Raw genomic sequence first — 230,686 nt, 5'->3', positions numbered from 1 at the left:
ACGAACGGCCGCCCGTCGCCGACGACCATGCACTCCGCGACCAGCGCGTGGGCGCGGATGCGGTCCTCGATGACCGCCGGGGCGACGTTCTTGCCGCCCGCGGTCACCAGGATCTCCTTCTTGCGGCCCGTGATCGAGAGGTAGCCGTCCTCGTCGAGGGTGCCGATGTCACCGGTGTGGAACCAGCCGTCGGCCAGGGCCTCCGCCGTCGCCGCCTCGTTGTTCCAGTAGCCCGTGAAGATCTGCTCGCCGTGCAGCAGCACCTCGCCGTCGTCGGCGATCCGCACCACCGAACCCGGCAGCGGCTGCCCGACCGTACCGATCTTCTGGCGGTCCCAGGGGTTGAACGCCGTCGCCGCACAGGACTCGGTGAGGCCGTAGCCCTCCAGCACCGTGAAGCCGATGCCGCGGTAGAAGTGGCCGAGCCGCTCGCCCAGCGGGGCGCCGCCGGAGACCGCGAACTCGCCTCGCCCGCCGAGCACCGCGCGCAGCTTGCCGTAGACGAGCCTGTCGAACACCTTGTGCCGGAGCCGCAGCCCGAACGGCGCGCCCTTCCCGGTGCCGATCGCCCGGCTGTACTCGATCGCCGTCGCCGCGGCCTTGTCGAAGATCCTGCCTTTGCCGTCCGCCTGCGCCTTGGCGCGCGCCGCGTTGTAGACCTTCTCGAAGACCCGCGGCACACCGAGGATCAGGGTCGGGCGGAACGAGGCGAGCTCGTCGGTGAGGTTGCTGACGTCCGGTACGCAGCCGAGCCTGATGGGCGCCATGACCGCCGCCACCTCGACCATGCGCCCGAAGACGTGCGCGGCGGGCAGGAAGAGCAGGACCGAGCTGTCACCGGTGCGGAACAGCGGCTTCAGGCGCTCGACCAGGTTCCCGCACTCCGCGAAGAACGCGCGGTGGGTGAGCACACAGCCCTTGGGGCGGCCCGTGGTGCCCGAGGTGTAGACGATGGTGGCCGGGTCGTCCGCCTTGGCGGACGCGCTGTGCTCGTCCACCGTGGCGTCGGGGATCTCCGCCCCGGCCGCGGTGAGCTGCGCGATCCCGTCGCCCTCGATCCGCCACACGTGCCGCAGCCCGGGCAGGGCGGCGCGCACGGACTCGACGGCGGCGGCGTGCGCCTCGCTCTCGACGATCACCGCGACGGCGCCGGAGTCACCGAGGATCCACTGCACCTGCTCCGGCGAGCTGGTCTCGTACACCGGAACGGTCACACCGCCGGCGCTCCAGATCGCGAAGTCGAGCTGCACCCACTCGTAGCGGGTGCGGGACATCAGGGCGACCCGGTCCCCGGGCCGCACGCCCGCGGCGATCAGGCCCTTCGCGGCGGCCCGCACCTCGGCGAGGAACCGGGCGGCGGTGACGTCGACCCAGCTCCCGGCGACCTTTCTGGCCATGACCGCGACCTCGGGGTGCTGCGTCGCATTGCGGCGGATCAGATCCGTCAGATTGCCGTCCGTCGGGACCTCGTACAGGGCCGGAAGGCTGAACTCACGCAAGACTGCTGCTCCTCATCGGGCGCCGGCGCCACGGCTCTGTGTGAACGCACCGGGGACTGCCCGGACGTTACCCATCAGTACTCAGTTCCGGATAGGGGGTCCCGGCCAGATGTTCCCTGCGTCACACCAGTGCGCCGCAGCATCGCGAACACTATTCCACCCGCCGGACGACTCGGAAGTAACCGCAGGTCCGGTGCCCTCTACTGGGAATCGGACGACCACTCTAGGGTGATCGGCATGCGAGTTCATGTGGTCAGCGACGTGCACGGCAACGCGACGGATCTGGCCAGGGCCGGACAGGGGGCCGACGCTCTGATCTGCCTCGGTGACCTGGTCCTCTTCCTCGACTACGCCGACCACTCGCGCGGGATCTTCCCCGACCTGTTCGGGGTGGAGAACGCGGACCGGATCGTCGAGCTGCGCACCGCCCGGCGCTTCGAGGAGGCGCGCGAGTTCGGGCGGAGCCTCTGGGCGGGCCTCGACCGGGACGCCGTGATCCTCGGGGCGGTGCGCAAGCAGTACCGCGAGATGTTCGCCGCGTTCCCCACCCCGACGTACGCCACCTACGGCAACGTCGACGTCCCCGCCCTCTGGCCGGAGTACGCGCGCCCGGGCACCACCGTCCTCGACGGTGAGCGGATCGAGCTGGGCGGGCTGGTGTTCGGCTTCGTCGGCGGCGGGCTGCGGTCCCCGATGCGCACCCCGTTCGAGATCTCCGACGAGGAGTACGCGGCCAAGGTGGAGGCGCTCGGCGAGGTCGACGTGCTGTGCTCGCACATCCCGCCGGACGTGCCCGAGCTGACGTACGACACGGTCGCCCGCCGCTTCGAGCGCGGCAGCCGGGCCCTGCTCGACGCCATCCACCGGACCCGGCCCCGGTACTCGATCTTCGGGCATGTGCACCAGCCGCTGGTGCGGCGCATGCGGATCGGCGCGACCGAGTGCGTGAACGTCGGGCACTTCGCGGCGACGGGGCGGCCGTGGGCCCTGGAATGGTGACCGCCGGGGTCGCGGTAGATTGCACACCGCAACCCCGTCCGGCGTTCAGTTAAGGAGCCACGGCGATGGCGGAACACACCAGCTCGAGCATCACCATCGACGCGGCACCGGCCGATGTGATGGGAGTGATCTCCGACTTCGCGCGCTACCCGGAGTGGACCGGCGAGGTGAAGGAGACCGAGGTCCTGGAGAAGGACGGCCGGGGCCGCGCGCTCCAGGTCCGGCTGGTGCTCGACGCCGGCGCGATCAAGGACGACCACGTCCTGGCCTACACCTGGACCGGGGACGACACGGTCTCCTGGACGCTGGTCAAGTCCCAGATGCTGCGCGCGCTGGACGGCTCGTACTCGCTGAAGCCGGTCGCCGGAGGCGAGCGGACCGAGGTCACCTACCAGCTGACCGTCGACGTCAAGATCCCCATGCTCGGGATGATCAAGCGCAAGGCCGAGAAGGTCATCATCGACCGCGCCCTGGCCGGCCTGAAGAAGCGCGTCGAGTCCGGTCCGAAGGGCTGAAGCCCCCCTTCATGCGCACCGTTTTCGTCACCGGCACCGGCGGGGCCGGCCGGAGCACCGTCGCTGCCGCCCTCGCCCTCGCCGGAGCACGGCGGGGCGAAAGGGTCCTGCTGCTGTCCGACGAGCCGCCCGAGGCACTGACCGGCACCGGGCCCGGAGCCCCCGGACCGGGCCCGGCCGATCCGCGCGGGCCGGGTGGCTCGAGCGGCTGGGGCGGCTCGGATGGTTCACGCGGCTCGGACGGCTCGAGCGGCTCGGACAGCTGGAGCGGCTCGGACGGTTCAGGCGGCTCGGATGCCGGGCCGCCGGGCCTCACCGTCGCCCGCGTCGACCCGGCCGCCGGCTTCCGCCGCGAGTTCCTGGGCCTGCAGGAGCGGGCCGGGGCCGCACTCGACCTCCTCGGGGCCGTGCCCTTCGAGGACGGCGAGCTGACGGAGCTCCCGGGCAGCGAGCAGTTCGCGCTGCTGCGGGCCCTGAAGCAGGCCGCCGGGGACCGCCACGACCTGCTGGTCGTCGACCTTCCCCCTGTGCGCCAGGCCGTCGCCCTGCTCGCCCTCCCCGAGCAGCTGCGCCGCTACCTGCGCCGGCTGCTCCCCGCCGAGCGCCAGGCCGCCCGCTCACTGCGCCCCGTGCTCGCGCAGCTCGCGGGCGTGCCGATGCCCGCGCAGTGGCTCTACGAGACGGCCGCCCGCTGGGACGAGGAGCTCGCCGCCGTCCAGGCCCTGATCGAGAGCCCCGGCGCCTCGGTGCGCCTGGTCGCCGAACCCGGCCCCGAGGCCGCCGACCACGCCCTGCGCACCGCCCGGCTCGGCCTCGCCCTGCACGGGCCCGCCCCGGACATGGTGATCGCCAACCGGGTCGTCCCGGCCGGCTCCGGCGACCCGTTCCTCGCGGCCCTCTCGGGACGGCAGCAGAGCGCGCTCAAGGGCTGGCGCGAGGAGTTCGGCGACGTACCGGTACGGGAGGTGGCGCACACCGGCCGCGACCCCCGGCAGCCCGGCGAACTCGCCGGGCTGCTCGACGGGCCGGCCGGCGGCATGTCCGGGCCCCTCCCGGGGAACCGCTGGACGGTGGAGGACCGCAGGTCCGAGGACGGAGTGCTGGTCTGGCGGCTGCCCCTGCCGGGCGCCGCCAAGGACCGGCTGCAGCTGGTGCGCAGGGACGACGAACTCTTCCTGACCGCGGGCCCGTTCCGCCGCGTCCTCACCCTGCCGTCCGTGCTGCGCCGCTGCGCGGTCAGCGGTGCCGCCCTGCGGGACGGCGAGCTGCGCATCCGCTTCGAACCCGACCCCGCGCTCTGGCCGCGGAGTCGCTGAACGGCTCCCTCCCCTTCGGGTACCGTCGACGTACGAGGAACTTTCCGAGGAGTACGCCATGAGCGATGCGACCGAACGTCCCGCCGTCGACGCCGACGCCTGGGCGACGGCGTGCGCCGAGGACCTTCAGGAGGAGCGGGCCCGCCGCAGCGAGCGGTACGGGCCGCACACCACCGGCACCGCGGGCGACGAGCTGCGCAAGCTGCTGGACGCGGTCGCCGAGAAGGTGTCGTCGCTGCAGAACCCGCTGCTCGGCCTCGCCGGGCAGGGGACCGTGCAGCAGCTGGTCAACCAGGCGAAGTCGGCCGTCGAGCCGGTCATCGAGCGCAACCCGCAGGTCTTCGACCACCTCGCGGCCGCGGGCAACGAGCTGCTGGCCGCGTACCGCTCCGCCGTGGAAGGCCATGAGCGGCGCTGGACCCGGAACGAGCCGTCCGCGGGCACCGACGGCACCGGCGGCACCGACGGCACGGGCCGCCAGGACCGGCGGGACGAGGGCCCCGGCCCGAGCGAGAAGATCGATCTGGACTGAGGCCCGGACTCCCTCCGGTACGGTTGGGCCTAGCGGGGCTCGACCGAAAACTGAGGGACACATGGGACTCACCATCGGCGTCGACATCGGCGGCACGAAGATCGCGGCCGGCGTGGTCGACGAAGAGGGCACCATCCTTGAGACGCATACGGTGCCCACTCCGCCGACCGCCGAGGGAATCGTGGACGCGATCTGCTCGGCCGTCTCCGGAGCCGGTAAGGGGCACGACATCGAGGCGGTCGGCATCGGTGCCGCCGGCTACGTCGACGACAAGCGGGCCACCGTCCTCTTCGCGCCGAACATCCAGTGGCGGCACGAGCCGCTGAAGGACAAGGTGGAGCAGCGCGTCGGCCTGCCGGTCGTCGTGGAGAACGACGCCAACGCCGCGGCCTGGGGCGAGTACCGCTTCGGCGCGGGTCAGGGCCACAGCGACGTCATCTGCATCACGCTCGGCACGGGCCTCGGCGGCGGCATCATCATCGGCAACAAGCTGCGCCGCGGCCGTTTCGGCGTGGCGGCGGAGTTCGGGCACATCAGGGTCGTCCCCGACGGCCTGCTGTGCGGCTGCGGCAGCCAGGGCTGCTGGGAGCAGTACGCGTCCGGGCGGGCGCTGGTGCGCTACGCCCGCCAGCGCTCGGCGGCGGTCCCGGAGAACGCGGCGATCCTGCTCGGCCTCGGCGACGGCACCCCCGAGGGGATCGAGGGCAGGCACGTCAGCGAGGCGGCGAGGCAGGGCGACAAGGTCGCCGTCGACTCCTTCCGCGAGCTGGCCCGCTGGGCCGGTGCGGGACTGGCCGACCTGGCCTCGCTGTTCGACCCCTCGGCGTTCATCGTCGGCGGCGGCGTGTCGGACGAGGGCGAGCTGGTCCTCGACCCGATCCGCAAGTCCTTCCGGCGGTGGCTGATCGGCGGGCAGTGGCGTCCGCACGCCCAGGTGCTCGCGGCCCGGCTCGGCAACAAGGCGGGGCTCGTCGGCGCGGCGGACCTGGCCCGCCAGGGCTGACCCGTCCGTCCTTCCGGCGCCTGCCGTCCCTCCGGGGGCGGCAGGCGCCCGCGTCTGCGGCCCCCCTTCCGGCCCCCGTGCTCGCGGGCCGGAAGGGCGCCGACGCGGCCGCGTCACGCAGCGCGGGGGTCGTCGCGGTGACGCGGGCGGCGTGCGGATGCCCCGGTCCCGCGCGTCCCGGCGGCGTGACCCCTGGGGTCCTGCCCGCTGTCCGCGCGGTCCCGTCCGCGCGGCGGCGCCCGTCCGGTCCGCGCGTTCCCCCGGGTCGGTCCTGCCCGCCGTCCGCGCGGAGCGTCCGGCCCCGGTCTGCCCCTCTCACCCGACCTCTCACCCGCCCTCTCGCCCGCGCGGCGCGCCCGGCGCCCGGGGCGGGGCACGGCGGGCCGGCGGCCGTTATCGTGAGGCGCATGGTGACGTCCGCGACGCGACCGCTGCCCAACTCCCGTACTGATCCCGACGGTTCGGTCGTGATCCGGGTCCTCGGCTACAACATCCGCTCCCTGCGCGACGACGAGGACGCCCTCGCCCGCGTCATCCGTGCCTGCCGCCCCGATCTCGTCTTCGTGCAGGAGGCGCCCCGCTTCTTCCGGTGGCGCAAGCACCTCGCCCGTCTCGCGGCCAAGAGCGAGCTGGTCGTGCTGGGCGGCGGGGCGACCGCCGCGGGACCGGCGCTGCTGTGCTCGCTGCGGGCGAGGGTCGAGCGCACCGAGGACGTTCTGCTGCCGCTCACCCCGGGGCTGCACCGGCGCGGCTTCGCCACTGCCGTGGTCCGTGTCGGAGCGGCCCGGATCGGGCTGCTCAGCTGCCATCTGAGCCTGCGGGCCGACGAGCGCCACGCCCAGGCCGGCATGCTGCTCGACCGTCTGGCCTCGATGGACGTGCCGCACGCGATCGCCGCCGGCGACGTCAACGAGCGCCCCGGCGGGCGCAGCTTCCGGCTCCTCGCCGCCGGGCTCCGGGACGCCTGGGCGGTCAGCCCCTGGGGCGGCGAGTACACCTCGACGCCCGCGTACCCGCACCAGCGGATCGACGCGGTCTTCGTGACCCCCGGCATCGAGGTGCTCGGCTGCGGCGTGCCCGTGGGACTCCCCGGGGTCGACGAGGCCGATCTGAAGGCGGCCACGGACCATCTCCCGGTCCTCGCCGCCCTGCGGGTGCCCGCCGGCGCACCCCCGGCGTCCGCGACCGGCCCCGCCTCGGGCGAGGGCCCGCGCGACGCGTCCTAGACGACCGCCCCCCGGCCGGGGTCGTCGTCGTCCTCGTCGTCCCCGTGCGACATCCGCGCCACCAGGGTGACGAAGCCGCCCAGGAAGCCGCCGACGCCGAGCGTGGTCAGCCACCACGTCATGTCCCAGCGCAGGATCACGGCGAGCAGCAGCAGTACGGGTCCGCCGATCACCGCCAGCCAGGCGAACTTCGCGGTGGTGTCGGCCTCCGGCAGCGGCGGGGGCTCCGGCGGCACGAAATGGCCCTCGTCGCTGTCGTCCAGGTCGCCGTCGCCGGGCTCGGCGACCTTGTAGTCGCGCGGCCCTCCGCCGACGCCGGGCGCGAACACGACGGAGCTGCCCAGCGGCTTCGCCGGCCGCGGGCCCTCGTCCTCGTCCTCCTCAGCCCCGCCCTCGCCTCCGCTCTGGCCCCTGCCGTCGCTCCCGTCGGCGCGGTCGCCGCCCTCGGGTTCCGGTCCGTCGTTCCGGACGGCCTTCTGCAGGCCCGCGAGGTCCTCCACCGACTTGAACGGCTTCGCCCCCGGCGGGTCCGCGGGCTCCTGCCCGTACCCGGCGACGATCGCGGCCCAGGCGGCCTCCTCGTCGACGGGCTGCGGCTCCCGGTCACGGTCCGCGTCGTGCTGCTCAGCCACCGGTCGTGCTCCCCTTCTCGCCGACACTCGGAGCGAGGCGGCCGATGAACGCGTGGCTCTCCTCGAAAATGCGCTCCGCGTCATGGTCCAACGTCGCCACGTGGTAGCTCTGTTCCAGGAGGACCTCCCGGACGTCCGTCGACGACACCCGGCTGAGGATCCGGGCCGAGTCCGCGGGCGGCACCACGTGGTCCTGAGGGCTGTGCAGCAGCAGCATCGGCTGCGTGACCTGCGGAAGCTCGCCGTCGACCAGCCGGAGGAAGTTCCGCAGCGAGTGCGCGGCGTGCAGCGGGACGCGGTCGTAGGCGACCTCGTCCATGCCCTCCTTCGCGATGTCGTTGGCCAGGCCCTTCGTGGTGCGGACGAGATGGCGGGCCACCGGCAGCGCGTGCGCCGCCGGACCGTGCACCTTGTTGGCCGGGTTCACCACCACGATGCCGCTGATCGCGTCGCCGTGCCGGGCGGCCAGCCGCAGGGTCAGCGCGCCGCCCATGGACAGCCCGAACACGAAGACCTGGCCGCACTGCTCGCTCAGCGCCCGGAACTCCCGGTCCACCTCGGCGTACCAGTCCTGCCAGCCCGTGACCGCCATGTCCTGCCACCGGGTGCCGTGGCCGGGCAGCAAGGGCAGCGAGACGGTCAGTCCCCGCTTCGCGAGGAACTCCGCCCACGGGCGCAGCGACTGGGGGGAACCGGTGAAGCCGTGGCAGAGAAGTACACCGACCTCGCCACCCTCGTGGCGGTACGGCTCGGCTCCAGGAAGGACCGGCACCGGGATCTCCTTTCGGGGCGGCCCGGGGGGCGTCCCCCCGGTGGGCAGATTCACCGTACGCGACGGGACCGACACCGACCAGGGCTGAGCCCGCCCGGCACGGGACCGCCGTGGGGAGCCCGGTCCCGCCAGGGGTTAAGGTCTTTGCGACGGACACCAGGAAGGCACTCGAGTTGATCTACGGCGCAATGAAGTTCTCCATCGGCGGGGCGCTGAAGCTCGCCTTCAGGCCGTGGGTGGAGGGCCTCGAGAACATTCCCGCCGAGGGGCCGGCGATCCTCGCGAGCAACCACCTGTCCTTCTCGGACTCCTTCTTCCTGCCCGCGGTCCTGGACCGCAAGGTCACCTTCATCGCCAAGGCCGAGTACTTCACCTCGCCGGGCGTGAAGGGCAAGCTCACCGCGGCCTTCTTCAAGGGCGTCGGCCAGCTCCCGGTGGACCGCTCGGGGGCGCGCGGCGCCGGCGAGGCGGCCGTCCGCAGCGGCATCGAGGTCATCGAGCGCGGTGAGCTCTTCGGCATCTACCCGGAGGGCACCCGCTCCCCGGACGGCCGGCTCTACCGCGGCAAGCCGGGCGGCCTGGCGCGCGTGGCGCTCGCCACCGGAGCGCCCGTCATCCCCGTCGCGATGATCGACACCGAGAGGATCCAGCCCCCCGGCAAGGTCGTCCCCAAGCTGATGAGCCCGGGTATCAGGATCGGCAAGCCGCTCGACTTCAGCCGCTACCACGGCATGGACCACGACCGCTTCATCCTGCGCTCGGTGACCGACGAGGTCATGTACGAGATCATGAAGCTCTCCGGCCAGGAGTACGTGGACATCTACGCCACGGCGGCCAAGCGGCAGATCGCGGACGCCGAGAAGGCCGCCAAGGAGGCCGCCAAGGAGGCGGAGCGGGCCGCGAAGGCGGCCGGCGGGGCGGAGCGGGGCGGCGACCGCTAGCGTCGTCCGTCCGGACGGACTGGGGGGATCGGGCAATGGCCAGGCGCGAGCGGGTCGTACGCATGTCGGTCGAGCTGCCGCTGTGGCGCGCGCTGGCCGCCTACCGCGTGCTGACGACGGGGTACGCGGTCCTGCTGCTGGTCTTCACCGGCGACAGGTACGAACGCCCCTGGGTGGCCGTCGGCTTCCTCGCCGTGATGGCCGTCTGGACGTTCGCGACGCTCCCCAGGGTGGCGAACGCGGCCGCCTGCACCAAGCGCTTCCTCGGCGCCGACCTCACCGTCGCCCTCACCGGCATCCTGCTCACCCCGCTCGCCGACGTGCACGCGCAGCAGATCGACAGCCCCACCCTCCCCTCGATCTGGACCGCGGGGTCGGTGCTCGCCTTCGCGATCAAGGGCGGCTGGCGCTGGGCGGGCTTCGCGTCGTCCCTGGTCGCCGTGGCCAACATCATCGAGCGGGGCGAGCCCAGCCGGGACACGATCCACAACGTGCTGCTGGTGTGGGTCGCGTCCATCGCCATCGGGTACGTCGTCGAGGTCGCCCGGGCGTCCGAGCGCACCCTGGCCCGCGCCCTGGAGATCGAGGCCGCGACCCGGGAGAGGGAGCGGCTGGCCCGCGACATCCACGACGGGGTGCTGCAGGTGCTGGCCATGGTGCAGCGGCGCGGCACGGAGATCGGGGGCGAGGCGGCGGAACTCGGCCGGATGGCGGGTGAGCAGGAGGTCGCCCTGCGGACCCTGGTGGCCGGCGGGCTGGTCCCCGCGTCCAGGGTGTCGGAGGACGCGGCCCAGGGCGCGGTCGTCAGACTCCTTGACGAGCCGGACGAGCCGGACGAGCCGAACGAGCCGGACGAGCCCGGCGGGCCGGGCGAACCCGATGAGCCGGGCGGCGGGAGCGCCGGGGCCGGCGGGCCGGTGGACCTGCGCTCGCTGCTGGCGCCGCGGGTCGGCAGCCGGGTCACCCTGTCCGAGCCGGGCGCCCCGGTGCTGCTCCCGGCGCACCCGGCGAGGGAGCTGGCGGCCGCTGTCGGTGCCGCCCTGGACAATGTCCGCAGGCACGCGGGCGAGGGCGCGCGGGCGTGGATCCTTGTCGAGGACGGTCCGGACGAGGTGATCGTGACGGTCCGGGACGACGGACCGGGTATCCCGGACGGGCGGCTCGCCCAAGCCGAGGGCGAGGGGCGGCTGGGTGTCGCGCTCTCGATCCGCGGCCGGCTGCGGGACATCGGCGGCACCGCCGAGCTGGTCTCGGTGCCGGGACAGGGTACGGAAGTGGAGTTGACGGTCCCGCGGGGGACCCGGGGGAGGGCGGAGAGATGACGGAGACGAGCGGGGCGGCCCGGCAGCCCGTGCGGGTCATGGTCGTGGACGACCATCCGATGTGGCGGGACGCGGTCGCCCGCGACCTGGCCGCGGCCGGCTTCGAGGTGGTCGCGACCGCGGGCGACGGTCCGCAGGCGGTGCGTCGTGCCAGGGCCGCGGCGCCGGACGTCCTCGTGCTGGACCTCAATCTGCCGGGCATGCCGGGCGTCCGGGTGTGCAGGGAGCTCGTCGGCGCGGACTCCGCCCTGCGGGTCCTGGTGCTCTCCGCCAGCGGGGAGCACGCCGACGTGCTGGAGGCGGTGAAGTCGGGTGCGACCGGCTATCTGCTGAAGTCGGCCGGAGCGGAGGAGCTGGTCGACGCCGTGCGGCGCACCGCGGCCGGCGACCCGGTGTTCACCCCGGGCCTCGCGGGGCTGGTGCTGGGGGAGTACCGGCGGCTGGCGAGCGAGCCCGCGCCCGCCGCGGGACCGGCCGATCCGGCGGCACCGCGGCTCACCGAGCGGGAGACCGAGGTGCTGCGCCTGGTGGCCAAGGGCCTGTCGTACAAGCAGATCGCGGAGCGGCTCGTGATCTCGCACCGCACGGTGCAGAACCACGTGCAGAACACCCTGGGCAAGCTCCAGCTGCACAACCGGGTGGAGCTGGTGCGCTACGCGATCGAGCGCGGCCTCGACGAGGCCTGAACCATCAGCCGGGCAGCTGTCCCGGCTTCGGTATCCGATCCACTCGATGGAGTGAACCGCCGGACGCCAACCACCGTTCCGCCGACCGAAATTCACCCTTTGTGCCGTGCCGGAGTGACCTGGGTCACCACTAGCGTTGCCGACGAATGCGGCCACCGACGGCGAAGGGACCTTCCATGCGGGTCGGAGTACTGACCGGGGGCGGCGACTGCCCCGGCCTCAACGCGGTCATCCGCGGCATCGTCCGCAAGGGCGTGCAGGAGTACGGATACGAGTTCACCGGCTACCGGGACGGCTGGCGCGGACCGCTGGAGGGCGACACCGTACGCCTCGACATCCCCGCGGTACGCGGCATCCTCCCGCGCGGCGGCACCGTCCTCGGCTCCTCGCGGACCAACCCCCTCAAGGCGGAGGACGGGGTCCGCCGGATCAAGGAGAACCTCGCCAAACACGAGGTGGAGGCGCTCATCGCGATCGGCGGCGAGGACACCCTCGGGGTCGCCGCGCGCCTCTCCGGCGAGTACGGCATCAGGTGCGTGGGCGTGCCGAAGACCATCGACAACGACCTGTCCGCCACGGACTACACCTTCGGCTTCGACACGGCCGTCGGCATCGCCACCGAGGCCATCGACCGGCTGCACACCACCGCCGAGTCCCATATGCGGGTCCTCGTGGTCGAGGTGATGGGCCGTCACGCGGGCTGGATCGCCCTGCACTCGGGCCTCGCGGGCGGCGCGAACGTCATCCTCATCCCGGAGCAGCGGTTCGACCTGGAGCAGGTCTGCGCCTGGGTCACCTCCCGCTTCCGGGCCTCGTACGCGCCGATCGTCGTGGTCGCCGAGGGCGCGATGCCGAGGGACGGCGACATGGTCCTCAAGGACGGCACGCTGGACTCCTTCGGGCACGTCCGGCTCTCGGGCGTCGGCGAGTGGCTGGCCAAGGAGATCGAGAAGCGAACCGGGAAGGAGGCCAGGACGACCGTGCTGGGCCACGTCCAGCGGGGAGGCACGCCCAGCGCGTTCGACCGCTGGCTGGCGACCCGCTTCGGGCTGCACGCGATCGAGGCGGTGCGCGACGGCGACTACGGGAAGATGGTCGCCCTGCGCGGCACGGACATCGTCCGCGTGCCGATCGCCGACGCGACGGCGAAGCTGAAGACGGTCGACCCGGCCCTCTACGAGGAGGTCGGCGTCTTCTTCGGCTGACGGCTGACGGCTGACGGCTGACGGCTGACGGTTGACGGCTGACGGTTGACGGCGAGGCGGCTGACGGCGTCCCCGGCGGGACCGTGGCCGGAAGGGGCCGAGGCCTCACGGCGCTCGCGCGGCCCGCCCACCGGGGACTCCCGCACCGGGGACTCCCGCACCGGCCTCCGGGGCCGGGGACGCGGGAGTCCCGGTGCCCGCCGCGCCGCCGGGCCCGAACGCGGCCGGCGGTTCCGGACGGCACGCCCTCCCCCTCGGCCACCGTCCTGCCGGTCACCGCACCGACGCGATGCCCGGCCCTGGCCCTCAGCCCTGGCCCTCAGCCCTGGTCTTCGGCGCCGGTCCTCGGCGCCGGTCCTCCGTCTCGCCCGAAGCCCGAGCACGAAGATCACGCTAGGGTGTGCACCGGTATTCCATGGTCATCGGGGGGAATCGTGTCACCGGTCAGCCGTCGCGCCGCGCTCGCCGCAGCCCTCGCGGGCGCCGCCTCGGGAGCGCTCGCGCCCCCGGCCCTCGCCCGCGCCTCCTCGCCGGCGTCCCTCGCGGCCGCGCCCGCCGCCGCAGCCGGCACCCCGCCGCCCGCCACCGTGTGGGTGCACCGTCACGACGTCAACGAGGGGCGCTTCTTCCGCGCCGGTCTCGGCGGGCCGCTCACCGCGAGGAAGACCGGAGCGGCCGGTCCCGTGACCCACGAGGTGTCGGACGCGTTCGGCCCCCTCGCCACCCTCACCGAGGGGGCGAGGACGGTCACCGTGCACGGGCTGCGGCGCACCTTCACCGAGCAGAAGAAGGCCTTCAGCGACCGTTTCGACCGGACGGTCTCGGGCTGGGGCTCGTCGCCCGGCGGCGGCAGATGGGCGACCCCCGGCACCGGCCGGGCGGAGTTCCGCGTCGAGGCGGGGAACAGCACGATCGTCCTCCGGGAGGACGGGTTCAGCCAGTTCGCGACGCTCCCCGACGGGCTCGGGGACGCCGACCTGACGGCCGTGTTCACCCTCGACAGGGTCCCGGCCGGCGACGCCGTCTCGGCCGGCGTCTGCTGCGCGTACACCGACGAGCGCAACCACTACCGCGCCCGGCTGTCCTTCCTCACCACCGGTGAGGTCAGGCTCACCCTGGAGAAGGAGGTCGGGAACACCACCACGGTGCTCGGCGGCCCGGTGCCGCTCGGCTCCGGCTTCCGGCCGGGGGACCGCTGGCGCCTCCGGCTGGAGCGCGCGGGGTCCGCGCTGCGCTGCCGCGCCTGGCGGGACGGCCAGGAGGAGCCCGCCGGCTGGCAGGCCGCCGCGACGGACTCCGCACTCGGCGCGGGCAGGGTCGGCATCCGGGTCCTCGCGAACAAGGGCGGCACCGCCCTTCCGGTGAGCGTGCTGGTAGGCGAGTTCACCGCGGCCGGTCACTGGCCCGACCCGCCCGAGGTCACCCACGACCTGTGGGTGCGGCTGCTGGACGCTCCCTTCGACGGCGTTCTGACCCCTGCCCTGGAGGAGCGGCTCCGCGCCTGGGCCGGCGACACCTCCCCCGACGCCCTCGGCTACGCGGCCATGTTCCTGCCGCACGCGGCCGGGGCGGTCGACCCGGTGCCGGGCACCCGCGTGCTCGGCGAGGCGGGATACGGGCCCCTCGGCCCCGGGACCGGCGACGGCACCCGCGAGGTCGGCGCCGACTTCTGGGAGTACATGGGCCTGGACACCTGGACCTTCCCCAACGGCGAGGCACCGGCCCAGCCGGAGAACACGGGCCCGCAGAAGCGGTGGGCGGGCTTCCTCGACTGCTCCGGCTACGTCCGCATGGTGTACGGACACCACATGGGCATGCCCATGGTGAACTTCCGGGACTTCGACGGCACCAACCTGCCGCGGACGTCCGCCGACCAGGCGGCGCGGGGCCCGGGCGTCGTGGTCGCCGGGGTCACCGCCGGCGGTGACCCCGGTCAGGAGCCGCCGCCGCTGGACGGACTGCTCGCGGGCGACCTGGTGTACTTCGACACCCCCGGGGCGGCCGGGGACGACGGCGTGGGGGACGACAGCGGGACCATCAACCACGTCGGCATCTACCTCGGCCGGGACCGCCACGGCAGGCACCGGTTCGCCTCCAGCCGCAAGACGCCCGACGGGCCGACGATGGGGGACCTCGGCGCGCTGTCCGTGCTGGACGCCGGGACCGAGCTGTACAGCAGGAGCCTGCGGGTGATCCGGCGCTTCTGACGCCGCGCCGACCTCCCGGCACTTCCCCCGGCACCTCCCCGCCGACTCCCGGCACCTCCCCGCCGACTCCCGGCATCTCCCCGCCGACGCCCGCCGTCCGGCGCCGGGCCGCCCCGGAGGCCACCGCCCGGGCTCCCGTACCAGCCCGCCGCGACCCTCCGGGGCGCCCGCCCGCCTCCGCAGGCACCCGGGCACGGCACCAGCCGGCGCGGCCCGGGCCGGTACCGTTCGCCGCCCCCTCCGCGTCGGTCGCCGCCCTGGCGTCACCGGCCGGCGCGGAGGTCCGTCACCGTTCGCCGCCCGGGCCCGTCACCCGCCGCTCAGGGCGCCCGCTCCGGGACGACCGCGTCGAGGAGCGTGCGTACGATCTCCGGCCCGCGCAGCGTCAGCACCGACTCCGGGTGGAACTGGATGCCCGCGAAACCCGGCCCGCGCAGCGCATGGACCTCACCCGAGGGCGCACGGCTCAGCTCGACGCCGTGCAGCGCCAGCTCCCCCGCCGCCTCGTCGTCGCAGACCGCGGTGAAGCTGTTGTAGAAGCCGACCGTCTCCACGGTTCCGAACAGCCCGATGCGCAGCTGCGCCCCCTGGAACGGTCTCTCCTTGCGGGCGATGTCCAGCCCCAGCTCGGCCGCGATCAGCTCGTGCCCGAGGCAGACCCCCAGCAGCCCGCCCCGGTGGCCGCGCAGCAGTTCCGCGGTGAGCGAGCGCAGGAAGCGCATCTTCGGATCGGCGGCGTCCGACGGGTCGCCCGGCCCGGGGCCGAGGACGACCGGCCCGTCGTGGGCCAGCGCCGCCTCCCGCACACCCGGATCGTCGTAGCGGCGCACGGTCACGCCGAGCCCCGCTCCGCGCAGCAGATGGGCCAGCATCGCGGTGAACGTGTCCTCGCCGTCCACCACCAGCGCGTGCCCCCGGACCCGCTCCGGCAGGGCCTGCATCCGCAGCCAGAACGGCGCCAGGTCCGCCCGCCGTGCGTCCAGCGCCGCCCGCACCCGCGGGTCGTCCGCCAGCCGCGGCCGCGCCGCCTCCTCCCGCGCGCGCTCCGGGCGGACCCCCAGCGCGGCGAGCACCCCCGCCGCCTTGGCATGCGTCTCCGCCACCTCGGACGCCGGGTCCGAGTGGCGGACCAGCGTCGCGCCGACCGGCACCCGCACCTCGCCCGACGCGGAGATGTCGGCGGTACGGATCAGGATGGGCGAGTCGAGGGTCTGCGCGCCGCTCGCGTCGGTGCCCAGGAGCGCGAGCGCTCCCGCGTAGTACCCGCGCCCGCCGCCGTCCGGGCCGACGGGCTCGTGGCGCTCGATCACCCGGCAGGCGTTCTGCACCGGCGAACCGGTGACCGTGGCCGCGAACATCGTCTCCCGCAGCACCTCGCGGACGTCCAGCGAGGAGCGCCCCCGCAGCTCGTACTCGGTGTGCGCGAGGTGCGACATCTCCCTGAGGCGGGGCCCGACGACCACACCGCCCATGTCGCCGACCGTGCACATCATCTTGAGCTCCTCGTCGACGACCATGGAGAGCTCGTCGGTCTCCTTGCGGTCGGCGAGGAAGTCCAGCAGCCCGTCGGCCGTCGGACCGCCCGCCGGGTAGCGGTACGTCCCGCTGATCGGGTTCATCACGACGGTGCCCCCGGACATCCTGACGTGCACCTCCGGGCTCGCCCCGACGAGCGTGCGCCCGCCCGGCTCCCCGCCGTGCCCGCCGGACTCCCCGCCGCGGGGCCTGCCGTCCCCGGTGTGGACGACGTACGTCCAGTACGCGCCGCGCTCGCCCGCCAGCAGCCGCCGGAAGAGCGCCAGGGCGTCCGCCCTGCCGAAGCCCGGCACGACCCCGGTGAACGTGCGGCGGATGACGAAGTCGGCCCCCTCGCCGCGTCCGATCTCGTCCGCGACCACCCGCCGGACGATCTCCGCGTACTCCTCGTCGCCGACGTCGAAGCCGCCCTGCTCGAGGTTCACCGGGTGCGCCGGCAGCCGGTCCAGCACCTCGCCGAGCGGGAGCTCGTGGCACTCCTCGGCGACCAGCACGGACAGCGGGGTGCCGTCGTCGCGCACGTCGAAGCCCCGCTCGCGGATCTGCCGGAACGGCACCAGCGCCAGCGACGGGCGCTCGCCCACCGGGAGGTCGGCGAGCCGCTCGACCTCCCGGACCGGGCCGGTCAGCACCTCGACGGTGTCGTGGTCGCGGCCCGGGGTGAGCCGGCGCAGCAGCGCGAACGGCGGCGCGCCGGGGTCGAGCAGCCGGTCGAGGATGTGCATGGTGGGGTTCCTTCCGTGCTGGGGAGGAACGGCCCGTGGACACGGGAAAGGCCGCCCCTCGGGCGGCCTTCGCGGAATTCTGCTCGCGCGATCGGATCAGCGGGCCGCCGGATGAGCGGTCCACCACCAGTTCTGGGTCGTCTGCGCGAACATGCCGTGAACCATACCCCACCCGCTTCCCGCCCGCCGGTGGCCGTCGTCTCATTTTCTGGGCGGCGGCGTGGACGGGCCGGTTCACCACGTAATGTTGTCGGGGTGACCGTGAACGCTAAGTCCACCGCGACCGGTGGCAACACCTGGCGAGACCTGCCCGCGGCGCAGCAGCCCGAGTACCCCGATGCCGAGGCTCTGCGCGATGTGATCGCGGACCTCGAGTCGTATCCGCCGCTCGTCTTCGCGGGCGAGTGCGACCAGCTGCGCGCCCGGATGGGAGCCGTCGCCAGGGGCGAGGCGTTCCTGCTCCAGGGGGGCGACTGCGCCGAGGCCTTCGACGCGGTGTCCGCCGACCACATCCGCAACAAGCTCAAGACCCTGCTCCAGATGGGCGCGGTGCTCACGTACGCCGCGTCCGTGCCGGTCGTGAAGGTCGGCCGGATCGCGGGCCAGTACTCCAAGCCGCGCTCGAAGTCGACGGAGACCCGTGACGGCGTGACGCTGCCGACGTACCGGGGCGACTCGGTCAACGGCTTCGAGTTCACCGAGGCGGCCCGGGTTCCGGACCCCGAGCGGCTGAAGCGGATGTACCACGCCTCGGCCTCCACGCTGAACCTGGTGCGCGCCTTCACCACCGGCGGCTACGCCGACCTGCGCCAGGTGCACGCCTGGAACCAGGACTTCGTGAAGTCGTCCCCGTCCGGACAGCGCTACGAGCAGCTGGCCCGGGAGATCGACAACGCGCTGAACTTCATGAAGGCCTGCGGCACGGACCCGGCGGAGTTCCGCACCGTCGAGTTCTACGCCTCCCACGAGGCCCTGCTCATGGACTACGAGTCGGCCCTCACCCGGGTCGACTCGCGCACCGGCGATCTGTACGACGTCTCGGGCCACATGGTCTGGATCGGCGAGCGCACCCGGCAGCTGGACGGTGCGCACATCGAGTTCGCGTCGAGGATCCGCAACCCCATCGGGGTGAAGCTCGGCCCGACGACGACCGTCGACGAGGCGCTGCAGTACGTCGAGAGGCTGGACCCGGACCGCGAGCCCGGCCGGCTGACCTTCATCGTCCGGATGGGCGCCGACAAGGTCAGGGACCGGCTCCCCGAACTGGTCGAGAAGGTGACCGCCTCCGGTGCCACCGTCGCCTGGGTGACCGACCCGATGCACGGCAACACCTTCGAGGCGGCGTCCGGCCACAAGACCCGCCGCTTCGACGACGTGCTCGACGAGGTCAAGGGCTTCTTCGAGGTCCACAAGGCGCTGGGCACCCACCCGGGCGGCATCCACGTCGAGCTCACCGGCGACGACGTCACCGAGTGCGTGGGCGGCGGCGACGAGATCTTCGTCGACGATCTGCACCAGCGCTACGAGACCGCCTGCGACCCCCGGCTGAACCGGAGCCAGTCGCTGGACCTGGCGTTCCTGGTCGCGGAGATGTACCGCGACCAGTGACGCGGCCGGTGGCGTGACCGGTGGCGCGATCTGTGGCGTGACCGGTGGCGCGGCCGGTGGCGCGATCTGTGGCGTGACCGGTGGTGGACCGCTCCGGCCGTGGGGCGTGGATCCGTGTGATCCACGCCCCACGGCCGTACCCGGGCTTTTGCGACCGGCGGGCGGCGGGTAAGGTTAGGTTAGCCTCACCGATCATTCGGGGTGGGCGCCACAGTCGATCTCGATATCCACCGGAGGTGAACCGCGTGTACGTCTGCTCGTGCTTCGGCATCACCGAGAAGCAGGTCAAGGAGCACGCGGAGGCGGGCGCCTGCACCCCCCGCCAGATCGCCTCGGTGTCCAAGGCCGGCACCGACTGCGGTTCCTGCGTACGCCGCATCCAGGGCATTCTCGGCCGCGGCGCCTGCCCGCGCCGCGAGCTGCTGGAGCAGGGCGGCGGCGCCCTGTCCGAGGAGACGGCCCCGGTGGGCGCCCGTGCGGTCTCCCCCGTACGGCTGCGCGAAGCGGCCTAGCCTCCCGGGTCCCGCGGCCTTTACGCGGCCCGTACGGTTCTTCCCGGTTCCTAGGACTCCGGCTGCTCGATCAGCTGGGCGATGTAGAGCGGCTCCCCGAGCTTCTCGATCAGCTCCAGCTGGGTGTCCAGGTAGTCGATGTGGTGCTCCTCGTCCGCCAGGATCGACTCGAAGATGTTCGCGGACGTGATGTCGCCCTTGGCGCGCATGACCTCGATACCGCGCCGCAGCCGGTCGATCGCCTCGACCTCGACCTGCCGGTCCGCCTGGAACATCTCGGTGACCGTCTGCCCGATCCGCACATGGAACAGCCGCTGGTAGTTCGGCAGCCCCTCCAGGAACAGGATCCGGTCGGTGAGCACCTCCGCGTGCTTCATCTCGTCGAACGACTCGGCCCGGGTGTACTTGGCGAGCTTCGTCCAGCCGAAGTTCTCCTGCATCTTGGCGTGCAGGAAGTACTGGTTGATCGCGGTGAGCTCGGCGGTCAACTGCTCGTTGAGGAACTCGATGACCTCGGGATCGCCCTGCATCGCAGCGGCTCCTTCCGCACATGTGGCTCGGGCAGGATGCGCGCATCCTCGCACCGTGATCGAACGCCGTCCAGTAAGTGCCTCCTTAGTAGGAGTTGCCCGAATCGGCCCAGACCCGGTCATGACCACCCCTCCCGGTCTGTCACCATTGAAGGCATGGGTCAGCCGGAGAGCCGGGAACACCGGGCGTCAGAGCAGTCCGAGCTACCTCCGGGACAGCGTCTTCAGCGCGGCTGGCCGGTCACCCACTACGGGCCCGTCCCCAGGTTCAAGCCGGACCGCTGGGAGTTCCGGGTCTTCGGCGCCACCGCCGACGGCGACAAGCGCTGCTGGAACCACGAGGAGTTCTCGGCACTGCCGTTCTCGACGGTCGTCGCCGACCTCCACTGCGTGACGAAATACAGCATGCTCGGGGCCGAATGGGGCGGAGTTCCCGCCTCGACGGTCGTCGAGCTGGCGCCGCCGGCCCCGGCGGTCACCCATGTCATGGTCTGGGCCGAGTACGGCTTCAGCGCCAATATGCGCCTGTCCGACTTCCTCTCCGAGCGCACGATCTTCGCCACCCACAAGGACGGGGAGCTGCTCACCGCCGAGCACGGCTTCCCGCTGCGCCTGATCGTCCCGCACCTCTACGCCTGGAAGGGCCCGAAGTGGGTGCGGGGCGTGGAGTACATGACGGCCGACCGCAGGGGCTTCTGGGAGGAGCGCGGCTACCACAACATCGGCGACCCGTGGAGCGAGCAGCGCTACTCGTACCAGGAGGAGCCGGGCGACGGGCCCGAGTTCTGAAGCGTGTTGCGCGAGCAGCTCCGTCCGCCCGCGGGGCGGTAGGGACTCTCGCGGCACGCCCCGGCACCGCGCGGGCCGAAGGCGGACCGCGCCCGACGCGGCGCCGAACGCACCGCCCCTCCCCGCGGGCTTCGCCCCTCAGCCCGGCCGCCCGGCCGCCCCGCCCGGCACCCGGCCACCGCGCCCGGTTCAGCCGTCGCGGAGCTTCTTCAGCAGCGCCACATCGGCCGCGTACGTCTCCTTGCCGTGCCGGCCGCCCGGCGTCTCGATGATCAGCGGCACACCCCGCGCCGCCGGATGCCGCATCAGCTCGCGGAACGCCTCCTCGCCGATGTGGCCGGCACCGATGTTCTCGTGGCGGTCCCTGCGCGCCCCCACGACGTCCTTGGAGTCGTTGGCGTGGATCAGTCGCAGCCGGCCAGGGCCGATCGCGGCCTCGAGGAGGTCGAGCATCCGCCCGGCTCCGCCCTCCGCGGCGAGGTCGTGACCGGCCGCGAACGCGTGGCAGGTGTCCAGGCAGACGCCCAGCCGCGGGTGGGCGTCCAGGGCCTCGACGTACGGACCGAGCTCCCCGGCCAGTGAGCAGAGCGAGAAGCCCTGCCCGGCCGTCGGCTCCAGCAGCAGGAACGGGTCGTCGTCGTGCGTCAGCTCGTCCAGCAGGGGCAGCACCAGCTCCCGCACCTGGGCGAGGGCCGTCTCGCGCGTCCGGCCCCCGGTCGCCGAGCCGGTGTGCACCACCACCCCCGCCGCGCCGATCTCCCGGCCGCGGCGCAGCGAGTGGCGGAGCGACTCCACGGACCGCTCGGCGGTGACCGCGTTGTGGGAGCCGAAGTTGATCAGATACGGGGCGTGCACGTACACCGGGACGGCGGCGGCCGCGGTCCCGGCGCGGAACAGCTCGTCCTGCGCGGGGTCACCCGCCGGGGTCGCCCAGCCCCGCGGATTGGCGACGAAGACCTGTACCGCCTCGGCCTCGATCTCCCGGGCGTACGCCAGACCGGTCCTGGCCAGACCGCCTGCCACGGGCACATGGGCGCCGACCGGGTTGCTCATCTCGCCAGTGCCCCATCCGGCCTCACGCGGCACTACAGCCCCTTGGTCGTGATCGTGATCGTGCTGCCCTCGGCGGCCCGCTCGCCGCCCTCGACGGACTGGCTCTCGACGGTGTCGCCGAGGAACGGGAAGGACCGCTCGACCTTGACCTCGAAGCCCGCCTGCTGAAGCTCGCGCCTGGCGTCGTCCAGGGAGTCGCCGGTGACGTCCGGTACCTCGACCATCCGCGGCCCCTTGGAGACCGTGAGCGTCACCGTGTCGCCGCCCGCGGCCCGTCCGCCCTCCGCGGGGGACTGCCGGGCGACGGCCCCGGCCTGCTCGGGGGAGTGGACCTGCTCCGGTGCCACCCGCACCTTCAGCCCGGCGTCCTCGAGGGCGCTGGTGGCGTCCTCGACGGATTCGCCGGTGACGTCCGGGATGTCGATGGGGGCACCCTTGCTGACGACGAGCGCGACCGCGGAGTCCGGGCGGCGCTCGGTGCCGGCGGCCGGATCGGAGCCGATGACCGTGCCCTGCGCGGCCTCGTCGCTGAACTCCCTGGTGATCACGCCCGGGGCCAGGCCGGCCTCGCGGAGGGCGCTCCGGGCGTCGGCGAGCTTCAGGCCCTCGAGCTCCGGCACCTTCACGATCTCCGGGCCGCGCGAGACGACGAGCGTGACCGAGCCGTTGTGGCGGATGCGTTGCCCGGGGTCGGGGTCCACGGCCATGACGGTGCCCCGGTCGTAGGCGTCGCTGAAGCCCTTCCGCACGGTCTCGACGTCCAGCCCGGCCGCGGCGAGCCGCTCCTTGGCCGCGGCCTCGGTCTGGCCCAGGACGGTGGGCACCCGGGTGAACTGCCCGGAGTTGATGTACCAGACGCCCGCCCCCGCGCCCAGGAGCAGCAGCACGGCGACGACGGCGGCGAGGACCCCGCGGCGCGGCGCCGGCAGCCGGCGGCCCCCCGGACGGGACGGCGGGGGGCCGCCGGGCGGCATCTCCAGCAGGCTCGTCCGTTCCACGGTGCCGCCCGCGGTGGGCAGCGGTCGCGCGATCACGCTCGTACGGTCCTCGGAACCGGCGGGAGTCTCCGCGACCGGCGTCCGGGCCTGCGGCGGCACGGCGTCGAGCTGGTCGTCGCCGAGCGCGGCACGGGCCTCGCGGGTCCGGCCGAGCAGGGCGACGGCGTCGCCGGGGCGCGACTCGGGGTCACGGGCGGTGGCGGCCGCCACCAGGCCGTCCAGCTCCGGGGCGAGCCCGGGAACGGCGGCCGAAGGCGGCGGCACGTCCTCGCCCAGGTGCCGGTAGAGCACCTGGGCCGGGGTGTCGCCGGAGTGCGGCTTGGCGCCGGTGAGCATCTCGTAGAGCACGACTCCGCAGGCGTAGACGTCGGCGCGGGTGTCGGCGGTGCCGGACTGGATCTGCTCGGGGGCGAGGTACGAGACCGTGCCGAGCAGCGATCCGGTGCTGCTGGTCACCGAGCCCACGGCCCGGACCAGGCCGAAGTCGGCGACCTTGACCCGTCCGTCGTCCCCGATCAGGACGTTCTCGGGCTTCATGTCCCGGTGGACGAACCCGGCCCGGTGCGCGGCGCCGAGCGCGGCCAGCACCGGCTCCAGGATGTCCAGCGCCGCCCGCGGCCGGAGCGCCCCCCGTTCGCGCAGCACGTCGCGGAGCGTGCATCCGGCCACGTACTCCATCGCCAGATAGACGTACGCGCCCTGGGCTCCCTGGTCGTACACGCCCACCACGTTCGGGTGCGAGAGCCGCGCCACGGACTTCGCCTCGCGGATGAAGCGCTCGACGAACGAGGCGTCGGCCGCGAGCGCCGGGTGCATCACCTTGAGCGCGACCAGCCGGTCGAGCCGGGTGTCCACGGCCCGGTAGACCGTGGCCATCCCGCCGACGGCGATACGCGCGTCGACGCGGTAGCGGCCGTCGAGCACCTGCCCGACGAGAGGGTCCTGAAGGGTCGTGTCCACGCAGGCGAGTCTACGAGCCCGGACCCCCGGCGCCGCGCCCCGGCCGGAGGCTGCAGCGGACGTGTGACATGCCTCATCGGAAGATCGGGCGTCGCGCGGGCCGGGCGTCGGCCGGAAGGCCGGGCGCCGGCCGGAAGACCGGGCGTCGGCCGTGGGGCCGTGTGTCGGCGCGCAGGCCGGGCGCCGGCCGAAAGACCGGGCGCCGGCCGGGTGGCGCCGGGAGGCCGGGCGCCGTCACCCGAAGGCGGGGCGCTCCGGGTCCAGCGCCGCCCGCCCCTCGGCGGGGGACGAGGCCTCGGCGAAGTGGCGGCGCGGGATGCGGCCCGCCCGGTGGGCCAGCCGGCCCGCCTCGACCGCGTGCCGCATGGCCCCGGCCATCAGGACCGGTTCCTGCGCGCGGGTGACCGCGGAGGCCAGCATCACCGCCGAGCACCCCAGCTCCATCGCCAGCGCCGCGTCCGACGCCGTGCCGGCGCCCGCGTCGAGGATCACCGGGACCCGGGCCTGCTCGGTGATCAACCGGAAGTTGTGCGGGTTGCGGATGCCGAGCCCGGAGCCGATCGGGGAACCGAGCGGCATGATCGCGGCGCACCCCGCGTCCTCCAGCCTCCGGGCCAGCACCGGATCGTCGTTGGTGTACGGCAGCACGACGAAGCCGTCGTCCACCAGCACCTCCGCCGCGTCCAGCAGCTCGACCGGGTCCGGCAGCAGCGTCCGCTCGTCCGCCGCCACCTCCAGCTTGATCCAGGGCGTCCCGAGCGCCTCCCGGGCCAGCCGCGCGGTCAGCACGGCCTCGCCCGCGGTGAAGCAGCCCGCGGTGTTCGGCAGGACCTGGATGCCGAGGCGGTCCAGCACGGAGAGCACCGACCCCTGCACCGTCGGGTCGAGGCGGCGCATCGCGACCGTGGTCAGCTCCGTGCCGCTGGCGACCAGCGCGCGTTCCAGCACGTCGAGGCTGGGCGCCCCGCCCGTACCCATGATCAGCCGGGACGAGAACTCCACCCCGCCCAGGACGAATCGGTCGTCGGCCATCCCGGTCAGCCTCCCTGCACCGCGGTGAGCACCTCGACGCGGTCGCCCTCGCCGAGCAGCGTCCCCGGCCAGTCGGCGCGGGGGACGACGGTCTCGTTGACGGCGGCCGCGACCCCGGAGGGCGCGGCGGTGAGCGTGGTCACCAGGGCGTCGAGGGTGGTGCCCGCCGCGACGGCGCGCGGCTGCCCGTTGACGGACACGGTGTGCGTGGACTGTGTGGACTCGGTCATGCGGACACCTTCTGCTGGGCGGGGGAGAAGCGGCGGGGGGTGAAGGGGCGGGCCTCGTCCGGCAGCTCTCCGGTGACCAGGGCGTGCGCCATGACGTCGCCGGTGACCGGGGTGAGCAGGACGCCGTTGCGGTAGTGGCCGGTGGCGAGCAGCAGGCCGGGCAGTTCCGCGGGGCCCAGCAGCGGGGCGTTGTCCGGCGAGCCCGGGCGCAGTCCGGCCCGGGTCTCGGTCAGCGGCAGCTCGGTGATGCCGGGCATCAGCTCGTGCGCGTCGCGCAGCAGCCGGTACACCCCGCCCGCCGTGACCGTGGTGTCCCAGCCGAGCTCCTCGCTGGTCGCCCCCACGACGAGCTCGCCGTTCTCCCGCGGCACCAGGTAGACGTGGCTGCCGCGTACCACGGCCCGGACCGTACGGGACAGGAACGGGGCGTACGAGGGCGGCACGTTCAGCCGCAGCACCTGCCCCTTGACCGGGCGCACCGGGGGCACCGCCTGCGCGGGCAGGCCCTCCAGCCGGCCGCTGAGACTGCCCGCGGCCAGCACGACCTGACCGGCCGCGACCGAGAGGCCGCCGGCCAGTACGGCCCCGGCCGCCCGGTCCCGTACGACCGACAGCCGCTCCGCCCACCGCCGGTGGAAGACCACTCCGGCCCGTTCGCACGCCACCACCAGCGCCCTGGCCAGCCGGCGGGGGTCGATCTGGTGGTCGCCGTCCACCCGCAGCCCGCCGCGCACCCCCGGCGCCAGCAGGGGCTCCAGCCGTCGGCACTCCCGCCCGGTGAGCCACTCGGACTCCAGGCCGAAGCGCCGCTGCAGCGCGTGGAGTTCGCGCAGGTGCGCCCGGTCGTCCGTATCGAGTGCCACGGCGAGCGTCCCGCAGGAGCGGTAGCCGGTGTCCTCTCCGCTCGCCTCCTCGAGCTCGGCGGCGAACCGCGGATAGCGGTTCGCGGAGGCGAGGTTCAGCCCGAGCAGGGTCTCCTCGCCGTAGTGGAGCTCGGTGACGGCGGCCAGCATGCCCGCCGCGACCTGTGCCGCCCCGCCGCCCGGCTCGGGGTCGGCGAGCGCGGTCCGCAGTCCGCGCTGCGCCGCCCGCCAGGCGGTGACGAGGCCGATGACGCCGCCCCCGATGACGAGGACGTCCACGGACCGCGCTGATGAATGTCCTGGATGCATGCGCGTCCGGACCCTCCCTTCGCCGGCATGACCCGGATCAGGTTCGTACGGTCGGAGGCCGCGTCAGCCTCCCTCTCAGCCCGGTGCTCCGGGCTCCCGCGAGTAGCAGTACGGTGGCCAGCCTAACCGCCGTCGCCGATCCCCCGTAAGGGAGCCGCCGCCGTGGCCCGCTCGCTCGAAGGACTCGTCCTCGCCCCCGTGGCCGACCAGGCACCCGGCCAGGTCGGCGCCCGGACGCGGTTCACCTACCACGAGGACCGGGGCCGGATCTGGGCCGACTACGCCGGCGGGGACGTGGTCCGCGGCCATCTCGTCGGCACCCGGGAGGGGGACCGGCTGGACTTCCGCTACGTCCAGCTGGGACGGGACGGGGCGACGGCCTCCGGGCACTGCGTGTCCACCGTCGTCGAACTCCCCGACGGGCGGGTGCGGCTGGAGGAGACCTGGGAGTGGGAGTCCCGGCGGGGGCGCGGCACGAGCGTCGTGGAGCAGCTGCCGTCCTGACGTGTCGTCAGCTGGTTAGGGTGGCCGGGTGAGTGAGAACGAGCAGACGGCGCCGAGCCGCCGTGTCGTCGTCGTCGGGGCGGGCATGGCCGGGGTGCAGACCGCCGTGGCCCTGCGCGAACAGGGGTTCACCGGCACCATCAGTCTTATCGGTGCCGAACCGCACCAGCCCTACGACCGGCCTCCGCTGTCCAAGGCCGTCCTGCTCGGGAACGCGGAGCACTCGGCCTTTGACGTCGACTTCGACGCGCTGTCCGTCGACCTCCAGCTCGGGCGCGAGGTCAGCGGCCTGCGCGCCGGGGACCACGAACTCGACACACCGGCCGGGCCCGTCCCGTACGACGTCCTCGTCATCGCCACCGGAGCCGAACCGGTCACCCTCCCCGGCGCCGAGGGCGTCCCCGGGGTCCATCTGCTGCGCACCCTCGACGACGCCGAGCGGCTGCGCCCGGTGCTGGCGAAGCGCCACCGCATCGTGGTCGTCGGCGCGGGCTGGATCGGTGCCGAGTTCGCCACCGCCGCCCGTGAGGCGGGCTGCGAGGTCGTCGTCGTCGAGGCCGCCGACCGCCCGCTGCCCGGAGCCCTGCCCGCCGAGGTGGCGGCCCCGATGGCGCGGTGGTACGCCGAGGCCGGCGCCGAGCTGCTCACCGGCGCACGTGTCGCCGCCGTCGAGCAGGGCGCGGTGGTGCTCGACGGCGGCCGGCGGCTGCCCGCGGACGCCGTCGTCGTCGGCATCGGCGCCCGGCCGGCCACCCGCTGGCTCGCCGGTTCCGGCATCGACCTGGGCCCCGACGGCTCGGTCACCGCGGACGAGCGGCTGCGCACCTCGCTGCCCGACGTGTACGCGGTCGGGGACTGCGCGTCCTTCCCTTCGGGCCGCTACGGGCGGCGGCTGCTCGTCCACCACTGGGACAACGCGCTGCAGGGCCCGCGTACCGTCGCGGCCGGCATCGTCGGCGCGGACACGGGGGAGGGCAGCGAGCCGGGGGAGATCTACGACCCGGTGCCGTACTTCTGGTCGGAGCAGTTCGGCCGGTTCGTGCAGTACGCCGGACACCACGGCGCGGCCGACACGCTGGTGCGGCGGGGCGACCCGGAGGACCCCGCCTGGTCGGTGCTGTGGCTTCGGGAGGGGGTGCTCGTCGCCGTGCTGACGGTCGGCCGTCCCAGGGACCTGGCCCAGGGACGCCGGCTCATCGAGGTCGGCGCCCGGATCGACACGGAGCGCGCCGCCGACCCGGCGGTCCCCCTGAAGACCGCGGTGCTCTGAGGGCCGTCGCACGCGCCGAGAGCGCTCAGGGCACAGCAGGAACCGCCCCGCGCGGGCCCAATACCACTGGTTGGATCGGATGGGTCTCGCACGTGACGTTGATCCGGCGCAGCGCTCCGCGGTATCCGACTGCCCATCGAATGCGGCAATAAGGCATCGAGGAGTACTCCGTACGCCGCAGGTCAGGGGCTGTCGCAGTAGGTGACAGTGGAGCGGCGTGCGGCGTCAGACGTGGTACGGCGCAGGCTCAGGATTCATCCTTATGCCGGGTGTCCGCGGAGTTTCGACGCAGTCTGTGCCGCAGCTGTCGTCGGTGCCCGCTGGCAATTACGGGACCACCTTTGAAGATATTCCACAATCCGGGTTCACAGTATTCCTGAATTGCGCGGACAGCTGAATGAAGCGACCCTGTGAAGTATGAAAATTCTTGTCGTGAATCCGAATACCACCCGGTCGATGACGGGCAAGATCGCAGCCGCCGCGCGCGCTGTCGCGTGGCCGGGTACCGAGATCATTGCGGTCAATCCCGACATGGGGCCTGTCAGCATCGAGGGGTACTACGATGAGGCGTTCTGCGTACCCGGCCTGATCGAGGAGGTGCGCAAGGGTGCGGACGGCGGGGCGGAGGGATTCATTATCGCCTGTTTCGATGATCCGGGGTTGGACGCGGCCCGCAGCATCACCACCGCACCTGTGATCGGTATCGCCGAGGCGGCCATGCATACAGCCGCCCTGGTCGGACGCAGCTTCAGCGTGGTCGGCACGCCGGCGCGCGCAGTCGCGACCATCGAGCACCTGGCGTTGCGGTACGGGTTCGAGCGTCACTGTCGCGGAGTGTGCGCCGCCGAGTTCTCCGTACTAGCGCTCGAAGATCCGAAATCCGATGCGATTCGGTTGCTGAAATCGGATATTCGACGCGTCGTCTCCGAGGGGCGGCCCGACTCGATCATCCTCGGCTGCGCCGGCATCGCCGGCCTGTCGAAGGCGTTGTCGCATGAGTTCGACCTGCCGGTGATCGACGGAGTGATTGAGGCAGTCAAGCTGACTGAGTCGCTCGCTGGACTCGGCCTCGGCACCAGCAAGGCAAACAGCTATGCTCCCCCGCTGCCCAAACCCTATACCGGGATCTTCGCCCGGCATGCGCTGCTCGGCTCCGGGGAGGCCTGAACGCCTGTCACGGCCGCACGGCTCCTTGGGGCGGGAATGGCCGGGTGTGAGCGCGGCGACCACTGGCGATGCCCGCCCGGCCCACCCGCTGACGAGTTCCTCGAGTGAGGTCGCGCGGCGCGTTCGTGACGGCGTGGGGTGATGGCGGCGGACCCGGCTGCCGCCCTCGGAGATCGGTCGCACAAGGTCCAAGGCCGTGAAGACAAGCCACGGGCACCCTTGTCGGCGGCCTCCTTCAGTCCGAGAGGTGGCGGCCGGAGGCGGAGTGGCAGCCATCGCGAGCGCTGCCCCTTGGTCAGTGGTTTCGGGAGTTCTGCGTGCGGGTGCCGAGAAGGAAGGAAGCAGACACCAGGGTCAGTATGCTCGCGGCCACTCCGAGGGCGAGTTGGCTGCCCTGGACGAAGTCCTTCTCCGCTGCGGCGACGGCGGCATCGCGGACCTCGGGCGGAAGAGGATGTGCAGGTCCGGGACCCAGCGCGACCCCGGTCGCGATCGCATGGGGGTTCGCCGCCCCGATGATCCTATCGACGGCCGCGTCTCTCAGGGACGAGTCGGGGATCACGCCCCGCAGGGTGCCGTCGAGGGTTGCCCCCAGCCAGACGGCCAGGGTGCTCCCGACCACGGCGTAGCCGAGGGTTGAGCCCACCGCTCGCTGGGTGTTCATGATCCCGGCCGCCATGCCGGCACGGTCCGGGGGCACGGCGCTCATGGCGAACGACGCGATGGAGGTGAGCAGGCAGGCGGATCCCACTCCGGCGAGGAGGAGACCGGTCAGTACCACCACCGGCGCCGTGGACATGCCGACGGCGACGGTGAGGAGACCGGCGAACAGCGATACCTGCCCGGCCAGCACGAGCGGCCGGTTCCCGAAGCGGCTCACAAGACGGCCCACCAGCGGCGAGCACAGCACGATGCCGCCGACGAACGGCAGAGTGAACAGACCTGCCTGGATGGGGGAGTAGGCGCGGATGTTGCGAAAGTACTGGGTGATGATGAGTAGCAGACCATAGGTGCAGAAAAACTGAACGAGAATTGTTGCCATGGACAGCGTATAGACACGATCTCGGAAGAGCCCCACATCGAGCATCGGGTCGTCCCTGGCACTTTCGTGCCTCACGAAGAGAACGAAGGCGACCGCGCTGAAGACGAAAAGCGTGATGATCGTGGGTGAGCTCCATCCTGTGTTCTGGCCCTGGATGAGGCCGTAGGTCAGCGAGCCGATGGCGAGGACGAAGAAGGTCTGTCCCCACCAGTCGAGGCTACGGATTCCGCGTCCTCGGGACTCCGTCAGATACCGAGGGGACAGGGAAAGGAGAACTGCGACGACCGGGACACTCAGCAGGAAGACGCTGCGCCATCCGAGAACCTCGACGAGAAGACCACCGAGGGGTGGTCCCAGGGCTGTCCCCAGACTGGCAATCCCCGTCCAGAGTCCGATCGCCCTGGCCCGATCGCCCGGACTCTCGAAGGCGTTGCTGACCAGGGCGAGCGACGTGACGATGACCCCCGCCGCGGCGACGCCCTGCAGACCGCGGGCCGCCATCATCGCCGCGAGTGTCGGGGCCAGTCCCGCACCCAGGAAGCCGACCCCCAGGAGCAGCAGGCACGTCATGAAGATCCGTTTGCGCCCGAAGCGGTCGGCGAGGGCGGCGGCAAACATCGTGAAAGCCGCCAGCCCGAGGCTGTAGGTGCTGGCCAGCCACTGCAGACCGGATTCACCGGCGTCGAACTCCCTCTGGATGTCGGGCAGTGCGGTGTTGAGCATCAGTACGTCCAGGTAGACCGTCAGCATGCCGAGGGCGCTGACAGCCAGGGTCGCGCGTTCTGTTTTCGTCCAGTGGGAATCGCGTGGAATTCTCCTGACCCGGATCATGCCCGAGAAATTACAGCACGCGGGACTCGTCATGACGTCGACTCTTGATTCGATCTGTGCAATCGACGCGCATGCGATAGGGGGAACCGGTCATCACGTGTCCGTATAGACGGGCAGCGAGGACGGAGTTCGGCTGGGCTGTGGGCGTCCCCCGCGTCTCCGGTACTCCGGACGGCGACATTCCGGAGTCCCGGAGGTCCCGGCAGTCGGCAGAGGCGGCGGTCAGGTGCCCCGTGTCCCTCTGAAGGGCGCAGCTCGGGTGCCCTCCGCTACCGACTGTCGGTCCGGGATGGCACGCTTGGTCCCGTGACCGAGATTGACGCAAAGATCGATGCTCTCGTCCCCGCCTGGCTCCACCTGCCCGATGTCGCGGAAAAGCTCGACGTCGAGGTGACGCGCGTACGGCAGCTGGTCAAGGAGGGGCAGCTGATCGCCGTGCGCCGCGGTGAGAACCGGACGCTCCAGGTACCCGCCGCCTTCATCAAGGGCGGCAAGGTGGTCAAGGGCCTCTCCGGCACCCTGACGCTCCTGAAGGACGACGGCTTCACCGACGAGGAGATGCTGGAGTGGCTCTTCACTCCGGACCCCAGCCTGCCGGGGACCCCGGCGGAGGCGCTCGGAGAGAATCGCGGCACGGAGGTGAAGCGCCGGGCCCAGGCGCTCGCCGTCTGAGGGCGTCCTGCACCGCCGCCGGGTCCTGACACACCGCTAGACACCGATACGCGCTGATACACACCGATACGCACTGATACGCACTGACGCACTGATACGCACCGATGCCGACGCGGTGCGTGCACCGGGGCCGGACCGTCCGGTACCCGCCGCGCGCACCGCCGGCCCACCCCGGGGGGTACCACCCATGTCCGCATCCCGAGCCGCGCTGCACGACGCCCGGCTCTACCTCTGCACGGACGCCCGCAGGCGCCAGGGCGACCTGCCGGAGTTCCTGGACGCCGTCCTCTCCTCGGGGGTGGACATCGTGCAGCTGCGCGACAAGGGCATGGAGGCGGGGGAGGAGCTGGAGCACCTCGCCGTGTTCGCCGACGCCTGCCGCCGCCACGGGAAGCTGCTCGCGGTCAACGACCGCGCCGACGTCGCCCACGCCGCCGGCTCCGATGTGCTGCACCTCGGCCAGGGCGATCTGCCCGTGCCGGCCGCACGGGCGATCCTCGGCGGCGAGGTGCTGATCGGGCGCTCCACCCACACCCGGGAGGAGGCCGCCGCGGCCGCCTCCGAGCCCGGTGTCGACTACTTCTGCACCGGCCCCTGCTGGCCCACGCCGACCAAGCCGGGCCGGCCCGCCCCGGGCCTCGGCCTGGTCGAGTACACCGCTTCGCTCGGCGGGGACCGCCCCTGGTTCGCGATCGGCGGGATCGACGCGGACAACCTCGACGAGGTCCTCCGGGCGGGCGCCCGCCGGGTCGTCGTCGTCCGGGCCGTCACCGAGGCCGACGACCCCGCCGAGGCCACCGCCCGTCTCGCCAGTCGGATACGGGCCTACCCGCAGTAGGCCGTTTCGTGAGCGATCCATGTCCGATAGGTGGAATCGGGTTGGGGGACCGCCGCCCCGTGGATAACCTGCGAACATGGCCCTCGGCACAGCTTCCACCAGGACGGATCGCGCACGCACCGTGCGCGAGCTGCTCGCCACCGACAAGACCTCGTACTCCTTCGAGTTCTGGGCGCCCAAGACCGAGAAGGGCGAGCGGAACCTCTGGAACGCGCTGCGGCGCGTCGAGGCGGTGCAGCCGAGCTTCGTCTCGGTGACCTACGGCGCCGGAGGGTCCACCCGGGCGGGCACGGTCAAGGCCACCCAGCAGATCGCCGCCGACACCACGCTCACCCCGGTCGCCCACCTCACCGCGGTCAACCACTCCGTCGCGGAACTGCGCAACATGATCGGCCAGTACGCCGACGCCGGGATCAGGAACATCCTCGCCGTCCGCGGCGACCCGCCCGGCGACCCGATGGGCGAGTGGGTCGAGCATCCCGACGGCGTGCGGTACGCGGCGGAGCTCGTCCGGCTGATCAAGGAGTCGGGCGACTTCTGCGTCGGCGTCGCGGCCTTCCCCGAGATGCACCCCCGCTCCCGCGACCGGGAAGCGGACATCGGGCACTTCGTGGACAAGTGCCGTGCCGGTGCCGACTATGCGATCACCCAGATGTTCTTCCACGTCGAGGACTACCTGCGGCTCCGCGACAGCGTCGCCGACGCGGGCTGCGAGACCCCGATCATCCCCGAGATCATGCCCGTCACCAGCGTGAAGCAGATCGAGCGGTTCGCCCGGCTCAGCAACGCGTCGTTCCCCGCCGCACTCGAAGAGAGGATCCGCGCCGTCGCGGACGACCCCGCCGCTGTACGCTCCATCGGTATCGAGTTCGCGACGGAGTTCTGCGCGCGGCTGCTCTCCGAGGGCGTCCCCGGGTTGCACTTCATCACGCTCAACAACTCCACCGCCACGCTCGAAATCTACGAGAATCTCGGACTGCACCAGCAGTCGTGAACGGCCGCACCCGCCGCAACCCCGGGCGGGAGGCCGCAGGAGAGGGGCGGGCATGGGCTGGACGGTGCTCTACATCGCGTTCGGCATCGTCGCGCTGTGGCTGCTCGGCGAGGTGCTGCTGCAGTACAAGGCGCGGCTGCGCTGGCGGCTGGTCGCCTTCGTCGGCTTCCTGGGGGTGGTCGTCGGGGTGCTGATGCCGAACATCGTCGTCATCGGCATCGGCGCCGCGGCCTTCGCCGTGGGACAGACCTATGTCACGCTCTCCTTCCGGCGCGGCTTCTCCACCGGCTGGGCGCTGGGCGGCAGCCCGGGCTCCAGCCGCCGCCGCCGGTCCGCCGGGCCCCCCGCCGACCGCGACCCCGTGCTCGAGGTGACGGGCGTCGACTACGAGCCCTCCTACGGCGACCAGGTCCGCCCCGGCCCGTCCGGCCCCGCCGCGGACGATTCCCCCGCGGACGCGGCCACCGCCGTCTACGAGCCGCAGCCGCTCCCGGACGACACCAGCCAGTACGGCGTCTACTCGGACGCGTCCTACGCCGCGGACCGCGGCCAGGGCGGCGCGGACGCGTCCTACGCCGCGGACCACGGGCAGGGCGGCGGGGACGCCTCCTACGGCGGCTACTCCTCCGGCTACGCCGACGCCTACCCCGAGGGCCACGGCTACCAGCAGCCGGCCGGGACCCACGACGCGTACGCCGAGTCGTACGGCTACGGCACCGGTCAGCAGTACGCCGCCTACTCCGACCCCTACGCCGCCGGCGCCGCGCAGGGCTACGACGCGTACGGGAACTACGGCGGCGGGCAGCAGTACACCGACCCGTACGCCTCCCAGGGCTACCACGAGACGCCGCCGGGCGGGGTGTGGGTGCCGCTGCAGCGCGACGGCGACCAGGTCCCGCCGCCGGACCAGCCGCCGCAGTACGGCTACGACCCGGGCTACCAGAGCGACCCCGACGGGCAGACCTACCGCTACTGAGATCTCCGCGGGCCGGCGACGCGGGAGCGTCCCCCGCGCGCCCACGGCGGCTCCCCGCCGAAAGCCGCTGGGCCGATCATGTGGCCGGCCCGGCGGATCACGTCGAGTGCCGACCGGGCCTGAGGGGAAGGATGTACCCGCACAGCGGTCGGGTCGAGCGGCGGCCCGACCGGTTCCGTACCGACAGCTCACACACGGGGGACTCGCATGCTGGAACTCGGCATTCTGTTCGGCCTGCTGGTGGTGACATCGCTGGCCTTGATCTGCGTACTCGTGCGACGGCACCGCGGCAGCACGGAGAACGCCGAAGGACTCCGCATCGAGCAGGCGCGGCTGATGCAGACGCAGTACGACAAAGCGATCTACCGGGCCGGCACGGTGGACGGCCGTGCGTCACCCACGCGTGACCACCACCGCCCCTAGTCCTCCACAGGCCGGGAGCGCGGGACGCTCACTGCTCGCGTGAGTCCACTCGCCGAGGGGCCCGCGCCGGATCCCTTCCTGCGGCCCGCGGCGGGGCGGAGCGGCATGGATGCCCTCTGCTCGGCCGGGCCCGGCGCGGTTCACCGGGAGCCGCGGAAGGCCGCCCCCTCCACGATGAGGCCGGCCACCAGCGCGCCCGACATTCCGCTGTGCGCGAGCCCGCCGCCCGGATGCGACCAGCCGCCCGCGAAGTACACCCCGGGCACCGGTGAGACGTTGGCGGCGGGCAGCAGCGACCCGCCCGCTCCGGCCAGTGCCGGTCCGGGCACCTCGCGGGCGCCGGTCTCCCGGAAGGTGTCCTCGGGCGTGCGCACCTCGCGCCACAGCAGCCGCTCCCGCAATCCCGGAACGGCCGCTTCGGCGGCGGCCGCCATCCGGTCAACGAACGCCTCCACCCGTGCGGCGCCGCCGCCCCACCGGCTCTCCGGCGACCGGCCGCCGGCCCCGGCGGGCACGGGCGCCCCGGCGGGCAGGGCCGCGGACACGGTCGCGGTCACGGTGACCGCCTCGTGGCCGCCGGGCCGCAGCCGCTCGTCGTCCGGCCGGAGCACCACGACGGTCGGCCGGTCGCACAGCCGCCCGGCGGCCAGCGCCGCCGACTCCCCGGCCCGGTCGGGAGAGTGCACCACCGTCCGGTGCGCCGCGTCCGCCTCCCGGGCGCCGCGCAGCGCCAGGCAGACGGTGACCCGCCCGGTCCGCACCGCCGACTGGTGGTGCGGCCACTCGTCCGGGGACCGCCACGGCAGGACCCGGTCCCGGTACAGCGCGGGCACGGGAGCGCCCGCGACGACATGGTCGGCGTCGGCCGTGCCGCCGTCCGCCAGCTCCACGCCGACCGCCCGGCCGTCCTCGATCCGCACCCCCGTCACCTCGGTGCCGAGGGCGAACTCCACCTTCCGCGCGAGGCACCGCTCGTGCACGGCGTCCGCGAGGGCGCGCATCCCGCCCCGCACGTACCAGCTGCCGAAGGTCTGCTCCATGTACGGCAGGACGGCGGCGGAAGCGGGCGCGGTGGCGGGATCGAAGCCGTACGCCAGGGCGTGGCTCTCCAGCAGCGCGGCCAGCCGCGGATCGCGCAGCTCGCGCCGGCCCACCTCGGCGAGGGTGCGAGCCGGGCGGCGCAACAGCCCGCGGCTGAGCGCCGGATAGGGGTCCCGGGCGAGGCGGGACGCGTCCGCGGGCAGCGGTTCCTCCAGCAGCGGCCGCCGCGAGCGGTCCCAGGCGTCCCGCGCCCGCACCAGGAAGTCGCCCCAGCGCTCGCCCGCTCCGGCACCGAGCGCCCCGTCGAGTGCCGACACGACACCGGCGCGCGAGGCGTTCGGCAGTGTCACGGCGGTGCCGTCGGCGAAGACATGACGGCCCGCCGGGTCCACCTGGACCAGGTCGACGCACTTCTCCAGCGGCTCCTTGCCGGTCTTCACGAAGAAGTCCCGCCAGACGGCGGGCAGATGGAGCAGACCGGGCCCGGTGTCGAAGGAGAAGCCGTCGCGCTCGAACCGGCGCACCGCGCCGCCGTACGTGTCCGCCCGCTCGTACACCTTCACCCGGTGTCCCGCCACGGCGAGCCGAGCAGCGGCCGCCATGGCGCCCATCCCTGCGCCGATCACCACAATCCGTGCCATGCCAGGGACTGTATCGGCCGCCTCCGGCCGCCATCGGGCCGGTGGTCCCGCAGGCCACGCGGCACGGGGCCCCGGAGCCCGCCGACCGCGTCGGGGGCGGCGGCGACCGCCTGGACCCGGGCGCAGGCGGCCCCGGCCACTCACCCGGACATGGGCATCCGCGCGGACACGAGCATGCGCGCGGACCCGGGCGCGACGGTGACCGGCCCGCACCCGGAGCGGCCGGGGTTGAGCACGGGCCTCTGAGTATCCGTACCTAGTGCCGGAGATGAGTAGGCGCGCGGATGGGCGCCGACCTGCGCGGAAGGAAGAGTGGAGGGCACGGAAAGGGCGCGGCACCGGAACCGCCGGCACGGGGCGGCGGAACGGCGCCGCGCCCCTTGCGGAACGGGGGTTGCCCGGACCCGGGGGACATCGGCGGCGGGCAGCGGGGGGAACGGAGGGGAATGCGGGGGGACGGCGGGGAGGCGCCGGTGCGGTCACGCTCGGGGGATCGAGCGTGACCGCACCGGCGCCTCCCCGCCGGCTGTGCCTCCGGTATCCGTGGCGGCCGCTTTCCGCAGCGGCCGCCACGGATATCGGGGGCCGTCAGCAGCCGCCGACCCGCCCGTGCAGCAGCCGGGACAGAGCCGCGTGCACATCGTCGAGCGACCGCTCCCGCTGGAACGCCTGCCAGTCGAGCGCCGCCACGAGCACCATCCCGAACAGCGCGGCCGCGGTCAGCGGAACGTCGATCTCCTTGCTCAGCTCGCCCCGGTCGACACCCTCCCGGAGCACGGTCTCGACGACGGCGACCGCCTCCCGGCGGACCACCATCAACGTCGACTGCCAGGCCCGGTTGGTGCGCCACAGCTCGGCGACGTACAGCTGGGTGAAGGCGGGGTAGCGGTCGATGAAGACCAGCCCGGCCCGGATCATCCCGTCCAGGGCCTCGATCTTGCCTCCGCCCCGCTGCTCCGCCTCGTCAGCGGCCTCCTGCAGCGAGGCGGTCAGCAGGCCGACCCCGTACCGCAGCAGCTCCTCGAAGAGTTCGGTCTTGCTCTTGAAGTTGTAGTAGACGGTGCCCTTGGCGACGCCTGCCCGCTCGGCGATCTCGTCGACCGTGGTGGCGGAGAAGCCCTGTTCGGCGATGAGGGTCACCGCTGCCTCGTAGAGCTTGGCGCGCGTGGCCTGTCTCCGGGTGCTGCCGCTGTTCATGGTGCCGATTCTCACAGGTCCGCCCGCCTCACAGACTCAGCTCGGGGTGCAGCCGGTCGAACGTCCACACCTGCCTGCGCCGCGCGGACACCGCGGTCAGCGCGAGAGCGCCGACGGTGAACGCCGCGAGCACGGCCACGGCCTGCCACACCGGTCCGGCGCCGCCGCCCGTGATGAGCCGGCGGAGCGCCTCGACCACGTACGTCATCGGCAGGAAGGGGTGGACGACGTTGAAGAACGGCGGGCTGGTCTGGACGGGGTACGTGCCGCCCGCCGAGGTCAGCTGCAGCATCAGCAGCGCCAGCACGAGGATCCGGCCGGCCGCACCGAAGCGGGCGTTGAGCCACTGGATGATCGCGGCGAAGCAGCCCACGACCAGGGCCAGGAAGCCGACCGTCCCGGCGGCACGGGCCATCTGCAGACCGAGCCCCCAGTGGAGCACCGCCATCAGCGCGCCGACCTGGAGCAGTCCGATCGCGGCCACCGGCAGCCAGCCGGCGAGGGCGATCCGCCAGGCCGGTGCGCCGGCGGCGAGCGCGCGCCGGTTGAGCGGCTGGATCAGCATGTACGCCACCATGGCGCCCACCCAGAGGGAGAGCGGGATGAAGTACGGGGCGAAGCCGGTGCCGTAGTTGTCCGCCTTGTGCAGCGACTGGGAAGCGAGCTGCACCGGGTCGGCCATCGCGTCCGTGCGGCGGTCGCGTTCCTGCTTGTCGTAGTCGGGGATCCTGCCGACACCGTCGTTGAGCCCGCCGGCCAGTTCGCCCGAGCCGTCGACGAGCTTGTACATGCCGCCGTCGAGGTCGTGGGCGCCGTTCTGGAGCCTGCCCACCCCGGTGTCGAGGTCGGTCGATCCGGTGCGTGCGCCGCCCAGCCCCTGGTGGATGTCGCCGGCGCCCTCGGCGATTTTGCGGGCCCCGGAGTTGAGCCGGTTGACGTCCGCGACGGCCTTCTCGACGTCGTCGCCGAGGGTGGGGGAGCGGTCGGCGAGGTCCTCGGCCAGCTTCTGGAGCTTGGCGAGGCGGGCGTCGAGCTGCTTCAGCTCGCCGCTGTTGTCCTTCACCAGCTTGTCGACATCGTCGGCGACCGCGGCGGAGTCGGCCGTCGCGGTCTTGGCCTTCTCCAGCACCGGGCAGACGGCGGGGTCGGGCAGCACGGCGTCCTCGCAGCGCGACCTGTGCAGGGCGGCGGCCTCGTCGGCCGCGTCGTGCGCCTTGGCCGCCGCGGCGGGGACCGTCGTCACGAGGAGGTCCAGATGGCTGCGCGCGGCACGGGCGCCGTTCTCCACGAAGCGCGCGTGCTCGCCGATCGCCGCACCGTCGCCCTCGAGGTACGGCCGGACGCCGGCCGCGACGGCGTTGACCTTGCCGGCCAGCCGGCCGGTGCCCTCGGCCAGCTCGCGAGCGGCCTGCTCCAGCTTGCCCGCGCCGTCCTCGAGGCGGGTGATGCCGCCCGCGAGCCTGCCGCTGCCGTCCTTGGCGTCCTTCAGGCCGTCGGCGAGCTCCTTGGAGCCCTCCTTCGCCTTGCCGATGCCCCCCTTGAGCTCGTCGGCGCCCTTCGCCGCCTTCTCGGTCGCGTCGTGGATGTCCGAGAACGAGATGAAGATCTTGTCGAGGAAGGAGCGGGAGGCGTCCTTGGACGCGGACTTGCGGACCTCGGCGAAGACCGTGCGGGAGATCTGCCCGACGATGTAGTTGTTGGCGTCGTTGGTCCGCACCTCCATCGCCCCGGTCTCCGGGGCGTCGCCGGAGGCGGAGGCGATGCGCTCGCTGAAGTCGGCGGGCATGGTCAGGGACAGGTAGTACGTACCGTCCTCGACGCCCTTGCGGGCTTCCCGGGCGCTCACCTCGTGCCAGTCGAAGACGTCGCTCTCCCGCAGGCCCTCGGTGATCTCGTCGCCGGCGGCGATCTTCTTGCCGGCGGCGGTCGCGCCCCTGTCGTCGTTGACGAGCGCCACGGGCAGCTTGTCGAGACGGCTGTAGGGGTCCCAGAACGACCACAGGTACAGGGCGCCGTAGAGCAGCGGGAGCAGCAGGATCGCCACCAGCGCGGCCCGCGGCAGCTTGCCCCTGCCGAAGCGCGTCAGCTCAAGCGCGGCCAGTTTCGGCGAGCGCATCGGCCGCCCCCTCCTCGTTCTCGTTCGTGGTCCCGGTCCGGTCCTCGCGGGCACGGGTGCCGCTGCCGCTGCCGATGCCCGTGTCCGGGGTGGTGCCGGTGCTGCGGTGCGTGCGGGTGCCGGTGCCGGCGCCGCTCGCGCCGTCGCCGGACGCGGTCGGCCCCGCCTCGTCGGCGCCGCGTGCGGCGTCCCCGGCGTCCCCGGCGTCTGCGGTGTCTGCGGCGCCGGTCACCGCCGCCTCCCCGGCTGCCGCGGGTGCCGCCGCCTCCCCGGCTGCCGCGGGTGCCGCCGCGGCCCCGGCCGCTGCGGGTTCCGTCGCGGCCCCGGCCGCTGCGGGTTCCGTCGCGAAGGCCGCGGTCCGTGCCTCCGACCCGTGGGCTCCGGCGGCCACGGCGTCGTCAGGGGCTCCGGCGGCCTCAGGGCTCTCGGGGACCTCGGCGCTATCGGGACCCTCGGTGCCGGGGGCCGTCCCCTCCGCGGCCCCGGACACGGCCGGGTGGGACGCCTCGGCGCCCGTGCGGACCACCACCGCGCCCTCGGGCGCCTCACTGCAGACGGTGAGCACGGTCGTACCCCCGGCCGCGACATCACGCAGGAGCCGCCATGCCTCCGCCCGGTCGGTCCCGGAGAGCTTGAGGTCGGCGTCGTCGACCGCCAGCAGCCGCGGACGGCCGATCAGGGCGAGGGCCACGGAGAGCCGGAGCACCTCCAGCCGTCCGAGATCCCGCACGGCCGTGCGCCCCGCCTTCGGCAGGGCGTCCACGTCGAGCCCCGCGACGCTCAGCGCCTCGGCCAGCCGCGTCCGGTCCGCCGCGGCCCGTTCCCCCGGCGGCCGCAGCAGGGCCCGGAGCGAGCCGTCGAACCGCCGCTGCAGCAGGACCCGCTCCCGCAGATGCTCGGCGACGGTCAGCGCCGGGTCGAGGTCGCTCACCCCGGGAACCGGCCCCAGCGCGCTGATCCGGCGGACCGCCGCCATCCTGCGCGGCAGCCGCAGCCCGCCCACCTCCGCGTGCCCCTCCGCCGGCTTCATCCGCCCGCTGAGCGCGAGCAGCAGACAGGTGCGTCCCGAGCCGGACGGGCCCTCGATCGCGATGAGCGAGCCCGGGCCGGCCTCGACGTCCACCTTCCGGAACGCCCAGCCGCGCGGCCCTCTGAGGCCGAAGCCCCGGGCTCGTACGGCTGCCCCGTGCGGACTGTCCACGCGGCCTCCCCCAATTGAACTGACTGGTCAGTGCAAAAGCTACTCCGAGACCGGGGAGGGAGGCAAAACGGGAAGGTCAGCGGTCCCGCGGTTCGATTCCCGAGACGATCTCCGCGAGCCGGGCGCAGACGCGCCTGATCTCCTCGTAGGTCCGGTTCCGCTCGGCGATCATGGCCGCCATCAGCAGTGCCGTCAGAGCCGTGGCGCCGTTGAAGGCCTGCAGGGTGACCATGTTCGCGAACAGGTCGCGCCCGGAGAACGGCCCGAGCTCCTCGGCCGCGGCCGTCACCGCGAGTGTCGACACCGCGAGCGCGCACGGCGCGGCCCCCGCCAGCTGGAACCGGAAGGCGGCCCAGATCAGGCACGGGAAGACCAGGAACAGCAGCGGCGAGTTGCGCACCGAGACCGCGAGCAGCGTCACGCCGAGCGTGCAGACCCCCAGCGCCGCCGCCTCCGCCCAGCGGGCCGGATCGGCCGGGACGGGCCACCGGGCACGGCGCAGCACGAGCAGGAACGGCGTGACCACCAGCACGCCCATCGCGTCGCCCGTCCACCAGACCGACCACGCGGGCCAGAAACCGCGCTCCAGCGCCCCGGACAGGACCAGGGTCGTGGTCCCGACGGTGGAGCTGACGAGCATGCCGCCGAGCGCCCCGAGGAAGACGAGCGCCAGTCCGTCGCGGAGCCGGTCCAGTTCCTGCCGGAACCCCACCCGGCGCAGCATCAGGTACGCGCAGACCGGGGCGGCGGTGTTGCCCGCGGCGATCGCGAGCACCGCGGTGGCGGTCGGGCCGATGGAGAGGTTGACCAGGAACGCGCCGAGCGCGATGCCGGGCCAGATCCGCAGCCCGAAGAACAGCAGGGCGGCCAGTGCCAGGCCCGTCGGCGGCCACAGCGGGGTGATCTGGCCGCGCACCAGATGCTGGAGCAGCCCGAGCCTGGCGGAGCCGTAGTAGACCGCGGCCACCGCGAGGATCCGCAACGCCAACGAGCCGTAGCGCCGGATCTCCTCATCGCGCACGACAGCAGTCTCCTTCGCCGGTGGGGGCGCGGCGACTCGGCCGCCTCAGATCCGGTCGCCGGAGGGGCCCGCCGGCCCGTCGTAGCGGGCGACGAGCACTGCGGCGTCGTCCCGGTGACCGGTCCGGTCGGCCACTTCGATCACCGCGGAGGCGAGCGCGTCGGGGTCGGCGTCGAAGCCGGTCCGCACCAGCTCGGCCACTTCGGCCAGACCGGCCTCCATCGGGTACGAGGGCCCCTCCACCACCCCGTCGGTGAGCAGGACGAGCACGCCGGCCTCCGCCAGTCTCCGGTGCGTCACCGGGTACCGCTCGCCGGCGAGGATCCCGAGGGGCGGGCCGCCGCGGTCCAGCGTGACGCCGTAGCCGCCGGCGGTGGCCCAGACCATCGGCACATGGCCCGCCCTGGACACGTGGAGATCGCGGGTGACCGGGTCGAACCGGAGGAAGCAGCAGGTGGCGAACAGGCCGCAGCCCATGGAGATGAGCAGGTCGTTGGCCCGGCCCAGCACCTCCCGGGGGTCGCTCGTGGCCCCGGCGAGCGCCCGGAGACTGGTGCGGACCTGCCCCATGAACGCGACCGCCTCCATGTCGTGGCCCTGCACGTCGCCGATCGCCAGACCCAGCGACCCGTCCGGCATCACGAAGGCGTCGTACCAGTCGCCGCCCACGTCCAGCCCGTCCCTGGCGGGCGTGTAGCGGGCGGCGACGCGCAGTCCCGGAAGCCGCGGGAGGTCCGGCGGGAGCATGTGCCGCTGCATGGCCATGGCGAGCTCGACACGGGCCTGCTGGAGCCTGATCCGCTCCAGGGCCTGGTCCACGAGACGCCCGAGGGTGACGAGGAGGTCCTGCGCATCGTCGGGCGGGTCACCGCGTCGTTCCCGCATGACCGCTCCGGGGTGCCCCACACGCTCCGCCGTGCTTCTCGAATCACCTTAGCCCGGCGGGGCGGCCGGGCGACGCGGGTGCGCGGCCCTCCGCGGTGCCCCGTCCGCGCCGAGGGCGACGCATAGGGCCGCGCACCCCCTTCGCCCCGGACAACCCCAGGTCGGGGCGAATTGTCAGTGGCGGCCTCCACCATGGTTCACGGACGGCCGGAGTGCCGTCACCCGACGACAGGAGGCTCGTCATGGCCAGCTCGTACGCCGCTGCCGCACGCCGGCTCCGCGCAGGCGGCCCTCGCCCTGCCCCCTCACCGACCGGTTCCGCGAGCGACGTCCACCCCGTGCCGCGGCGCTCGTCCGCGCCCCCCGCCGCACTCGACCTGCTCGCCCAGGCGCGGGCGGGCCTGGAAGAGGCCGCGGACCTGGAGACCCCCAACGAGCGGTACGCCATCGCCCACCTCGCCGCGCTCCGCACCGCGGCGGCCGTACTCGCCGCCCGCGGGCGGCCCGAGACCGGCCCGCGCCGCCGGACGCGCATACGCTCCGCCTGGGAGGTCCTCCCGGAGATCGCCCCCGAGCTCACCGAGTGGAGTGCGCTCTTCGCCTCCGGTGCCGAGCGCCGGGCCCGTGCCGAGGCGGGCATCCGGGGTGCCGCCGGCAGCCGCGACGCGGACGACCTGATCCGCGACGTTGCCCTGTTCCTGAGGCTGGTGGAGCGGATGCTGGTGCTCCAGCCGGTGCTGCCGCAGCCCGCGGCGGAGCGCCCGGGGCCGGGAGCCGCGGGCGGACGGCCGGAGGGCGCCACGGGCTGAGTGGTACCGGGGGCGCCCGGTCCGCGGGATGACCGCGGGCCGGGCGCGGACGGCGGGGCGGAGCGGAATCGGGGACGGTCCGAGGGCGCCCTGGGATGCCCGGCGGGCCCGGCCGAGGCAATAGGGTGGAGCCAGCCTGCACCGTCCACGCCCCTCAGCAGGGGCGGCACCCGCGCCGAGGAGTCACCAGCAGTGTCGGACCAGATGCCCCCCGTTCGGCCTCGCCGCGGGGAGACCCCGTCCCGCGCCTCCCTTCGCACGGCCGTGGTCTGGGAGGTGCTCAGGGACGCCCTGGACCGCCGGGTCAAGGCGACCGGACGGGATGCCCTGGACGTCCTCGACACCGGCGGCGGCTCCGGCAACTTCGCCGTGCCCGCGGCTCGCCTCGGCCACCGCGTCACCGTGGTCGACCCCAGTCCCAACGCGCTGTTCGCGCTGGAGCGGCGGGCCGCCGAGGCCGGTGTCGCCGACCGGGTGCGCGGGGTCCAGGGCGATGTCCACGGGCTGTTCGACGTGGTGGAGCGGGGCGGTTTCGACGCCGTGCTGTTCCACGGCGTGCTCGAGTACGTCGAGGACCCGGCCGAAGGTGTGCGGAACGCGGTGGAGGCGCTGCGCCCCGGAGGCGCCCTCAGCCTGCTCGCCGCCGGGCTCGGCGGCGCCGTTCTCGCCAGGGCGCTGGCCGGTCACTTCACCGAGGCCCGGCGGGCGCTCGGCGACCCGGCGGGGCGCTGGGGCGAGGGCGACCCGACGCCGCGCCGGTTCACGGCCGAGCAGCTCACCCGGCTCGTCGGCGACTCGGGGCTGGAGATCGCCTCCGTGCACGGTGTCCGGGTCTTCGCGGACCTGGTCCCCGGGGTTCTCGTGGACACCGAGCCCGGGGCGCTGGAGGCCCTGCTGAAGCTGGAGGAGGCCGCCGCCGAGTCCCAGGCGTTCCACGCGGTCGCCACGCAGCTCCACGTCCTGGGCGAGAAGCGCGGCTGATCACGGGCCGGGGCCCGGTGTCCGCCGCTGATCAGCCACGCAGCTGCAGATGGAGTACGCCACAGGCCCCCCGATCGAGGCGATCGCCCCGTATGATCGGGGGACGCGATCCGGCATGACGGGAGGGCGGTTGGGGAATCAACGCCTCAGCAGTCGATCCGGCATGGCAGGCCCCGAAGGGCAATCGGGCACTCGGCGGGTTTCACGGGGGCGATTCCCTGCCTATCCTGAAAGGGCCGCATACCGGTCGCCCCCCGCGACCGACGACTAGGAGGACTCCGTGCCGCTCTCGGAGCACGAGCAGCGAATGCTCGAGCAGATGGAGCGAGCGCTGTACGCCGAAGATCCCAAGTTCGCGACAGCGCTTGAGGGAAGCGGGCTGCGTACGTACACCCGACGACGGGTCTACCAAGCGGTCGCCGGCTTCCTGGTGGGTATCGCGCTCCTCATGGCCGGAATGGTCGCCCAGCAGATCTGGATCAGCGTGGTGGGATTCCTCGTCATGCTCGGCTGTGCGGTCCTGGCGGTCACCGGCTGGCGCAAGGCGCCGAAGCCGGGTGAGCAGAGCGGCCCCGGGGCTGAGGCCACCCGCCGCCAGCCCAGGCAGCGCCGGTCGCTGATGGACCGGATCGAGCAGCGGTGGCAGCGCCGCCGCGACGAGCAGGGCCACTGAGCCCATGTGACGTGCACGTCCACGTACTCCGACACGGCTGAGGGGTGACCGCATCGCGGTCACCCCTCAGCCGTGTCCGGTCCGTGTCCGGTCCGGGCGCGGGCACCCTCCAGCCCCCGGCGCACCGGGGCCGGCGCGGCCCGTACGCGTCCGGGCCGGCCGGTCCCTCCGCACCAGCCCCGCCAGTCCCCGCGGGCCGGGCCCGGCCGGCGCGGAGACGGCCGTGACGCCCAAGGCCCCGCCGGCCCCGCCGGAGGCCCGGCCCCGGCGTACCTCCGTCAGCCGCGGTGCCGCAGAAGCCTGGGCAGCCGTGCCGTCGCGTGGTCCAGAAGCCGGCGGTAGGCGGCCGTGACGCGGTCCGCGACCGTACTCCAGCGCTCCGAGCACGCCCAGACGACCCGCACGGCAGACCGCGGGAGCAGCAGCGCCCGCAGGCCCTCGACGCGTCCGGCCCGCTCTCCCAGGCCCGCACGCACCCGCCCGGCGTCCTCGGCCAGCCCCGTGTCCGGGGCGGGCCTCGGCGCGTAGAGCACCTGCTCCACCGCTCGGGCCACCCGGTGGACCGAGTCCGCGGGCGCGCCCTCCAGCCGGCCGAGCCGTACGATGCGCGCGGCCGCCTTCCTCGGCGACAGGGACTCGTCCGGCTCGATGCCGTGGTCCCACGCGGTGTCGGCGATCTCCTCCCAGACCAGGAGCGTCCGCGCGGCGGCATCCTCCGCCGTGCGCCCGCCGGAACCGAGCCGCGTCCTGCGCAGTCTCGTCCGCCACAGCATCGGCAGCAGCGGTACCACCGCCAGTGCGGCGATACCCCCGGTCCACATCAGGACGGAACCGAGCGTCGGGCCCTCGTCCCCGGCCGCCGAAACGTCCTGCGGCGGCGTGGCACCGCACTCGCCGAGCCGGCGCTCCTGCGGGGAGCAGCCGGGCGACCGGGACGGGGCGACGGGCACCTCCTGCGACGCGGCGGCCTCCGGTTCCGCCGGGCTGCTCGGCCCGCCCGACGGGGTCGCCGCCCGGGTGTAGTCGGGGGCGTTGCCGCGTGTCGGGGTGGGTTCGAACCGGGTCCACCCCACGCCCTCGAAGTACAGCTCGGGCCAGGCGTGGGCGTCCTGGTTGCCGACCGACATCGCGCCGTCGGCGGCGGGCGAGCCGGGCGTGAAGCCCACCGCGACGCGGGCCGGTATCCCCAGCGTCCGCGCCATCGCGGCCATGGAGAAGGAGAAGTGGATGCAGAACCCTTCCTTGTTCTTCAGGAAGCGCGAGATCGCCTGGACGCCGCCGCCCGAATCCACCTGGGTGTCGTAGGAGAAGCCGCCGTCCGAGGCGAACCACTCCTGGAGCGCGACCGCCCGCTCGTAGTCGTTCGCGGCGCCCCGCGTCACCTGCAGCGCCGTGGACCGCACATCGGCGGGGAGAGTGCCCGGCACCTTGGTGTACTCCTCCAGCAGCGAGGCCGGGGCCTTCGGCGCCTCCGCGAGCTGCTGCGCGGTGGGCCGCACCTGCAGGCTGGTGACCGAGTACTGCAGACCGCCGGTCGTCTGCCCGCGGTCCCCGACGATCGTGCGCCGCGCCGGGTCGAAGCGCCAGCGGCCGTCCACGGCCACCTTGGAGGCCGGGTACGGCATGGGCAGCCAGCCCTGCTTGTAGGCACCCGCCGCGGAGATGTTCGTCCTGATCTCCGTCGTGGCGACCGCACTGCCGAGGCCCTCGGGGCGGGGGAGCTCGTCCGGGATGTCGGTGATCTTGCGGACCGAGAACTTCCAGGCCCCGCCGTCGAACCGGTCCAGTGCCATGATCCGCAGATACATGTCACCGGTGGCCTTCGCGTTCGTCTTGTACTTGAGCCACTCGCGGTTCTTGGGCTGGTTCAGGCTGTCCTGCAGCGTCACCACGGGGTTGACGGCGTTGATGGTGCCGCCTCCCGGGCCCGTACCCGCGCCGCCGCCTTGGCCGATCAGTCCGCCGTCCAGGGCCGGGAGGGACCAGTGGACGACCAGCGCCACGCCGAGCGCCGCCGCACCGATCCGCCGGCCGGTACGGGTCGGCGCGTGTGTGGTCCCCTCCTCGGGGTCGAACCCGGCCCCGCCGCGCGGCCGGGCGCCGCCGAAGACCCGGCCCCACTGGGACAGCCGGTCACGGCTCTCCGCCAGCAGCAACACCAGATAGCCGGAGGCCGCCAGCAGGAACCACCACCAGCCCGCCCCGCCCCCGGACAGACCGGCGGCCACCGAGAACAGCGCGAGCAGCGGCAGACCCGCGGGCGCGGCGCTGCGGTAGGTCACCGCCAGCGCGTCCACGGCCAGGCCGATCAGCACCACTCCGCCGACCAGCATCAGCTTGATCCCGTCGGTGGCCGGCGCCGGGATCGCGTACCGGCCGACGTCCTGGCCGCCCGCGGCCAGCAACTCGCCGAACCTGGCGACGGCGTCCGGCCCGGGGATCAGACCGAGCACGGCGTCCTCACGCACGAAGACCAGGGTCAGCATCAGCACGGCCAGCACGGCCTGGGCCGCCACGGTCAGCGACCGCGCCAGCGGCACCCGCCGTGCCGCGGCGCCGGCCCCGCTGACCACCGCCGACAGGAACGCCGCCTGCAGCAGCCACGTCCATGGATCGACCAGCGGCGTCATCGCGGCCGCCGCCATCAGCGTGGCGGCGTAGGCGCACAGGGCCAGCCTTCCTCGACCGCTCATGACCACTCCCCGGAAAGACCCGTCGTACCGGCCGGGGCGAAGTCCGCGTGCTCGCGCGCCGCCTTCCGCCACAGCCCGGGCAGTGCCGCGCCCGGTCCGGCGGGGACCACCGTCCACCCGGCCTCGCGCAGTCCGCGCAGCCGCTCCCGCGCGGCGTCGTCCACCGCTCCGCCCGCCGTCCACAGGCCGCCGTCCAGCACGAACGCGACCGCGCTCGCGCTGCGCCGCCGCATCCGGGCCGCCACGGCCGTCTGCTCCTCGTCCAGGTCGCCGAGGAAGGCGACCAGCAGGCCCTCTCCGCCGCCGCGCAGCGCGTCGCAGGCACCCGACAGCCCCGTGCCGTCCGAGTGGTCCACGACCGCGAGCGCGTCGAGCATCAGCCCGGCCGACTCCGCGGACTCCTGCGGCGAGCCGGCCGGACCGTCCCCGCCGTCGCCGGGCAGCGAGGTGCCCGTGTCCGTCAGCAGCCGGACCGAGAAGCCGCGCTCCAGCATGTGCACCAGGGCGGACGCCGCCCCCGACACCGCCCACTCGAAGGCCGAGCCGGGCCCGGACCCGCGGTAGGCCGCGCGCCGGGTGTCCAGCAGCACCGTGCACCTGGGCCGCTGCGGCTGCTCCTCGCGGCGCACCATCAGCTCGCCGTAGCGCGCCGTGGAACGCCAGTGCACCCGGCGCAGATCGTCCCCGTGCCGGTAGGTCCGGGGGATCACGTCGTCGTCCCCGGCCAGGGCCAGCGTGCGCTGCCGTCCGTCGCCGTACCCCGCGGCATCGCCCGGCAGCGGCACCGGCGGCAGCGGCTCGGTCCGGGGGATCACGGTGAGGGTGTCGGCCGCACTGAAGGAACGGGCCAGCTCGCACATGCCGAACGGGTCGTTCAGCCGCAGCTGCAGCGGGCCCAGGGGATACCGTCCGCGCAGGTCCGACCGGACCCGGTAGGACACCTCGCGCCGGCCGCCCGGCTCCACCCGGTCCAGGACGAACCGGGGCCGGGGGCCCAGCACATAGGGCACGTGGTCCTGGACCATCAGCAGACCGGTGGGCAACCGGGAGACGTTGTCCAGGCGCAGATCCACCCGGGCCTCGGAACCGGCGGGCACCCGGGACGGGGACAGCCGCCGGCTGCCCGCCACCCGGTGCCGGGTCCGGTACAGCACGGCCACGCAGATCAGGGGCAGCGCGGCGAGCAGCAGCCCGACCCGGAGCAGATCGCTCTGCCCGAGCACCACGGCGCACAGCGCCGCGGCCACCCCGGCTGCCAGGAACGATCGTCCGCGTGTCGTCAGCCCGCCGAGAGCCGCCCGCATGCCGCCCCGCTCGTCGCCGCCGGCGGCGGGGCTCCCGGCGCTCATCAGATCCGCCGGACGCCGGGCCGCTGCCGGCCGTAGACCGGGCCGCCGGGCACCTGGCGGGCGCCGGTTCCGTAGGCCGGGTCGTTGCCCGAGGTCGGCACGGGCGTGCGCTGCAGGATCTCCTGCACGACCTGCTCGGCGGTACGGCGGTTCAGCTGGGCCTGGGCCGTCGGCAGCAGACGGTGGGCGAGGACCGGCACCGCGAGCGACTGCACATCGTCCGGCAGCGCGTAGTCCCGGCCGCTCAGCGCGGCCGACGCCTTGGCGGCCCGCAGGAGGTGCAGGGTGGCCCGGGGCGAGGCGCCCAGGCGGAGATCGGCGTGGCTGCGGGTCGCCGAGACCAGCTCCACCGCGTACCTCCGCACGGAGTCGGCGACATGGACCGTCCGCACCGCGTCGATCAGCTTCACGACGTCGTGGGCGTGCGCCGCCGGCTGGAGGTCGTCGAGGGGGGACACCGCGCCGTGCACGTCGAGCATCTGCAGCTCGGCCTCCGGCGTCGGATAGCCCATCGACACCCGCGCCATGAAGCGGTCCCGCTGGGCCTCGGGCAGCGGGTACGTGCCCTCCATCTCCACCGGGTTCTGCGTGGCCACCACCATGAAGGGCGTGGGCAGTTCGTACGTCTGGCCGTCGATGGTGACCTGACGCTCCTCCATGGACTCCAGCAGCGCGGACTGGGTCTTCGGCGATGCCCGGTTGATCTCGTCGCCGATCACTATCTGGGCGAAGATCGCGCCGGGCTTGAACTCGAAGTCACGTCTCTGCTGGTCGTAGATCGACACACCGGTGATGTCCGACGGCAGCAGGTCCGGCGTGAACTGGATGCGCCGCACCGAGCAGTCGATCGACCGCGCCAGAGCCTTCGCCAGCATCGTCTTGCCCACGCCCGGCACGTCCTCGATGAGGAGATGCCCCTCCGCGAGCAGCACGGTCAGCGAGAGCCGTACGACCTCAGGCTTGCCCTCGATCACACCCTCCACCGACCTGCGGACGCGCTCCGCTGTGGTGGTCAGATCCGTGAGGCTCGCTCGATCGTCATAGGTCGTCACCCGGCCCTCCTCGGCCCGTTCCATGGACCGGTGCACTGCTTGCGGCACGGCCCACCCCGAAACACGGACACCCCCTCCGGTCGGATCCGCGGAGGTGTCACCACCCGCATTCTTGTTGCCGTTGCCGCGTCATGTCACTCGCCTGTGGACAAGTGGGCGCCATATGTCTGCGGTTGCCGCGTTTGGCAGCTCACACGGCGCTGTGATCCGTCCACGCCGGGGGAGGGGACGCCCTCCGCACCCAGCGCCCTGCGGAGCAGGCCCGCGCTCCCAGGCGCGCACGCCGCCGCCACCCCCGCCGCGCCGCGCCGACCGCCGCACACGCGCGCCACCCACCGCTCGCGCCGCGGCGGCGCCGCCGGGGCCCGCCGGACGCGCGGCCGGGGGCGGGCTCACCGGGGGTTCGATCTCCCGCAGCAGACGGACTTGACGTCGAAGACGAACCCGCGCACATCGTCGGTGTGCGAGAACGGCGAGGTGCGCCCGGCTGCATCGACTGCGACTCCTGGTCGACGTCGCGAGCGCTCACGGCCAGGACGGCGCTGGCCCACCTCGACTCCAGCCGTGCGGAAGTCCTCGGTCAGGGATCTCCGGCCGCAGCCGGTGTGTGGATGAGCACGACGCTGCGGGTGCCCAGGCGGCTGCTGATGGTCAGCGAGGGATCACGTCGTCGTGACCGTCCGCCCGCGTTGCGGATCGTGTGGCGTCGCCGAGTTCCAGGCCAGCGCGCGGGTCGAGACGGGGCGTCCTGGCCACCACGCGACCGGAGGGCGGCGTCATGCGGGGTCGGTGACGGCCGAGGCGTAGTGCTGGTTCGCTTCGACAGCCGGTCCTGACCGGCGTCCGGACGGCGGACTCTGCGGGGGGCTGCGGGGAAGTCGACATGTCTCGACGGTATGGCCACGGCCGGCCGCCGCTCGAGAGGACAGACGTCAACGGACTTGTTGTGAGCTAACCAAGGCGGGGGCGGGGTCGTTCGGTGGCCGCCCGTCCCGGGGCCCTCGGCGCGCGCGGCGACCGCGCCGTTGATTGACCGGAACGGCAGGTGGCTAAAGTGACGCGCAGTTACGACACATCCAGCACATTTCCGCGTTTTCGGCGCGGGTGGGCAACGTACGGCCCGGCCACCGCCAGCGCGACCTGAGAGGGGCATTAGCAGCGACACGTCCCGGTTGATGCTCCAGCGGTGCTGGACTGCTGGCGCCGCCCTGGAGCGCCCGGGTGCGACCGCGCCGCGAGGGCCCGGGGCGTCGTCGTCGCTGCCCCTCGGTCTCGCGACACAGCGAGGCGCTCTGACCCGGTTCCCCGTCGCGGCTCGTGGCCGACGGGACGAGAAGGCTCGGCTGTCTGCAGCGGTCGCCGGGCGACCGCGACACCTCGGACGCCGCCCGACGCTGCCATCCTGCCAGGGCCCCAGCGTCCAGGCGCCGCTGCCTCGGGTCTCCCGACCACAGGGCCCGGGCTTGCACGCCAAGTGCCGCTCACATGCCGTGGCAGACGCCGCGTCAGCCACGGGCCTCAGCACCTAGCCCGACGTCCAGCGCGCGCCATGGAGCGCTGCGAATCGGCGACGCGATGGGCAGGCGGAAAATTCCCGGCACGGCCTGCGGGGACCGGCCGTTCCCGCAGGCGGTAGCACGGGCGGAAACGCATCGGACCGCGATCGGAGGTCAACCATGACCGTCCGGAGCGGGCCGTGGGCCGCCGTGAAGGCCCTCGCCGTGGGCGGCGACGCGTTCTCGCACCGCGAACTCCAGGTCTTGGACCAGGGCGACGACGGACCCGCGCCCTTGGCCGCTGGCGGCTCTTCACCGTGGCCGCCGCCCCTACCTGCCGGCGGGGCGGCCCAGACGGCACGGCGCCAGCGCACCGGGACGTGGGCGACGGCGCCAGGGGGGCGTCGGTCGCCGCTGAACGCTGAGCCCCCGACAGCGCAGCGCTGCCGCTCGCCCGGCGATGCCCTCCGGCCCAGACCTGGGATCCTTCGGCTGGCCTCGTCTGCCTCCGCGGTCAGCTGGCTGAACACCACCCTCCGAGGGCTGCAAAGGGAACTCGGGAACGAACACCGGAGGAGGCGACGGTACGGGTGGAACTACGCGCGGCTGCTCGGCCACGTGCCACCACAGCCCCGCCCTGGTCCCACGGACCCGGTGAAGCGGGCGATGTCGCGCGGCGGAACCGACCGCCCGGTCGGAGCTCAAACGGCGCGCATAACCGCCGGCCGACGGTCGCGCGTCCGCACACGGTCCGCGAGCAACTGTCTCGACCCCGGCGCTCCCTCCCACCGAAGCTGGGGCAGGAGGTTCCCGGGCGGTCCGCGGGCCATCACGCCCCGCGTTCCGTCGTGCCGCGGACCCCCCACGCCCTGGCGCTGACGGGCCACCAAGGAACCTCGGCCCGTTCGGTCCGGCACCGCGAGACCGCCGGGCGGCAGGCCCGCACAAACGCCCCCGCCGTACGCGCCTCGGGCGTCCCGCGGGCGCGCTCGAACCCCCGCCGCTTCACCACCACGCGTCGCGGACTGGCGGCTCTGCGTGCCCGTGCCTCGCTACGCGCCATGCGGAAGTCGCTACGAGCAGACGTGGCGGGGCCGCGGATCGCGGACGCCGGGCCCCGCTCGCGTCGCGCGCCCTCACGCTGGAGCACGAGCGAAGTGCGGACGCCCGGAGAGCGCCGGCTGCTCGAGGACGGGCGCCGACCGGCGGACGGCTCAAGGCCCCAAGTCCACTACCAGCCTGCCCCCGCGACCCCGCGGCGGAATCAGCGTCACGCGCTGGCCGAGAGGGCGCGGCGACAGCCAGGGCTCCCAACGTCCTCGCGGGGGGCAGATCTGCAGCAGCGGGAAACGGCGACTCGCGCCAAACTCCAACGCCAGGCGGCGGCTCCGGCGTCTAGTCCGTCGGACACTACGCGCGCATCACCTGCCTCCGGCCGCGCACCGCCGGGACGGGGACCGTCGCGTGTCGGGCGCGCCCGCACACGCGCAGCTACTGAGCGCTCACGGCACCGGATCACACGGCGCGCTGCATGCGCTGTACCAAGACATCGGGGCGCTCGCGCGGCAGCCGGGGTCCGGCCGGACCAGCGAAGGTCTGTATCCGGGCCGCGGGCGGCCCCCCACCCGGCAGATGTACGCGACCGGCCGCGGGGGACCGGCTCTTCAGACGAGCAAGCCACCTGATGACGTCACGGGCCCGAAGTCCAGCAACCACTCGCGACCGAGCGGGGACGCCCAGGAAGGCACCGGCTTCCCACCTACGCTCGCGCCCGCCGCTGGCTAGCGAGAGTCGCCGCGACTCCTGCGACCACAGAGTGCGACTTCGGAGCGCGGCGAGGTGTCTACCCTGGCCAGCGGGGTGGGGAACCGGGCGGCGCGTCCCCTGCCGGAGCGCGCCCGGGGGCCTAGGACCCCGTGGGGAGGTGCGCGAAGACCTGGCCACCAGCTGTGGTTGGGAACAGAGGGGCACGGCAGGCCCGGGCCGGCAACGGGGCGGGAAAAGAGACGGCGGGCATGCCGTCGGCGCTAGGGCCGCCTCGAGGCTTGGCGACGCGCACCCGGAGTTACTCGATCCAGACCCCAGGGGGCACTCGGCGCTGCGGACCCTCTGGGGTCATGAGGCAACGCGCGGCCCTCGACGGGCGCTCCCGCCGCTCCGCCGACCGCGCACGGGAGTCCGTACCCGTCGCCGCCCCCGGGAACCGTCGGCTGCCCCGCCGGGCGGCACCCTCGCGCCGGCACCCCCTCGCGCTCCTCCCCCCGAAAAGCCGAAGCGCCGTCCGGTATGCCGGGAGCTCACCGCGCACAGGATAGCACCGCACCGCTTCCCCGTCCGGCAGGGCGCCGGTCGCAGACGGCCGGCTGGGGGCGGTCCCCGGGCTACCGGCGGGTCACCGGCAACACGTGGGGGGCCAACGCCGTGTGCCGGGCTGCGGAGCAAAGTCGCTCCCGGGCTGGCGGGCTTACCGACCCGTCGGACGCCGTGCGGGCCGGGGAGGGTGGCTGAAGGGGCGCGCGCACCTGGGCGAAGCTCGGAGACACGGGCGCACGGACGGCCTGCTCCAGATCGATCAACCGTTCCAAGCGCCAGCGTACTCCCGGTGCGCGGCGGCCGCCCACCGGGCTACGGCTCGGAGGCGACCGAGGGGCCATCAAGCGGACGCCCCACCCGAAGCCACGCCAGGGTGTTCCCGGGCCGCCCGTCGAGCTCGTGCCTGGAGGGTCCACCACGCGCTGGGCTCCCGGGTCACGCCCGTCACGTGGCCGCCGCCTCGCAGCACGAGTCCTCCTGGGAATTGCGCCGAGGCCCGTGTACCGAGCGCCCGGGAGCGTCGCTGGGGGGGCGCGGTGGATCCTCGATGTGACGCTGCAGCGCACCCCGACGCACGGCGCGCAAGGGTCGAGTAGGCCGCTGGCCCACCACCCCCTGAGGAGCGCACACTTTGCGCGCCGCGCTGCTGGGTTCAACGTCGCCAACACACCGCCGCGTGGTCCGCGAGTCGCGGGCGGGGCAGACCGCGGGACGGCGGTCGCCGCGGTACAGGCGCGGCCGGCTGGCGGTCGACGCGCCGCGACGGCCGGCGCAAGGCCGCGGAGCGCGACGCCTGCGCCCCTGCGCAGTCACACCCCTGACTCTGCCCGAGGCGGCGACGCGACCGGACCAGCGCGGCCGAGGGCGGCGAGACCGCTACGGCCGCGTCACACCTCCACAACGCCCTCAGGACCCTTTGCGATTCGCCGCCACTCGCCGGCGCGGCGTGGTGCGCGCACCGCGGGACTGCTCGTGGAGGAGAAGGCCCGCCGCCATCCCGGCCGTGCGGGCGCGGGACACAGCGCTGACGGGCGGGCCAGAGGTGCGGATTCGTCGGCGTGGGCCGCCCCTTCGCACGCCTGGGCCGGGGGGGGCCAGCGGAAGAAAGGGGGGAATCCGTGCAGCCTCCCCTCGCGACCGCCCCGTGGCGGACGCAGACATACCGGTTCGACGGCCGGGCCCGGGGTCCGCGACTTCGCGGTTCGTGCCCCACTGTCGTCCCTGGGCCCCCGCAGGGACTCGCACGGACGCGCGGGGTGCGTCGGGTGTGCCTCGGGCCCGTAGGTGTGCGCGTGTTGGGCACGTACCCGGGGTCTGGGCGCCAGGCCGGCCGGGAGCGCCCCGGGCACGGGCGCCACCGGCCGCGGGCCAGCCCAAGGACCCCGGCAGTGCTCGCGGACGGCCGAACCGGCCGGCTCGCGAACAACGAGATGGCGCCCCGACCGTCCGCCACCCCGAATCGTCTCGCTGCGCGTTGTCTTTTAGTAATCTCACGAGGTCATCTAACCAGATCGGAACCATCAGAGGGCCACTCGGCCGAGGCGGGAAGCGAGGCTGAGACCAGTGCTGACCGTGGGCAGCGCCCAAAGGGGGCCCGCGGCGCGAGCAACGCCTGCGTCCGTCGGCGGCAGTCGTATAAGCGCAGTGGACAAGCTTCCTGTCCTCGCCCGGCCGAATGGATAGCAGTTACCGGGCCCCCACCCGCGTCGCCGTGTGATCCCATACTCCGCGGGGCGCATCGCGGAGACGAAGCACTCGGGACTCCGGGACTCTCCCTCTCCCGGCGTAGAGAAACGGCGATGCCCGCCGTGAGCCGGGCGTGGCTGTCGGCCGTGTCTCCGGAGGTGGAGGCCGCTGGCGGCAACGAATCCACTACCGTGGACACTGGAAAGCCAGAGGACGGTTGCCGATGAACCGTCCCCCGGCACCTAGTGCCCCCCCGGGTGCCCAAAGCGGGTAAGAGCATCCCTGGTTCCACACCACATCGGACGTGCTCAACTCTGGAATCCACCCAGAGGAGGTACGTTATATGGTTGTTGCCTTCACTCTTCGCCGGCCCCAGAGACTAGGGTACCAAGCGACCCATACGGCCCTCAGGTCTGTGCGCGTGCTCGGCCTACGGATCACCCCAATGACCCGTCTGTGGGCCCGGGAGGGGATTCGCTGGGCACGGCGCGCGAGAACGACCGCCACCCGGGCAAGCTTCATACTGGACGACGAAAGTTCCCGGCCGCCCTAGCGGGCGCTTGAGCTAAGGTTGCAGAGCGGCTGTAGGGTCAGATCCGCGGTGGACGTCGTAAGAGCCGAGGGGCGGTTTACATCGCGGGGAAAGCGGTCCTGGTCCATACGTGCCGGCTTCGGCAGTCGGAGGACGGCGGCCTGCACCATAGCCACGAAAGCCAGCGAGTGGGCAGGCGCCGTCCCCGCAGCGGACCCTGGGCGTCCGCTTGGCCACACCCGAAGACCAACGTGCCCCAGCGGCACCAGCGGGCGAGGGGCCCCTTCCAGGACCACTCGCCCGCCATCCAGCGGTACCCAGCTCCCTGCCTCGCCGATCTCTGCGCGCCTCGAACTCGGCGGTGGCTCCCCAAAGTCGCAGAAAGCGATGGGACGATGCCGCGGCGATCCGGAAGGAACGCTGGGGGCGCTGACCCCAGGGCAGGCGACCGCGTTCACGAGCCGGGGTAAGAGGTCGGCGCCTCGGCAGCGCCGGACCTTGGTGCTGGTCTTCCCGGGCGGTGGAGGGCGACGCCGCACCTCGGCAAGGGCGACTAGGGACGTCGTCACGAGAGGCGGCAACCACGGGCCGGGGCTGCGGCCGCAGCGGACCATGCGGCGCGTGGCCGTTGACCTCGAGGCAGTCGACACGGAGGCTGCGTGCAAACCTCGCGCGAGTAGAGGCCCGCGGTCCCGGGGACGCTTTTACCGGCCGGTACGTGCGGAGCCCGCCCAGTGTCGGTGATCTCGCGAAGACCGCGGAAGACCTCCCCATGTTCTTCGGTGGTCGATGCCTCGGAACGAGGCGGTCGGACGGCAACCACGGGCGATGTCTCCACTGACTGCCCTTGCGCGGGAGCACGGCACCGCGCCCGCGTCGACCGCCGGTGGCGCGGCCCGGTCCTAGCTCCAAGACGCGCCGCCTTGTGCGCGGGCTTCGCCGCGCGCGAGCATGCGGCGAGTCCAGAGTCCTACTGCGGATAGGACGGCGGGGGCTACTCGGCGGCCGATCGGGCCCGTGTCATCGCGGTCGCCGCCATAGGAGTAGTCGGCCTCGCGGCAGGGCGCAGAACAGCCCGTGGCGGTGCGACACGCCAAGGGCCGGCGTCGACGGCTCCGGCCCTCGCGGCACCGTCGGCCGGGTCGCGGGTATGCCCGGCCTGACATCGCGGCGAGCTGACCACGTGGAGCGGCCCGGCAGGTGCGCGCACGGGGACCTGAGGAGGGCGTTAACGTGCACCGGTCGGGACCCCCCGGGACCGTCGGGTCGGGGGGCCCCAGCGAGAACAGCAGCACGACCTCGACACCCATACGCGCGAGGTTGGGACGCCCGGGGCGCTCCTGAACGAGCGCCAAAGTAGTGCTCCGCTCAAGGACACTCGAAGGGTGGCGGGAGTCGCACGACCTGAGGCGAGACCAGCGCGTGGCTGCCTCAGGGCCACCACTCGACGGGCTCGCGCAGGGAACAGGGGCAGATGGGGCAGGCGGGTGCGCCCGCTATGCTCGTCGAGCGAGCTGCGGCCACAGCTCGGGCGGCGGCGGTGCCGCCGCCGGCCCCGACGAGGTGTGGTGGTCTTAGGGTGCCGGTAGCGCTAGCAGCGCGTCCGGGGCGCCCGCGCGGCGGCGAGTCCGCCCACCGCGGGCCCGGTCGGACGCGCCCGCCCCCCGAGCAGGGGCCCACGGGTGGGAGTTCGCGGCGGCGCCGATACCGGCCTGGGCGACATGGCGCCGAGGCCGGGGCCGAACGGCGGCCTGGGGCGACCGGCGCGGTCGGCGTGCGGAGAGGCAGCGGTGACTCGCCCCACAGAGGCCCCGCCCGGGGGCCGGTCGGCGGACCTCGGCCGGACGGGGAAGGGGTTCGGTACTGATCCGCTTTGTCAGGCGGGGAGCCGGCACCGGACCGCGTAAATGAGGGGCTCCCGGGGCCCGGCCGGGAGGGTGCCGGCTCTGAGGGCTGGCGGGACTCCGCGGACCGAGCTTCGGGGCCCACGGACGCGTCCTTCCCGGACCGGGAAAGCGCGGAAGCGGCGGGAGCGCGGCGGCGACCTGCTGGTCTTGAGCGCGACTCCATGACCTTCTTGTAGAGGGTCCGCAGATTGGCCGCCGAATAGCTTCCCGGTCGGGTCTGGATGCCGCAGTAACGGTGATCCGGGCTGTCGCGGGCGCGAAGCCGGCGAAGGAGGCGGTGTGCCCGGTAGCGGCCGAGTTCGGGATCGACGCGGTCGCGTGAGGGTTTTCCGCGACGCGTAGCCGGGATCCGGGCCCTGGTGCCGGTGCCTCCTGTTCCGCGACCGATCGAGCATGGTGCGAGGCTTCGCGGTTTCTCGTCACCCCCGGGCCGCTCGGCTCTGGGCGGGACGAAGGCCGTCGGGACCGCGGTGCGCGACCAGGGTGGGTTCGACGCGCACCGCCGTGGCGATGTGAGTAGACGGAGGCGGCCTGCATGGCGTTGATCGACAGCCTGGCCGAAGGGGATCGTGTACTGCTGTGAGGTCGACCAGTCCTGCGGGCTCGGCGGGATGCGGGCTTCGCCGGGTGCCAGCGGTCGGGCTGCGATGCGAATTCCCAGGTAGGGTAAGACGCGTTGCCTGGCCTGGGTCTTACCCAGTTCCGGTCGCCAGGATCTCCATGTTGCTGGACTTGGCGGCAGCCGTGAGCGTCAGGTACCAGTGGGTGGTCGCGTCGTCCTTGAAGGCCGGTCGCCGCGGTGGGCCGGTTGGCAGGTGACATGGGTGGACGGGGTGGCGGCCCGCTCTCCGCACCGCGGCATGGACATGACTTGCTGTGGGCCGGCTCGTAGCGTCCTGGAGGGCGCGTGCCATGGCGGCGACGTCGGCCCTCGAGACGTCGTTGGTGAAGCCCGGCGCGTTGGCCATCCCAGGACCTCGCCGTCCTGGTGTCCTGCACCACATAGCCCCGGTCCGCCTTGGATTCCCACCTGGTCGCGATCGCGCGCTGCGCGCCCACTGGATGTCGCGGTCAATCTCAGCTCGATGTCGGGCGGGGACGGCGGCTTCTCCTGGGTCCCGGCGGTGGGCCACCCGCGCCCGCCGATGCGCGTAGGTGATCTGCCGTCCTCCCGCGAGTTCCGTCAGCATGGACTCCAGACGCAGGCCCGCGGCCTCGGCGTTGACCAGCCAGTATCCCGCGGAGAACGCCGATGGGGTGACCCGCTGCTGCTGGACCTGGAAGACCCCGCGAGGACGTTGGCGCCGGGCCGCCCTTGTCCTGTCGCGGCGCCTCTCGGGAAGGCGCCCTTGAGTCCTTGACTGCTTCCAGACCTGGGGGTCTGGCGGCGGGCGAGGCGTGTAGCGGGACTTGGGGCTTCAGCTGTTCGCGAGCTGCCGGGTCGGCTCCCAGGTCGGTGCGAGCAGCGGGCGGCCTGCTCCGGCGCGTCGGTGCCCTGCTCTCCTCGGGTGTGAATCTTCGGGTCGGCGTGTGTGTGCGCGCGACGCTGTGGCCAGCGCGATCCCGGCACGGTCCGTGATCCGGCGCGCGCGCCGCCAGCGTGTGGCTCGTGTAGGGTTCTTCCCGCCATGGCGCGTACGTACCGGCGTGACGGCCTGCACCTGCAGCAGCCTGCCACGAAGGCCGCATGACAGGGTGAGGGCAAGGCTGACCAGCCCAGCCGGGGCTGGGGGCGGAGCGGATCCGGCGGTGCCGCGGGCCGGCGCGGCGGCGGTACGGCGGGGGCGGGGAGCGGGCCGGCCGCCCGGCCGGTCCGCCGCGGCGCGCGGGGACGGCGACGGCGCGGCGGAGGTTCTTGGTGGCAGTCGTCACCTGCCGGGGTCGTGGGGGGCGCGCGGCACGCCGGACGCGGGGGCTGCGCGGCGCGAGGGACCGCGGTACCGCGGGCGCGCCGCGGCAGACGCTTCGTGGGACGGGCGCGGGGTCCCGCCGGACGGCTGTGCGGGCCGGACGGCGGGGTACAGCCACGGTTGCGGGCGGGGCGGTTGTGGGGCGCGGGCGGTTGTGCGGAGAGGGCGGCCCGACCGGGCGGGGCGGCGGTTCCGGGCTCCGGGACGGCCGACGGATCGGCCTTGGCCCGCTTCGGAACGCCGCGGACCGTGCCGTCGGGGCCGAGGAAGGCGGGGTTGCCGCCCGGCACCATGCCGAGTTCGCGCGCCCGCCGCTCCAGCGCGTCCGGCGCGGAGCGCTCGTCCACGTCCCGCTGCAGCGCCTGTTCCTGGTCGGTGAGCTCGGTGGTCTTCTTCCTGAGCTCGCTCAGTCTGAACGAGCCCTCGTTGAGGGAGGTGTTGAGCAGCAGCAGGGTGATCAGCCCGCCGCCGAGCAGCACGACGACCAGCAGGACGAAGGGGGTACGGGCCGCGGTGCTCGGCCCGGACGGCATGAGCCGCGCGAGCCGGGCGGCACGCCCCTTCAGCTGTCCGGCGGCCATCCTCACCCCTCGCCCTCGCTCACCGCGGCCCTCGTCACCGGTCCCGCTCCCCCGGCGCGGCCGCCGTCACCGCACGTCCTCGCGGATGCGCTCGGCGCCGCGCAGCCGCGCGGGCGCCGCCCGGCGGTTCCGGGCGACCTCTTCCTCGGAAGGGAGTTCGGCGCCGCGGGTGAGGAGCTTGAGCCGCGGCTGGTACCGCTCGGGCACGACGGGCAGTCCGGGCGGTGCCGTGATGGCCGCCCCCTCCGCGAAGACCTGCTTGACCAGCCGGTCCTCCAGCGAGTGGTACGAGAGGACCGCGATCCGGCCGCCCACGGCGAGGGCCTTCACCGCCGCCGGGACGGCCCGCTCCAGGACCGTCAGCTCGCCGTTGACCTCGATGCGCAGGGCCTGGAACGTGCGCTTGGCCGGGTTGCCGCCGGTGCGCTTGGCCGCCTGCGGGAGCGCGTCGCGGATCACCTCGACGAGCCGGGCGCTGTTGGTGAAGGGTTCCTTCTCGCGCTCCCGCACGATCGCCGCCACGATCCGCTTGGCCTGCTTCTCCTCGCCGTACGCGCGCAGGATCCGGACCAGTTCGCCGGGCGGGTAGGTGTTGAGGACCTCCGCCGCGCCGGCACCGGTCGTCTGGTCCATCCGCATGTCGAGGGGGGCGTCCTGGGCGTAGGCGAAGCCCCGGTCGGCCTCGTCGAGCTGCATCGAGGAGACGCCGAGGTCGAAGAGGACGCCCTGGACGGCGGGGATGCCGAGCCGGCCCAGGACGTCGGGCAGCTCGTCGTAGACGGCGTGCACCAGGGTGGCGCGGTCGCCGAACGGGGCGAGCCGCTCGCCGGACAGCCGCAGCGCCTCCCGGTCCCGGTCGAGCGCGACGAGCCGGGCCGCGGGGAAGCGGGTCAGCAGCGCCTCGCTGTGTCCGCCGAGGCCGAGGGTGCAGTCGACGACGACGGGGTGGGGGCCCTCGCCGGCGCCGGTCGCACCCGGGCGCTCCAGGGCGGGCGCCAGCAGGTCCAGGCACCGCTGGAGCATCACCGGGACGTGTCGCTGGCTCAATGCGCCCTCTCAGGTCCGGCGCTGGCGGTGGCCGGGCCGTACGTTTGCCGCACCCGCGCCGAAAGCGCGGAAATGTGCTGGATGTGTCCGTGAACTGCGCGTCACTTTAGTCCACCGGTCGTGCCGGTCAATCAACCGGCTGGCGCGTCGCCGCGACGGCGCCGAGGGGCCTCGGGACGGGGCGGGCCACCCGAACGGACCAGCCCCGGTCCCGTCTGTGGGTTAGCTCACAACACGTCGCGTTGACGTTCTTTGTCCGCTCTCACAGCGAGCTGAGCAGGCGCGTGGCCATTACCTTCGAGACATGTCGACTTCCCCGCACCTCCCCGCAGAGTCCGCCGTCGCGAGCGGCACGGTCACCGACCGGCTCGTCGAAGCCAACCAGCGCTACGCCTCGGCCTTCACCGACCCCGGCATGGACGCCCGGCCCGTGCTCCGGGTCGCCGTGGTGGCCTGCATGGACGCCCGTCTCGACCTGCACGCGGCGCTGGGCCTGGAACTCGGCGACTGCCACACGATCCGCAACGCGGGCGGAGCGGTCACCGACGACGTGATCCGCTCCCTGACCATCAGCCAGCGCGCGCTGGGCACCCGCAGCGTCGTGCTCATCCACCACACCGGCTGCGGCCTGGAGAGCCTGACCGAGGACTTCCGGCACGAGCTGGAGGTCGAGGTGGGCCAGCGGCCGTCCTGGGCCGTGGAGGCGTTCCGCGACGTCGACCAGGACGTGCGCCAGTCGATGCAGCGGGTGCGCACCTCGCCGTTCCTGCTGCACACCGACGATGTGCGCGGTTTCGTCTTCGACGTCAAGACCGGTCTGCTGAGGGAGATCGAGCCCACCGGGTGAGCCCCGCCCCGGGCCGGCGCCGCACGGGCCCTCGGTGCGGCGCCGGCCGCGGTGCGGCGGGTGCGGTGGGGTGCGGCGGGTGCGGCGGGTGCGCTGGCGGTGGCCGGGCCGTACGTTTGCCGCACCCGCGCCGAAAGCGCGGGAATGTGCTGGATGTGTCCGTGTCGACGCGTAGGCCCCGACGATCTTGGTGCCGGGGATCCAGTGGAGCTTGCCGGCGGGGACGTTGCCGGCGGTCCACAGATCCTCGTCCTCGCCGGGCAGATGGCCCTTGCCGAGGGTGACGGGGATCGCGGGCGCGGAGGCGGGGTAGCCGGGGATGTACTCCGAGGGGTGGCGGGTGAAGTCCTTCGTCAGCGCCAGTACGTCGGGGTCGGGGTAGGTGCGTGCGGAGAACTCCAGGTGGTAGGGGTTGATCCCGGTGTCGGCGATGCCGATGGCCCCCGCCGGCCCGCGCCGACGCGGCGGCCCGCCGCGCCCGGCCGGATCCGGCTCGGCAACCCCCGCCCGCGGCTGCGGCTGGTCAGCCTCGCCCTCACCCTCGTCATGCTGGCGTTCGTGGTCCGGCTGCTGCAGGTGCAGGCCGTCGACGCCGGTACGTACGCCGCCATGGCGGAGAAGAACCGCTACACCAGCCACACGCTGGCGGCCGAGCGCGGCCGGATCACGGACCGGGCCGGGATCGCGCTGGCCACCACCGTCGACGCGCACGACATCACCGCCGACCCCAAGATGTTCACACCCGAGGAGAGCAAGGCCCCGGACGCGCCGGAGCAGGCCGCGGCGCTGCTCGCACCGATCCTGGCCGCCGACCCGGCCGAGCTCGCGAACAAGCTGAAGGCCCCGAAGTCCCGCTACACCGTCCTCGCCCGCCGCCAGACCCCGCAGGTCTGGAAGCAGATCAAGGACCTCAAGGGCGTCTTCGCCGCGAAGGCCGCCGCCGACAGGGCCAAGGGCGGCCCCGGCGCCAACGTCCTCGCGGGCGTCTTCCAGGAGTCCAGCAGCCGGCGGGTGTACCCCAACGGCGATCTCGCGGCCGGGATACTGGGCTGGGTCAACGCCGAGGGCCGCGGCGCCGGCGGCCTGGAGTCCATGCTCGACGAGGAACTCGCGGGCAGGGACGGCAGCATCACCTACGCGCAGTCGGGCGGCCGCCGGGTGCCCACCGCCGGGACCAGGGAGAAGCCCGCCGTCCCCGGCTCCGACATCGAGCTGACGATCGACCGCGACATCCAGTGGGCCGCGCAGCGCGCGATCGGCGACCAGGTGGCGAAGTCCAAGGCGGACCGCGGCTATGTGGTGGTCCAGGACACCAGGACCGGCGAGGTCCTGGCGATGGCCAACGCACCGGGCTTCAACCCCAACGACGTCTCGCGGGCCGACCCCGCCGCCATGGGCAACGCGGCCCTCCAGGACGTCTACGAGCCCGGCTCCACCAGCAAGGTCATGTCCATGGCCGCCGTGCTGGAGGAGCGGGCCGCCACCCCGGCCACCCATGTCACCGTGCCCAACCGGCTCCACCGCGGCGACCGGCTCTTCAAGGACGACGTCGACCACCCCACCTGGTACCTGACGCTCAACGGCGTGCTCGCCAAGTCCAGCAACATCGGGACGATCCTGGCGACCGGACAGCTGGGGAAGACCCAGGGCCAGGCCAACCGCGTCCTCCACTCCTACCTCAGGAAGTTCGGCATCGGCAGCCCGACCGGCCTCGGGTACCCGGGCGAGAGCCCCGGCATCCTCGCCAAGCCGCAGGACTGGTCGACCTCCCAGCAGTACACGATCCCCTTCGGCCAGGGGCTGTCGATCAACGCCATGCAGGCCGCCTCCGTCTACTCGACCATCGCCAACGGCGGCGTGCGCGTCGAACCCACCCTGGTCCGCGGCACCCGCGGTCCCGGCGGGCGCTTCATCCCGGCCCCGGAGCCGGAGAAGACCCGGGTGGTGAGCGAGAAGACCGCGAAGACCCTGGCCACCATGCTCGAGTCGGTCGTGGGGAACGAGGAGGGCACCGGCACCAAGGCCCACATCCCCGGCTACCGCGTCGCCGGGAAGACCGGCACCGCGAACCGCGTCGATCCCGAACTCGGCCGCTACCGGGGCTACACCGCCTCGTTCGCCGGCTTCGCGCCCGCCGACAAGCCCCGGATCACCGTCTACTGCGCGATCCAGAACCCGACCCGGGGAAGCTACTTCGGAGGCCAGATCTGCGGCCCCGTCTACAAGAAGGTCATGGAGTTCGCGCTCAAGACCCAGCAGGTCGCGCCGACCGGCGCGGCTCCCGCGCGCCTGCCGGTCAGCTTCGACCCCGGCGCGTGACCCGGGAGGAACAGCCAGTGAGAACCGTCACGCCGGACCCCGGGAACCGCTCCCCGGGGTCCGCCCCGCCCCCGCCCGCCGAAGCCCCCTCCCCGGGCGCCCGCGGCTCCCGGCAGGGCCCCTCATTTCGCGCCGGTCCCGGTACTGCCGGTACGCTCACCGCCGTGCCACAAGCTGATCAGTACCGAACCGCCCCTCCCCGTCCGGCCGAGGTCCGCCCGACCGACCTCGCAGAGCTGGCCGCCCGGCTGGGGGTCGAGCCCCCGGGCTCCGGCGCGGTCACCGGCATCACGCACGACTCCCGCGCGGTGCGCCCCGGAGACGTGTACGCCGCTCTGCCCGGCGCCCGGCTGCACGGCGCCGACTACGTCGCCCAGGCCAGGGATCTCGGCGCCGCCGCGATCCTCACCGACCCGACGGGCGCCGAACGCGCCGCCGGGACCGGCCTGCCCGTCCTGGTCACCGAGGACCCGCGCGGCAGGATGGGCGAACTCGCCGCCGAGATCTACGGACGCCCCGGAGAGGCGCTGCTGCAGATCGGCATCACCGGCACCTCCGGCAAGACCACCACGGCGTACCTCGTCGAGGGCGGTCTGCGCGGCGCGGGCCACCGCACCGGCCTGATCGGCACGGTCGAGATGCGCATCGGCGAGGAGCGCATCAAGTCGGAGCGCACCACCCCCGAAGCCACCGATCTGCAGGCCCTGTTCGCCGTGATGCGCGAGCGCGGCACCGAGTCGGTGGCCATGGAGGTGTCCAGCCACGCCCTGGTGCTCGGCCGGGTCGACGGCTGCGTGTTCGACGTCGCCGTCTTCAGCAACCTCTCGCCGGAGCACATGGAGTTCCACTCCGGCATGGAGGACTACTTCCAGGCGAAGGCCCAGCTGTTCACCCCGGCCCGCGCCAGGCGGGGCGTCGTCAACCTCGACGACGAGTACGGGCAGCGGCTGGTCACGGAGTCCGCGATCCCCGTCGTCACGTTCTCCGCCGAGGGCCACCCCGACGCCGACTGGCGCGCCGACGACGTCGAAGTCGGCCCGCTGGGCTCCACGTTCACCGTCCTCGGCCCCCAGGGCGAGCGGCTGCGCGCCAAGGCCCCGCTGCCGGGCCCCTTCAACGTCGCCAACACGCTCGCCGCGATCGTCGCCCTCGCCGTCGCGGGCATCGACCCGCAGACCGCGGCCGACGGCGTCGCCGCGGTACCGGGCGTCCCCGGCCGGCTCGAGCGCGTCGACGCCGGCCAGCCGTACCTCGCGGTGGTCGACTACGCGCACAAGACGGACGCGGTCGAATCGGTGCTGCGCTCCCTGCGCAAGGTCACCGAGGGCCGGCTGCACATCGTGCTCGGCTGCGGCGGCGACCGCGACCGGACCAAGCGCGGCCCGATGGGCGCGGCCGCCGCCCGCTACGCCGACACCGCCGTCCTCACCTCGGACAACCCCCGCTCCGAGGACCCGCTCGCGATCCTCGCCGCGATGCTCGCGGGCGCGGCCGAGGTGCCCTCCCACAAGCGCGGCGACGTGCTGGTGGAGGCGGACCGGGCCGCCGCCATCGCCGCGGCCGTCGCCCGCGCCGCGCCCGGCGACACCGTGCTGGTCGCCGGCAAGGGGCACGAGCAGGGGCAGGACATCGCCGGGGTGGTGCGCCCCTTCGACGACCGCCGGGTGCTCCGCGAAGCGATCGAGCACAGCCGAAAGAACAGTGGGGGATGAACCAGTGATCAGCCTCTCCCTCGCCGAGATCGCCGAAGCCGTCGGCGGGCAGCTCCACGACATACCGGATCCGTCCGTACGCGTCACCGGGCCCGTCGTCCGCGACTCCCGCGAGGTCGTGCCCGGCAGCCTCTTCGTCGCCTTCGCCGGCGCCCGCGTCGACGGCCACGACTACGCCGCGGACGTGGTCGCCGCGGGTGCGGCCGCCGTACTGGCCTCGCGGCCCGTCGGTGTTCCCGCCGTCGTCGTGGACGACGTCCAGAGGGCCCTCGGCGCGCTGGCCCGCGCCGTGGTGCGGCGCCTCGGCGCCACCCTGGTGGCCCTCACCGGCTCCGCGGGGAAGACGAGCACCAAGGACCTCATCGCCCAGGTGCTGCGCCGCAAGGCGCCGACCGTGTGGACCCCCGGCTCGCTCAACAACGAGATCGGTCTGCCGCTGACCGCGCTCAGCGCCACCGACGAGACCCGGTTCCTGGTCCTCGAGATGGGCGCCCGCGGCATCGGCCACATCCGCTACCTCACCCAGCTCACCCCGCCCCGCGTCGGCGTGGTGCTGAACGTCGGCAGCGCCCACATCGGCGAGTTCGGCGGCCGCGAGCAGATCGCCGAGGCCAAGGGCGAGCTCGTGGAGACGCTGCCCTCCGCCGAAGCGGGCGGGGTGGCCGTCCTCAACGCCGACGATCCCCTCGTCCGCGCCATGTCGGCCCGTACCCGGGCACGTGTCGTGCTGTTCGGTGAGTCGGACGAAGCGGACGTACGCGCCGAGAACGTCCGACTCCTGCCCGGTGGACAGCCCGCATTCCTGCTTCGCACACCCTCCGGGTGCAGCGACGTGACCTTGCGGCTGTACGGTGAGCACCACGTGTCGAACGCGCTCGCCGCGGCCGCCGTCGCCCATGAGCTGGGCATGTCCGTCGACGAGATCGCCACCGCGCTCTCGGAGGCCGGCACCCTCTCCCGCTGGCGTATGGAGGTCACCGAGCGTCCGGACGGCGTCACGATCGTCAACGACGCCTACAACGCGAACCCCGAGTCCATGCGCGCCGCACTCCGTGCGCTCGCCGCCATGGGCACGGCCGCCGAGGCCGCCGGGGGGCGCACGTGGGCGGTGCTCGGTCCGATGGCCGAGCTCGGCGGTGAGGCGCTGGCCGAGCACGACGCGGTCGGACGGCTCGCCGTCCGGCTCAACGTCAGCAAGCTCGTCGCGGTCGGGGGCAGGGAAGCGTCCTGGCTGCAACTGGGCGCATATAACGAGGGTTCGTGGGGTGAGGAGTCGGTGCACGTGTCCGACGCGCAGGCGGCGGTCGACCTGTTGCGCAGAGAGCTGCGCCCGGGAGACGTCGTGCTGGTGAAGGCTTCCAGGTCGGCCGGGCTCGAGCGGATCGCCGAGGCGCTGCTCGCCGACACCCCTCCGGCCGAGGGGCAGGTCGCCGGCCGATGAGGCAGATCCTCTTCGCGGGAGCCATCGGGCTCTTCCTGACGCTCATCGGTACGCCGCTGCTGATCAAGCTGCTGGCCCGCAAGGGCTACGGGCAGTTCATCCGCGACGACGGCCCGCGCAGCCACGGCAGCAAGAAGGGCACGCCCACCATGGGCGGCATCGCCTTCATCCTGGCCACGCTGATCGCGTACGCCCTGACCAAGGTGATCACCGGCGAGGACCCGACCATCCCGGGTCTGCTGGTGCTGTTCCTGATGGCCGGCATGGGCCTGGTCGGCTTCCTCGACGACTACATCAAGATCGTCAAGCAGCGGTCGCTGGGCCTGCGGGCCAAGGCGAAAATGGCCGGCCAGCTGATCGTCGGCATCGCCTTCGCGGTGCTGGCGCTGCAGTTCCCGGACAACCGGGGCAACACGCCCGCCTCCACCAAGCTGTCGTTCGTCACCGACTTCGGCTGGTCGATCGGGCCGGTGCTGTTCGTGGTCTGGGCGCTGTTCATGATCCTGGCGATGTCGAACGGCGTGAACCTCACCGACGGCCTGGACGGCCTGGCCACCGGCGCCTCCGTGATGGTCTTCGGCGCGTACACCTTCATCGGCCTGTGGCAGTTCCAGGAGTCCTGCGCCAACGCGATGACGCTGACCAACCCCGCCGCCTGCTTCGAGGTGCGGGACCCCCTCGATCTCGCGGTGGTGGCCGCCGCGCTGATGGGCGCCTGCTTCGGCTTCCTGTGGTGGAACACCTCCCCGGCGAAGATCTTCATGGGCGACACCGGCTCCCTGGCGCTCGGCGGCGCGCTCGCCGGCCTGGCGATCTGCTCCCGCACGGAGCTGCTCCTGGCGCTCCTCGGCGGCCTGTTCGTCCTGATCACCCTGTCCGTGATCATCCAGGTCGGCTCGTTCCGGCTCACCGGGAAGCGCGTCTTCCGGATGGCCCCGCTGCAGCACCACTTCGAGCTCAAGGGCTGGTCCGAAGTCCTGGTCGTGGTCCGGTTCTGGATCATCCAGGGCATGTGCGTCATCGTGGGACTGGGCATCTTCTACGCGGGCTGGGCGGCCGACAAGTGAGTACGCGGGACTGGCGGGGCAAGCACGTCACCGTCGCCGGGCTGGGCGTGAGCGGCATCCCGGCCGCCCGCGTCCTGCACGGCCTCGGCGCGGTCGTCACCGTCGTCGACGACGGTGACGACGAGCGCGCGCGGGCCCAGGCGGCGGAGCTGGAGTCCTGGGCGGCGGCGCACCGCGACCCGAACGAGGAAGACGGCGGGCGGGCGGGCATCACCGTCCGCCTCGGCGACGGCGACACCCTGCCCGAGGGCACCGAGCTGGTCGTCACCGCGCCCGGCTGGAAGCCCGGCAAGCCCCTCTTCGCGGCGGCCGCCGAGGCGGGCGTCGAGGTCTGGGGCGACGTCGAACTCGCCTGGCGGCTGCGCGGGACGGACGGCGGCCGGGCGGCACCCTGGCTCGCCGTCACCGGCACCAACGGCAAGACCACCACCGTGCGGATGCTCGCCGCGATCCTGACGGCTGCGGGCCTGAAGACCACCGCCGTCGGCAACATCGGGGTCTCGCTGCTGGACGCGGTACTCGGCGGCGAGGAGTACGACGTGCTCGCCGTCGAGCTCTCCAGCTACCAGCTGCACTGGGCCCCCTCGCTGCGCGCCCACTCCGCCGCCGTCCTCAACCTCGCCCCGGACCACCTCGACTGGCACGGCTCCATGGAGGCGTACGCCGCCGACAAGGGCCGCGTCTACGAGGGCAACACGGTCGCCTGCGTCTACAACGCCGCCGACCCCGCCACCGAGGCCCTGGTGCGGGAGGCGGACGTCGTGGAGGGCTGCCGCGCCGTCGGCTTCACCCTCGGCACACCCGGCCCCTCGCAGCTCGGCGTCGTGGACGGCATCCTCGTCGACCGCGCCTTCGTCGAGAACCGGCAGAAGCAGGCGCAGGAACTCGCCGAGGTCTCCGACATCGCGGCGTCCTCCTCCCGGGGGACCAGCGCCGGGCCCCCGGCCCCGCACAACATCGCCAACGCCCTCGCCGCGGCCGCCCTGGCGCGCGCCTTCGGGGTCCCGGCGGCCGCGGTACGGGACGGCCTGCGGGCGTTCCGGCCCGACCCGCACCGCATCGAGTACGTGGACGAGGTCGACGGCGTCGCGTACGTGGACGACTCCAAGGCCACCAACACCCATGCCGCGGAAGCGTCCTTGGCGGCCTACGAGCCGATCGTCTGGATCGCGGGCGGTCTCGCCAAGGGCGCGACATTCGACGAGATCGTCGGGAAGTCCGCGAAACGGCTGCGCGGTGCGGTGCTGATGGGCGCGGACCGGGCGCTGATCGCCGAAGCCCTGGCGCGACACGCCCCCGAGGTCCCGGTGGTCGACCTCGACCGGACCGACACTGGGGCGATGCCGGCGGCGGTCCGCGAGGCGGCACGGCTCGCACGGCCGGGGGACACGGTCCTGCTGGCTCCCGCCTGTGCCTCGATGGACATGTTCGCCAACTACAACAAGCGAGGCGAGGCGTTCGCGGACGCGGTCCGCGCCCTCGCCGCCGAGCGCGCCTGACCGGACCTGGCCCCGCCGTCACGACCCGGCGGCGCGGGCCACGACCTGGAGGGGACAGCGACATGCCACCCGACGCGACCACGACGCCCGATCCCCGCCGCCCCGGCGGCGCGGCGACCGGGCGGCCCCGGGCCGCCCGGCGCGAGCCGCTCACCGCCGGGGCGCGCGCTCGGCCGGGCCCGGCGCCCGCCCGCCCTCGCCGGGCTGCCGGAGTCGCGCTGCGCGGCGGCCGCGCGCCGCGCGCGGACGCGGCGGCGTACGGCCGGGCCGTCGGCGGCGGCCCGGTCCCGCCCGCCCCGCGGCGGCGGACTGCGCAGGCTGTACGAGCAGGCCCGCCGGGCCTGGGACCGGCCGCTCACCGCCTACTACGTGATCCTCGGCGCCGGCCTGCTGATCACCGTGCTCGGCCTGGTGATGGTCTACTCCGCCTCGATGATCACGGCATTGAAGTACTCGCTGCCGTCCTCGTACTTCTTCCGCAAGCAGTTCCTGGCCGCCGTCATCGGCACCGGACTGCTGCTGATCGCCTCCCGGATGCCCCTGCGGCTCCACCGCGCCCTGGCGTACCCGATCCTCGTCGTCAGCGCCTGCCTGATGGTCCTGGTGCAGATCCCCGGGATAGGGCAGTCGGTCAACGGCAACCAGAACTGGATCTCCCTCGGCGGGCCGTTCCAGCTCCAGCCCAGCGAGTTCGGCAAGCTGGCGCTGATCCTCTGGGGCGCCGACCTGCTGGCCCGCAAGCAGGACAAGCGGCTGCTCACGCAGTGGAAGCACCTGCTGGTCCCGCTGGTCCCGGTGGCCTTCACCCTGCTCGGGCTGATCATGCTCGGCGGTGACATGGGCACCGCGATCATCCTGACCGCGATCCTCTTCGGGCTGCTCTGGCTGGCCGGCGCCCCGACGAGGCTGTTCGTGGGCGTGCTGTCCGTCGCCGCGGTAATCGGAGCCGTCCTGATCGGGACCAACCCCAACCGGATGGCCCGCTTCCAGTGCGTCGGCGCCACCGACCCCGGCCCGGACGACAGCTGCTGGCAGGCCGTGCACGGGATCTACGCCCTCGCCTCCGGCGGATGGTTCGGTTCGGGAATCGGGGCGAGTGTGGAGAAGTGGGGCCAACTCCCCGAAGCGCACACCGACTTCATCTTCGCCATCACCGGGGAGGAACTGGGTCTCGCGGGGACACTGTCGGTGCTCGCGCTGTTCGCGGCTCTAGGCTATGCGGGTATCCGCGTGGCCGGACGCACGGAGGACCCCTTCGTGAGGTACGCCGCGGGAGGTGTGACCACCTGGATCACGGCCCAGGCCGTGGTCAACATCGGTGCGGTGCTCGGGCTCCTGCCGATCGCCGGTGTCCCCCTCCCGCTGTTCTCCTACGGGGGCTCCGCCCTGCTGCCGACCATGTTCGCGGTCGGACTGCTGATCGCCTTCGCGCGGGAGGATCCCGCGGCGAAGGCGGCCCTGGCCGTGCGGCCCGGGATGAGATGGAAGACGATGAGACGGCGCGTCAAGGAACGTCCGTCCGGAGAGCGGTGAATTTCGGTGCATGTCGTACTCGCCGGCGGGGGGACCGCCGGCCACATCGAGCCCGCGCTCGCCCTCGCGGACGCCCTGCGGAGGCAGGATCCGACGATGGGCATCACGGCCCTCGGTACCGAGCGCGGCCTGGAGACCCGGCTCGTCCCCGAGCGGGGCTACGAGCTGGCGCTGATCCCCGCCGTGCCGCTGCCGCGCAAGCCGACGCCCGAGCTGATCACCGTCCCGGGCCGGCTGCGCGGCACGATCAAGGCCGCCGAGCAGGTCCTGGAGCGGACCAAGGCCGACGCCGTCGTCGGCTTCGGCGGGTATGTGGCCCTGCCCGGGTACCTCGCGGCCAAGCGGCGCGGCGTCCCGATCGTCGTCCACGAGGCCAACGCCCGCCCCGGGCTGGCCAACAAGATCGGTTCGCGGTACGCGGCCGCGGTCGCCGTGTCCACGCCCGACAGCAAGCTGCGGGACGCCCGCTACGTCGGGATCCCGCTGCGCCGCTCCATCGCCACCCTCGACCGTGCCCGGATGCGGCCCGAGGCGCGTGCCGCCTTCGGGCTGGACCCCAACCTGCCGACCCTGCTGGTCTCCGGCGGGTCGCAGGGCGCGCGACGGCTCAACGAGGTGGTCCAGCGGGTCGCTCCGCTGCTTCAGCGCTCCGGCATCCAGATCCTGCACGCGGTCGGGCCGAAGAACGAACTGCCGCACGTGGACAACATGCCCGGAATGCCGCCGTACCTCCCGGTACCGTACGTGGACCGGATGGATCTCGCGTACGCCGCCGCCGACATGATGCTGTGCCGCGCGGGCGCCATGACCGTCGCCGAGCTCTCCGCCGTGGGCCTGCCCGCCGCGTACGTACCGCTGCCGATCGGCAACGGCGAACAGCGGCTCAACGCGCAGCCCGTGGTGAAGGCCGGCGGCGGGCTGCTGGTCGACGACGCCGAGCTCACCCCCGAGTGGGTCCAGGGCCATGTGCTCCCGGTGCTCGCCGATCCGCACCGGCTGTACGAGATGTCCCGCGCGGCCTCCGAGTTCGGGCGCCGGGACGCAGACGATCTGCTTGTCGGAATGGTGTACGAGGCGATCGCGTCACGCCGATAGGCACGGCGAAGGGCAGGGAGCATGGCCGGACCGACGACCGCCGAACGCGGCACGCGCAAGCCCGGCGGGCGGCCGCCGGCCGGCCGGGACCGCAAGGGCCCGCCGCCGCGCCGCCGCCGGCTCCCCGCCCCCCGGCTCCTGGTCTCCCTGCTCGCCGCCGCCGTACTGACCGGCGGCGGCCTGTGGGTGCTGTACGGCTCCTCGTGGGTCCGGGCGGAGCGCGTCGAGGTCTCTGGCACCCGGGTCCTGACACCCCGTGAGGTCGAGCTGGCCGCCGGTGTCCCGCTCGGCAGCCCCATGGTCTCCGTGGACCTGGACCGGATCGAGAGCAGGCTGCGCGACCGGCTCGCGCGGATCGACTCGGTCGAGGCGGAGCGTTCCTGGCCGCACGGTGTCGAACTGCGCGTGACGGAGCGGAAGCCCGTGCTTCTGATGCGCAAGGGCGCCCGGTATGTCGAAGTGGACGCCAAGGGCGTCCGGTTCGCCACCGTGGACAAAGCGCCCAAGGCGGTACCACTGGTGGAATTGACGGCGGATCAGTCCCCCGGCGTCCGGCGCTTCGGTGGGCAGCGCCTGCTGAAGGAGGCGGCCCTGGTCGTCTCCCGGCTGCCCGCCCCGATCGTCAAGGACCTGCTGAGCGTACAAGTCATTTCGTACGATTCACTCACGCTGAAGTTGACGCGGGACCGTGAGGTGATGTGGGGCAGCAGCGAGAAGAGCGAAGTCAAGGCGCGTGCGCTCACCGCCCTGATGAAAGCCGCCCCCCGCGCCGGGCGCTTCGATGTGAGCGCCCCAACCGCCCCTGCGGCGTCGGCGAGTTGACGTACAAACGTGCAGGCCAGCACCCTGGTTGGTCAGCGCGACGGCTGATCACATAGGGTGAAAAGAAAAACGGGAGGTTCGGCGTGTTCGTTGAACGCACGCCACGTGTCGACTTAGTGTCTCGTTCGAGAGAGTCCAGGAAGCAGGGACACTGGTAACCCTAAACTTCAACGTTAGGGTTCGGGTCGGCATTTCGGACCGTCCCAATCGGCATCCGTCGTCGCGGCGCGGCCACCACCGCGAAGTGGCGACTCGTAACTCGAGGCGAGAGGCCTTCGACGTGGCAGCACCGCAGAACTACCTCGCAGTCATCAAGGTCATCGGTGTCGGCGGCGGTGGTGTCAATGCCATCAACCGAATGATCGAGGTCGGTCTCAAGGGCGTCGAGTTCATCGCGATCAACACGGACGCGCAAGCCCTGTTGATGAGCGACGCCGACGTCAAGCTCGACGTCGGCCGCGAACTCACCCGCGGCCTCGGGGCCGGAGCCAACCCGGGCGTCGGTCGCAAGGCGGCAGAGGACCACCGGGAGGAGATCGAGGAGGTCCTCAAGGGGGCCGACATGGTCTTCGTCACCGCCGGCGAGGGCGGCGGCACCGGCACCGGCGGCGCCCCCGTCGTGGCCAACATCGCGCGCTCGCTCGGCGCCCTCACCATCGGCGTGGTCACCCGGCCCTTCACCTTCGAGGGCCGCCGCCGCGCCAACCAGGCCGAGGACGGCATCGCCGAGCTCCGCGAGGAGGTCGACACCCTCATCGTCATCCCGAACGACCGGCTGCTGTCCATCTCGGACCGCCAGGTGAGCGTGCTCGACGCGTTCAAGTCCGCGGACCAGGTGCTGCTGTCCGGCGTCCAGGGGATCACCGACCTGATCACCACGCCCGGTCTCATCAACCTCGACTTCGCCGACGTCAAGTCCGTCATGTCCGAGGCCGGCTCCGCCCTCATGGGCATCGGCTCGGCCCGCGGCGACGACCGCGCGGTGGCCGCGGCCGAGATGGCGATCTCCTCGCCGCTGCTGGAGGCCTCCATCGACGGGGCCCGCGGCGTGCTGCTCTCCATCTCCGGCGGCTCCGACCTCGGCCTGTTCGAGATCAACGAGGCCGCCCAGCTGGTGAGCGAGGCCGCCCACCCCGAGGCCAACATCATCTTCGGTGCCGTCATCGACGACGCGCTGGGCGACGAGGTGCGGGTCACCGTCATCGCGGCCGGGTTCGACGGCGGCCAGCCCCCCGCCCGGCGTGACAACGTGATCGGTTCCGCCTCCGCCAAGCGCGAGGAGCCCGCCCCGGCGTCCCGGCCGGAGCCGCCGCGCTCCCTCGGCGGACTCGGCACCGTGACCCCGCGCGAGGAGACCGCCCCCGCCGAGCCGGCCCCCGCGGCGAACGAGATCTCCGTGACGCAGAGCTCCTCGCCGCAGGTGCCGCCGGCCCGGCCGTACGACAGCTCGGCGGAGGAGCTGGACGTCCCGGACTTCCTGAAGTGATCTTGAAGTGATAGCGGAGCACAACCGAGTGGGCGGCGCCCACTTCGCCTTCACCGACCGGTGGGGCGGGGTGAGCGCCGCTCCGTACGACGAGCTCAATCTCGGCGGCGCGGTCGGCGACGACCCCGTCGCCGTACGTGCGAACCGGGAACTCGCGGCCCGGCGGCTGGGTGTCGACCCGGCGCTCGTGGTCTGGATGAACCAGGTGCACGGCCGGGAGGTCGCCGTCGTCGAAGGTCCCTGGACCGGCGAGGACGTCCCCGCCGCCGACGCGGTGGTCACCGCCCGGCGCGGTCTCCCGCTCGCGGTGCTCACCGCCGACTGCACACCGGTGCTGCTGGCCGACCCGGTCGCCGGCGTGGTGGGCGCCGCGCACGCCGGACGCCCCGGGATGGTCGCCGGGGTGGTGCCGGCGGCGGTCGAGGCGATGGTCGCACTCGGCGCCGAACCCTCCCGGATCACCGCCCGGACCGGACCCGGGGTCTGCGGGCGGTGCTACGAGGTGCCCGCGGCCATGCGCGCGGAGGTCGCCGCGGCCGAGCCGGCGGCGTGGGCCGAGACCGGCTGGGGCACCCCGGCCGTGGACGTCGCCGCCGGGGTGCACGCGCAGCTCGCGGCGCTCGGTGTGCGTGACCGGATCGCGTCGCCGGTCTGCACACTGGAGTCGGGAGACCACTTCTCCTACCGGCGCGACCGCACCACCGGGCGGCTCGCCGGATATGTGTGGCTGGACCGCGAGAGAGACGACGCATGACCGAGCGCAGGACCGAACTCGCCGAGAACCTGGCGCGGGTGGAGGAACGTATCGCCTCCGCCTGCGCCGCGGCCGGGCGCAAGCGGGAGGAGGTGACGCTGATCGTGGTCACCAAGACCTATCCCGCGAGCGACGTCCGCCTGCTGCACGAACTCGGGGTGCGCCACGTGGCCGAGAACAAGGACCAGGAGGCGGCCCCGAAGGCGGCAGCCTGCTCGGATCTGACGCTCACCTGGCACTTCGTCGGTCAGCTTCAGACCAACAAGGTCCGTTCCGTCGCCGGTTATGCCGATGTCGTGCAGTCGGTCGACCGGCCGAAGCTGGTACGCGCCCTGTCCGCGGCGGCGGTACGGGCCGGACGCGAACTGGGCTGCCTCATCCAGGTGGCCCTCGACGCGGAATCCGGGCGGCAGGGCGACCGGGGCGGCGTGGCTCCCGACGGCATCGAGGAGTTGGCCGCCGCCGTGGACGCGGCCCCGGGCCTCCGGCTCGACGGGCTGATGACGGTCGCCCCCCTCTCGGGGCCGTACGCGGGGCGTCAACAGGCCGCTTTCGAGCGGCTGGTGGAATTCGCATCCCGCCTGCGCGCGGACCGTCCGGCTGCGAACATGGTGTCGGCGGGGATGAGTGGGGACCTCGAGCAGGCAGTGGCGGCCGGAGCGACACATGTGCGCGTCGGTACGGCGGTGCTCGGAGTCCGACCCCGGCTCGGGTAACGTCGCGAAGCAAGTCGGACCACAGCAGAAAATATGGTCATTTCCGTCGAAAGGCGGACAGGCCGAGTGGATCGCGGGCACTTGGTGACGTAGCCGAACGAAGCCGATCCACCACAGAGCGGAGGACTCAGAGAATGGCCGGCGCTATGCGCAAGATGGCGGTCTACCTCGGCCTCGTGGAGGACGATGGGTACGACGGCCGGGGATTCGACCCCGACGACGACTTCGAACCCGAGATGGAGCCGGAGCCCGAGCGGGACCGTCGCCGTCACCAGCCCCCGCACCAGGTGGAACGGGAGGAGCCGGTGCGCGTGGTCCAGCCGCCGGCCCCGCGGGAGTCCGCGCCGCGACCCGCCGCCGCGTCCCCGTCGCCGGCGGCTCAGCTCGCCGCGGAATCAGGACGTCCGGCGCGAATCGCACCCGTGGCATCCATCACACCTGAACGTCCGAGTCTGGAGAAGAACGCACCGGTGATCATGCCCAAGGTTGTGTCCGAGCGGGAGCCCTACCGCATCACGACTCTGCACCCGCGGACCTACAACGAGGCCCGTACCATCGGGGAACACTTCCGCGAGGGCACCCCGGTGATCATGAATCTGACCGAGATGGACGACACCGATGCGAAGCGACTTGTCGACTTTGCGGCGGGGCTCGTCTTCGGTCTCCATGGCAGCATTGAGCGGGTGACTCAGAAAGTCTTCCTCCTCTCGCCTGCTAACGTCGATGTCACGGCGGAGGACAAGGCCCGCATCGCAGAGGGCGGGTTCTTCAACCAGAGCTAGAACGAGCAAGAACACGACCGAGGGAACGACCCGGCCGCGAGGCCGGACAACGAGAGCCAGGGGAGAGGGAAGCGCGGGATGAGCGTCGCACTGCAGGTGATCTACATCGCTCTGATGTGCTTCCTCATCGTGCTGATTTTCCGGCTGGTCATGGACTACGTCTTCCAGTTCGCCCGCTCGTGGCAACCCGGGAGGGCGATGGTGGTCGTCCTGGAGGCCACCTACACTGTCACCGATCCACCGCTCAAGCTTCTGCGGCGGTTCATCCCGCCGCTGCGTCTCGGGGGCGTGGCACTCGATCTGTCCTTCTTCGTTCTGATGATCATCGTCTACATCCTGATCTCCGTCGTGAGCAGCGTGGGGAGAGGGATGTGAACGGTACGGTCTTGCCGACTGCCGACGACTACGTAGAGGTGAAGTAGAGATGCCGCTGACCCCCGAGGACGTGCGGAACAAGCAGTTCACGACCGTCCGCCTCCGAGAAGGCTATGACGAGGACGAGGTCGATGCCTTTCTCGACGAGGTCGAAGCCGAGCTGACGCGCCTCCTCCGGGAGAACGAGGACCTGCGCGCGAAGCTGGCGGCGGCGACCCGGGCGGCCGCTCAGAACCAGCAGCAGGGCATGCGCAAGCCGCCGGAGCCGCAGGACGGCCGCGGTCCCGGCGCCCCCGTGCCCGCCGCCATATCCGGACCCCCGGTCCAGCAGCAGCCCCCGCAGATGGGTCCCCCCCAGCTGCCCGGTGGAGCCCCTCAGCTGCCGGCCGGTCCCGGTGGTCACGGTCCTCAGGGTCATCCGCAGGGTCACCCGCAGGGTGGTCCGATGGGCCCCGGCCCGATGCAGGGCGGTCCCATGGGCGGCCCGATGGGCGGCCCCATGGGCGGTCACGGCGGCCCGCAGCTCCCGGGCCAGGGCCCGGGCGGCGACAGCGCGGCACGTGTGCTGTCGCTGGCCCAGCAGACCGCCGACCAGGCGATCGCGGAGGCCCGTTCCGAGGCCAACAAGATCGTCGGCGAGGCCCGCTCGCGCGCCGAGGGCCTGGAGCGGGACGCCCGCGCCAAGGCCGACGCGCTGGAGCGGGACGCGCAGGAGAAGCACCGCGTCGCGATGGGCTCGCTGGAGTCCGCCCGCGCCACGCTGGAGCGCAAGGTCGAGGACCTGCGCGGCTTCGAGCGCGAGTACCGCACCCGTCTGAAGTCGTACCTGGAGAGCCAGCTGCGCCAGCTGGAGACCCAGGCCGACGACTCGCTGGCCCCGCCGCGGACTCCGGCGGCCGCCTCGCTGCCCCCGTCCCCGTCGATGGCTCCGGCCGGCGCCGGAGCCCCCTCCTTCGGCGGCAACCAGACGATGGGCGGCAACCAGGGCATGGGCGGCGCCCCGTCGTACGGCGGCCAGCAGCAGATGTCCCCGGCGATGACCCAGCCGATGGCACCGGTCCGGCCGCAGGGCGGCCCGCAGCCGATGCAGCAGGCGCCGTCGCCGATGCGCGGTTTCCTCATCGACGAGGACGACAACTGACGGCGGGTTAGGGCGCGAAGCGCGCTCGGCCGTCGGCAGGCCAACGGGCCGGGCCCGGGACTCAGGTCCCGGGCCCGGCCCGTTTCGCGTGTGCGATGGCGCGCCCGGCGGTGGGCGTCGCGGTCCGGGGGTGTCCGGAGGTAGGGGGTGTTCGGGGGTCGCGGCCGGTACGGTGGGCGGCCGCCCCTCCGCGGGACCGCGCGACGCCGCGTCAACCGCCCGCGGATGCACCGATGACGGCTCCGGCCGACTGCCGCCGACGGACGCCCACGGACGCCCACGGACGCCCACGGACGCCGAAGGGCGCCGATGGCCGCCGGCGGTCGCCGACGCGAAGGGTCCGGCACCCGAAGGGGCCGGACCCTCGCTGCGGGACGCGGGACGCGGGACGCGTCAGGCCTTGCGGAGGCGGAACGTCAGGGACAGACCCTCGTCCGTGAACGGCGCCCCGTACGCGTCGTCGCCCTCGCCCGTCGCGAAGTCCGTCGCCAGGACCTCGTCGGCGATCAGCCCGGAGTGGTCCGTGAGCGCCGAGGCGACCTCGGCGTCCGAGGACGCCCACCGGAGTGCGATGCGGTCCGCGACGTCCAGGCCGCTGTTCTTGCGTGCCTCCTGGATCAGCCGGATCGCGTCCCGGGCGAGCCCCGCCCGCCGCAGCTCCGGGGTGATCTCCAGATCCAGCGCGACCGTGGCGCCCTGGTCGGAGGCGACCGACCAGCCCTCGCGGGGCGTCTCCGTGATGATGACCTCCTCCGGAGAGAGGGTCACCTGCTCGCCGGCGACCTCGATCACGGCCGAACCGGAGCGCAGCGCCAGCGACAGCCCCGCCGCGTCAGCCGCGGCCACGGCCTTGGCGACGTCCTGCACGCCCTTGCCGAACCGCTTGCCCAGCGCCCGGAAGTTCGCCTTCGCCGTCGTGTCGACGAGGGATCCGCCGCCCGCTGGACCAGCGGAGGCATCAGTCAGCGACGCCAGGGCGGAGACGTTGAGCTCCTCGGTGATCTGCGCGTGCAGCTCGGGCGGCAGGGACTCGAAGCCGGGGGCCGCGACCAGCGCCCGCGACAGCGGCTGCCGGGTCTTCACCCCCGACTCCGCGCGGGTCGCACGGCCCAGCTCCACCAGCCGGCGGACCAGCGCCATCTGCCGGGACAGCTCCGGGTCCACGGCGGCGAGGTCGGCCTCCGGCCAGGTCGCGAGGTGCACGGACTCCGGGGCCTCCGGCGTCACCGGGACCACGAGGTCCTGCCACACGCGCTCGGTGATGAACGGGGTGAGCGGGGCCATCAGCCGCGTCACGGTCTCGACCACGTCGTGGAGGGTGCGCAGCGCCGCCGCGTCGCCCTGCCAGAACCGCCGGCGGGAGCGGCGCACGTACCAGTTCGACAGATCGTCCACGAAGGACGAGATCAGCTTGCCGGCGCGCTGGGTGTCGTACGCCTCCAGCGCCTGCGTCACCTGGCCGACCAGCGCGTGGAGCTCCGAGAGCAGCCAGCGGTCGAGCACCGTGCGCTCCGCCGGTGCCGGGTCGGCGGCCGAGGGCGCCCAGCCCGAGGTGCGGGCGTACAGCGCCTGGAAGGCCACCGTGTTCCAGTATGTGAGCAGCGTCTTGCGCACGACCTCCTGGATGGTGCCGTGCCCCACCCGGCGGGCCGCCCACGGCGAGCCGCCGGCGGCCATGAACCAGCGCACGGCGTCGGCGCCGTGCTGGTCCATCAGCGGGATCGGCTGCAGGATGTTGCCCAGGTGCTTGGACATCTTGCGGCCGTCCTCGGCGAGGATGTGGCCGAGACAGACGACGTTCTCGTACGACGACTTGTCGAACACCAGCGTGCCGACGGCCATCAGCGTGTAGAACCAGCCGCGGGTCTGGTCGATCGCCTCGGAGATGAACTGCGCCGGGTAGCGCTTCTCGAAGATCTCCTTGTTCCGGTACGGATAGCCCCACTGCGCGAACGGCATGGACCCCGAGTCGTACCAGGCGTCGATGACCTCGGGTACCCGCGTCGCCGTCGCGGAGCACTGCGGGCAGTCGAAGGTGACCGCGTCGATGAACGGGCGGTGCGGGTCCAGGCCCGACTGGTCCTCCCCGGTGAGCTCGCTCAGCTCGGCGAGCGAGCCCACGACGGTGAGGTGGTCCTCCTCGCAGCGCCAGATCGGCAGCGGGGTGCCCCAGTAGCGGTTCCGCGACAGCGCCCAGTCGATGTTGTTGTGGAGCCAGTCGCCGTACCGGCCGGTCTTCACCGACTCCGGGAACCAGTTGGTGCCCTCGTTCTCCGCGAGCAGCCGGTCCTTGATCGCGGTGGTGCGGATGTACCACGACGGCTGCGCGTAGTAGAGCAGTGCCGTGTGGCAGCGCCAGCAGTGCGGGTAGCTGTGCTCGTACGGGACGTGCCGGAAGAGCAGGCCGCGGGCGGCCAGGTCCTGGGTGAGGGCCTCGTCGGCCTTCTTGAAGAACACGCCGCCGACGAGCGGCACGTCCTCCTCGAAGGTGCCGTCGGGGCGGACCGGGTTCACCACGGGGAGCCCGTAGGCGCGGCAGACCTTGAGGTCGTCCTCACCGAAGGCGGGGGACTGGTGGACCAGACCGGTGCCGTCGTCCGTGGTGACGTACTCGGCGTTGACCACGTAGTGCGCGGGCGCCGGGAAGTCGACGAGCTCGAAGGGGCGGCGGTAGCCCCAGCGCTCCATCTCGGAGCCGGTGAACGTCTCGCCGGTGGTCTCCCAGCCTCCCTCCGGGCCCTGCGGCCCGGGAGGTGCCCCCACACCGAGGACCTTCTCCAGCAGCGGCTCGGCGACGACGAGCTTCTCCTCGCCGTTCGTCGCCACGACGTAGGTGACGTCGGGGTGGGCGGCCACCGCGGTGTTGGACACCAGGGTCCACGGGGTCGTCGTCCAGACCAGCAGCGACGCCTCGCCGGCGAGCGGGCCGGAGGTCAGCGGGAAGCGGACGAAGACGGACGGGTCGACGACGGTCTCGTAGCCCTGGGCCAGCTCGTGGTCGGACAGGCCGGTGCCGCAGCGCGGGCACCAGGGGGCGACGCGGTGGTCCTGGACCAGCAGGCCCTTGCCGAAGATCTCCTTCAGGGACCACCACACGGACTCGATGTACTCGGGGTCCATGGTCCGGTACGCCTCGTCCAGGTCGACCCAGTAGCCCATGCGGGTGGTCAGCTCGGCGAAGGCGTCGGTGTGGCGGGTCACGGACTCCCGGCACTTCGCGTTGAACTCGGCGATGCCGTACGCCTCGATGTCCTTCTTGCCGTTGAAGCCGAGTTCCTTCTCGACGGCGAGCTCGACGGGCAGGCCGTGGCAGTCCCAGCCGGCCTTGCGGGCCACGTGGTAGCCCCGCATCGTCCGGAAGCGCGGGAAGACGTCCTTGAAGACGCGGGCCTCGATGTGGTGGGCGCCGGGCATGCCGTTGGCCGTGGGCGGGCCCTCGTAGAAGACCCACTCGGGGCGGCCCTCGGACTGCTCGAGGCTCTTCGCGAAGACCTTGTTCTCCCGCCAGAAGTCGAGCACGGCGTGCTCGAGCGCGGGCAGGTCGACCTGGGCGGGTACCTGGCGGTACTGCGGCGGCGTCATGTACGGGCTCCTCCAACGGAGTGTCTCTGTTCCGTCGGAGGGACGAGAGCCGATGCGCTGCGCTCCCGCGGTACCACCCTCCTTGGCCCTCCGGCGCGCGGCCGGGGAGCCCCCTCATTGGGGCAGCGATGCCGGCTCTACTGGCCCCGGTGTGCCCGCGGGCGTTCTTCCGGCGGCTCCGGGGTGATCCTTCGCGCCGCGCTCGCCCCCGGGCTCTCACCGTCCCCGGGTCGCTCATGGCCGCGTACGACGCTACTCGTCCCCATCCACGCCTTTCGCTTCGCCCAGTGTACGGGCCCGGCAGCCACGCGGCCGACCGGATTTCCCGGACGACCGCCGGGCCGGGCCCGGGCGGACGCGTGACCCGAATGGCCACAAGGGTCCCGGCCGGTTCCGGCGGCCCGCGCCCGGCGGATTAGGGGGCGGGGAGCTGGGCACAACGGATGCAGGCTCGCGTTGGGGAAGGCGCGGGGCGGGCCGGAAAGGCGGCGTGCCCCGTTGCCGCGGCGCTGGGGTCGATTTATCGTCCCAGCACGATGCGCGAGCAAGATCACAATATGTGAAGGGGCCGCGGCCATGGTGGCGAAGAAGACCGCCGTGAAGAAGACGGCGTCAGCAAGGTCCACCGCCGCTGCGGGGGCGGCGGCCAAGGAGACGAACGGCAAGAAGCGCGTCGTCGCGAAGAAGTCCGCCGGGAGGGTGGCCAAGGCGGTCGCCTCCGGTGCGCACGCGCACGCCGGGGCCGGGTCCGGGTCCGGGACCTCCGCGGACACCAGGGGGAAGGCCGCCGGACCCGCGAGGAGCACCGCGCGCAAGGGCACGGCTGCGGCCAAGCGGTCCGCCACGGCCCGGTCCGCGGGCACCGGGCGGTCGGCGGCGGCGAGCAGCTCGAAGGGCCCCGCCCGGGAGCACCTCGCCGAGGAAGCGGCAGAGTCCGCCGGTACGGCCGCGGAGCCCGCGAAGGAGCCGGCCCGCAAGGCGGCGAGGAAGGCGACGGCCCGTGCCGCGGCGAAGACGGACGCGGGCTCGAAGACCGGCGGTGCGGAACGGAGCCCGGACGCGGGTACGAGGACCACCGGCGCGGGCACGACCGCCGCGGCCGCGAAGCGGAGCGCCGCGGCGAAGAAGACGGCGGCCGGGAAGAAGACGGCGGCCGGGAAGAAGACGGCGGCCGGGAAGAAGACGGCGGCCGGGAAGAAGACGGCGGCCGGGAAGAAGGCGGCGGCCGGGAAGAAGGCGGCGGCCGGTGGGAAGGCCGCGGCCGCGCGGAAGACCGAGGCGCCCGGCGAGGCGGCGGGCGGGAAGGCGCCGGCTGGGAAGAAGACGGCGGCCGAGCGGAAGGCCGCTGCGTCGAAGAGGGCGGCGGCCGGGAAGAAGACGGTGGCCGGGAAGAAGGCGGTGGCCGGTGGGAAGGCCGCGGCCGCGCGGAAGACCGTGGCGGGCGAGGCGGCGGCCGGGAAGGCGCCGGGCAGGAAGGCGGCTGCGAGGGCAGCCGCCGGAAAGGCCGCCAGGGCGGCCGAGGAAGCGGTCGAGGCCGCGGAGCAGACAGGAGCCAGGACGGTGGCAGCCAAGAAGAGCGCGGGCGGGTCCGTTACGGCCGCGAAGGACACCGCGCCGCCGGTGCCGCAGGCCCGTGTCGCCGCGGCACCGGGGGACCTCGCGGTACGGCCGGGGGAGGACCCGTGGACGCCCGAGGAGGTGGCCGCGGCGCGCGCCGAGCTGGAGAGCGAGCTGGCCCGGCTGCAGGCCGAGATCAGCCACTCCGAGGAGGCGCTGACCGGGCTGATGCGGGACTCCGGGGACGGGGCGGGGGACGACCAGGCCGACACCGGCACCAAGAACATCACGCGGGAGCACGAGATGGCGCTGGCCGCCAACTCCCGCGAGATGGTCGAGCAGACCGAGCGGGCCCTGCACCGTCTGGACGCGGGCACGTACGGCCTGTGCGAGGTGTGCGGGAACCCGATCGGCAAGGCCAGGATGCAGGCTTTCCCCCGGGCGACCCTGTGCGTGGAGGACAAGCAGAAGCAGGAGCGGCGGGGCTGACCCCGCCCCCGGCTCCGGGCAGCGGGCACTGTGTCCGGAGCCGGGCCCGCAAGGTGCGTGCCGTACCCTCGTGACCAGTCGGCACCTAGGTTGAGGGACTCACGTGGCAGAGGCGGAGCGCATCATCGGTACGCCGGACGTAGACGACGAGGCCGCGGCTCCCGCCGAGCGGCCCAGGGGCAGGCGCCGGGTCTTCACCCTGTTCGCCGTGGCCGCCGTGGCGTACGCGCTGGACCTGGCCAGCAAGATGCTGGTCGTCGCGAAGCTGGAGCACCACCGGCCGATCCGGGTCATCGGCGACTGGCTCACCTTCGAGGCGGTCCGCAACCCCGGTGCCGCGTTCGGTTTCGGCGAGGCGTTCACGATCATCTTCACGATCATCGCGGCCGTGGTGATCGTGGTGATCGTGCGGCTGGCGCGCAAGCTCTACAGCCTTCCGTGGGCGATCGCGCTCGGCATGCTGCTCGGTGGGGCGCTGGGCAATCTCACGGACCGGATCTTCCGCTCGCCCGGGGTCTTCGAGGGCGCGGTCGTCGACTTCATCGCGCCGAAGCACTTCGCCGTGTTCAACCTGGCGGACTCGGCGATCGTGTGCGGCGGCATTCTCATCGTGATCCTTTCGTTCAGGGGCCTGGACCCGGACGGCACGGTCCACAAGGACTGAGGCTCCGCGAGGACTGAGGCTCCGCAAGGACTGAACCCGGAGGGCGCGGTCCGCGGTCCGCGAGCCACGGCACCGCGGCGGCGCCGGGCCGGGAGGGACCGCGGTCCCGAGACGGGCGGCCGGGGGCGGGTTGTCCACAGGCGGACCCGGTCACAGGGACCGACAAGGCATACTCGACGGGTGAGCACGATTCCCGAAACCCGCACCCTGCCCGTTCCCGACGGCCTCGAGGGCGAGCGCGTCGACGCCGCCATATCGCGCATGTTCGGCTTCTCCAGGACGAAGGCGGCCGAGCTCGCGGCCGCGGGCAAGGTCCAGGTCGACGGCTCGGTCGTGGGCAAGTCCGAGCGGGTGCGCGGCGGGGCCTGGCTCGAGGTCGAGATGCCGCAGGCTCCCGCCCCGGTGCAGGTCGTCGCCGAGCCGGTCGAGGGCATGGACATCGTGCACGACGACGAGGACATCGTCGTGGTCGTGAAGCCGGTCGGGGTGGCGGCCCACCCGAGCCCGGGATGGACCGGGCCGACGGTGATCGGCGGACTGGCCGCGGCCGGGTACCGGATCTCGACGTCGGGCGCGGCGGAGCGGCAGGGCATCGTGCACCGCCTGGACGTCGGCACGTCCGGGCTGATGGCGGTCGCCAAGTCGGAGCGCGCGTACACCCTGCTCAAGCAGCAGTTCCGGGAGCGCACGGTCGACAAGCGGTACCACGCGCTGGTGCAGGGCCACCCGGACCCGCTGAGCGGCACGATCGACGCACCCATCGGCCGCCACCCCCAGCACGACTACAAGTGGGCCGTGACCGCCGAGGGCAAGCCCTCCGTCACGCACTACGACCTGATCGAGGCGTTCCGCGCCGCGTCGCTGCTGGACATCAAGCTGGAGACCGGCCGTACGCACCAGATCCGCGTGCACATGGCCGCACACCGCCACCCCTGCGTCGGAGACCTCACCTACGGTGCCGACCCGACGATGGCCCGGCGGCTGGGGCTGACCCGGCAGTGGCTGCACGCGGTGCGCCTGGGCTTCGAGCACCCGGCGGACGGCCGCTGGGTCGAGTTCGCCAGCGACTACCCCGCGGATCTGCAGGCGGCGCTGGACCGGATCGCCGCGGAGAGCGCATGAGCGGGCAGCCGGAAGCGGGGCTGCCCGCGGACGCCGTCGCCCCGGACGCCGTCATCCCGGACGCCGTCACCCCGGGCGGCTACGCCGTGCGTGAGGCGACGGACCCCGCGGACCGCGAGGCGTGCTTCTCGGTGCGCAAGGAGGTCTTCGTCGTCGAGCAGCGAGTGCCGCAGGAGATCGAGTACGACGCGTACGACGCCGAGGGCGCGGACACGATCCACGTTCTGGCCGTCGGCCCGGAGGGCCCGCTGGGCACGGGCCGGCTGCTGTACGGCCCGGCGGCGGCCGGCAAGACCGGGGGCGACCCGTCGGTCGGCTCCCTGGGGCGTCTCGCGGTGACCGGGGCCGCCCGCGGCCGTGGCGTCGGCGCGGCGCTCGTCCGCGCGATCGAGTCCGCGGCCCGTGCGCGCGGACTCACCGCCGTCGATCTGCATGCGCAGACCCACGCGCTGCCGTTCTACGAGCGCCTCGGCTACGCGGCCTACGGCCCCGAGTTCCCGGACGCGGGCATCCCGCACCGCGCCATGCGCCGAGCGCTCTGACCGGACGTCCCAGCGGCGCGTGGCCGCGCCGCTGGGCGACCGCCGTACCCGCACCTCCGCCGCCGCGTCTGCGGCGGGGCCCCGGTGCTGCCCGTGCCGTGTCCGGCCGGGTCCGCCGTGTCGGGCGGGACCGTGCCCAGGCGGGGTCCCTCGCGCCCCGCGCCGGTACGCCCAGTGCGCCCAGTGCGTCGAGTCCGCCGGGTCCGCCGCGCCTGGTCCGGTAGGCCGTCGCCGTCGCCGTCGCCGTTGTCCCCCGTGTTGCCGTCGTCCCGCCGCTTCCGCCATCCCGGCCGTTGCCGTCCCCGCCCACACGCGACGGGTCCGCCGTGGCCCGTGGCGGGCGCTCGGTGGATACCCGGCGGGCGATCAGGCCGGGCTTATGCGGATGAATCCGGTCAAACACATGGCACGCTGGACGCGGTGATCGTCGCAGGACATACCGTCGAGGGGCGCTCGTGGACCAACTGGCTCTGCTGTTCGTGCTGTTGCTGGGAGCCGTGGTCACCGTGCCGCTCGGGGAGCGGCTCGGGCTGCCCGCGCCGGTGCTGATGACGCTCCTCGGAGCCGTCCTCGCCCTCCTGCCCTTCGTCCCCAACGTCTCCATCCCGCCCGAGCTCATCCTCCCGCTGCTGCTTCCCCCGCTGCTGTACGCCGCCGTCCAGCGCACGTCCTGGCGGCAGTTCACCGCGAACATCCGGCCGATCCTCCTGCTCGCCGTGGCCCTGGTCTTCGTCACCACCACCGCCGTCGCGGCCGTCGCGCAGGCGGTCTTCCCCGCGCTGCCGATCGCCGCGGCGGTCGTCCTGGGCGCGCTCGTGGCTCCGCCGGACCCGGTCGCCGCCACCGCCGTGGCGGGCTCCCTCGGGCTGCCCCGCAGGCTCGTGTCGATCCTGGAGGGGGAGGGGCTGTTCAACGACGTCACCGCGATCGTGCTCTACCACGCGGCGGTCGGCGCGGTCGTCAGCGGTACGTTCTCGTGGCCCGGGGCCGTCGGCGAGCTCGTGCTCTCCGCCGTCGTCGCCGTGGCCGTCGGACTCGCGCTCGGCCGGCTCTCCGAGTGGCTGATGGGGCGGCTCGGCGACCCGACCCTGCAGATCGGGCTGACCCTGCTCGTGCCGTTCGTCAGCTATGTGATCGCCGAGGACCTGCTCGGCTCCGGTGTGCTCGCCGTGCTGGTCACCGCCCTCTACCTCGCCGAGCACGCCGTGGACGCCGACGACGTGCTGTGGCGGCTCGCGGGCAACACCTTCTGGCAGGTCGTGGACACCCTCGTGACCGGTGTCGCCTTCGGCCTCATCGGTCTGGAGCTCTACCACGTCTTCGGTACCGCCGACAGCCCGGGCGGACGGCTGGTCGCGGGGTCCGTGCTCGTCGTCGCCACCGTCATCGGAGTGCGGCTGCTGTATCTGCTGCCCGCCGCCCGGCTCGCCAAGCGGCTCCACAAGCGGCGCGACCTCGACGAGGAGATCCCCGTCGGCTGGCGCGAGACCGTGGTCATGTGGTGGTCCGGGATGCGGGGCGTCGCCTCGGTCGCGCTGGCCCTGGCGATTCCGCTGCGCACCGAGGACGGATCACCGTTCCCGGGCCGGGACGTGATCGTCTTCATCGCCTTCGCAGTGATCATGACGACGCTGGTCCTCCAGGGACTGACCCTGCCCTGGCTCGTCAAGCGGCTCGGCGTACGGGCCGACACCGACGCCGAACGTGCGCTGGAGCGGGACCTCGCGCTGCGCGCGGCCAGGGCCGCCAAGCACCGGCTGAAGGAGATCGAGGAGGTCGAGGAACTGCCGGAGGACCTCGCGGACCGGCTTCAGCGCGCGGCCTACGACATCGGCACCCGGATCAGTCCGGACATCGTCGGCGAGGAGCGCCGCGAGTGGTTCGCCAGGCGGGCGGGCCGGCAGCGGGCGTTCCTGCGGGTGCAGCGCGAGATGCTGTCGGCCGCCCGGCACGAGGTGCTCGCCGCGCGCAGCGAGCCCGGCGTGGACCCCGAGGTCGTCGACCGCGTCCTGCAGCACCTGGACGTGCGCAGCCTGCGCTGAGCGGCTCCGTGTGGACGCGGTGCCCGGAGACCGGCCGCACGGGGCGGTGACCGGCCGTACGGGGCGGTTTCGGACCGGCTCCCGGAGGCGGCGCGGCCGTAGGATCGGCGCATGGCGCGCACCGTGGTGATCAGTGGCGGGGGTACCGGAATCGGGCTGGCGGCGGCGGAGGCGTTCGCCGCGGACGGTGAGCGGGTGCTGCTGCTGGGGCGGCGCGAGGAGGTGCTCGCACGGGCAGCCGGGCGGATTCCCGGCGCACGCTACTGCGCCGTGGATCTCTCCGAGCCCCGGGACGCCGACCGCGCCGCCCGGTTCGTCGCGCGGGAGTACGGCACGGTGGACGTGCTCGTGCACAGCGCGGGCGGCAGCGGCAGGCTGGAGGCCCGGGCCGGGTCCGAGGACCCGCTGGAGGCGGTCGCCCACGACTGGACGCTCGCCTTCCGGCTCAACACCCTTACCGCGGCGCTCCTCACCGAGGCCCTCGAGGGCCATCTGGCCACACCCGGAGGTCGCGTCCTCTTCCTCAGCTCCATCGCGGCCTACCGGGGGTCCGGCTCGGCCGCGTACGCGGCCTCCAAGGCCGCGCTGCACCCCTACGCGCACGACCTGGCCCGCCGCCTCGGGCCGCGCGGCATCACGGTGAACCTGGTCGCCCCCGGCTATGTCGAGGAGACCGGGTTCTTCGGCGACGGGCTCGGGGAGGACCGCCGCAGGCAGCTCATCGCCGAGACGTCCACCGGCCGGGCCGGCCACCCCGGAGACGTCGCCCAGACCCTCCGCTGGCTGGCCTCCCATGCCGCGGCCCACATCACGTCCCAGGTCATCCAGGTCAACGGCGGTGCGGAACGCGGCCATTAGCCGGAACGGCGCCCGGTGGCGCGTGGTGCCGCCCGGTACCGCTCGGCGCCGCCGCGCATCGCCCGGAGCGTCCCTGTGCCGCCCGGTGCCGCCTGGCGTTGCCCGGCGTCGCCCTGTGCCGCCTGGCGTCGCCCGGTATCGCCCGGCGCGGCTAGCCCCGGCCGGTCCGCTGGGCGGGCGTCTCCGGCTGGGTGTGCTCCGCGGGCGGGGACACCGCCTGGGAGGTGGCGATACGGGGGAGGGCGTACGGGTGGTGGTCGCAGAGCCAGGCGATCAGCTGCTCACGCACCGCGCACCGTACCGTCCAGATGTCGTCCGCGTCCTTCGCGGTGACGACGGCCCGGACCACCATCGTGTTCGGCGTGGTGTCCGTGACGGCGAGCGACCAGTCCCGGCCGTCCCAGGCCGGGCACTCGCGCAGCACGTCGTGCAGCTTCTCGCGCATCTCGTGCACCGGCGCCGTGTGGTCGAGGTGGAAGAAGACCGTCCCGGTCATCTGCACGCCGCCGCGCGACCAGTTCTCGAACGGCTTGCTGGTGAAGTACGACACCGGCATCGTGATCCGCCGCTCGTCCCAGGTCCGCACCGCGAGGAAGGTGAGCGTCACCTCCTCCACCGTGCCCCACTCGCCGTCCACGACGACGGTGTCCCCGATGCGCACCATGTCGCCGAAGGCGATCTGGAAGCCGGCGAAGAGGTTGCCCAGGGTGGACTGGGCCGCCACACCGGCGACGATGCCGAGGACACCGGCGGAGGCTAGCAGCGACGCCCCCAGCTTGTTCATGCCGGGGAAGGTGAGCAGCATCGACGCGACGGCCACCACGGCGACCACGGCGGTGACGATCCGCTGCACCAGTGCGACCTGGGTGCGCACCCGGCGCACCCGTGCCAGGTCCCGGGAGGTGGCCGCGAAGCGGGAGTACGAGGCCTCCACCACGGCGGCGGCGATCCGCACCACCAGCCACGCCGACGCGGCGATGAGGACGAGGGTCAGGACATGGCCGATCAGGCCCTCGTTCTCCTCGACGACCGCGATGGCGGTCTCCGTGTAGGTCCCTCGCAGCAGCGCGGTCAGCACCACCACCTGCAGCGGAACCCGGCATCGGCGCAGCAGGCCCCACAGCGGCGTCTCGCTGTGCCGAACGTCCGCACGGCGCAGCAGCAGATCGGTGACCCACCCGAGCAGCAGCGTGAGCAGGACGGAGCCGACGAGGACGATCAACGGACGAAGCACGTTCTCCATGCCCTCGAACGTAACCTGACCGCATGGACATCATGCTTTTCCATTCGGCGTACGGCCTTCGCCCCGCCGTACTCGCCGCCGCCGAGCGGCTGCGAGCGGCAGGCCACCGGGTCTGGACCCCGGACCTGTTCGACGGCCGGGTGATCTCGTCCGTGGAGGAGGGCAGGGCGTACAAGGACGAGGTCGGAGTGGACGAGCTGCTGAAGCGGGCGATCGCCGCCGCCGCGCCGCACTCCGACCGCGGGCTGGTGTACGCCGGGTTCTCGCTGGGCGCGGCCGTCGCCCAGAACCTCGCCCTCGGTGACGAGAAGGCCCGAGGGCTCCTGCTGCTGCACGGCACCTCCGACATCGCGGAGCACGCGCACGCGGAGGATCTCCCCGTACAGCTGCACGTCGCCGATCCGGACCCGTTCGAGCCTCACGACTGGCTCACCGCCTGGTATCTGCGGATGGGCAGGGCCGGGGCGGACGTCGAGGTCCACCGCTACCCCGGTGCGGGCCATCTGTACACCGATCCGGACCTCCCCGACCACGACGAGGAGGCGGCGGACCGGACGTGGCGCGCGGCACTCGGCTTTCTGCAGACGCTCGAGGAGGCGGCGGACCCCGCGTAGCGGAGGGGCGCGCACACCGGGCCGCGGGTGGTCCGCCCCCCGCCAGGACCCGTGGCACGCCCGGCAGAAGCGGCCGCGCCGGAACCGACGGGCTCGGAGCGACCGCCGTCAGGGGCACCTGGCGGTGGAGCACGGTGCCGCGGGCCCGCCACACCGTGCCCGTGCCGCCGCTGCCGAGCCGCCCGATCGGCTCGAACCGCCCGTCGACCGGTACCCCCGGCGCGTTCGTGGCGCCAGGTGGGAGGAACCGCCGCGGGGGTGAGCGTCAGCGCACCGGCTGCTTGACCCGCTCGACCTTCTGCGTCCCGCTCAGCGTCCGGTACGAGCGCGCCCAGGACGCGGTCGCGTCCTGCCGCGTCCGGTCGGAGAGGGTGTAGTAGTCCATCTGCGACCGCTCGGCGGTCACGTCCAGGACGCCGTAGCCGTGGCGGTCCATGTCGAGCCACTTCACATGGCGGTTCGCGGCCTTGACGGCGGTGGCCGCGACCAGGGACACCGTGCCGGGGGCGACACGCAGGATGTCGTCCAGGTTGTCGGAGGTCACCGACGTCACCACGAACTCGGTCGCGGCCGACCGCGACACCGGGTACGTCGCCGCCGTGACCGGTACGTCGTTGGCCCAGGCCATGTGGATGTCACCGGTGAGGAAGACGGTGTTCTCGATCCCCCGGTCCGTCAGGTGCCTCAGCAGCTCCTTCCGGTCGTCCGTGTAGCCGTCCCACTGGTCCACGTTGACGGCGAGCCCCTCCTTGGGCAGCCCGAGCAGCCCGGCTATCGGCCCCAGCAGATGGGCGGGTACGGAACCGAAGGCCACCGGCGAGATCATCACCGAGGTGCCGACGAGCTTCCAGGTGGCGTCCGAGGACGCCAGGCCCGCCTTCAGCCAGTCCAGCTGGGCCCGGCCGGTGATCGTACGCTCCGGGTCGTCGACCTTGCCGCTGCCCACGGACGCCTGCTCGGAGCGGAACGACCGCAGGTCCAGCAGATGCAGATCGGCCAGCTTGCCGAAGCGCAGCCGGCGGTAGACCGTGCCCTCGGTGGAGGTGCGCACCGGCATCCACTCGAAGTAGGCCCGCTTCGCCGCGGCGGCACGGGCCGCGTAGTCGCCCTCGGTGCCGGGCGTGTGGTTCTCCGCGCCCCCCGCCCAGGCGTCGTTGGCGATCTCGTGGTCGTCCCAGATCGCGACGAGCGGATGGGCGGCGTGCATGGCCTGGAGGTCGGGGTCGGTCTTGTACATGCCGTGCCGGGCGCGGTAGTCCGAGAGCGTCGTGATCTCGTGGGCGGGCTCGTGCCGGCGCACGACGTACTTGTCCGCGGGGTAGCTGCCGGTGCCGTACTCGTAGATGTAGTCGCCGAGGTGCAGGACCGCGTCCAGGTCGGCGCGGGCCGCGAGATGGCGGTACGCGGCGAAGTACCCGGACTCCCAGTTGGCGCAGGACACCACGCCGAAGCGCACCCCCGGCGCGGCGGCGTCCGCGGCGGGCGCGGTCCGGGTGCGGCCGGTGGCGGACACGTTGCCGCCGGAGGTGAAGCGGAAGTAGTAGGCGGTCGCCGGGCGCAGCCCCCTGACGTCGACCTTGACGGTGTGGTCGGTGGCCGCGGTGGTGGTGGTCAGGCCGCCGGCGACGACCCTGGCGAAGCCCTTGTCCTCGGCGACCTCCCAACTCACCTCGGTGGCGGGGCCCTTGCCGGAGCCGGGGAGCGCGTCGGGGGCCGGGGTGACGCGGGTCCACAGCAGTACGCCGTCGGGGAGCGGGTCGCCCGAGGCGACCCCGTGGCGGAAGGCCGTGCCCTGCTCTGCGGCGAGGGCGGGGGAGGAGGCCGCGAACGCGGGGACGGCGGCGGTGGCGACAGCGGTGGCGGCAGCGGCTTTGACGACCGAGCGGCGGCTGGGGGATGAGGTGAGTCTACTGGTCACGGCCGGTCAGACTACTGACCGGTAGGGCGAACTGGCAGGCGAATTCAGGAAGTTCGCCTACCGGATTCCGCCTGTCCGCCTGCCGTTGCCTGCCGTTGCCTGTGGTTGCCCTGTGGTTGCCTGCCGTTGCAGGCCGGGGCCTGCCCGTGCCCGCCGTCGCCCGGCGGTGGGCACGGGCGGGGCGGTCCGGGGCGGGCGGGCTCCGCCCGGGAAGCGGTGGTCCCGGGCACGGTCCGGGAAACGGCGGCCCCGGGCACGGCCCGCAGTGGTGCGGCGCGCTCCGGCCGCCGGCACCGGGGCCGCTACGGCGAGTGGGCCGTGCGCCGGGGACTCCCGGTGCACGGCCCACCTCGATGGCCGGTTCGGTGCGGTGTCAGCCCTTGAGCGCCTTGTCGACCGCGGCGTTGAACTGCTCGACCGTCATCGGCGCGTTCTCGCTGCCCTCCGCGACCACCTTCTTGCCGTCCATCCTCAGGGTCGGCGTGCCGGTCACCCCGCTGTCGTCGAAGGTCTCGGACATCTTCAGCGCCCAGGAGTCGAACGTGCCGTCCTCGACGTTCTTCTTGAACGCCGCGTTGTTCTTGAGCGCGTCCACCGAGTCGGCGATCTCCAGCAGATACGCGTCCTTGGCGAACTTGTCGTCGCTCTCCTCCGGGTGGAAGTTCGCGGAGTAGAGCGCCGCCTTGAAGTCCATGAACGCCTCGGGGCTCACGTCCAGCGCGGCTCCGAGGGCGGAGAGGGCGTTCTTGGAGCCCTCGCCGTTGTCGGTCTTGTCGATGAACGTCGCGCCGACGTACTTCAGCTTGTACTTGCCCGCGTCCACGTCCTTCTTCATGGTCTCGCCGACCGCCTGCTCGAAGGTCGCGCAGACCGGGCAGCGCGAGTCCTCGTAGACCTCCAGGGTCTTCTTCGCGGCCGGCTTGCCGATGACGACCGTGGTGCCGTTCTCGCCCTCGGTGTTCTTGGGCTGGACGACCTTCGCGTCCTTCGCCGCCTCCCAGGCCGAGGGCTTGTTGGCCTGCATGACGGCGTAGCCGATGCCGCCGGCGGCCGCCAGGACCGCGACGGTCGAGACGGCGACGACGATCTGCCGCCTGATCTTGTCCTTCTTCGCCTGGCGTTCGCGCTCCAGACGCAGACGCTCGCGGGCGGCGGCCTTGTTGGCGCGGCTGTTGCGTGCACTCATGATCGTTTTCTCCGGGTGGAAATCCGTGGGAAGGGTGGGAAGAGGCCGGCGGGGACGTGCCGGGGCTCAGACGAGAGCCGGAGCCGGCAGCGGCGGTCCCCTGCGTCGCACGGAGTGCACGAAGTGACGGGTGCGGGCGGTGAACGGGCGGGCCGCCACCCGCTCCGGGGGGTGGGCGGCGGGGCGCCGGTGGACGACCGCGACCGCGACCAGCAGGGGCCGGAACGCGGCCAGTGCCGCCGTTCGCAGCAGACCCGCGAGCGCGGACTCGCCGTGCCGCAGCCAGGCCGCGGCGAGCAGCCCGACGGAGACATGGGCCGCGAGCAGCAGCCAGGGCACGTGCGGGTCGGGGGAGTCGACCAGCGCGGCGAGCCGGCCGTCGGCCGCCGCCACGCCGGGCAGCTGCGCCCCGGCGGCGCCGCCGCAGAGCACATCCACCCCGACGGCCCGGAGCGAACCGGCGACGGGTCCGCCCGCGGCGCCGTAGCAGACGTGCTGGCCGGACGTGAAGACCGTGTCCGCCGCCAGCTCCAGCGGGACCAGCACGGCCGCGATCGGCCCGTACCCCCGCTCCCGGCCCGCCAGGGCGTACGTGACCAGGAACACGCCGCCGGCGACCGTCGCGACGGTCGGCAGCGGCAGCGGCACCCCGGAGAGCAGCACATGCGAGGCCACGGACAGCGTCACGACGAGTGCCGTGAAAACCGCCGCCCGCAGCCCTCTGAGCCGGGTCTCGCCTATGTGCACGGGGCTCCTGACTGGGTGAACGTCCGCAAAAGCCGGCTCCCCGGCAGCGGTGCCCGCGGGGAATCCGGCATCGTCTGGAGTGTGCCATGCCGCTCGGTAAGAGGTCCCTAAGGATCCGGCCGCCCTGCCGCCGGCCCCTCGGTACGCACGAACCAGCCCCGGAAGTGCTGGAGCAGCGTGGTCCGGGCGGGCCCCGGACGCCTCGGCCTCGCCGCGGTCGATCAGTGCGCTGAAGAACCTGTCGCCGACCCCTCCCACCAGCCCGCTCGGGTCGCTCTCGTGCCGGGGCAGCCTGAACCACCAGGCGTCCATCGGGCAGTCGAAGCTCTCCAGGCCCAGTTCGGGCAGCGGCCTCGCGATGGAGCCGCGGCCGTCGCACGCGACGGTGAGCGTGGCCCGCAGTTCGCCGGTGCGCCCGTCGGAGGTGCGGTAGCGGACGCCGTTGACCCGTCCGCGCTCCACGAGGAAGGAGGTCGCCTCGGGGTGCCGCCCCGGGCCGGTCCCGCGGGTGGCCCGGGGGCCGGGCCGCCGGCGCCCCGACCCCGCCCGGCTCCCGGGTGACCGGCCGGCTACAGCCCGGGGATCCGGCCGTTGCGGAACAGGTCCACGAAGATCTGGTGGTCGGCGCGGGCCCGGGCGCCGTAGCCGTGCGCGAAGTCCACCAGCAGTTCCCCGAAGCCGTCCTCGTCCGCCGCGATCGCCGCGTCGATGGCCCGCTCGGTGGAGAACGGGACCAGGGAGTGACCGCTCTCGTCGTCCGCCGCCGCGTGCATGGCCGCCGTCGCCCGGCCGAGGTCGGCGACGACGGCGGCGATCTCCTCCGGGTCGTCGATGTCCGACCAGTCGAGGTCCACCGCGTACGGGGAGACCTCGGCGACCAGCTGGCCCGAGCCGTCCAGCTCCGTCCAGCCCAGCCAGGGGTCCGCGTGCGCCTGCAGGGCGCGCTGCGAGATCACCGTGCGGTGCCCCTCGTGGTGGAAGTAGCTCCGCACCCGCTCGTCCGTGATGTGCCGGGACACCGCCGGGGTCTGCGCCTGCTTCAGGTAGATCACGACGTCGTTCTCGAGAGCGTCGCTGTTGCCCTCCAGCAGGATGTTGTACGACGGCAGGCCGGCCGAGCCGATGCCGATGCCGCGCCGCCCGACCACGTCCTTCACCCGGTACGAGTCGGGCCGGGCGAGGCTCGACTCGGGCAGCGTCTCCAGATAGCCGTCGAACGCCGCCAGCACCTTGTAGCGGGTCGCGGCGTCCAGCTCGATCGCGCCGCCGCCCCCGGCGAAGCGCCGCTCGAAGTCGCGGATCTCGGTCATCGAGTCCAGCAGCCCGAAGCGGGTCAGCGAGCGGGCGCTGCGCAGCGCCTCCAGCAGCGGGCCCTCCGCGGTGTCCAGGGTGAAGGGCGGCACCTCGTCGTCCTTCGCGCCGGTGGCCAGGGCGTGGACGCGCTCGCGGTAGGCGGCGGCGAAGACCCGCACCAGCCCGGTGATCTGCTCGTCACTGAGCGCCTTGGTGTAGCCGATCAGCGCCAGCGAGGCGGACAGCCGCTTGAGGTCCCAGGTGAAGGGGCCCACGTACGCCTCGTCGAAGTCGTTGACGTTGAAGATCAGCCGGCCGTTGGAGTCCATGTACGTGCCGAAGTTCTCGGCGTGCAGGTCGCCGTGGATCCACACCCGGCCGGTGCGGTCGTCCAGATACGGGCCGGCGTGCTGCTCGCGCTCCAGATCGGCGTAGAACAGGCTCGCCGAGCCCCGGTAGAAGGCGAAGGCCGAGGCCGCCATCTTGCGGAACTTCACCCGGAACGCGGCCGGGTCGGCGGCCAGGAGCTCGCCGAAGGCGGTACCGAACACGGCGAGGATCTCCTCGCCGCGTTCGCCGGCCGTGGGCTGGTGGACCGACATCGCTGGGGTGCCTCCTGGATCGTGCTGGTGCGTGACGTGGCGGACGGGTGTCCGTCCGGCTCAACGCACGACCGTAGTGCGGAGTGCCCGGCGCGCCCGGGCACCGCGCACAACCGGGTGCACGGCGCGCCCGCCCGCCACTGCCCGCCGGTGGTGGTGCCCGGCCGTCTTCTGTCGGTGCGGAGGCATAGACTTCCAGGCTGTCGAACCGGACCGTCCTGGAGGCCTCCCGCCGTGACCAAGCCGCCCTTCACGCACCTTCACGTCCACACCCAGTACTCGCTGCTGGACGGTGCCGCGCGGCTCAAGGACATGTTCAGCGCCTGCAACGAGATGGGCATGACGCACATCGCCATGAGCGATCACGGCAACCTGCACGGCGCCTACGACTTCTTCCACTCCGCGCAGAAGGCCGGGGTCACCCCGATCATCGGCATCGAGGCCTACGTCGCCCCCGAGTCGCGGCGGAACAAGCGGAAGATCCTCTGGGGCCAGCCGCACCAGAAGCGGGACGACGTCTCCGGTTCCGGCGGCTACACCCACAAGACGATCTGGGCGGCGAACGCGACGGGTCTGCACAACCTCTTCCGCCTCTCCTCGGACGCGTACGCCGAGGGCTGGCTGCAGAAGTGGCCGCGGATGGACAAGGAGACGATCTCCAAGTGGTCCGAGGGCCTGATCGCCTCCACCGGCTGCCCCTCGGGCGAGCTCCAGACCCGGCTGCGCCTCGGTCACTTCGACGAGGCCCTGAAGTCGGCGGCCGAGTACCAGGACATCTTCGGCAAGGACCGGTACTTCCTGGAGCTGATGGACCACGGCATCGAGATCGAGCGCCGGGTCCGGGACGGGCTGCTGGAGATCGGCCGCAAGCTCGGCATCCCGCCGCTGGTCACCAACGACTCGCACTACACCTACGCCCACGAGGCCGGCGCCCATGACGCGCTGCTGTGCATCCAGACCGGCAAGAACCTCTCGGACCCGGACCGCTTCAAGTTCGACGGCACCGGCTACTACCTGAAGTCGACCGACGAGATGTACGCGATCGACTCCTCCGACGCCTGGCAGGAGGGCTGCCGCAACACCCTGCTGGTCGCCGAGCAGGTCGACACGACCGGGATGTTCGAGAAGCGCGACCTGATGCCGAAGTTCGACATCCCCGAGGGTCACACGGAGGTCTCCTGGTTCCGCGAGGAGACCATGCGCGGGATGCACCGGCGTTTCCCCGACGGGATCCCGGACGACCGCATGAAGCAGGTCGAGTACGAGATGGACACGATCATCTCGATGGGCTTCCCGGGCTACTTCCTGGTCGTCGCCGACTTCATCATGTGGGCGAAGAAGCAGGGCATCGCGGTCGGTCCCGGCCGGGGCTCCGCGGCCGGCTCCATCGTCGCGTACGCCATGGGCATCACCGACCTCGACCCCATCCCGCACGGGCTGATCTTCGAGCGCTTCCTCAACCCCGAGCGCGTCTCGATGCCCGACGTCGACATCGACTTCGACGAGCGCAGGCGCGTCGAGGTGATCAGGTACGTGACCGAGAAGTACGGCGCCGACAAGGTCGCCATGATCGGCACATACGGCACCATCAAGGCCAAGAACGCCATCAAGGACTCCGCCCGGGTGCTCGGCTACCCGTATGCGATGGGCGACCGGCTCACCAAGGCCATGCCCGCCGACGTCCTCGGCAAGGGCATCCCGCTCTCCGGCATCCTCGACCCCCAGCACCCGCGCTACAGCGAGGCCGGCGAGATCCGCGGGATGTACGAGAACGAGCCGGACGTCAAGAAGGTCATCGACACCGCCCGCGGTGTGGAGGGCCTGGTCCGGCAGATGGGCGTGCACGCCGCCGGCGTGATCATGTCCAGCGAGACCATCACCGACCATGTCCCGGTGTGGGTGAGGCACACCGACGGCGTCACCATCACCCAGTGGGACTACCCGAGCTGTGAGTCGCTCGGCCTGCTGAAGATGGACTTCCTGGGCCTGCGCAACCTCACGATCATGGACGACGCCGTCAAGATGGTGAAGGCCAACAAGGGGATCGACATCGACCTCCTGAGCCTGCCGCTGGACGACCCCACGACGTTCGATCTGCTGCAGCGCGGCGACACCCTCGGTGTGTTCCAGTTCGACGGCGGTCCCATGCGCTCGCTGCTGCGGCTGATGAAGCCCGACAACTTCGAGGACATCTCCGCCGTGTCGGCCCTCTACCGGCCGGGCCCGATGGGCATGAACTCGCACACCAACTACGCCCTCCGCAAGAACGGCCAGCAGGAGATCACCCCGATCCACCCGGAGCTGGAGGAGCCGCTCAAGGAGGTCCTGGACGTCACCTACGGCCTGATCGTCTACCAGGAGCAGGTGCAGAAGGCCGCCCAGATCATCGCCGGGTACTCGCTCGGCGAGGCCGACATCCTCCGCCGCGTGATGGGCAAGAAGAAGCCGGAGGAGCTGGCGAAGAACTTCGTCCTCTTCCAGGAAGGCGCCCGTAAGAAGGACTACAGCGACGAGGCCATCCAGGCGCTGTGGGACGTGCTGGTCCCCTTCGCCGGATACGCCTTCAACAAGGCGCACTCCGCCGCCTACGGCCTCGTCTCGTACTGGACCGCGTACCTCAAGGCCAACCACCCGGCCGAGTACATGGCGGCGCTGCTCACCTCGGTCAAGGACGACAAGGACAAGTCGGCCGTCTATCTGAACGAGTGCCGCCGCATGGGTATCAAGGTCCTGCCGCCCAACGTCAACGAGTCGGAGCCGAACTTCGCGGCCCAGGGCGACGACGTGATCCTGTTCGGCCTCACCGCCGTCCGGAACGTCGGGCAGAACGTCGTGGACTCGATCATCAAGTGCCGCAAGGCCAAGGGGAAGTACGCCTCGTTCCCGGACTTCCTGGACAAGGTCGAGGCCGTCGTCTGCAACAAGCGGACCGTCGAGTCGCTGATCAAGGCCGGCGCCTTCGACGAGATGGGTCACACCCGCAAGGGCCTGGTCGCCCAGCACGAACCGATGATCGACAACGTGGTGGCGGTCAAGCGCAAGGAGGCCGAGGGCCAGTTCGACCTCTTCGGCGGCATGGGCGACGAGGCCAGCGGTGAGCCCGGCTTCGGACTCGACGTCGAGTTCTCCGACGTGGAGTGGGAGAAGTCCTACCTGCTCGCCCAGGAGCGGGAGATGCTCGGCCTGTACGTCTCCGACCACCCGCTCTTCGGTATCGAGCACGTGCTCAGCGACAAGACCGACGCGGCCATCGCCCAGCTCACCGGCGGCGAGCACGCCGACGGCGCGGTCGTCACCATCGGCGGGATCATCTCGGGCCTGCAGCGGAAGATGACCAAGCAGGGCAACGCCTGGGCGATCGCCACCGTCGAGGATCTGGCGGGCTCGATCGAGTGCATGTTCTTCCCGGCGACGTACCAGCTGGTGTCCACCCAGCTCGTCGAGGACACGGTCGTCTTCGTGAAGGGCAGGCTCGACAAGCGCGAGGACGTCCCGCGGCTGGTCGCGATGGAGCTGATGGTCCCCGACCTGTCCTCGGCGGGCACCAACGCACCCGTGGTGATCACCATTCCGACGGTGAAGGTCACTCCGCCCATGATCAGTCGGCTCGGTGAGATCCTGGGCCACCACAAGGGCAACACGGAGGTGCGGATCAAGCTCCAGGGCGCCCGCAAGACCACCGTGCTCCGTCTCGACCGGCACCGGGTCCAGCCCGACCCCGCGCTGTTCGGCGATCTGAAGGTGCTGCTCGGCCCGTCCTGCCTGGCGGGCTGAGGCACGGGGCCCTCGCGGTGCCGGACCGCCGCCGCCCGCGCCCCCCGGCAGGCGCGGGGGCCGCCGACGCGGTGCGGGGCCGTCGGCCCGTGGAGTCCGGCGCCCGCAGGGGAGGGGCCCGCCGGTGTTCGTGAAGGGCGCGCCCGGAGATCACGGGTGCGCCCCTCACATATGCGTCACAGCGGGGTCCGCCGGCCGGTCGCGGCGTGTCAGTTGTGGCCGAAGCGCTTCTGCCGCCCCTTGTGGGACACGCCCGTCGCGATCGGCGACTCCGCCTGGGCCTCCGGGGTCCGGGCCTCCTGGGCGGCGCGCTCGCCGGGGGAGTCGCTCCGGGCCTTGCGTTCTCGGTTCTTGTTCTTGGCCATGGTGATGCCTCCCGTGGGATGTAGGGGCCAGGGCCGCCCTCAGCCTCACACAGCCGAATACTCTGCGCATGTCGGATCATTGCAGTGAGTAACCGGCTGCTGTTACGGTGCGGCTTCACTCCCCGCCACGCCGATGATCGAGTTCCGGCGGTCAACCCTCCGGCGTTCGGGCAGACTCGAAGCAACCCCCGAAGCAACCCCGAGCAACTCAGAGGCAAACCCCGAGCAACTCCGATCCCGAAGTTCCGGAAAGAGGGTGGAACGCGTGGACCGCTGCGTCGTCCTGGTGGACGCCGGCTATCTGCTGGGAGCCGCCGCGAGCCTCCTCGCCGGGGAACCGGCCCGTTCCCGCATCACCGTCGACCACGCCGCCCTCATCCAGGCCCTGCGCGACCGAGCCGAGGCCGACACCGAACGCCCGCTGCTGCGCATCTACTGGTTCGACGGCGCCCCCGACCGGGTGCCCCAGCCGGAGCACCGGCGCCTGCGGGTCATGCCCCGGGTCACCGTGCGACTGGGAGCGCTCACCCGCAGCGACGGCCGCTGGGCCCAGAAGGGCGTCGACGCCGCCATGCACGCCGAGCTCACCGAACTCGCCAGGAACCGGGCCTGCTCGGACGTGGTGCTGGTGACCGGGGACGGCGATCTGCTTCCCGGGCTGATGTCCGCGAAGGAGCACGGCGTCGCCGTCCATCTCTGGGCCGTCCAGGCCGCCGACGGCGACTACAACCAGTCAGAGGACCTGGTCGCCGAGGCCGACGAGCGCCGCGTACTCGACCGTGCCTGGATCACCCAGGCCGTGCGCGCCAAGGAGCTCAGCGGCGTCTGCGCCCCGCCGCCCGCGCCCCGGCCGGAGATCGCGGCCATTCTGTCCGCCCCGCTGCCCGAGTCGGCGCCCTCCGCCGGGGACCGTGCGGACGGGACGGGCACTCCGGTGCCGGGCGACAACGGTGCGGCGCGACCCGCCGCTGCCGCCGCGAGCGGCACCGGCAACGGCACCCCCGCCGCCCACCACCACGCCAAGGGCGTCCCCACCCCCAAGGACCTGGCGGGGCTGCGCGGCCCCGCCGGCCAGGCGGAGCGCCATCCGGCCGCCGGGGCGACGCTGCGCTGGTCCTCCGACAGGGGCTGGATCGAGCGCCCGGGCAGCGTGCCCGCCGAGTCCCCGGAGGTGGCGGCCCTGCCGACGCTCGCCCAGCTCACCAGCGCCGAGCAGCGCTGGGCGGACCGCGAGGAGGACATCACGACCGTCGGCGGCGACCCGTTCGAGGTCGGGCAGGTCTTCGCCCGGCGCTGGATGGAGCGGCTGCCGGACCCGGCGCACGTGGAGAAGCTGTCGGGCATGTATCCGCGGGTCCCGCACCGCATCGACGGCGAACTGCTCCGGTACGCGGCCCGCTTCGGGCTGCTCGCGCACAAGGACGACCAGATCGACGAGCACGACCGCTATGCCATCAGGGCCGGATTCTGGCGGGAGATCGATGTCCGAGCGGCCACGGAACGCGCCCCGGCCGGGGACTAGGCCGGGCGACCCCTTAGGCTCGTCCCTCGTGAGTACGGTGTGCGCGGTGCGGGATCTGGTCAAGACGTACCCCGCCGCGCGCGCCCGGCGGGGGTTCCCCGGCAGCCCCGAGGTGCGGGCCAACGACGGAATCGGCCTCGAGGTGCGGCGCGGGGAGATCTTCGGCCTGCTCGGCCCCAACGGCGCCGGCAAGTCGACCCTCGTCCGACAGCTCACCGGTCTGATGCGTCCGGACTCCGGCACCGTCCGGGTGCTCGGCCACGATCTCGTACGCCATCCCGAGCGGGCGTCGCGGCTCATCGGCTACCTGGGCCAGGAGTCGACCGCCCTCGACGAGCTGACCGTCGCGCTCGCCGCCGAGACCACGGGCCGGCTGCGCGGGCTCGGGGTGCGGCAGGCGCGCGCCGAACGCGACACGGTCCTGGAGGAGCTCGGCCTGACCGGTCTCGCGGGGCGTCCGCTGAAGAAGCTCTCCGGCGGCCAGCGCCGGCTCGCCTGCTTCGCGGCCACGCTGGTGGGGGAGCGCCCGGTACTCGTGCTGGACGAGCCCACCACCGGCATGGACCCGGTCGCCCGGCGTGCGGTCTGGGCGGCGGTCGACCGCCGGCGTGCCGAGCACGAGGTGACCGTCCTCCTCGTCACCCACAACGTCATCGAGGCGGAGACGGTCCTCGACCGGGTCGCCGTGCTGGAGCGGGGCAAGGTCATCGCCTGCGACACGCCCTCCGGGCTCAAGGAGCGCGTCGCGGGCGAGGTCCGGGTGGAACTGGTGTGGCGCGAGCGGGCCCCGCTCGACGTGCCGGAGGTCGCCGCGCTCCGGGCGTCCGCGCAGGAGTCCGGGCGCCGCTGGGTCCTCCGGCTGGCCCCGGACGAGGCCCGGGCGGCGGTCGCCGCCGTGACCGGCGGCGAGGCGTTCTCGGCCCTCGACGACTTCACCCTGACCACGCCGAGCCTGGAGGACGTGTACCTCTCGCTCGGCGGCCATGCGACGAAGGGACTGGTGAAGGCGTGAGCCGTGAGCCGTCGCCCGTGCGGCCGTCTTCTGTGCTGATGCCGTCCGTGGCGATGTCGTCCTTGCGGCCGTGGTCCGTGGCGATACCGCTCGTGCCGATGCCGTCGGTACCGTCGTCGTCCGTATCGTCGTCCGTAACCTCGCCACTCTCGTCACCCTCGACACCCTCGCGACCCTCGTCACCCTCGTCGTCCGTACCGAACAGGAGCAGCGCCAGGTGAGCATCGTGCCTGCGGAGGCCGCGTCCGCGCGTGTGCGGAGCGCGCACGACGCCCGGAGTGGGGGAGACGACGGGGGCGTCGCCCCGCTCGCCCCGCGAGCCCGGCTGCTGCCGGCGCTCGCGGCGGTGTACCGCGCCCAGTTGTCCCGGGCCCGCGTCGCCCGGATACCGCTGCTCTTCGTCGCCACGTTCCAGTCCGTCGGGATCATGGTGCTGATGCGCGGGGTCGTGGACGGCGGAGCCGAGGCGCGGGCCGTGGTCGCCGGTTCGTCCGTCCTGGTCGTCGCCTTCGTCGCGCTCAATCTGCTCGCCCAGTACTTCGGCCAGCTCCGCGCCTCCGGTGGCCTGGACCACTATGCGACGCTGCCGGTGCCACCGGCCGCGGTGGTGCTCGGGGCCGCGGGGGCGTACGCCTCCTTCACCGTGCCGGGCACGGTCGTGACGGCGGTCGCCGGCTCGGTGCTGTTCGGGCTGCCGCTCACCCACCTGTGGGTGCTGGCCGCGGTGATCCCGCTGGCCGGAGCCGCGCTTGCCGGGCTCGGTGCGGCACTCGGGCTGCTCGCGCCGCGCCAGGAACTGGCCACGCTGCTGGGCCAGTTGGGCATGTCGGCGGCCCTGCTGCTGGGGGTGCTCCCGGCGGGTCGGCTGCCCGAGCCGATCGCCTTCGCGCGGGATCTGCTGCCTTCCACATACGGAGTGGAGGCGTTCGCCCGCACGTTCGACGCGCATCCGCACTGGCCCGCGGTCGCGCTGGACCTGACCGTCTGCGCGGCCGTGGGCCTCGTCTCGCTGGCCGTCGCGACCCTGGCGTACCGGCGGGCCGCGGTCCGCTGACAGCGCTGCCGGTGAGGCGGGCCACGGGGTCGTTTGGCACGATGTCAGGGTGACAGCACCCTTGACGCCGCCCCACCGGCCTGCCCCGCACGACACCCCCCGGAACCACCCGCATCCCGCGCCGTACCCGGACGGAGAAGGGCTGGAGATGAGGAGCGAACTGCGCCGGGCGGCCGTCGTGCTGGTGGGCGTGACCCTCGCCGGGATCGCGCTCGGCCTGCTGTGGCTGTGGCTGGCTCCGAGGGTGCCGCTGATCTCGAACGGCAAGGCGGTCTTCTCCGCCGACAGCGAGGGCGAGGAGACGGCGGCCGTGGACGGTACGTTCGTCCTGCTGGCGCTCGGTTTCGGCGTGCTCAGCGCCGCGGTCGTCTTCTGGTTCAACCGCCGCGGGGGCATCGCGGTCGTCGTCGCACTCGCCCTGGGCGGGATCCTCGGGTCGGTGCTGGCCTGGGGTACCGGCTATCTGCTCGGCCCCGAGCAGGACGTCGTCGCCCACGCCCGTGCGGTCGGCCGCGGCGTCGTCTTCGACGCGCCGCTCGGCCTTCGAGCGAAGGGCGCCCTGCTGGCCTGGCCCCTCGCGGCGATGATCGTGCACCTCGCCCTGACGGCGCTCTTCGCACCGCGCGACCCCGAGCCGGAGTGGCTGCCGCCGGGCCCGGACCACCGGGTCTGAGGCTCCGGGCCCGGACCACCGGGCCTGAGGCGCACGGCCCGGACCACCGGGCCTGAGGCTCCGGGGCGGAGCCTCGCCCCCGGAAGGAACGGGCCCGGCGCCCGGCGGCGCTCCCGTCAGGCCGGCCGGCGGCCGTGGTTCGCCCGGCGCTTCCTCAGCCGCCACTTCCGTTTGCGGGTGCGCTTGGACACGGTTACCCCCTCGGGTCGGGACGTCCTTCGGTCGTAGCCGAGGACGGGCGCGCCGTCGAGGGGGTGTGCGGGCCGCGGGCGTACCGGAGCGAATGGACCTGCGGGCGGAGGCGGACGGCACGGGCCCGCGCGGGAACGCGGGCGTACCCGGACTCCGGGGTCGCCGGATCGGGCGACCGCGGGCCGCGAGATACGGCTAGGCGCGCCCGATCGGCGCCAGGACCGCGTTCGTCAGCGCGGCCAGGTCCGCTGGGGCGAGCTCGACCTCGAGCCCGCGCCGGCCCGCCGAGACGCAGATCGTCGGGTACGCGGAGGCCGAGGAGTCCAGAACGGTGCGCAGACGCCTGCGCTGCCCCAGCGGGGAGATGCCGCCGCGGACGTAGCCCGTGGTGCGTTCCGCCGCCGCCGGGTCGGCCATCGACGCGCGCTTGCCGCCGGCGGCGGCGGCCAGCGCCTTCAGGTCCAGCTGCCCCGCTACGGGCACGACGGCGACCGTCAGCTCGCCGTCCACGTCGGCGACGAGCGTCTTGAAGACCCGCTCCGGTTCCACGCCCAGCGCCCGCGCCGCCTCCTCCCCGTAGGACGCGGAGGCCGGGTCGTGCTCGTACGCGTGCACGGTGAAGGCCGTGCCCGCGGCCGTCAGCGCCACCGTCGCGGGCGTCCCGCCCTGCTGCCTGCCGCCCTGCTGCTTCCCGGCCTTCTTCGCCACGGTCCTTCTCCCTCGCCCCGTTCGGTCCGGCTCAGTTCGGGCTCGTCGGCGATCGGGTCAGATCGATCGCCGGCAACGACGGCAGATGCCGTATCACCGCGGTCTCGGAGCGCAGCAGCTTCAGCTCCTCGCGCAGCCGGGTCGCCGTGTCCGGAGCCTGCAGCAGCCGCTGCTTCGACGGTGTGTCGAGCACGGCGGCGGCGGCCACCAGGTACGAGACCACGGACGGCTCGTCGGGCAGCTCCGAGCCCGTCGACAGCGACCGCTCCCGCGCTCCGGCCAGCCGCTTCTGGTAGTTGCGGAACGCCCGCAGTACGCCCTCGGCCAGCGTGCCCGCGCCCTCGCCGGGCACCTCCGGGATCTCCTCGAGTTCGGCCGTCAGGAACGGGCCGCTCGCGTCGACCGAGCGCACGGCGACCCGGGTCGTGCCGGTGGCCAGCACCTCGAAGCTGCCGTCGGCGCGCTCCCGGATGGTCGCCGCGTCCGCGATGCAGCCGACGCGGTGGAACGCCTGGATCGGGTCCGGGCCGAAGCCCGCGCCCGGGCCCTTCTCGGGCTGGGCGGTCTGGTCGGGCATCCCGGGCGCGGTCGGCGCGACCTCGCGGCCGTCGCGGATGGCGACCACGGCGAATCGGCGGGGCTCGGACTCGTCGGTCTTCAGCAGCTCGCGCATCATGGCGCGATAGCGCTCCTCGAAGACGTTCAGCGGCAGGACGAGGCCGGGGAAAAGCACCGCGTTGAGCGGGAACAGCGGCAGGCGAGCGGTGGTCACAGCGGTCAAGCGTAGTGGTCGCCGGGTACGGCCCGTCCGGCCACCCGCCCCTGGCCGGCGCCCGCCGTGCCCGCGGCGCCGATCCGGCGGGCGCGGCGGAGCGGCATCGAGGACGCCACCTCGATGCGGACCCCGTCACGCGCCTCCAGGAACTGGCCCAGCGGATCGTCCGTCACCCGGTTCCACGGGAACGACGTGGCGTGCTGCCCGATCACGCGGAACTGCTCCAGTGCCTCGTGCCAGCGGCCCCGGGCGATCAGCACGTACACCAGGAGGTTGCGGACCTCGGCGGGCCACGGGTCGCCGGGCCGGTACCGGGCGGACAGCTCCGCCGCCCGGTCGGCGGCCGCGTCGATCCGGTCCGCCGTCATGGCCGTGACGGGCCCCTCGAGCAGCGGCGTCAGAGCCGCGCGCGCCGGGAGGGCCTGCACCAGCGAGCCCGGCAGGGAGTCCTCGGCCGCGCGCTCGGCGAAGTCCAGGCACTCCCGGTGCGAGCCGCGCCAGACCGCCGACAGGTACCGGAGCGCGGCCACATGGCAGCCGTAGTGGTGCGAGGAACGGCGGACCGCCTGCTCCCACAGCGCCTCGAAGGCCGTGTGTCCGGCGTGCACACCGCGCGCATGGTCCAGGGCCAGCCGCCAGGGCACCGGATCGCGCGGATCGGCCTCGGCCGCGGCACGGACCAGCGGGCCGGTCTCGCGCAGCCGCTCGGCCCTGGCGGGTGACTCCCAGGCCCTACGGACCTCGAGTTCGGCCTTCACGAGCAGGGCGTCGGGATCGTGCGGCGAGTCGGCGAGCCAGCCGGCGAGCCAGCCGGGCCGGCTGTACGCGAACGCCGCCAGCCGCATGACGTAGCGGTCCCGGTTCTCCCACTCGGCCGAGCCCCGTGTGGTGGCGAGCAGTGCGGCGGCCGGTTCGTGGTCGCCGAGCGCGGCGGCCACGAGTGCCGGACCGAGCTCCCCGTCCGGGGCGTCGAGCAGGACCGCATCGTCCGGGGGCAGTCCGTCGGCGAGCCGCGGGGTGTGCCGGACCATGCGGGCGGTGCTGATCAGGGCGCGCAGCAGAGACATGGTGCGGACCATTGAAAGCCGCAGGTCGGGGGCGCGCCAGAGGGCATCTGTGAAGTTTTGGTAGTAGGTGGAATGGTTGTCCTGACTCGGGTCAAGAAAGCGCAAAGGAGGGCGCGTTGGCGGCGCATGAGGGGCGCTCGGCGACTTCTGGTGAACGCCCCTCGCGCCCTCGCGCCCTCGCGCCCTCGCACGCCCGGCCGATCCACACGGCAGGCCCTCAGGGCTCCCCTAGCTGCGCCTCAGTGTCCGGGACGCGCCCGCCGCCACCGTCGTGGCGAGTATCCAGCCCAGCAGCACCAGCGCCGCGGCGAGCCACTGCCAGTGGCCCTCCAGCCGCCAGTGGCCGTCCTGGCCGAGGTTGATCACCGGCAGGAGCAGATCGAGGGCGTAGAGCGAGGGGTTCCACTCGGGCTGCTCGCCCGGCTTCAGCGCGCCGGGGGCGTAGCGGGAGAAGGCCACCGCACCGGCCGCCCAGAGCACCGCCATCCACAGCGCCGCGCGGCCCGGGCGGTAGCCGTACGCCACCGTCCAGTCCTGGACGTAGCCCCAGAGCTTCGCGGCGAGCGGCAGCGTCTCCCGGCGCCGGCGCTGCTTGGCGAGGAGGACCTCGCGGGCGTCCGCGTCCTCCCCGCTGCCGCGCAGCACGGTCGCCAGCCGTTCGTACGGCTCGGGCTGGTACTCGGGGGTGGCCGCCGCGACCCACTCCAGCCGCCGCGACAGCGGGAAGCGGCTGTAGGGCACGAGGTTCTCGTAGACGAAGCCGCCCATCGCCAGCCCGCCGGGGCCGGGCCAGCTCGTGGACAGGTCGATGAGCGTGACGACCCTCGCTCCGTTCAGCACCACCCGTCCCTGCTCCGGCCGCTCCGCCGTGAAGCGGAGCTCGGGGGTGACGATCCGGCGCAGCGACAACTCCTCCCGGCGCGCCCCCGACAGCACGAACCGGGCGTGGTGGAGGTCGACGGCGTCGCCGAAGCGGCCGTCGTCCAGCCGCACTCCGCCGTGGCACTCGAAGCGCCGCTCCCGCGCGCCGGCCCCGTGCCCCGGGGCGTCGAAGGAAAGGCCGAACGGGGGAGTGGCGCCCTGGTCGCCGGCGGAGTCCACCCACGCCCGGGTCAGGTACAGCGAGCGCTCCACCGTCAGCTGGGGGGCGTTGAGCGCGCGCCGGCCCTCGACCGCCCGCAGCCGGCTGCCGCGCAGGCTCAGCGACACGCCGACCTTCGCGCCGCGCAGACTGACCTCCCCGTACGTCTCGATCAGCTCGGCCTGCAGGTCCTGCGCCACGGACAGGCCGTCCGCGGTGATGGCCCGGCCGCGCCGGTCCGGCCGCACCCGGATCTGGTTGATCAGCAGATCCGTGCCTATGTGGGCGTCCGTGAGCCGTATCCCGTGCTCGATGCGGCAGCGCGGCAGGTGCAGATCGCCCTCGGTGTGCAGCCGGGCGGCCTCCAGCCGCGGTATCGCGCACCCCACCAGCCGCAGTGTGGAGAACCGCGACTCCGGCAGCGTCAGCTCACGCTCGAAGCGGCACCCGGTCAGCTCGACGTACGGGCTGATGGTGCCGCCCGCGAGGGTGAGCTTCCCCGTCACGTAGGCGCCCAGCAGCTTCAGTGCGCAGACCCGCCCCGGGCGCGGCGGCGGGCCGCTGAGCAGCAGCAGCGCGATCACGTCGGCGCGCACGCTGCGCCCGGGGCCCCACTCCAGTTCCGAGAAGGGATCGTTCAGCTCCGGATTGCCGTCGCGAAGGTCGCACGTCATCCCGTACTCGAACGAGGTCCACATCGTGCGTTCCGCCGTGGTGAGATCGTTGGGCATGTCGACGCCCTGCGGCTCGGTCAATGCCGCTCCCTCGCTTTCCCCCGGTCCGCCTACCCGGTCTCGTACTGCCGTTCTTCCCACTGGGTAACGGGCTGAACACGAGTGGTCATGACCGTCGTCCGTGCCGTGCGGGGCGGGCCTGCCGGCCGGGACCCCCGGGACGCACGGGGAGGACGTGTGCGGGCGGGGACGGACGGTGGACGGACGGGCGATGGGCGGGGGAGGACGGGGACGGATGGGCGATGGGCGGGGGCTGACCGGGGGCGGACGTGGTCACCGCCGGTGACCGCCCGACGGGTGGGCGTGTATCAGCCAGTGATACGGAGAGCAGGAACGCGGATCCCGTCTGAGAGAATTGACCCGTGATCTCTCGTATCGACCTCCGTGGCGACGCCCTCCCCGAGGGCGCCGCGCTGCGCGACCTGCTGCCCCGTGCCGAGTTCGACGTGGAAGCCGCCCTGGAGAAGGTGCGGCCCATCTGCGAGGACGTGCATCATCGCGGGACGGCGGCGCTGATCGAGTACGCGGAGAGGTTCGACGGGGTCACGCTGGACCGGGTCCGGGTCCCCGAGAAGGCCCTCGTGGAGGCGCTGGAGCAGCTCGACCCGGCCGTCCGGGCCGCCCTGGAGGAGTCCATCCGCCGGGCGAGGACCGTGCACCGCGCCCAGCGCCGCGAGACGCACACCGTCCAGGTCGTGCCGGGCGGCACGGTGACCGAGAAGTGGGTTCCGGTCGGCCGCGTCGGGCTGTACGCGCCGGGCGGCCGGTCGGTCTACCCCTCGTCCGTGATCATGAACGCCGTGCCGGCGCAGGAGGCCGGAGTCGAGTCCATGGCGCTCGCCTCACCGCCGCAGAAGGAGTTCGGCGGACTGCCGCACCCGACCATCCTCGCCGCCTGTGCGCTGCTCGGCGTCGAGGAGGTGTACGCCGTGGGCGGCGCCCAGGCCGTGGCGATGTTCGCGTACGGCACCTCCGGGCCCGACGGGTGTGCGCCCGCGAACATGGTGACCGGTCCCGGCAACGTCTGGGTGGCCGCCGCCAAGCGCTACTTCACCGGCCGTATCGGCATCGACGCCGAGGCCGGCCCGACCGAGATCGCGGTCCTCGCCGACGCCACCGCCGACCCCGCCCATGTCGCCGCCGACCTGATCAGCCAGGCCGAGCACGACCCGCTGGCCGCCGCCGTGCTGGTCACCGACTCCCCCGAGCTCGCGGACGCGGTCGAGCGGGAGCTGGCGCCGCAGATCGCCGCGACCAAGCACGTCGCCGACCGGATCGTCCCGGCGCTGTCCGGGAGGCAGTCCGCGATCGTCCTGGTCGACACCGTCGAGGACGGCCTGCGCGTCGTCGACGCGTACGGCGCCGAGCACCTGGAGATCCAGACCGCCGACGCCGCCGCCGTGGCCGGCCGGGTCCGCAACGCGGGCGCGATCTTCGTCGGCCCCTGGGCGCCGGTCTCCCTCGGCGACTACTGCGCCGGCTCCAACCACGTGCTGCCGACCGGCGGCTGCGCCTGCCACTCCTCCGGCCTGTCCGTCCAGTCCTTCCTGCGCGGCATCCACATCGTCGACTACACGCGCGAGGCACTCGCCGACGTCGCCCACCACGTGGTGACGCTCGCCGAGGCGGAGGACCTCCCGGCGCACGGCGCCGCGCTGAAGGCAAGGTTCGACTGGAAGGTGCCCCCGAGCAAGTGAGCACGACCGACATCGGCATCGACGATCTGCCCGTCCGCGAGGAGCTGCGCGGCAAGTCGCCGTACGGCGCGCCGCAGCTCGACGTGCCCGTGCAGCTGAACACCAACGAGAACCCGTACCCGCTGCCCGAACCGCTCGTCGAGCGGATCGCCGAGCGGGTGCGCGAGGCCGCGCGCGGCCTCAACCGCTACCCGGACCGGGACGCGGTCGAGCTGCGCACCGAGCTGGCCGGGTACCTCACCCGCACCGGGAACCACCCGGTCGCCCTGGAGAACGTCTGGGCGGCCAACGGCTCCAACGAGGTCATCCAGCAGCTGCTGCAGACCTTCGGCGGACCCGGGCGCACCGCCATCGGCTTCGAGCCGTCGTACTCGATGCACGCGCTGATCGCGCGCGGCACCGGCACCGGCTGGATCTCCGGCCCGCGCCGGGACGACTTCACCATCGACGAGAAGGCCGCGGCGGACGCGATCGCCGCGCACCGGCCCGACGTCGTCTTCATCACCTCCCCCAACAACCCCACCGGCACCGCCGTCGCGCCCGAGACGGTCCTCGCGCTGTACGAGGCCGCGCAGCGGGCCAGGGCGGACACGGCGGGGGCCCTGGTGGTCGTCGACGAGGCGTACGTCGAGTTCAGCCACCGCCCGTCCCTGCTGCCGCTGCTCGAAGGCCGGCCGAACCTGGTGGTCTCGCGCACCATGTCCAAGGCCTTCGGCGCCGCGGGACTGCGCCTCGGCTACCTCGCCGCCCACCGCGCCGTCGTCGACGCCCTGCAGCTGGTGAGGCTCCCGTACCACCTCTCGGCCGTCACCCAGGCCACCGCGCTGGCCGCCCTGGAGCACACCGATACGCTGCTGAAGTACGTCGAGCAGCTCAAGGACGAGCGGGACCGGCTGGTCGCCTCGCTGCGCGACATCGGCTACGAGGTGACCGACTCCGACGCCAACTTCGTCCAGTTCGGGCGGTTCGACGGCGAGGGCGGCGCCCACGCCGCCTGGCAGAAGATCCTCGACCGGGGCGTGCTGGTCCGTGACAACGGCGTACCTGGCCGGCTGCGGGTGACCGCCGGCACGCCCGAAGAGAACGACGCGTTCCTCGATGCGGTGCGCGCACTGAAGAGTTCCGTGGGGGACACCCCCACACCCCCGAAGGAGCAGAAGCGATGAGCCGCGTAGGACGCGTCGAGCGGACCACCAAGGAGACGTCCGTCGTCGTCGAGATCGATCTCGACGGCACCGGGAAGGTCGATGTGTCGACCGGGGTCGGCTTCTTCGACCACATGCTGGACCAGCTCGGCCGCCACGGTCTGTTCGACCTCACCGTCAAGACCGACGGCGACCTGCACATCGACAGCCACCACACCATCGAGGACACCGCCCTCGCGCTGGGCGCCGCCTTCAAGCAGGCCCTCGGCGACAAGGTCGGCATCTATCGCTTCGGCAACTGCACCGTGCCGCTGGACGAGTCGCTCGCCCAGGTGACGGTCGACCTGTCCGGCCGCCCGTACCTCGTGCACACCGAGCCGGAGAACATGGCGCCGATGATCGGCGCGTACGACACCACGATGACCCGGCACATCCTGGAGTCCTTCGTGGCCCAGGCGCAGATCGCGCTGCACGTCCACGTGCCGTACGGGCGCAACGCCCACCACATCGTGGAATGCCAGTTCAAGGCGCTGGCGCGGGCGCTGCGCTACGCCTCGGAGCGCGACCCGCGCGCAGCCGGAATCCTGCCGTCCACGAAGGGTGCCCTGTAGCCGTGAACGGTGTCTCCACGGTGCTGATCGTCGTCGGGCTGTTCCTGGTCGGCGGCATCATCTCCTTCGCCCGGCAGCAGATGCCCAAGGGCCTGATCGTGCTGCTGTCCGCCGGCGCCGCGATGTGCCTCGCCGCCGGCGTCCTGCGACTGGACGTGTGGTCATGAGCGGGGGGAAGAGCGTCGTCGTCTTCGACTACGGCTTCGGCAACGTCCGCTCCGCCGAGCGCGCCCTCGCCCGGGTCGGCGCGGACGTCGAGATCACCCGCGACTTCGACGCCGCCATGAACGCCGACGGGCTGCTGGTGCCCGGCGTCGGCGCCTTCTCGGCCTGCATGGCCGGGCTGCGGCAGGCGCGCGGCGACTGGGTCGTCGACCGCAGGCTCTCCGGCGGCCGTCCCGTCATGGGCATCTGCGTCGGCATGCAGATCCTCTTCGCGCGCGGCATCGAGCACGGCGTCGAGACGGAGGGCCTCGACGAGTGGCCCGGCGTCGTCGGCCCGCTGAACGCCCCGGTCGTCCCGCACATGGGCTGGAACACCGTCAAGGCCCCCGGGGACTCGCAGATGTTCGCCGGCCTCGACGCCGGAGACCGCTTCTACTTCGTCCACTCCTACGCCGTGCGCGAGTGGGACTTCGAGGTGACCAGCGCGGCCATGGCCGCCCCGAAGGTCACCTGGGCCACCCACGGGGAGCCCTTCGTCGCGGCCGTCGAGAACGGCGCGCTGTGGGCGACCCAGTTCCACCCCGAGAAGTCCGGCGACGCCGGAGCCCAGCTCCTCACCAACTGGATCGAGACCCTCTGATCATGGCTCAGAAGCTTGAACTCCTCCCCGCCGTCGACGTCCGCAACGGCCTGGCCGTCCGCCTCGTCCACGGCGAGTCCGGCACGGAGACCCCCTACGGATCCCCGCTGGAGGCCGCCCTCACCTGGCAGCGCGCGGGCGCCGAGTGGCTGCATCTGGTCGACCTGGACGCCGCCTTCGGCACCGGCGACAACCGGGAGCTGATCGCCGAGGTGGCCGGGGCCATGGACCTCAAGGTCGAGCTGTCCGGCGGCATCCGCGACGACGCCTCGCTCGCCGCCGCCCTCGCCACCGGCTGCACCCGGGTCAACCTCGGCACCGCCGCCCTGGAGACCCCGGAGTGGGTCGCCAAGGTCATCGCCGAGTACGGCGAGAAGATCGCGGTGGGTCTGGACGTACGGGGCACCACCCTGCGCGGCCGCGGCTGGACCCGCGACGGCGGGGACCTCTACGAGACCCTGGCCCGGCTCGACTCCGAGGGCTGCGCGCGGTACGTCGTGACCGACATCGCCAAGGACGGCACGCTGCAGGGCCCCAACCTGGAGCTGCTGAGGAACGTCTGCGCCGCCACCGACAAGCCGGTCGTCGCCTCCGGCGGCGTGTCCTCCCTCGACGACCTGCGGGCGCTCGCCGGGCTGGTCCCGCTGGGCGTCGAGGGCGCGATCATCGGCAAGGCGCTCTACACCGAGGCCTTCACCCTGGAAGCGGCCCTGGAGGCGGTGTCCCGGTGAGCGGCGAGATCCGGCGCGTCGGCTCCGCCGGCCCCTGGGAGGACGCCTTCGGGTACTCCCGCGCGGTCGAGCTGCCGAACGGCCTGGTGCTGGTGTCCGGCTGCACGTCGATCGTCGACGGCACGGTCGTCGACGGCGGCCCGTACGACCAGGCCGTCAACTCCTTCAACGGGGCGCTGGCCGCGCTGAAGCGGCTCGGCCTGGGCAGCGAGCACGTCGTGCGCACCCGCATGTACATCACGCACGCCCGGGACGTCGACGAGGTCGGCCGGGCCCACAAGGAGCTGTTCGGCGCCGTGCGCCCGGCCGCGTCGATGCTCATCGTCTCGGGCTTCGTCGATCCCCGGCTGGTCGTCGAGGTCGAGGTCGAGGCCTACCGGGGAGGGACCGCATGACGCTCGCCGTCCGAGTCATCCCCTGCCTGGACGTGGACGCCGGCCGGGTGGTCAAGGGCGTCAACTTCCAGAACCTGCGCGACGCCGGCGACCCCGTCGAGATGGCCAAGCTGTACGACGCGGAGGGGGCCGACGAGCTCACCTTCCTGGACATCACGGCCTCGTCCGGTGACCGGGAGACCACCTACGACGTGGTGCGCCGCACCGCCGAGCAGGTGTTCATCCCGCTCACGGTCGGCGGCGGGGTCCGCTCCGCGGACGACGTCGACAAGCTGCTGCGGGCCGGCGCCGACAAGGTCGGCGTCAACACCGCGGCCATCGCCCGGCCCGAGCTGATCCGCGAGATCGCCGAGCGCTTCGGCCGCCAGGTGCTGGTGCTGTCCGTCGACGCCCGCCGCACCTCGGAGGGCACCACCACCCCGTCCGGCTTCGAGGTCACCACCCACGGCGGCCGCCGCGGCACCGGCATCGACGCCGTCGAATGGGCCCATCGCGCGGCCGAGCTGGGCGCGGGCGAGATCCTGCTCAACTCGATGGACGCGGACGGCACCAAGGACGGCTACGACACCAGGATGATCGAGGCCGTCCGCAGGCATGTCACGGTCCCGGTGATCGCCTCCGGCGGTGCGGGCAGGCTGGCCGACTTCGCCCCCGCCATCGCGGCCGGAGCGGACGCGGTGCTCGCCGCGTCCGTGTTCCACTTCGGCGATCTGCGGATCTCCCAGGTCAAGCAGTCGCTGCGGGAGGCCGGGCACCCCGTCCGCTGACCACCTCGGTTCCAGCCCTCGGGCCTTGTGTCCGGAGGGTGGACGGAGGCGCCCGCTCCGCCGGGCGGTGCACCGCGTTCGCGCGCATAGTGCGGGTATGAGGCCGCCCCGTACGGTGATGCTGCTTCTCGCCGGCGCGCTCGTCGCCGCGAGCCCCGCCACGGCGGCCGCCCCCGGACAGGCCGCCGGAACCGGCCCGCCGTGCGCCGCCTCGCCGCCGCCCGGCGGCGGCGAGGCGCGGAAGGCACTGGACGTCGCCCGGCAGGCCAAGGCCGAGCAGCACCTCAACTCGGTGCTGGTACGCGTCACCAGGGACGGCGAGGAGGTCCTCACGGCCGCCCTCGGGCAGTCGATGACCGGGGTCCCCGCCCGGCCCGCTATGCACTTCCGCGCGGGCTCGGTCGCCATCGTCTACCTGGGGATCGTCCTGCTGCAGCTGGTGGACGAGCGGAAGGCCCGGCTCGACGACCCCCTCTCCCGCTGGCTGCCCGACGCCCCGCACGCCCGCGAGATCACCCTGCGCATGCTCGGCGCCTCCACCTCGGGCCTCCGCGACTACGTCACCGACCCGAAGTTCCTCGCCGCGCTGGAGGCGGCCCCGTTCCGGCACTGGACGCCGGAGGAACTGCTCGCCTACCCGGCCGCCCACCCCCTCTGGTACGAGCCGGGCACCGGCTGGAGCTACTCGCACGCCAACTTCGTGCTGCTCGGCGCCGCCCTGGAGAAGATCAGCGGCACACCGCTCGACGAACTGCTGCGGCAGCGCGTCATGGACCCGCTCGGCCTCGCCGCCACCCGCGACCGGTCCACCCCCGAGATCCCGCAGCCGGTGCTGCACGCCTTCACCAAGGAGCGGGGCCCCTACGAGGAGTCCACCTTCTGGAACCCGTCCTGGACCACCGCGCCGGGCGCGGTCCTCACCACCCACATCTGCGACCTGGCGCGCTCGGCGGAGGCGGTCGGAACGGGCGAACTGCTGTCGCCCGCCGCGTTCCGGACCCAGCTCGACCCGGGCACGGTCGGACTCGGCGGCGGGACGAAGACCTGCCCGGCCACGGTGTGCCTGAAGAACACCGAGGCCGAGCACTTCGGGCTCGGCGTGCTGGTCATGAACGGCTGGATCCTGACCAACCCGTCGTTCTCCGGGTACGCGGCCGTCCAGGCCTATCTCCCCGCCGAACGGCTCGCGATCGCCGTCGCGACGACCAAGGGCAAGGACACCCCGGAGGGCAACACCGCCCAGACGATCATGAACGGGATCGCCGAGGCGCTCGCTCCCGGGCACCCGGCGCCCGGGGGCGGCTGACCGCGGGGCGCCGGTGACGGTCCGGCGGCGGTGCCGGAGGCCGCGTCGGCCCCTGGCTCAGCCCATCCCGAGCTGCGCCCTGCCCACCCGGTCGACCGCCTCCTTGTCGCCCTCGACCTCCACCTGCGCCGCGTCCTGCCGGCCGAAGGCGTACATGGTCAGCTCACCGGGCTCACCGGTCACCGTCACCACCGGCGCACCGCGGTGCGCCACCGCCGTCTGCCCGTTGGGACGCCGCAGCACCAGCCCCACCGGCGCCTTGCGGCCCAGCAGCCGGGCAGATCTCTCCAGCCGGGCCCAGAGCGCGTCCGCGAAGACCGGGTCCAGCTCCCGCGGCGTCCAGCCGGACTGCGCCCGCCGCACGTCCTCGGCGTGCACATAGAACTCGACCGTGTTCGACGCCTCGTCCACCTGCTTGATCGCGAACGGCGACATCTTCGGCGGTCCGGTGCGGATCAGCCGGATCAGCTCCTCGTACGGCTTCGCGGCGAACTCGGCCTGCACCCGGTCCAGCCGGCTCTTCAGGGGCCCCAGCACGATCCCCGCGGCCTCCGCGCGCCGCTCGCGCACCACGACGTGCGCCGCGAGATCCCGGGTGCTCCACCCCTCGCACAGCGTCGGGGCGTCCGGGCCCGCCGCCTCCAGCAGGTCGGCGAGCAGAAGTCGTTCACGCTTCGCATGGGTCGACATGGCGGCCAGCCTACGACCGGCGCACCGCGTCCGCCCAGTGGACGCACCCCGGTCACGGCCCCGCCGGCGCGGCACAATGGCGGCATGACCAGCACTCCCAGCGCACTCGACCCCGCCATCGCCGCCCGCCTCAAGCGCAGCGCCGACGGCCTGGTCCCGGCCATCGCCCAGCAGTACGACACCGGTGAGGTGCTGATGCTGGGCTGGATGGACGACGAGGCACTGCACCGCACCCTCACCACCGGGCGCGCCACCTACTGGTCCCGCAGCCGCCGGGAGTACTGGGTCAAGGGCGACACCTCCGGCCACGTCCAGCACGTGAAGGCCGTCGCCCTCGACTGCGACGCCGACACCGTCCTCGTGAAGGTCGACCAGATCGGCGCCGCCTGCCACACCGGCGACCGCACCTGCTTCGACGCCGACGTCCTCCCCCTGGGCCGGTAGGGTCGTACGCCATGGATCTCGAGACCTTCCGCAAGCTGGCGGCCGACCGCCGTGTCGTCCCCGTCAGCCGGCGCCTCCTCGCGGACGGCGACACACCGGTCGGGCTCTACCGCAAGCTCGCCGGCGAGCGTCCCGGCACCTTCCTCCTCGAGTCCGCCGACGGCGGCACCTCGCACACCGTGGGCGGTGGGGGAGGGGGCTCCTGGTCCCGGTACTCCTTCGTCGGCGTACGGTCCGCCGCCGCCCTCACCGTCCGCGACGGGGAGGCGCACTGGCTCGGCACCCCGCCGGTCGGCGTCCCCACGGCGGGCGACCCGCTGGCGGCCCTCCGGGCGACCGTCCAGGCGCTCCACACCCCCCGGCAGGACCTCGACGAGGGCATGCCGCCGTTCACCGGGGGCATGGTCGGCTACCTCGGGTACGACATCGTGCGGCGGCTGGAGCGGATCGGCGAGCACGGCCGGGACGACCTGCGGCTCCCCGAGCTGACCATGCTGCTCACGTCCGACCTCGCCGTCCTCGACCACTGGGACGGCTCCGTGCTGCTGATCGCCAACGCGATCAACCACAACGACCTGGACACCGGCGTCGACGAGGCGTACGCGGACGCCGTCGCCCGCCTCGACGCCATGGAGGCGGATCTGGCCCGGCCGCTCGAGAGCCGGCCGCACGCGCTCCCGCCCTCCGAGCTGCCCCCGTACACCGGCCCGATGTGGAGCGGCGAGGAGTTCCGGGCGGCCGTGGAGGACGTCAAGGAGCGCATCCGCGCCGGCGAGGCCTTCCAGGTCGTGCCGTCGCAGCGGTTCGAGACCCCGTGCGAGGCGAGCGCCCTCGACGTCTACCGGGTGCTCCGGGCCACCAACCCCAGCCCGTACATGTACCTGCTGCGCTTCCCCCACGAGGACGGCGGTTTCGACGTCGTCGGCTCCAGCCCGGAGGCACTGGTCAAGGTCGAGGACGGGCGCGCCATGCTGCACCCCATCGCCGGCACCCGGCCGCGCGGCGCGACCCCGCGCGAGGACCAGGCGCTCGCCGAGGAGCTGCTCGCCGACCCCAAGGAGCGCGCCGAGCACCTCATGCTCGTCGACCTGGGACGCAACGACCTGGGCCGGGTCTGCGAGCCAGGCTCCGTCGAGGTCGTCGACTTCATGTCGATCGAGCGCTACTCGCACGTCATGCACATCGTCTCCACCGTGACCGGCCGGGTCGCCGAGGGGCGCACCGCCTTCGACGTGCTCACCGCCTGCTTCCCCGCGGGCACGCTCTCCGGCGCCCCCAAGCCCCGAGCCATGCAGATCATCGAGGAGCTGGAGCCCTCGCGGCGCGGGCTGTACGGCGGGGCCGTCGGCTACCTCGACTTCGCCGGCGACTCCGACACCGCCATCGCCATCCGCACCGCGCTGCTCCGCGACGGCACCGCCCATGTGCAGGCCGGGGCGGGGATCGTCGCCGACTCGGACCCGGTCGCCGAGGACGCCGAGTGCCGCAACAAGGCGGCGGCGGTGCTGCGTGCCGTGCACACCGCGAACCGGCTCCACGACGGCGGGACGCGTAAGGGATAGTGGGGGCGTGACTGCCGTACCCGTACCCCACTCCGGCGCCGAGACCGAGCGGACGGCCCCTGCGGCCGCGCGCGGCCGGCGCAGCCTCGCGGCGGCCCTGCTCCTCGGTGCCGCCGGCGCCGCCGTGGTGCTGCTGGCCTCCGGGCAGACCTGGGCCGAGGGCACGGCCGCCGTCGGAGCCGGCAGCGTGCCGCTCCAGGCCGACGGCCGTGGCGTCACCGGGCTCCCGGCGGCGCTCGCCGTCGTGGGACTCGCCGCCCTCGTCGCCGTCTTCGCGGTCCGCCGCGCGGGCCGTGTGACCGTCTCGGCGCTGCTCGCGCTGAGCGGGGCCGGAGCCGCGGCCGCCGCCTTCCTCGGCGCCTCCGACAGCGCGGCGCTCGACGAGAGGGCCCGGCGGACCACGGGCGACACGGCCGCGGCCGCCGACGGCCTCACCCACACGGTCTGGCCGTACGTCACCGGTGCGGGCGGACTGCTGATCCTGGCCGCCGGGCTGCTCGCCCTGCGGTACGGCGCCTCATGGCCCGCCATGTCCGGGCGCTACGAGCGCGAGGGCGGTGCCCCTCGCGGAGGCCGCCGCCCGGCCGCCGACCCCGACCGGCCCGAGGAGCTGTGGAAGGCCCTCGACCGTGGTGAGGACCCCACCGGCGACCGGTGAGGGGCGAGGACCCCACCCGTACCGGTGAGGCGGCGAAGACTTCACCGGTGACCGGTGACCGGTGACCGGCGACCGGCGAGGACCTCACCCGGACCGGCGGGATGCCGGGAGTCCCCACCCGTCGCCTGAGACGCCGGGGAACCACCCCGCCGCCCGGCGAGGACCCCACCGGTGACCGGTGAGGCGTTCGCCCCGCGATCAGTGACGACCCCCACGTCCCGGCAGCCCCACCGGTACGGGACAATGGGGCGGGACCATCCGACCCACCCCCCCCAGCGCAACACCAACGAGGAGCACTTCATGGCGGGCAGCAGCCACGGACACACCCCGGCCGCCTGGACCGGCGTCACCATCTCCTTCATCGGCTTCTGCATCTCGGGAGTCTTCATGGTGGCCGCAAACCCGCTCGGGTTCTGGGCCGGCATGGCCGTGGTCGTCGCCGGCGGGGTCGTCGGCGTCGCCATGAAGGCCGCCGGCCTCGGCCAGAAGGAGACGGCCGCGGCCGTCCCGGCCGCCACCCCGGCCGCGCAGCCGGTGGCGGCCGAGGCCACGGCCTCCTGACCGCCGGGTCCCCCGCCACGGCGCGGCCCGGCGAGCCCGGGCTGCGCCGCCGCACCCCACCGGGGACAATCGCGGGGTGGAAGCCATGAACCGCGGGGTGGAGGCGCGAGCCGCCACCCCCGTACCGGGACCGTCCCCCACCGCCGCGGCGGGACCCGAGCCCGCGCCGGCGGACCCGCCCGGGCACCACCACCGGGGGCCGGCCCCGCCACCCCCGCACCGCCCCCCGCCGCCGTACCGCAGGCTCGCCGCGCCGCTGGCCGCGATGGCCGCCGTCGCCGGGGCCTTCGCCTACGTCGGCGCCGTCGACCCGAACGAGCCCGGCCACTACCCCGTCTGCCCGCTGCTGCGGTTCACCGGGATCTACTGCCCCGGCTGCGGCGGGCTGCGCAGCGCCCACGCGTTCGTCCACGGCGAGCTGGGCACCGCCCTCGGCGCCAACGCGCTCGCCGTCGCCGGCTTCCTGCTCTTCGCCGTGTTCTGGGCCGTCTGGCTCGTGCGCGCCGCCGCGGCGAAACCGGTGCGGATCACCCTCGGACCCGGCTGGTGGTGGGGTCTCGGCGCGATCCTGGCCGTCTTCACGATTGTCCGGAACCTGCCGTTCGGCTCGGGGCTCGTGCCCTGATCCGCGCACCGTCCTGAAAGCCGGATCCACGAAGGAACCCCAGGTGGATCCGGGGAAGAAGTCCCAGCCAGTGGGATCGGCGTCAACCGGATGCGGAGCCTTCGCCCGCATCCGGATACCATCGGGATTGCCGACAGTGATCCATCCTCAACCTCCCGGAAGGGGGCCGCTCGCGTGAGTGTGCTCGACGAGATCATCGAAGGCGTGCGCGCCGACCTTGCGGAGCGGCAGGCGCGCGTCAGCCTCGACGAGCTCAAGGAGCGTGCGGCCAAGGGGCCCCAGGCCAAGGACGGTGTCGCCGCGCTGCGCGGCGACGGCGTCAAGGTCATCTGCGAGGTGAAGCGCTCCAGCCCGTCCAAGGGCGCGCTCGCCGCCATCGCCGACCCCGCCGGGCTGGCCGCCGACTACGAGGCGGGCGGCGCGGCCGTCATCTCCGTCCTCACCGAGCAGCGCCGGTTCGGCGGCTCGCTGCAGGACATGGAAGCCGTACGGGCCCGGGTGGACGTGCCGGTGCTCCGCAAGGACTTCATCGTCACGTCGTACCAGCTGTGGGAGGCCCGTGCGTACGGTGCCGACCTGGTCCTGCTGATCGTCGCCGCGCTCGACCAGCAGGCCCTCGTCTCCCTGATCGAGCGCGCCGAGTCCATCGGGCTCACCCCGCTCGTCGAGGTCCACGACGAGGACGAGGTCGAGCGGGCCGTGGACGCCGGAGCCAAGATCATCGGGGTCAACGCGCGCGATCTCCGGACCCTCGAGGTGGACCGGTCCACCTTCGAGCGGGTCGCCCCCGAGATTCCCGCGGGAGTCGTCAAGATCGCCGAGTCCGGCATCCGCGGTCCGCACGACCTGATCGCCTACGCCAACGCCGGCGCCGACGCGGTGCTGGTCGGGGAGTCCCTGGTCACCGGCCGGGACCCGAAGTCCGCCGTGGCCGATCTGGTCGCCGCCGGCGCCCACCCGGCACTGCGGCAGGGCAGGGACTGACCCGCTCCATGACCGCCGTCGCCCGCCCCGCGCCCAGCGCCACCGCCCCCGGCCTCCACCGGCCGGGCCGGGCGGCCGCGGGCGCCTGCGCACCGCACGCCCCGCTGGCGCGCGGCTGCCGTCCCCGCGGCTGCCGCGCCCCGGCCCGGCGGGTGCACGGACGACGGGTCAGGTACGTCATCGGGGACGAGCCCGGCCAGGTCAACGGCATGCGATGGCGCCGCTGAGCGATCCGCTCGGCACCGCACGTCATCACCCCTTTCTCTTCGGCTCATACGCACACGAGGAGCTCTGGCATGCCCAGTCAATACTTCGTTCCCGACCCCGAGGGCCGGGTGCCCGACGCCGCCGGCTACTTCGGCGACTTCGGGGGCACGTTCATTCCCGAGGCGCTCGTCGCCGCGGTCGACGAGGTGGCCGTCGAGTACGACAAGGCCAAGTCCGACCCGGCCTTCGCCGCCGAACTCGACGACCTGCTCGTCCACTACACCGGCCGGCCCAGCGCCCTGACCGAGGTGCCCCGCTTCGCCGGGCACGCGGGCGGCGCGCGGATCTTCCTCAAGCGCGAGGACCTCAACCACACCGGCTCACACAAGATCAACAATGTGCTGGGCCAGGCGCTGCTCACCCGGCGCATGGGCAAGACCCGCGTCATCGCCGAGACCGGCGCCGGCCAGCACGGCGTGGCCACCGCCACCGCCTGCGCCCTCTTCGGCCTCGACTGCACCATCTACATGGGCGAGATCGACACCGAGCGCCAGGCGCTCAACGTCGCCCGGATGCGCATGCTCGGCGCCGAGGTCGTGCCGGTGAAGTCCGGCAGCCGCACCCTGAAGGACGCCATCAACGAGGCGTTCCGCGACTGGGTCGCCAACGTCGACCGCACCCACTACCTCTTCGGCACGGTCGCCGGCCCGCACCCCTTCCCGGCCATGGTCCGCGACTTCCACCGGGTCATCGGCGTCGAGGCCCGGCGCCAGATCCTGGAGCGCACGGGCCGCCTCCCGGACGCCGCCGTCGCCTGCGTCGGCGGCGGCTCGAACGCCATCGGCCTGTTCCACGCCTTCATCCCGGACGAGGGCGTGCGCCTGGTGGGCTGCGAGCCCGCGGGCCACGGCGTCGAGACCGGCGAGCACGCGGCCACCCTGACCGCCGGCGAGCCGGGCATCCTGCACGGCTCGCGCAGCTACGTCCTCCAGGACGACGAGGGCCAGATCACCGAGCCGTACTCGATCTCGGCCGGCCTGGACTACCCGGGCATCGGCCCCGAGCACGCGTACCTCAAGGACACCGGACGCGGCGAGTACCGCGCGGTGACCGACGCCGCCGCCATGCGGGCACTGCGGCTGCTCTCCCGCACGGAGGGCATCATCCCGGCCATCGAGTCCGCGCACGCCCTGGCCGGCGCACTCGAACTCGGCGCGGAACTCGGCGAGGACGGACTGATCCTGGTCAATCTGTCCGGCCGGGGCGACAAGGACATGGACACCGCCGCCCGCTACTTCGGGCTGTACGACGCCGACGGCGGCGCCGCGACCGACGCCTCGGTGGAGGCGGACGCCGCGGGCGACGTCGCGGAGATCGAGGGGGACGCCAAGTGAGCGGCAACATCCGACTGCTGAGCGACACCCTCGCGCGGGCGAAGTCCGAGGACCGGGCCGCGCTGATCGCCTACCTCCCGGCCGGTTTCCCCACCGTGGACGGCGGCATCGAGGCGATCAAGGCCGTCCTCGACGGCGGCGCCGACATCGTGGAGGTCGGCCTGCCGCACAGCGACCCGGTGCTCGACGGGCCGGTCATCCAGACCGCCGACGACATCGCGCTGCGCGGCGGCGTCAGGATCGCGGACGTGCTGCGCACCGTCCGGGAAGCGCACACGGCCACGGGCAAGCCGGTGCTCGTGATGACCTACTGGAACCCGATCGACCGGTACGGCGTCGAGCGCTTCACCGCCGAACTCGCCGAGGCGGGCGGCGCCGGCTGCATCCTGCCGGACCTGCCCGTCCAGGAGTCCGCGGTGTGGCGCGAGCACGCGCGGAAGCACGAACTCGCCACCGTGTTCGTGGTCGCGCCCAGCAGCCGGGACGCGCGGCTCGCCGAGATCACCGCGGCGGGCTCGGGCTTCGTGTACGCCGCCTCGCTGATGGGCGTCACCGGCACCCGTGAGTCCGTCGGGGCCCAGGCCCAGGACCTGGTGCGGCGCACCCGGGCCACCGCCGCCGGCCGCGGGCTCCCGGTGTGCGTCGGGCTGGGTGTCTCCAACGCCGAGCAGGCCGCCGAGGTCGCGGGCTTCGCCGACGGTGTGATCGTCGGCTCGGCCTTCGTCAAGCGGCTGCTCGACGCCGGCGACCAGGCGGCCGGGATCGCGGCGGTGCGGGCGCTGGCCGGCGAACTCGCGGAGGGTGTCCGCAAGCGGTGACCGGCGGGGGCCGCCCGCCGGCGGAACGAGCCATCTGACCGGCCGGCTCACCCGTACGGGTGGACATGGGACCGGGGAGGCGCATGGGCGCCTCCCCGGTTCGTTGCTGTGGTCGTGAGCGAGAACAACCATGACGGAATGCGGGCCGCGCGCGAGCGGCTCAAGCGCGAACGCGAGCTGCAGAAGACCCGTGACAAGCGGCGGCGCCTGCTGATCGTGTCCGCCGCGGTGGTCGGCGTGCTGGGCCTGGCCGCGGTGGTCGGCGTGATCGCGGCGGGCGGCGGCGGGAAGGACCAGGGCTCCACCGCGGGCGGCCCGGTGGTCGCGCCGAGCGGAGCCCAGGGCGAGGACGCCCTCGCGCTCCCGGCGGGCGCCGCCGGCGCGCCGTCCACGCTCACGATCTGGGAGGACTTCCGCTGCCCCGCCTGTGCCCAGTTCGAGAACGTGATGAGGGACACCATCCACGAGCTGACCGACTCGGGCCAGCTCAAGGTCAGGTACCACCTCGCGACGATCATCGACGGCGGCATGGGCGGCAACGGCTCGCGCCGGGCGGCCAACGCCGCCGCGTGTGCGCAGGACGCCGGGAAGTTCGTGGAGTACCACGACGTGCTGTTCCAGAACCAGCCTCCGGAGAGCGAGGACGCCTTCGGCGACGACAAGCGGCTGATCGAGCTGGCGGGCAAGGTGCCGGGCCTGGTCACCCCCGCGTTCACCGAGTGCGTGGAGTCCGGCAGGCACGACGCCTGGGTGGAGAAGTCCGATCAGGCCTTCGAGGAGAAGAACTTCCGGGGCACCCCGACGGTGCTCCTCAACGGCGAGTCCGTGTTCCCGCAGAAGGACGGCGAGCAGATGAGCCCCGAGAACCTGCGGAAGTGGGTCGCCGAGGCCAACCAGGGCAAGAAGCCGCGCACGGGGCAGCCCAGCCCGGCCGCCTCCTGACACGGAAGCAGCCGCGTGGGCCGTCGCGGCTGCCCGGCCGGGTACGCACAGGGGCCGGCCCGCCCCGCGCGTTCCCCGGGGCGGCCGCGCGGGCCCAGGTGCGGGCCCAGGTGCGGGCCCAGGTGCGGGGGTGGCCGCGCGGGCCCGTGGCCGGCGGCCGCGTCGGCACGGACCGGCCCTCGTGCGGGCCCATGGGTGAAGGCCGTGGGCCACGGGGGCTCGTTATGCAGACGTTGCGCGGTCGGTTGCCGTGCCCCTGGCCCGGCAGGGTAGCGTCGGACCTGCCATGGACCTTGCCTACATCCCCAGCCCGTCCACCGGTGTCGTCCACCTCGGACCGCTTCCGCTGCGCGGCTACGCCTTCTGCATCATCATCGGTGTCTTCGTGGCCGTCTGGTACGGCAACAGGCGCTGGATCGCCCGCGGCGGCAAAGCCGGCACGGTGGCGGACATCGCCGTGTGGGCCGTCCCCTTCGGCCTCGTCGGCGGCCGCCTGTACCACGTGATCACCGACTACCAGCTGTACTTCGGCGAGGGCCGGAACTGGGTCGACGCGTTCAAGATCTGGGAGGGCGGCCTCGGCATCTGGGGCGCCATCGCGCTCGGCGCGGTCGGTGCGTGGATCGGCTGCCGCCGCCGGGGCATCCCGCTGCCCGCGTACGCCGACGCCATCGCGCCCGCCATCGCCTTCGCGCAGGCGATCGGCCGCTGGGGCAACTGGTTCAACCAGGAGCTGTACGGCAAGCCGACGGACCTGCCGTGGGCCCTCGAGATCAGCGAGGGCGTGAACCGGGAGGCCGGCCTCTACCACCCGACGTTCCTCTACGAGTCGCTGTGGTGCGTCGGTACGGCGCTGCTGGTGATCTGGGCGGACCGCCGCTTCCGGCTCGGCCATGGCAGGGCGTTCGCGCTGTACGTCGCCGCGTACTGCGCCGGCCGGGCCTGGATCGAGTACATGCGCGTCGACGAGGCGCACCACATCCTCGGCCTGCGGCTGAACGTCTGGACGGCGATGCTGGTCTTCGTCCTGGCCGTGGTCTACATCGTGGTCTCCGCCCGGCTCCGCCCGGGCCGCGAGGAGGTCGTCGAGCCTGCGGCCGTGCGGCAGGGCGGGAACGGCGAGAAGGGCGAGAACGGCGAGAAGGACGGTGACAAGGGCGAGGACGGCATCGCGGGCACGGAGGGCGACGCGGACTCCGCCTCCCTCGCCGCCTCCGCATCCGCCTCCGCCGGGACTCCCGGCTCCGGGGCGCCGTCACCGGGCAAGGACGCCGAGGGCGACCCCGCCGACTCCGGGTCCGCCGGCAGAAGCTGATCGGGAGCCCGGACCGCGCACACCGAGTGATGCCCCGGGGCCGCCCGCCGTCATGGCCGGGCGGCCCCGGGGCGTTGCGGCTTCCGGCGCCGCGCCGCACCGGCTGCCCGCGGCCCGGTCTGCACCGGTCGGCCGGTGCGGAGGCGGGGCGTGTCACTCGCCACGCGCGTGTCACTCGCCCCGCGCGGGTCACCCGCCGTCGCGCCCGGCGAGGGAGAGCGTGCGGTGGGCCGCGGCGACGACGGCCGCGTCCACGAAGCGGCCGTCGGGGAGGGCCAGGGCGCCCGCGTCGGTCGCCGCCGCCTTGACGATCTCCTCGGCCGCCTCCACCTCCTCCGTGCTGGGCAGGTAGGCGCGCTCGATCACCGGGAGCTGCCGGGGGTGGATGGCGGCCCTGCCGAGGAACCCCAGGGAGCGGCCGTGGGCGCAGGACGCCGCCAAGCCGTCCAGATCGCGGATGTCGGGGAACACCGACTGCGTCGGCGGGGGCAGACCCGCCGCGCGGGCGGCGACGACGACCCGGCTGCGCGGCCAGTCCAGTCCGGTGTCGTTGCGTACCCCCAGGTCCGCCCGGAGATCCGCCTCGCCGAGCGCGATGCCGCGCACCGCGGGGTCGGCGGTCGCGATGGCGAAGGCGTGCTCCACCCCGCCCGCCGATTCCAGCAGCGCGTACAGCGCCGTGCCGGGTGCCAGCCTCGCCGGGACCCGGATGTCGGTGGCGCGTGTCACCTTGGGGATGCGCAGAGCCGCCAGGCCCGGCAGGGGGGCCAGCGGGACGATGTCCCGTTCCGCGTGGATGCGGACGTGGACCGGCACGGGCTGGGGGGACGAGAGCAGTTCGGCGGTGGCCGCGAGGGCGTACGCCTTGCGGTGCGGCGCGACCGCGTCCTCGAGGTCGACGATCACGATGTCCGCGCCGGAGGAGAGCGCCTTGTGGACCACCTCGGGGCGGTCGCCGGGCGCGTACAGCCAGGTGAGCGGGGTCACAGCACGCCTTCCGCACGCAGGCCGGCGATCCTGCCGGGGGTGAGCCCGAGTTCGCCGAGCACGGCGTCGGTGTCCGCTCCGTGCGGCCGGCCGGCCCAGCGGATACCGCCGGGGGTCTCGGAGAGGCGGAAGAGGACGTTCTGCATACGGATCGGTCCGAGTTCCGGATCGGGAACCTCGGTGACACTGTCGAGCGCCCGGTACTGAGGGTCGGCCATCACGTCCCGTACGTCGTAGACGGGGGCGACCGCGGCCTCGGCCTTGTCGAAGGCGGCGACCACCTCGTCCTGGGTGTGGCGGGCGATCCAGGCGCCCACGGCCTCGTCGAGCAGGTCGGCGTGCTCCGCCCGGCCGCTGCCCGAGGCGAACCACGGCTCGGAGGTCAGCTCCGGACGGCCGACGAGCCGCATCACGCGTTCGGCCACGGACTGCGCGGAGGTGGAGACGGCGAGCCAGCTGCCGTCGGCCGCGCGGTAGGTGTTGCGCGGGGCGTTGTTGCGGGAGCGGTTGCCGGTGCGCGGCTGGACGTAGCCGAGCTGGTCGTACCAGATGGGCTGCGGTCCGAGCACGGTGAGGATGGGCTCGATGATGGCCATGTCGACGACCTGGCCGCGACCGGTGGCGGCACGGGCGGTGAGCGCGGTCATCACGGCGTAGGAGGTGGCGAGAGCCGCGATGGAGTCGGCGAGGCCGAACGGCGGCAGGGTGGGCGGGCCGTCCGGTTCGCCGGTGAGCGCGGCGAACCCGCTCATGGCCTCGGCGAGGGTGCCGAAGCCGGGCCGGTGGCAGTACGGGCCGAACTGGCCGAAGCCGGTGACCCTGGCCAGCACCAGCCGGGGACTGGCGGCGCTCAGCTCCTCCCAGCCGAGCCGCCACCGCTCCAGCGTGCCGGGGCGGAAGTTCTCGACGACGACGTCCGCGGTGGCGGCGAGCCGCAGAAACGTCTCGCGGCCGCCCGGGGTGGACAGGTCGAGCGTGATGGTCCGCTTGTTGCGGCCGAGCAGTTTCCACCACAGCCCGACGCCGTCCTTGCCGGGTCCGTGGCCGCGCGACGGGTCGGGTTTGCGGGGGTGCTCCACCTTGATCACATCGGCGCCGAAGTCGCCGAGCATCGTCGCGGCGAGCGGCCCGGCGAAGAGGGTGGCCAGGTCGAGGACGCGCAGCCCGGTGAGCGGTCCGCAGGCGGCGGGCGCACCGAGGGGCGCACCAGGGGCCGCACCGGTGGGCGCACCGGGAGGCGCACCGTGAGGCACGGACTGGCGGGCGGAGACGTCGGCGGCGTCGGCGGCGTCGGGGTCGTGCATGGGGGCTCCTTGCGAGTCTCCTGCGGGCCGTGTGCGGTGCGGCGGTGGCGGCTTGGCGGGGGTGGCGGGGGCGTCAGGCGTGCCGTGGCGACCCCGGGACGTGGGCGACGAGGTACGGGACGGCACTGCCGGGCCCGGTGACACCGGTCAAGGGCACGCATCCTCCCGGTGGGTGACGTGGGCGCAGGTGAGGCGGGCGAGCGTGTCGAAGCCGACGCCGTCGAACCCGCCGACGGTGGTGGCGAGACGGTTCCTCAGCGGTGCGGTCCAGCGCTCGGGCAGGCGGTCGGGGCGGCCGGCGAGCAGCCCGGCCAGCGAGCCGGCGGTGGCGCCGTTGGAGTCCGTGTCCCAGCCGCCCGACACGGCACGGCAGATGCTGCCGGTGAAGTCGCCGTCCGCGTGAGTGAGCGCGGCGGCCAGCAGGGCCGCGTTGGGGACGGCGTGCACCCAGTGGTAGGCGCCGTGCGCGGCGTGCAGCCGGTCCACGACGGTGTCGAAGTCGCGGTGCGCGGCGGCGGTGGCGATGCCGTGGCGCACGGCCCCGGCGAGCCGCGAGCGGGGCGGGACGACACGGAGCCCCTCGCGCAGGCACATGTGCACGTCCGCGGCCCCGCCGGCCGCGACGGCGAGTGCCGCCGCGACGAACATGGCCCCGTAGACGCCGTTCGCGGTGTGGGTGAGCACCGCGTCCCGATGGGCCGCTTCGGCCGCCGCGGCCGGGTCCCCCGGGTGGGTCCAGCCGTGCACGTCGGCGCGGATGGCGGCGCCGATCCACTCCCGGAAGGGGTTGTGCCGGGTCGCGGTGGCCGGCGGTTCCACGCCCTGCAGGAGGTTGCGGTACGCGACCCGCTCGGCGGTGAACGTACGGCCGGCGGGGAGTTCGTCCAGCCAGAGCCGGGCGACGTCGGCGGTGCCGAAGCCCTGCCCGTACCGCTGGAGGAGGAGCAGGTTCAGCAGCGGGTAGTCGAGGTCGTCGTCCTCGGGCATGCCGTCGATGTTCTCGGCGAGCGAGGTGGGGGCGGAGCGGCGGTTCCAGGGGTGCGCGGCCAGCAGCCCGGGGGGTACGCCCTTCGCGGTGAACCAGGTGGAGAGCGGCCAGTTGCCGGTCGCGCGGGCGAGTGCGCGGATGGCGTGCAGGGGGAGCTTCTCCACGGGTTTGCCGAGCAGGCAGCCGGCCGCCCGGCCGAGCCAGGCGGCATGCAGCCGCCGCTCCGGCGGGCCGCCGGGCCCGTGCCCGGGCGCTCCTCGCTTCCGTCCGTCGGTGCCGTCAGGCGCGCCCCGCTGTCGGTCGTGGGTGCCGTCAGGCGTGCCCCACCGCCGGTCGTGGGTGCCGTCAGGCGTGACTCGATCCCGGTCGCCCGTACCGGCCTGCGTGCCCCGCCGCCGGTCGTGGGTGCCGTCCCGCGGGTCCAGCCGCGGCCGGTCCTCCGGCGTACGCCCGGGCCCGGCCTGCGGCCGGTCCTCCGTCCCGTGCCCCGCCCGCCCGGGCGCGCCCCGTGGCCGGGACTCGGGCCAGTCGGGGCACGCCGCCCTGATGGCGGGCAGGCTCGTCGGCTCGCGGTCGGCGAGCGGAGCGGGAAGCGCGTCCAGTTCGTCCAGCAGCCGGATCGCCAGCGCCCGCAGCCCGGGCGGGGCGGGCCGGGGCGAGGCCCCCGAGGCCGGGGGCGCCGGGGTGCCGCCCGCCGCCCGCCAGCGGACGGCGACCGCAGAGGCGTCCCGGCCGTCCTCGGCGGCCTGGCGCAGCTCGTGGCCTACCAGGTCCTCGGGCTGGACCCAGGTGAGCCGGAGGTTCACCGGGCGTCCGCCAGTGCGGCGAACGCGGCCTCGTGCGCCCGGCGGCGCCGGGTGTCGCGGGCGAAGATCTCGTACGCGACCTCCGTGAGGGTGCGGGCCGGGGCGTGCAGGTCGAGGCGGCTGGCCTCGGCGACGGTCTTCACCCAGTCGGCGGGGATCGCTTCCTCCCCGTACAGCGCGCCCGCGAGCGCCCCGGACATCGTGGCGATCGAGTCGCAGTCCCGGCCGTAGTTCACCGAACCCAGCACGGTCCTGCGGTAGTCGCCGTCACCGATGAGCAGCATGCCCAGCGCGACGGGCAGTTCCTCGACGGAGTGCAGCCGCGAGGGGCGGCGGGCGGCCAGGGAGGGGGCGCGGTAGTCGGGCCCTACGGTGTCGAACGGTGCGACCGCCTCCCGCAGCGGACGCAGCGCGGGCTCGAAGTCGCTGTGTCGGGAGGCGACTTCGGCCACCGCCTCGATCGCCGAGCGGGTGCCGTCCTTGGCGAGCGACAGGCAGGTCCCGACGACGGACTCCGGGGTCGCCCCGGGCGCGCAGGCCGCGGCGACCGCGGCGGCGAGGACACCCGCGGCCTCACGCCCGTACGAGGACTGGTGGGCGCCCGCCACGTCCAGGGCCTCCGCGTAGGCGGCGGCCGGGTTGGCCGCGTTGACCAGGCCGACGGGGGCCATGTACATGGCCGCACCGCAGTTGACGATGTTCCCGGTACCGGCCTCGCGCGGGTCGGCATGGCCGTAGTGCAGCCGGGCCGCGAGCCACTTCTCGGCGAGGAACAGCCGCTGCAGGGGGAGGGCCTCGGCCTCCAGCTCGGGGATCCAGCGCGGCGTGGAGACCAGGTCCGGTACGAGGTGGTCGGCGACGGCGTAGGCGTCCAGGTGGTCCCGGACGGTGGCGTAGACGCGGACGAGGGCGTGCGTCATCAGGGTGTCGTCGGTGACGTGCCCGTCCCCCTTGTGGTACGGCGCGATGGGGCGGGCGGTGCGCCAGTCGTCGCCGTGCCAGGGGCCGACGACGCCCTGGACGCGGCCGCCGTGGCGCTCCACGATCTGCTCCGGTGTGTATCCCTCGACCGGTCCGCCGAGCGCGTCGCCGACCGCGGCGCCGACGAGGGAGCCGGTGATCCGGTCGTCGAGCGTGGCGACCGCGTGCGCTGAGAGTGTCATGCCGGAATTGTCCACCCGGGGCGGGTGCGGGGGAGGCAGGCGGCGTCGGGGATTCGCGGCCGGGAGAGGCGAGTTACCGGCCCGCGGACCGGCCGGGTCCGCCGCCGGTGGCGGCAGTGGCCGGGGCCGCGGGGGCCGCCGCCGCGGTGGACGGTGGGGCGGTGGACGGCGGGGCGTGCGGTGCTTCCGGGGGTGCGTCCGGTGGGCGGATGACGCGGGCCAGCCGTCCCGCGAGTTCCAGCAGGTCCGTACCGGCGAGGCGGGGCAGGGCGCAGCCGGCCAGGGTGCGGCAGGCGTCCCGCCAGGTCGCGGGAACGGCCCGCGCCCCGCCGAGGACCCCGGTCAGCGCGCCGGCGAGGGCGGGCGCGGAGTCCGCGACGCGTGACAGGCACGCGGCGGCGGGGAGGGCCCCGCCCATCCGGCCGCGCGCCGCCGTCACCAGGGCGAGGGCGACGGGCACGGTCTCGGCGGCGGCGATGCCGTAGCTGTAGACGTGGTCGACGATCTGGTGCTCCAGCAGGGGCACGAGGGAGAACGCGTCCTCCGCGTGGCGGGCGAGCGCCAGGGCGTGCCGGGCGTTTCGGCCGATCTCGGTGGCCTCGGGGAGTTCGGCCAGGGCGGCGTCGACGGCGGCGTCCACCCGAGCGCCGCCGAGTGCGGCGGCGACGGCGGCCGCCATGGCGCGGGCGCCGTGCACGCCGTCGCCGTCCTGGGTGTAGCGCGCGTCGAACTCGGCCAGCTCGGCGGCCATCCGGGGGTCGCCCGGGTGGACGACGGCGAGCACGGCGGCGCGTACGCAGGCGGCGTCGTCGAAGTAGTGCGGGTTGTCGTGGCCCGTGGCGGGCGGGCGCAGTCCGGTGGCGAGATTGCCGAGGCCCGCGCGTACGGAGATCCGGGCACGGAGGGGAGGCACGGCCGCCTCGACCTCGGGAGCCCGGGCCTCGGCCGCGGCGATCTTCGCGGCCAGGGCGTTCCAGGCGAGGTCGACGGCGCTGCGGACCCGGCGGCCGGGGTCGAGGCCGTCGAACCGCTCGGCGGCGGAGGCGAGGACCGTCTCGGCGGTGAAGGCGGCCCACTCCGCGTCGTCGGACGGGCCGAGGCGCAGCGGTTCGGGCGGCTGGTTCAGGGCGATCGGTACCGGCAGTGTGGTCGTGGCGTTCTGCTCGGCGAACGTGTCGAGCTCACGGGTGAGGCGCCGGGTCCACTCGGGCATCCGCGCGGCCCGGTGCCGCGCGGCCGGCCACCCCGCGGCGTCACCGGCGGCGAGCCCGAGCAGCAGCCCCTCGATCCGGGTGCGGTACGCGTCGTGCCCGGGGGGAGCGGCGGTCCCCGCGGCCTCGCCGGGGCGGGCTGCCGCCGGGCGCAGCCAGGACGAGTACCCCCACCCCGCGACGGGGCCGCGGCCCCCGGCCCCGGCAGCGTCGGGGGCGTCCGCCCGCCGGGCCCGTGCGGTGGCCGTGCCGTCGTCCGCCGCCGCACCGCGCGACCGGTGTTCGGGCGACTGGTGTTCGGGCGACCGGTGGTGCCTGGTCCGGTCCGCCCCGTGCTCCGGCCGCCCCACCGGGCGTGCGTGCCGCGGCTTCGGCGAGCGCTCCGGCGCGGTGGGGTTCGCGCCGGCGGGGTCGGCCGGGGGCCCGTGCGTCGTGGCGGAGCCGCCGGGCGCCGGGTGGTTCCGCGCGGTGAGGTCGGTGCTCGTGGGGTCGGCCGGGGGCCCGTGCGTCGCGGGCCCCCCGGACCCGGCGTTCGCCGGGGCGGGCCGTTCCTCCTCGTCCGGGACCGGAGCTATGGCCTGACCTGTGGCCGGATCCGGGACCGGACCTGTCGCCGGACCTGTGGCCGGACCCGGGGTCCGGGCCGCTTCCCCCGGCCCGTCGTCCGGTGTGTCCGGGGTGCCGGCCGCCAGGTCCAGGGGAGTGTCCGGGGCGTCGGGGGCGGGCTGGTCCGGAGTGGTGGAGTCGAGCGGGCGGGGGGTCATGACAGGGCCTCGGCGTCGTCGTACGGCGTGAGCAGGTCGGCGATGTCGAGGACGTGGTAGCCCCGCATGGAGGGGAGGCAGCTGCCCCGGACCGGGCCGATCGCGGCGGCCCAGTCCGGGGGGATGGCGGAGGCGCCCGACATCGCCCCGGCCAGCGCGCCCGCGACCGCCGCGGTGGTGTCGGCGTCGCGGCCCATGTTGACCGCGGTCAGCACCGAGGTGCGGAAGTCGCCCCGGGCCGCGGCGAACGCGCCGAAGGCCAGACCGACCGCCTCGGGCGCCAGGTCGGTCCACGGGTAGCCGCCGACCACGACCGCGGAGCGGACCGTCCGCTCGCGGCCGAGCGGATCCGTCCCCGCCCGTTCCGCGGCGACGACCGCCCGGCGCAGGGAGCGCGACGTCCAGGAGTCCAGGGGGACGGCGGACAGGGCAGCGCCGATCACTCCCGCCGGGCCGGCTCCCGCCATCGCCGCGGCCACCCCCGCCGCCACCGCCTGCCCGCCGTAGATGCCCTCGCCGTCGTGGCTCACGCAGCCGTCGACGGCCACCAGCCGGGCCGCCTCGCCGGGGGATCCCGCGGCGAACACCCCGAACGGCGCCGCCCGTATGGCGAGCCCGTCGCTCCAGGCGTGCCGGTGCTGCGCGGTGATGGGCGCCGCCAGCCCGCGGCGCAGGTTCTCCAGGGTGCCGCGCTCACTGAAGCCGGCACCCCGGAACGGCCCCTCGTCCAGGTCCGCGATCCAGTGGTGCCACGCCTTCTCGACGTGTGCCACGGTGAGCGCCGACCCGTGCCGGGCGAGCAGCAGTCCGGAGAAGATCGCGTACTCGGTGTCGTCCGTGCCCGCGGGGCTGTCGGTCACGAAGCCCTCGATACGGCCCCAGCGGCGGCGGATCTCGGAGGGCCGCATGTTCTCCGCCGGCGCGCCGAGGGCGTCGCCCACGGCCAGCCCCAGGAGCGCGCCGCGGGCCCGATCGCATGCAATCCAGTCCACCGCGCCACTCCTTCGCACCCCTTGGGGCCTGATCCTCGATCTGTCCCCCGCGGGACGCCGGGTGCGGGCGCGGGAAACCCCGGTTCACACGTCCGGCCCAGGTGCGAAGCCCACCGCTCTGACCAGGTAAGTAAAGCCTGCCTTGCTGGCGAGCCCCTTACATCGAGCGTACTTTCGGGAGCGGGAAAGGGGTGGGACGCGGACGCGGACCGCTCCGGAAGCGAGGGGAGAGCTGTGTCCATCATCGAGACCGAGGCGACGCTTCACGAGGCGCACCGCGACAACCACACGCACCGGGACGTCAACGGCGGCTGGCTGCGGCCCGCGGTGTTCGGCGCCATGGACGGGCTCGTGTCCAACCTCGCCCTGATGAGCGGTGTCGCGGGCGGGGCGGTGTCCCCGCAGACCATCGTGATCACGGGTCTCGCCGGACTGGCGGCGGGTGCCTTCTCGATGGCCGCCGGCGAGTACACCTCGGTCGCCTCGCAGCGCGAGCTCGTCCAGGCGGAGCTCGAGGTCGAGCGCCGCGAGCTGCGCAAGCACCCGGTCGACGAGATGGAGGAGCTCGCCGCGCTGTACGTGGCGCGCGGTGTGGAGCCCCGGCTCGCCCGCGAGGTGGCCGTGCAGCTGTCCAGGGATCCTGAGCGGGCACTGGAGATCCACGCCCGCGAGGAGCTGGGCATCGACCCGGACGACCTGCCCTCCCCGACGGTCGCCGCCGTCTCGTCCTTCGCCTCGTTCGCCCTGGGTGCGCTGCTGCCGGTCCTGCCGTACCTCCTGGGTGCCACCTCGCTGTGGCCCGCGGTGCTGCTGGCGCTGCTGGGGCTGTTCGCCTGCGGAGCGCTGGTGTCCAGGGTGACCGTGCGCGGCTGGTGGTCCAGCGGGCTCCGGCAGCTGGCCCTGGGCGGCGCCGCCGCGGCCGTGACGTACGCGATCGGCAGCCTGGTCGGGGCCGCGGTCTGACGGTCCGGTCGGGGCCGCGGTCCAACGGCCCGGTCGGGGCCGGTCCCGAGACCCCGGTGGACCGGCGTGCGGCGCCCGCACGCCACCCCCGTCGCCCTTCGGGTACGGGAGGTGCCCCCGTCGCCGTTCGGGTACGGAGGTGCCCCGCCCCCCGTAGCCCTTCGGGTACGGGAGGTACCCCCACGCCGCGCCGACGCGCAACTCCGGGTGTATCCGGTTACCAGGGCGATCCCGTGCCGGCTGGTGGGCCGGGGCACGGGGCCCACGGGGTGCCGGGCGACACTTTTCCGGGGTCGTCCAGGGCCCGGGGCCCCGCTTGGGTTCGAGGGGTCGTCGGGGCCCGGCGGAATCCCGTGCCTGGGCTTCGATGGCCGAGATCGCTCCATGCCTGGGCCTTCGGGGTCCGGGGAGGCTTGCGCCCTTCGATGCCGGAACTTCCCGGCGAACCCTTCCCGCCAAGGCGTCCCCCGTCCGCTCGCCGCCTCCGGGGGCTCCTTCCGGGGCTGTGACCTATTTCCCGCCGCCGCCCTGCTGCCCTATCGGGCCGTGAGGTGCGACACTTGTCCTTGGCCTCACATCATGGGGCGTTACTCGGCGGTTTCGAATCCTTAACCGCCGGGCATGAGCCACAAGCGCTGCGGGCAACGAAGCCTGCTCTGTATCCCGGGTCCGGGGACGCCGATCCAAGCGATCTGTCCGCACCCGCCCCCACCTGCGCCGCCATCTCGATCCCCTTGCGCGGTGTCCGCATGTTGGAATGGGTTATCCGCTTCCCGAGAACCACTCCATCATGTAACCTGCACGAAATTTCAGCGGAGGGCCAACGTCGTCCCTCGGCACCGCCATATGCCACGACGACGACGGGAGAGCCGATGCGTTCCGACGCCTGGTCGCCCATGGACGGTCGCCCCGCCCCGCAGGGGATGTACGACCCCCGTAACGAACACGACGCCTGCGGTGTCGGGTTCGTGGCCACCCTCACCGGTGTTGCCAGCCATGAGCTGGTCGAGCAGGCGCTGACCGTACTGCGCAACCTCGAGCACCGCGGTGCCACCGGCTCCGAGCCCGACTCGGGCGACGGCGCCGGCATCCTGCTCCAGGTCCCCGACGCCTTCCTGCGCGACGTCGCCGGGTTCGAGCTCCCCGAGGCCGGGTCGTACGCCGTCGGCATCGCCTTCGTCCCCCAGGGCGCCGCGGACCACGCCGTCTCGCGGATCGAGACGATCGCCGCCGAGGAGGGCCTGGAGGTCCTGGGCTGGCGCGACGTCCCCGTCGCCCCCGAGCTGCTGGGCGCCACCGCCCGCTCCACCATGCCCGTCTTCCGCCAGCTCTTCGTGAGCGGCGCAGCCCCCGGGGCCGAAGGCACCGGGGGAGGAGTGATCAGCGGCATCGCCCTCGACCGCAAGGCGTTCGTGCTGCGCAAGCGCGCCGAGCGCGAGGCGGGCGTGTACTTCCCGTCGCTGTCCGCCCGCACCATCGTCTACAAGGGCATGCTGACCACCGGCCAGCTGGAGCCCTTCTTCCCGGACCTCTCGGACCGCCGCTTCGCCACCGCCGTGGCCCTGGTCCACTCCCGGTTCTCCACCAACACCTTCCCGAGCTGGCCGCTCGCCCACCCGTACCGCTTCGTGGCGCACAACGGTGAGATCAACACCGTCAAGGGCAACCGCAACTGGATGCGGGCCCGGGAGTCGCAGCTGGTCAGCGAGCTGTTCGGGGACAGGGACCTGGAGCGGATCTTCCCGGTCTGCACCCCGGACGCCTCCGACTCCGCCTCCTTCGACGAGGTCCTGGAGCTGCTGCACCTCGGCGGCCGCTCGCTGCCCCACAGCGTGCTGATGATGGTCCCCGAGGCGTGGGAGAACCACGAGTCCATGGACCCGGCCCGGCGCGCCTTCTACCAGTACCACTCCACGATGATGGAGCCCTGGGACGGCCCGGCCTGCGTCACCTTCACCGACGGCACCCAGGTCGGCGCGGTCCTCGACCGCAACGGCCTGCGCCCCGGCCGCTACTGGGTCACCGACGACGGCCTGGTCGTCCTCTCCTCCGAGGTCGGCGTCCTGGACATCGACCCCGCCAAGGTCGTCCGCAAGGGCCGCCTCCAGCCGGGCCGGATGTTCCTCGTCGACACCGCCGAGCACCGCATCATCGAGGACGACGAGATCAAGGCCGCGCTGGCCGCCGAGCACCCCTACGAGGAGTGGCTCGACGCCGGGATCATCGAACTCGGCGACCTGCCCGAGCGCGAGCACATCGTGCACACCCACGCCTCGGTCACCCGCCGCCAGCAGACCTTCGGCTACACCGAGGAGGAACTGCGCGTCCTGCTCGCGCCGATGGCCCGCACCGGCGCCGAGCCGATCGGCTCCATGGGCACCGACTCGCCGATCGCGGCCCTCTCCGAGCGCCCGCGGCTGCTCTTCGACTACTTCACCCAGCTGTTCGCGCAGGTCACCAACCCGCCGCTGGACGCCATCCGCGAGGAACTGGTCACCTCGCTGCTCTCCTCGCTCGGCCCGCAGGGCAACCTGCTGGACCCGACCGCGGCGTCCTGCCGCTCGGTCACCCTGCCGTTCCCGGTGATCGACAACGACGAGCTGGCCAAGCTCATCCACATCAACGCCGACGGCGACATGCCCGGGATGAAGGCCGTCACGCTGTCCGGTCTCTACCGGGTCTCCGGCGGCGGCGACGCCCTCGCCGCCCGGCTGGACGAGGTCTGCGCCGAGGCCGACGCCGCCATCGAGGGCGGCGCCCGGCTGATCGTGCTCTCCGACCGGCACTCCGACGCCGAGCACGCGCCGATCCCGTCGCTGCTGCTCACCTCCGCCGTCCACCACCACCTCATCCGCACCAAGCAGCGCACCCAGGTGGGCCTGCTGGTCGAGGCCGGCGACGTCCGCGAGGTGCACCACGTCGCGCTGCTCATCGGCTACGGCGCCGCCGCGGTCAACCCGTACCTGGCGATGGAGTCCGTGGAGGACCTGCTGCGCGCCGGGACCTTCATCGAGGGCCTGGAGCCCGAGCAGGCGATCCGCAACCTGATCAAGGCCCTCGGCAAGGGCGTCCTCAAGGTCATGTCCAAGATGGGCATCTCGACCGTCGCCTCCTACCGCGGCGCCCAGGTCTTCGAGGCCGTCGGCCTCGACGACGCCTTCGTCGCCCAGTACTTCGACGGCACCGCCACCAAGATCGGCGGCGCCGGCCTGGGCGTGATCGCCGAGGAGGTCGCCGCCCGGCACGCCAAGGCGTACCCGGCCAGCGGCATCGCCCCGGCGCACCGCGCGCTGGAGATCGGCGGCGAGTACCAGTGGCGCCGCGAGGGCGAGCCGCACCTGTTCGACCCGGAGACCGTCTTCCGCCTGCAGCACGCCACGCGCACCAAGCGGTACGACATCTTCAAGAAGTACACGGACCGGGTGAACGAGCAGTCCGAGCGGCTGATGACGCTGCGCGGCCTGTTCGGCTTCAAGTCAGGCCGCCCGTCCATCCCCCTCGACGAGGTCGAGCCGGCCGCCGAGATCGTCAAGCGCTTCTCCACCGGCGCCATGTCGTACGGCTCCATCTCACAGGAGGCGCACGAGACCCTCGCCATCGCCATGAACCAGCTGGGCGGCAAGTCCAACACCGGTGAGGGCGGCGAGGACCCGGAGCGCCTGTACGACCCGGCGCGCCGCTCCAGCATCAAGCAGGTCGCCTCCGGCCGCTTCGGCGTGACCTCCGAGTACCTGGTCAACGCGGACGACATCCAGATCAAGATGGCCCAGGGCGCCAAGCCCGGCGAGGGCGGCCAGCTGCCCGGCCCCAAGGTCTACCCGTGGGTCGCCAAGACCCGGCACTCCACCCCGGGTGTCGGTCTGATCTCCCCGCCGCCGCACCACGACATCTACTCCATCGAGGACCTGGCGCAGCTGATCCACGACCTCAAGAACGCCAACCCGGCCGCCCGCATCCATGTGAAGCTGGTGTCCGAGGTCGGCGTCGGCACGGTCGCCGCGGGCGTCTCCAAGGCCCACGCGGACGTGGTCCTCATCTCCGGGCACGACGGCGGCACCGGCGCATCGCCGCTCACCTCGCTGAAGCACGCCGGCGGCCCCTGGGAGCTCGGCCTCGCCGAGACCCAGCAGACGCTGCTGCTCAACGGCCTGCGCGACCGCATCGTCGTGCAGACCGACGGCCAGCTGAAGACCGGCCGCGACGTCGTCATCGCCGCGCTGCTCGGCGCCGAGGAGTTCGGCTTCGCCACCGCCCCGCTCGTCGTCTCCGGCTGCATCATGATGCGCGTCTGCCACCTGGACACCTGCCCGGTCGGCATCGCCACGCAGAACCCGGTGCTGCGCGAGCGCTTCAACGGCAAGGCCGAGTTCGTCGTCAACTTCTTCGAGTTCATCGCCGAGGAGGTCCGCGAGATCCTCGCCGAGCTGGGCTTCCGCACCCTGGACGAGGCCGTCGGCCACGCCGAACTGCTGGACACCACGCGCGCCGTGAACCACTGGAAGGCCCAGGGACTGGACCTGGCACCGCTGTTCCACGTGCCGGAGCTGCCCGAGGGCGCCGTCCGCCACCAGCTCGTCGAGCAGGACCACGGCCTGGAGAAGGCCCTCGACAACGAGCTGATCAAGCTGTCCGCGGACGCGCTGGCCGCGGCCACCGCCGAGGACGCCCAGCCGGTCCGCGCCCAGGTCGCGATCCGCAACATCAACCGGACCGTCGGCACCATGCTCGGTCACGAGGTGACCAGGAAGTTCGGCGGGGCGGGCCTGCCCGACGACACCATCGACATCACCTTCACCGGCTCCGCCGGCCAGTCCTTCGGCGCCTTCCTGCCGCGCGGCGTCACCCTGCGCCTGGAGGGCGACGCCAACGACTACGTCGGCAAGGGCCTCTCCGGCGGCCGGATCGTCGTCCGCCCCGACCGGGGCGCCGACCACCTGGCCGAGTACTCGACCATCGCGGGCAACACCATCGCCTACGGCGCCACCGGCGGCGAGCTGTTCCTGCGCGGCCGCACCGGCGAGCGCTTCTGCGTCCGCAACTCCGGTGCGCTGGTCGTCTCCGAGGGCGTGGGCGACCACGGCTGCGAGTACATGACCGGCGGGCACGCCGTCGTCCTCGGCGAGACGGGACGCAACTTCGCGGCCGGCATGTCCGGCGGTGTCGCCTACGTCGTCGACCTCGACGAGGACAACGTCAACGCCGGCAACGCGAACGCCGTCGAGACCCTGAGCGACACCGACAAGGAGTGGCTGCACGACGTCGTGCGCCGCCACCACGAGGAGACGGGTTCCACCGTGGCCGAGAAGCTCCTCGCCGACTGGCCCGCCGCCGCGGACCGGTTCAGCAAGATCATCCCGATCACGTACAAGGCCGTGCTCGCCGCCAAGGAAGCCGCTGAGCTCGCCGGTCTCTCCGAGCGGGAGACCACCGAGAAGATGATGGAGGCGGCGACCCATGGCTGACCCCAAGGGCTTCCTGACCACCGGGCGCGAGGTCGCCGAGACCCGTCCCGTCGCCGAGCGCGTCAAGGACTGGAACGAGGTCTACGTCCCCGGCTCCCTGCTGCCGATCATCAGCAAGCAGGCCGGGCGCTGCATGGACTGCGGCATCCCGTTCTGCCACAACGGCTGCCCGCTCGGGAACCTCATCCCGGAGTGGAACGACTACGCCTACCGCGAGAACTGGCAGGCGGCGAGCGAGCGGCTGCACGCCACGAACAACTTCCCGGAGTTCACCGGACGGCTCTGCCCCGCCCCGTGCGAGGCTGCGTGCGTCCTCGGCATCAGCCAGCCCGCCGTCACCATCAAGAACGTCGAGGTCTCGATCATCGACAAGGCGTGGGACACGGGTGACGTCAAGCCGCAGCCGCCAGAGCGGCTGTCCGGCAGGACCGTCGCGGTCATCGGCTCCGGTCCGGCCGGCCTCGCCGCCGCCCAGCAACTGACCCGCGCCGGCCACACCGTGGTGGTGTACGAGCGCGCCGACCGCATCGGCGGTCTGCTGCGCTACGGCATCCCCGAGTTCAAGATGGAGAAGCGGCACGTCAACCGCCGCATCGAGCAGATGCGCGCGGAGGGCACCAAGTTCCGCACCGGCATCGAGATCGGCCGCGACCTGACGGCGACGGACCTGCGCAAGCGGTTCGACGCGGTCGTCATCGCCGCCGGTGCCACGACCGCGCGGGACCTTCCGGTGCAGGGCCGTGAACTGAACGGCATCCACCAGGCGATGGAGTACCTGCCGCTCTCCAACAAGGTCGTCGAGGGCGACTTCGTGACCCCGCCGATCACCGCCGAGGGCAAGCACGTCGTCGTCATCGGCGGCGGCGACACCGGCGCCGACTGCGTCGGTACCGCCCACCGCCAGGGCGCGGCGTCCGTCACCCAGCTGGAGATCATGCCCCGGCCGGGCGAGGAGCGCAGCTCCGGCCAGCCGTGGCCGACGTTCCCGATGCTCTACAAGGTGACGTCCGCGCACGAGGAGGGCGGCGAGCGGGTCTACTCCGTCTCCACCACCCACTTCGAGGGCGACGCGGACGGCAACGTCCAGTCCCTCCACCTCGTCGAGGTGGAGTTCGTCGACGGCAGGCCGGCCCCGAAGCCCGGCACGGAGCGGGCCATCCCGGCCCAGCTGGTCACCCTCGCCATGGGCTTCACCGGCACCGACGTGGAGAACGGCCTGGTCACCCAGTTCGGCCTGGCGCTGGACGAGCGCGGCAACATCGCCCGCGACGCGGACTTCGCCACCAACGTCGACGGCGTCTATGTCGCCGGCGACGCGGGCCGCGGCCAGTCCCTGATCGTCTGGGCCATCGCCGAGGGCCGCTCCGCGGCGCGCGGAGTGGACCGCTACCTCACAGGCGCGAGCGAACTGCCCGCCCCGATCCGCCCGACGGACCGCTCCCTGACGGTCTGATCCGGCGGTTCACCATCCGGACCGTACACTGACGGTCCCTCATAGACGTCCCGTACAAAGGCGTACGGAACAGACGCGGCGCCTGCCCCCGTCCCCGACCGGATGATGGGCGGGCGCCGCGGCATCTTCCCCGGTGACGGTACGCGCCCGTAGTCTCGCGGTGCGCGTGTCCCCTTTCCGGCGCAGTCCCACGGCACGGGTGCCGGCCCGCACAGGACCCGCGGATGCCCGGCGAACGGAGACACACCCATGGCGGCCATCAGCCTGCGCAAGATCGAGGAGACCGCGCCCGCCCTCGTCAGCCTCTACAAGTCCGCCGGGGTTTCGCTGGCCAAGCACGGGCTGAGCGACCGGCGTGCGGCGGTGTACCTGGTGGTCGACTACTCCGGCTCCATGAGGCCCTACTACCAGGACGGCAGCGTCCAGGCCCTCGCGGACCGGGTCCTCGGCCTCGCGGCCCATCTGGACGACGACGGGCGCGTCCCCGTCGTCTTCTTCTCCACGGATATCGACGCCGAGACGGACGTCGAACTCGCCGGCCACGAGGGCCGCATAGAGCGGATCGTGGCCGGGCTCGGTCACATGGGCAGGACCAACTACCACCTCGCGATGGACGCGGTCATCGACCACTACCTGGACAGCGGCGCGACCGAGCCCGCCCTCGTCGTCTTCCAGACCGACGGCGGCCCCAGCAACCGAGCCGCCGCAGAACGCTATGTGTGCAAGGCGGCGAAGCTGCCGATGTTCTGGCAGTTCATCGGCTTCGGCGACCCCGGCAGCCGGCAGTTCGACTTCCTGCGCAGACTCGACGACCTGGCGGTCCCCGCGAAGCGCCCCGTCGACAACGCGGGCTTCTTCCACGCGGGGCGGGATCCACGGCGGCTCAGCGACGAAGAACTGTACGACCACCTGGTGTCCGAGTTCCCGGAATGGCTGGCGACCGCGCGGGCATCGGGGATCGTGCGCTCCTGACGCCGGCACCCGGCCGGACCCCGGCCGGGCGGGCCGAACGGACGGCGGGCGGGCACCCCGGATGTGACCGCGCGCTGCAGTCGGCCCCTGAGCACGCTGGTCGGCCCGGGTGAGCGTGCGGTGCGGCGCGGCACCGCACCGGCCCGGGCGGCTCGGCGGCGCGTGCGGACGGGGCATTCGCCTGACAGGCGGCCACCGCTGCCCTACAGTGCTGCAGCGGAGGCCGTCGGGGGAGGGCTCATGGGGCGGGCGGGCAGTACGGGGAACTCGTTGCGCGGGACAGTCGTCCTGCTCTGCGCGCTCGTCGTCGTGGTGGGAAGTCCGTGGGTCGTGGACGCGTTGACCGCCGGATGGACGGACAACCGCGTACTGGAACTGCTGTACCGCGCGCTGTACGTACCCCGTTGGGACCTCACACCCGGGCCCGACCCCCAGTCCGCCACGATCGCCTGGAGCGGGAACGCCGGCTTCGTGGCCGTGATCCTCGGCATCGCGCTGCTGGTACCCCGGCTGGTCCGGCCCGCATCCGGGGCACGGGGCGCCCAGTGGGCCGCCGCGCTCGGCACCGGGGTGCTCATCGCCCTGCTCGCGGCGCTGCCCTCCTGGGCCCTCGTCCTGTGGGGCGACCCCGCCACGGCGCTCGCCTTCGGCCCGGACCCGTCAGCGGCCCTCGTCTACATCCTCGTGGACTCGCTCTGCTTCGGAGTCCTGCTCGGCCTCGTCGTGGCCGCCGTCTTCGCCGTAGCGGGCACCCCCGCGCCGGCCGGTCGCGGAGCGGCGGGCCGCACCCGCGAAAGGAAGAGGGGCATGACCTCACCCGACGGACCCGCCACCGCCCCGACCGGCAGCGCCCCGGGCGACGCCACCCGCTATCTGTGCGCGGCGGCCTACACCGACCCGGCGTTCGCCCGCCTCGTGGTCGAGGACGTACTGGCCGACGAACTGGCCGCCGTCGCGGTGTCGCCCGGCGTCGACCTGGTCCCGGTCGCCCGGCACTGCCTGGCCGCCCGCCGGCTGACGGCGCGCAGGGACCGGCGGCTGACACTGGCGTTCGGCCCGGTGCTGCTGTTCGCCCCGTTCTGGCTGCTGTTCGGCGCGTTGGCCCTCAAAGCCCTGGGCGCGGCGGCCCGGGTGCCGGGACGCTCCTTACGCGGCCGTGAACTGCCGGACTTCGGCCAGGCCGTGCGGCGGCTGGCGGTGACGGGCGCCGCCCTGCTCGCCACCGCCTTACCGATGGGCCTCGCCCTGTCCGCGCTCCCGCTGCCGGGGTTCCCGGCATGGCTGTTCGGCGGCTATCTCGGCGGCATACCGGCGCTGCTCGCCGTGCTCGTGGCGGGCGTGCTGGCCTTCCGCACGGTGGCCGCGGCGGAACGGGACGTCGACGCCCGGCTCCGCATGCTCCGCAGAGAGTCCTTCTCCCCGGACGCGGTGCCCCAGCCGCTGCCCGCCGAACCGTGGGCGCAGGCCCGGATCACGAAGCTGGCCGAGGCTCAGCACGGCAACGTCACCGTCTACAGCGGCTTCTCGCCGTTCATCGGCCACTCCGGGAAGGACTCCCACTGGGCCCTGTCGATCCCGCTGCTGCCCGCCCAGAGCCCGTCCGGCTCCAGGGCGGAGCGGGGCACCGTCACTCCCTTCGACGCCTGGGACGTGGTGGAGTGCCTGCGGTCCGGGCTGCGGAACGCGGCCGGACGGCACCCGGGCGAGCCCCTCCTGGACGGCCGGGGCCTGACGGGGCTGCGACTGGAGGACCGGGTACTCGTCAGCGGTACGCAGGTCGCGGCGAACGCCCTCCTCCTGCCCCACCCCGGACGGGCGCCCGCCACCCGTCTGCCCGCTCCCGAGGTCAGACGGATCGCCCTGAACCCGGAGGGCCCGGCCCGCCACCACCTGGCCGCCCATCTGCCGCTCTGGGGGGACGAGGTGGTGCCCAGCCAGTTCCTGCAGGTGGCCGTGTCCGGCAGGACGCTGCACCTGCGGTGCGACCGGCACATCCTCGGTCCGGTACGCCCCGACCTGCACGCCGTGGACTCACTGCCCGCGAGGCTCACCGACGAGCACCGGCGGGCGCTGGCGCTGACCGCCCTGCGGCGCACCGGCGCCGCGCTGTTCGCCGCACCCGCCTCCGCCCTGCGGTACGCCCGCTACGGCTCCCGCAGGACCCGCACCCTCGGGCGGGAGCGGAAGGCCGCCGCCCAGGACCCGGCCTTCGACCGCGGAGCCCGGCTCAGCATCCGCGAGGCCGCGCTCAGTCCGGCCTACCTCAACCACTTCCAGCGCGGCGACGCCGAGAGCGCGCTCGCCGCACTGGACCGGCACACCCTGGCGGCCGTACGGGAGTTCCTGGACGAACACGGCGTGGACACCGCCGACTTCCGTACCCAGACACAGACCATCCTCAACAACGGTGTCCTCCAGCAGGGCGGCGTGAGCGTGGTCGCCAACCAGGCCGTCGGCCAGGGTGCCCAGGCCACCACCCAGGTCGCGGCCGCACCGGCCGCCGACCGGACCCCCAGGCGATAGGAGGCCCCGATGTCCCAACCCAGCGCCGACGGTTCGCCGCCGTACCCGGACCACACCCAGCGGCCCCCCGGCGGGCCCGCGGTCAACCTGGGCGTCCAGCAGTACGGCGGGCACAGCCAGGTCGGCAACCAGGCAGTGGGGCCGGGGGCGCGGGCCGTCGCCGGCCAAATCGGCTTCCAGGCCCTCGCACCCGAGCAGCGCGAACGGGCCGCCGAGCTGATGGAGCTGATCGAGCTGCTGCTGGAGCGGCACCGGGCGGAACTCCCGGACCAGCGGACGCCGCGGGTGGAGCTGCGCCGGCTGCGCGAGGAACTCGACGAGGGCGCACCCGAACCCGGGGTGGTGCGGCGCGCTCTGGAGCGGCTGACCGCCTTCGTCCAGCCGGTGGCGCCGCTCGCCACGGCGGTCGGCGAACTCGCCCAGGTGGTGCAGTCGTTCTGAGGCGGGTGGCACGGGCGGCGCGTACCCGGCACGGCCCGCTCCGGTGGGAACGAGGACGGGTGGCGAGCGGGGCGTCTGCCGCCCGCGCCGCGCGAGCGGGGTGCCCGGTGTGCGCGGTCGCACGGCGGGCGAGGGTCGAGGGTGCGGCGGGGCGGCGCCGGCGCCCGGCGACGCCGGGTGGGGGCGCCGTTCGTGCCCGGACGGCCACGGCCACGGGGGAGTTCGCGCGGAACCTCCCCGGCCGGGCGGGACCTCCCCGGCCGGGTAGTTCTTCCCGGGCCGGGCGGGACCCACGCGGTACGCCCTACGGCCGCAGCACGGCCGCCCGGCACTGCGCGGGGGTCCCCCAGGCGTCCCGCAGCGGCCGTGCCTTGCGCAGCCAGAGCGCGAGGTCCAGCTCCTCGGTGTAGCCGATCGCGCCGTGCAGTTGGAGGGCCGTACGGGCGGCACCGTAGGCGGCTTCCCCGGCCGCGACCTTCGCCGCGGCGATGTCGGCGCGGGCCATGGAGACGGCGGCGCCGAGGACCAGCGGCCGGGCGAACTCGAGGGCGATCAGGGTGTCCGCCAGCCGGTGCTTCACCGCCTGGAACGAGCCGATCGGCACGCCGAACTGGGTGCGCCGCACGACGTGCTCCGCGGTCCGGTCCAGCAGCGCCAGCCCGGCGCCGAGGGCCTGGGCGGCGGTGGCGAGCCGGGCCCAGTCCGCGGCCCGGGCCGCCGCGGCCGCCACGCCGGGGCCGGCGGCCAGCACCTCACCGCCCTCCTCCGGTACGGCCAGCCTGCGGACCGGGTCCACCGACGCCCGGACCGGGCCGTGACCGGGTGCGATCCGCAGGGCCTGCGGGCGGGCCGCGCCCGGCCCCCGACGGGAAGCGTCCCCGCTCCCGCCGCTGTTGCCGTCTCCGTTCTCTACCCTCTCCCCGCCCCCGCCCCCGCCCCCGCCCACGTCCCGCCCCACGGCCCCGTCCCCGGCGTTGATGCCGCGCCCGCCACCGCCGTTGGCGTCTGCGCCACCGTCGTCGGCACCGTCTCCGGCACCCCCGCCGCCGGGCGGTCCGGGCCGGGGGCCGGGCACGGCGGCGTCCACCACCAGCACGCATGTCGCAGCGTCGGCGTCCAGGGCGTACGGGCCGGGACCCGGCAGCCGCAGGGTGGCCATGACCTCGCCCGCCGCGATGCCCGGCAGCAGCCGCTCGGCCGGTGCCGGCTCCTCCAGCGCCGTCAGCAGCGCCGCCGCCGCGACCGTCTCGACCAGCGGACCCGGTACCGCGTGACGCCCCAGCTCCACGAAGGCAAGGGCCAGTTCGGCCGGCAGCGGGCCGAGGCCGCCGCGGGACTCCGGTACCGCCAGCGCGAACACACCGGCCTCCGCAAGACGGGCCCACACGGCCCGGCCCGGTGCCGGGTCCCCGGCCGCCCAGGCGCGGGCCGCGGCCGGTGTGCCGGCGGCCGCCAGCATCGTGTGCAACGACCCGGTGAACGCCAGCTGTTCGTCGGTCGGCAGGAACCTCACGGGATGCCTCCCCCTCCCCGGCCGGTCACAAGGCCCGGCCGGTCACGCGGTCCTGCCGGTCACGCGGTCCGGCAGGCCGCCCCGGGGGCCGTCCGGCGCCCGGTGGGCCGCCCCGCCGCAGCCGCACCGCCGCGCCCGCGACCGCGCGGCACGCATCAGCGGCGCCCCTTCGGCAGGCCGAGCAGCCGCTCGGCGATGATGTCGCGTTGGATCTCGTTCGTGCCCGCGTAGATCGGTCCGGCCAGGGAGAAGACGTACCCCTCGGCCCAGCCGCCCGGCCCGTCCGCCCGTTCGCCCTCCGCGCCCAGCAGATCGAGCGCCGTCTCGTGCAGGGCGATGTCGTACTCGGACCAGAACACCTTGTTCAGGCTCGACTCCGCGCCGATCGCCGAGCCGTCCGCGAAGCGCGAGGCAGCCGCGCAGGTGAAGAGCTGGTACGCCCGCGCGCCGATCACCGCGTCCGCGACCCGGTCGCGCAGCGCGGTGTCCGACGGGTCGGCGCCGGCGCGCCACAGCCCCACCAGGCGCCGGGCCGCGGCCAGATAGCGGCCGGGGGAGCGGAGCATGAGACCGCGCTCGTTGCCCGTCGTCGACATGGCGATCCGCCAGCCCTGCCCCGGCTCGCCGATCACGTCCTCGTCGGGGACGAACACCTCGTCCAGGAACAGCTCGGCGAACGCGGGCTTCCCGTCCAGCCGCCGGATCGGCCGGACCGTGACCCCGGGAGCCCTCAGGTCGAACATCAGGTACGTCAGGCCCCGGTGCGGCCTGTCCGCGTCCGGCGCGGTGCGGAACAGGCCGAACGCCCGGTCCGCGAACGCCGCCCGCGACGACCACGTCTTCTGCCCGGACAGCAGCCAGCCGCCCGGCGTCCGGACCGCCCGGGAGCGCAGCGACGCGAGGTCCGAGCCGGCCTCCGGCTCGGACCAGGCCTGGGCCCAGATGACCTCGCCGCTCGCCATGGGCGGCAGGATCCGGGCCCGCTGCTCCTCGGTGCCGTGGTCGAACAGGGTCGGGGCCAGCAGGCCGATGCCGTTCTGGGACACCCGGCCGGGGGCGCCCGCCGCGTAGTACTCCTCCTCGAACACCAGCCACTGGAGGATGCCCGCGCCCCGGCCGCCGTACCGCTCCGGCCACGGCACCACCGACCAGCGATCGGCATGCAGCTCCGCCTCCCACGCGCGGTGCGCGGCGAAGCCCTCCGCGGTCTCCAGCGAGGGCGGCGGGGGGTCCGGGACGTGCGCCCGCAGCCAGGCGCGGGCCTCGGCGCGGAACGCGTCCTCGTCCGCCGTGTGCGTCAGGTCCATCAGCGCACCTCGGTTCCCTAACAAGTGTTTGGTAGGTTAACGTGCCGGTGTGACGGACAACAAGGCTCGGTACGTTCCGGGGCACGCGCTCCTCGCGGGCCGGACCGCCGTCGTCACCGCGGCGGCCGGGGCCGGGATCGGCGGGGCCACCGCCCGGCGCCTCCTGGAGGAGGGCGCACGGGTGCTCATCGGCGACGCGCACGCCCGCCGCCTGAAGGAGACGGAGGAGGCGCTCGCGGACGAGTTCGGTCCGGACGCCGTCGCCTCACTGGTCTGCGACGTCACCGACGAGACCCAGGTGCGGGCCCTCTTCGGCGAGGCGGCACGGCTGCACGGCGGCCCCGACGTCGTCGTCAACAACGCGGGGCTCGGCGGGACCGCCGCGCTGGTCGACATGTCCGACGACCAGTGGACCCGGGTCCTCGACGTCACCCTGAACGGCACCTTCCGCTGCACCCGGGCCGCGTTGCGCGCCTTCCGCGCCCACGGCCGTGGGGGCGTCATCGTCAACAACGCCTCCGTCCTCGGCTGGCGGGCCCAGGCCGGGCAGGCCCACTACGCGGCCGCCAAGGCCGGGGTGATGGCGCTCACCCGGTGCGCGGCCGTCGAGGCCGCGGAGTTCGGGGTCCGCGTCAACGCCGTGGCCCCCAGCCTCGCGATGCATCCGCACCTGGTGAGGACCACGTCCGCCGCACTGCTGCGGGACCTCACCGCCCGCGAGGCGTTCGGCCGGTGCGCCGAGCCCTGGGAGGTCGCCAATGTGATCGTCTTCCTCGCCAGCGGGTACTCCTCGTACATGACCGGCGAGACCGTGTCCGTCAGCTCCCAGCATCCCTGAGGGGCCCGGGGTGGACGGGAGGTCCGCGGTGCCCGGGGCGCCCGAGCCGTCCGGGGCGGAACGCGCGGCCGTCGGGCCGGGGCCGGGCCGGACGGCGGCGGGATCCGGCGTCGGGGCCGGGACCGGACCGGACGCCGGCGGGATCCGGCGCCGACGGGGCGTCCGCAGGCCGCTCCCGGCGGGACCAGAATGGACACGTGGCCACGACCAAGAAGAAGACCCAGGTGAGCGCTTCGCCCGATCGGCGCCGCGAACTGCTCGGCACGGCCGCCGAGGTGTTCGCCGCCCACGGCTACAACGCCACCACCGTCCGCAGGATCGCCGACGAGGCGGGGATGCTGGCGGGCAGCCTCTACTACCACTTCGACTCCAAGGAGTCGATCCTCGACGAGATCCTCTCCACCTTCCTGGACGAACTGTGGGCGGGGTACGACGCCGTCCTCGCCGCCGGACTCGGGCCGAGGGAGACCCTCGAGGCGCTCGTCACCGAGTCCTTCCGGGAGATCGACCGGCACCGTGCGGCCGTCGCCGTCTACCAGAAGGAGTCCCGGCACCTCTCGGCCCGCCCCCGTTTCCGCTACCTCGCCGACTCCCAGCAGAGGTTCGAGAAGGCGTGGCTCGGCACGCTGGAGCGCGGGGCCGCCTCGGGCGCCTTCCGGGACGACCTGGACGTCCGGCTCACCTACCGCTTCGTCCGCGACACGGTGTGGGTCGCGGCGTCCTGGTACCGGCCGGGCGGGCAGCACAGCCCCGAGGAGATCGCCCGGCAGTACCTGTCGATGGTCCTGGACGGCCTCGCCGTGCGGGACTGACCCGCGGATCCGTGGACTCCGGGGAGCGCCCCCGGAGCCCGCGGGCCGCCTGACCACCTGGAGCAGTCATGACCGAGGCGTTCATCGTCCAAGCGGTCCGCACCCCGGTCGGCCGGCGCGGGGGCGGCCTCGCCGCCGCGCACCCCGCCGACCTGGGCGCCCACGTCCTGCGGGCCCTGCTCGACCGCTCCGGAATCGACCCGGCGGCCGTGGACGACGTCGTCTTCGGCTGCCTCGACACGGTCGGCCCGCAGGCGGGCGACATCGCCCGGACGAGCTGGCTGGCCGCGGGGCTGCCCGAGGAGGTGCCCGGTGTCACCGTCGACCGCCAGTGCGGCTCGTCGCAGCAGGCCGTGCACTTCGCCGCGCAGGGCGTGCTGTCCGGCACCCAGGACCTCGTCGTCGCCGGCGGTGTCCAGAGCATGTCGCAGATCCCCATCGGCTTCGCCTCCCGGCAGGCGGCCGAGCCGCTGGGGCTGACCGAGGGCCCCTTCGCCGGCAGCGCGGGCTGGCGGGCCCGGTACGGCGACGCGCCCGTCGACCAGTTCCACGGCGCCGAGCTCATCGCCCGCAGGTGGGGCATATCCCGGCGCGAGATGGAGGAGTACGCCCTCGCCTCGCACCGGCGGGCCGTCCGCGCCGTCGACGAGGGCCGCTTCGCCCGGGAGACCGTCGCCTACGGCGGCGTCACCGTGGACGAGGGCCCGCGCCGCGACACCACCCTGGAGCGGATGGCCGCCCTGCCGCCCGTGGCCGAGGGCGGCACGATCACCGCCGCCTGCTCCTCCCAGGTGTCCGACGGCGCGGCGGCGATGCTGCTCGCCGGCGAACGCGCGGTACGGGTGCACGGGCTGACCCCGCGCGCCCGGGTGCACCACCTCTCGGTGCGGGGCGAGGACCCCGTACGGATGCTCTCCGCGCCGATCCCGGCGACCGCGCACGCACTGAAGAAGACCGGCCTCACCATCGGCGACATCGACCTCGTCGAGATCAACGAGGCGTTCGCCCCGGTGGTGCTGGCCTGGCTGAAGGAGACGGGCGCCGATCCGGCCCGCGTCAACGTCAACGGCGGCGCCATCGCCCTCGGGCACCCCCTGGGTGCCACCGGCGTCCGGCTGATGACGACGCTGCTGCACGAACTGGAGCGCACGGGAGGCCGGTTCGGGCTCCAGACGATGTGCGAGGGCGGCGGGCAGGCGAATGTGACGATCATCGAACGGGTGTAGGGGACGATCACCGAACGGGTACAGGGCTCGATCGGGCCGGGGCCCCGCGCGGGGCGGATCGCGGGCCGGAACCATACCGCTCCCCGGGCACCCGGGGCGGAACACGCCGCGCGCGCGAGCCGGGGCCCGCGGCGAAGCGTGCTACGTTGTGAGGGTTGCAGTTTGGTACCCATGAACTTTATGTGCGCCTGACGGGAATGGTCCGCAGGCGTTTTTATTGTTTTCACCGGCATCTCCGGATGGGGCCTCCTACCTGTTCAGGAGAATGACTATGGCCACCGGCACCGTGAAGTGGTTCAACTCGGAAAAGGGCTTCGGCTTCATCGCGCAGGACGGCGGCGGCGCCGACGTCTTCGCCCACTACTCCAACATCGCCACCCAGGGCTTCCGTGAGCTCCAGGAGGGCCAGAAGGTCACCTTCGACGTCACGCAGGGCCCGAAGGGCCCGCAGGCGGAGAACATCGTCCCCGCCTGACCCTCGGGACGCGTACCACGCGGCCGGGGCCCGCACCCTCGCGGTGCGGGCCCCGGCTTGTGCTGTGCCCAGCACCAGGAAGGCAATCCATGACTCGTTCCGCACGCCCCGCTCGCCCCGCCCGCGGGCGGCCGGCCGAGCGCACCGCGAAGCGGGCCCCGAAGAGGCCCGGCGGCGCCCGCCCCGCGACGGCCCCGCAGGACTTCACCGTCCCGGAGCCCCGTGTCCCCGCCCTGCCCGCCGTCGGGGCCTTCGAGGAGCTGACCGGCCTGCCGGCGGCGCTGCTGAAGGCCCTCGCCGCGCAGGGCGTGACGGCACCGTTCCCGATCCAGGCCGCGACGCTGCCGAACTCGCTCGCGGGCCGTGACCTCCTCGGGCGCGGGCGTACCGGTTCCGGCAAGACCCTCGCCTTCGGGCTGGCGCTGCTCGCCCGCACCGCCGGGCGCCGGGCGGAGCCGGGGGCGCCCCTCGGCCTGGTGCTCGTTCCCACGCGGGAGCTGGCCCAGCAGGTGACGGACGCCCTCACTCCCTACGCGACCGCGGTGAACCTGCGTCTGGCGACCGTCGTCGGAGGACTGTCGATCACCAAGCAGGCCACTGCCCTGCGGCGCGGCGCCGAGGTGCTCGTGGCGACCCCCGGACGGCTGCAGGACCTCGTCGAGCGCGGCGACTGCCGTCTCGGCGAAGTGGCGATCACGGTGCTGGACGAGGCCGACCAGATGGCCGACATGGGTTTCCTCCCGCAGGTCACCGCCCTGCTGAAGCAGGTGGACCCCGACGGGCAGCGCATGCTGTTCTCGGCCACCCTGGACCGGAACATCGACCGGCTGGTACGGGGCTTCCTGAGCGACCCCGTGGTGCACTCGGTGGACCCGTCCGCAGGCGCCGTCACCACCATGGAGCACCATGTGCTCCATGTCGCCGACGAGACGGACAAGAAGGCCGTCACCGTGCGGATAGCGGCCCGGGACGGCCGCGTCATCCTCTTCCTCGACACCAAGCGTTCGGTGGACCGCCTGGTCAAGCGGCTGCTGGCCAGCGGCGTACGAGCGGCGGGCCTGCACGGCGGCCGGAGCCAGCCGCAGCGCAACCGCACCCTCGACCAGTTCAAGAACGGCCAGGTCAGCGCGCTGGTGGCCACCAATGTCGCAGCCCGTGGCATCCACGTGGACGATCTGGACCTGGTCGTGAACGTCGATCCGCCGACGGACCACAAGGACTATCTGCACCGAGGGGGCCGGACCGCGCGGGCGGGCGAGTCGGGCAGCGTCGTGACCCTGGTCCTGCCGGACCAGAAGCGTGAAATGACCCGGCTGATGTCGGACGCCGGCATCTCCCCGCGCACCGTCGCGGTCAGGTCCAGCGACGAGGAACTGGCCCGGCTGACCGGAGCCCGGGAACCGTCCGGTGTGGCGGTGACGGTAGAGGCGCCCCCCGCTCCGCAGCCGCCCGCCGCGAAGTCCCGGCCGAAGCGCAGGCGCCCGCGGGGCGGCGGCGGCCGTGCCGACGTCGTCGGCGAGGGCACCGGCGGGCGTCCCGGGGGCGGACGCGGTGACGGCGGACGCGGCGACGGCGGGCGCGCCGAGGCCGGTGGCCGGCGGCGGGGCGCCGCCGATACCGGACGGCCCGGCCGCAAGCAGGGCGGCGGATCAGCCGACTCCGGGCGTGCCGGAACCGGGCGATCGGCCCGCGGCGGTGCCGGACGCGGCGACACCGGACGTACCGGGGACACCCGACGCACCGGCGACACCGGACGTGCCGGGGACGGCGCACGGCAGAAGCACGGACGCGGCGCGGACCGGCCGCAGGGCGGGCCGAGGGGCGGCACGAGGGGCGGCAGGGCCGCGACACGTTAGCGGCGGTGCGGGGCCTGCGCAGCCATGGCTCCGTGCGGCCGTTCGAGGGGCGGCGAGCCACCCGGGACCGTGCCGGGTCGGCCGCCGCAGCGCGCCCCCGCCGGGTCCCCGATGCCCTCCGTTCCCCGATGTCCTGCGTGGTGCGGGCCGGCCTCGAAGCCGGGCCGGGAGGCGGTCCGGCGGGCTGTCAGGCGGGGTCGGCGGCCACGGCGATCGTGCACAGTCTCTTGGTGGCACGCGTCAGGGCGACGTACAGGTCCCGCTCGCCGCCGGGGCGGGCCGCGACGATCTCCTCCGGGCCGACGACCACGCTCGCGTCGAACTCCAGGCCCCGGGCCTCGGAAGCCGGCACGAGACGTGCCCACCGTTCGACACCCGCGGACGCCAGGTCCCCGACCAGGGCGTCCGCGCAGATCACGGCCCGCAGTTCGTCCGGATGTGCCGCCGACTGAGCCCGGAGTTCCTCGACCACGGCGTCGGCGAGTGTCCGCGGGCACGCGGTGAGGCTGCGGGGGGCATCGCCGTGGCGGATCGACCGGCTCGGCGTCTGACCGGGGGCGATCCGCGCGAGCAGGCCGTGGGTGGTCGTCAGGATCTCCCGGGTCGTGCGATATCCGACGGTCAGGGTGTGCAGGGCGAACCGGCTGCCGAGATGCGGGCCCAGCGCCTGGGACCAGTCGCTCGCCGTCGTCACGGGGCCCGCCTGGGCGAAGTCGCCCACCAGCGTCATCGACCTGGCCGGACAGCGGCGCATCACCATCCGCCACTGCATGGCGGTGAGCTCCTGGGCCTCGTCCACGACGATGTGCCCGAACGTCGCCTCCGGAGGCCCGTCGACCAGCTCCGCCGCCTCGTCCAGCAGCGGTACGTCGGCATCGGTCCACGACTCCGGGGCATCAGGGGAACGCGTCAATCGGGCGCGTTCGTCACTGGTGAACGACGGCAGACACCCGGCGGCCGTGTGAGGGTCCGTCAGCAGGGCGCTGACGACCGCTTCCGGTGTCAGCCGCGGCCAGAGCGACTCCACCGCGCGCTCGACGTGGGCGTCGGCCACGAGGCCGTCGCGGACCGCGTCCGCGTCGAACATCCCGGCCGGGTCCGCGGCAGGCCCGCCGTCGAAGCCGAGAGCCCGCAGGTCGGCCTCGGCCGCGGCATCGAGATCCATGCCCGTGCTCTCGGCGACCTCGGCGTCGATGTGCGCCAGGGCCTCGACGGCGCCGCGCCGCAGCGCGGCCACGACAGCGTCGATCAGCTGGTCCTTGAACACCTTCCGCGCCCGGTTGTGCGCCAGGCCGCTCGCCACCGCGGCCTCCCGCGCCGCGGCGACGTCCGTGCCGTTCAGGCGGACCCGCTCCTGCCCCACACGCACCACGAGCCCTCCGCCGGGTGCCTGCCGGGAGCGCACCAGCCCCGCCAGCGCCCCGGCCAGCGCGGAACGCCCTTTGAGGCGCGCGACATCGGACGGCTCCACCGCCGCGGGCACCACCCCGGTCAGTTCCCCGCACGTCGTCAGGACCACGTCGTTCTCGCCGAGCGAGGGGAGCACCCGGGAGACGTAGTCGAGGAAGCGCGCGTTCGGCCCGAGCACCAGCACACCGCGCCCAGCGGCGTTCGGTGACGCGTACAGCACGTACGCCGCGCGGTGCAGGGCGACGACGGTCTTGCCGGTGCCGGGGCCGCCCTGCACCACCGTCACCCCCTGGTGCGGAGACCGGACGATCGCGTCCTGCTCCGCCTGCAGCGTCGCCACCGCCGCACGCATCCGCCCCGTGCGCCGCGCCTCCAGCGCCTCCGCCAGCGGTCCGTCGCCGACGATGTCGCCGGCGACGGGTGCGGAACCGTCCAACAGTTCGTCGCTCACCGCGCGTACCCGGCGGTCCTCGACGCGCAGATGACGGCGTCGGCGCAGCCCCATCGGGTGGACGGCCGTGGCGGCGTAGAAGGGCCGCGCCGCCTCGGCTCGCCAGTCGACGAGCAGCGGCAGGTCCTGCCCGCCCGTGCGCAGGCCGAGCCGTCCGATGCGCAGGACGGTGCCGTCGGCGCCGTCGATCCGGCCGAATACCAGCCCTTCCTCGGCACCCTCCAGCAGGCGAAGCCGCCGCGCCAGACGCTCCGCTGCGACTTCGCGCGCGTACACCTCGCCGGGGCCGTCGGCGGGCGACCTGAGCACGTCCGCCAGTTGGGCCCGTACCTCCGTCAGCCGCTCGTCCAGCAACCCGTACACGGCGGTCACCTGGGCCTGCTCCCTCTCGACTTGCTGCACGGCATCCGCATTGAACTGCGACAACGGCGGTTCTCCTCCCGGCTCGGCCCTCCACTATGCGGGCAAGTCGCCTGGAAGGTAAGGCTTGACTTACTTGTCCGGGTCGGCCGCCCGGGCGCCCTTCCGGGGTACGTCCGAGGCCGGGCGCTCCGCCCCGGGGCCGTGGTGCGATGGCCGTCCCGGCCCGGACGGGGACACCGGCCGGGCCCGCGCGGGGCGTTCCGGTCCGGGGGCCCGCGCGGCGGGCCGGAGGCGGCAAGCGGGGCCACTGCGCACACCGCCCGGCCCGGGGGCACTGCGCACACCGCCCGGCCCGGGTGGCTCAGCCCGTGGTCCCCAGGCGCAGCCCCCGCAGCGCCCCCTCCGCCTCCGCCATCACCCGGCCCACCAGTTCCGCGCAGCTCGGCAGGTCCTCGATCACGCCCGCGACCTGGCCGGACGCCATCACGCCGAGATCGGTGCGGCCCTCGACCATCGCCGCCCGCAGCAGCATCGGGGTGTTGGCGGCGAGCAGCACCTGGCTCCACGAGAGGTCCCTGCCGTGCCGCAGCGCCAGGCCGTCGCGGGCCATCTCCCGCCAGGACTGCCCGGAGATCCTCCGGAAGCCCGCCGCCCTGCGCAGCGCGTGGAGCAGCGCACGGGTGCGGCCCGCCCGTTCCAGGGTCTCGACCAGGTCGGACCGCAGCATCCGGTGCGGCAGGCCGTCGACGGCGGTGGTGACGGTGACGTCCCTGACGGACGCCGCCAGATAGCGGGCCTTCACCGCGTCCGGCACGGTCGAGTCGGACGTGAGCAGGAAGCGGGTGCCCATGGCGATGCCCGCGGCCCCGTACGCGAGCGCCGCCACCAGACCGCGCCCGTCGTGGAAACCGCCCGCCGCGACCACGGGGATGTCCACCGCGTCCACCACCTGCGGCAGCAGCACGGTCGTCGCCACGTCCCCCGTGTGCCCGCCGCCCTCGCCGCCCTGCACGATCACCGCGTCCGCGCCCCAGGCGGCGACCTTCTCGGCGTGGCGCCGGGCACCGACGGAGGGGATCACGACCACGCCCGCGTCCTTGAGCTCCGCGACCAGCTCCCGGGACGGGGCCAGGGCGAACGACGCCACCCGTACGCCCTCGTCCACGATGATCCGCACCCGCTCCCGGGCGTCCCCGGCGTCCGCCCGCATATTGACCCCGAACGGAGCGTCCGTGCGGCCCTTCACCTCGCGTACCGCCCGCCGCAGCCCGGCGGGCGTCATCGTGGCGGACGCCAGGATGCCCAGGGCCCCGGCGTTCGCGGCCGCCGAGACCAGCCGGGGACCGGCCACCCACCCCATGCCGGTCTGGACGACGGGGTGCCGCACCCCGGTGAGCTCGGTGAGCGCCGTCCTCATCGGGCCCCGATCCCGCGATCGCGCCGGCCGTCCGGGTCGAGCACCTCGCGGACGAGCCGCAGCTCCTCGGCCGTGGGTTCGCGGGTGTACGGGACGGGCCCGCCGCCGGGGACGGCGAGCGGAAAGCCGGTGGCCTCCCGGACCTGCTCCACGGTGACCCCGGGGTGCAGGGAGGCCAGCCGCATCGAGCGGTCCGGCGTCTCGAAGTCGAGGACGCCCAGGTCCGTCACGACACGCGGGACGCGGTGGAAGCGCGCCCCCCGGGCCCGGTCGTACCCGACGCCGCTGACCATGTCGACCTTCTCGACGAAGACCCGGGCAGAGTGCCGGGGGACCCAGTAACTCACCGGATGGTTGAGCGTGTTGACCGGCGCCCCGCGCACCCCGAGCAGCTGGCGCGCCGGCCGGGCCCAGTCGCCGATGCAGGAGATGTTCTGGTTGCCGTGGCGGTCGAGCTGGCTCGCGCCCATCATCACGTGCCGTCTGCCGCCGGTGACCATGGTGAGATGGCGGCGGTACGGAAGCCAGCCCTCCACCTCGCCGCCGGGACCGACGAGCAGCGCCTCGCCGTCGGTGAGCAGCAGATCGGGGGAGAAGGTGCACCGGGCGAGCCGGGCCCCGAGCGAGGGGATCAGCCCCATGGGGCTCGCCAGGACCTCCCCGGCGCCGCGCCACGCCTCGGCGCAGGCGATCACGCAGTACTCGGACCGGGACGGCGCCGGGAGCGGGGGCCGGGCGGCGGTCACCGCTGCCCCTCGTGCCAGGCCCGCACGGCGCGGCTGTAGGCGTGCTCGTCGGGACCGGACAGGAAGCGCCCGGCGAACTCGGCCCAGGGCGTGGTCGCGTACATCCGCTGGAACGGCTCGTCACGGGCGTGGTCGGGGGCGCAGGAGGTGAAGTGCGCCCCGCCCGGGGCCTCGACGACGCCGGAGACGCTGTGCCGTCCGACCAGCAGGGTCTGCGGGGCGGCGCCCTCGGCCAGCCCGCCCGTCTCCACCAGCCGCTCGCACGACAGGTACGCCTCGTCGGCCGCCTCGCAGAAGAGGTCGTCGAAGTAGGGGTCCGGCCCCAGGTACTGGCCGTTGCCGAGGCGGTCGGCGCGGTTGAGGTGGACGAGGGCGGCGTCCAGGCGCAGCGCGGGGGCGGCGACGAACTCCTCGCCGTCGTCGTACGGTGAACGGACCGTGCGCAGCTCCGGGTTGACCCGCATGACGTCCGAGCCGAGGCCGGCCCGCACGGGCATGAAGGGGAGCCGGTTGGCGGCGGCGTGCAGCCCCCACATGAACATCGCCTCGTCCAGCTCCGTCATCGCGATCGTCCCCGCCTCGCGCGCCGCCCGGAAGTGGGGCTCCAGCGGGACCGAGTCGAGTGTCGCGAACGGCGCGACGAGCCTGCGCACCCGCCCCGCCGCGCACAGCATCCCCACGTCCGGGCCGCCGTAGGAGACCACGGTCAGATCGGTGACCCCGGACCGCAGCACCGCCCGCACCAGCGCCATCGGCTTGCGCCGCGAGCCCCAGCCGCCGATGCCGAGGGTCATGCCGCTGCGCAGCCGTCCCGCGACGTCGTCGGCGGTCATCGTCTTGTCCACCACGGGTCATGCCTCCTTGCCGAAGGTGTCCCGGACGCGGCCCGCGGTCCCGGCGAGGTTCGCCTCGAAGGTGAAGCCCTGCTCGTACCGGTAGCTGCGGTGCACGTCCACGGGGTCGATGCCGTTGATGGCGGCCTTGGCCAGCCGGAGGAGACGGCCGTCCTTGGCGGCGATCTCGCGCGCCAGCTCCAGGGCCGCGGCGCGGAGCCCGTCGCGCGGGACGACCCGCCACACCGAGCCGTGGGCGTGCAGTTCGGCGGCCGTCACGGTGCGGGAGGTGTAGTACAGGGTCCGCATCAGATGCTGGGGGACGAGCCGGGCGAGGTGGGTGGCGGCGCCGAGGGCCCCGCGGTCCAGTTCCGGCAGCCCGAAGGAGGCGTCGTCGGAGGCCACGACGGCGTCGGCGTTCCCGACGAGCCCGATCCCGCCGCCCAGGCAGAAGCCCTGCACGGCGGCGACGACCGGCACCTCGCACGCGTAGACCGCGCCGAAGGCCTCGTGGCAGCCCCGGTTGGCGCCGATCAGGGCCTCGTGCCCGGGATCGCGCTGCAACTCCTTGATGTCGACACCGGCGTTGAAGCCCCGCCCCTCGGCGGCCAGGACGACGCAGCGGGTACCCGGATCCCGGCCCGCGCGGCGCACCGCGTCGGCGAGCTCGTACCAGGCCTGGACGGGAAGGGCGTTGACGGGCGGGAAGTCCACCGTCACGACGGACACCCCCCGCTCCGGGTTCGCGGTGGAGACACCCATCAGCGGATCAGCTACCTTTCCACCAAACGTTTGTTAGGTGACTGTTCGTCAGGAAGGTAGCAGCCGATGGAGCTGGACGGGAGGGTCGCCGTCGTCACCGGCGGAACCCGCGGCGTCGGCGCGGGCATCGCACGGGCGTTCCTGGCGGCCGGGGCGGACGTCGTCGTCTGCGCCCGCAGGCCACCGGACGCGCCCGTCGTGTCGGCCGGCCGCACGGCCCGGTTCCTGCCCGTCGACCTGCGGGACCCGGCGGCCGTCGAAAACCTCTTCGCCCGGGTCGCCCACCGCCACGGCCGGCTCGACGTCCTGGTCAACAACGCCGGAGGCGCGCCGTACCGGCTGCTGCGGGACGGCGGCCCCGCCCGGCACGCACGGGTGCTGGAACTGAACCTGACGGCACCGCTGACCGCCTCGCTCGCTGCCCACGGCCTGCTGCGCGCCGCGCGCGGGTGCGTCGTGATGGTCGGCAGCGTCAGCGGCACCAGGCCGTCACCCGGAACGGCCGCCTACGGGGCTGCCAAGGCGGGACTGGAGAGCCTCGCGCGGACCATGGCGGTGGAGTGGGCGCCCGAGGTGCGGGTGAACACGATCGTGCCCGGCATGGTCCGCACGGAACTGTCGCACCTCCACTACGGCGACGAGCACGGCATCGCCGCGGTGGGTCGCACCGTGCCGCTGGGCCGCATCGCGGAGCCGGACGAGATCGGGGACGCGGCGGTGTTCCTCGCGTCCGGGCGGGCCGCCTACATCAGCGGGGCGTCGCTGCTGGTCCACGGGGGAGGGGAGCGCCCCGCGTACCTCGGCGCCGCGACGGCGGAGCGGGCCGCGGCGGCCGAGGGGGCTGTGGCCGACCGGGGCGCGACGGCCGACCGGGGCGGGGCGGCCGAAGGGGTGGTGGCCGACCGGGCCGCGACGGAGGCTCCCCCGGTGCGCCGGCCGGCGCACCCACGGGCTCCCATGGGCTCCCACGGGCATCACCGATCGCAAGGAGGGCCGAGATGAGCGCATATGCCGGGATCTGCCGGGGCCGGGTCGTGGCGGTGACGGGTGCGGGCCGGGGGCTGGGACGCGCCCATGCGCTGGCGTTCGCGGCGGAGGGCGCACGGGTCGTGGTCAACGATCTGGGCGTCGGGCCGGACGGTACGCCCGGCGGGGACGGCCCGGCCGGTCTCGTCGTCGAGGAGATCCGCGCCCGAGGCGGCGAGGCGGTGGCCCACTCCGGCGACGTGGCCTCGTCCGAGGGGGCCGCCTCGCTGGTGGCGACGGCGCTCGGCGCCTTCGGGCGGCTCGACACGCTCGTCGGCAACGCGGGCTTCCTGCGCGACCGGATGCTGGTCAACCTCGACGAGGACGACTGGGACGCGGTGGTGCGGGTCCATCTGAAGGGGCACTTCCTGCCGCTGAAGCACGCGGCGGCGCACTGGCGGGCCGAGACGCGGGCGGGACGGCGGCCCGAGGCCCGCGTCGTCACCACGTCCAGCGGCGCCGGTCTGCTGGGTTCGGTCGGGCAGGCCAACTACAGCGCGGCCAAGGCCGGTGTGGTGGGCCTGACCCTCGTCGCCGCGGCGGAGCTGTCCCGCTACGGCGTGCAGGTGAACGCGATCGCCCCGGCCGCCCGGACGCGCATGACGGAGCGGACCTTCGCCGAGGCGATGGCGGCGCCGCGGGATCCGGGGGCCTTCGACGCGATGGCGCCGGAGAACGTGTCGCCGCTGGTGGTGTGGCTGGGCTCGGCGGCGTCGCAGGGCGTGACCGGCCGGGTCTTCGAGGTGGAGGCGGGCCGCATCACGGTGATGGAGGGCTGGCGCCGGGGCCCCACGGCCGACCGGGGGGCCCGCTGGACCCCCGCGGAGGCGGGGGAGGCGGCCCGGAAGCTCCTGGCGGAGGGAGCGGGGCCGCTGCCGGTGTACGGGGCGGGGTAACCGGTCCTCTGCGGCCCTGCGGCCCTGCGGCCCTGCTGCCGCCTGGTGCCCGCGCGGCCTGGTGCCCCGGCGGCCCGGGGCCCCCGGTCCCGCGGCCACCCGTCACCGCGACCTCGGCACCGTCGCCTCCAGCCGCCGGCGCACCCGCTCGTCCGCCACGTACTCCACGGCCTGGTCGGCGGTGGAGTACGCGTAGCCGCCCGGGTCCTCGCTCTCCAGGATGCGGGCCAGCGCGGCGATCGCCCGGTCGTCCTGACGCATCGCCAGGCCCCGCGCGGCCTCCGCCTCGATGTCGGGTACGGCGTCGTCCAGGCGGGCGGCGAGGGCGTCCCGGATCGCCGGGGTGTCCTCGTCCAGATCGGCCAGGACCGTCGTCGCCCAGTCCCTGACCCCGTCGTCCGGGTCCCCGGTGAGCCCGATGACCGCCGCCACCCCGTCCGGGCGGTGCGCGGGCAGCAGCCCGTGCAGCGCCACGGCCACCGTGAAGCGCACCTCGGTATCCGGGTGCCCGGCATGCCGGAGGATCTCCGTCACCCCGGCCGGGTCGGCCTGCTGCCCGAGCGCCGCCACCGCCGCCCGGACCACCTCGGGGTCGCGGGCCTCCCGCGACAGCTCCCGCAGCAACGGCACCGCCCTGGCCGGCATCCCGTCGTCCGTCAGGCCCGCCAGCACCTCGGCCGCGAGCATCTGCCGCAGCGGGTCCTCCGTCCCGCACCACGCGGCCGCCGCGCGGAAGACGTCCTCGCCGCCGCGGCGCTGGAGGGCCGCCACGGCCTCGGTCCAGTCGTCCCGGTCCGGGTCCCCGTGGCGCAGGGCGCGCTCGGCCAGGACGTCCGCGGGAGTTCCCAGTCCCAGCGCCTCCTCGAGCAGCGTCGCCACGGCCGCGTGCCCGGTCTGCTGCTCGGCTCCGGTGACCCGGCCGCCGTCGTGGTGCAGCTCGACGACCACGGTGACCCCGCCGTCCTCCGCCACCCGCCGCGAGACGGTCTCCACACGGGTCGCGCAGTCGTCCCCGTGCTCCGCGCGGTGCCCCTCGGCCAGGGTGCGGCGCAGCTCCTCCTCGACGTCGACGCCGAGCCAGCGCCGTGCCTCCGTCAGCGCGTCCTCCTTCGCCCCCGCGCCGTGCCGCAGCAGCGCCGCACAGCGGCAGCTCCGCCCCGTCGGCACCGCTCGCCCGGTCGGGGTCGGCGCCCGCCGCCAGCAGCAGACGCACCATGACCGGCCGGTCCTGGGCAGCGGCGACGTACAGCGCGGTCTGGCCGTCCCCGTCGGCGGCCTCGGCCGGGACCCCCGCTCTCAGCGCCCGCACCACCGCGTCGGCGTCGCCGCCGTACAGCCCCTCGAAGAGTTCTTCGGCCGGGTCCGGAACCGGTCCGGCGGCGCCCTCGGTCTCCTCGGTGCTCATAGACAGAACCCTACGAAAAGCCCCCTCAGGTGTCGCATTCGAGGATCGTCCGGCACAGCCCGCACCGAGCCCGCACCCGGCCCCGTACCGGCACCCGGATCCGCTGGTGGCAGGTGGGGCAGGGGAACGACACCCGCAGCCCGCCGCCCGGCGCGTACTCGAAGGCGTACGGCGAGCCGTGCCCCGGCCGTGCCGAGCCCGGATGGTCCACGGCGTACCGCCGGTCCTTGGCGTAGCGGCGCCGCCCGTTCCACCCCGCCGCCGAGAGCGGCGGCTGCCTGCCGTCCCGCAGCGCCCGGTCCCGGCCCTTGGTGTACGCGGTGTAGCCCTGCGGGCTGGTGAACCAGACCGACGGGTCCTCGCCGAAGACCAGGGCCCGTTTGGCCAGCACGTAACCGAATTCCTCCGGGGTCAGATAGCCCAGTTTCTGGCTGGAAACCTTGTCCTCGCGGAAGGCGTCGAGCAGCAGCCAGCCCGCCCCGAGATACGTCGTCACCGTGTCCGTGAGGATCTCGTTGTCCCGCTGCCCGTGGAACTCCAGCCCGAGCCGGTGCAGCAGCACATGCGTGATCTCGTGCGCGAGGGCCGCTCCGATGTCGCGGCGGTGGCGGCGGAACCGGTCGTTCAGTTCGATGAAGTACTCCGGGCCCGCGGTGAGTTCGACGCTCGCGGCATGGTGCATCTCCCGGAAGCTCACGATCATCCGGGCATCCGGCAGCCGTAGCTGACGGACCAGCGCACGGGCCACCCGCTGCGCCCCCAGGTGGAGGTCCTCGCCGTCGGCGAAGGCGACGTCGGCGGGCGCGACGCTGCTTCCGTACGCGCGCACGCCGTCGTACGAGAGCCGTCTGTGCAGCGCCGTGATCGCGGCCCGCACCGTGTCGAGATGCGGGAAGCCGTGCACGACCTCGCTGCCGTTCGCCACGCCCGAACCCCCTGTGGGTGATTCTCCCGGCCGGTCCGCCACCGGCCGGGAGGGACGGCCGGACCCTCCCGACTCTACGGCGCGCGGACGTGCCCCGACGGTTGTCCACGGCGCCGTCGAGGGGCCGCATCTGGCCGAAAAGTGCTCCTTGTGGGGCTGATGGGGCGCTCCCCATAATCCGACCACGCTTTGACGGGCTCATGTCACTACCCATGGCGCGGGCCCGTTTCGCGCACACGCGCCAACCCCCCACGAAAGAAGGCAGACCTTGAACACGTTCGTGCGTGCCCTCAAGAGATGCGCGGCAGCCTGTGCCGTCGTCCTCGCGGCCGTCAGCCTCCAGCCCGCCTCCGCGTCCGCCGCCGCCCCGCCCGTCGTCGGCGGAACCCGCGCCGCCCAGGGCGAGTTCCCCTTCATGGTCCGGCTCTCCATGGGCTGCGGCGGCTCCCTGCTCACCCAGCAGATCGTCCTCACCGCCGCCCACTGCGTCGGCGCCTCCGGCAACAACACCAGCATCACCGCCACCGCCGGTGTCGTGGACCTCCAGAGTTCCAGCGCCATCAAGGTCAGGTCCACCAAGGTCCTCCGGGCACCCGGCTACAACGGCAACGGCAAGGACTGGGCACTGATCAAGCTCGCCCAGCCCATCAACCTGCCGACCCTGAACATCGCCGAGACCACCGCGTACAACAACGGCACCTTCACCGTCGCGGGCTGGGGCGCGGCCCGCGAAGGCGGCTCCCAGCAGCGCTACCTGCTCAAGGCACAGGTCCCGTTCGTCTCCGACGCCTCCTGCAAGCAGTCCTACCCGAGCCTGATCGCCAACGAGGAGATCTGCGCGGGCTTCCCCCAGGGCGGCGTCGACACCTGCCAGGGTGACTCCGGCGGCCCCATGTTCCGCCGCGACAACGCCGGCGCCTGGATCCAGGTCGGCATCGTCAGCTGGGGCCAGGGCTGCGCCCGGCCCAACTACCCCGGCGTCTACACCGAGGTGTCCACCTTCGCCTCCGCGATCAAGTCCGCCGCGGCGACGCTGTAACCCCGCCGGGCGCCCCTCGCGGCGCACCGGCAGCGCACGCAAGCCGTGAACGCGGCGGGGAGGCCACCGCAGGCGCACATCCTCCCCGTCGCGCTCCGGCGCCCGTACCCTTCCGCGGGCGCCGGAGCACACCGGCTCCCGCGCCACCCCGCGGCGCGCGCGCACCTCGCAGGAGGGGCGAACTTCGCGGGACGGGCGCCACCCCGCATGACGGGCGAACTCCGCGGGACGGGCGAACTCCGCAGGAGGGGCGCCACCCCGCGGGGCGCGCGCCACTCCGCGGGACGGGCGCCACCCTGCCCTCGGGGACGGAGCGCCACTCCGCGGGGCGCGCCCCGCGCGGCCGCACCGCCCCGGCGCCCGGAGCCACCGCATCCCGGATCCCGAGCGCCCCGACCGCCACCCCACCGGCCGACGTAAGCTCCCACCCCATGACCACCAGCGAGACGAGCGGCACCGACGACTCCGTCCTGGCCGAGCTCACCAGGCTGCGCGAAAGCATCGACAACATCGACGCGGCCGTCGTCCACATGCTCGCCGAGCGCTTCAAGTGCACCCAGCAGGTCGGCCACCTCAAGGCCGAACACCACCTCCCGCCCGCCGACCCGGCCCGCGAGGCCCGCCAGATCGCCCGGCTGAGGCAGCTCGCCGAAAGCGCCAAACTCGACCCCGGCTTCGCCGAGAAACTGCTGAACTTCGTCATCGCCGAGGTCATCCGCCACCACGAGCGGATCGCCGACGCACCCGGCACCACCGGCAAAGGCTGATCAATCCGGATACCCCCGTGTACGGGACCGGGGCCATCGGGCAGCATGGCCCCCATGCCCGTACTCACGCACGACGAAGCGCAGACCCGAGCCCGGCTGCTGGACGTCCGCCACTACTCGGTCGAACTCGACCTCACCACCGGCGAGACCTTCGCGTCGCGCACCGTGATCGGGTTCACGGCCCGCGCCGACGGCGACACCTTCGTCGAGCTCAAGCCCGCCACCCTGCGCTCCGCCACCCTCGACGGACGGCACCTCGACCCCGAGCGGCTCGACGGCAACCGGCTGCCGCTCACCGGACTCACCGAGGGCGAGCACGAGCTGCGCATCGACGCCACCATGCACTACTCCCGCACCGGCGAGGGCATGCACCGCTTCACCGACCCCGCGGACGGCGAGACCTACGTCTACACCCAGCTCTTCCTGGACGACGTGCAACGCGTCTTCGCCGCCTTCGACCAGCCCGACCTCAAGGCGGTCTTCGCGCTGTCGGTGACCGCGCCCGAGGGCTGGACCGTCCTCGCCAACGGCGTCACCACCCACCACGGCGACGGCCGCTGGACCGCCGCCCCCACCCCCCGCATCCCCACCTACCTCGTCGCCGTCGCCGCCGGACCCTGGCACTCCGTACGCACCGAACACCGCGGCCTGCCCTTCGGCATCCACTGCCGCCGCTCCCTCGCCCCCCACCTCGACGAGGACGCCGACGAAATCCTCGACATCACCCGGCAGTGCTACGACCGCTACCACGAGAAGTTCGAGGAGCCCTACCCCTTCGACTCCTACGACCAGGCCTTCGTACCCGAGTTCAACGCCGGCGCCATGGAGAACCCCGGCCTCGTCACCTTCCGCGACGAGTTCGTCTACCGCTCCGCCGTCACCGACACCGAACGCCAGACCCGCGCCATGGTCATCGCCCACGAGATGGCCCACATGTGGTTCGGCGACCTGGTGACCCTCCGCTGGTGGGACGACATCTGGCTGAACGAGTCCTTCGCCGAGTACATGGGCTACCAGACCCTCACCGAGGCCACCCGCTTCACCGACACCTGGACCGACTTCGCCATCGGCCGCAAGTCCTGGGGCTACGACGCCGACCAGCGCCCCTCCACCCACCCCGTCGCCCCCGACTCGGACAAGGTCCCCGACACCGCCTCCGCGCTGCTCAACTTCGACGGAATCTCCTACGCCAAGGGCGCGTCCGCGCTCCGCCAGCTCGTCGCCTGGCTCGGCGAGAAGGACTTCCTCGCCGGCATCAACATCCACTTCGCCCGCCACCGCTTCGGCAACGCCACCCTCGCCGACTTCATCGACTCCCTCGCCGAGGCCACCGACCGCGACGTGCACACCTGGGCCGCCGCCTGGCTGCGCACCACCGGCGTCGACACCCTCACCCCGCGGATCACCGCGGAAGCCGGCACCTGGCGCCTCGACATCGACCGGGACGGCAGCCGCCCGCACCGCATAGCGGTCGGCACCTACGACCGCGACCCCGTCGACGGCCGCGCGCTCGTCCTGCGCGAACGCTTCGAGACCGACGTCCCCCAGGACCCGGGCGGCACCGTCCGCACCGGCCGCCGCCCCGACCTCGTCGTCCTCAACGACGGCGACCTCGGCTACGCCAAGATCCGGCTCGACGCCCACTCCGCGGAACCGGCGCTGCGCGGCCTCTCCGGCATCCCCGACCCGCTCACCCGCGCCGTCGTCTGGAACAGCCTCCGCGACACGGTCCGCGACGGCCTGCTCGAACCCGCCGCCTACCTGGAGACCGCCCGCGCCCACCTCCCGCACGAGCACGACCTCGCCATCGTCCAGGGCGTCCTCGCGTTCGCCCGCACCCAGATCGCCGACCGCTACCTCGCCCCCGGGGACCGCCCCGCCGCGCTCGCCCTGCTCACCGACCTCACCCGCGACCTCATCCGCCGCACCGAGGACGGCAGCCACCCCGGCCTGCGCCTCACCGCCGTACGCCACTTCATCGACGCCGCCGCGCACCCCAACGGGCTCCACGACTGGCTCGCCGACGGCAGCGTGCCCGGCGGACCCACCCTCGACGCCGAGCTGCGCTGGCGGGTCCTCGGCCGGCTCGCCGTCCTCGGCGCGACCGGGGACGCCGAGATCGCGGCGGAACTCGACCGCGACCCCAGCGCCACCGGGCAGGAGGGCGCGGCCCGCTGCCGAGCCGCGCTGCCCATCCCGGAGGCCAAGGCGGCGGCGTGGTCCCGGCTCTTCGAGACCGACGACCTGTCCAACTACCTCTTCGCCGCCACCGCGCAGGGCTTCTGGCAGCCCGAACAGGCCGAACTCGTCCGCGCGTACGTGCCGCGGTTCTACCCCGCGGCCGTCGCCCTCGCGGACCGGCGCGGACCCGCGATCGCGGAGGCGGCCGGACGCCACGCCTTCCCGCTGCACGCCGTGGACGCGGAGACGCTCCGCCTCGGTGAGGAGTGCCTGCGCGACACGGCGATGATCCCCCTCATGCGGCGGAAGCTGGTGGACCAGCTCGACGACCTGCGCCGGGCACTGCGGGTACGCGGCGCATAGGGAGCCGGCCCGGGCGCCGCCCCCGCTGGCGGCGGCGCGGGGGCTCCCGGTGGCCGGCGTTCACGTGGCCTGGGTCCGTGTGGCCTGGGCCCACGTGGCCTGTACCCGTGTGGCCTGGGTCCAGGTGCCCTGGGCCCATGTGCCCTGGGCACACGTGCCTTCAGTCCAGGCGCTCTCGGCCCCGTTGCCTGTACCCATGCGCCTCGTGCCCATCCCGCTCTTGCCCCTGTGGCCGGCGGCCATGTGGCCTGGGCCCACGTGGCCTGTACCCGTGTGGCCTGTACCCGTGTGGCCTGGGCCCACGTGCCCTGTGCCCCAATGCCCTGATGCCCTGATGCCCTGATGCCCTGATGCCCTGATGCCCTGTGCCCATGTGACGTGTGCCCGTCCGGCTCGAGCCCGTCCGGCGCCAGGCCTCCCCCAGGGCAGGGAACGCGTACCACTTTCGGGTCCGGATCGTTGAGCTCTGCGGGTCGTCCACCCCGACCCCGTACACCCTGGCGGGAGGCCCCTCCGCGCCCGCAGGGCCGACGCCGACGTCCCCGGAGGACCCCGCATGACCACGCCGCCGCGCCCGACGTCGAGCCGCAGCCCCGATGGGGGCCTCCCCCCGCTCGCCGGAGGGAGCGAAGGGCCCGACGCGCTGCGGCCCCTCCTCGACGTGGTCCTGACCGCGCTCCGCACGGGGGCCGTCGCGCGGGGCGGGCCGCTGCCGCCCGGCGGTCCCCGGCACCTCGGCCGCTCCGTGGCGGAGACCGTCACCCCCGTGATCCCCGACCACGGCCGTGGCGCCGCGGAAGCGCTCCGCAGCCTCGTCGAGGCCGTCGCGTACGGCGCGGCCGACCCCGCCGACCCCCACTGCGTGGCACACCTCCACACCCCGCCCCTCGCGCTCGCCGTCGCCGCCGACCTGGCCGCGTCCGCGCTCAACCCGTCCCTGGACTCCTGGGACCAGGCGCCCGCCGCCTCCGCGCTGGAGGCCGAGGTGAGCCGTGCCCTGGCCGCCGAGGTGTATCCACGAGCCGCACGCCCCGACGCCCTCGTCACCACCGGAGGCACCGAGGCCAACCAGCTCGCCGTCCTCCTCGCCCGCGAGCACCACGGACCGGTCCGGATCGTCTGCGGTGCCGGCACCCACCACTCGGTGTACCGCTCCGCCTGGCTCCTCGGGCTGCCCGAACCCGTCACCGTCCCCGCCCCCGACGGCACCACCGACCTCGCCGCCCTCGGCGACGCCCTCACCGCCCTGCCCGACGGCCCCGTGCTCGTCACGGCCACCGCCGGCACCACCGACGCCGGCCTCGTCGACCCGCTCGACGGCATCGCGGACCTCTGCGAACGCCACGGCGCGGAACTGCACATCGACGCCGCCTACGGCGGGCCGCTGCTGTTCAGCCCCCGCCACCGGAACCTGCTGCGGGGGCTGGACCGCGCCCACTCCGTCACCTTCGACCTGCACAAACTGGGCTGGCAACCGGTCGCCGCCGGCATCCTCGCCGTCCCCGACAGCGCCCGGCTCACGCCGCTCGCCCACACCGCGGACTACCTCAACCCCGACGACGACACCGAGGCCGGGCTGCCCGACCTCCTCGGCCGCTCGCTGCGGACCACCCGCCGACCCGACATCCTCAAGATCGCCGTGACCCTCCGGGCCCTCGGGCGCGACGGCCTGGCGGACCTCGTCGACCGCACCCTCACCGCCGCCCGCGACTGCGCCGACCTCATCGAGAAGCACCCCGGCCTGGAACTCCACCGCAGACCCGTGCTGTCCACGGTCCTCTTCCGGCCCCGCGGCGCGAGCGACTCCGCCGTCGCCGGCCTCCGCCGCCGGCTCCTGCACGACGGCCGCGCCGTCCTCGGCCGCGCCCACGCGGACGGCAGGCTCTGGCTCAAGGCCACCCTGCTCAACCCCCACATCACCGCGCACGACCTCGACACCCTCATCGCACTCGTGGAAGGCAGCACCACCCGATGACCGGCACCCCCGCCCCCCTGCCCCACCAGCCCCACGACCTCGTCGGCATCGGCATCGGGCCCTTCAACCTCTCGCTGGCCGCCCTCGCCCACGGACTGCGGACCGGCAGCGCCGCGGACGGCCTCACCACCGCCTTCTACGACCAGCGCCCCGCGTTCCACTGGCACGCCGGACTGCTCATCGACGGCACCACCCTGCAGGTCCCGTTCCTCGCCGACCTCGTCACCCTCGCCGACCCCGCCAGCCCCTGGTCGTTCCTCGGCTACCTCAAGGACCACGACCGGCTCTTCCCCTTCTACTTCGCCGAGCGGTTCCACATCGAGCGCGCCGAGTACGACGCCTACTGCCGCTGGGTCAGCGACCGCCTGCCCGGACTCCACTTCGGGCACCAGGTCGACGCCGTCCGCTGGAACCCGGAACGCGCACTGTTCGAGGTCGACTTCACCCGGCTCGACCCGCACGGGGGAGCGGAGTCACTGGGCCGCGCCCACGCCCGGCACATCGCCGTGGGCATCGGCACCGAGCCCCATGTGCCGGAACCGCTGCGCCCCCTCGCCGACGCCCCGGGCGTCCCCGTGATCCACTCCGCCGACTACCTCGACCACCGCGAACGGCTCCTCGCCGCCGGGCACATCACCGTCATCGGTTCCGGCCAGTCCGGCGCCGAGGTCTTCCTCGACGTACTGCGCGCCCGGCCCGCCGGAGCCGAACGGGTCCACTGGCTGACCCGCACCGGCGCGTTCGCACCCATGGAGTACTCCAAGCTCGGCCTGGAGCACTTCACCCCCGACTACGTCCGCTACTTCCACGCCCTGCCGGAGACCGTGCGGGACGACCTCGTCCCCCGGCAGTGGCAACTCCACAAGGGCATCGACACCGGCACCATCGCCGCGATCCACGACGAGCTGTACCGGCGCACCCTGCACGGCGGCTGGCCCGACGCGGTCCTCACCCCCGGCGTACGGGTCCGCACCGCCGGCCGGGTCGCCACCACCAAGGTCGAACTGCACCTGGAGCACCTCCAGCAGGGCGCCCGCTCCCGGCTCATCACCGACGCCGTCGTCCTCGCCACCGGCTACCGCGAACGCCCCCTCGACCGGCTCCTCGTCGGCCTCGACCCCTACATGCGGCGCGACGCCTCCGGCCGGCCCCGCATCGACGAGCACTTCCGGCTCGGCCTGGACCCCGCGGTCACCGGATCCGTGTACGTGCAGAACGCGGAACGGCACACCCACGGAGTGGGCGCACCCGACCTCGGACTGGCCGCCTGGCGCAGCGCGACCATCCTCAACTCCCTCACCGGCAAGGAGCCCTACCCGCTGCCCCGCCGCACCGCCTTCACCAGCTTCGGACTCGAACGGCGCGAGGCGCCCGGCATTCCCGGCCAGGCGCCCCGGCTCACCCCGCTCGAGGAACGGCGCTAGCCACCACTCCCGGCAGGCCTCCCCGGCCGCCGGCCCCGGCGCGGGTCCCGACAGCCCCGCCCGGCCCCGCCCCGCGGGCGTACGGGCACCCCTGCCGGACCACGCCCTGGAGGAGCGGACGACGCCCTGGGAGAGCGGACCACGCCCGAGGAGACCGGACCACGCCCTAGAAGACCGGATCACCGTCCCGGGTCAGCCTCCAGCCCACCGACGCGAACGCCGCCGGGTCCACGGTGCCCTTCGCCCGCACCCACTGGATGATCGTGTTGCGGATCTCGTCCGAGTTCGACCACAGCTGCTCGGCCCTCGCGACATGCGGGAACGCGCCGCCGCCGGCGGCCCGGTAGTTGTTCACCGCCAGCACGAAACGCGCCGCCGGGTCGATCGGCGCGCCCTCGAAGGACAAGTCCACGATCCGCGACCCGGCCGGCTGCGCGATGTCGATGTCGTACGTCAGGCCCGACACCGCGTCGTAGTTGTAGTCCGGTATCCCGTCGGCGTTGGTCAGCTTCGCCGTGTCCACCGGCGCCCCGGCCGGCGTCCGCACGTAGTACCGCGCCGAGTACTCCAGATAGTCCTTGAGCTGGGCGCCGGTCATCAGCCGCGCCTCCAGCGTGTTCTCGAACGGATAGAGCCCGGCCGCGTCCCGGATCGTCACCTCCCCGGCGGGGATCGCCGCCGTGCGCGAGAAGCACGACGCCTGCGACAGCACCGGCAGCGCCGCCCACGGCCCGCCCGCCAGCGCCGCCAGCACCGTCTCCACCTGCACCTGGTTGATCAGATCGATGATCGGCTCGTCCTGCCACGGCGCCCGGGCCGTGGTCATCGCGGCCGTGGACGTCCCGATCACCTGGTTGACGTACGCGACGACCTTCTCGTGCTCGTCACCCAGCAGCCCGGTGATCCTCGGGTCCTCCGCGACCGTGTTGGAGTTGAGGACCTTCGCCCCCACCTTCGCCACCGTCCACCGGCCCCGCTCCCACACCAGGTCGAAGTCGAACAGGGTGAGCCGCTGGCCCCACTTCAGGGGCTCGGACAGCACGACCGGAGCGCCCGTCCGCCGGTTGGTGACCGTGTACTCGGCGATCTCGGTGTGCGCGTGCCCCACCAGGATCGCGTCGATCCCCGGCACCTGCTCGGCCACCAGCGCGGCCGCGTTCTCGATGTACGGCAGCTGGTCGCCGTACGAGGAGGTGCCGCTCGAACCGGAGTGCGCCGAGACGATCACCACGTCCGCGCCCATCGAGCGGAGCTTCGGCACCCACTTCGCCGCCTGCTCCTCCAGCCCCGGGAAGACCATCTTCCCGGCGACGTTGGCCTTGTCCCAGATCGCGATACCCGGGTTCGTCAGCCCCAGCACCGCCACCCGCACGTCGCGGCCGTACGGGGTGCGCAGCCGGTGCATGCTGTACGGGGGGAACGCCGGCCGCAGTGTCCTCGCGTCCAGGGCGTTGGCGCCCAGCAGCGGGAAGTCGCACTGCTCCTGGAACCTGCGCAGCACCGGGATGCCGTAGTTGAACTCGTGGTTGCCGAGCGCGGCCGCGTCGTAGCCGATGGCGTTCATCGCCTGCGCCATGGGATGCACGGGACCGCGGTGCGCGGTGATCGGGTCGACTTTGGCGTAGTAGTACGACAGTTGTGTGCCCTGGATCGTGTCGCCGGCGTCGATCAGCAGGGTGTTGCGGCGCCCCTTCTCCTCGCGCACCTGGTTCACCAGGGTGGAGATCTTGGCCAGCCCGACGTCGTTGTGGGCCTTGTCGTCGAATTCCCGGTCGGTGAAGTAGTCCCAGTTGAAGACGTTCCCGTGCAGGTCGGTGGTGCCCATCACGGTGAACGAGTACCGCTTGTGCCGCTCCGGGCGGCCATGGGCCACCGCGGGGGCGGCAAGGCCGCCCGCGATCGCCGCCCCGGCCCCCGCGGCGGCCGAACGGCCCAGGAACGTCCTGCGATTGACCGGCATGTGATCTCCCTTGTCCAGATGGCGCTACGCGCGTGGAACAACGCGCGTAGAGTCTGACGCAGGACGGCCCCGCGCGAAAGTGCCGGGGACCGGCCGGTGAGCGGCGCCGGGGACCGGCCGGCAGGCAGCACCGGGACCGGCCGATGAACGGTGCCGGAGACGACCGGTGGGGGTGCCGCAGGCGGCCAGTGAAGGTGCCGGAGGCGACCGGTGAGCGGTGCGACGGCAGCGGACCGCGGGACGGCCGGGGTGCACCCGACTGCTCAGAAGAGCGCCCTCCTGCACAATTCAATACTTGTCAAAAAGGCTTCATCGAATGGTTGTTGAGTAGTCATGCCCAACCAATTCTCTACCGATGGGTAAGACATAGGCTCGGACCATGCGCCGAGCAAAGATCGTCTGCACACTTGGGCCCTCCACCGACTCGTACGAGCAGATCAAGGCACTCGTGGAAGCCGGAATGGACGTCGCCCGCCTGAACCTCAGCCACGGCACCTGCGCCGATCACGAGGAGCGCTACCGGCACGTCCGCAAGGCATCGGACGAGACCGGCCGCAGCGTCGGCGTCCTCGCCGACCTTCAAGGCCCGAAGATCCGCCTCGGCCGGTTCCGCGAAGGCCCCGTACTCCTTGAACGCGGTGAGCAGTTCACCATCACCGTCGAACCCGTCGAAGGCGACCGCGACATCTGCGGCACCACCCACGCCGGCCTCGCCGAAGACGTCACCCCCGGAGAGCGCATCCTCGTCGACGACGGCCGTGTCTCGCTGGAAGTCACCGCGGTCGACGGCCCCCGCGTCCACACCACCGTCGTCGAAGGCGGCGTCATCTCCGACCACAAGGGCCTCAACCTCCCCGGAGTCGCCGTCTCCGTCCCCGCCCTCTCCGAGAAGGACGTCGAAGACCTCCGCTGGGCCATCAGAACCGGCGCCGACGTCATCGCCCTCTCGTTCGTCCGCAGCGGCCGCGACATCGAGGACGTCCACCGCGTCATGGACGAGGAAGGCCGCCGCCTCCCCGTCATCGCGAAGATCGAGAAGCCCCAGGCCGTCGACGACATCGACGGCATCGTCGCCGCCTTCGACGGCATCATGGTCGCCCGCGGCGACCTCGGCGTCGAGATGCCCCTGGAACGGGTCCCCCTCGTCCAGAAGCGGGCCATCACACTCGCCCGGCGCAACGCCAAGCCCGTCATCGTCGCCACCCAGATGCTCGACTCGATGATCGACAACTCCCGGCCCACCCGCGCCGAGGCCTCCGACGTCGCCAACGCCGTCATCGACGGCACCGACGCGGTGATGCTCTCCGGCGAGACCAGCGTCGGCAAGTACCCCGTCGAGACCGTCCGCACGATGAGCCGCATCGTCGAGGCCGCCGAGCAGGAGCTCCTCGCCAAGGGACTCCCCCCGCTGACCGAAAGCGGCAAACCCCGCACCCAGGGTGGTTCCGTCGCCCGGGCCGCCGCCGAGATCGGCGACTTCCTCGGCGCCGGGTTCCTCGTCGCCTTCACCCAGTCCGGCGACACCGTACGACGCCTCTCCCGCTACCGCTCACCCATCCCGCTCCTCGCCTTCACCCCCGACCCCGCCACCCGCTCCCGGCTCAGCCTCACCTGGGGCGTCGAAACCTTCCTCGGCCCCCGCGTCGACTCCACCGACGCGATGGTCGCCCAAGTCGACGAGGAACTCCTGCGCATCGGCCGCTGCAAGCGCGGCGACACCGTCGTCATCACCGCCGGATCCCCGCCCGGAGTCGCCGGCTCCACCAACCTCGTACGCGTCCACCACATCGGCGAGGACGACATCCAGCGCCCCTGACGGCGGCCGCTCCGCGACCATCCGGTGTGTTTGTGCCGACCCGCCCTGGGCAGTCGGCCCACAAGAGGCCCCGACAGCGGGGCCCGCCGACGACGGACGCATGCGGAGGTCCGGATGTCCACAGGAACACTCATCGCCATCATCGTCCCGATCGTGGTCGTCCTGCTCCTCGTCGCGGTGGCGGTACGGCTGGCCGGCCGCCGGCGCCGCCTCCGGGAGCGCTTCGGCCCCGAGTACGACCGCACCGTCGAATCCGGTGACAGCAGGCGCGCCGCCGAGCGCGAACTCCGCTCCAGGGAAGAGCGGCACGCCGACCTCGACATCCGGGAACTGCCCGCGGAGGCCCGGGACCGCTACGCCGCGGAATGGACCGCGGTGCAGGAACGCTTCGTCGACGAGCCCTCCCGGTGCGTCGACGACGCCGACCGGCTCGTCACCCGGCTCATGAGCGACCGCGGCTACCCCACGGAAGGCTACGAACAGCAGGTCAGGGACCTCTCCGTCGAACACGGGGACACCCTGGAGCACTACCGGTCCGCCCACGACATCGGCCTGCGCAACAGGGAAGGCCGGGCGACCACCGAGGAACTGCGCGGAGCCATGGTGCACTACCGCGCCCTCTTCCAGGAACTGCTCGGCGCGCCCCCCGCGACCCCGGGGCCGGCCGCCGACACCCGGCGACGCCACGACGCCGCCTGACACCGCGACGTACGAGGTGACATCCCATGCGAGACCCCGAGCACATCGACGACACGAGCCGGAGCGGCCTCACGACCGACGACCTGGCACATCCCAGGACCGGTGGTTCCCCCCGGGGATCCGGCACCGAGGCCGGCACCGGCGACCGCCACCCGCCCACGTTCCCCGGCGAGGCGACGGCACTCCCCGGGGACGGCGGCGAGGCCCCCGCGGCGGGACGCGACCGCCCCGCGGAGCCGTCCGGCGCTGAAGCGCCCGGCACCGAAGAGGCGGCGGACCGTGAATCCATGCCGGACCGTCACGACATGGACCGCGACGATACGGACCCCGAAGCGGCGGAACGTCACGGCGTCGAGCGGGACGCCGCGGACCGTGCAGCCGCGGACCGCCGGGCCGCACCGGACGGCGCGGCCGGGGAGGACCGGGCCCCCGGGACGGGACCCGGGCCGGCAGACCCCGAGCCCGCGGGCCCCGGAACGGCGGACGGGCGGCCGGCGCCCGACCGCGGCACGCCCCTGATCGCCGGCGAGGACGCCGAGAGCTACCGCGACCGCTGGCAGCAGATCCAGGCGAACTTCGTCGACGACCCCCGGGACTCCGTCCGGGCCGCCGACTCCCTTGTCGCCGATGTCATCCAGTCCCTCGCGGCGACCTTCGCCGACCACAAGCAGGACCTCGAGTCCCAGTGGAGCCGGGGCGAGGACACGGAGACGGAGGGGCTCCGCGTCGCCCTGCAGCGCTACCGCGTCTTCTTCAACCAGCTCCTCGACGCCTGACACCGCAGACGGCGCGCATCGGGCCCGCCCGCTAGTACTTGGGCCCGATGTGCGCGTCCATGAGCGCGACGGACTCCCGCCGGGCGACGGAGACCGTGACGGCAGCTCGGCTCTGACGGAGCGTCCGCCATTCCACTCCGAGCCCGTCGAGGGTGTCGGTGTAGATCTTCACGATGTCGGTGGACGTGTTGGTGAAGAAGTAGCGCGGGTATTCGTAGCGTTTGCGTTCTCCCCCGACGACGCGGGTGGTCCAGTTGGTGACACGACAGCCGTCGGAGTGGACGAGCCCTCGCACGAGTTCCCATGGATGATCGTCGACGATGCGCTGCTGCCAGTCGTCGAGAGAGATCGGGCGTTTGTGCTTCCTGCCGGGACCGTGCTGCGGGAAGAGGCATGTCCAGTGCCGTCCGTAGCTCGTGACCATGACGCAACCCTGCTTCTGCAGCAGGTACGCCTTGTCCTCCGGCCGCACCGACGTGATGGCCGTGCGGCAGGCTTCGATCAGTCCCGGCCAGGCGTCGGCGCAGGCGATCCGCAGGTGGTGGCCGCCGCGAGGGTGGGCACTGATGCATCCGTCGCCGAGGTACAGCCCGAGAAGGTAGGAGTAGGCGGGGGTATCCCGGGGTGCCGTGGGCTCCGCCCGGCAGCGCGGGCAGGGCGCCGCCCGGCGGAGCAGACGGGGGAGTGGCTCGATCCGCACCTGCCAGGCACGGATCGCGGCACGTGATATCCCCGTCTCCTTGCTGACGGAGTTCAGGCTGCGACCGGCCGCGACCAGTGCCAGCGCGTGCTTGCGCACCCCGATGTCGTACATGTGCACGAGATTGGCTCACCGAGGCGGGTCGTGCCGGCTCTCGGGGCGCCTTTCACAAGGTCGGGTGATTTCTGCGAGATCAGATGGTGACCTTGGAAGTGAAGGAAAAGTGCCCCGGGTCGGATTCGAACCGACACTGTATGGGTTTTGAATCCATTGCCTGCTGCCAGTTGGGCTACCGGGGCTAGCAGAATCGAAGGTATCCCCTGACCCTCTGCGCGTCCACCATACCGCAGCTAGGTAGGCTCATGGGCAGCAGCACCAGCCCCGCACCGAGGAGCTCCCGTGACCGCCCCCGAGCCGCCCCAGCCCGTCGCCGACGACGGCAACGCGTCGCATGTCCCGCCGATGACGACCCGTGTCGTCATCGCTGAGGACGAGGCCCTGATCCGCCTCGACCTGAAAGAGATGCTGGAGGAAGAGGGGTACACGGTCGTCGGCGAGGCCGGGGACGGGCAGCGGGCCGTGGAGCTCGCCCGCGAGCAGCGGCCGGATCTGGTGATCCTCGACGTGAAGATGCCGGTGCTCGACGGGATTTCCGCGGCCGAGAAGATCGCGGAGGAGTCGATCGCGCCGGTCCTGATGCTGACCGCGTTCTCCCAGCGGGATCTCGTCGAGCGCGCGCGGGACGCCGGGGCGATGGCGTACCTGGTGAAGCCGTTCAGCAAGAGCGACGTGGTGCCGGCGATCGAGATGGCGGTGTCGCGGTTCGCGGAGCTGCGTGCGCTGGAGAAGGAGGTCGCGGATCTCGCCCAGCGGCTGGAGACGCGGAAGCTGGTGGACCGGGCGAAGAGCGTTCTGCAGACGCAGTACGGGCTGACCGAGCCGGCCGCGTTCCGGTGGATCCAGAAGACGTCGATGGACCGCCGGCTGTCGATGCAGCAGGTCGCGGAGGCGGTCATCGAGGACGCCGAGGAGAAGAAGGCGGCCAGGGGGCAGGACCGGGAGTAGTCCGTCCGGCAGCGCCGTCGGCGTGCGGCGGGCACCCGAGGCCGGCGCTGGTGGACGGAGGAGGCCCGCACCCCGGCGGTTTGCGGTGTGCGGGCCTCCGGTGTCTCCCGATGCGGGTCAGTCCTCGCCGAGGTAGGCCTTGCGGACGGACTCGTCGTGGAGCAGGTCCTGTCCGCTGCCTGAGAGGACGACCTTGCCGATCTCCATGACATGGCCGTGGTCGGCCAGGGAGAGCGCGGCCTGGGCGTTCTGCTCGACGAGCAGGATGGTGGTGCCCTGCGCCTTGAGCTCGGCGATGGTCGCCATGATCTTCTGCATCATGATCGGAGAGAGGCCCATGGAGGGCTCGTCGAGCATGAGCAGCTTCGGCTGGGACATCAGGGCCCGGCCCATGGCGAGCATCTGCTGCTCACCGCCGGAGAGCGTGCCGGCCGCCTGCTTCCTGCGTTCGCCCAGGATGGGGAAGAGGTCGTAGGCGCGCTGGACGTCCTTGGCGATGCCTTCCTTGTCGTTGCGGAGGAAGGCGCCGAGAAGGAGGTTGTCCTCGATCGTCATGCGCGGGAAGATGTGCCGGCCCTCGGGGGAGTGGGCGAGCCCGAGCGAGACGATCTGGTGGGCGGGGACCTTGCGCAGCGACCTGCCGTTGAACTTGATCTGTCCGCCGACGGGCTTGAGGAGCCCGGAGATGGTGCGCAGGGTGGTGGTCTTGCCGGCGCCGTTGGTGCCGATGAGGGTGACGACCTCGCCCGCTTCGACCTTGAACGAGATGCCCTTGACGGCCTCGATCTTGCCGTAGGCGATGCGCAGGTCCTCGACCTCGAGAAGTGCGGTCATCAGTCGTTCTCCTTGCGGGTACCGGAGGCCTGGGCGGTGCCGGTGCCGGTGCCGGTGCCAGTGCCGGTGTCAGCGTCGGCGGTCGCTTCCGGCGCGTCGGCGTGGGGCGCGGCCGGTGCGTCGGCTCCGCTGCCGCCGTCCGAGTCCGAGTCCGAGTCCGAGTCCGAGTCCGCGTCCGTGTCCGCGTCCGAGTCCGCCACTGCGGCCGTGGTTCCGTCCGCAGTTGCCCCGGCCCCGGTGGCTTCCGTCTCCGTCCGGGCCTGCGCCCCCGTCTCGGCCTCCGTCTCCGCAGCGGTGGCTTCGGCGGCGGCCTCGGCCCGGGCGACCTCTTCGGCCTCCTCAGCGCCGGGCGCGCCCTCGAAGGGTTCGCCCAGGTAGGCGGCGATGACGCGTTCGTCGCTCTGCACGGTCTGGCTGTCGCCCTCGACGAGCTTCTCGCCCTGGACGAGTACGGCGACCCGGTCGCAGAGGTTCATGATGAAGCGCATGTCGTGCTCGATGACGAGGACGGCGATGCCCATGTCGCGGATGGCGAAGACCAGTTCCTCGGTGGCCCGGGTCTCCTGCGGGTTCATGCCGGCGGTGGGCTCGTCGAGGAGGAGCAGTCCGGGCTCGCTCGCGAGTGCCCGGGCGATCTCCAGCTTGCGCTGCTCACCGTAGGGCAGGTTGCGGGCGAGGTGATCGGCCTTGCCCGCCAGGCCGACGAACTCGAGAAGTTCCATGGCCCTCTTGCGGGAGGCGGCTTCGGCCTTGTGGAAGCCGGGGCCGCGCAGCAGGGCCGACCAGAGTCCCTCCTTGGTCCGGGTGTGCCGGCCGACCAGGACGTTCTCCAGCACCGTCATGTTGCTGAAGAGGCGGATGTTCTGGAAGGTACGGGCGATGCCGGCTGCGGTGACCTTGAAGGACTTCGGCGGCAGGACCGTGCCCTTGTACCGGACCTCGCCCTCGGTGGGGATGTAGAGACCGGTGAGGCAGTTGAAGAAGGTGGTCTTGCCGGCTCCGTTGGGGCCGATGAGACCGACGATCTCACCGCTTCTGACCGTGAGGTCGACGGAGCGCACTGCCGTGAGGCCGCCGAAGCGCATGGTGACGCCGCGGGCGTCGAGGACCGTCTCACCCGCGGGGGCGGACGCGGTCGCCTTCGTGATCGTGTCGGTGGTCATGTTCAGGCACCTGCCTTGGTGAGGGTGGCGGGCGCTTCCTCGTTCCCGTGGAACTCGAGCTGACGGCGGCGGTTGGGGATGAGGCCCTCGGGGCGGAAGCGCATCAGCAGGATGAGCGCGAGCCCGAAGGCGAGCAGCTGGTAGTCGCCGAGGAACTGGAGCTTGTTGGGGATGAGGTAGAGCAGGGCGGCGCCCACGAGCGGGCCGGCCATGGTGCCCATGCCGCCGAGGACGACCGCGGCCAGCAGGAACGCCGAGTTCGGTGGGACGGGCCAGGCGAAGAGGTACTGCTCGGGCGTCACGGTGTAGGTGACGTGGGCCTGGACGGTGCCGGCGAGTCCGGCGAGCGAGGCGCCGAGTGCGAAGGCGATCAGCTTGACGCGGAAGCCGTTGATGCCCATGGCGAGCGCCGCGGTCTCGTCCTCGCGGATGGCGACCCAGGCACGGCCGATGCGGGAGTCGCCGCTGCGCCGGAAGACGAGGACGACGACTGCCATGATCAGCAGCATCAGGAAGAAGTAGTTGGCGAACCGGCCGATGGTGAATCCGGCGATGGTGTGCTCGGCGCCGAAGTCGAACCCGAGGATGTTGAGGTTCGGGATGGACGCGATGCCGTTGGAGCCGTTGGTGATGTCGGGTCCGGAGGTGCCGTCGGTGTTCATCACGGTGATGCGGAAGATCTCGCCGAAGCCGAGGGTGACGATGGCGAGGTAGTCGCCGCGCAGCCGCAGCGTCGGGGCGCCGATGAGGACGCCGAAGACGAGGGAGGCACCCGCCCCGACGAGTACGGCGGCCCAGAAGGGGAAGTGGACGCCGAACGGCGATGTCGGGGCGCCGGACACCAGGGCGGCGGCGTAGGCGCCGACGCCGAGGAAGGCGACGTAGCCGAGGTCGAGGAGACCGGCGAGGCCGACGACGATGTTCAGCCCGAGGGCGACGGTGGCGAAGATCAGGATGTAGACGCCGATGGTGGCGAACTGGTCGTCGCTCTGGGTGAAGGGGAAGAGTGCCGCGGCGATGAACGCCCCGGCGATGGTGAGGTTCTGGTGCTTGCCGGTGAGCTGGGTGGCGCGTGCGATCAGCCCCGCCTTGGTGAGGGCGGCGAACCCGAAGCCGGCGGTGATCAGGAACCCGATGAAGAGCTCGTCGTACTCGGTGCCGATGCCGTAGGTGAAGACGCCGAGTGCGAGTGCGAGGACACCGCTGATGATCAGGATCTCGAGGTACGACGGCAGGGGGCGCAGGGGGGCCGGCGTCCCGGCGGAGAGGGCGGCCCTGAACACGCTCCATCCGTTGCCCAGTTGGTGGGCGAACTTGTCCCAGCCGGTGTCCTCGGGGTCGGCGGGGTGCAGGACGGGCCGCTCGAAGGGCAGGGCGAACGCGCCCACCAGCGCGGTGAGGGTGGCCACGCCGACGACGGCGCCGCCGGGTTCGAGGTTGATCGGGCCGCCGAGCTGGATGCTGATGGCGGCGATGGTGTACCAGGCGGTGCCGAAGGCCGCGAGGGCGGAGAGCCTGAGGGCGGCGTCGGCACCGGCCGGCGCGAGCCAGCGGGTGCCCTTGACTCCGTACGACGCGAGGGCGAACAGCGTGGTGAGGGCACCGGTGACGAGCACCTGCCACTGGAGCCCGCCGGGGTAGCCGTAGACCGTGAGGTCCCCGGGGAAGGCGGACGTCCACGTCCAGGCGAGGAAGGCGCTGAGGACCGTCAGGACGCCGCCGCCGGTGGCGAGTACGCGTGCCGTGCGCTCGGGCAGCGGGATGAGGGCGGTGCGCCCGGGCAGCTGCCGGGTGCCGGCGGCTGCCGTGGTGCTGGTCTGTGTGGTCATGGTGCTCACGCCCTGTCCGCGACGCGCTCGCCCAGAAGACCCTGGGGCCGGAAGAGGAGCACGAGGATGAGGAGTACGAAGGCCCAGACGTCGGCCCAGGACTGGCCGCCGAGCTGCTGCATGCCGGGGATGTGGTTGATGTAGGCGGTGGCCATGGTCTCGGCGATGCCGAGGACGAGGCCGCCGATCATGGCGCCGTAGATGTTGCCGATACCGCCGAGGACGGCGGCGGTGAAGGCCTTGAGTCCGAGGAGGAAGCCCATCTTGTAGTCGACGATGCCGTACTTGAGGCCGTAGGCGACTGCTCCGACCGCGGCGAACACGGCGCCCAGGGCGAAGGCGATCACGATGATGCGGTCCGTGTTGACGCCCATGAGCTTGGCGGTGTCGGGGTCCTGGGCGGTGGCCTGCATGCCGCGCCCGGTGCGGGTGCGGTTCACGAAGTAGGCCAGGACGGCCATGCAGACGGGGGCGGCGATCAGCAGGAAGACGTCGCCGGTCTGGATGGTGACGTTGCCGATGTGGAAGGGGCCGCCGGACAGCTGGGGGAAGGTACGCGCGGACTTGGCTTCCGGGTACCAGGCCCAGACCGCTTGCTGGAGGGCGAGGGAGAGCCCGATCGCGGTGATCAGGGGGGCCAGCCGTGGGCCGCCGCGCAGGGGCCGGTAGGCGAAGCGTTCCGCGCCGATGGCGACGGTGGTGGCGACGAGGACGGCGCCGATGATCATGAGTGGCAGGGCCACCCACATGGTGGTGCCGCCGGGCAGGATCAGCCAGACGGTGAGGGCGCCGAAGCCCCCGGTCATGAAGATCTCGCCGTGGGCGAAGTTGATGAGCTGGACGATGCCGTAGACCATCGTGTAGCCAATGGCGACCAGCCCGTACATGGATCCTAGGAGCAGGCCGTTGACCAGCTGCTGCGGCAGTTCGTTCACCGCATTGTCCTCCGAGACTGTGGACGGGTGTGAGTCCGCGCGGGGCGCTGGGTGCAGCGCCCCGCGCGGTCAGGGTGTGCGGAGTGGGATTCGCCGGGTCAGCCGGTGAAGGTTCCGGACTCGACGGGCTTGTGCTTGCCGCCCTCGACCGTGTAGACGGTGAGCTGCTTGTTGGTGGTGTCGCCGAACTCGTCGAACGAGACCTTGCCGGTCACACCGTCGAAGGAGACGCTCTGCATGGCCTCGACGACCTTGGCGCGGGCGTCGTCCGGGAGCTTGCCGTCGTTGTCGTCGACGACCTTCTTGATCGCCTCGATGATCGCCCAGGTGGAGTCGTAGGCGTAGCCGCCGTAGGCCTCGTACGCCTCCTTGTAGTTGGCGTTCTTGTAGTTGGCCAGGAACTCCTTGGCGGAGTCGAGCTCCTCGATGGGCGCGCCGACCGAGGTGGCGATGTCGCCGGCGGAGCCGGCGCCCGCGAGCTTGATGTACTCGGCGCTGTAGAGGGCGTCGCCGCCCGCGACGACGACCTTGGCGCCCGCGTCCTTGATCTGCTTGCTCAGCGGGCCGCCGGCCGGGTACTCGCCGCCGTAGTAGACGACGTCCGCGCCGGAGTTCTTGACCTTGGTCGCGACGGCGCTGAAGTCCTTCGCCTCCGGGTTGACGTGGTCGGTGCCGACGATCTTGCCGCCGAGCTTCTCGAACTCGGCCTTGAAGGTCGCGGCGAGGCCCGCTCCGTAGGTCTTCTTGTCGTCGATGAGGAAGGCCTTGGTCTTCTTGGCCTTGTTGACGATGTACTGCGCCGCGAACGGGCCCTGGATGGCGTCCGTGGTGGCGGTGCGGAAGTACGCCTTGTAGGGGCGGTTCTTGTCCCCGGTGTTCCAGTTCGGGCCCTGGGTCAGCGCCGGGTTGGTGTTGGCCGGGGAGACCTGGACGAGCTTGGCGTCGTCGAAGACCTTCTGCATCGACTCCGCGACGGAGGAGTTGAGCGGGCCGACCACGCCGAGGACGTCCTTGTCCGCGACGAGCTTGGTGGCGTTCTGCTGGCCCGACGACGGCTGGGCCTGGTCGTCGAGGGCCTCGATCTTGAAGGTGACGCCCTTGACGTACTTCTTCTCGTTGGCCTGCTTGGCGGCGAGGTCCACGGAGTTCTTGATTCCGAGACCGAGCGCGGAGAGGTCGCCGGTCAGCGGCGCGTCGACCCCGATGACCACGGTGGTGTCGCCACCGGCCGCCGAGTCTCCGCCCTTGTCGTCGCGCGAGCCACAGGCGGTAAGGGTGAGTGCCCCCGCGGCAAGAGCAGCGGTCATGGCTATGAGCGAACGTTGACGCACGAATCTGGTCCTTTCACCTGGCACGGCTGCTCCTCCATGGAGCGCCGAGTCGAGCGCTGGAGCCTTACTGGCAAGGAATCCGGTGGCGCGGTGACTGGCGGTGACTCTAAGGGCCTAAATGGAATCAAAGCACTGGTCTGACTGATGCTGTGACGCTCTTGTTATCCCGAGCGGATTTGCGGCATGGAGTGCATGACTGTCCGCCATTTTGGTCATGACGGCGGTGGTGGTTGCTCCGCGTAGTCGTTCCCGGCCGGGCCGGGTGCGGCGCGCGGTGACCCGGAGGGTGCGACCCTGTCTTGTTTTGGGCGCTCATTACGGAGCGTTACTTCGGGGAATGGGAATCCGGCATTTCGCGACCTCATTTTCCGGTCGCGTGCGGCGTTGCCGAGCGCCGTGCGAACAACCCCCCTTTTTCCGGCCGTAAGCGGGATGGTTCGGGGGTGTCGTCACCTGCGGCGTTCCGGGCGGCCGGCGCGGGTCCGGGCCCGTGGCGCACCCCGCGGCGCCCCGGCGGGAACCCGGCGGTGCCGCGCCCCGGGCGGCGGCCCGTCCGCCCGGCGGCCCGTCTGCCCGGTGGGACGGGCGGGCCGGACGGCCCGGACCCGGTCGGCCGGGGCGCCGTCGCCCGAACGGCGGTACGCGGCGGTGTGAACCGCTCCGCCCGGGCAATGGGGCACGACGGAACCGGTGTTGAGTCTGGTGCCGCGGGGGTGCACAGGGTGGAATGTGTCCGCGCTACCGCGTGACCGTCCCCCGATCGTCACCAACCCCGGCTCTGGAGGGCACGAATGGCGAGACCCACCCGAACAGGCAAGGCCCACACGGCGCGTGCCCGGACGGCGTACGGATGGGGCACGGCCCTGCTGGCCGTGTCGCTGCTGGCGGCGCTGCCCGCACCGGCGGCCCGGGCTGCCGGCGAACCGGCGCTGAGCATCGTGGGCAACCGCACCCAGCCCGTCTTCTCCCGCGCCGACGCGGTCCACCAGCAGGTCGACGTCGAGACCGAGGTGGACAGCGACGGCGACGGCCGCCGCGACACGGTGCGGATGAGGATTCTGCGCCCCAAGGAGACCGACGCGGGGCTGAAGGTCGCCACCATCGTCGAGGCCAGCCCCTACTGGGCGGGCGGCAACGACGTCCGGTACCACGACGTCGACGTGGACGTGGACGGCCTGCCCGCGGGACGCCGGCCAGCGGGCGGCGAGCGGGTCCCCGGGCTGGTGACGCCGTACGAGGAGCAGGAGCTGGAGCAGGAGCAGGGGAACTCCGGGCTGACCGCGGCGTCGGCGCCCTGGCCCGGCTACACGGACAACTACTTCCTCCCGCGCGGCTACGCGGTCGCCCAGGTCGACAGCCTCGGCACCGGCGGTTCGACGGGCTGCCCGACCTCCGGCGGCCGCAACGAGACCCTCGGCGCGAAGGCGGCGGTCGACTGGCTCAACGGCCGTGCCCGCGGCTGGGATCCGCAGGGCAGGCCGGTGGGCGCGGCCTGGTCGACGGGCGACACGGCGATGATGGGCATCTCGTACAACGGCACCCTGCCCACGGCCGTCGCCACGACGGGCGTCGAGGGGCTCAAGGCCATCGTGCCGATCTCCGGGATCTCGTCCTGGTACGACTACTACCGCGCGGGCGGCGGTGTCGTGGCGCCCGGCGGCTACCAGGGCGAGGACGCCGACATCCTGGCCGAGTACGTGCACACCCGCGCCGACCGGGAGGTCTGCCGGCCCGTCATCGACCGGCTCACCCGCGAACAGGACCGGGTGACGGGCGACTTCACCCCCTTCTGGCAGGAGCGGGACTACCTCCGCGACGCCGGCCGGATCAAGGCGGGCGTGTTCCTCGTCCACGGCGGCAACGACTGGAACGTGCGCACGGGGCACTTCGGGCAGCTGTGGGAGGCGCTGAAGAAGCACGACGTCCCCCGGAAGCTGTGGCTCCATCAGGCGGGCCACGTCAACCCGATGCCGCTGCGCATGGAGGAGTGGCTCGACCGGCTGCACCTGTGGTTCGACCACTGGCTGTACGGGCTGGACAACGGCGCCCTCGCCGAACCGGCCGTCGAGGTCGAGCAGTCGGACTTCAGCTGGCGCCGGCAGTCCGACTGGCCCGCCCGCGGCACCCGTGACGTCCGGCTGTGGCTGAACGAGGGCGGGCTCGCCCCGCTGCCCGGGAAGCCCGTGCGGCAGACGGCGACCGACCGGGGCCGCACCGTCCCCGCCGAGCAGCTCGTCGCCGACCCGGGCACCCCCCGTCCCGACCGGCTGGCGTACACCACCGGCCCGCTGCCGGCCGATCTCCGCGTCAACGGCGTGCCGGAGCTGTCGGTACGGGCCTCGCTCGACGGTTCGTCGCCGTACGTGACCGCGCTGCTGGTCGACTACGGGACCGACACCCGGGCGACGGCCGGCACGGTCACCGACACCAGCCGGCAGGTCTGCTACGGCGAGGGCGTCCCCGGGGACACCGGATGCGCCTACCGGACCCGGCACCGCACCGAGACGGCCGACTTCAAGATCGTCTCGCGTGGCTGGCTGGACATCCGCAACCGGCACTCGATCGAGCGGCAGAGCAGGGTCGTCGAGGGCCGCGAGTACCGGCTGGAGTGGGCGATGCAGCCCCAGGACTACGTCTTCAAGAAGGGCCACCGGCTGGGCGTGGTGCTGATCTCCACCGACCACGCCCACACCCTGCGCCACCCGGCCGGGACGGAGCTCGCCGTCCGGGCCGGGGTCAGCAGCGTCACCCTGCCGGTCGCCGGGTAGCGCGGCGGCCGCCCGTCAGCCGTCCGTCCCCGGGACGTGGTCCGCGTCCTGGGGACGGACGTCCCTCAGCAGGCAGGTCAGCCGGGCCGTGCAGACCCGCCTGTCCTGCTCGTCGGTGATCACGATCTCGTAGGTGGCGGTGGAGCGGCCCCGGTGCACGGGCGTGGCCACGCCCGTGACCTGGCCGGAGCGCACCCCCCGGTGGTGCGTGCAGTTGAGGTCCACACCGACGGCGATCTTCGAGCTGCCGCCGTGCAGCATGGAGCCGACCGACCCGAGGGTCTCGGCCAGCACCGCGGACGCCCCGCCGTGCAGCAGCCCGTAGGGCTGGGTGTTTCCCTCGACCGGCATCGTGCCCACCACGCGCTCAGCGGCGGCCTCGACGATCTGCACGCCCATCCGGTTGCCGAGCGTCCCCGCGGAGAACAGCGCGGGCAGGTCGACGCCGAGCGCGGCGTACTCGTCGATGACCTCCTGCGGGAACTTCACCGTCGTCTGCTCACCCATGGGCCGGCTCCGATCGTCGTGCGTCTGCGGTGTCCTGTGACTGCCGCCGCCTGAGCGGACGCTCAGTCGGTCGGTGATTGTTCCAGACGCACGATCACGGACTTGCTGGCGGGGGTGTTGCTGGTGTCCGCGGTGGCGTCCAGCGGCACCAGGACGTTGGTCTCCGGGTAGTACGCGGCCGCGCAGCCCCGCGCGGTCGGGTAGTGCACCACGCGGAAGCCGGGCGCCCGCCGCTCCACGCCGTCCGTCCACTCGCCGACGAGATCGGCGTACGCGCCGTCCGCGAGCCCCAGACCCGCCGCGTCCTCCGGGTTCACCAGGACGACGCGGCGGCCACCCCGGACACCCCGGTAGCGGTCGTCGAGCCCGTAGATCGTGGTGTTGTACTGGTCGTGGGAGCGCAGCGTCTGCAGCAGCAGCCGCCCCTCGGGGATCTCCGGGTACTCCACCGGCGCCGCGGTGAAGTTCGCCCGGCCCGTCGCCGTGGGGAAGCGGCGCTCGTCGCGCGGGGCGTGGGGGAGGGTGAACCCGCCGGGGCGGGCGACCCTCGCGTTGAAGTCCTCGAAACCGGGCACCACCCGGGAGATCCGGTCCCGGATGGCGGCGTAGTCCCTCTCGAACTCCTCCCACGGCGTCCTGGACGCCGGGCCGAGCACCGCGCGGGCCAGCCTGGCCACGATCGCCGGCTCGGACAGCAGGTGCTCACTCGCCGGCGGCAGGTTGCCGCGGGACGCGTGCACCATGCCCATGGAGTCCTCGACCGTCACGAACTGCCGGCCGCTCCGCTGCTCGTCCCGGTCGCTCCGGCCGAGCGTGGGCAGGATCAGCGCCCGCGTCCCGGTCACCGCGTGCGAGCGGTTGAGCTTCGTCGACACGTGCACCGTGAGCCGGGCGCGGCGCATCGCCGCCTCCGTGACCTCCGTGTCGGGCGAGGCGCCGACGAAGTTGCCGCCCATGGCGAAGAACACCTTCGCCTCGCCGTCCCGCAGCGCCCTGATGGCCCGGACGGTGTCGAGGCCGTGGTGCCGCGGCGGGGCGAAGCCGAACTCCTTCTCCAAAGCGTCCAGGAAGGACTCCGAGGGGCGCTCGAAGATGCCCATCGTGCGGTCGCCCTGCACGTTGGAGTGGCCGCGCACCGGGCACACCCCGGCACCGGGGCGGCCGACGCAGCCGCGCAGCAGCAGCAGGTTGACCACCTCGCGGATGGTCGCGACGGCGTGCTTGTGCTGGGTCAGCCCCATCGCCCAGCACACGACCGTCCGCTTCGACGCGAGGACCATGCGCGCCGCGCGCTCGATGTCCCGGCGGTCCAGGCCGGTCGCGGCGAGCGTCTCGTCCCAGTCCGCGGCGCGGGCCGCGGCGGCGAACTCCTCGTAGCCGTGCGTGTACTCCCGTACGAACGCCTCGTCGACCCCGCCCGGGGCCTCCAGGACCAGCTTGCCGAGCAACCGGAAGAGGGCCTGGTCGCCGCCGATGCGGATCTGGAGGAAGAGGTCGGTGAGGGGGACGCCCTTGATCAGGCCCCGCGCGGTCTGCGGGTTCCTGAACCGCTCCAGTCCCGCCTCGGGCAGCGGGTTCACCGAGATGATCTTCGCTCCGGACCGCTTGGCCTCCTCCAGCGCGGACAGCATCCGCGGATGGTTCGTGCCCGGGTTCTGCCCGGCGACGATGATCAGGTCGGCCCGGTGCAGGTCCTCCAGGGAGACGCTGCCCTTGCCCACGCCCAGGGTCTCGGTCAGCGCCGAGCCCGAGGACTCGTGGCACATGTTGGAGCAGTCCGGCAGGTTGTTGGTGCCGAACTCGCGGGCGAAGAGCTGCAGCAGGAAGGCGGCCTCGTTGCCGGTGCGGCCGGAGGTGTAGAAGACGGCCTCGTCGGGGGAGTCCAGCGCCCGCAGCTCCCCGGCGAGGATCTCGAAGGCCCGCTCCCAGCTCACCGGCTCGTAGTGGTCCGCCCCCTCCGCGAGGTACACGGGCCGGGTGATCCGGCCCTGCTGCCCCAGCCAGTACCCGCTGCGGGTGGCCAGGTCGGACACCGGGTGCGCGGCGAAGAAGTCCGGCGTGACCCGGCGCAGCGTCGCCTCCTCCGCCACCGCCTTCGCGCCGTTCTCGCAGAACTCCGCCACATGGCGGCGCTCGCCCTCGGGCCAGGCGCAGCCGGGGCAGTCGAAGCCGTCCTTCTGGTTGACCTTGAGCAGGGTGCGGGCGGTGCGCGCCACCCCCATCTGCTGCTGCGCGATCCTGAGCGTGTGCCCGATCGCGGGAAGGCCGGCCGCGCTGTGCCGGGGTGCGTCGACCCGGGGCGCGTCCTGCACCGGGTCGCCTTCGGGCGGCTTGGTGGCCATCGTGCTCTCCTTCGGGCGCGGACATCGGGGAAGACGTGCCGTGACCTCCGATCCTGTCACGCGGCGGCGCCGGTGGCGCCCGGCGGTGGCGGTTGCGGCCGGTGGCGGTGGCGGCGCCCGCCGGTGGTGGCGGTGGCGGCCGGTGGCGGTGGCGGCGCCCGCCGGTGGTGGCGGTGGCGGCCGGGGCCGTGGACGGGGTCCGGCCGCCGGGGGCCGCCGCGGGCGGCATGGGCGGCGTTGTCGGTGGGCCGTGGCAGGATCGGGGGCGTGGCTGAGACAGCATCGAAGAAGACCCATGAGGAAACCCGTCCGCGCCTGCTCCTCATGGACGGGCACTCGCTGGCGTACCGGGCGTTCTTCGCCCTGCCCGCGGAGAACTTCACCACCGCGAGCGGCCAGACGACCAACGCGATCTACGGCTTCGCGTCGATGCTGGCGAACACGCTCCGCGACGAGGCGCCCACGCACTTCGCCGTGGCCTTCGACGTCTCCCGGAAGACCTGGCGGTCCCAGGACTTCCCCGAGTACAAGGCCAACCGCTCCTCGACCCCGGACGAGTTCAAGGGCCAGGTCGAGCTGATCGGCGAACTGCTCGACACGATGAACGCGGTGCGGTTCGCGGTGGACGGCTTCGAGGCCGACGACATCATCGCGACCCTCGCCACCCAGGCCGAGGCCGCGGGCTTCGAGGTGCTGATCGTCACCGGCGACCGGGACTCCTTCCAGCTGGTCTCCGACCACGTCACCGTGCTCTATCCGACCAAGGGCGTCTCCGAGCTGACCCGCTTCACCCCGGAGAAGGTCCTCGAGAAGTACGGGCTGACCCCCTCCCAGTACCCGGACTTCGCCGCCCTCCGCGGCGACCCGTCCGACAACCTCCCGGGCATTCCCGGCGTCGGCGAGAAGACCGCCACGAAGTGGATCAACCAGTTCGGCTCCTTCGCGGAGCTCGTCGAGCGCGCCGACGAGGTCAAGGGCAAGGTCGGCCAGGCGCTCCGCGACCATCTGGAGGCCGTCAAGCTCAACCGTCACCTGACGGAGCTGGTCCGTGACGTGGAGCTGCCGAAGTCCGTCGCCGACCTCGCACGCGCCCCGTACGACCGGACCGCGCTGAAGGGCTTCCTGGAGATCCTGGAGATCCGCAACCCGAGCCTGCGCGAGCGGCTGCTCGCCGTCGACCCGGGCGCCGCGGAGGACGAGGTCCCGGCCCCGGCCGCCGGTGTGGAGCTGGACGGCAGTGTGCTCGGCCCCGGCGAGCTGGCGCCCTGGCTGGAGCGGCACGGCGGAGCGCCCCTCGGCGTCGCCTCGGTCGCCGCCTGGGCGCTGGGCGTCGGCAGCGTCAGCGAGATCGCACTCGCGGCCGCCGGCGGGGAGGCGGCCTGGTTCGACACGACCCAGCTCGACGAGGCCGACGACCGGGCCTTCGCCGCCTGGCTGTCCGACCCGGAGCGGCCGAAGGTCGTGCACAGCGCGAAGGAGCTGCTCCGGGTCTTCCCCGAGCACGGATGGGACCTCCGGGGCATCGCCATGGACACCGCCCTGGCCGCCTATCTGGTCAAGCCCGGCCGCCGGTCCTTCGCCCTGGACGCCCTCTCCGTGGAGTACCTCCACCGCGAGCTGGCACCGGCCGCCGCCGACGGGCAGCTCGCCTTCGGCGCCGAGGACGAGCAGGCCGAGGCCGACGCCCTGATGGCGCAGGCCCGCGCCGTCCTCGACCTGGGCGAGGCGTTCGGCGGGAAGCTCGACGAGGTGGGGGCGGGCGAGCTGCTGCACGACATGGAACTGCCCACGTCGCTGCTGCTGGCCAGGATGGAGCGGCACGGCATCTCCGCCGACCGGGCCCATCTGGAGGCCATGGAGCAGCAGTTCGCCGGAGCGGTGCAGCAGGCCGTCAAGGAGGCCCACGCCTCGGTGGGCCACGAGTTCAACCTCGGCTCGCCCAAGCAGCTCCAGGAGGTCTTCTTCGGGGAGCTGAACCTCCCCAAGACCAAGAAGACCAAGACCGGTTACACGACCGACGCCGACGCGCTGGCCTGGCTCGCCGGTCAGACCGACCACGAGCTGCCGGTGATCATGCTGCGCCACCGCGAGCAGGCCCGGCTGCGCTCCACCGTCGAGGGCCTGATCAAGACCATCGCCGCGGACGGCCGGATCCACACCACCTTCAGCCAGACGGTCGCCGCGACCGGGCGGCTCTCCTCCACCGACCCGAACCTGCAGAACGTGCCGGTGCGCACCGACGAGGGCCGCGCGATCCGCCGCGGCTTCGTCGTCGGCGAGGGCTTCGAGTCGCTGATGACCGCCGACTACAGCCAGATCGAGCTGCGTGTGATGGCCCACCTCTCGGAGGACGAGGGCCTGATCGAGGCGTTCGCCTCGGGCGAGGACCTGCACACGACGGTGGCCTCCCAGGTCTTCGGTGTCGGCCGGTCCGCGGTCGACGCGGAGATGCGCCGCAAGATCAAGGCGATGTCGTACGGACTGGCCTACGGTCTCTCCGCGTTCGGCCTCAGCCAGCAGCTGAACATCGAGGCGGCCGAGGCGCGGGCCCTGATGGACACCTACTTCGAGCGGTTCGGCGGGGTCCGCGACTATCTGCGCCGGGTCGTGGACGAGGCGCGGGCCACGGGCTACACGGCGACGATGTTCGGCCGCCGCCGCTACCTCCCGGACCTCAACAGCGACAACCGCCAGCGCCGTGAGGCGGCCGAGCGCATGGCGCTCAACGCGCCGATCCAGGGCACGGCGGCGGACATCGTCAAGATGGCGATGCTGCGGGTCGACGCCGCGCTGCGGGCGGAAGGGCTCACCTCCCGGATGCTGCTCCAGGTCCACGACGAGATCGTCCTGGAGATCGCCCCGGGCGAGCGCGAGCGGGTCGAGGAGCTCGTCCGCCGCGAGATGCCCGCGGCGGCGGAACTGCGCGCACCGCTGGACGTCTCGGTCGGCGTGGGCCCGGACTGGGAGTCCGCCGCCCACTGACACCAACGGGCTGGGGGGCGCTGCCGGGTGAGCTGGGCGCCGCGCGCCCGCGCGGTGCGTCCGGCGTGCGGTGCGTCCGCGCGGTGCGTCCGGCGTGCGGTGGGCGGGTGCGGGGCGCCGCGCGTCGGCCCGTCGGCCGCGAGCCGGGCACGACCGGCGAGGTGCCCCCCGCGGTGACGGCTCCCCGCGCCGGGCTCCCGTGCGGGGTGCCGCGGGGCGGCCGCTGCGCGACGTGGCGCCACGTTCCCGTGCGGCCGTGGAGCCACGTGGTGGCGGATCCCGCAAGCCCGTCGGTGTACGGCCGTTGGTGTGCGGTCACCAGGCCACGAGGTGGCGGATCCGGTAAGCCCGTTGGTGTACGGCCGCCGGGCCACGAGGCGGCCGGTCCCGTACGGCCGTTGGTGTGCGGCCGGCGGTGGGCGCGTGCCTGCGGGGGGTTCGGTGCGGCCCTTGCCGGGTCGGCCTTCCCTGCGGGCCCTGCCGGGCGCGCGGTTGCGGATGGTTGCGGGCGGGGAACGGGCGGCTGTCGCGGCCGGCCGGGAGATGCGTGCCCGGGCCGGCCCGGACCTCGGCGGGGGAGTACGGTCGGCCCGGACCTCGGCCGGGGAGTACGGCCGGCCGGGCCGTCAGGACACGCCCGCCCGCTCCCGCGGGGCCGCCGCGTCCGGGCCGGTGCCGCGCCGTGACCACATCCGGACCGCCGCGCCGTACAGCACCAGGCCCACCGCGAGCCCGGCGCCCGCCCCGAAGCACGCGGTCGGAATGATGTCGAGGGGCGTGTCGATCCGGCCCCAGTACTGGTAGAAGCGCACGCAGCGATGCGCGGTTCCCGCGAGGACGCACAGCGTCAGCAGGGCCACCGCGGCCCACCGCCCGCGCCGGCCGATCGACGGTACGGGCACCGGTCCGGTGTGACCGGGAGTGTGCTGCCACGCGGACCGGGCGAACCAGCCCAGTGCCACCAGCGCCAGGATCGAACTCCCGTACTGCGTGTACGTGTAGAGGGGGAATCCCGCGACGGATTCCGCGAGCACCGGCAGCGCCCGGGTGCCCCAGCGGTCGAAGTGCGTGAAGGCGTCCCAGACGACGTGCGTCGCCGCACCGATCGCCGCGGAGACCCAGAACCACAGCGCCAGCGACGCCCGCGTCCGGCCGTGCGGGGCGTCACCGCGCACCATGGCGTGGGCGCGGGCCTGAAGGCGGCGCGGGAGCAGGGCCAGCAGCGGCTCACGCACCATCAGCCAGAGCCCCACCAGGCCCGCCGCGATGACGACGTCGACCGTCAGTACCCCCAGCGGGCCGTGCGTCACCTCGCCGAACCGCATCGCGCCGGGCAGCACACTCGCCGTGAAGTAGGTCATGTCGGGTGCGAACGAGCCCGCGACGAGTGCGGAGGCGACCAGTGGCCCCCGCGCCGCACCGTCCCTGCGGATGCAGGGCAGTACCGCCGCCGCGTGACTGAGCGTGAAAGGCATGGTAAGTCGCCCCCGTAAGACCGTTTTCGAACGATGCCGCCCAGTATGCGGGAACCGGTGGTGTGTCCTGCGACCCGGACGCCCCCATGCCGGCTGTGGACGCGGGGTGAACGGTCCGCGAGAGTGGCCGGGGTGCCGGTGTCGCCGTGCGGGGGGTTGCCGTAGTGTCGCACGGTACATCGCGCGCGAGCGCGAACAGCGGCCTACGGGGAGGGATTCAGGGGTATGGCAGCGCAATTCGGCCGCCGGCTGCGCAAGGGGGCCACCACGACGGCGGTGGCGGCGGTCGCCGTCGCCGCGCTCTCCGCGTCGCAGGCGCCGGGTGTCGCGCCGACCGCCACCGGCGGCGACGCGCAGGCCTCCGGAGCGACCCCGCCCACCGGCTCCTCGGCGACCGGCAACTCCCCCTACTACACGGACCTGCCGCCGCTGAACAGCCCCAACAAGCCCGGCGCTGCGGCCCCTCTGCCCGCGGTCGGCGAAGCGGAGGCGGGGATTCCGGCCACCGTGCTGAGCGCGTACAAGCAGGCCGAGCAGGCCGTCGCCGCGAGCGACCCCGGCTGCCGCCTCCCCTGGCAGCTGCTCGCCGCGATCGGCAAGGTCGAGTCCGGGCAGGCGCGCGGCGGGCGGGTCGACGCCGACGGCACGACGTTCTCCCCGATACTCGGCCCGGTGCTGAACGGGGTCGGGTTCGCCGACATCTCCGACACCGATGACGGCGCCTACGACGGCGACCGCACCCACGACCGTGCGGTCGGCCCGATGCAGTTCATCCCGTCCACCTGGGCCACCTGGGGCCAGGACGCCAACGGCGACGGCCGCAAGGACCCGAACAACATCCACGACGCGGCGCTCGCCGCCGCGAAGTACCTGTGCGCCGGCAGCCGCGACCTGTCCGTCAAGGAGGACCTCGACCGGGCGATCCTGAGCTACAACCGCTCGCGGGAGTACCTGCGCACGGTCCTGTCCTGGTTCGCGTACTACCAGCGGGGCACCCACGAGGTTCCCGACGGTTCGGGAGTCCTGCCCGTCGAGAGCAGCGGCGGCGGCTCCACGGGCACGGGCACCACGCCCGCCACCGCGACCCCACCGACGGCTCCCACCACGCCCGCCACCCCGACTGCGCCGGGAGCCACGCCCGGCCCGCCGTCGTCCCCCTCGGTGCCCGGCGGCTCGACCGGCAGCCCCAAGCCTCCCCCCGCGAAGCCGGGGACCGGCACGCCGTCCCCCGGCCCGACCCCCCCGGCGAAGCCGGCCCCCCCGACCCCTCCGCCCTCCGCGACGGTGTTCGGTATCGAGAACGCCGGCGGCGGACGTCCCGCCGCCACCGCCGGCGAGGACTTCGCCGAGCTGCCGAAGGTCCGGGCGAAGAGCCGCTCCGGTCAGTCGGTCGTCGGCGCCGACCTCGTCTTCGAGCTCGTCGGCGACACGGACGCCCGGTTCTCCGGCGACCGCACACGCGCGGTCGTGCGCACCGGGCAGGGCGGCGTGGCCGCCGCCCCCGCACTGAAGGCCGGTGAGAAGACCGGCGACTTCACCATCCGGGTGACCGTCGCCGGCCGGGCGCTGCCCCGGCTCGACTACACCGCGACCGTCACCCCCCGTCAGGCGGACACCCTGGTGCGGACCGGCGACGAGGAGCTGACCGCCTCGCCGTCCTCCGAGTTCGACCACGCGGTCGAGGTCAAGGCCACGTTCAAGGGCGGCACGGCCGCGGGTGTGGCCGTCACGGCCACGATGGTCACCACGGCCGACGACCCGGCCGAGAACACCGAGGGCCCCTACTTCAAGGACCCCGAGGGCAATCCGGTCCGCACGCTCACGGAGCTGACGACCGGCGCCGACGGCGTGCTGGTGCTGCCGAAGATCTTCTCGGACGACCGGTCCGGGACGTTCCTGCTCCGTCTGACGACCGAGGGCGGCGCGGTACTGACCCTCGAACTGGAGGTCGCCGCCCCGCCGGCCCCGGCCGGCTGACCCGCCCGGCCCGCCCCGCGGCCCGCACACCGCACCGCCCCTCCGCGCGTATCCCCGCGGAGGGGCGGTGCGGTGTGCGGCGGGACGTGTTCTCTTCTCCGGGCCGCGTTGCTACGGTGCCCCCGCCCGCCGCTCTGACGACCCATCAGACCCAGACCGCGTACCCGGGAGGCCGACCATGCGCGCCCTCGTCGCCACCGCCGCCGGGCTGGCCCCCGTGCTGCTCGTCGTGCTGCTCATCGCCGTAGTCGACGTGCCGCCCGGGGAGACCTCGCCCAGACCGCTCCTCACCACCGTCCCCGGACCCGTGAAGTAGCGGGAGGGGCAGCCGCCGTGCGCCGCAGAGCCAGCCTCGTACTGCTGTCGTTCGCCGTCTTCCTCGCGGCGCTGGCGCCGGTGCTGCGCTGGTACGCCTTCCCCCGGCTGGCCAGGATCCCGCCGGGCCAGTACCAGGAGACGGTGCTCGAGGCGAGGCCGGCGACCCTGCTGAGGTACGACACCATGCGGGCGGAGCAGGTGGAGAAGGTCACCATCGTGCAGACCCTCAAGGGCAACGTGGAGGAGTCCCGGCGGATCGGGCGCCGCACGGGCCGGGACGTGGTGGTCTGGGACTCCCTCTCCCACGTCCAGGGGCCGGACGGCGAGATGGTCTCCCAGATCCCCGAGCGGTACATCTTCGACGCCCACACCCAGGCACCCGTGCACGCCCCGGGGGAGATGGTCGACGGCGACCCGGTCCGGCGCGAGGGCATCGCGTTCAAGTGGCCCTTCCTCACCGAGAAGCGGGACTACGCGTACTTCGACGCCCAGACCAGGACCTCCGCCCCCATCCACTACAAGGGGACCCGGACCTTCCGCGGACTGGAGGTCTACTACTTCGAGCAGACGGTCCCGTGGACCAAGGTGCCGTACCCCAGGAAGATGCCGATACCCGGCATCGACGCGTCGACGCTGGAGGAACGGACCGGCACCACCCGCTGGTACACCACCAGGCGCATGTTCTGGGTGGAGCCGGTCACCGGGGCGCCCGTCAACGGTGAGGAGATCCACACCGAGGAACTGCGCGGCGGTTCGCTGCTCGGCGGCCGCGACCGGGTGACCGCGTTCTCCGGGCACGTCCGGATGCGCGCGGACTACGTGGACCGCACGGTCGCCCAGGTGGCAACCCACCGCGGGCTCGTGCTCCTGCTCGTCTCCCACCTGCCGTGGACCTTCCTGGGCCTCGGCGCGGGTCTCCTCGCGCTCTCCCTCCTCCTCGAGGCGCGCTCCCGCCGGCCCGCGGGCGGCGGCCCCCCGGGACCCGGCGGCGGCCCCCCGGAACCAGGCGGCGACCGCCCGCCGGAACGCGAACCCGGGCCGGCCGGGGCGTGACCGGCGCCGCCGCCGTCCCGGGGCCGCGGTCAGCGCTTCACACCCCGCGTGGGCTCCGCCGTCGCCGGGTCCTCCGGCCAGGGATGCCTCGGGTAGCGCCCGCGCAACTCGGCCCGCACCGCCCGGTACCCGTCGCGCCAGAACGAGGCCAGGTCCGCGGTCACCGCCGCGGGACGCCCCGCGGGCGACAGGAGATGGACGAGCACGGGCACCCCGGCCAGACGCGGCGTCTCCCGCAGCCCGAACAGCTCCTGGAGCTTCACCGCCAGCACGGGCTGCTCGCCCGTGTAGTCCACCCGGATCCGCGACCCGCTCGGCACCTCGATCCGCTCCGGGGCCAGCTCGTCGAGGCGGACCGCCTCGCCCGAGGCCCAGGGGAGCAGCCGCCGCAGGCACGGCCCGGCGTCGATCGCCGCCAGACCGGCCCGGCGGCGGGCCCGGGACAGCTCGGGCTCCAGCCACTCGCCGGCGCGATCCAGCAGGGCCGTGTCCGACACGTCCGGCCAGGGCGCGCCCCGTACCCGGTGCAGGAAGCCGAGCCGCTGCCGCAGCGCCGCGGCGTCCCGCGACCACCCGAGCAGCCCCGGGCCCTCGCGGCGGAGCCCCTCCAGCAGCGCGTCCCGGACCAGGCCGGTCCCCGGCTCCGGCAGCGGGCGCACGGACAGCTCCACCGCGCCCAGCCGCTCCACCCGGCGGGCGACGACGTCGCCGTCCTCCCAGTGCACCTCCTCGCCGCGGGAGTGCAGGTGCTCCGCGGCGGCGCGTGCGGTCCCCTCGTCCACGACGGCGGCGAGCCGCACCCGCGCGGACGCGGCCTGCGCCTGCCGTCCGGCCACCGCCACCGCCAGCCAGGGGGAGCCGCGCAGCGCCGACCCCTCGCCGAGCTCCGCGCCGGTCCCGGAGACCATCAGGTACGAAGCGCCGCCCCGCGCCCGCGCGAGCCGCTCGGGGAAGGCGAGCGCGGTCACGAACCCGGCGACCGTGTCGTCGGAGGCGGCCGCCGCACCGGCCGGGGCGTCCCCGGCACCGCCGAGCGAGCGCGTCAGCCGGTCCGCCTCCGCGCGCCAGCGGGCGGCGTACGCGTCGCCGCCGCCTGGTCTCCGCCTCCGGAGCCCTGCGCACAGCCCGCGGCCTGCTGCTGGAGGTTGATCTGCTTGATCAGGTCCTGCCGCCCGTCCGACAGAGTGGTCACCGCCAGGGAGAGGTCCTCCACCGACTGGTGGATCGCCTCGCCCTGCCCCTCGAGGTTGTCCGCGCTCACGCCCAGCAGCCGCGACAGCGCGCCGTCGTCGTTCGCGCCGCGCGGGCCGAGCGCCTCCGAGGTCGTGTGCAGGCTCTCGAAGACCCGGTCCAGCTCCACCGGTACGGCCGTGCGCTCCTCCGGGATGACATCGCCGCCCCGCATCACCGGTCCGCCCCGGTACACGGGCAGCAGCGTCAGCCGGTCCGCCTCCGCGCGCCAGCGGGCGGCGTACGCGTCGCCGCCGCGCCGGGCCGTGCGCCAGGCGGCCGCCACGTCGTCCCCGTACTCCCGCGGAGGCTCCTCGCTCAGCAGCGCGACGACCTCCGCGGCGCGCCGCGGGCCCACCTCGGGCGCGCCGTCGACCAGGGCCCGGGCGAGCCGGGGATGGAGTCCGAGGCGGGCCATGCGCCGCCCCCGGTCGGTCGCCCGGCCCGACGGGCCGACCGCGCCCACGGCCGTGAGGACCGAGCGGGCCGCCGCCATCGCCCCCGCGGGCGGCGGATCCGGCAGGGCGAGACCGGCGGCGTCCGGATCTCCCCAGCACGCCGCCTGCAGGGCGAACGCCGTCAGGTCCGCCACCTGGATCTCCGGCGCGGGGAAGCGCGGCAGCCGGGTGTGCTCGGCCTCGGTCCAGCAGCGGTAGACCGTGCCGGGAGCCTCCCGCCCCGCCCGGCCCGCCCGCTGCCGGGCCGCGGCCCGGGAGGCCCGCACCGTGGTGAGCGAGCCGAGGCCGCGGGCGTGGTCGGTGCGCGGCTCCCGGGCGAGCCCCGCGTCCACGACGACCCGGACCCCGGGCACGGTCAGCGACGACTCCGCGACCGAGGTCGCCAGCACCACCCTGCGGTGCCGCCCGGGGGAGAGCACCGCGTCCTGCACGGCCGCCGGTGCCCGCCCGTGCACCTGCAGCACCTCGGCCCCGGTGTCCCCGAGCAGCCGGGCCACCCGGGCGATCTCCGCCACCCCCGGCAGGAAGCAGAGCACGTCCCCGGTCCGCTCGGCCAGCGCCCCGCGGACCACCGACGCCACATGGGCGAGCAGCGCCGGGTCGACCCGTGTGCCGTGCGGCGGGCGCACCGGGCGGGCGGGCGGCGCCCAGACCACCTCGACGGGGTGGGCGGCGGCCTCGGCCCGGACGACCGGCGCGTCGCCGAGGAGCCGCGCCCAGGCCTCCGCGTCCGTCGTGGCCGACGCCGCCACCAGCCGCAGCTCGGGCCGCAGCGTCTCGCGCACGTCGAGCAGGAACGCCGCGGCGGTGTCCGCGTCCAGGTGCCGTTCGTGGCACTCGTCGAGGATCACGGTGCCGGCCCCGGCGAGCTCCGGGTCCCGCTGGAGCCGCTGGAGCAGCACTCCGGTGGTGACGACCTCGATCGCGGTGCCGGGCCCGACGACCCGCTCGCCGCGCACCGTGAAGCCGACCCGGCCGCCCACCTGCTCACCGAGCAGCCACGCCATGCGCCGAGCCGCCGCGCGCGCCGCGATCCGCCGCGGCTCGGCGACCACGACCCGGCCGCGGGCGCCGTCGTCGTCCAGCAGCCCGGCGAGCGCGATCGGCACCAGCGTCGTCTTGCCCGTGCCGGGCGGCGCGCACAGCACGGCGGCGCCGTGCGCGTCCAGGGCCCGTCGCAGTACGGGGAGGGCCGTGCGCACGGGAAGCAGGGCCAGGGCCTCCTCGCGGACCACGTCAGGTCCCCCCGTCCAGGGGGCTTGTCCCGCTCCGCTCGCAGACGAAGATCGCCGTCCCCGGGATCAGGTTCCCGCGCAGCGGGGACCAGCCGCCCCACTCCTGGCTGTTCCAGGCCGGCCATTCCGGTTCGACCAGGTCGGTCAGCCGGAAGCCGGCCGCCACCACGTCGCGGACGCGGTCCCCGATCGTCCGGTGGTGCTCCACGTAGACGGCGCGGCCCTCCGCGTCCTGCTCCACGTACGGGGTGCGGTCGAAGTACGAGGCGGAGACGCTCAGCCCCTCGGGGCCCGGCTCGTCGGGGAACGCCCAGCGGACGGGGTGGGTGACCGAGAAGACCCACCGGCCGCCGGGCCGCAGGACCCGCCGGACCTCCCGGAACACCCGCACCGGGTCGGCGACGAACGGCACGGCCCCGTAGGCGGAGCACGCCAGGTCGAAGGAGCCGTCGGAGAAGGGGAGCGCGCCGGCGTCCGCCTCGACCAGGGGGAAGCCGGCGCCGATCCGCAGGGCGTGCTGGAGCTGGCGGTGCGAGAGGTCCAGGGCCACCGGCCGCGCGCCCTGGACCAGCAGCCAGCGGGAGCACTGGGCCGCGCCGGCGCCGATCTCCAGGACGTTGGCGCCCCGCAGGGCCTCTGCCGGCCCGAGCAGCCGGGCATCGGCCTCGTCCAGGCCCTCGGGTCCCCAGACGAACCGGTCGTCGCCGAGGAAGGAGCCGTGCTCGCTCTGGTACTCGTCGGCGTTGCGGTCCCACCAGCCCCGGCTGGCGCGGCTGCTCTCCGCACCGCCGGTGTGACGCCGGGTCGCCTCCGGTTCGTGCTCTTGGATCATCTCGCCCGTCGTTGTACGTTGCTGGTGCCTCGCCCGGAGACGCCGCGAGGGCCCTGCGGCCGTGTCGCGGGGGGCGAGGCGCGGCCATCATGGCCTCGGCAAACCTTAGTTGTGCCGGGTATGCGGAGTTCCGCCCCGGGTGGGGGCCTTCGCGCATTGACCGTGCCCTGCCGCCCCCGTATGCTAAAGGTTGCGCTGCGGGCTTGCGCGCCTCAGACGGAGCAGGCCGCGCTCGCATCTGTTGCATGTCCCCTCGGTTGTCGAGGCGCCATTCCTCCTGGGGTTGGCGCTTCCTTGGCTGTCCGGCTTCTGCAGCTGCGATACGGGCTCACGGCGTAGCAGTACCTACGACTTCAATGTCCGTACCGGAGCCCTTTCCCACATGACGAGCAGCACCGAGACCACCGCCACCACCCCGCAGGTTGCGGTCAACGACATCGGTAACGAGGAAGCCTTCCTCGCCGCGATCGACGAGACGATCAAGTACTTCAACGACGGCGACATCGTCGACGGCGTCATCGTGAAGGTCGACCGGGACGAGGTCCTGCTCGACATCGGTTACAAGACCGAAGGTGTCATCCCGAGCCGCGAGCTCTCGATCAAGCACGACGTCGACCCCAACGAGGTCGTCGCCGTCGGTGACGAGATCGAGGCCCTCGTCCTCCAGAAGGAGGACAAGGAAGGCCGCCTGATCCTCTCGAAGAAGCGCGCCCAGTACGAGCGTGCCTGGGGCACCATCGAGAAGATCAAGGAAGAGGACGGCATCGTCACCGGTACCGTCATCGAGGTCGTCAAGGGTGGTCTCATCCTCGACATCGGCCTCCGCGGCTTCCTCCCGGCCTCCCTGGTCGAGATGCGCCGTGTCCGCGACCTCCAGCCGTACGTCGGCAAGGAGCTCGAGGCCAAGATCATCGAGCTGGACAAGAACCGCAACAACGTGGTCCTGTCCCGCCGCGCCTGGCTGGAGCAGACCCAGTCCGAGGTCCGCCAGACGTTCCTCACCACCCTGCAGAAGGGCCAGGTCCGCTCCGGCGTCGTCTCCTCGATCGTCAACTTCGGTGCCTTCGTGGACCTGGGCGGCGTGGACGGCCTGGTGCACGTCTCCGAGCTGTCCTGGAAGCACATCGACCACCCGTCCGAGGTCGTCGAGGTCGGCCAGGAGGTCACCGTCGAGGTCCTCGACGTGGACATGGACCGCGAGCGTGTCTCCCTGTCGCTGAAGGCGACGCAGGAGGACCCGTGGCAGCAGTTCGCCCGCACCCACCAGATCGGCCAGGTCGTCCCGGGCAAGGTCACCAAGCTGGTGCCGTTCGGCGCGTTCGTCCGCGTGGACGAGGGCATCGAGGGCCTGGTCCACATCTCCGAGCTGGCCGAGCGCCACGTGGAGATCCCGGAGCAGGTCGTCCAGGTCAACGACGAGATCTTCGTCAAGGTCATCGACATCGACCTCGAGCGTCGCCGGATCTCGCTGTCCCTCAAGCAGGCCAACGAGTCCTTCGGTGCCGACCCGGCGTCGGTCGAGTTCGACCCGACCCTGTACGGCATGGCCGCGTCCTACGACGACCAGGGCAACTACATCTACCCCGAGGGCTTCGACCCCGAGACCAACGACTGGCTCGAGGGCTACGAGAAGCAGCGCGAGGAGTGGGAGCGCCAGTACGCCGAGGCGCAGCAGCGCTTCGAGCAGCACCAGGCGCAGGTCATCAAGTCCCGCGAGGCCGACGAGGCCGCCGCTGCCGAGGGCGGGCAGGCCGCTCCGGCCGCCGCGCCGCAGGGCGGTTCGTACTCCTCGGAGTCGGACGACAACTCCGGCGCCCTGGCGTCGGACGAGGCCCTCGCCGCGCTCCGCGAGAAGCTGGCAGGCGGCCAGAGCTGAGGCTCCCGCCGGCCACCGGGCAACCGGTACGGAGGCCCGCCCCCCTCACGAGGGGGGCGGGCCTCCGCCGTTTCCCGCAACGCACCGCGACGGCGGCCCCCACCCGACCGGCTCTCCGGAGCGGCCCGGGCAGCGCCGGGGAATGATCGCACCGGGCGCGGGGTTGACCCCTCAGACACGGAGAAGGGGCGGTAAAGGTGCGAGATCCGCAGAGTCTGTACGAGTGGGAGCCGAAGGGCCTGGCGGTCGTCGACGTGGCGCTGGCGCAGGAGTCCGCCGGACTCGTCATGCTCTACCACTTCGACGGGTACATCGACGCGGGCGAGACGGGCGAGCAACTCGTCGGCGCCCTGCTCGGATCCCTGCCCCACCAGGTGGTGGCCCGCTTCGACCACGACCGGCTCGTCGACTACCGCGCCCGCCGCCCACTGCTCACCTTCCGCCGGGACCGCTGGACCGGTTTCGAGACCCCGTCCCTGGAGGTCCGGCTGGTCCAGGACGCCACCGGCGCCCCGTTCCTGCTGCTGTCCGGCCCCGAGCCGGACGTCGAGTGGGAGCTGTTCGCCGCGGCCGTACGGCAGATCGTCGAGCGGCTCGGCGTGCGCCTCTCCGTGAACTTCCACGGCATCCCCATGGGCGTGCCGCACACCCGTCCCGTCGGCATCACCCCGCACGGCAGCCGCACGGACCTGATGCCCGGTCACCGCAGTCCCTTCGACGAGGCCCAGGTGCCGGGCAGCGCGGAGTCCCTGGTCGAGTACCGGCTGGCCCAGTGGGGCCACGACGTCCTCGGCGTCGCCGCCCATGTGCCGCACTACGTGGCCCGCTCCGCGTACCCGGACGCCGCGCTGACCGCACTCGAAGCGATCACCTCGGCGACCGGTCTGGTGCTCCCCGGCATCGCGCACACCCTGCGCGCCCAGGCCCAGCGGACCCAGACCGAGATCGAACGCCAGATCGGCGAGGGGGACGAGGAGCTGACGTCCCTGGTCAGGGGGTTGGAGCACCAGTACGACGCCATCGCCGGCGCCGACACCCGGGGCAGCCTGGTCGCCGAACCGGTGGAGCTCCCGTCGGCGGACGAGATCGGCCGGCAGTTCGAGCGGTTCCTGGCCGAACGCGAGGGCGACGCATAGGGCCGGGTCCCCGGGCCCGGCGGACCGCCGCGCCCGGCACGCGCCTATGCTTCCGCCCATGCTGAAGGTGGGCCTGACCGGCGGTATCGGCGCCGGCAAGAGCGAAGTGTCACGGCTCCTCGCGTCGTACGGCGCGGTGCTGATCGACGCGGACGAGATCGCCCGGGAGGTCGTCGAACCCGGCACCCCGGGCCTGGCCGCCGTCGTCGAGGCGTTCGGCCCCGACGTCCTCACCCCACAGGGCACCCTCGACCGGCCCCGGCTCGGCGCGATCGTGTTCTCCGACGCCGAACGGCTGGCCCGGCTCAACGCCATCGTGCACCCGCTGGTGGGGGCGCGGTCGGCCGAGCTGGAGGCCGCGGCCGGCCCGGACGCGGTGGTCGTCCACGACGTACCGCTGCTCGCGGAGAACGGTCTCGCCCCCCTGTACGACCTGGTCGTCGTCGTGGACGCGTCCCCCGGGACCCGGCTGGACCGGCTGGTACGGCTGCGCGGCATGACCGAGTCGGAGGCGCGCGCCCGGATGGCCGCGCAGGCCGAACCCGAGCAGCGCCGGGCTGTCGCCGACCTGATCATCGACAACGACGGGCCGCTGGAGGCACTGGAGCCCCAGGTCCGCGAGGTCTGGGCGGAGCTGCGGGAACGCGCACGGCACACGTAGGGCGCGTTGCGGACGTGGTCAGCGCTGGGCGATCCGGTTCGGAACCCTGCCGGACCGGCCGGGCCTCGCACGGGTCTTCGTGACCCGCCGGCCCTGCGGCGGAATCAGGAAATGCCGCGGAAGAAGGTGCGGATGTCGTCCGCGAGCAGCTCCGGCTCCTCCATCGCGGGGAAGTGACCCCCCTCGGAGAACTCGCTCCAGTGGCCGATCGCCTTCCCCGGGTCCACCGCGCGGCGCATGAGCGGGTGGGTGTCGAACACGGCCCATCCGGTCGGCACACGGGAGGCCATGACCACGTCGAGTCCGGAGTGCTCGGACTCGTAGTAGAACTGCGCGCTCGACGCGCCGCTGCGGGTGAACCAGTACAGGCTGATGTTCGTGAGGAGCTGGTCGCGGTCGACCGACTCGTCCGGCGTCCGGTAGGCGCCGCCGGCCCTGGTCTTGAACTTCTCCGCGATCCACGCGAGCTGACCGACCGGCGAGTCGGTGAGCGCCGCGCCGATCGTGTCGGGACGGTGGTTCTGCATCTCGAGATACCCGCGCTCGGCCGCATCCTCGGTGCGCACCGCCTCGATCTGGGCCTTCTCGTCATCGGACAGACCGTCGGGGTAGGGGAATATGTCGCCGAGCAACCCGAGCCACCTGGGGTCGCTGCCGATGTGTGTGCCGATGACGCGCTCCGGGTAGCGCGCCGCGAGGCGGCCGGTGGTGCCCGCACCGACATCGGTGCCGTGGGCCGCGAACCTCTCGTAGCCGAGACGCGTCATGATCTCGGCGTAGGCCTCCGTCGTCCGCGCCAGCTCCCAGCCGGTCCCCGACAGCGGGGTGGAGAACCCGAAGCCGGGCAGCGACGGGACGACCACGTGGAACTCATCGGTCAGCAGCGGGATGAGCCGCTGGTAGTCGACGAACGAGCCCGGCCAGCCGTGGTTCAGCATCAGCGGGGCGGCCTGCGGGTTCGTCGATCGCACGTGGACGAGGTGGAACGTCTGGCCGTCGACGACCGTCGTGAACTGCTCGTACTCGTTGAGCTTCTCCTCCTGCGCACGCCAGTCGAACCCGTCGCGCCAGTACTCGGCCAGCTCCTTCAGGTACACCAGCGGGATGCCGCGGCTGAAGTCGGTGCGATCGTCCCGGCCCGGCACGGGGAGCGGCCAGCGCGTGTGTGCCAGCCGGTCGCGAAGGTCGTCGATGTCGGCCTGCGGGATGTCGATGCGGAACGGGGTGAGTGCGTTGTTCTCGTTCATGGCACCGACGCTCCCAGACAATGCGGCAGGGTAGCTTCCGCGATTGCTGGGAGGATGGAGAACATGCTCGAGACCTCGGCCCGCCTGCTCGAACTGCTGTCCTTGCTCCAGCTCAGGCGCGACTGGACCAGCTCCGAGCTCGCCGACCGGCTCGCCGTCAGCACGAGGACGGTGCGCACCGACATCGGCAAGCTGCGTTCGCTCGGCTACCCCGTGGACGCGCGCCCCGGCGTCGCGGGCGGGTACCGGCTGGCCGCGGGGACGGTGATGCCCCCGCTGCTGCTCGACGACGACGAGGCCGTCGCCGTCGCGGTCGGACTGGGTGCGGTCGCGACGCAACGGCTCGGCGTCGAAGAGACGTCGCTCACCGCGCTCGCGAAGCTGGAGCAGGTGCTGCCCTCGCGCCTGCGCCGGCGCGTCGAGGCGGTACGCGAGGCGACGAGCGTGGTGCCGGGGGCTCGACCGCCGCTCGATCCCTCGGTTCTCGGCGCGGTCGCCGCCGCGATCCGCGGCCACGAACGGCTCCGGTTCAAGTACACGAAGCCCGGGGGCGGCGAAAGGGCCCGCCACACCGAACCGCAACGGCTGGTGAGCTGGGGGCCGCTCTGGTACCTGCTCGCGTGGGATCTCGACCGCGGCGACTGGCGGGTCTTCCGCGTCGACCGCATGGTTCCGCACGCACCGACGGGTGCCCGGTTCCAGCCGCGCGTGATCCCGGAGGACCATGTCGTCGAGTACGTCGTCGGACGCGTCAGCAAGGCGGCCTGGACGTACCGCGCCCGGGTACTCGTGCATGCGCCCGCCGCACAGGTCGCCGCGAAGATCCCCATTCCGGTCGATGTCGAGGTGGTCGACGAGTCCACATGCCGTGTCGAGCTGGGTTCCGACGACCCGGACCGGCTCGCGCTGTGGATGGCCCAGCTCGACGCCGACATCGAGGTGCTCGACGGAGCCGAGCTCGCGGTGGCGTTCGATCGCCTCGCGAAGAGGTTCCGCCGCGCGGCGGGTGGCGCGTCCACGACATGAATCGCGGCCGTCGGTCGTTCGACGATGCCGTCGAGGGCCGGCGTCCGGGAGCCGGGGCCCTTGGGCACCGTGCCGCCGGCCCGGAGCGGGACCCGCCGTCCGCGGCGCCCCCGCCGGGAAACCCCGCGGCCGGGGATGTTGAACACGTGAGAGGGAGGGAAGGATGCGAGCGTGCCCGAGACCAACCCGGAAACACACGTCATCGACTTCCGCGCGGCCGAGCAGCTGCTCGCCTCGCGGGACCCACGCGGGGCGATCAAGCTCCTCGACTCGGTCATCGCCGCCCACCCGGAGAGCCGGGCGGCCCGGCTGCTGCGGGCGCGCGCCTACTTCGCGTCCGCGCAACTGCGCTCGGCGGAGCGCGAGTTCCAGCACATAGTCGACCACGAACCCGACAACGCCTTCGCCCACTTCGCCCTCGCACGCACCTTCCAGCGCTCCGGCCGCCCGGACCAGGCGCAACGGCACTTCCGGCTCGCCGCCGCGCTCGATCCCAGGCCCGAGTACCTGGAAGCCGCACGCTTCGAGTCCTGAGCCCTAACGGCGCCGCCGGCCGTCCCCGCGGTCCGGCTCGTAGGGCGGGATACCGCGACCGGGCTGGTAGTGCGGCCCCTGGTGCAACCGGTGTACCACGATCATCAGGTCGGTCATGACGACCAGGCTCAGCACCGCGCAGGCGATCGCCCACCCGGGGCGTTCGGCGAGCGCGAAGACGGCCGTCCCCGAGACGGCCCACAGCAGGCCCCAGACGCTCAGCCAGAACCGCATCCGCAGCGGACTGCGCGCCGTGGCCGGTTCGTTTCCCGTACGCATGGACCTCGTCCCTTCCCTTTCCAGCATCCACCCGGACCGCGGGGACGGGTAGAGCGCGCACCGGGAAGGCAGCCGCGGAGGCCCGGAGAAGACCCGGGGAGCCGGGCACCGTCGGGACGCCGGGAGGAGGGACAGCACGGCCGGTCGCGGCACGCCCGGAAGGGCGGGGGACCCGGGCCGGCTGAGCGTGACGGATGGGAGGGCAGGGGCGGGGGAGCCGGGTCGCGGGCCGTGACGGCCGGAAGGGCAGGGGCGGGGGAGCCGGGCCCGCGGGGCGTGCGGCCGGAGAGGCCGGATGGCGGCTCAGTGGACCCAGCGGTAGCTCCGCCAGGGCTGGGTGCCGGGAGCGATGTTGTTGAACAGTGTCGTCGCGATGTAGGTCGTGTCGCCGCCCGAGCAGTCCGGTGTCCGGTAGGCGATGAGGTCGATCAGCGTCGCGTTCTCGATCCGCGCCGCGCCGGCCGGCAGCAGTCTGTGGCAGCCGGTCACCACCGGGTTGGACACCGTGACGACGCGGGCCGTGCCCGCCTCGTAGTTCACGGTGCCCACGGCGGTCCGGCCCAGGCCGGAGCAGCCGGTGAGGGCGACGGTCAGAAGCACTGCGCCGGTGGCGATGCCGAGGCGCCGGTGAACGGCCATGACTGCTCCCCGTCTGTGGTGCGGACTCCTGCTCAGACCCTGCCGGACCTCCTCGGGGGTCCGCACGCCGGATGCGCCCGCTCAGGGGACGCCCGTACCCACACGGCGCTCGACCGCCGCTCCGTACAGGAATACGGTTGAACCACAGACCGAACCTCCCGGACGCGTGAGACAGCAGGGGGTGCCGTGATGGAAGTGGATCTCGTGGCGCTCGGTGTCGCGGCGGGTGCCGCCTGCGTCGCCTATGTCATGGCTGCGGCCAGAGTCGTCAAGCAGTACGAGCGAGGTGTGGTCTTCCGCCTCGGCCGGCTGCGCGACCGGGTCCGCGAACCCGGATTCACCATGATCGTTCCGATCGTGGACCGGCTGCACAAGGTCAATCTGCAGATCGTGACGATGCCCGTGCCCGCCCAGGAGGGAATCACCAGGGACAACGTCACGGTCAGGGTGGACGCCGTCGTCTACTTCAAGGTGGTCGACGCGGCCGACGCCATCGTGCGGGTCGAGGACTACCGTTTCGCCGTCTCACAGATGGCCCAGACATCGCTGCGCTCGATCATCGGCAAGAGCGAGCTGGACGACCTCCTGTCCAACCGCGAGAAACTCAACCAGGGCCTCGAGCTCATGATCGACAGTCCGGCGCTGGGCTGGGGCGTGAGCGTCGACCGGGTGGAGATCAAGGACGTGTCGCTGCCGGAGACGATGAAGCGCTCCATGGCACGCCAGGCGGAGGCCGACCGGGAGCGCCGGGCACGCGTGATCAACGCGGACGCGGAACTCCAGGCGTCGAAGAAGCTGGCCGAGGCGGCGCACCAGATGTCGGAGACACCGGCGGCCCTGCAGCTGCGCCTGCTGCAGACCGTCATGGCGGTCGCCGCAGAGAAGAACTCCACCCTGGTCCTGCCGATCCCGGTGGAGCTCCTGCGCTTCCTCGAACGCGGCGCGGGCCCCGCCCGGGACGAGGAGGAGCTCCACCACGAGCCGCACGCGGTGAAGCCGCCGCTGAACACGCCGGTGACCAACGCGACGGCCATGCCCGCCATGCCCGACCTCCCCATGCCGGTGGTGCCGGAGAGCCCGGCGGCCCTGAGCGACCCGGCGCACGGGGGCCACGAGTCCCTGGACGACGAACGGAGGTGAGACGGGCGGCGGCCCGCCGGGGCGCGGGCCCGCCCGGCGATCCCCCGTCTCGCCTGCCCTGCGAGCGGCGGGCCCGACCTCGCATCGGCGCCCGGCGCCGCCTTGCGCCCTGAGCGCCCTCCGCGCACGGCGCGTCCTCCGCGCCTTCCGCGTCCTGCGCGCCCTGAGCCCCCTCCGCGCACGGCGCGTCCTGCGCGTACAGCGTGACCTCCGCGCCCTGCGCCCGCCTGCCCCCGCATCGTTACGCGCCCGGCGGGTCCTGCCCCGCGCGCCCGCCCTGCCCGGCGCGTTCCGTGTCCCGTGCGCCGCGCCCGTGGATGTCCGTCCTGCGCCCGGCCGTGCCCCGGACCTGCGCCCGGCAGAGAACCGGCTCGCCAGCGACCCGGGCTCGTCAGCGACGGGTCTTGCCCGCGACCGGGGCTCGCCCGCGACCGGGGCCCGGCAGAGACCGGGGCCCGGCAGAGACCCGGGCCCGGCCGCGACCCGGCCCGGGCCACCGGAACCCGCGACGAGGACCACTGTCAGACCCTCCCCGTAAGGTCGTTCATCCAAGGCGTCCACCGGCACGCCGCTCGTACGACCGAGGCGAAGGGAGGCGACGACCCGGCATGCTGCACACCCTTGCCGCCGTCTTCCTCCCGGCGGCACTGCCCCGCGACGGAAGCGTCGCCTTCTGGAGCCCCGACGGGCGGCCCTTGCCCACCGGTGCCTCGGGCGCCGCCCCGCACGCGGAGACCGCCGCCGGCACCCCGGCCAGGATCACCGTCGTCCGCGGGCACGGAGCCGGGGTCCGCAGCCGTGCCGTCCCCGCGCTGGTGCTGCCCGTCGCCGACGCCGTGCCGCTGCTCGCCGGCGCCCGGCACGACTCGACCGCCCACCCCGCCACGGCCTGCTGGGGTGCCGCCGCCCTGCACGCCCTCCAGCTCGTCGCACGCGGCAGGCTGCTGCCCGGCCTGACGCCGTCCGGCCACGACGCCTGGCACGCCGGACCGCTGGACGCGGACGACATCGCCCAGCTCCGCGCCATCGCCGCGGCCATGCCGTACGAGGCGCACGCCACACCGCTCCCCGGGCCGCGGCCGCTCCGGCTGCCCGAGCCCGAGGCGCTGATCAGGGCGTTCCTCGACGCCGTCGCGGACACCCTGCCCCGCACCCCGGCGGCCGCGTACGCCGCGGGCGGGCCGTTCGCCGCGACGGCGCCGCAGCACCTGCCGCAGGCCCGCGCATGGGCGGCACAGGCCGCGGCCGGCATGGACGCGGGCGTACGGATCTCCCTGCGGCTCGACCTGCCCGCCCGCGAACTGTTCGACACGTCCGACGAGGGCGGCGGCGACCGGCAGGCCGCGGCCGCCCTCGTCCAGGTGCACAGCCTCGCCGACCCGACGCTCGTGGTCGACGCCGCGGCGCTGTGGGCGGGAGAGGGCGACGGGCACCTCGGCCCGCGCGCCCGCATCGACGCCGTGCTGGCCCTGCGCCGCGCCGCCCGCGTGTGGCCACCGCTCGGCCGGCTCCTCGACCGCGAAGTGCCCGACATCCTGCCGGTCACCGAGGACGAGCTGTACGAACTGCTCGGCCCGGCCGCCACCCGCCTGGCCGACGCCGGGATCGCCGTGCACTGGCCCAGGGAACTCGCCAGAAGCCTGACCGCCACAGCGGTCGTCCGGGCACCCGCGCCCGGTTCGGCCACGGACGGCACGCCCTTCTTCGACGGCGAGCGGCTCCTGCGCTTCGACTGGCGGCTCGCGCTGGACGGGGACCCGCTCACGGAACAGGAGATGGACGCGCTCGCCGAGTCCCACCGGCCCATCGTGCGGCTGCGCGACCAGTGGGTCGTGGTCGACCCGGACCTCGTGCGCAAGGCCCGCAAACGGGAACTCGGCCTGCTCGAACCGGTGGACGCCCTGGCCGTGGCACTCACCGGCACCGCCGAGGTCGACGGCGAGACCGTCGAGGCCGTCCCCGAGGGTGCGCTGGCCGCCCTCCGGGACCGGCTCACCCACGGCCCCGCCGCCCTCGCCCAGCCCACCGCCCTCGCCGCCACCCTGCGCGACTACCAGCTCCGCGGACTCGCCTGGCTGGACCAGATGACCTCACTGGGCCTCGGCGGCTGCCTCGCCGACGACATGGGCCTCGGCAAGACCGTGACGGTCATCGCGCTCCATCTGCACCGGGCCGAGCACCGGGCCCGCACCGCCCCCACGCTCGTCGTCTGCCCGGCGTCCCTGCTCGGCAACTGGCAGCGCGAGATCATGCGCTTCGCCCCCGGAGTACCCGTCCGGCGCTTCCACGGCCCGGACCGCAGTCTCGGCACCGGCCCCGGCGGCTTCGTCCTGACGACCTACGGCACCATGCGCACCAGCGCCGCGAAACTGGCCGCCCGCGAGTGGGGCATGGTCGTCGCCGACGAGGCCCAGCACGTCAACAACCCCTTCTCCGCCACCGCCAAGGCCCTGCGCACCATCCCCGCCCCGGCCCGGGTCGCCCTCACCGGCACCCCCGTCGAGAACAACCTCTCCGAACTGTGGGCCCTCCTCGACTGGACCACCCCGGGACTGCTCGGCCCGCTGAAGTCCTTCCGCTCCCGCCACGCCCGCGCCGTCGAGAACCACGAGCACGTCGGCAACGAGGATGCGGTGGAGCGACTCGCCCGGCTCGTCCGGCCCTTCCTCCTGCGGCGCAAGAAGAGCGACCCCGGCATCCTGCCCGAGCTCCCGCCGAAGACCGAGTCCGACCACCCCGTCCCGCTCACCCGGGAGCAGGCGTCGCTCTACGAAGCGGTCGTCCGGGAGACGATGGCCCGGATCGAGACCGCCGAGGGCATCGCCCGCCGCGGCCTGATCATGAAGCTGCTCACCTCGCTCAAGCAGATCTGCAACCATCCGGCGCAGTTCCTGAAAGAGGACCGCCCCCGTCTCACGGCGCGTTCCGGCAAGCTCGCGCTGCTGGACGAACTGCTCGACACCATCCTGGCCGAGGGCGGATCCGTCCTGGTCTTCACCCAGTACGTGGCGATGGCGCGGCTGATCTCCGGCCATCTGGCCTCCCGCGCGATCCCCTCCCAGCTGCTGCACGGCTCCACCCCCGTACCGGAGCGCGAAAGGATGGTGGACCGCTTCCAGTCGGGCGAGGTCCCCGTCTTCGTCCTCTCCCTCAAAGCGGCGGGCACCGGACTCAACCTGACCCGCGCCGGACACGTCGTCCACTACGACCGCTGGTGGAACCCGGCGGTGGAGGACCAGGCCACCGACCGCGCCCACCGCATCGGACAGAACCGGCCCGTCCAGGTCCACCGGCTGATCGCGGAGGGCACGGTCGAGGACCGCATCGCCGAACTGCTCCTGTCGAAGCGGGCGCTGGCAGACGCGGTCCTCGGCTCCGGCGAGGCCGCGCTGACCGAGCTCACCGACCGGGAGCTGGCCGATCTCGTATCCCTGAGGAGGCCGTCGTGAGCCCCGCCCAGCCCCGCGGCAACGGACCGGCCGGGCCGCGCCGCACCGACCGGCCCGGCCGGGAGGCCCCGCGCCGCCCGGACGACCGGCGCCGCACGTTCCCCGCCCCCGCCCGCCGGCCGGGCGACCAGGCCCTCGCCGTCTCCTGGTGGGGCAACGCCTGGGTGGACGCCCTGGAGGACGCCGCCCTCGACCCGGCCCGCCTCTCCCGCGGCCGGACGTACGCAGCACGCGGCCACGTCGACGCGATCACCGTGACCCCCGGCAGGGTCGTCGCATACGTCCACGGCTCCCGCCCCCGGCCCTACCGCGCGGAGATCCGGCTGCGCACCCTCGGCGAGGACGACTGGGACCGGCTGCTGGACACCGCGGCGGCCCGCCCGGACCACATCGCGGCCCTGCTCGACAAGGACGTCCCGCACGCCCTCGCGGCCGCCGCCGACCTGCTGCCCGCGCCCGGCGACCTGATTCCCGACTGCACGTGCCCCGACGACGGACTCCCCTGCAAGCACGCGGCCGCGCTCTGCTACCGGACCGCCGGGATCCTCGACGAGGACCCGTTCGTGCTGTTCCTCATGCGCGGCCGCGGCGAACAGGAGGTCCTGGCCGAACTCACCCGCCGCAACGCCGCCCGCTCGGCCGCCGAGAGCGGCGCGGCCCGGCGCGGAGCACGCACCACGGCACGGCAACCCGGCAACGGCGGAAACGACGCCGCTCCTGTCCTCGCGGCGGTCCGCGCACGCGACGCCCTCACCCCGCGGATCCGCCCCCCGCTCCCGCCTCCGCTGCCCGTACCGCCGCAGCCCGGACGCCCTCCCGTGTACCCGCAGGCCGACGGCGCGCCCGACCCGCTCGCCCTCGACCTCCTCGCCACCGAGGCAGCGGCCCGCGCGCACGCCACCCTGCGCACGGGCAGGGACCCGGTCGGCGGGCTCAGCCTCTGGCAGGACGCCGTCCGGCTCGCCGCCGCCCACCCCGGATCGGGCCTGACCGCCTCCACCCGCGCGCTCTACACCGCGCTGGCCCGCGCGGGCGGCCGCACCCCCACCGACCTGGCGCGCGCCGTGGCGGCCTGGCGACAGGGCGGGCCGGCGGGACTCGCGGCCCTGGAGGAGGAGTGGGATCCACCCGCCGGCCCCTTCGACCGGGCGCGCCCCGCCCTCGCCGCCGCGGACTTCCCGCACTTCCGCCCCCGGCGCAATCGCCTCTCCACCCCGTCCCTGCAACTGCGCCTGGGCCGGGACGGACTGTGGTACGGATACGAATCCGACCCCGGCCGGGACGACTGGTGGCCGCGGGGCATACCGGACGAGGACCCGGTCGGCGCGCTCACGACCCTTCTGGGCCGCTGACGCCTGCCGCCGGGCCCCGGCCCCGCCGGCGACCCACCGGCGGATACCGACGGGCAAGCGCGTCGTTCGCGTCGGTCGGGCCGGTCCCGTGCACCTGCCGAGGGGACCGGCGGGCGACACCACCGGCCGCCGCCCGCCGGCACGGAGGGGATCGGGCGCGACTCCCGAAAACACCTCTCAAGCCGTCACACCGCACGGCGGGCGCCGTGCCCGCGGACACGTCTCCGGCAGCCGAACGCACGGACGGTGCTGAACAGTTCTACCTCCGTCCACTCGAAGGGGTGAAACGATGCACGGCCATAACCCGGTCGGCTTCATGCCGTTAGTTCCGGTGCGGGTGAGCACCCGTGTTCATCCACCGGAAGGCAGGGAACCATGAGGCAGATTCGCCGAACAGGTCTGGTCGCAGCGATGGTCACGGGCGGAGCACTGGCCGCCGCCGGAGCCGCACACGCCGACTCGGGTGCGCAGGGGAGCGCGGTCGGCTCCCCCGGCGTGCTCTCCGGCAACACGGTGCAGGTCCCGGTCCATGTGCCGGTGAACGTGTGCGGCAACACGGTGAACGTGATCGGTCTGCTGAACCCCGCGGCGGGCAACACCTGCGAGAACGAGGGAAGCGGCGGCGACGGTACCGCTGGCGGCGGAGCGGCCGCCGAGGCGGAGGCGGAGGGCTCCCCGGGGGTTCTCTCCGGGAACACGGTCCAGCTGCCCGTCGACGTCCCGGTGAACATCACCGGCAACTCCGTGAACGTCGTCGGCATCGGCAACCCTTCGGTCGGCAACTCCTCCTCGAACTCCGCCAATCCGCCCGCCCGGCCCCGCCCGGTGACGCCGCCGAGGACGACCACGCCGTCGGAGGTCCGTCCCGCCACGCGTGACCTGGAGCCCCAGCAGGGCCCGGTCCACCTGGCCGAGACCGGCACGCCGTCCACGCTCGGTCTCGCCCTCCCCGTCGGCGCGGCCCTCGCCCTGGGCGGTGCCGTGCTGTACCGCCGTGCCCGCGCCATGGCGTAGCAGCGGGTACGTTCCGGGCCCGGACGCACCCGGATGCCCTCCGGTGGACCACGCTGCCCATCCCGTAGAGGAACCCTGCGCCCACGGATCGCCGGCCGGGCCGGTTCCCGCGCTACCGGGAAGCCAAGGCCCCGGCCGCACCCGGTCCCATGGCCGGCCCGCCCAAGACCGTGCGGTCCGTCACGACGGCGGCGTCCGCCAGGCGGTGAGCGTCGCCTCGACGGCCGGGGCGACACGTCGGCGCGCCTCGTGGCGGGGGACGCCCCGCATCAGCAGCCCGTCGTACGGCGTGTCGAGATGGCGCACCGATGCCCGCACCGCCGCGGTGACCGCGCCCTCGTCCAGGGCACGGCCGGCCGCGGTACGCCCCACGCGCCCGCTGCCCCGTACCGATGTGTGCGCCGCCACGTCCAGAGCGCGGTCGAGCGGGCAGGAGGGGAAGAGCCGCATGATCTCCGCGGTGAGCCGGGCCGTGAAGCGGACGTCCTCCGCCGCCCGCCGAACGGCATCCCGCTCACGCCGACGCGCCCGCGCCTCCGCATCGGCGAGGCACGCCGCCTCCGCACGCGCCAGCGCCGCCTCCTCCACCAGCAGGCCCTGCCGTTCGTACCGGGTGCGCCGTCTGTTGTGCCGTACGACCACGGCCCACAGAGAACTCGCCTCGCGCGCCCGCCGGGTCAGCGCCGCGTTCCCACGCGGCAGGAAGACCAGATGGCCCAGGTCCGCGCAGTCCAGGCAACGCGGTGCGTTGAACTCCAGCACCAGCCGCTCCAGCGGCCCCCGCCGGCAGTCCGCGCAGTGCCGCCGCTTCAGCGGTTCGACGACCACCACCGGGTCCACCGGTTCATCGCCCCCTCCCCGAGACGTGCGCGGCGGGCGACCGATGATCACCGGTCCGCCGCCCCGACCGACGGACCACGGCGCTCGACCGGTATCCAAGCGACCGACGCCCCGCGACCGGCAACCGGCAACCGACAACCGACAACGACAACCGACGAACGATGACCGGCAACTGACGTCTGTGGACCGACAGCCGAGAGCCGACAGCCGGCAACTGACAGTCGACAACTGACAACTGACGGCTGACGGCTGACGGCTGACAAAATCCCAAATCCCTTCAAGGAAGGGGCACCGGGCCTGCTGACTGCCCGGATGCGACCCTACTCAATCCGGACGTCGCGGTGGAGAGGGGCGTCCGGGCTGGGGTCGCACCAGGGCCTGGCGGCGGCTCGGCCCGTGCTCCGCGTCCCGCGGGTCGCGGCCCCTACTGGCGGTAGCCGCTCAGGAAGCGCCCGATCCGGCTGATCGCGGCGTCGAGGTCGTCCGCGTGCGGCAGGGTCAGGATGCGGAAGTGGTCCGGCCGGGGCCAGCTGAAGCCGGTGCCCTGCACCACCTGGATCTTCTCCCGCAGCAGCAGGTCCAGGACGAACTTCTCGTCGTCGTGCACGGGGTGCACCTTGGGGTCCAGGCGGGGGAAGGCGTACAGCGCCCCCTTGGGTTTCACACACGAGACGCCCGGGATCTCGTTCAGCCGCTCCCAGGCGCGGTCGCGCTGTTCGCGCAGCCGTCCGCCCGGTGCGGTGAGCTCGTGGATCGACTGGCGTCCGCCGAGCGCGGCCTGGATGGCGTACTGCGCGGGCGCGTTGGGGCACAGCCGCATCGACGCGAGCATCGTGAGCCCCTCCAGGTAGCTGCGCGCGTGCTGCTTGGGACCGGTGACGACCAGCCAGCCGGAGCGGAAACCGGCGACCCGGTAGGTCTTGGACAGACCGCTGAAGGTGAGGACGACCAGATCCGGGGCGAGGGCGGCCGCGGTGTGGTGGACGGCGTCGTCGTAGACGATCTGGTCGTAGATCTCGTCGGCGAAGACCATCAGCTGATGGCGGCGCGCGAGGTCCAGGATCCCCTCGACGATCTCGCGCGGATACACCGCTCCGGTCGGGTTGTTGGGGTTGATGATCACGACGGCCCTGGTCCGGTCGGTGATCTTCGATGCCATGTCGTCGAGGTCGGGGTACCAGTCCGCCGACTCGTCGCAGAGGTAGTGGACGGCCTTTCCGCCGGAGAGGGTCGTGACGGCGGTCCACAGCGGGAAGTCGGGTGCGGGAACGAGCACCTCGTCGCCGTCCTCCAGCAACGCCTGCACCGCCATGGACACCAGCTCCGAGACGCCGTTGCCGAGGAACACGTCGTCGACGGAGACGTCCGTCAGCCCGAGGGCCTGGTAGCGCTGGGCGACGGCACGCCGCGCGGACAGGATCCCGCGCGAGTCCGTGTAGCCGTGGGCCTTCGGGAGCATCCGGATCATGTCCTGGACGATCTCCTCCGGGGCCTCGAAGCCGAAGAGCGCGGGGTTGCCGGTGTTCAGCCGCAGCACGCTGTGGCCCGCTTCCTCCAGCGCGTTGGCGTGCTCGATCACCGGGCCGCGGATCTCGTAGCAGACCTCGCTGAGCTTGCTCGACTGCCGGAACTCCATGCGGAGGCCTCCCCAGGACTGGCGCGTTCGGTGGTACCCGATGGCACTTGGTTTTACCAAGTATGAGCTTGGAAAGTCCAACAACGGGTCTAGACTGCCTCGCATGCCCCGTCCTCCACGCCGCCGAAGCTACGACCAGTTCTGCGCCGTCGCGCGCGCCCTCGACTCCGTCGGCGACCGCTGGACGCTGCTGATCGTGCGGGAACTGCTGTCCGGACCCCGCCGGTACACCGACCTCCACGCCGATCTGCCCGGAGTCAGCACGGACGTCCTCGCCTCCCGGCTCAAGGACATGGAACGCGACGGGCTGGCGACCCGGCGCCGGATGCCCGCCCCGGTCTCGGCGTACGTGTACGAACTCACCGCACGCGGAGGGGAGTTGCTGCCCCTGGTCGGGGCGCTGGCCGAATGGGGCGCGCCCGCGCTCGACGGGCCCCGGCCGACCGACGCGGTCCGCGCCCACTGGTTCGCCGTCCCGCTTCTGCGGCGCCTGGAGGCGGAGGGCGTGACGGACCTCGTCGAAGTGCGCCTCCCGGAGGGGGAGTTCCATCTGCGCCCGGTGCCGGACGGGCGCGGTACCGCCGGCTACGCAGACGGCCCGGCGCCCGCCGGAGCCCCGGTCACCCGGCTTGAGCTCGACGGTGGGACCTGCCTCGCCGTCAGCCGTGGCGACCTCGGCCTCGAGGAAGGCGTACGGGGCGGGCGCATCCGCGTCTCCGGCGGTGGGGCCCTGGCGGTCGCGCTGGCGGCGGAGCGGCCGGGTGCCGGGCGTGCCGGGCGCGTGCTCGTCGACGCCTCCGGGGGCCCGTCGCGAGGCGTGGCCGAGCGGGGGAGCGGCCAGGGGGAGTGACGGACCGGTGAGACTGGAACCGATCACCTGGGAACGGCTGACCGAGGCCGTCGCCGACCGGATCACGGGGAGCCGGTCCGGCGACGGCGGCCCCTGGCTGCGCGTCGCCGTCGACGCCACCCCCGCCGCCGGCACGGCGAGGGTGGCCGCGGCCCTCGCCGACGCACTGCGGCTGCGCGGACGGGCGGTGCGGGTGGTGGGCATCAACGGGTTCCTGCGGCCGGCCTCGCTGCGGTACGAGCGCGGCCGGGAGGATCCCGACGGCTACTACGACTGCTGGTTCGACATCGGGGCGCTCTGGCGCGAGGTGTTCGGGCCGCTGGAGCCGGGCGGCTCGGGCCGGGTCCTGCCGGACCTCTGGGATCCGGTCACCGACCGTGCCACCCGGAGCCCGCACACCGAACTGCCCTCCGGCGGTGTGCTGGTGCTCCACGGACCGCTGCTCCTCCGGCACTGGTTCCCCTTCGACCTCACCGTCCATCTGCATCTGTCGTCCGGTGCGCTGCGCCGTCGCACCGGCGCCGGGGAGCTGTGGACGCTGCCCGCCTTCGAGCGCTACGAACAGGAGGTGTCGCCGTCCGGCTCCGCCGAGGTGGTGGTCCGCGCCGACGACCCCCGCCACCCCGCGTGGAACGCGCCGTGGGAAGACCACGGCCGGGGCGGCCGGGCGCAGTAGGGCGCTCTCACGTCCGGACTCGCCCGGACGAGTCCGGCGAGACCGGCCGCTCCGGCCGCACGGCCGTCCTCGCCGGGCGCCCCGCACGGCCGTCCTCGCCGGGCACCGTGCCGGCCGTCCTGGCCGGCGCCTCGCCGTGCGCAGCCGCGGTGTCGACCTTCCCGGTGGTGTACGGGCCCGCCCGACCCGCCCCCCATACCGCGGCCGCCGGTCACGGCGGCATCCCCGTGCTTCCCGGCGGGCGGCCTCCGCGTACGGTGACCGCGTGGGCCCCCGCGCGGCATCCCGCCGCCGCCGCGGCGGCCGGGGACGCGCCCGTGAGCAGGGAGGCCAGGAAGCCGCCGGTGAAGGCGTCGCCCGCGCCCGTGGAGTCGATCGGCGCCGCCGGGACGGCGGCGATCCGGGCCGTCACCGCGCCCGACTCCGCCACGAGCGCGCCCCTCGCGCCGAGCGTGACGGCGACGAGCGGGGCATGGCGGCTCAACCGGGCCGCGGCGTCGGCCGCATCGGGAAGCCCGGTGAGGAGCCGGGCCTCGTCCGCGTTCGGGAGCAGCACCGCGGCACCCTCCGTCGCCCCGAGGAAGCGGTCGGCGCCGAAGGCGGCGATGAACCCCGCCGACGCCGGGTCGACGCTCACCGGAACACCCCGTTCGAGCGCGTCCGCGAGCGCCAGGCCCGCCAGCTCGCGACTGGGCTCGGAGAAGAAGAGGTACCCGGACAGATGGAGCCTGGCCACCCCGTCCAGCAGCCGCGCCGACCAGTCGCCGGGGCACAGCCGCAGTGCCGCTCCGCCGTCGGTGAGGAAGGTCCGCTCCGCCTCCGCGTCGACCAGCGCGACGATCGTGGCCGTCGGCGCCTCCTCGTCCGGGACCAGCATCGGGCGGACTCCCGAGCCCCGCAGCAGCGTCCCGTGCCAGTCCGCGGTGCCGGCCCCGACACGGCCGAGCAGCCGTACGTCGGCGCAGCCCGAGTACGCTGCCCAGCAGGCCGCGTTGGCGCCGGCCCCGCCCGGCAGCGTCCGGATCTCCGCCACGGTGTCGGTCCCGTGCGTCAGCGCCCCGGCATGCCGGGCCACGACGTCCGTGGCCACGTCCCCGACCACCAGCAGCGCCCCGGCCCTGCTCTGCGCACCTGCCCCGCTGGGCGTCCGGATCCCGCTCTGCGTCCCGGTCCCGCTCTGCGTCCCGGTCCCGCTCTGCGTCCCGGTCCCGCTCTGCGTCCCGGTCCCGCTCTGCGTCCCGGTCCCGCTCTGCGCCGCGGCTCCGCTCTGCGTCCCGGTCCCGCTCTGCGCCGCCCTCTCCTCGCGCCCCGGGGGCACCCTCACAGCGCCGCCGCGATCCGCGCCGCCAGCCGCACGTTGCCGCGTACCGCCGCCAGGTTGGCCTCGAGCGAGGCGCCCCCCGTGCGCTTCACCAGCAGGTCCAGCAGGAACGGGGTGACCGCCTGGCCGCCGATGCCCCGTTCCCGGCATTCGTCCAGGGCCTCCGCCAGCACCCGGTCGTGCAGTGCCGGGTCCAGCTGCTCGCTCTCCGGCACCGGCCGGGCCACGATCAGCGCGGTCTCCGGCCCGCCGAGGGCGCTGTGCGCCCGCATCACGTCCGCCACCTCCTCCGGGGTGCGGACCGTCCAGTCGACGGGCAGGCCGGAGGACGACAGGTAGAACCCGGGGAAGTACCCGGTGCGGTAGCCGAGGACGGTCACCCCGAGGGTCTCCAGGCGCTGCAGTGTCGCCGGGACGTCGAGGATGGACTTCACCCCGGCGCAGACGACGGTGATCCCCGTCCTGGCGAGCAGCCGCAGATCCGCCGACTCGTCCTGGGTGACGGTCCACTCCCGGTGGACTCCGCCGAGCCCACCGGTGGCGAAGACCCGGATCCCGGCGCGTGCCGCCAGGAAGGCCGTGGCGGACACGGTCGTCGCCCCGCTGGCCCCGGCGGCGAGCGCGGGCGCCAGGTCGCGGTGCCCGAACTTGCGTACCTCCGGGTCGGTCGCGATGCGCTCCATGTCGCCGTCGGTCAGGCCGACACGGGCCCGGCCGTCCAGTACGGCGACCGTCGCGGGCACCGCGCCGGCGCCTCTGACGAGGGACTCCAGCTCCCGGGCGACGGCCATATTGCGTGGCCGCGGCAGTCCGTGGGCGATGATGGTGGACTCCAGGGCGACGACGGGCCGGCGCGCGTCAAGCGCCTCCCGCACCTCTTCGGACAGCATCAGCGTGGTCTCGGGCATGTCCACATCCCTGGCACGGCGGTGGCGCGCCCAAACGTTTCGCCTGACGAGCCGCCAAGGACCCGCCGGGTCAGGGCTCTTGCCCCGCCGCAGGCACGACGTCCGTGCCCCGCCGCATCCGTGACGTCCGCCGCATCCGTGACGTCCGCCGTATCCGTGAAACCCACCGCGTCGGACGTGCCTGCCCCTTCGCCCACTCACACCCCACCGGGACCGCCGGTTCGGCGGTACCCGCACATGCCGTACCCGCAGGCGCGGCGGCCCGGCTCACCGCGCGGCAGGACCGGGCGGTCCGCCGGGCCCGTCAGCCGCAGTCGCGCGGCTTCGGCAGCCGGGGCAGCCGGTCCGCACGCACGACCTGGATCACGGACCGCGCGTCCGGCCCCTTCGCCCGGTCCCCCTGGTAGGCGACGGCCAGCGCCCCCGCTCTGGCCTGGGCGTATCCGTACTGCGGGGTGATCCGCGTGTAGGCGGAGGACCGCAGATCGAGGGCGTAGGCGGCCTCCGGAGTGCGCCAGGTGATCAGTTCGCCGCTGATCCGCAGCTGGTCGAGCCCCTCGGCCGCGGGAGCCCCGGAGAGCCGTGCCACCGGTGCCGGCTGCCCCTGCCGCCAGACCACCAGCCGCGGATCCGCGCCTTCCCGGCCTTCCCCGGCGTCCCCTGCGCCCGCGCCGTCCCCGGCGTTCCCGGCGTTCCCGCCCTCCTCGACCCAGGCCCAGGTCGTGCCGTCGGAGGCGGGCGACCGCAGATTCCGCAGCGCGGCGAGGGGACCCGGCAGCCCGGCCGGGCGCAGGGTGGCGAAGGACAGTGCCGACAGCTTTGTCGACCGGCCGTCCGCACTCGCCTCCCGCCAGGCCAGCAGGCCGCCCGCGGCGAACGGGGCCTCGATCACACCGGAGTGCAGGGCGCGCGGCGCGGGCGCCGCGTCCCCGGAGCCGGGCGGGCGGACCGGACTGGTGAAGATCGTGGCCCGGCCCCGGCCCGTGCCCTGCGCCCAGAAGACCGAGCCGTCCCGGACGACGGGCTGGGGGAGCGGCCCGGGGAGGGTGGACCGCGCCAGCCGGCGCATGCCGCCCTCGGCGTCCTGCACATACAGCGACCACGGACTGTCGAGCGTGCGGCCCTCCAGCACCGCGAACGCCGTCCACCGCCCGTCGGCCGACACATCGGCGGCGAGCAGCTGGTGCTCGACGGGGTCGGTGAACGTCAGCAGGGTGCGCGGTGCCTCGGCGTCCTCGACGACGGCGGCCCGGCGGCTCCGCCCGTCGGAGAGCTGCACGACGGTCCAGCGGGCCCGGGGGCCGACCTCGGTGAGGACCGCGCGCTGGCCGCTCGGCGCGTGGAACTCGCCCGCGGCGAGTGCGGACCGCCAGCTCTCGGGCAGCGGCGCCTCGCACGCCGCCCGGACGGGGGTGGGACCCGACGGGGCGGACGCCGAGGGTACGGGGGCGGCCGTGGGCTCCGTGCGGCCGGTTCTGTCGGCCGGTGAACAGCCCAGACCCGCGAGCACGAGCAGGGACGAACCCAGCAGGGCCGAGACCACCGGCGCGCCCGCCCGGGACCGCCGTCCGCCCTCCGGGACCGGAGCGTGTGAAGTCGTTCCGCCCTCCGGGACCGTTCCGCCCTCCGGGACCGGCCCGCCCGAAGGCGCTCCGCCCTCCGATACCGGCCCGCCGGCCGGAGTCTCCCGTCCGGGCCTACCAGACGTAGCCACGGCCGCCCATGATCGTCGTGATGGTGTCCGCGGAGATCCTGGCGGACTTGGGGACTGAGCCGGCCCACGAGATCATGCTGGTGCTCACCCCGCCGACCGGGTCCAGGTAGCGGACCTGCTGCGCGTTCGTGTCGCTGTTGTAGCCGTCGATCGCGACCCAGTGGAAGATCTCGATGTTCGGGTGGCCGGCGAGGTGGGGGCCGCCCGGCACCTCCCAGGCGTTGCCGGCGATCGCGTAGTCGTAGCCGGTGTTGTGGACGATGTGCTTGCGGAAGTCCGCCACGTCGGCAGCCGTCGGGCTGTACGGCAGCGACCTGGGCACGTAGTTGGCGCCCGGGAGGCGGTGGTTGAGGGCGTCGGCCATCGGATAGCCGGTCGGCTCCGGGACGTCGATGCCGACGCCGTACCAGGCCGTGCCGGTGGAGTCGGTCTTCAGGAGGTCCGCGGCCGCCCGCTGGGAGCGCCCGCCGACCTCGTCGTGCGCGGACTGCGTGATGACCAGGGCGGCCGGGCCGCACCAGTACGACGTCTGCTGCGATTGGTGCAGCCCGCCCGAGACGAGGTAGCCGGCGCGGGCGCGGACGGCGGGGTGCCGGAACCCCGCGGAGGCCGCCGCCTCCTTCCGGGCGGTGATCCGGCGCTGCTCGGCGGTGAGCCGCTGCGGGCCCAGGGTGTCGAGGGCCTGCTTGTAGAAGGCGCCGGGGGCCCGCCGCGCATCGGATCCGGGCAGGTAGCCGGGGAACGGGTCGGTGTCGTGCCCCGCCGCCGCGCGGGCCCCGGCCGTCTCCCCGGCGGCGGCCGGTCCGGTCGCCGTGAGGACGGAGAGGAGGCAGACGGCCGTCATGAGGGCGAGGCGACGCCCTGTGCGCACTGCTGACATCGGTGGTCGCTCCTGTACGAGGGGGAACTCGGGCAAGCGCTGCCGTGGGTGTCGCACGCCGTCGCGCGAGGGCAGCCGTGGGCGTACCACGACGGTGCCCCCTGCCCGTGTGCCGCCCGAGGCGGCTCGCCGCGTGCCGCGGATCTTTCGCCCGCTAAGGTGAGCCGCCATGACGACCTTCGATCACTCAGTTGCCGGGCCTTCCTCTCCTTCGTTCGTCGTGCACATTCCGGACGCGGAGCTGGAGCCAGAACCCCTCGACCCGGCGCAGATCATCTCGGGTGACCCGGTGGTGACGGGCCGGGTGCTGTGGCAGTCCGAGGACGGGCGGCAGGTGCGGGGCCTCTGGCAGATCACCCCCGGAGTCGTCACCGACACGGAGGCCGACGAACTGTTCGTCGTGGTGAGCGGGCGCGCGACGGTCGAGGTCGAGGGCGGCGCGACGCTGGAGATCGGGCCGGGGGACGCCTGTGTGCTGCGGGAGGGCGACCGTACGACGTGGACGGTGCACGAGACGCTGCGAAAGGCGTACCACATCAGCCAGTGACGGCGTCGGTGGGCGGCCGGTCCTTCGCCGCGCCCGTCCCGGTGACGGCGCGGCGGACGGCGAGGGCCGCGAGCGGCAGCAGCAGCACCGCACCGGCGAGGTTGAGCAGGCCGTAGCCTCCGTGCGCCACGATCAGCCCGGCCGTCACCCCTCCGACGCCCGCGGCCGCGTTCATGGTCAGGTCCGACAGGCCCTGGACCGCGGCACGGGCGGGTCCCGGAACGGAGTCGGTCAGCAGGGCGGAACCGGAGACCAGACCGGCGGACCAGCCGAGGCCGAGCAGGAACAGGCCCGCCGCGACCCGGCCGTGGCTCCCGCCCGCGGTACCCGCCAGCAGCGCGGCGCACGACAGCAGGCCCACGGCCAGGCCGATCACCGAGAGCCTGCCGAGGCGGTCCGACAGCACGCCCATCACCGGCGAGAACGCGTACATACCGGCGATGTGGCCGCTGATGACCAGGCCGATCAGCTGGACACCGGCGCCGTGGTGGCTCAGCGCCAGGGGGGTCATCGACATGATCGACACCATCGCGGTGTGCGACGCGGCGACCGTGACGAGCGCCAGCCGGGCCCCGGGGGACTCCCGTACGGCGCGGACGGCGGACCGCAGCGACCGCTGCCGGCGGCCGTCCCCCTCCTCCGGCGGTGCGAGCGCGCGGGCCGTCAGCAGCGGATCCGGCCGCAGCAGCAGGGCGACGACCACCGCCGCGACCAGGAACACCCCCGCGGCCCAGACGAACGGGCCCGCGGCCTCCGGTATCCCGGCCCCGGCGACGCTCCGGCCCGCCGGTGCCGCGATGTTCGGGCCCAAAACCGCGCCGACCGTGGTCGCCCACACCACCATGGAGATGGCGCGGGCGCGTCTCGACGGCTCCGCGAGGTCCGCGGCGGCGAACCTCGCCTGGAGGTTCGCCGAGGACGCGGCTCCGAAGCCGGCCATGCCCAGCAGCAGCAGCGGGAAGTTCCCGAGTACGGACGCCAGCACCACCACACCCGCACCCGCGGACCCGATCAGATAGGCCAGGACCAGCCCGGGGCGCCGGCCGCGGGCGGTCATCAGCGCGGCGAGCGGCACGGACAGCAGCGCCGTCCCGGCGACCGTCGCGGTGGGGGCCAGGCCCGACAGCGCCTCCGACCCGCTGACCTGCTGGGCCAGTACGGTGGCCAGAGCGATGCCGGTCGCGACTCCGAGCCCGCCGAGGATCTGGCTCACGACCAGTACGGGAGTGATCCGGCGGCGCAGGCCGGGCAGATCGACGGGGCCGGCGGCTGCGGTCGTTTCACGGGAGGTACGGGCCACCGCCGCAGTGTGCCAGCGGCCTCCGCTCCGTGGCACCCCGCCCCCCGCACGTCCGCGGCGTCCGCGGCGTCCGCTCGCGCGTCGGCGGCGCCCCCGTACGCAGGCGGCGCCCCCGTACGCAGGCGGCGCCCCCGTACGCGGCGGCGGCCGCGGCCTCGGCGGTCCACCGGAAGCGCCTCACGCGGACGAACCTCCCTCCCGAGCTTTGCTTGCCGAGGCGCTCGCCATACGCTCGGGCGCGGACGGCCTTCTCGACGGGACGCACGAGAACACCTGGCGACACACGGGGCGAAGGGCTTGGCACGATGCGGGGCACAGTGGACGGTTTCAGCCATGGGCTCGTCACGCCCGTGGCCGCGTACCTGATGGCGTGCCTCGGCGGTGTGCTCGGGCTGCGCTGCACGACCCGGGCGCTGCGGAGCGGGGGCTCGGTCCGGCCCGGCTGGCTGGCGCTCGGCGCCGTCTCCATCGGTTCCGGGATCTGGACGATGCACTACGTGGCCATGGCGGGTTTCGCCGTCGACGAGGTCGCCGTCGGCCACGACCCGGTGATCACTTTCGCCGGCCTCGGCGTCGCCGTCGTCATGACCGGCATCGGGATCCTCGTCGTGGGCCAGCGCGGCGCGAACACGATGGCCGTGGTCACCGGGGGGATGATCACCGGTCTCGGCATCGCGACCGTGCACTACCTGGGCATGGCCGGCGTACGGCTCAGCGGCCGGCTCGAGTACGACACCCCGACCGTCGCGCTGTCGGTCGTGATCGCCGTCGTCGCGGCGACCGCGGCGCTGTGGACGGCGGTGTCCCTCCGCGGTTTCCTGCCGAGC

183 protein-coding genes, 1 tRNA gene, 4 pseudogenes and 1 riboswitch (2 of these 189 only partly in view) are annotated in these 230,686 nt (G+C 73.5%); of the genes and pseudogenes, 112 read left to right on the top strand and 76 right to left on the bottom strand.

Annotation, left to right across the window (positions count from 1 at the left end):
• Nucleotides 1-1,499, bottom strand: partial view of an AMP-dependent synthetase/ligase gene (locus DDW44_RS03975; RefSeq protein WP_018890399.1) — the 5' portion only. It extends 298 nt beyond the left edge of the window; 1,499 of the gene's 1,797 nt are visible here — the first part of the coding sequence; it begins with the start codon at nt 1,497-1,499; its stop codon lies beyond the left edge, outside the window.
• A gap of 237 nt (nt 1,500-1,736) precedes the next feature.
• On the opposite strand from DDW44_RS03975, the gene DDW44_RS03970 reads away from it, so the two are divergent.
• The 6 genes from DDW44_RS03970 (at nt 1,737) to DDW44_RS03945 (ending at nt 7,090) form a co-directional block, all read left to right on the top strand.
• A complete protein-coding gene (locus DDW44_RS03970; RefSeq protein WP_086018208.1) occupies nt 1,737-2,498 on the top strand; it encodes a metallophosphoesterase family protein in 762 nt (253 codons plus the stop codon).
• Nucleotides 2,499-2,563: 65 nt separating this feature from the next.
• Nucleotides 2,564-3,013 carry an SRPBCC family protein gene (locus DDW44_RS03965; RefSeq protein WP_017949865.1) on the top strand — a complete coding sequence of 150 codons (450 nt, stop codon included), beginning with the start codon at nt 2,564-2,566 and terminating at the stop codon, nt 3,011-3,013.
• 11 nt (nt 3,014-3,024) lie between these two features.
• Complete coding sequence (locus DDW44_RS03960) at nt 3,025-4,329, top strand: ArsA family ATPase (protein WP_108905543.1); 1,305 nt, start codon at nt 3,025-3,027, stop codon at nt 4,327-4,329.
• A 58-nt stretch (nt 4,330-4,387) separates the two neighbouring features.
• A complete protein-coding gene (locus DDW44_RS03955; protein WP_108905542.1) occupies nt 4,388-4,861 on the top strand; it encodes a DUF5304 domain-containing protein in 474 nt (157 codons plus the stop codon).
• Nucleotides 4,862-4,922: 61 nt separating this feature from the next.
• The gene (locus DDW44_RS03950) at nt 4,923-5,864 is read left to right on the top strand and encodes an ROK family glucokinase (protein WP_108905541.1); all 942 of its coding nucleotides are present in this window, start codon (nt 4,923-4,925) and stop codon (nt 5,862-5,864) included.
• 407 nt (nt 5,865-6,271) lie between these two features.
• Nucleotides 6,272-7,090 (top strand): endonuclease/exonuclease/phosphatase family protein, encoded by an 819-nt coding sequence (locus tag DDW44_RS03945; RefSeq protein ID WP_108905540.1) that lies wholly within the window; start codon nt 6,272-6,274, stop codon nt 7,088-7,090.
• On the opposite strand, the gene DDW44_RS03940 is transcribed toward DDW44_RS03945, so the two are convergent.
• Both DDW44_RS03940 and DDW44_RS03935 read right to left on the bottom strand, forming a co-directional pair.
• Nucleotides 7,087-7,722, bottom strand: a complete 636-nt coding sequence (locus DDW44_RS03940) for a hypothetical protein (RefSeq protein WP_108905539.1) — start codon at nt 7,720-7,722, stop codon at nt 7,087-7,089. The genes DDW44_RS03945 and DDW44_RS03940 overlap by 4 nt on opposite strands.
• Complete coding sequence (locus DDW44_RS03935) at nt 7,715-8,494, bottom strand: alpha/beta hydrolase (RefSeq protein ID WP_018890394.1); 780 nt, start codon at nt 8,492-8,494, stop codon at nt 7,715-7,717. Before DDW44_RS03935 ends, DDW44_RS03940 begins: the two co-directional genes overlap by 8 nt.
• Before the next feature lie 188 nt (nt 8,495-8,682).
• On the opposite strand from DDW44_RS03935, the gene DDW44_RS03930 reads away from it, so the two are divergent.
• The 5 genes from DDW44_RS03930 (at nt 8,683) to DDW44_RS03910 (ending at nt 14,855) form a co-directional block, all read left to right on the top strand.
• Entirely contained in the window at nt 8,683-9,435 is a 753-nt protein-coding gene (locus DDW44_RS03930) for a lysophospholipid acyltransferase family protein (protein WP_017949858.1), read from the top strand.
• 35 nt (nt 9,436-9,470) lie between these two features.
• Nucleotides 9,471-10,757, top strand: a complete 1,287-nt coding sequence (gene macS, locus DDW44_RS03925) for a MacS family sensor histidine kinase (RefSeq protein ID WP_108905538.1) — start codon at nt 9,471-9,473, stop codon at nt 10,755-10,757.
• Entirely contained in the window at nt 10,754-11,443 is a 690-nt protein-coding gene (locus DDW44_RS03920; RefSeq protein WP_017949856.1) for a response regulator, read from the top strand. The genes macS and DDW44_RS03920 overlap by 4 nt, the downstream gene beginning before the upstream one ends.
• A gap of 176 nt (nt 11,444-11,619) precedes the next feature.
• Nucleotides 11,620-12,648 carry a 6-phosphofructokinase gene (locus DDW44_RS03915; RefSeq protein WP_108905537.1) on the top strand — a complete coding sequence of 343 codons (1,029 nt, stop codon included), beginning with the start codon at nt 11,620-11,622 and terminating at the stop codon, nt 12,646-12,648.
• Between the two features lie 434 nt (nt 12,649-13,082).
• Nucleotides 13,083-14,855, top strand: coding sequence for a C40 family peptidase (locus DDW44_RS03910; protein WP_108905536.1), 1,773 nt, complete (start codon nt 13,083-13,085; stop codon nt 14,853-14,855).
• Between the two features lie 320 nt (nt 14,856-15,175).
• On the opposite strand, the gene DDW44_RS03905 is transcribed toward DDW44_RS03910, so the two are convergent.
• Together DDW44_RS03905 and DDW44_RS33465 are read right to left on the bottom strand one after the other, a co-directional pair.
• Nucleotides 15,176-17,116, bottom strand: a complete 1,941-nt coding sequence (locus DDW44_RS03905; RefSeq protein ID WP_108905535.1) for an anthranilate synthase family protein — start codon at nt 17,114-17,116, stop codon at nt 15,176-15,178.
• Nucleotides 17,117-17,212: 96 nt separating this feature from the next.
• Nucleotides 17,213-17,269: a trp operon leader peptide gene (locus DDW44_RS33465; protein WP_124277238.1), complete on the bottom strand. Its 57-nt coding sequence runs from the start codon at nt 17,267-17,269 to the stop codon at nt 17,213-17,215.
• Between the two features lie 102 nt (nt 17,270-17,371).
• Between DDW44_RS33465 and DDW44_RS03895 the strand changes: the two genes are divergently transcribed.
• Nucleotides 17,372-18,724 (top strand): class II 3-deoxy-7-phosphoheptulonate synthase, encoded by a 1,353-nt coding sequence (locus DDW44_RS03895; protein WP_017949852.1) that lies wholly within the window; start codon nt 17,372-17,374, stop codon nt 18,722-18,724.
• A 236-nt stretch (nt 18,725-18,960) separates the two neighbouring features.
• A complete protein-coding gene (locus tag DDW44_RS03890; protein ID WP_108905534.1) occupies nt 18,961-19,236 on the top strand; it encodes a (2Fe-2S)-binding protein in 276 nt (91 codons plus the stop codon).
• 50 nt (nt 19,237-19,286) lie between these two features.
• Here DDW44_RS03890 and bfr read toward each other — a convergent pair whose 3' ends face one another.
• Nucleotides 19,287-19,766, bottom strand: coding sequence for a bacterioferritin (bfr, locus tag DDW44_RS03885; protein WP_017949850.1), 480 nt, complete (start codon nt 19,764-19,766; stop codon nt 19,287-19,289).
• 156 nt (nt 19,767-19,922) lie between these two features.
• Between bfr and DDW44_RS03880 the strand changes: the two genes are divergently transcribed.
• On the top strand, nt 19,923-20,555 hold the full coding sequence (locus DDW44_RS03880; protein WP_017949849.1) for a sulfite oxidase-like oxidoreductase: 633 nt from the start codon (nt 19,923-19,925) through the stop codon (nt 20,553-20,555).
• Nucleotides 20,556-20,744: 189 nt separating this feature from the next.
• Here the strand turns inward: DDW44_RS03880 and DDW44_RS03875 are convergent, their stop codons facing one another.
• The 5 genes from DDW44_RS03875 to thiO form a co-directional block, all read right to left on the bottom strand.
• Entirely contained in the window at nt 20,745-21,608 is an 864-nt protein-coding gene (locus tag DDW44_RS03875) for a deoxyribonuclease IV (protein WP_018890389.1), read from the bottom strand.
• A gap of 32 nt (nt 21,609-21,640) precedes the next feature.
• Nucleotides 21,641-23,566 (bottom strand): Stk1 family PASTA domain-containing Ser/Thr kinase, encoded by a 1,926-nt coding sequence (pknB, locus tag DDW44_RS03870; protein ID WP_206307303.1) that lies wholly within the window; start codon nt 23,564-23,566, stop codon nt 21,641-21,643.
• A 234-nt stretch (nt 23,567-23,800) separates the two neighbouring features.
• The gene (locus tag DDW44_RS03865) at nt 23,801-24,598 is read right to left on the bottom strand and encodes a thiazole synthase (RefSeq protein WP_108905532.1); all 798 of its coding nucleotides are present in this window, start codon (nt 24,596-24,598) and stop codon (nt 23,801-23,803) included.
• 5 nt (nt 24,599-24,603) lie between these two features.
• Nucleotides 24,604-24,828 carry a sulfur carrier protein ThiS gene (thiS, locus tag DDW44_RS03860; protein WP_017949845.1) on the bottom strand — a complete coding sequence of 75 codons (225 nt, stop codon included), beginning with the start codon at nt 24,826-24,828 and terminating at the stop codon, nt 24,604-24,606.
• On the bottom strand, nt 24,825-26,000 hold the full coding sequence (gene thiO / locus DDW44_RS03855; RefSeq protein ID WP_026281741.1) for a glycine oxidase ThiO: 1,176 nt from the start codon (nt 25,998-26,000) through the stop codon (nt 24,825-24,827). Before thiO ends, thiS begins: the two co-directional genes overlap by 4 nt.
• Nucleotides 25,998-26,110, bottom strand: a riboswitch (TPP riboswitch). (Overlaps the previous gene by 3 nt.)
• A gap of 52 nt (nt 26,111-26,162) precedes the next feature.
• Here thiO and DDW44_RS03850 point away from each other — a divergent pair.
• From DDW44_RS03850 to DDW44_RS03840, 3 genes are all read left to right on the top strand, one after another.
• Nucleotides 26,163-26,504 (top strand): avidin-fold protein, encoded by a 342-nt coding sequence (locus DDW44_RS03850; protein WP_018890385.1) that lies wholly within the window; start codon nt 26,163-26,165, stop codon nt 26,502-26,504.
• Between the two features lie 28 nt (nt 26,505-26,532).
• Complete coding sequence (locus tag DDW44_RS03845) at nt 26,533-27,774, top strand: NAD(P)/FAD-dependent oxidoreductase (protein ID WP_108905531.1); 1,242 nt, start codon at nt 26,533-26,535, stop codon at nt 27,772-27,774.
• 417 nt (nt 27,775-28,191) lie between these two features.
• A complete protein-coding gene (locus DDW44_RS03840; protein ID WP_108905530.1) occupies nt 28,192-28,941 on the top strand; it encodes an aspartate/glutamate racemase family protein in 750 nt (249 codons plus the stop codon).
• Between the two features lie 295 nt (nt 28,942-29,236).
• Here DDW44_RS03840 and DDW44_RS03835 read toward each other — a convergent pair whose 3' ends face one another.
• Nucleotides 29,237-30,847 (bottom strand): MFS transporter, encoded by a 1,611-nt coding sequence (locus DDW44_RS03835; RefSeq protein ID WP_208647931.1) that lies wholly within the window; start codon nt 30,845-30,847, stop codon nt 29,237-29,239.
• A gap of 273 nt (nt 30,848-31,120) precedes the next feature.
• Here DDW44_RS03835 and DDW44_RS03830 point away from each other — a divergent pair, with 273 nt between their 5' ends.
• The 5 genes from DDW44_RS03830 (at nt 31,121) to DDW44_RS03810 (ending at nt 34,717) form a co-directional block, all read left to right on the top strand.
• Nucleotides 31,121-31,486, top strand: coding sequence for an Rv2175c family DNA-binding protein (locus DDW44_RS03830; protein WP_017949839.1), 366 nt, complete (start codon nt 31,121-31,123; stop codon nt 31,484-31,486).
• A gap of 187 nt (nt 31,487-31,673) precedes the next feature.
• A complete protein-coding gene (gene thiE, locus DDW44_RS03825) occupies nt 31,674-32,324 on the top strand; it encodes a thiamine phosphate synthase (RefSeq protein ID WP_027731528.1) in 651 nt (216 codons plus the stop codon).
• A 76-nt stretch (nt 32,325-32,400) separates the two neighbouring features.
• Nucleotides 32,401-33,318, top strand: coding sequence for a methylenetetrahydrofolate reductase [NAD(P)H] (gene metF / locus DDW44_RS03820; RefSeq protein ID WP_078509207.1), 918 nt, complete (start codon nt 32,401-32,403; stop codon nt 33,316-33,318).
• A 52-nt stretch (nt 33,319-33,370) separates the two neighbouring features.
• The gene (locus DDW44_RS03815) at nt 33,371-34,294 is read left to right on the top strand and encodes a hypothetical protein (protein WP_108905528.1); all 924 of its coding nucleotides are present in this window, start codon (nt 33,371-33,373) and stop codon (nt 34,292-34,294) included.
• Nucleotides 34,295-34,501: 207 nt separating this feature from the next.
• Nucleotides 34,502-34,717 carry a hypothetical protein gene (locus tag DDW44_RS03810; protein WP_108905527.1) on the top strand — a complete coding sequence of 72 codons (216 nt, stop codon included), beginning with the start codon at nt 34,502-34,504 and terminating at the stop codon, nt 34,715-34,717.
• A gap of 140 nt (nt 34,718-34,857) precedes the next feature.
• Here DDW44_RS03810 and DDW44_RS03805 read toward each other — a convergent pair whose 3' ends face one another.
• The 6 genes and pseudogenes from DDW44_RS03805 to DDW44_RS03780 all read right to left on the bottom strand — a co-directional run bounded on the left by DDW44_RS03805 (nt 34,858) and on the right by DDW44_RS03780 (nt 42,819).
• The gene (locus DDW44_RS03805; protein WP_244223957.1) at nt 34,858-36,399 is read right to left on the bottom strand and encodes a phytoene desaturase family protein; all 1,542 of its coding nucleotides are present in this window, start codon (nt 36,397-36,399) and stop codon (nt 34,858-34,860) included.
• A 588-nt stretch (nt 36,400-36,987) separates the two neighbouring features.
• A complete protein-coding gene (locus DDW44_RS03800; protein ID WP_037788363.1) occupies nt 36,988-37,596 on the bottom strand; it encodes a TetR/AcrR family transcriptional regulator in 609 nt (202 codons plus the stop codon).
• 28 nt (nt 37,597-37,624) lie between these two features.
• Nucleotides 37,625-39,712, bottom strand: coding sequence for a YhgE/Pip family protein (locus tag DDW44_RS03795; RefSeq protein WP_108905525.1), 2,088 nt, complete (start codon nt 39,710-39,712; stop codon nt 37,625-37,627).
• A gap of 391 nt (nt 39,713-40,103) precedes the next feature.
• Nucleotides 40,104-40,913: pseudogene (locus DDW44_RS32545) on the bottom strand (ATP-binding cassette domain-containing protein); the annotation flags it as partial.
• 76 nt (nt 40,914-40,989) lie between these two features.
• On the bottom strand, nt 40,990-41,934 hold the full coding sequence (locus tag DDW44_RS03785; protein ID WP_108905523.1) for an MASE1 domain-containing protein: 945 nt from the start codon (nt 41,932-41,934) through the stop codon (nt 40,990-40,992).
• 45 nt (nt 41,935-41,979) lie between these two features.
• The gene (locus DDW44_RS03780; RefSeq protein WP_108905522.1) at nt 41,980-42,819 is read right to left on the bottom strand and encodes a PP2C family protein-serine/threonine phosphatase; all 840 of its coding nucleotides are present in this window, start codon (nt 42,817-42,819) and stop codon (nt 41,980-41,982) included.
• A 242-nt stretch (nt 42,820-43,061) separates the two neighbouring features.
• On the opposite strand from DDW44_RS03780, the gene DDW44_RS03775 reads away from it, so the two are divergent.
• The 3 genes from DDW44_RS03775 to DDW44_RS03765 all read left to right on the top strand — a co-directional run bounded on the left by DDW44_RS03775 (nt 43,062) and on the right by DDW44_RS03765 (nt 45,282).
• Nucleotides 43,062-43,628: an SAV_6107 family HEPN domain-containing protein gene (locus tag DDW44_RS03775; RefSeq protein ID WP_026281740.1), complete on the top strand. Its 567-nt coding sequence runs from the start codon at nt 43,062-43,064 to the stop codon at nt 43,626-43,628.
• 204 nt (nt 43,629-43,832) lie between these two features.
• Nucleotides 43,833-44,609 (top strand): methyltransferase, encoded by a 777-nt coding sequence (locus tag DDW44_RS03770; RefSeq protein WP_078503423.1) that lies wholly within the window; start codon nt 43,833-43,835, stop codon nt 44,607-44,609.
• A gap of 280 nt (nt 44,610-44,889) precedes the next feature.
• Nucleotides 44,890-45,282 carry a DUF3040 domain-containing protein gene (locus DDW44_RS03765; RefSeq protein WP_017947429.1) on the top strand — a complete coding sequence of 131 codons (393 nt, stop codon included), beginning with the start codon at nt 44,890-44,892 and terminating at the stop codon, nt 45,280-45,282.
• A 278-nt stretch (nt 45,283-45,560) separates the two neighbouring features.
• Here DDW44_RS03765 and DDW44_RS03755 read toward each other — a convergent pair whose 3' ends face one another.
• The 7 genes and pseudogenes from DDW44_RS03755 to rsmH form a co-directional block, all read right to left on the bottom strand.
• Nucleotides 45,561-47,975 (bottom strand): transglutaminase TgpA family protein, encoded by a 2,415-nt coding sequence (locus tag DDW44_RS03755; protein WP_244223956.1) that lies wholly within the window; start codon nt 47,973-47,975, stop codon nt 45,561-45,563.
• Nucleotides 47,972-49,324: a DUF58 domain-containing protein gene (locus DDW44_RS03750; RefSeq protein WP_108905519.1), complete on the bottom strand. Its 1,353-nt coding sequence runs from the start codon at nt 49,322-49,324 to the stop codon at nt 47,972-47,974. Before DDW44_RS03750 ends, DDW44_RS03755 begins: the two co-directional genes overlap by 4 nt.
• Complete coding sequence (locus DDW44_RS03745; RefSeq protein WP_018890370.1) at nt 49,324-50,376, bottom strand: AAA family ATPase; 1,053 nt, start codon at nt 50,374-50,376, stop codon at nt 49,324-49,326. Before DDW44_RS03745 ends, DDW44_RS03750 begins: the two co-directional genes overlap by 1 nt.
• Nucleotides 50,377-50,775: 399 nt before the next feature.
• A pseudogene (locus DDW44_RS33460) lies at nt 50,776-51,305 on the bottom strand (carbonic anhydrase); the annotation flags it as partial.
• Nucleotides 51,306-59,002: 7,697 nt separating this feature from the next.
• Nucleotides 59,003-59,278, bottom strand: coding sequence for a hypothetical protein (locus DDW44_RS32330; protein ID WP_208647930.1), 276 nt, complete (start codon nt 59,276-59,278; stop codon nt 59,003-59,005).
• A gap of 215 nt (nt 59,279-59,493) precedes the next feature.
• Nucleotides 59,494-60,753 carry a cell division protein FtsL gene (gene ftsL / locus DDW44_RS33630; protein WP_483027312.1) on the bottom strand — a complete coding sequence of 420 codons (1,260 nt, stop codon included), beginning with the start codon at nt 60,751-60,753 and terminating at the stop codon, nt 59,494-59,496.
• Nucleotides 60,754-60,867: 114 nt separating this feature from the next.
• Entirely contained in the window at nt 60,868-61,848 is a 981-nt protein-coding gene (gene rsmH, locus DDW44_RS03725) for a 16S rRNA (cytosine(1402)-N(4))-methyltransferase RsmH (protein ID WP_108905518.1), read from the bottom strand.
• A 304-nt stretch (nt 61,849-62,152) separates the two neighbouring features.
• Between rsmH and DDW44_RS03720 the strand changes: the two genes are divergently transcribed.
• The 15 genes from DDW44_RS03720 (at nt 62,153) to DDW44_RS03640 (ending at nt 79,437) form a co-directional block, all read left to right on the top strand.
• Nucleotides 62,153-62,695 (top strand): beta-class carbonic anhydrase, encoded by a 543-nt coding sequence (locus DDW44_RS03720; RefSeq protein WP_108905517.1) that lies wholly within the window; start codon nt 62,153-62,155, stop codon nt 62,693-62,695.
• 264 nt (nt 62,696-62,959) lie between these two features.
• Nucleotides 62,960-65,014 carry a peptidoglycan D,D-transpeptidase FtsI family protein gene (locus DDW44_RS03710; RefSeq protein ID WP_425275688.1) on the top strand — a complete coding sequence of 685 codons (2,055 nt, stop codon included), beginning with the start codon at nt 62,960-62,962 and terminating at the stop codon, nt 65,012-65,014.
• Between the two features lie 17 nt (nt 65,015-65,031).
• Nucleotides 65,032-66,726, top strand: a complete 1,695-nt coding sequence (locus DDW44_RS03705; protein WP_425275618.1) for a UDP-N-acetylmuramoyl-L-alanyl-D-glutamate--2,6-diaminopimelate ligase — start codon at nt 65,032-65,034, stop codon at nt 66,724-66,726.
• A gap of 4 nt (nt 66,727-66,730) precedes the next feature.
• Entirely contained in the window at nt 66,731-68,167 is a 1,437-nt protein-coding gene (locus DDW44_RS03700; RefSeq protein WP_018890366.1) for a UDP-N-acetylmuramoyl-tripeptide--D-alanyl-D-alanine ligase, read from the top strand.
• Nucleotides 68,164-69,234 carry a phospho-N-acetylmuramoyl-pentapeptide-transferase gene (gene mraY / locus DDW44_RS03695; RefSeq protein ID WP_017947439.1) on the top strand — a complete coding sequence of 357 codons (1,071 nt, stop codon included), beginning with the start codon at nt 68,164-68,166 and terminating at the stop codon, nt 69,232-69,234. Before DDW44_RS03700 ends, mraY begins: the two co-directional genes overlap by 4 nt.
• Complete coding sequence (gene murD / locus DDW44_RS03690; RefSeq protein ID WP_108905514.1) at nt 69,231-70,733, top strand: UDP-N-acetylmuramoyl-L-alanine--D-glutamate ligase; 1,503 nt, start codon at nt 69,231-69,233, stop codon at nt 70,731-70,733. The genes mraY and murD overlap by 4 nt, the downstream gene beginning before the upstream one ends.
• Before the next feature lie 204 nt (nt 70,734-70,937).
• Entirely contained in the window at nt 70,938-72,266 is a 1,329-nt protein-coding gene (gene ftsW, locus DDW44_RS03685) for a putative lipid II flippase FtsW (protein ID WP_108905513.1), read from the top strand.
• Nucleotides 72,267-72,272: 6 nt separating this feature from the next.
• Nucleotides 72,273-73,361 (top strand): undecaprenyldiphospho-muramoylpentapeptide beta-N-acetylglucosaminyltransferase, encoded by a 1,089-nt coding sequence (murG, locus tag DDW44_RS03680; protein WP_017947442.1) that lies wholly within the window; start codon nt 72,273-72,275, stop codon nt 73,359-73,361.
• Between the two features lie 21 nt (nt 73,362-73,382).
• Nucleotides 73,383-74,183: a cell division protein FtsQ/DivIB gene (locus tag DDW44_RS03675; RefSeq protein WP_108905512.1), complete on the top strand. Its 801-nt coding sequence runs from the start codon at nt 73,383-73,385 to the stop codon at nt 74,181-74,183.
• Between the two features lie 280 nt (nt 74,184-74,463).
• On the top strand, nt 74,464-75,669 hold the full coding sequence (gene ftsZ / locus DDW44_RS03665; protein WP_108905510.1) for a cell division protein FtsZ: 1,206 nt from the start codon (nt 74,464-74,466) through the stop codon (nt 75,667-75,669).
• 28 nt (nt 75,670-75,697) lie between these two features.
• Nucleotides 75,698-76,423: a peptidoglycan editing factor PgeF gene (pgeF, locus tag DDW44_RS03660; protein ID WP_244223955.1), complete on the top strand. Its 726-nt coding sequence runs from the start codon at nt 75,698-75,700 to the stop codon at nt 76,421-76,423.
• A complete protein-coding gene (locus DDW44_RS03655) occupies nt 76,420-77,139 on the top strand; it encodes a YggS family pyridoxal phosphate-dependent enzyme (protein ID WP_108905508.1) in 720 nt (239 codons plus the stop codon). Before pgeF ends, DDW44_RS03655 begins: the two co-directional genes overlap by 4 nt.
• Nucleotides 77,140-77,273: 134 nt before the next feature.
• Nucleotides 77,274-77,921, top strand: coding sequence for a cell division protein SepF (locus DDW44_RS03650; RefSeq protein ID WP_017947447.1), 648 nt, complete (start codon nt 77,274-77,276; stop codon nt 77,919-77,921).
• 78 nt (nt 77,922-77,999) lie between these two features.
• Nucleotides 78,000-78,296 carry a YggT family protein gene (locus DDW44_RS03645; protein WP_017947448.1) on the top strand — a complete coding sequence of 99 codons (297 nt, stop codon included), beginning with the start codon at nt 78,000-78,002 and terminating at the stop codon, nt 78,294-78,296.
• Between the two features lie 49 nt (nt 78,297-78,345).
• On the top strand, nt 78,346-79,437 hold the full coding sequence (locus DDW44_RS03640; RefSeq protein WP_026165227.1) for a DivIVA domain-containing protein: 1,092 nt from the start codon (nt 78,346-78,348) through the stop codon (nt 79,435-79,437).
• Between the two features lie 393 nt (nt 79,438-79,830).
• Here DDW44_RS03640 and ileS read toward each other — a convergent pair whose 3' ends face one another.
• Nucleotides 79,831-83,019 carry an isoleucine--tRNA ligase gene (gene ileS / locus DDW44_RS03635; protein ID WP_027731550.1) on the bottom strand — a complete coding sequence of 1,063 codons (3,189 nt, stop codon included), beginning with the start codon at nt 83,017-83,019 and terminating at the stop codon, nt 79,831-79,833.
• A gap of 576 nt (nt 83,020-83,595) precedes the next feature.
• Between ileS and DDW44_RS03625 the strand changes: the two genes are divergently transcribed.
• From DDW44_RS03625 to DDW44_RS03600, 6 genes are all read left to right on the top strand, one after another.
• Nucleotides 83,596-85,065, top strand: a complete 1,470-nt coding sequence (locus DDW44_RS03625; protein WP_108905507.1) for a TraR/DksA family transcriptional regulator — start codon at nt 83,596-83,598, stop codon at nt 85,063-85,065.
• A gap of 103 nt (nt 85,066-85,168) precedes the next feature.
• Nucleotides 85,169-85,729, top strand: a complete 561-nt coding sequence (gene lspA / locus DDW44_RS03620; RefSeq protein WP_017947453.1) for a signal peptidase II — start codon at nt 85,169-85,171, stop codon at nt 85,727-85,729.
• 180 nt (nt 85,730-85,909) lie between these two features.
• On the top strand, nt 85,910-86,851 hold the full coding sequence (locus DDW44_RS03615; RefSeq protein ID WP_017947454.1) for an RluA family pseudouridine synthase: 942 nt from the start codon (nt 85,910-85,912) through the stop codon (nt 86,849-86,851).
• Nucleotides 86,848-87,393: a GNAT family N-acetyltransferase gene (locus DDW44_RS03610; protein ID WP_166802712.1), complete on the top strand. Its 546-nt coding sequence runs from the start codon at nt 86,848-86,850 to the stop codon at nt 87,391-87,393. The genes DDW44_RS03615 and DDW44_RS03610 overlap by 4 nt, the downstream gene beginning before the upstream one ends.
• A gap of 455 nt (nt 87,394-87,848) precedes the next feature.
• Nucleotides 87,849-89,435 carry a Na+/H+ antiporter gene (locus tag DDW44_RS03605; protein WP_108905506.1) on the top strand — a complete coding sequence of 529 codons (1,587 nt, stop codon included), beginning with the start codon at nt 87,849-87,851 and terminating at the stop codon, nt 89,433-89,435.
• 111 nt (nt 89,436-89,546) lie between these two features.
• Complete coding sequence (locus tag DDW44_RS03600; protein ID WP_108905505.1) at nt 89,547-90,293, top strand: SDR family NAD(P)-dependent oxidoreductase; 747 nt, start codon at nt 89,547-89,549, stop codon at nt 90,291-90,293.
• A gap of 151 nt (nt 90,294-90,444) precedes the next feature.
• On the opposite strand, the gene DDW44_RS03595 is transcribed toward DDW44_RS03600, so the two are convergent.
• A complete protein-coding gene (locus DDW44_RS03595; RefSeq protein WP_108905504.1) occupies nt 90,445-91,536 on the bottom strand; it encodes a mechanosensitive ion channel family protein in 1,092 nt (363 codons plus the stop codon).
• 23 nt (nt 91,537-91,559) lie between these two features.
• On the opposite strand from DDW44_RS03595, the gene DDW44_RS03590 reads away from it, so the two are divergent.
• Nucleotides 91,560-92,150: a dienelactone hydrolase family protein gene (locus tag DDW44_RS03590; RefSeq protein ID WP_108905503.1), complete on the top strand. Its 591-nt coding sequence runs from the start codon at nt 91,560-91,562 to the stop codon at nt 92,148-92,150.
• A gap of 265 nt (nt 92,151-92,415) precedes the next feature.
• Here DDW44_RS03590 and DDW44_RS03585 read toward each other — a convergent pair whose 3' ends face one another.
• From DDW44_RS03585 to DDW44_RS03570, 4 genes are all read right to left on the bottom strand, one after another.
• Entirely contained in the window at nt 92,416-94,068 is a 1,653-nt protein-coding gene (locus DDW44_RS03585) for an alkaline phosphatase D family protein (protein WP_108905502.1), read from the bottom strand.
• Between the two features lie 373 nt (nt 94,069-94,441).
• Complete coding sequence (locus tag DDW44_RS03580) at nt 94,442-95,254, bottom strand: DsbA family protein (protein ID WP_018890350.1); 813 nt, start codon at nt 95,252-95,254, stop codon at nt 94,442-94,444.
• Nucleotides 95,255-95,320: 66 nt separating this feature from the next.
• Nucleotides 95,321-96,001, bottom strand: coding sequence for a hypothetical protein (locus DDW44_RS03575; RefSeq protein ID WP_108908717.1), 681 nt, complete (start codon nt 95,999-96,001; stop codon nt 95,321-95,323).
• 569 nt (nt 96,002-96,570) lie between these two features.
• Nucleotides 96,571-97,896: a DUF2252 domain-containing protein gene (locus DDW44_RS03570; RefSeq protein WP_017947463.1), complete on the bottom strand. Its 1,326-nt coding sequence runs from the start codon at nt 97,894-97,896 to the stop codon at nt 96,571-96,573.
• Nucleotides 97,897-98,130: 234 nt separating this feature from the next.
• Here DDW44_RS03570 and dnaE point away from each other — a divergent pair, with 234 nt between their 5' ends.
• Complete coding sequence (dnaE, locus tag DDW44_RS03565) at nt 98,131-101,670, top strand: DNA polymerase III subunit alpha (protein WP_108905501.1); 3,540 nt, start codon at nt 98,131-98,133, stop codon at nt 101,668-101,670.
• Nucleotides 101,671-101,879: 209 nt separating this feature from the next.
• Here the strand turns inward: dnaE and DDW44_RS31925 are convergent, their stop codons facing one another.
• The gene (locus tag DDW44_RS31925) at nt 101,880-102,035 is read right to left on the bottom strand and encodes a hypothetical protein (protein ID WP_017947465.1); all 156 of its coding nucleotides are present in this window, start codon (nt 102,033-102,035) and stop codon (nt 101,880-101,882) included.
• Between the two features lie 256 nt (nt 102,036-102,291).
• On the opposite strand from DDW44_RS31925, the gene DDW44_RS03560 reads away from it, so the two are divergent.
• From DDW44_RS03560 to DDW44_RS03545, 4 genes are all read left to right on the top strand, one after another.
• The gene (locus DDW44_RS03560) at nt 102,292-103,557 is read left to right on the top strand and encodes an NYN domain-containing protein (RefSeq protein ID WP_108905500.1); all 1,266 of its coding nucleotides are present in this window, start codon (nt 102,292-102,294) and stop codon (nt 103,555-103,557) included.
• A gap of 37 nt (nt 103,558-103,594) precedes the next feature.
• Complete coding sequence (locus DDW44_RS03555) at nt 103,595-104,569, top strand: ABC transporter ATP-binding protein (protein WP_206307210.1); 975 nt, start codon at nt 103,595-103,597, stop codon at nt 104,567-104,569.
• A 217-nt stretch (nt 104,570-104,786) separates the two neighbouring features.
• Nucleotides 104,787-105,623, top strand: a complete 837-nt coding sequence (locus DDW44_RS03550; RefSeq protein ID WP_108908716.1) for an ABC transporter permease — start codon at nt 104,787-104,789, stop codon at nt 105,621-105,623.
• A gap of 49 nt (nt 105,624-105,672) precedes the next feature.
• A complete protein-coding gene (locus DDW44_RS03545) occupies nt 105,673-106,296 on the top strand; it encodes an ABC transporter permease (protein WP_240800396.1) in 624 nt (207 codons plus the stop codon).
• 387 nt (nt 106,297-106,683) lie between these two features.
• Here the strand turns inward: DDW44_RS03545 and ybaK are convergent, their stop codons facing one another.
• The 4 genes from ybaK to DDW44_RS03525 all read right to left on the bottom strand — a co-directional run bounded on the left by ybaK (nt 106,684) and on the right by DDW44_RS03525 (nt 110,874).
• Nucleotides 106,684-107,196, bottom strand: coding sequence for a Cys-tRNA(Pro) deacylase (gene ybaK / locus DDW44_RS03540; protein WP_017947470.1), 513 nt, complete (start codon nt 107,194-107,196; stop codon nt 106,684-106,686).
• Nucleotides 107,197-107,227: 31 nt separating this feature from the next.
• The gene (locus tag DDW44_RS03535; RefSeq protein WP_017947471.1) at nt 107,228-107,968 is read right to left on the bottom strand and encodes an LON peptidase substrate-binding domain-containing protein; all 741 of its coding nucleotides are present in this window, start codon (nt 107,966-107,968) and stop codon (nt 107,228-107,230) included.
• 5 nt (nt 107,969-107,973) lie between these two features.
• Nucleotides 107,974-109,050 carry a hypothetical protein gene (locus tag DDW44_RS03530; protein ID WP_108905497.1) on the bottom strand — a complete coding sequence of 359 codons (1,077 nt, stop codon included), beginning with the start codon at nt 109,048-109,050 and terminating at the stop codon, nt 107,974-107,976.
• Nucleotides 109,051-109,266: 216 nt separating this feature from the next.
• The gene (locus tag DDW44_RS03525) at nt 109,267-110,874 is read right to left on the bottom strand and encodes a hypothetical protein (protein WP_018890342.1); all 1,608 of its coding nucleotides are present in this window, start codon (nt 110,872-110,874) and stop codon (nt 109,267-109,269) included.
• Nucleotides 110,875-111,215: 341 nt separating this feature from the next.
• Here DDW44_RS03525 and hisD point away from each other — a divergent pair, with 341 nt between their 5' ends.
• The 9 genes from hisD to DDW44_RS03485 all read left to right on the top strand — a co-directional run bounded on the left by hisD (nt 111,216) and on the right by DDW44_RS03485 (nt 118,310).
• Nucleotides 111,216-112,550, top strand: a complete 1,335-nt coding sequence (hisD, locus tag DDW44_RS03520; RefSeq protein ID WP_017947474.1) for a histidinol dehydrogenase — start codon at nt 111,216-111,218, stop codon at nt 112,548-112,550.
• Complete coding sequence (locus DDW44_RS03515; protein ID WP_108905496.1) at nt 112,547-113,716, top strand: histidinol-phosphate transaminase; 1,170 nt, start codon at nt 112,547-112,549, stop codon at nt 113,714-113,716. Before hisD ends, DDW44_RS03515 begins: the two co-directional genes overlap by 4 nt.
• A complete protein-coding gene (hisB, locus tag DDW44_RS03510; RefSeq protein WP_018890340.1) occupies nt 113,713-114,306 on the top strand; it encodes an imidazoleglycerol-phosphate dehydratase HisB in 594 nt (197 codons plus the stop codon). The genes DDW44_RS03515 and hisB overlap by 4 nt, the downstream gene beginning before the upstream one ends.
• Nucleotides 114,307-114,308: 2 nt before the next feature.
• The gene (locus DDW44_RS31920; protein ID WP_017947477.1) at nt 114,309-114,473 is read left to right on the top strand and encodes a hypothetical protein; all 165 of its coding nucleotides are present in this window, start codon (nt 114,309-114,311) and stop codon (nt 114,471-114,473) included.
• On the top strand, nt 114,470-115,111 hold the full coding sequence (hisH, locus tag DDW44_RS03505) for an imidazole glycerol phosphate synthase subunit HisH (protein WP_108905495.1): 642 nt from the start codon (nt 114,470-114,472) through the stop codon (nt 115,109-115,111). Before DDW44_RS31920 ends, hisH begins: the two co-directional genes overlap by 4 nt.
• A gap of 2 nt (nt 115,112-115,113) precedes the next feature.
• The gene (gene priA / locus DDW44_RS03500; RefSeq protein ID WP_018890338.1) at nt 115,114-115,842 is read left to right on the top strand and encodes a bifunctional 1-(5-phosphoribosyl)-5-((5-phosphoribosylamino)methylideneamino)imidazole-4-carboxamide isomerase/phosphoribosylanthranilate isomerase PriA; all 729 of its coding nucleotides are present in this window, start codon (nt 115,114-115,116) and stop codon (nt 115,840-115,842) included.
• Entirely contained in the window at nt 115,839-116,237 is a 399-nt protein-coding gene (locus DDW44_RS03495) for a RidA family protein (RefSeq protein WP_017947480.1), read from the top strand. Before priA ends, DDW44_RS03495 begins: the two co-directional genes overlap by 4 nt.
• Nucleotides 116,234-117,004, top strand: coding sequence for an imidazole glycerol phosphate synthase subunit HisF (hisF, locus tag DDW44_RS03490; protein ID WP_108905494.1), 771 nt, complete (start codon nt 116,234-116,236; stop codon nt 117,002-117,004). The genes DDW44_RS03495 and hisF overlap by 4 nt, the downstream gene beginning before the upstream one ends.
• 97 nt (nt 117,005-117,101) lie before the next feature.
• Nucleotides 117,102-118,310, top strand: coding sequence for a serine hydrolase domain-containing protein (locus DDW44_RS03485; protein WP_244223954.1), 1,209 nt, complete (start codon nt 117,102-117,104; stop codon nt 118,308-118,310).
• A gap of 57 nt (nt 118,311-118,367) precedes the next feature.
• Here DDW44_RS03485 and DDW44_RS03480 read toward each other — a convergent pair whose 3' ends face one another.
• Nucleotides 118,368-119,000, bottom strand: coding sequence for a TIGR03085 family metal-binding protein (locus DDW44_RS03480; protein WP_017947483.1), 633 nt, complete (start codon nt 118,998-119,000; stop codon nt 118,368-118,370).
• Nucleotides 119,001-119,084: 84 nt separating this feature from the next.
• Here DDW44_RS03480 and hisI point away from each other — a divergent pair, with 84 nt between their 5' ends.
• The 11 genes from hisI to lgt all read left to right on the top strand — a co-directional run bounded on the left by hisI (nt 119,085) and on the right by lgt (nt 128,510).
• Nucleotides 119,085-119,444, top strand: a complete 360-nt coding sequence (hisI, locus tag DDW44_RS03475) for a phosphoribosyl-AMP cyclohydrolase (RefSeq protein ID WP_017947484.1) — start codon at nt 119,085-119,087, stop codon at nt 119,442-119,444.
• A gap of 11 nt (nt 119,445-119,455) precedes the next feature.
• Nucleotides 119,456-121,006: an anthranilate synthase component I gene (locus DDW44_RS03470; RefSeq protein WP_108905492.1), complete on the top strand. Its 1,551-nt coding sequence runs from the start codon at nt 119,456-119,458 to the stop codon at nt 121,004-121,006.
• Nucleotides 121,007-121,013: 7 nt separating this feature from the next.
• Nucleotides 121,014-121,664: a TIGR02234 family membrane protein gene (locus DDW44_RS03465; RefSeq protein ID WP_108905491.1), complete on the top strand. Its 651-nt coding sequence runs from the start codon at nt 121,014-121,016 to the stop codon at nt 121,662-121,664.
• Nucleotides 121,665-121,964: 300 nt separating this feature from the next.
• Nucleotides 121,965-122,225: an HGxxPAAW family protein gene (locus DDW44_RS03460; protein ID WP_017947487.1), complete on the top strand. Its 261-nt coding sequence runs from the start codon at nt 121,965-121,967 to the stop codon at nt 122,223-122,225.
• Between the two features lie 85 nt (nt 122,226-122,310).
• Complete coding sequence (locus tag DDW44_RS03455; protein WP_108905490.1) at nt 122,311-122,850, top strand: DUF2752 domain-containing protein; 540 nt, start codon at nt 122,311-122,313, stop codon at nt 122,848-122,850.
• A 174-nt stretch (nt 122,851-123,024) separates the two neighbouring features.
• Nucleotides 123,025-123,834: an indole-3-glycerol phosphate synthase TrpC gene (gene trpC, locus DDW44_RS03450; protein WP_078509204.1), complete on the top strand. Its 810-nt coding sequence runs from the start codon at nt 123,025-123,027 to the stop codon at nt 123,832-123,834.
• An 8-nt stretch (nt 123,835-123,842) separates the two neighbouring features.
• On the top strand, nt 123,843-124,061 hold the full coding sequence (trpM, locus tag DDW44_RS03445; protein ID WP_017947490.1) for a tryptophan biosynthesis modulator TrpM: 219 nt from the start codon (nt 123,843-123,845) through the stop codon (nt 124,059-124,061).
• A 69-nt stretch (nt 124,062-124,130) separates the two neighbouring features.
• Nucleotides 124,131-125,435 (top strand): tryptophan synthase subunit beta, encoded by a 1,305-nt coding sequence (gene trpB / locus DDW44_RS03440; RefSeq protein ID WP_108905489.1) that lies wholly within the window; start codon nt 124,131-124,133, stop codon nt 125,433-125,435.
• Nucleotides 125,432-126,253, top strand: a complete 822-nt coding sequence (gene trpA / locus DDW44_RS03435; RefSeq protein ID WP_108905488.1) for a tryptophan synthase subunit alpha — start codon at nt 125,432-125,434, stop codon at nt 126,251-126,253. Before trpB ends, trpA begins: the two co-directional genes overlap by 4 nt.
• A 138-nt stretch (nt 126,254-126,391) precedes the next feature.
• On the top strand, nt 126,392-127,195 hold the full coding sequence (locus DDW44_RS03430) for a DsbA family protein (protein WP_411354564.1): 804 nt from the start codon (nt 126,392-126,394) through the stop codon (nt 127,193-127,195).
• A 286-nt stretch (nt 127,196-127,481) separates the two neighbouring features.
• Entirely contained in the window at nt 127,482-128,510 is a 1,029-nt protein-coding gene (gene lgt, locus DDW44_RS03425) for a prolipoprotein diacylglyceryl transferase (RefSeq protein ID WP_108905486.1), read from the top strand.
• Between the two features lie 189 nt (nt 128,511-128,699).
• Here lgt and DDW44_RS03420 read toward each other — a convergent pair whose 3' ends face one another.
• The 6 genes from DDW44_RS03420 to DDW44_RS03395 all read right to left on the bottom strand — a co-directional run bounded on the left by DDW44_RS03420 (nt 128,700) and on the right by DDW44_RS03395 (nt 136,725).
• Nucleotides 128,700-129,497, bottom strand: coding sequence for an HpcH/HpaI aldolase/citrate lyase family protein (locus DDW44_RS03420; RefSeq protein ID WP_017947495.1), 798 nt, complete (start codon nt 129,495-129,497; stop codon nt 128,700-128,702).
• Nucleotides 129,494-130,801, bottom strand: coding sequence for a CaiB/BaiF CoA transferase family protein (locus tag DDW44_RS03415; protein ID WP_208647929.1), 1,308 nt, complete (start codon nt 130,799-130,801; stop codon nt 129,494-129,496). Before DDW44_RS03415 ends, DDW44_RS03420 begins: the two co-directional genes overlap by 4 nt.
• 147 nt (nt 130,802-130,948) lie before the next feature.
• Nucleotides 130,949-132,595, bottom strand: coding sequence for an ADP-ribosylglycohydrolase family protein (locus tag DDW44_RS03410; RefSeq protein WP_108905485.1), 1,647 nt, complete (start codon nt 132,593-132,595; stop codon nt 130,949-130,951).
• Nucleotides 132,592-133,758 carry an ADP-ribosylglycohydrolase family protein gene (locus DDW44_RS03405; RefSeq protein ID WP_108905484.1) on the bottom strand — a complete coding sequence of 389 codons (1,167 nt, stop codon included), beginning with the start codon at nt 133,756-133,758 and terminating at the stop codon, nt 132,592-132,594. The genes DDW44_RS03410 and DDW44_RS03405 overlap by 4 nt, the downstream gene beginning before the upstream one ends.
• A gap of 73 nt (nt 133,759-133,831) precedes the next feature.
• Nucleotides 133,832-135,046 (bottom strand): ADP-ribosylglycohydrolase family protein, encoded by a 1,215-nt coding sequence (locus DDW44_RS03400; protein WP_244224182.1) that lies wholly within the window; start codon nt 135,044-135,046, stop codon nt 133,832-133,834.
• 683 nt (nt 135,047-135,729) lie between these two features.
• Entirely contained in the window at nt 135,730-136,725 is a 996-nt protein-coding gene (locus tag DDW44_RS03395; protein ID WP_017947499.1) for an ADP-ribosylglycohydrolase family protein, read from the bottom strand.
• A 234-nt stretch (nt 136,726-136,959) separates the two neighbouring features.
• Between DDW44_RS03395 and DDW44_RS03390 the strand changes: the two genes are divergently transcribed.
• From DDW44_RS03390 to DDW44_RS03365, 6 genes are all read left to right on the top strand, one after another.
• On the top strand, nt 136,960-137,688 hold the full coding sequence (locus DDW44_RS03390; RefSeq protein WP_017947500.1) for a VIT1/CCC1 transporter family protein: 729 nt from the start codon (nt 136,960-136,962) through the stop codon (nt 137,686-137,688).
• A gap of 872 nt (nt 137,689-138,560) precedes the next feature.
• Nucleotides 138,561-143,150 (top strand): glutamate synthase large subunit, encoded by a 4,590-nt coding sequence (gene gltB / locus DDW44_RS03385; protein WP_108905483.1) that lies wholly within the window; start codon nt 138,561-138,563, stop codon nt 143,148-143,150.
• A complete protein-coding gene (locus tag DDW44_RS03380; RefSeq protein WP_017947502.1) occupies nt 143,143-144,603 on the top strand; it encodes a glutamate synthase subunit beta in 1,461 nt (486 codons plus the stop codon). The genes gltB and DDW44_RS03380 overlap by 8 nt, the downstream gene beginning before the upstream one ends.
• Before the next feature lie 249 nt (nt 144,604-144,852).
• A complete protein-coding gene (locus tag DDW44_RS03375; RefSeq protein WP_018890321.1) occupies nt 144,853-145,575 on the top strand; it encodes a vWA domain-containing protein in 723 nt (240 codons plus the stop codon).
• Nucleotides 145,576-145,845: 270 nt separating this feature from the next.
• Nucleotides 145,846-148,098 carry a hypothetical protein gene (locus DDW44_RS03370; protein ID WP_108905482.1) on the top strand — a complete coding sequence of 751 codons (2,253 nt, stop codon included), beginning with the start codon at nt 145,846-145,848 and terminating at the stop codon, nt 148,096-148,098.
• A gap of 9 nt (nt 148,099-148,107) precedes the next feature.
• Nucleotides 148,108-148,539: a DUF5955 family protein gene (locus tag DDW44_RS03365; RefSeq protein ID WP_108905481.1), complete on the top strand. Its 432-nt coding sequence runs from the start codon at nt 148,108-148,110 to the stop codon at nt 148,537-148,539.
• A 304-nt stretch (nt 148,540-148,843) separates the two neighbouring features.
• On the opposite strand, the gene DDW44_RS03360 is transcribed toward DDW44_RS03365, so the two are convergent.
• Together DDW44_RS03360 and DDW44_RS03355 are read right to left on the bottom strand one after the other, a co-directional pair.
• Nucleotides 148,844-150,052, bottom strand: a complete 1,209-nt coding sequence (locus DDW44_RS03360) for an acyl-CoA dehydrogenase family protein (RefSeq protein WP_108905480.1) — start codon at nt 150,050-150,052, stop codon at nt 148,844-148,846.
• 155 nt (nt 150,053-150,207) lie between these two features.
• Nucleotides 150,208-151,359, bottom strand: coding sequence for an acyl-CoA dehydrogenase family protein (locus DDW44_RS03355; protein WP_018890317.1), 1,152 nt, complete (start codon nt 151,357-151,359; stop codon nt 150,208-150,210).
• A 49-nt stretch (nt 151,360-151,408) separates the two neighbouring features.
• On the opposite strand from DDW44_RS03355, the gene DDW44_RS03350 reads away from it, so the two are divergent.
• The 5 genes from DDW44_RS03350 (at nt 151,409) to DDW44_RS03330 (ending at nt 156,566) form a co-directional block, all read left to right on the top strand.
• Nucleotides 151,409-152,197, top strand: coding sequence for an SDR family oxidoreductase (locus DDW44_RS03350; RefSeq protein WP_108905479.1), 789 nt, complete (start codon nt 151,409-151,411; stop codon nt 152,195-152,197).
• Between the two features lie 197 nt (nt 152,198-152,394).
• Complete coding sequence (locus DDW44_RS03345) at nt 152,395-153,009, top strand: TetR/AcrR family transcriptional regulator (RefSeq protein WP_018890315.1); 615 nt, start codon at nt 152,395-152,397, stop codon at nt 153,007-153,009.
• 68 nt (nt 153,010-153,077) lie between these two features.
• Complete coding sequence (locus tag DDW44_RS03340) at nt 153,078-154,235, top strand: acetyl-CoA C-acetyltransferase (protein WP_108905478.1); 1,158 nt, start codon at nt 153,078-153,080, stop codon at nt 154,233-154,235.
• A gap of 271 nt (nt 154,236-154,506) precedes the next feature.
• Nucleotides 154,507-154,710 (top strand): cold-shock protein, encoded by a 204-nt coding sequence (locus tag DDW44_RS03335; protein WP_017947512.1) that lies wholly within the window; start codon nt 154,507-154,509, stop codon nt 154,708-154,710.
• Between the two features lie 89 nt (nt 154,711-154,799).
• A complete protein-coding gene (locus tag DDW44_RS03330; RefSeq protein WP_108905477.1) occupies nt 154,800-156,566 on the top strand; it encodes a DEAD/DEAH box helicase in 1,767 nt (588 codons plus the stop codon).
• Between the two features lie 187 nt (nt 156,567-156,753).
• On the opposite strand, the gene DDW44_RS03325 is transcribed toward DDW44_RS03330, so the two are convergent.
• From DDW44_RS03325 to DDW44_RS03305, 5 genes are all read right to left on the bottom strand, one after another.
• Nucleotides 156,754-158,853, bottom strand: coding sequence for a HelD family protein (locus DDW44_RS03325; protein WP_108905476.1), 2,100 nt, complete (start codon nt 158,851-158,853; stop codon nt 156,754-156,756).
• A 298-nt stretch (nt 158,854-159,151) separates the two neighbouring features.
• Entirely contained in the window at nt 159,152-160,207 is a 1,056-nt protein-coding gene (locus tag DDW44_RS03320) for an NAD(P)H-dependent flavin oxidoreductase (RefSeq protein ID WP_108905475.1), read from the bottom strand.
• Nucleotides 160,204-160,953 (bottom strand): CoA-transferase subunit beta, encoded by a 750-nt coding sequence (locus tag DDW44_RS03315; protein ID WP_108905474.1) that lies wholly within the window; start codon nt 160,951-160,953, stop codon nt 160,204-160,206. Before DDW44_RS03315 ends, DDW44_RS03320 begins: the two co-directional genes overlap by 4 nt.
• Nucleotides 160,950-161,801: a CoA transferase subunit A gene (locus DDW44_RS03310; RefSeq protein WP_027731594.1), complete on the bottom strand. Its 852-nt coding sequence runs from the start codon at nt 161,799-161,801 to the stop codon at nt 160,950-160,952. The genes DDW44_RS03315 and DDW44_RS03310 overlap by 4 nt, the downstream gene beginning before the upstream one ends.
• A 3-nt stretch (nt 161,802-161,804) precedes the next feature.
• Nucleotides 161,805-162,548 carry an enoyl-CoA hydratase family protein gene (locus tag DDW44_RS03305; protein WP_017947518.1) on the bottom strand — a complete coding sequence of 248 codons (744 nt, stop codon included), beginning with the start codon at nt 162,546-162,548 and terminating at the stop codon, nt 161,805-161,807.
• A gap of 66 nt (nt 162,549-162,614) precedes the next feature.
• Between DDW44_RS03305 and DDW44_RS03300 the strand changes: the two genes are divergently transcribed.
• Both DDW44_RS03300 and DDW44_RS03295 read left to right on the top strand, forming a co-directional pair.
• Entirely contained in the window at nt 162,615-163,550 is a 936-nt protein-coding gene (locus DDW44_RS03300; protein WP_108905473.1) for an SDR family oxidoreductase, read from the top strand.
• Complete coding sequence (locus tag DDW44_RS03295; protein ID WP_018890307.1) at nt 163,547-164,470, top strand: SDR family oxidoreductase; 924 nt, start codon at nt 163,547-163,549, stop codon at nt 164,468-164,470. The genes DDW44_RS03300 and DDW44_RS03295 overlap by 4 nt, the downstream gene beginning before the upstream one ends.
• A 102-nt stretch (nt 164,471-164,572) precedes the next feature.
• On the opposite strand, the gene DDW44_RS33140 is transcribed toward DDW44_RS03295, so the two are convergent.
• From DDW44_RS33140 to DDW44_RS03285, 3 genes and pseudogenes are all read right to left on the bottom strand, one after another.
• Nucleotides 164,573-165,637 carry a HEAT repeat domain-containing protein gene (locus DDW44_RS33140; RefSeq protein ID WP_279634795.1) on the bottom strand — a complete coding sequence of 355 codons (1,065 nt, stop codon included), beginning with the start codon at nt 165,635-165,637 and terminating at the stop codon, nt 164,573-164,575.
• A 49-nt stretch (nt 165,638-165,686) separates the two neighbouring features.
• Nucleotides 165,687-165,875, bottom strand: a pseudogene (locus DDW44_RS33305) (hypothetical protein); the annotation flags it as partial.
• 25 nt (nt 165,876-165,900) lie between these two features.
• Nucleotides 165,901-166,800, bottom strand: coding sequence for a hypothetical protein (locus DDW44_RS03285; protein ID WP_108905472.1), 900 nt, complete (start codon nt 166,798-166,800; stop codon nt 165,901-165,903).
• A 268-nt stretch (nt 166,801-167,068) separates the two neighbouring features.
• Here DDW44_RS03285 and DDW44_RS03280 point away from each other — a divergent pair, with 268 nt between their 5' ends.
• The 5 genes from DDW44_RS03280 (at nt 167,069) to DDW44_RS03260 (ending at nt 174,549) form a co-directional block, all read left to right on the top strand.
• Nucleotides 167,069-167,839, top strand: a complete 771-nt coding sequence (locus DDW44_RS03280) for a S1 family peptidase (RefSeq protein WP_017947523.1) — start codon at nt 167,069-167,071, stop codon at nt 167,837-167,839.
• A 431-nt stretch (nt 167,840-168,270) separates the two neighbouring features.
• Entirely contained in the window at nt 168,271-168,606 is a 336-nt protein-coding gene (locus DDW44_RS03275) for a chorismate mutase (RefSeq protein ID WP_017947524.1), read from the top strand.
• Nucleotides 168,607-168,651: 45 nt separating this feature from the next.
• Nucleotides 168,652-171,150, top strand: a complete 2,499-nt coding sequence (gene pepN / locus DDW44_RS03270; protein ID WP_108905471.1) for an aminopeptidase N — start codon at nt 168,652-168,654, stop codon at nt 171,148-171,150.
• Nucleotides 171,151-171,706: 556 nt separating this feature from the next.
• Complete coding sequence (locus tag DDW44_RS03265) at nt 171,707-173,125, top strand: pyridoxal phosphate-dependent decarboxylase family protein (protein ID WP_240800398.1); 1,419 nt, start codon at nt 171,707-171,709, stop codon at nt 173,123-173,125.
• Nucleotides 173,122-174,549, top strand: a complete 1,428-nt coding sequence (locus tag DDW44_RS03260; RefSeq protein ID WP_017947527.1) for a lysine N(6)-hydroxylase/L-ornithine N(5)-oxygenase family protein — start codon at nt 173,122-173,124, stop codon at nt 174,547-174,549. Before DDW44_RS03265 ends, DDW44_RS03260 begins: the two co-directional genes overlap by 4 nt.
• Before the next feature lie 166 nt (nt 174,550-174,715).
• Here the strand turns inward: DDW44_RS03260 and DDW44_RS03255 are convergent, their stop codons facing one another.
• Nucleotides 174,716-176,509 carry a bifunctional metallophosphatase/5'-nucleotidase gene (locus DDW44_RS03255; protein WP_108905469.1) on the bottom strand — a complete coding sequence of 598 codons (1,794 nt, stop codon included), beginning with the start codon at nt 176,507-176,509 and terminating at the stop codon, nt 174,716-174,718.
• 379 nt (nt 176,510-176,888) lie between these two features.
• On the opposite strand from DDW44_RS03255, the gene pyk reads away from it, so the two are divergent.
• The 3 genes from pyk to DDW44_RS03240 all read left to right on the top strand — a co-directional run bounded on the left by pyk (nt 176,889) and on the right by DDW44_RS03240 (nt 179,800).
• Complete coding sequence (pyk, locus tag DDW44_RS03250; protein ID WP_108905468.1) at nt 176,889-178,325, top strand: pyruvate kinase; 1,437 nt, start codon at nt 176,889-176,891, stop codon at nt 178,323-178,325.
• A gap of 114 nt (nt 178,326-178,439) precedes the next feature.
• Nucleotides 178,440-179,024, top strand: coding sequence for a hypothetical protein (locus DDW44_RS03245; RefSeq protein WP_018890299.1), 585 nt, complete (start codon nt 178,440-178,442; stop codon nt 179,022-179,024).
• Between the two features lie 26 nt (nt 179,025-179,050).
• Nucleotides 179,051-179,800 carry a hypothetical protein gene (locus DDW44_RS03240; protein WP_108905467.1) on the top strand — a complete coding sequence of 250 codons (750 nt, stop codon included), beginning with the start codon at nt 179,051-179,053 and terminating at the stop codon, nt 179,798-179,800.
• Between the two features lie 31 nt (nt 179,801-179,831).
• Here DDW44_RS03240 and DDW44_RS03235 read toward each other — a convergent pair whose 3' ends face one another.
• A complete protein-coding gene (locus tag DDW44_RS03235) occupies nt 179,832-180,614 on the bottom strand; it encodes a helix-turn-helix domain-containing protein (protein WP_108905466.1) in 783 nt (260 codons plus the stop codon).
• Between the two features lie 110 nt (nt 180,615-180,724).
• Nucleotides 180,725-180,799 (bottom strand) — tRNA-Leu (locus DDW44_RS03230).
• Between the two features lie 100 nt (nt 180,800-180,899).
• On the opposite strand from DDW44_RS03230, the gene DDW44_RS03225 reads away from it, so the two are divergent.
• Entirely contained in the window at nt 180,900-181,565 is a 666-nt protein-coding gene (locus DDW44_RS03225) for an ANTAR domain-containing response regulator (RefSeq protein WP_108905465.1), read from the top strand.
• A 117-nt stretch (nt 181,566-181,682) separates the two neighbouring features.
• Here the strand turns inward: DDW44_RS03225 and DDW44_RS03220 are convergent, their stop codons facing one another.
• The 5 genes from DDW44_RS03220 to DDW44_RS03200 all read right to left on the bottom strand — a co-directional run bounded on the left by DDW44_RS03220 (nt 181,683) and on the right by DDW44_RS03200 (nt 187,657).
• Complete coding sequence (locus DDW44_RS03220; RefSeq protein WP_027731607.1) at nt 181,683-182,399, bottom strand: ABC transporter ATP-binding protein; 717 nt, start codon at nt 182,397-182,399, stop codon at nt 181,683-181,685.
• Nucleotides 182,399-183,562: an ABC transporter ATP-binding protein gene (locus DDW44_RS03215; RefSeq protein WP_108905464.1), complete on the bottom strand. Its 1,164-nt coding sequence runs from the start codon at nt 183,560-183,562 to the stop codon at nt 182,399-182,401. The genes DDW44_RS03220 and DDW44_RS03215 overlap by 1 nt, the downstream gene beginning before the upstream one ends.
• Before the next feature lie 2 nt (nt 183,563-183,564).
• Nucleotides 183,565-185,391: a branched-chain amino acid ABC transporter permease gene (locus tag DDW44_RS03210; protein WP_108908713.1), complete on the bottom strand. Its 1,827-nt coding sequence runs from the start codon at nt 185,389-185,391 to the stop codon at nt 183,565-183,567.
• 5 nt (nt 185,392-185,396) lie between these two features.
• On the bottom strand, nt 185,397-186,326 hold the full coding sequence (locus DDW44_RS03205; RefSeq protein ID WP_027731610.1) for a branched-chain amino acid ABC transporter permease: 930 nt from the start codon (nt 186,324-186,326) through the stop codon (nt 185,397-185,399).
• Between the two features lie 98 nt (nt 186,327-186,424).
• Entirely contained in the window at nt 186,425-187,657 is a 1,233-nt protein-coding gene (locus tag DDW44_RS03200; RefSeq protein ID WP_026281733.1) for a branched-chain amino acid ABC transporter substrate-binding protein, read from the bottom strand.
• 791 nt (nt 187,658-188,448) lie between these two features.
• Here DDW44_RS03200 and DDW44_RS03195 point away from each other — a divergent pair.
• Entirely contained in the window at nt 188,449-190,425 is a 1,977-nt protein-coding gene (locus DDW44_RS03195; RefSeq protein ID WP_108905463.1) for a Xaa-Pro dipeptidyl-peptidase, read from the top strand.
• A gap of 15 nt (nt 190,426-190,440) precedes the next feature.
• On the opposite strand, the gene DDW44_RS03190 is transcribed toward DDW44_RS03195, so the two are convergent.
• Both DDW44_RS03190 and DDW44_RS03185 read right to left on the bottom strand, forming a co-directional pair.
• A complete protein-coding gene (locus DDW44_RS03190; RefSeq protein ID WP_108905462.1) occupies nt 190,441-190,932 on the bottom strand; it encodes a PaaI family thioesterase in 492 nt (163 codons plus the stop codon).
• Between the two features lie 62 nt (nt 190,933-190,994).
• Entirely contained in the window at nt 190,995-193,274 is a 2,280-nt protein-coding gene (locus tag DDW44_RS03185) for an FdhF/YdeP family oxidoreductase (protein WP_108905461.1), read from the bottom strand.
• Nucleotides 193,275-193,541: 267 nt separating this feature from the next.
• On the opposite strand from DDW44_RS03185, the gene polA reads away from it, so the two are divergent.
• A complete protein-coding gene (polA, locus tag DDW44_RS03180; RefSeq protein ID WP_108905460.1) occupies nt 193,542-196,256 on the top strand; it encodes a DNA polymerase I in 2,715 nt (904 codons plus the stop codon).
• Nucleotides 196,257-196,882: 626 nt separating this feature from the next.
• On the opposite strand, the gene DDW44_RS03175 is transcribed toward polA, so the two are convergent.
• Nucleotides 196,883-197,731 carry a DUF4184 family protein gene (locus tag DDW44_RS03175; RefSeq protein WP_108905459.1) on the bottom strand — a complete coding sequence of 283 codons (849 nt, stop codon included), beginning with the start codon at nt 197,729-197,731 and terminating at the stop codon, nt 196,883-196,885.
• 225 nt (nt 197,732-197,956) lie between these two features.
• Here DDW44_RS03175 and DDW44_RS03170 point away from each other — a divergent pair, with 225 nt between their 5' ends.
• From DDW44_RS03170 to pgfA, 3 genes are all read left to right on the top strand, one after another.
• A complete protein-coding gene (locus DDW44_RS03170) occupies nt 197,957-199,708 on the top strand; it encodes a lytic transglycosylase domain-containing protein (protein WP_108905458.1) in 1,752 nt (583 codons plus the stop codon).
• 178 nt (nt 199,709-199,886) lie between these two features.
• Nucleotides 199,887-200,024 carry an SPW_0924 family protein gene (locus DDW44_RS03165; protein ID WP_108905457.1) on the top strand — a complete coding sequence of 46 codons (138 nt, stop codon included), beginning with the start codon at nt 199,887-199,889 and terminating at the stop codon, nt 200,022-200,024.
• Between the two features lie 17 nt (nt 200,025-200,041).
• The gene (gene pgfA, locus DDW44_RS03160; RefSeq protein WP_108905456.1) at nt 200,042-201,079 is read left to right on the top strand and encodes a cell envelope lipid trafficking protein PgfA; all 1,038 of its coding nucleotides are present in this window, start codon (nt 200,042-200,044) and stop codon (nt 201,077-201,079) included.
• Nucleotides 201,080-201,108: 29 nt separating this feature from the next.
• Here pgfA and DDW44_RS33300 read toward each other — a convergent pair.
• Both DDW44_RS33300 and DDW44_RS03150 read right to left on the bottom strand, forming a co-directional pair.
• Nucleotides 201,109-204,002: pseudogene (locus tag DDW44_RS33300) on the bottom strand (ATP-dependent RNA helicase).
• A gap of 1 nt (nt 204,003) precedes the next feature.
• Nucleotides 204,004-204,834 (bottom strand): class I SAM-dependent methyltransferase, encoded by an 831-nt coding sequence (locus DDW44_RS03150; RefSeq protein ID WP_108905455.1) that lies wholly within the window; start codon nt 204,832-204,834, stop codon nt 204,004-204,006.
• A gap of 382 nt (nt 204,835-205,216) precedes the next feature.
• Here DDW44_RS03150 and rpsA point away from each other — a divergent pair, with 382 nt between their 5' ends.
• The 3 genes from rpsA to coaE all read left to right on the top strand — a co-directional run bounded on the left by rpsA (nt 205,217) and on the right by coaE (nt 208,507).
• A complete protein-coding gene (rpsA, locus tag DDW44_RS03145) occupies nt 205,217-206,710 on the top strand; it encodes a 30S ribosomal protein S1 (protein WP_017947549.1) in 1,494 nt (497 codons plus the stop codon).
• Between the two features lie 197 nt (nt 206,711-206,907).
• On the top strand, nt 206,908-207,846 hold the full coding sequence (locus DDW44_RS03140; protein WP_017947550.1) for a PAC2 family protein: 939 nt from the start codon (nt 206,908-206,910) through the stop codon (nt 207,844-207,846).
• A 58-nt stretch (nt 207,847-207,904) separates the two neighbouring features.
• Entirely contained in the window at nt 207,905-208,507 is a 603-nt protein-coding gene (coaE, locus tag DDW44_RS03135; protein WP_018890281.1) for a dephospho-CoA kinase, read from the top strand.
• A gap of 104 nt (nt 208,508-208,611) precedes the next feature.
• Here coaE and DDW44_RS03130 read toward each other — a convergent pair whose 3' ends face one another.
• Nucleotides 208,612-209,754 carry an epoxide hydrolase family protein gene (locus tag DDW44_RS03130; RefSeq protein WP_108905454.1) on the bottom strand — a complete coding sequence of 381 codons (1,143 nt, stop codon included), beginning with the start codon at nt 209,752-209,754 and terminating at the stop codon, nt 208,612-208,614.
• 63 nt (nt 209,755-209,817) lie between these two features.
• On the opposite strand from DDW44_RS03130, the gene DDW44_RS03125 reads away from it, so the two are divergent.
• The gene (locus DDW44_RS03125) at nt 209,818-210,780 is read left to right on the top strand and encodes a helix-turn-helix transcriptional regulator (protein WP_108905453.1); all 963 of its coding nucleotides are present in this window, start codon (nt 209,818-209,820) and stop codon (nt 210,778-210,780) included.
• A gap of 171 nt (nt 210,781-210,951) precedes the next feature.
• Nucleotides 210,952-211,314: a tetratricopeptide repeat protein gene (locus tag DDW44_RS03120; protein ID WP_017947554.1), complete on the top strand. Its 363-nt coding sequence runs from the start codon at nt 210,952-210,954 to the stop codon at nt 211,312-211,314.
• 3 nt (nt 211,315-211,317) lie between these two features.
• Here the strand turns inward: DDW44_RS03120 and DDW44_RS03115 are convergent, their stop codons facing one another.
• Together DDW44_RS03115 and DDW44_RS03110 are read right to left on the bottom strand one after the other, a co-directional pair.
• Nucleotides 211,318-211,593 carry a DUF6343 family protein gene (locus DDW44_RS03115; RefSeq protein ID WP_017947555.1) on the bottom strand — a complete coding sequence of 92 codons (276 nt, stop codon included), beginning with the start codon at nt 211,591-211,593 and terminating at the stop codon, nt 211,318-211,320.
• A 303-nt stretch (nt 211,594-211,896) separates the two neighbouring features.
• The gene (locus DDW44_RS03110; protein WP_017947556.1) at nt 211,897-212,232 is read right to left on the bottom strand and encodes a hypothetical protein; all 336 of its coding nucleotides are present in this window, start codon (nt 212,230-212,232) and stop codon (nt 211,897-211,899) included.
• Between the two features lie 189 nt (nt 212,233-212,421).
• On the opposite strand from DDW44_RS03110, the gene DDW44_RS03105 reads away from it, so the two are divergent.
• The 4 genes from DDW44_RS03105 to DDW44_RS03090 all read left to right on the top strand — a co-directional run bounded on the left by DDW44_RS03105 (nt 212,422) and on the right by DDW44_RS03090 (nt 219,187).
• Nucleotides 212,422-213,372 (top strand): slipin family protein, encoded by a 951-nt coding sequence (locus tag DDW44_RS03105; protein ID WP_108905452.1) that lies wholly within the window; start codon nt 212,422-212,424, stop codon nt 213,370-213,372.
• A gap of 608 nt (nt 213,373-213,980) precedes the next feature.
• Entirely contained in the window at nt 213,981-216,821 is a 2,841-nt protein-coding gene (locus tag DDW44_RS03100; protein WP_108905451.1) for a DEAD/DEAH box helicase, read from the top strand.
• Entirely contained in the window at nt 216,818-218,173 is a 1,356-nt protein-coding gene (locus tag DDW44_RS03095; protein ID WP_108905450.1) for an SWIM zinc finger family protein, read from the top strand. The genes DDW44_RS03100 and DDW44_RS03095 overlap by 4 nt, the downstream gene beginning before the upstream one ends.
• Nucleotides 218,174-218,548: 375 nt before the next feature.
• A complete protein-coding gene (locus DDW44_RS03090) occupies nt 218,549-219,187 on the top strand; it encodes a chaplin (RefSeq protein WP_244223953.1) in 639 nt (212 codons plus the stop codon).
• A gap of 180 nt (nt 219,188-219,367) precedes the next feature.
• Here DDW44_RS03090 and DDW44_RS03085 read toward each other — a convergent pair whose 3' ends face one another.
• Together DDW44_RS03085 and DDW44_RS03080 are read right to left on the bottom strand one after the other, a co-directional pair.
• Nucleotides 219,368-220,027: a DUF2293 domain-containing protein gene (locus DDW44_RS03085; protein ID WP_108908712.1), complete on the bottom strand. Its 660-nt coding sequence runs from the start codon at nt 220,025-220,027 to the stop codon at nt 219,368-219,370.
• Nucleotides 220,028-220,451: 424 nt separating this feature from the next.
• A complete protein-coding gene (locus DDW44_RS03080) occupies nt 220,452-221,663 on the bottom strand; it encodes a pyridoxal phosphate-dependent aminotransferase (protein ID WP_018890272.1) in 1,212 nt (403 codons plus the stop codon).
• 103 nt (nt 221,664-221,766) lie between these two features.
• On the opposite strand from DDW44_RS03080, the gene DDW44_RS03075 reads away from it, so the two are divergent.
• Together DDW44_RS03075 and DDW44_RS03070 are read left to right on the top strand one after the other, a co-directional pair.
• On the top strand, nt 221,767-222,513 hold the full coding sequence (locus tag DDW44_RS03075) for a winged helix-turn-helix transcriptional regulator (RefSeq protein ID WP_108905448.1): 747 nt from the start codon (nt 221,767-221,769) through the stop codon (nt 222,511-222,513).
• A 7-nt stretch (nt 222,514-222,520) separates the two neighbouring features.
• Nucleotides 222,521-223,189, top strand: coding sequence for a nucleoside/nucleotide kinase family protein (locus DDW44_RS03070; RefSeq protein WP_108905447.1), 669 nt, complete (start codon nt 222,521-222,523; stop codon nt 223,187-223,189).
• Nucleotides 223,190-223,400: 211 nt separating this feature from the next.
• Here DDW44_RS03070 and DDW44_RS03065 read toward each other — a convergent pair whose 3' ends face one another.
• The 4 genes from DDW44_RS03065 to DDW44_RS03050 all read right to left on the bottom strand — a co-directional run bounded on the left by DDW44_RS03065 (nt 223,401) and on the right by DDW44_RS03050 (nt 228,012).
• On the bottom strand, nt 223,401-224,342 hold the full coding sequence (locus DDW44_RS03065; RefSeq protein ID WP_166802708.1) for a carbohydrate kinase family protein: 942 nt from the start codon (nt 224,340-224,342) through the stop codon (nt 223,401-223,403).
• A gap of 167 nt (nt 224,343-224,509) precedes the next feature.
• Nucleotides 224,510-225,418 carry a pseudouridine-5'-phosphate glycosidase gene (locus DDW44_RS03060; protein ID WP_017947566.1) on the bottom strand — a complete coding sequence of 303 codons (909 nt, stop codon included), beginning with the start codon at nt 225,416-225,418 and terminating at the stop codon, nt 224,510-224,512.
• A 304-nt stretch (nt 225,419-225,722) separates the two neighbouring features.
• Complete coding sequence (locus DDW44_RS03055; RefSeq protein WP_108905445.1) at nt 225,723-226,961, bottom strand: hypothetical protein; 1,239 nt, start codon at nt 226,959-226,961, stop codon at nt 225,723-225,725.
• Nucleotides 226,962-227,115: 154 nt separating this feature from the next.
• Nucleotides 227,116-228,012 carry a C39 family peptidase gene (locus tag DDW44_RS03050; protein ID WP_244223952.1) on the bottom strand — a complete coding sequence of 299 codons (897 nt, stop codon included), beginning with the start codon at nt 228,010-228,012 and terminating at the stop codon, nt 227,116-227,118.
• 169 nt (nt 228,013-228,181) lie between these two features.
• On the opposite strand from DDW44_RS03050, the gene DDW44_RS03045 reads away from it, so the two are divergent.
• The gene (locus tag DDW44_RS03045) at nt 228,182-228,559 is read left to right on the top strand and encodes a cupin domain-containing protein (protein WP_108905443.1); all 378 of its coding nucleotides are present in this window, start codon (nt 228,182-228,184) and stop codon (nt 228,557-228,559) included.
• Here the strand turns inward: DDW44_RS03045 and DDW44_RS03040 are convergent.
• Nucleotides 228,549-229,859: an MFS transporter gene (locus DDW44_RS03040; RefSeq protein WP_108905442.1), complete on the bottom strand. Its 1,311-nt coding sequence runs from the start codon at nt 229,857-229,859 to the stop codon at nt 228,549-228,551. The genes DDW44_RS03045 and DDW44_RS03040 overlap by 11 nt on opposite strands.
• Before the next feature lie 305 nt (nt 229,860-230,164).
• Between DDW44_RS03040 and DDW44_RS03035 the strand changes: the two genes are divergently transcribed.
• Nucleotides 230,165-230,686, top strand: the 5' portion of a protein-coding gene (locus DDW44_RS03035; RefSeq protein ID WP_240800378.1) for an MHYT domain-containing protein. It continues 354 nt past the right edge of the window; 522 of the gene's 876 nt are visible here — the first part of the coding sequence; its start codon is at nt 230,165-230,167; the stop codon falls past the right edge of the window.

This window comes from Streptomyces tirandamycinicus, assembly GCF_003097515.1.
Taxonomy (GTDB): domain Bacteria; phylum Actinomycetota; class Actinomycetes; order Streptomycetales; family Streptomycetaceae; genus Streptomyces; species Streptomyces tirandamycinicus.
Note: the sequence above shows the minus strand (reverse complement) of the source record. Positions and strands in the feature narration are given on the sequence as shown.

Bases quoted from the DNA above. Each gene is read 5' to 3' on its own strand.
- DDW44_RS03650 (WP_017947447.1), top strand. From the start codon at position 77,274: ATGGCCGGCGCTATGCGCAAGATGGCGGTCTACCTCGGCCTCGTGGAG.
- metF (WP_078509207.1), top strand. From the start codon at position 32,401: ATGGCCCTCGGCACAGCTTCCACCAGGACGGATCGCGCACGCACCGTG.
- pyk (WP_108905468.1), top strand. From the start codon at position 176,889: ATGCGCCGAGCAAAGATCGTCTGCACACTTGGGCCCTCCACCGACTCG.
- DDW44_RS03905 (WP_108905535.1), bottom strand. From the start codon at position 17,116: ATGCACATCCTCGACCGGCTGCTCGACCCCGGCGCGCCGCCGTTCGCG.
- DDW44_RS03245 (WP_018890299.1), top strand. From the start codon at position 178,440: ATGTCCACAGGAACACTCATCGCCATCATCGTCCCGATCGTGGTCGTC.
- macS (WP_108905538.1), top strand. From the start codon at position 9,471: ATGGCCAGGCGCGAGCGGGTCGTACGCATGTCGGTCGAGCTGCCGCTG.
- DDW44_RS03045 (WP_108905443.1), top strand. From the start codon at position 228,182: ATGACGACCTTCGATCACTCAGTTGCCGGGCCTTCCTCTCCTTCGTTC.
- DDW44_RS03295 (WP_018890307.1), top strand. From the start codon at position 163,547: ATGAGCGCATATGCCGGGATCTGCCGGGGCCGGGTCGTGGCGGTGACG.
- DDW44_RS03300 (WP_108905473.1), top strand. From the start codon at position 162,615: ATGGAGCTGGACGGGAGGGTCGCCGTCGTCACCGGCGGAACCCGCGGC.
- DDW44_RS03125 (WP_108905453.1), top strand. From the start codon at position 209,818: ATGCTCGAGACCTCGGCCCGCCTGCTCGAACTGCTGTCCTTGCTCCAG.
- DDW44_RS03165 (WP_108905457.1), top strand. From the start codon at position 199,887: ATGCGCGCCCTCGTCGCCACCGCCGCCGGGCTGGCCCCCGTGCTGCTC.
- DDW44_RS03580 (WP_018890350.1), bottom strand. From the start codon at position 95,254: ATGAGTGCACGCAACAGCCGCGCCAACAAGGCCGCCGCCCGCGAGCGT.
- thiS (WP_017949845.1), bottom strand. From the start codon at position 24,828: ATGACCGAGTCCACACAGTCCACGCACACCGTGTCCGTCAACGGGCAG.
- DDW44_RS03240 (WP_108905467.1), top strand. From the start codon at position 179,051: ATGCGAGACCCCGAGCACATCGACGACACGAGCCGGAGCGGCCTCACG.
- DDW44_RS03100 (WP_108905451.1), top strand. From the start codon at position 213,981: ATGCTGCACACCCTTGCCGCCGTCTTCCTCCCGGCGGCACTGCCCCGC.
- DDW44_RS03115 (WP_017947555.1), bottom strand. From the start codon at position 211,593: ATGCGTACGGGAAACGAACCGGCCACGGCGCGCAGTCCGCTGCGGATG.
- DDW44_RS03750 (WP_108905519.1), bottom strand. From the start codon at position 49,324: ATGAGCGCCGGGAGCCCCGCCGCCGGCGGCGACGAGCGGGGCGGCATG.
- DDW44_RS03415 (WP_208647929.1), bottom strand. From the start codon at position 130,801: ATGCACGACCCCGACGCCGCCGACGCCGCCGACGTCTCCGCCCGCCAG.
- DDW44_RS03075 (WP_108905448.1), top strand. From the start codon at position 221,767: ATGCCCCGTCCTCCACGCCGCCGAAGCTACGACCAGTTCTGCGCCGTC.
- DDW44_RS03090 (WP_244223953.1), top strand. From the start codon at position 218,549: ATGAGGCAGATTCGCCGAACAGGTCTGGTCGCAGCGATGGTCACGGGC.
- gltB (WP_108905483.1), top strand. From the start codon at position 138,561: ATGCGTTCCGACGCCTGGTCGCCCATGGACGGTCGCCCCGCCCCGCAG.
- DDW44_RS03775 (WP_026281740.1), top strand. From the start codon at position 43,062: ATGGCCAGCTCGTACGCCGCTGCCGCACGCCGGCTCCGCGCAGGCGGC.
- DDW44_RS03655 (WP_108905508.1), top strand. From the start codon at position 76,420: ATGACCGAGCGCAGGACCGAACTCGCCGAGAACCTGGCGCGGGTGGAG.
- priA (WP_018890338.1), top strand. From the start codon at position 115,114: ATGGCTCAGAAGCTTGAACTCCTCCCCGCCGTCGACGTCCGCAACGGC.
- DDW44_RS03945 (WP_108905540.1), top strand. From the start codon at position 6,272: ATGGTGACGTCCGCGACGCGACCGCTGCCCAACTCCCGTACTGATCCC.
- DDW44_RS03645 (WP_017947448.1), top strand. From the start codon at position 78,000: ATGAGCGTCGCACTGCAGGTGATCTACATCGCTCTGATGTGCTTCCTC.
- DDW44_RS03755 (WP_244223956.1), bottom strand. From the start codon at position 47,975: ATGAGCGGTCGAGGAAGGCTGGCCCTGTGCGCCTACGCCGCCACGCTG.
- DDW44_RS03210 (WP_108908713.1), bottom strand. From the start codon at position 185,391: ATGACCACACAGACCAGCACCACGGCAGCCGCCGGCACCCGGCAGCTG.
- DDW44_RS03875 (WP_018890389.1), bottom strand. From the start codon at position 21,608: ATGAGCAACCCGGTCGGCGCCCATGTGCCCGTGGCAGGCGGTCTGGCC.
- ileS (WP_027731550.1), bottom strand. From the start codon at position 83,019: ATGACGCCGCCGCAGTACCGCCAGGTACCCGCCCAGGTCGACCTGCCC.
- DDW44_RS03110 (WP_017947556.1), bottom strand. From the start codon at position 212,232: ATGGCCGTTCACCGGCGCCTCGGCATCGCCACCGGCGCAGTGCTTCTG.
- DDW44_RS03265 (WP_240800398.1), top strand. From the start codon at position 171,707: ATGACCACGCCGCCGCGCCCGACGTCGAGCCGCAGCCCCGATGGGGGC.
- DDW44_RS03150 (WP_108905455.1), bottom strand. From the start codon at position 204,834: ATGATCCAAGAGCACGAACCGGAGGCGACCCGGCGTCACACCGGCGGT.
- DDW44_RS03625 (WP_108905507.1), top strand. From the start codon at position 83,596: ATGGTGGCGAAGAAGACCGCCGTGAAGAAGACGGCGTCAGCAAGGTCC.
- DDW44_RS03640 (WP_026165227.1), top strand. From the start codon at position 78,346: ATGCCGCTGACCCCCGAGGACGTGCGGAACAAGCAGTTCACGACCGTC.
- DDW44_RS03355 (WP_018890317.1), bottom strand. From the start codon at position 151,359: ATGGACCTGACGCACACGGCGGACGAGGACGCGTTCCGCGCCGAGGCC.
- DDW44_RS03965 (WP_017949865.1), top strand. From the start codon at position 2,564: ATGGCGGAACACACCAGCTCGAGCATCACCATCGACGCGGCACCGGCC.
- DDW44_RS03815 (WP_108905528.1), top strand. From the start codon at position 33,371: ATGGGCTGGACGGTGCTCTACATCGCGTTCGGCATCGTCGCGCTGTGG.
- DDW44_RS03915 (WP_108905537.1), top strand. From the start codon at position 11,620: ATGCGGGTCGGAGTACTGACCGGGGGCGGCGACTGCCCCGGCCTCAAC.
- DDW44_RS03530 (WP_108905497.1), bottom strand. From the start codon at position 109,050: ATGGTCCGCACCATGTCTCTGCTGCGCGCCCTGATCAGCACCGCCCGC.
- DDW44_RS03380 (WP_017947502.1), top strand. From the start codon at position 143,143: ATGGCTGACCCCAAGGGCTTCCTGACCACCGGGCGCGAGGTCGCCGAG.
- DDW44_RS03080 (WP_018890272.1), bottom strand. From the start codon at position 221,663: ATGGAGTTCCGGCAGTCGAGCAAGCTCAGCGAGGTCTGCTACGAGATC.
- hisF (WP_108905494.1), top strand. From the start codon at position 116,234: ATGACGCTCGCCGTCCGAGTCATCCCCTGCCTGGACGTGGACGCCGGC.
- DDW44_RS03130 (WP_108905454.1), bottom strand. From the start codon at position 209,754: ATGAACGAGAACAACGCACTCACCCCGTTCCGCATCGACATCCCGCAG.
- DDW44_RS03305 (WP_017947518.1), bottom strand. From the start codon at position 162,548: ATGGGTGTCTCCACCGCGAACCCGGAGCGGGGGGTGTCCGTCGTGACG.
- DDW44_RS03260 (WP_017947527.1), top strand. From the start codon at position 173,122: ATGACCGGCACCCCCGCCCCCCTGCCCCACCAGCCCCACGACCTCGTC.
- DDW44_RS03170 (WP_108905458.1), top strand. From the start codon at position 197,957: ATGGCAGCGCAATTCGGCCGCCGGCTGCGCAAGGGGGCCACCACGACG.
- hisH (WP_108905495.1), top strand. From the start codon at position 114,470: ATGAGCGGGGGGAAGAGCGTCGTCGTCTTCGACTACGGCTTCGGCAAC.
- DDW44_RS03105 (WP_108905452.1), top strand. From the start codon at position 212,422: ATGGAAGTGGATCTCGTGGCGCTCGGTGTCGCGGCGGGTGCCGCCTGC.
- DDW44_RS03215 (WP_108905464.1), bottom strand. From the start codon at position 183,562: ATGACCACCGACACGATCACGAAGGCGACCGCGTCCGCCCCCGCGGGT.
- DDW44_RS03600 (WP_108905505.1), top strand. From the start codon at position 89,547: ATGGCGCGCACCGTGGTGATCAGTGGCGGGGGTACCGGAATCGGGCTG.
- DDW44_RS03060 (WP_017947566.1), bottom strand. From the start codon at position 225,418: ATGCCCGAGACCACGCTGATGCTGTCCGAAGAGGTGCGGGAGGCGCTT.
- thiE (WP_027731528.1), top strand. From the start codon at position 31,674: ATGTCCGCATCCCGAGCCGCGCTGCACGACGCCCGGCTCTACCTCTGC.
- DDW44_RS03810 (WP_108905527.1), top strand. From the start codon at position 34,502: ATGCTGGAACTCGGCATTCTGTTCGGCCTGCTGGTGGTGACATCGCTG.
- DDW44_RS03365 (WP_108905481.1), top strand. From the start codon at position 148,108: ATGTCCCAACCCAGCGCCGACGGTTCGCCGCCGTACCCGGACCACACC.
- DDW44_RS03235 (WP_108905466.1), bottom strand. From the start codon at position 180,614: ATGTACGACATCGGGGTGCGCAAGCACGCGCTGGCACTGGTCGCGGCC.
- DDW44_RS03590 (WP_108905503.1), top strand. From the start codon at position 91,560: ATGGACATCATGCTTTTCCATTCGGCGTACGGCCTTCGCCCCGCCGTA.
- DDW44_RS03405 (WP_108905484.1), bottom strand. From the start codon at position 133,758: ATGACACTCTCAGCGCACGCGGTCGCCACGCTCGACGACCGGATCACC.
- mraY (WP_017947439.1), top strand. From the start codon at position 68,164: ATGAGGCAGATCCTCTTCGCGGGAGCCATCGGGCTCTTCCTGACGCTC.
- DDW44_RS03840 (WP_108905530.1), top strand. From the start codon at position 28,192: ATGAAAATTCTTGTCGTGAATCCGAATACCACCCGGTCGATGACGGGC.
- DDW44_RS03950 (WP_108905541.1), top strand. From the start codon at position 4,923: ATGGGACTCACCATCGGCGTCGACATCGGCGGCACGAAGATCGCGGCC.
- DDW44_RS03865 (WP_108905532.1), bottom strand. From the start codon at position 24,598: ATGGCCGACGACCGATTCGTCCTGGGCGGGGTGGAGTTCTCGTCCCGG.
- bfr (WP_017949850.1), bottom strand. From the start codon at position 19,766: ATGCAGGGCGATCCCGAGGTCATCGAGTTCCTCAACGAGCAGTTGACC.
- DDW44_RS03970 (WP_086018208.1), top strand. From the start codon at position 1,737: ATGCGAGTTCATGTGGTCAGCGACGTGCACGGCAACGCGACGGATCTG.
- DDW44_RS03955 (WP_108905542.1), top strand. From the start codon at position 4,388: ATGAGCGATGCGACCGAACGTCCCGCCGTCGACGCCGACGCCTGGGCG.
- DDW44_RS03195 (WP_108905463.1), top strand. From the start codon at position 188,449: ATGGCGAGACCCACCCGAACAGGCAAGGCCCACACGGCGCGTGCCCGG.
- DDW44_RS03375 (WP_018890321.1), top strand. From the start codon at position 144,853: ATGGCGGCCATCAGCCTGCGCAAGATCGAGGAGACCGCGCCCGCCCTC.
- DDW44_RS03430 (WP_411354564.1), top strand. From the start codon at position 126,392: ATGCGGGCCGCGCGCGAGCGGCTCAAGCGCGAACGCGAGCTGCAGAAG.
- DDW44_RS03780 (WP_108905522.1), bottom strand. From the start codon at position 42,819: ATGCGGGAACGACGCGGTGACCCGCCCGACGATGCGCAGGACCTCCTC.
- DDW44_RS03570 (WP_017947463.1), bottom strand. From the start codon at position 97,896: ATGTCGGTCCACCAGCCCACGGCCGGCGAACGCGGCGAGGAGATCCTC.
- DDW44_RS03720 (WP_108905517.1), top strand. From the start codon at position 62,153: ATGTCGACTTCCCCGCACCTCCCCGCAGAGTCCGCCGTCGCGAGCGGC.
- thiO (WP_026281741.1), bottom strand. From the start codon at position 26,000: ATGCATCCAGGACATTCATCAGCGCGGTCCGTGGACGTCCTCGTCATC.
- DDW44_RS03595 (WP_108905504.1), bottom strand. From the start codon at position 91,536: ATGGAGAACGTGCTTCGTCCGTTGATCGTCCTCGTCGGCTCCGTCCTG.
- DDW44_RS31925 (WP_017947465.1), bottom strand. From the start codon at position 102,035: ATGGCCAAGAACAAGAACCGAGAACGCAAGGCCCGGAGCGACTCCCCC.
- DDW44_RS03470 (WP_108905492.1), top strand. From the start codon at position 119,456: ATGGATCTCGAGACCTTCCGCAAGCTGGCGGCCGACCGCCGTGTCGTC.
- DDW44_RS03455 (WP_108905490.1), top strand. From the start codon at position 122,311: ATGAACCGCGGGGTGGAGGCGCGAGCCGCCACCCCCGTACCGGGACCG.
- hisI (WP_017947484.1), top strand. From the start codon at position 119,085: ATGACCAGCACTCCCAGCGCACTCGACCCCGCCATCGCCGCCCGCCTC.
- DDW44_RS03805 (WP_244223957.1), bottom strand. From the start codon at position 36,399: ATGGCACGGATTGTGGTGATCGGCGCAGGGATGGGCGCCATGGCGGCC.
- trpM (WP_017947490.1), top strand. From the start codon at position 123,843: ATGACCGCCGTCGCCCGCCCCGCGCCCAGCGCCACCGCCCCCGGCCTC.
- DDW44_RS03275 (WP_017947524.1), top strand. From the start codon at position 168,271: ATGACCACCAGCGAGACGAGCGGCACCGACGACTCCGTCCTGGCCGAG.
- DDW44_RS03835 (WP_208647931.1), bottom strand. From the start codon at position 30,847: ATGACGAGTCCCGCGTGCTGTAATTTCTCGGGCATGATCCGGGTCAGG.
- trpB (WP_108905489.1), top strand. From the start codon at position 124,131: ATGCCCAGTCAATACTTCGTTCCCGACCCCGAGGGCCGGGTGCCCGAC.
- hisB (WP_018890340.1), top strand. From the start codon at position 113,713: ATGAGCCGCGTAGGACGCGTCGAGCGGACCACCAAGGAGACGTCCGTC.
- ftsL (WP_483027312.1), bottom strand. From the start codon at position 60,753: ATGCCGTCCGGGCCGAGCACCGCGGCCCGTACCCCCTTCGTCCTGCTG.
- DDW44_RS03335 (WP_017947512.1), top strand. From the start codon at position 154,507: ATGGCCACCGGCACCGTGAAGTGGTTCAACTCGGAAAAGGGCTTCGGC.
- DDW44_RS03330 (WP_108905477.1), top strand. From the start codon at position 154,800: ATGACTCGTTCCGCACGCCCCGCTCGCCCCGCCCGCGGGCGGCCGGCC.
- DDW44_RS03930 (WP_017949858.1), top strand. From the start codon at position 8,683: ATGAAGTTCTCCATCGGCGGGGCGCTGAAGCTCGCCTTCAGGCCGTGG.
- coaE (WP_018890281.1), top strand. From the start codon at position 207,905: ATGCTGAAGGTGGGCCTGACCGGCGGTATCGGCGCCGGCAAGAGCGAA.
- DDW44_RS03485 (WP_244223954.1), top strand. From the start codon at position 117,102: ATGAGGCCGCCCCGTACGGTGATGCTGCTTCTCGCCGGCGCGCTCGTC.
- DDW44_RS03320 (WP_108905475.1), bottom strand. From the start codon at position 160,207: ATGAGGACGGCGCTCACCGAGCTCACCGGGGTGCGGCACCCCGTCGTC.
- DDW44_RS03610 (WP_166802712.1), top strand. From the start codon at position 86,848: ATGAGCGGGCAGCCGGAAGCGGGGCTGCCCGCGGACGCCGTCGCCCCG.
- DDW44_RS03185 (WP_108905461.1), bottom strand. From the start codon at position 193,274: ATGGCCACCAAGCCGCCCGAAGGCGACCCGGTGCAGGACGCGCCCCGG.
- DDW44_RS03050 (WP_244223952.1), bottom strand. From the start codon at position 228,012: ATGTCAGCAGTGCGCACAGGGCGTCGCCTCGCCCTCATGACGGCCGTC.
- DDW44_RS03800 (WP_037788363.1), bottom strand. From the start codon at position 37,596: ATGAACAGCGGCAGCACCCGGAGACAGGCCACGCGCGCCAAGCTCTAC.
- DDW44_RS03960 (WP_108905543.1), top strand. From the start codon at position 3,025: ATGCGCACCGTTTTCGTCACCGGCACCGGCGGGGCCGGCCGGAGCACC.
- DDW44_RS03255 (WP_108905469.1), bottom strand. From the start codon at position 176,509: ATGCCGGTCAATCGCAGGACGTTCCTGGGCCGTTCGGCCGCCGCGGGG.
- pepN (WP_108905471.1), top strand. From the start codon at position 168,652: ATGGCCCCCATGCCCGTACTCACGCACGACGAAGCGCAGACCCGAGCC.
- DDW44_RS03480 (WP_017947483.1), bottom strand. From the start codon at position 119,000: ATGTCGACCCATGCGAAGCGTGAACGACTTCTGCTCGCCGACCTGCTG.
- DDW44_RS03190 (WP_108905462.1), bottom strand. From the start codon at position 190,932: ATGGGTGAGCAGACGACGGTGAAGTTCCCGCAGGAGGTCATCGACGAG.
- DDW44_RS03340 (WP_108905478.1), top strand. From the start codon at position 153,078: ATGACCGAGGCGTTCATCGTCCAAGCGGTCCGCACCCCGGTCGGCCGG.
- DDW44_RS32330 (WP_208647930.1), bottom strand. From the start codon at position 59,278: ATGGCCAACGCGCCGGGCTTCACCAACGACGTCTCGAGGGCCGACGTC.
- DDW44_RS03175 (WP_108905459.1), bottom strand. From the start codon at position 197,731: ATGCCTTTCACGCTCAGTCACGCGGCGGCGGTACTGCCCTGCATCCGC.
- DDW44_RS03710 (WP_425275688.1), top strand. From the start codon at position 62,960: ATGGCCCTTGCCGAGGGTGACGGGGATCGCGGGCGCGGAGGCGGGGTA.
- DDW44_RS03770 (WP_078503423.1), top strand. From the start codon at position 43,833: ATGCCCCCCGTTCGGCCTCGCCGCGGGGAGACCCCGTCCCGCGCCTCC.
- DDW44_RS03880 (WP_017949849.1), top strand. From the start codon at position 19,923: ATGGGTCAGCCGGAGAGCCGGGAACACCGGGCGTCAGAGCAGTCCGAG.
- rpsA (WP_017947549.1), top strand. From the start codon at position 205,217: ATGACGAGCAGCACCGAGACCACCGCCACCACCCCGCAGGTTGCGGTC.
- lgt (WP_108905486.1), top strand. From the start codon at position 127,482: ATGGACCTTGCCTACATCCCCAGCCCGTCCACCGGTGTCGTCCACCTC.
- DDW44_RS03920 (WP_017949856.1), top strand. From the start codon at position 10,754: ATGACGGAGACGAGCGGGGCGGCCCGGCAGCCCGTGCGGGTCATGGTC.
- DDW44_RS03795 (WP_108905525.1), bottom strand. From the start codon at position 39,712: ATGCGCTCGCCGAAACTGGCCGCGCTTGAGCTGACGCGCTTCGGCAGG.
- DDW44_RS03675 (WP_108905512.1), top strand. From the start codon at position 73,383: ATGGCCGGACCGACGACCGCCGAACGCGGCACGCGCAAGCCCGGCGGG.
- DDW44_RS03460 (WP_017947487.1), top strand. From the start codon at position 121,965: ATGGCGGGCAGCAGCCACGGACACACCCCGGCCGCCTGGACCGGCGTC.
- DDW44_RS03220 (WP_027731607.1), bottom strand. From the start codon at position 182,399: ATGACCGCACTTCTCGAGGTCGAGGACCTGCGCATCGCCTACGGCAAG.